Genomic DNA, 222,995 nt, shown 5'->3' with positions numbered 1-222,995 from the left:
GGGAGTTGCGCACCGCTACTTGGTGGTTTGCCACGGGGTTCATGATCTTGGCCGGGGCGATCATCCTGCGAGGTCTATATTGGGATGTGACCATGCCTCTCATGCGGCTGTGGTGGCCGCAGTTCGCTGACCAATGGTCAGATGCGACTAGGGGGCGGCTGATCAACCTCGTGTTCAGCGCAATGAAGATGGCGTCGTTCTACTGCGCCCTGAAATGCCGGCAGCTTCTGATCCCGGAGGAGGAGCAGCCCTATTGGCCGGTCTGGAAGGCCTGGCTGCATCCAACCAGCATCCGCCTGCTGCCGTGGAAGTGACATCATGCGCCACTGGATCGTCAGTAGCTGCCTGGGCTTCGTGCTGACCGGGCGGTTCAAGCCCGTCTGCGCGATCGTGTGGGACTTGCCAGACTGCCGACCTCGCACAGCGTACGCCCGGCGCATGAATGCCGTGTTCTACGAGGACCGACATTGCGGGCGGATAGCTGACACCTACGCCATCTGCTCCCTGCTGCGAGGGCCGATCCAATATGACCCGCCGCCCATCACTGGCAGGCGAGGGCCGGACCCAGGCTACTAACATGCGCGACATCCTGATCGAGGCCGCAGCGTTCGCGCTGACGGCGCTGATCGCCTTTGGCTTGGCCGTGGCTGAGCATCCATAAGGGAAACACCTCAATGCGTGAAACTCTACCGAAAGCCCTTGGGCTGATGTTCGGCCATGAAGGCGGCTATGTGAACGCCAAGACCGATCGAGGTGGGCCAACCAAGTATGGCATCACCCACAAGACATTGGCAGTCCATCGCGGCGTTAAGTCGGTGACGGCAGATCAGGTCAAGGCAATGACCTTGGCGGAGGCGGAGGCCATCTACCGCAAAAGCTACTGGGTCCAGAGTGGCGGCGATCTGCTGCCCGCAGGCCTAGACTATGCGGCCTTCGACTTCGGCGTCAATTCAGGGCCACCGCGCGCAGTTAAGACGCTCCAGAAGGTGCTAGGAGTGACGCAAGACGGCTGGATCGGCCTCGCCACACTCGCTGCCGTCGAGGCCTACCAAGGCGGCATCGCCAACCTGATCCGCGATTACTGCGATGGCCGAATGGCGTATCTGGAGTCGCTGACCAGCAAGAAGACCGGCTTTCCTGTCAACGGGCGCGGTTGGACGATCCGCGTCACCGGAAAAGATCCGAAAGGGGAATGGGCGGATCAGCCCGGCGTCGTGGGCCATGCGCTGGAACTGGCAACGAAAGCTGGTGCACCCACTGCTCCCGAACCAGCCCCTAACCCCCTGATCGAACTGCAAACCGTCCTCAAGCGCCTCGGCCTCTACACGGGCCGCGTGGACGGCATCGACGGACGGCTGACCCAAGCAGCACTGACCGCCTTTAACGCCATCAGCGCCGATGTGAGCGCCTGGCAGCAACAACTGGAGAACTGACATGCAGGACATCATCACTGCAATCATTGCTGAACAGCTTACCGAGATCATCATCACCCTGGCCTTGGCCGGCATCAGCGCAGCGGGCACGTTTGCGATGGTGCAGCTCACCCGCCTGCTGGGCGAGAAGCGGACCAAGATCCTGAGCGACAAGCTGGGGGATGCGATCGAGAGGGCCAAGGCTGACGCCGAAGCCAAGGGCCTGAACGGCGAACAGGCGAAGGCTTGGATCATGGGCTACGTCAAGCAGACGATGACTGGCACGATCCGCAAGCTGAAGGCGTCGGATGGCGATCTTGCCAAGCGCATCTCTGCGCAGTCGGCTCAGGTCTCTGCGTTGGAAAAGGGCATCGCCATCGGCAAGGCCCTGACGCAGGCGGTCCGGTGATCACCACCATCCTCAGCGTTGCCGCTCTGGTGACGCTGTTTCTGCTGATGGTGATGGCAGGGGGCGGGCGATAATCGTGCACCATCTGCAAGCGCTGGTTGCGATACCCGTTAACCTTATGTTATTCACCGCGCAACAAGGCAAGAAACAGAAAAGCCCATCCTGCCAGACGGGCTTCCTGTTTTACTCGGGGGACGTGCTGGCACCATATCACCCGGTATGTGTCATGCTAATGACATCGGCTGCCCCGCCGCTTCATCCTCTACTGATCGCCGCGCGTTCCTGATACCATGCAGAATGCTGGTGTGGTCCCGATCGAATACGCGGCCGATCCGAACGGAGGAGTAGCCTGCCTCGTAAGCCCGTAACCAGATCCTCTCGCGGACCCGACACAGCGCGGCCTTGCGGCTCTTGCCCATCACTTCGGCTACGGAGTGATTTGTCGCAGCACAGGCTTCGTGCGCCATGTCGCGGATGCTGACCCGGCTCATTGGAGCGGCGGGCGCTTCTCCAGGATCAGAGCGCCTTGCTGCAATGTCAGGGTCTCCTGCTTGTGCTGGTCCTGTATGGCAGGCCAAGTTGCCACCATTGCACGAAACGTCCCCGCCGCGACTGACCAGCGCTGCCCCCTCGGTGGCTCAGCCCAGATGATGTGAGGGGCAAGGTCGTCGGGGAACTCGGGGTCGTGGAAACGTGGCATGAGGTGGCTCCTTTCGATGCCACCAAGAACATAAGAGGAACATACTCGCAAGTCGATGAAAGCTATGTCTGAAGAGACCTCCTTCACCGTAGGCGGCTAGAGATGCGTGCATCGACGGACAAAAGCGCCACTTACTGAAAGAATAGCCAACACGCTATTTTCCAGTCGTGACGGAGTTGATAGGAGGAGGGACCATTCCAGCAGGAGCTATAAATGAAAACTTGCATTACCAGACTCGATTTTAAAGCTAAAGACGACGCAAGCGTTAAGTTCTTTTTTGAAAAAATCGGAGCAATTGGTTATGTAGCTAAATATGAAAGCCATTGGCTTGCAGTTATTCTTGATGACAAAAGAGTTATGGAGGAAATTGAAAATCAACCATTTATTATTGACGGCATCGCAAAGGAAAATTTGGCTCATGTAAAAAATGGACAATTCCAAGGGCTATACTTCCTTAGCCCAAAAGCTCATAGAATGAGTTCGGATTCAATTCATATCGACGGGGTCTCTCCCAACGGACTCGTTCGGGGGTGGGGTTGGCAATCAAACGGTAAGCCATGTGATGTTCGAATTTCAGTCGATGGGGGCCTAATCGGCACATTTCCTGTGAACCGGTTTCGTGTTGACCTGCTTAATGCAGGTATCGGTACTGGATGTCATGGATTCTCAAATCGCCTCCCTGATCGGATTCTTGATGGAAAATCACATCACTTGTTGATCGAGCTTATAGCTTCGGATGACGAAAACGTTAATGTATTAGCCAAGGCGGAAAAAACTACGAAATTCCCTTTCCACTTTAATTTAGAAAGACCATGGATCGGAAGTGGGCAGGAGCATTCGTATACATGGACAGCGTCGGACGAAGCTGAGTATCTAAACATTAGGGATAGCGTTTTAAACGGGGATTATCCTGCCGCCCTTGCTAGGGCAGCACATTTCATCGACCACAAACCTCGCGCAATATTTTTAGACTTTGGTGTTAAAGACCGTTGTCTTATTGAGGATGACCTATTTCAAACGTTTGGACATCGTTTGCGCAGACGTTGGGGAGAGCATTTTGGGCGAGAAAGCTGCCACCTCAAAGAACACTGCTGCAAAAACTTGGAGCTTCCTTACAATAGGATTTCTTCGCCAAGCAATACTAAATTTGATCAGATACACTCTGACAGTCCATGGACTTCTGGGGGACCTTTGTCGCGTTGCCCAATGCCTATCCGTCACTTCGCGTCAAAGAAACTCACAATGGATTTTGCAAGCGCAATGGGAGTTAAGGCCCCAAGAACATTGGGTATCATTAAAAGCATCGCTGATTTCGATAGGTTTGATTTCCCGTCGCGGTATGTCCTCAAGCCGGATTTTGCCTCCGGCGTGGAGCTATATCTAATGGCTGACGATATCAATCTATTTGACGGATTCTTATATTCGAGAGAAGCGATAAGAGATAAAGTGGGGAAATATATTTCCGAAGGATCGGGCCGAGAATTTATTGTAGAAGAGTTCGTTCAGCAGGAAGGCACAGAAACAAGTTCGCCAATAATCCCGCTAGATTACAAGTTCCACTGTTTTGGAGGAAAGGCTAGAATTATTCATGTTGATGACAAAAATGCGATTTCCCGGGATGTCTTACACCGGAGACAATCTTGGCTCGGGCGGGATTGGTCGCACACGCCTGTTCCCTTTAGAAAAACTGGAGAACATCCGAACGACCCTATCCGACGTCCTGAATGCTTCCCGAAGATGCTGAACCTCGCAGACGAACTAGCTGGTCGGCTGAAGGACTATGTCAGACTAGATTTTTACGCTTCTCCAGAAGGCCCTGTTTTGGGTGAGATCACGTCATACTCCCATTCAGGTCTTGGTTTTTCAGAGTATGGGGATAATATTATGGGCCAAGCATGGGAAATATTTTCTTCTGTTGAGTAGGACTAGCCTCATGATGGGTATTCAGCTTAGCGCTCGACTTTTTATCCCGATCATTGTGAGTTGCTGCGCTTTGGCCTGATGGTAGGACGTGGTCTGTATGAAGCAGCCACAAGCATCAGCGAATGAAGCGCAGCATAAGAGCCCTATGCCGGATTGGATGAATCGGTCAAAGAGACCTCGGTCGGCATCGTCGATGAGGATGGCCGGAGTTGTCAGGAGTTCAAGGTCACCAGCCACCCTGAGGCATATCTGCGGCGCATTGAGCAGCATGGGCGTCCGAATGGGGCGCCCTGCCAACGTTCGCTTGACAACCGCCCGGTGCCGCCTCCTCCCCAATTGAGTCGCGGACGGCGTGTCCCAGCCTTTGCTTCGACATAGTCCTCGGAACATTGACAGTAGGCCCATCCTATACACAGCGCAGCCTTTTCGCGGCCGAGGTCGCGGATACCTGCGAGGCAGCGTACGGTGATCCGACCATAGGCGTCCGTATCGATCGAGCCGCATTCCCAGGTTTGGCCTTCAATCATCTCGCCTAAGGCAGCCGTGGTCGCGCTTCCACGGTCCCAAGGGCGTCCGTCGCGCTGCCGAAAAGTCTGCCCCTCCTCAGGAGCATCAGTGCCATCCCATGCAGATGGAGAGCGGCCCCAGCACTGTGCTTCTGTTGCGGTGGGGCTGACGCCCTGCGCTGCATAAACAGCCGAACAGTCGCCGGCCGCAGGCTCCTCCAACTAATGCGGACTGCGCAAGAGGCGTCGGCATTGGCTAGGTCGCCTGGACCTCCGCACAAGGCGCGGAGAACCGGCTACCTTGTATCATCAAACTACCTTCGACATTCGACTTGGTGCTGCGATACTTGCGATTTCCGCAATTGCCGGAAGAGCAGCATGGTGAAGCTGAGAGGATCATTCCACCGGGCGAAGGTGGGGCTTCCTCGTTGTCGGAGCGCAGCGCTTATGGGTGGCGGGGCGGGTCAGTTCCAGACGCATCGCTTCAAGCTCTGCAATCTGACGTTCGATCCGCCACAATGTGTCTGCCTTTTCTTCGTCTGACAGGTCTATCCGCCCGATGTTCGCGCGGCAGAGCATCAGCGTGGTCCCGGCTGCGGACAGGTGGGTCTGCAGGGCTTCATAAGTGGTCACGCGGTAGGTCATGTTTGCCTCCTCACCTTGCATCTGCCTATGCTGGGAGGATTAAGAAAAGACTAACGGTGGCCTGCTGAGATGCAAAAAGCCCCGCCGGGGAAGACGGGGCGCACTCGTGACCACAGCCCTCGTCGTGGATGGGCAAGGGAAGGTTTAACGCACCGGGAATATTTGGCAAGTTCACATAGCAAAACCCCCGGCGTGTCGTGGCGCCGGGGGTCTCTGCATTCTGGGGTGAGTGACTAACTCAATGCAACTATAGGGTATGGTAATTCTGCGCATCGTGCAAATGAATTGTGCTTACATAACTTAAAAGTAAGTTATGAAAAGGCCCGCCTTGTTGGGGCGGGCTGATAACGGAAAGACCCTCACCGCCCCAGACAGCAAGGGTCTCCCATGAGGGGAGTGGTGTCGTCCTCACTCAGCGCCAACCTTGGGTATTGCCGATTGTTCCCGCAACGGGTGCCTGTCGGGCGTCTCCACCAGATGGCCTGATTAGCGGGACATTTTGGGGTAAGCTCGACAGAGCACGCTGGTGCGATGCTGTCTTCGGATGTGTCCGGCGTCTAGCATGGCCGGTTCGTCCCAAGGCCAGCAAAGAGAAATCATCCACCGAAAGACCCTCACACCCTACAGGTGCAAGGGCCTCCCATGAGGGGCGTGCGCTTGCCCCCATGACGAGACGCTAGACCGCATTAACTTTTGATACTAGCGGAAAGCAGATATGTGGCCCCGCCCGAGATGCGCACGCAGCGGGGCCGTCGCAGAAGCGACCATTATAAACTGCCACAGATGTGCAAGACATGTATAGTCAACAAAGAGTTAGAGCTCAGGGGCGAGTTGCATGGGGTGCAATTGGCCCCACCGATGGTTTCCGTGATCGGCAGGGCCCGCCGGTTCCAGTCCCGACAGATAAACGATTGCAGGGTGCCGGTGAGCCTGTCTAGTAAATGAAAAGCCCCGACACGTCACCGCGCCGGGGAGGAGAGTTGAACAATCTTACTTGGGGTAGACTGCGGGAAGATGCTACCCGACGCATATGGCCCGGACAACTAGGTAGGCTTAACTAAAGCCCGCGGAGTCGCGGGACAGGTGGCAGGATCGTGGTCGCGATTTCCATCTATTCCAGATCTGCGAGAGTGGCTGCGTGATCGGTCAATCCTGCTCCTCCACTCGCCGCGTCACCAAATGCGCCCACCGTTCCAGCAGCCGCGCGGCACCATAGTCGCCTTGCCGTTCTCGGCCATTCGCCGCCATCCGCAGGTGGTCCGGCAAGACCTCTTTGCGGATTGCGCCCGGCTTCATCATTTGGAGGGCAAGCAAGTCCTTCAGGGTGCGGATCGCCACTTGCCACTGATCTTGGGAGATGGGGCCTGCTGTATTCATGTTGTCAACTCACACGCTGCTTCTCGTAACACCTTCGCCACCACGGGATGAGCATGGTTTGCAGCCTGCAGGTACTCCCACGCAGTATCGCTCATGGCCTCGGCATCCACGTGGATCCGGAGGGGATGGTCGATCAGCATCTCCAGCAGAGCTTTACGGAGGGCGGCTTCAGCATCTGTCATGGCTGTTCGCGCCTCCCATCGACGAATCATACGCTGCTGCTTATAAGGCTCTGATGGATAATCACTTACGGTCAAGGCTTTACCGTGCCACTAACCTTCGACTTTCCGCCGCGGCTTATGCCAGCCCCCCAGGCCGCGCACTACCTCGGCATCAGCGTCGGCACGCTCCGCTCCCTACAGTTGCCCCGCAAAATCCTGGGGGCGAAACGGCTCTACGATCGCTACGACCTGGACAGGTTTGCCAACGAGCTTCCTACCGAGGGCGATACGACTGAGGCGGATGCTGTAGCTGAATGGGAGGCGGCATTTCAGTTGAGGGAGCCAGGGCCAAAGCCGTGGCCGAAAACGGACCTTAAGTGATCGAGGGGTAGGGCATGGATCAACGCCGGCCATACACACCGGGAACACTAGCCGAACGCTGGGGCTGCTCCGCAGAGACAATCCGCGCCATGATCCGCCGCGGCGAACTCCCAGCCTTCCGAGTTGGACGCATGATGCGCATTCCTGCTGAAGTCGTAGATGCGCATGAGGGAGGCACAGGCGCTTCACAGCTGTGACGCCTGGTCCGTCGTCAGCGGCCTCGGGGCTTGCCTTTTGTTCTTAACCACTCCGCCGTTTCCATCGCTCGGGCCAACTTAAGATCGGCAGATATGTTATCGGCATGACTGTTGCGCATTTCAGGAGGCACAACGGGCGGCACCCGAGCGCTTTCAATAACCTGCTCTAGGTCGGTCGTTTTAACATAGAACCGGTTGCCCATTTTGATTAGATGGCCACTTCGCCGTGCCGCTACTGTCAAGGCGCTGGGTGTAACTCCAAGCCTGTGGGCGGCTTTTTTGATGGTTAGAAGAAGCGTTGTATCATCAGATAAAGGAGCCATTGGAATGCCCAACAAGGGGAACAGGCGGGCTGCGCCGTCGCCTAGCCGACTGTAGCCTATCTCTGCCGTTTGTCCCGCTTCATATCGGCCAGATCTAACTCATCCAAAGCGAGAACGTCGCCCGTTACGAAATGAACCCTGATTTCGTCGCCGACGACTACTAAGCTGGCGACCTGAACGCCCTGCTGCTGCAGCGATGCCACCAGTCGGGCTGCGCGAAGTTCGATTGTCATTGCCACTAGCCGCTCTCCAGTATCTGAAGTGATCCCACCGGAAAGCATCAAGTCAAGCGGCTCCCTGAAGGGAACGCTTGATCTTAACCATCAATAGCGTGTAGCGTGGTCAGTGGGCGTGAGAACCCGGACCAGTGATAGGCAAGTCAGCGTTGGCGCGCTTCGACTTGTGACGTGGAGCAAAGCCTTGGCGGGCCGCGCTTCACAGGAAGAACGCCTTGGCGGGCGTCCCAACTCGGCCACCACTATGGCCGGGGTCAGACGTCATGTCCAGAGGGTAAAACCTTAAAAGCGTTTGGCTTGTCTCACTGGCAAGTTCTCACCCCCCGGCTGCCGTGTCCGACGCACGGCGAGGGCCGTGAGAAGCCCTTCACCAGTGAGAATTGATATGACTTATCAGAACATCAAGCAGCCTTGCGCAAGCGCCATGCTGTCCGTCCAGCGATGGAACGAACTGTCCGACTTTATTGATCTGGCAAAAGACTCGCTCGGCGACAGGCCTCAAGACTTCGACGGCCTTTTCTTTGCAAATTGCGAGGTCCAGCTGCAGGCCGCGATGGAGATTCTTGCCGCCCGCCGTCGCAATGACCGGCCATGGGGTGAGCCGGCCACCGATGAACGGCCGACTGTCCAGCGCATCCGGGAAGCCATGCGGATCATGCGCAACTTCGCCAATGTCATCGACAAGCAGGCACCGGAAGGAGGGCAGTTTGGCATCCCGTCCTTGGCGATCGACTGGGCTTGCGGCGAGTTGGCCGAGGCCCTGCGTTTGGAGGGTGCGGCATGAAACGGCGTCAGTTTCTTACCCACGCACCGCTGGCTATGGCCGTTGTAGCGGCCCCTGTTGCGGCAGCCGGGGCCACGGTGGACCTTCCCACGCAGACTGAGAACCCGACCCTGCTGGCGCTGGGTGCCGATCTGCCAAAGACTGAGCAGGCTTATCAAGATGCTCTGCGCGCATGGCAGGCCGCATGGGCAGAATGGGCGCCCCAGTGGCCGCTGGCCCCTGATGTCTGCTGCAACAAATATGGCGCAAGCGGCTACAACCGCGAACTGGAGCGCGACTTGACCGGCGCGGGACTGCGGCGAGAAGGCGAGACATGCACTTGGTATATCAAGTCTGCCGAGGAAATGGAGTGCGACATTGAACGAGCCCGCGAAGCCTTGGCAAAGGACGACAAGCGCAAAAGGTCTTGGGGCAAGTCGTTTCGACAGTATCGGTATCAAGAGATACAGGACGCAGAATTGGGGCTGGCATTGCTGCCCGGGTATCTTGCAGAGCGTGAGCGCGTCAGGACTGAAAGCAACTTTGATGCTATCCATGTGGCGCGCATCAAAACAAGGGAGGCTTTGTTTGCCTTTATCCGCAGAGTTCTGACTGAACCGTCACACACATCTGAGGGCTTGACGATCAAGGCGCAGGCATGTGCTGCCCTCAACCGTATGCATCGATATGACCAGTGTATGGCGGCGATGACCGACACCATCGAGAACAGCGACAGCATGGCCGGCCTATTGGGTCAGGCGATGCTTGAGAGCCTGAATGCCTGATCTCAGGCCCCCGGCTTCGGTCGGGGGCTCCAGTGTGGGCCATGACCACACCAGAAATCCACTAAACCTGTTGCAGATGATTCCCCGATGTTCCCCAGGCTTCCGACTTCAGGTGGGGGAAGGAACGGTGGAAGATGCTCGACGAAATAGCCAATATTAGCAATAAAAACAGATGCTTAATGGGGTGTGACTGGCGGAGCAGGTGGGATTCGAACCCACGGAACCATCACTGGCCCGGCGGTTTTCAAGACCGCTGCCTTCGACCACTCGGCCACTGCTCCGTCGGGACGGGTTAAACCCTGGCATGGCGAATGCCAAGGTCCATCGTTCAGACGACGACGCCCGCGCCTTCGGTCGCGGGGCCGGCCACGGCGCGGAAGGCGGCGAACAATTCGCGGCCCATGCCCTCGCTGCTGGGCGCGGGATCATGGGCCACTGCCGGGCGATCCTCAAAATCGGGGGCAAGGCAGTCGATCCGGCCGGTTCTGGCGTCCAGGCGGATCAGGTCGCCGTCGCGCAGCCGGGCAAGGGGGCCGCCAACGGAAGCCTCGGGCGAGACATGGATGGCTGCGGGCACCTTGCCCGAGGCGCCGGACATGCGGCCATCCGTCAGCAGGGCCACGCGCAGGCCACGGTCCTGCAGCACGGCCAGTACCGGCGTCAGCGAGTGCAGTTCCGGCATGCCGTTCGCGCGCGGGCCCTGGAAGCGGACGACGACCACGGTGTCCTCGGTGAACTCGCCCGCCTTGAAGGCGGCCTTCACCTGTTCCTGGTCGTCGAAGACGCGGGCCTTTGCTTCGATGACATGGCGTTCCTCGGCCACGGCGCTGATCTTGATGACGCCCCGGCCCAGGTTGCCGTTCAGTTGCTTCAGCCCCCCCGTCGCCGCGAAGGGATTGCTGGCGGGGCGCAAGATGCGGTCGTTAAGCGACTCGCGCACACCCTGGTCCCAGCGGATGCCGTCGCCGTCCAGCTTGGGTTCCGCCGTATAGCCGTCCAGGCCGGTGCCGTTGATGGTCTTGACGTCGGGATGCAGCAGACCCGCATCCAGCAGTTGCCCGATCATGTAGCCGATGCCGCCTGCCGCGTGGAAGTGGTTCACGTCTGCCAGTCCGTTGGGATACACCCGCGCCATCAGCGGCACGGATTCCGAGATGTCGTTGAAATCCTCGATGTCGATCTGGATGCCTGCGGCTTTGGCCATGGCGGGAATGTGCATGACAAGGTTCGTGGACCCGCCCGTGGCCATCAGGCCGACGATGCCGTTGACGAAGGCCTTTTCGTCCAGAACCTCGCCCGCCGGAAGGTAGTCGTTGCCCAGCCGGGTGATCGCTGCCGCGCGTTGGACGCCCGCCACCGTCAGCGCCTCGCGCAGGGGTGTGTTCGGGTTCACGAAGCTGGAACCGGGCAGGTGCAGGCCCATGAACTCCATCAGCATCTGGTTGCTGTTGGCGGTGCCGTAGAAGGTGCAGGTGCCGGGGGAGTGATAGGACGCCATCTCGGCCGCCATCAGCGCGTCACGCCCGACCTCGCCCGCCGCGAACTGTTGGCGTACGCGGGACTTTTCGTCGTTCGGCAGGCCCGAGGGCATGGGGCCCGCAGGCAGGAACACCGCCGGGATATGGCCGAAGGTCGCTGCCGCCATGACCAGGCCCGGCACGATCTTGTCGCAGACGCCCAGATAGATCGCCGAGTCGAAGCAGTCGTGGGACAGCGCCACGCCTGCGGCAAGCGCGATCACGTCGCGGGAAAACAGCGACAACTCCATCCCCGCGCGGCCCTGGGTCACGCCGTCGCACATCGCGGGCACGCCGCCCGCGACCTGCACCGTGGCGCCCGCGGCGTTGCCCGCGCGGCGGATGAGGTCTGGATAACGCTCATAGGGCTGATGGGCAGACAGCATGTCGTTATAGGCCGTGACGATCCCGATGTTCGGCTTGCGCGACAGCGCCAGGTCGTCCTTGTCGGGCATTGCAGCATAGGCATGGGCCTGGTTGCCACAGGACAGATGCGCGCGCCGGGGGCCTTCCTCGGCCGCGCGGGCGATCTTGGTCAGATAGGCGTCACGGCTGTGGCGGGACCGGGCGCGGATCCGGTCGGTGACGCGGTCGATGGTGGCGTGCATGGTCATGGCTGGCTCCTTCTTGACGGAAATATAGTCCGTTAGCGTTAACGGTTCAACATTCCTTGTCGCCTTGCGTCTTTCCACCGCCATGCCGCCGCGTGCGGCCTTGTGCAGGGCAGGGTGGCGTGCCAGATCCCTGCGCGAAAGGATCACCCCATGACCGACCTGCCTGTTCTGCGCCTGCGCCCGAAGTCCAAGCCCCAGGCGATCCGCCACGGCTTCCCTTGGGTCTTTGCCGACGAGGCCGTGCTGGATCGTCGCAGTCGCGCGATCCCGGCAGGGGGTTTTGCCGTGCTGGAGGATGCCGAGCGCAAGCCGCTTGGGCTGGTCACGGTGAACCCCAACTCGAAGATCGTCGGCCGGATGATGGATGCCGATCCGCAGGCGCTGATTGACGGGAACTGGCTGAAGACCCGGTTGGCGCGCGCGTTGCAGATGCGTGAGCGGCTTTACGACGCGCCCTTCTATCGCCTGGTCCACGCCGAATCGGACGGCCTGCCGGGCCTGGTGATCGACCGCTTCGGGGATGCTGCCGTGATCCAGCCGAATGCAGCCTGGGCTGACCGTATGGCCCCGCAGATCGCCGATGCCTTGGCCGAGGTTGCGGGTGTGACGACGGTGATCCTGAACGGGCAGGGTCGCGCGCGCGGCCTGGAAGGGCTTGAGGAACGGATGGAGGTTCTGCGCGGAGAGGCGCCGACAGAACCCGTGGCAGTGCCCATGAACGGCGCGACCTATCTGGCCGATCTGATGGGTGGGCAGAAGACAGGCCTGTTCTTTGATCAGCGCCCGAACCAAGCCTTTGCGCAGCGGCTGGCGAAGGACGCGTCCGTGCTGGACGTGTTCAGCCATGTCGGCGGCTTCGGCCTGGCCGCCCTGGCGGCCGGTGCGGTGCGGGCGACCTGCGTCGATGGCAGCGCGGCGGCGCTTGACCTGGCCAAGGGCGGCGCGGTGCGGATGGATGCATCAGGCCGGCTTGAGACGATCCAGTCCGATGCCTTCAAGGCGATGGAGAAGATGGCCGACGAGGGCCGCCGCTTCGACGTGGTGGTCTGCGACCCGCCCGCCTTCGCACCCGCAAAACCTGCGTTGGAGGCTGGTCTGCGCGCCTATGAACGCGTCGCCAAGCTGGCTGCGCCGCTGGTCGCGCCCGGCGGCTATCTGGTGCTGTGCAGTTGCTCGCACGCCGCCGACCTGACGGCCTTTCGCAATGTCAGCGCGCGCGGGATCGGGCGCGGCGGGCGCAGGGGCGTGCTGATCCACACCGGGCAGGCCGGTCCCGATCATCCGATGCTGCCGCAACTGGCCGAGACGGGCTATCTCAAGGCGCTGTTCTTCCGGCTGGACTGATGCGCGCGGTTCTTGACGCCAATGTCCTGTTCCCGACCATCCTGCGAGAGATCCTGACCGATCTTGCAGGGGCGGGCCTGTTCACGCCCCTGTGGTCGGCGCGGATCCTGGACGAATGGCGCCATGCAGCCGCCCGGCTGGGTTCCGACCAGGACGCCGTGGCGGGGGCCGAGATCGCCTTGCTGCGAACCCGCTTTCCCGCAGCCCAGGTTCCCGATGACGGGATACGCGCGATCGATCTGCACTTTCCGGACCCCGCCGACCGCCATGTTGTCGAAGCCGCCCTGGCTGGCAGCGCGTCGCTGGTGGTGACCGCGAACCTGCGTGACTTTCCGCAAGGCCTGATGGCGGGGCTGGGCCTGCGGGCGATCCATCCCGATGCCTTCCTGCTGGACCTGTTGGCCCAAGATCGCAGCGGCGTGACTGCGGCCGTGGTTGCCGCGCGTGACAAGGCTGCGGCGATGGGGGGTGACATGACGGTGCCGGTCATGCTGAAACGCAGTCGACTGCCACGGCTGGCCAAGACGCTGAAAGGTTGATCCGAGGTGCTGTTAACGCTAACGAAAGATATGGCGATCCCCAACCGCAAGGAGGACAGCATGGTTTCACGCGTCATTCCGGTCGATGATTTCGATCTGGTCATCTTTGGTGCCACCGGCGATCTGGCGCAGCGCAAGATCCTGCCCGGCCTGTACCGCCGTTTCGTGGCAGGGCAAATCCCCGCGACCTCGCGCATCATCGGCGCGGCCCGCACGGAACAGGATGACGCGGCCTTCCGGGCCGAAGCCGCAAAGGCCGTCCAGGAGTTCGGAGGCGTCGCGGCCGACGACCCGCATCTGAAGCAGTTCCTGGATCTGCTGGGCTATACGCCCATCGACGCCAAGGGCGACGGCGGCTGGGCCCATCTGAAGTCGCGGATGCGCCCCGGTGCAGTCCATGCCTTCTACTTCTCGGTCGCGCCCGCCTTGTTTGGCGATATCGCCAGCCGCCTTGCCAGCCACGGGATCGCTGATGAGAACAGCCGCATCGTGGTGGAAAAGCCTTTCGGCCGCGACCTGGAAACCGCGCGCGCCTTGAACGCGACGCTGGCGTGCCATTTCCGGGAAGAGCAGATCTACCGGATCGACCATTACCTGGGCAAGGAAACCGTCCAGAACCTGATGGCCGTCCGATTTGCCAATATCCTGTTCGAGCCGCTGTGGAATTCGCAATACGTCGATCACGTCCAGATCACGGTCGCGGAGACCGTGGGCGTGGCCGGGCGCGGCAGTTATTACGACAAGTCCGGCGCGATCCGGGACATGGTGCAGAACCACATGATGCAGCTTCTGTGCCTGATCGCGATGGAGCCGCCCTATCACTTCGACCCCAATGCCGTGCGCGATGAAAAGCTTAAGGTGATCCGCGCCCTGCAGCCCGTCGAACCGGGCGACATCGTGCGGGGGCAGTATCAGGCGGACGGCAAGTCGACCGGCTACATCGAAGATTCGGAAAACCCGGATTCGCGGACCGAAAGCTATGTCGCGATGAAGGTTTGCATCTCGAACTGGCGCTGGCAGGGCACGCCCTTCTATCTGCGCACCGGCAAGAAACTGCGGGCCCGGACAAGCGAGATCGCCATCGTCTTCCGTGAACCGCCCCACTCGATCTTCGACGACAGCGGCGCGCCCAAGGCGAACGAGCTTGTCATCCGCCTGCAACCGAACGAGGGTATGAACCTCAAGGTGATGATCAAGGAACCGGGGCCGGGAGGGATGCGGCTGGTGCAGGTGCCGCTGGACATGTCCTTCGCCGATGCGCTGGGCGCCGATGGCAGCGATATGCCCGACGCCTATGAACGGCTGATCATGGACGTGATCCGCGGCAACCAGACGCTGTTCATGCGGGGGGACGAGGTCGAGGCCGCCTGGGCATGGACCGATCCGATCATCGCCGCCTGGGAAGACAGCAAGCGGCGGCCCGAACCCTATGACGCGGGATCCTCGGGGCCCGAAGAAGCGTTGCGTCTGCTGCATCGCGACAACCGCCGATGGAGGGAAATCCGCGCATGACGATGGAACTCAAGGAATACCCCGACCGAGAGATGCTGGCCCTGTCGCTGGCCGACCAGATGGCATCGCAACTGGCGCAGCAGCTGCGGACGGGGGAGAAGGCCAGCCTCTGCGTGCCAGGCGGCACGTCACCGACGCTGGTGTTCGAGACGCTGAGCGGGGCGGATATCGACTGGGGGCGCGTGACGGTTTTTCCGGGCGACGAACGCTGGGTGGACGGGGAACACAAGCGGTCGAACGGCCGCCTTCTGCGCCGCCACCTGCTGCGCGACCGGGCAGCGGCCGCCCGGTATATCGACCTGTACACCGGGGATCCGACCCCGGACGAGGCCGCGCCTTCGCTGGCCGACGCGATCCGGCCGCACCTGCCGATTACCGTCGTCCTGCTGGGCATGGGCAACGACATGCACACGGCCAGCCTGTTTCCGGGCGCCGACCGCCTGGCCGAGGGGCTGGCGGCCGACGCGCCCCTTGTCCTGCCGATCCGGGCCGAAGGGGCCGAGGAACCGCGCATCACCTTGACCCGGCCTGCGCTTGCCGACGCGATGAACTTGCATGTCCTGATCATGGGCCCGGAAAAGCGCGAGGCGCTTGAACGGGCGCAGAAGCTGGACCCGATCGAGGCGCCGATCCGTGCCTTCCTGGATATCGCGACCGTTCACTGGGCCGAATAGGCGCCCGAAGGAGCCTTCAAAATGACCGACATCTGGACCCGCCTGAAATCTCATCGTCAGGCGCAAGGCGACAGCCGGATCTCTGACCTGTTCGACGCCGATCCAAACCGTGCCAGCACGTTCTGCACCACGGCTGACGGGATGGTCTTCGACTGGTCCAAGACCTTGATCGATGCAAGCGCGCGCGACCTGCTGATGGCCTTGGCCGAAGGTGCCGATGTGGCGGCCCGCCGCGAGGCGATGTTCACGGGCGAGAAGATCAACGAGACCGAACGCCGTGCCGTGTTGCACACCGCCCTGCGCAACCTGCGGGGCAGCGTGGTGGTGGACGGCCAGGAGGTGATGCCCGCCGTGCGCGAAACGCATGACCGCATGGCCGATTTCGCCCGCGACGTCCGGTCCGGCGCCTTCACGGGGCAGGGGGGAAAGATCACCGATGTGGTCAATATCGGCATCGGCGGGTCGGATCTTGGCCCCTACATGGCGGTTCTGGCGATGGCCCCCTATCATGACGGGCCGCGCTGCCATTTCGTCAGCAACGTGGACGGCGCCGACATCGCCGACACGCTGAAGGGACTGGATCCGGCCACCACCCTGGTCATCGTCGCGTCCAAGACCTTCACCACCATCGAGACGATGACCAATGCCCAGACCGCCCGCGACTGGATGGGCCGCATCGTGACCGACCCGGCCGCGCAGTTCGTGGCGCTGTCCTCGGCCACGGGCAAGACGGCCGAGTTCGGGATCGATCCGTCGCGCGTCTTCGGCTTCGAGGACTGGGTCGGCGGGCGCTATTCTGTCTGGGGGCCGATCGGGCTGTCGCTGATGCTGGCCATCGGCGACGAACGCTTTGACGAATTCCTGGCGGGCGGTGCGGCGATGGACGCCCATTTCCGCGCCGCGCCCTTGGCGGAAAACCTGCCGGTGCTGCTGGCACTGGTCGGCATCTGGCACCACCAGATCTGCGGCTATCCCACACGCGCCGTCTTGCCCTATGACAACCGCCTGCTGCGGCTGCCCGCTTATCTGCAGCAGCTTGAGATGGAGTCGAACGGCAAGCGCGTGGCGATGGACGGGACCGACCTGACGGTGGTGTCGGGCCCAGTCGTCTGGGGCGAACCCGGCACCAACGGCCAGCACGCCTTCTATCAGTTGATCCACCAGGGCACGACCCCTGTTCCCTGCGAATTCATCCTCGCCGCCAAGGGACACGAGCCCGACCTGGCGCATCACCACATCCTGCTGGCCGCCAACTGCCTGGCCCAGTCCGAGGCCCTGATGCGCGGCCGCACGCGGGAGGAAGCGCGCGCGCTGATGCAGGCCAAGGGGCTGGAAGGCGCGGAACTGGACCGTCAGGCGCGACACCGCGTGTTCCCCGGCAACCGGCCCTCGACCACGCTGCTGATCGAACAGCTGACGCCCTTCACCCTGGGCCAGATCGTCGCGCTTTACGAACACCGGGTCTTCGTCGAGGGCGTAATCCTGGGGATCAACAGCTTCGACCAATGGGGTGTGGAACTTGGCAAGGAACTGGCGCTGAAGGTCGAGCCGCTGCTGAAGGGCGAGGACGCGCCGGGGCATGATGCATCCACCGAGCATCTGGCGCAGGTCTTCCGGCGGATGCGCGGGTAGAAAAGGCCGGGGGCTTCGCGCCTCCGGACCCCCGCGGGATATTTCCCCACAGAAGATGTTACCAATGCGGCGGGCGCTGATCGGCCAAGGGGATGGTGCCTTCGGCATCGGCCTGCTGTTCGGCGGCGAAACGCATCAGCATTTCGACCCGGCGGGTCAGCAGCGCGATTTCGCCGTCCTGGCGGGCGATGACCTCGTGCAGGTCGTCGGTCACGCGTGTCAGGTGCGCCAGCGCTTCTTCAAGCTGGCGGATTCGCGTTTCGCTATCCTTGTCCATATCGGCCCCTTCGGTTAAGGCAGCCACGGATTTGGCCGGAAAGGCAGGACCATGGCGAAAGATCAGAAAAAACAACCCCGTCCCAAGGCGGAAACGCCCAAGGGCTTTCGCGACTATTTCGGCGCGGATGTGACGGAACGCAAGGCGATGCTGGACCGGATCGCCGAAATCTATCACCGCCATGGCTTCGATCCCCTGGAAACCAGCGCCGTCGAGACGGTCGAGGCCCTGGGCAAGTTCCTGCCCGACGTGGATCGCCCCAACGCCGGCGTCTTTGCCTGGCAAGAGGAAGCCGTGCCCGGCGGCGGGTCGGGCGACTGGCTGGCCTTGCGATACGACCTGACGGCGCCCCTGGCGCGGGTGGCGGCGCAGTTCCGCAACGACCTGCCGTCGCCCTATCGCCGCTATGCCATGGGTCCGGTCTGGCGGAACGAGAAGCCGGGGCCGGGGCGGTTCCGGCAGTTCTATCAATGCGACGCGGATACGGTGGGGTCGGCGTCAGTCGCGGCGGATGCCGAGATCTGCGCGATGCTAGCCGATGCCTTGGAGGCTGTAGGCATTGCACGGGGCGACTACATCGTCCGGATCAACAACCGCAAGGTGCTGAACGGCGTACTGGAGGCCGCTGAGGTCCGCGCCGAGCAGGCCGAGGATGTGCTGCGCCAGATCGACAAGTTCGACAAGGTTGGCCGCGACGGCGTGCTGGCGCTGCTGACCACGGGCCGCAAGGACGACAGCGGCGCCATGATCGAGGGGGTTGGGTTGAGCGAGGCGCAGGCCCAGCCAGTGCTGGCCTTCCTGACCTCGAAAGGCGCGGACAACGCGGCGACACTGGGGAATTTGCGCTTGGCGGTCGGCGCTTCGGCTGTCGGGGCAGAGGGCGTGGAGGAACTGGCCCAGATCGCCGACATGCTGGCCGCGATGGGCGTGGCCGAGGATCGGGCGGTCATCGATCCCTCGATCGTGCGGGGGCTTGGCTATTACACCGGTCCGGTCTTCGAGGCCGAATTGACCTTCGAGATCCTGGACGAGAAGGGCCGCAAGCGGCAGTTCGGTTCGGTCGCGGGCGGCGGGCGATATGACGGGTTGGTCGAACGCTTCACGGGCCAGAAGGTGCCCGCGACCGGGGTGTCCATTGGCGTGGACCGGCTGCTGGCCGCCTTGCGCGCCAAGGGGTTGGCGGGGGCCGAGGCGCAGGGGCCGGTGGTCGTCACGGTGATGGACCGCGACCGGATGGCAGACTACCAGGCCATGGCGTCCGAGTTGCGCGCGGCGGGCATCCGGGCCGAGGTTTATCTGGGCAACCCCAAGAACTTCGGCAACCAGTTGAAATATGCCGACAAGCGCGGCGCGCCGGTGGCGATCATCCAGGGCGCGGACGAAGCTGCGCGCGGTGTCGTGCAGGTCAAGGATCTGGTCCTGGGCGCAAAAATAGCAGGTATAGCGTCGCTGGAAGAGTGGAAGTCTAACCCCACACAAGTTGAGATTTCGCGTTCAGAATTGGTCCGGGGAGTGCTTCAAATCCTTCACAACATACAACACGTTTCCAAGCCAATGGCGAAGCTGTAGTATGACTATCCCCAAGCGCGACAAGCAGGCCATCGGCCAGCGCTTCCTGGCGGCCTTCCGCGAGGCCGGCGCCGCCGAGGTCGCGCCCGACATCCTGCTGCCCGCCGATACGCTGCTGGATCTGTATGGCGAGGATATCCGCGCGCGCGCCTATACCTCGACCGATCCCTTGCGGGGCGAGGTGATGCTGCGGCCCGACTTCACCGTGCCGGTGGTGCAGAGGCACATGGCGGGCGGGGCGGAACCCGCGCGATACTGCTATCTGGGCGAGGTCTTTCGCAAGCAGGATCCGGGCGAGGAGCGCCCTGCCAATCCGCGTGACAACGAATACCTGCAGGCGGGGTTCGAGCTGTTCGCTCATGACCGAGAGGCCGATGCCGAGGTCTTCGGGCTGTTCCACCGGCTGCTGGCCCCATATGGCCTGCAGGCTGTGACGGGCGACACGGGGCTGCTGATGGATGCGGTCCGGGCGCTGCCGCTGTCGGGCGCCCGCCGCGATGCCCTGCTGCATCACCTGTGGCGGCCCCGCCGCTTTGCGCGGCTGCTGGCGCGGTTCTCTCGGCCCGCCGAGGCGCGTGATCTTCCCTCGACAAGCGCGCCGTGGGCCGGGCTTCGGGGCGAGGATGAGATGCAGGCCCGGATCGACCGGCTGCTGGCAGACCGGCACGCGCAGCCGCTTGATCCAGCCTGGATCGCGCGGCTCGAGCGGCTGTTTGCGGTTCGTGCGCCGCTGCCAGGGGCCTTGGCAAAGCTGCGGGACCTGGTTGCGGAATGGACCGAGCTGGGGCCGGCGGTCCTGCGCATCGAGGAGCGGATGGCGATGCTGTTGGCCCAGGGCGTCGCCCCTGACGCGATCCTGTTCGACGCAAGCCATGGGCGCCAGACGATGGAATACTACGACGGCTTTACCTTCAGCTTCGTCGCACCTGATCGCCCGGCCTGGCCGCCTGTCGCCTCGGGCGGGCGCTATGACGCGCTGACGGCCGTCCTGGGGCGCGGCGGCCGTGCGATCCCCGCCGTGGGCGGCATCATCCGCCCCGGCCTTGTCGCCGAACTGGAGGCCGCGCGATGATACGGCTGGGGGTGCCGTCCAAGGGGCGGCTGATGGAGCAGACCTTCGACTGGTTTGCCTCACGCGGCGTGGCGCTGTCGCGCAGCGGCTCGGATCGCGAATATGCGGGCCGGGTCGAGGGTGCGGAGGGGGTGTCGCTGGTCCTGCTGTCGGCGGGCGAGATCCCGCGAGAGCTTGCCGCAGGACGGATCGAACTGGGCGTGACCGGCACCGACCTGGTGCGCGAGAAGCTGGCAGGATGGCGGTCGGATGTGGTCGAGGTCGCGCCCATGGGCTTCGGCCATGCCGACCTGATCCTGGCCGTGCCGGAATGTTGGCGCGATTGCGAGGACCTGGACGATTTTGCGTCTATCGCCCGTGATTTTCGCGCCGTCCATGGCTTCCGGCTGCGGATCGCCACCAAGTATCACCGCCTGGTGCGCGCCTGGCTGGCCCATCACGAGGTGGCGGATTACCAGTTGGTTGATTCGCAAGGTGCGACCGAGGGCACGGTCGCCAACCAGACCGCCGAAGCCGTGGCCGACATCACCTCGTCCGGAGAAACGCTGCGGGCCAACAACCTGAAGATCCTGGGAGAGGAGCCAATCCTGCGGTCGCAGGCCACGCTGTTCGCCAACCGCGCGGCGCTTGGTGATGTGCGGCCGTTTCTGGCGCAGCTTGGGGTGGAAGCGTAGCCGAGGGCTGTCTGCCCCCACGCGCTTCGCGCGTTCCCCCGAGGATATTTGGGCAACGAAGAAGCGTCAGAGGCCGACGAGCGCGCGGGCGAAATCATTGGCGTCGAAGGCATCCAGGTCGTCGATCTGTTCGCCTACGCCGATGGCGTGGATCGGCAGGCCGAAACGGTCGGCCAGGGCCACCAGCACCCCGCCGCGCGCGGTGCCGTCCAGCTTGGTCATCACCAGGCCCGAGACGTCGGCCAGTTGCCGGAAGGTTTCCACCTGGTTCAGCGCGTTCTGGCCCGTGGTCGCGTCCAGCACCAGCAGGGTGTTATGCGGGGCCGAGGGATCCTTCTTGCGGATCACGCGGACGATCTTGGCCAGTTCCTCCATCAGGTCCTGGCGGTTCTGCAACCGGCCGGCGGTGTCGATCATCAGAAGGTCCGCGCCTTCGGCTTCGGCGCGCGTCATGGCATCAAAAGCGAGGCTCGCGGGGTCGCTGCCCTGCGCGGCGACCATAACCGGCACGCCCGCGCGCTGGCCCCAGACCTGCAACTGTTCGACCGCCGCCGCGCGGAAGGTGTCGCCCGCCGCGATCATCACCGATTTGCCGGCCGCGCGGAACTGGCTGGCCAGCTTGCCGATGGTGGTGGTCTTGCCTGCGCCGTTGACGCCCACGATCAGCACGACCTGCGGCTTTTTCGGGTAAAGCGGCAGCGGGCGCGCGACCGGGGTCATGATGCGAGTGATTTCACCGGCCAGCAGCTCCTTGAGTTCGGTGGCCGACAGGCGGCGGCCCATGCGTCCTTCGGCAATGTTGGCCGTCACGCGCAGCGCCGTGTCCACCCCAAGATCGGCCTGGACCAGCATGTCCTCCAACTCCTCGAGCATCGCGTCGTCAAGGGCACGGCGCGGTTCCTCGGGGCGGGCGGGGGCAGTGCCGAACAGCCGCCCGACAATCCCCGCGGATGGGGTGGCAGGTGCTGCGGGCGAAACGGGGGCCGAAAGCGGGGTATCGGCCAGGGTCTCGGGCGAAGACGCGGGCGCATCGACGATGTCGTCCAGTCCTTCGCCGATCTTCGAGGAAGACCGGGTCAGCCGCTCGCGCAGTTTCGAGAAGAACGACATGCTTTGCACCTTTTCAGCCCAGCGGCGAACCTAATCCCTGCGGCCCGAAAGGAAAAGGGCAGCCGGGCCAGCCGTACCGGGCAAATCGCTGCTTTCCCCCGGACATGACCTGCGCTAGACCCTGCACCGGACATTTTTCGGGGAATGGAAGGACCGTTCATGGCCAATGTGGTGGTTGTCGGCGCGCAATGGGGCGACGAGGGCAAGGGCAAGATCGTCGACTGGCTTTCGGAACGGGCCGATGTGATCGCCCGCTTCCAGGGCGGCCACAATGCCGGGCACACGCTGGTCATCGGCGAGAAGGTCTTCAAGCTGTCGCTGCTGCCCTCGGGGATCGTGCGCGAGAACAAGCTGGCCGTGATCGGCAATGGCGTGGTGCTGGACCCTTGGGCGCTGTTTTCGGAAATCGACAAGCTGGCTGGGCAGGGCGTCGCGATTTCGACGGCAAACCTGATGATCGCGGAAAACACGCCGCTGATCCTGCCCTTGCACCAGGATCTGGACAAGCTGCGCGAGGAAGCGGCCGGCAAGGCCAAGATCGGCACCACCGGCCGCGGCATCGGACCGGCATACGAGGACAAGGTCGGCCGCCGCACCATCCGCGTGGCGGATCTGGGCGATGAGGAAACGTTGGATGCGCGGCTGGACCGCCTGCTGGCCCATCACGACGCCCTGCGCCAGGGTCTGGGCGCCGAACCGATCGACCGGGCGGAACTGAAGGCCAAGCTGATGGAGATCGCGCCGAAGCTGCTGCCCTATGCCCAGCCGGTCTGGAAGATCATGGCCGATGCCCGCAAGGCCGGAAAGCGCATCCTGTTCGAGGGCGCGCAGGGGTCGCTGCTGGACATCGACTTCGGCACCTATCCCTATGTCACCAGCTCAACCACCATGTCGGGGATGGCGGCTTCGGGGACCGGAATGGGTCCGTCGGCCATCGGCTTCGTGCTGGGGATCGTGAAGGCCTATACCACCCGCGTGGGCGAAGGTCCGTTCCCGACCGAGTTGCATGACGGCGACGGGCAGCGTCTTGGCGAACGCGGGCATGAATTCGGAACCGTCACGGGGCGCAAGCGGCGCTGCGGCTGGTTCGACGCCGTGCTGGTGCGCCAGACCTGCGCGATCAGCGGCGTGAACGGCATCGCGCTGACCAAGCTGGACGTGCTGGACGGGTTCGACACGCTGAAGATCTGCGTGGGGTATGAGATCGACGGCGTGAAATATGACTACCTGCCGACGGCGGCCGCATTGCAGGCCAAGGTGAAGCCGATCTATGAAGAAATGGAAGGCTGGCAGGAATCGACGCAAGGCGCGCGCAGCTGGGCCGATCTTCCGGCGGCGGCGATCAAGTATGTCCGCCGGGTCGAGGAGCTGATCCAGTGCCCGGTCGCGCTGCTCTCGACCAGTCCCGAGCGGGAGGATACGATCCTTGTGACGGATCCGTTCTCGGACTGAGGCGGGCGGGCAGGAAAGGGCACGCGATGAACCTGAAGACACGCAAACGCCTGTCGCTGCTGATCCTGGTCATCGGCCTGCCGCTTTACATCGTGGCGGCGGTCATCCTGGTGAACTGGATGGACGCCCGCCTGGGCCGCCAGCCGATCCTGGTCGAGGTCGCCGTGTACGTGGGGCTTGGCATTCTCTGGATCCTGCCCTTCAAGCGCGTCTTCTCTGGCGTCGGTCGCGGGGAATGATTCCGCCCCTGGTCATTTCAGACCGGGGGGTTACCGTGATCGGGGGCGGCACGGCTTCGGCCTATGACCTGCAGACTGCCCTGGCGGTGGCGCCGATGCTGGTGGCTGCGGATGGGGGCGCAGATCGGGCCCTGGCCTTGGGGCAGCCGCCGGATTGGGTCATTGGGGATCTGGACAGCATCACGCCCCAGGCGCAGAAGCTGATCCCCTCGGGGCGGATCCATCATGTGGCCGAACAGGACAGCACCGATTTCGCCAAGTGCCTGACACGCATTGCCGCGCCCTTCGTCATGGCGGTGGGCTTTGCCGGTCTGCGGCTGGATCACACCCTGTCGGCGCTGACCACCATGGCCAGCACACCCCGGCCCTTCGTGATCCTGCTGGCTTCCGACGACGTGGTCTTCGTGGCGCCGCCCCGGCTGACGCTGCCCTTGATGCCGGGAACGCGGGTGTCGCTGTATCCCATGGGACCGGCGCGCGGGATCAGCACAGGGCTAGAATGGCCGATCGAGGGGATCGAGTTCGCGCCGGGCGGGCGGGTCGGAACCTCGAACATGGCGAAGGGCGTCGTCACCTTGCGGATCGAAGGCAAGATGCTGCTGATGCTGCCGCGCAGCACGCTGGCATCCGTCATGACGGCTCTGCGCCTGCCGGCCTGAAGCCGATCAAAGCCCCGTGCGGCGGTTGCCGCCTTGGCCCGGATGGCTTATCTGCAAGATGCGAACCCGCGGAGGCCTTGCATGTCGCTGAACCCGATCCGTCCCTGGCGCAATATCGAGCGGCGGAAGTCCCGACAGATCATGGTCGGCAATGTGCCTGTGGGGGGCGATGCCCCGATCAGCGTGCAGACCATGACGAATACCAACGGACATGACGTGCGCGCGACCCTGGACCAGGTGATCCGCGCCGCCGATGCCGGTGCTGATATCGTCCGCATCAGCGCGCCCGACCAGGAGACGACCCGCGCGCTGCGCGAGATCTGCCGCGAAAGCCCGGTCCCCATCGTGGCCGACATCCATTTCCACTACAAGCGCGCGATCGAGGCCGCCGAGGCGGGCGCCGCCTGCCTGCGCATCAACCCAGGCAATATCGGCGACGAAAGCCGCGTGCGCGAGGTCATCAAGGCGGCCAAGGACCACGGCTGTTCCATCCGCATCGGCGTGAACGCCGGATCGCTGGAACGCCACCTGCTGGAGAAATATGGCGAGCCTTGCCCGGACGCGATGGTGGAATCGGGGCTGGATCATATCAAGATCCTGCAGGACAATGATTTCCACGAATTCAAGATCAGCGTGAAGGCCTCGGATGTGTTCCTGTCCGCCGCCGCCTATCAGCAACTGGCGGACGCGACGGATGCACCGATTCATCTGGGCATCACCGAGGCCGGGGGCTTTGTCGGCGGCACGGTGAAGTCGGCCATCGGGCTTGGCAACCTGCTGTGGATGGGCATCGGCGACACGATCCGCGTCAGCCTGTCCGCCGATCCGGTCGAGGAGGTGAAGGTCGGGTTCGAGATCCTTAAGTCGCTTGGCTTGCGGACGCGGGGGGTGCAGATCATTTCCTGCCCGTCCTGCGCGCGGCAGGGCTTTGACGTGATCCGCACCGTCGAGGCGCTTGAAAAGCGGCTGGAGCACATCAAGACCCCCATGTCGCTGTCGATCATCGGCTGCGTGGTCAACGGTCCGGGCGAGGCGCTGATGACCGATATCGGTTTTACCGGCGGCGGCGCGGGTAGCGGCATGGTCTATCTGGCAGGCCGCCAAAGCCACAAGATGACGAACGAGCAGATGATCGACCATATCGTGCAACTGGTCGAGGACCGTGCCGAGAAGATCGAAGCGGAAGCAGGCGCGCAGACGGCTGCCGAGTGATGGATGCCGCGGCGGCCGGGGGCGCTTCGCCCCCCGGACCCCCGAGGATATCTCGGCACAGAAGATGAAGCGCGTCAGCCGCCGGTATGGCTCATGTGGCGGGACATCTGGCCCGCGACGGTTTGGCGGGAATAGTCGAAGTCGTGGCCCTTGGGCTTGTGCGCAATGGCCGCGCGGATGGAGTCCTTGACCACCGCATCTTCAGGTGACGCTCTGAGCGGGGCGCGAAGGTCGGCGCGGTCTTCCTGGCCCAGGCACATGAACAACTCTCCGGTGCAGGTCAGGCGCACGCGGTTGCAGCTTTCGCAGAAATTGTGGGTCAGGGGGGTGATGAAGCCGATCTTCTGCCCGGTTTCCTGCAGCCGGACATAGCGGGCAGGGCCGCCGGTCCGTTCCGCCATGTCGATCAGCGTGAAGCGTTCGACTAGGCGTGCCCGCAGGTCCGACAGCGGCCAGTATTGATCCAGCCGGTCCTCGTTCCCCAGGTCGCCCATCGGCATGACCTCGATGAAGGTCAGGTCGTGGCCTTCGTCGCCGCACCAGCGAACGAGGTCGAAAAGCTCGGCGTCGTTCACGCCCTTCAGCGCGACGGCATTGATCTTGACGCTTAAACCCGCGGCCTTCGCGGCCTTGATGCCGTCCAGCACCTGCGCCAGACGGCCCCAGCGGGTGATCGCCGCGAACTTGTCCGGATCGAGCGTGTCGAGCGACACGTTGACCCGCCTGACCCCGCAGTCCACCAGCTCGCTGGCAAAGCGGCCAAGCTGGCTGCCATTGGTCGTCAGGGTCAGTTCGTCCAGGCCCTTGCCCAGATGGCGCGACATCGAGCGGAAAAAGCTCATGATGTTGCGACGGACCAGGGGTTCGCCCCCGGTGATGCGCAGCTTCTGGACGCCCAGGTCCACGAAGGCGCTGCACAGGCGGTCCAGTTCCTCAAGCGTCAGAAGATCGGCCTTGGGAAGGAACTGCATGTGTTCCGCCATGCAGTAGACGCAGCGGAAATCGCAGCGATCCGTGACCGATACCCGAAGATAGGTGATCGGCCGGGCGAAGGGGTCGATAAGGGGGGCCGCTTGCTGCATGGCCCCAATCTAGGCGCGCGGGCTTCCGCAGGCAAGGCGCCATGGTCTGGTGCGGCCGCGCAGGGCAGGCTAGGCTGACCCGGAAACGGGACAGAAGGGACGACCCATGCGTATCACCACCGCCATTCCGACGCTGATCCTGACCGGGGGACTGCTGGCGGGTTGCACCCCGGGCGCGATGATAGCCAGCCGCCCCGCCGAGGCTCCGGCTACCCAGATGACGGCCGAGCAGGTCGCAGCCGCCACTGCGGTGACCCGGGCCCCTGCGCCGCGGCCGGCAGCACGCGCGACTGCTGCGCAGCTTGACACGACCACGCCCGAACAGCGCGCGGCAGCCGCAAGACCCGCCGAAGCTGCCGAAACCCGGCTGGGCACCACCATCGCGTCGCTGGGCAATCCGTCCGAGGGCGGTTTCTGGATCAAGACGCCTCTGGTCAAGGAACGCGGGCTGGGCCGGATCGTCGATCCCAGCACCGGCAAGTCGGCCAAGGTGGACCTGATCCCGCTGGACGGGCCAGAAAGCGGCGGGTCGCAGGTATCGCTGCCCGCGCTGCAACTGCTGGGCGTTTCGTTGACCGACCTACCCTCGATCGAGGTTTATCGGTCCTGAACCAGCCTCAGCGCTTCCTTGCGCGCGAAAGGCTTCATCAGCGCCCCGTGATCGGCCAGAAAGGCCTGCACGCGGGGCGCATCGCGTTTCGACAGGTCGCGCAACCACCAGGCAATGGCCTTCTGGATGAACCAGTCGCGGTCATTGGCAAGCTGCGCGGCCCAGCCGAGGACGCGTTCGCGGGCGGCCAGATCAGCAGGCTTGGGGTTGTTCATCTTGGCCCAGGGCAGGGTGCCCACCAGGGCGGCGCGGCGGGTCCACTTGTTGGGGTGGGCCAGCCAGGCCTCCACCTCGTCCAGCCTTGCAGGATCGGCCACAAGCCGTTTCTGTCCGGCGATCATGGCGCTGTCGGCGATGGCCCAGCCGTCGAATTCGGGCACCCAGCCCGCGATCAGCGACCAGACGGCCTTGTCGGGGCGGATGCGCGCCTGCGTCAACAGCTTGGCAGCAGCCACGCGGGCTTCATGGATGTCGCTGTCCCACAAGCCCCGCGCCAGCGCCACGCGGTCATCGACATCCCGCGACGCCCGCCATTCGGCGACCAGATCGTCCAGTTGCGGGTTCGCCACCCCAAGGTAGACCCTGGGCGCCTTGTGATAGGTCAGCATCTGTTCGGCCTTTTCGGGATCGGCCAGGGCTTTCAGCGCATCCAGTTCGGTCATGGGAACCTCCGTTCCCGCGCTTCTAGAAAGCCGGGTGGCCGGGTGCAAGAACGGGCTGGCCGGACAAGGGTGGTGGCGCTAAAAGAACCGCGCAATCAACAGGTGTGCCCATGTCCCATTCGTCCGAACCCCGCCCGATGACCGCCCGCCGCAGCGGACCGCTGCGCGGCACGGCCCAGGTGCCGGGCGACAAGTCGATCAGCCACCGGGCGCTGATCCTGGGTGCGCTGTCGGTGGGCGAGACGCGGATCACAGGCTTGCTGGAAGGGCAGGACGTTCTGGACACCGCCAAGGCGATGGCTGCCTTCGGCGCGCAGGTCGAACGGCTGGGCGAGGGCGAGTGGTGCGTCCACGGCGTCGGCGTCGGAGGATTTTCCGAACCCGAGGGCGTGATCGACTGCGGCAATTCGGGCACCGGGGTGCGGCTGATCATGGGGGCCATGGCCACGACGCCGATCACCGCGACCTTCACCGGGGACGCCAGCCTGTCGCGCCGCCCGATGGCGCGGGTGACAGATCCGCTGGCCCTGTTCGGCGCGCAGATCACCGCGCGGGAAGGCGGGCGGCTGCCCATCACGATACAGGGCGCGGCCGATCCGCTGCCCCTGCGCTATCGCACGCCGGTGGCCAGTGCGCAGATCAAGTCGGCGATCCTGCTGGCGGGCCTCAATGTCCCGGGTGAGACGGTGGTGATCGAGGCCGAACCCACCCGGGATCATTCCGAACGGATGCTGGCGGGCTTTGGCGCGGATATCCGCACCGAAACCACGGCCGAAGGCCATGTGATCACGCTGCAAGGACGCCCCGAACTGCGGGCACAGCCCGTCGCCGTCCCGCGTGATCCGTCAAGCGCGGCCTTTCCCGTCGCCGCGGCCTTGGTGGTTCCCGGTTCCGAAATCCGCGTTCCCGGCGTCAGCCGCAACCCGACGCGCGACGGCCTTTATGTCACGCTGCTGGAAATGGGCGCGGACATCACCTTCGAGAACCCGCGCGAGGAAGGTGGCGAGCCCGTGGCCGACCTGGTGGTCCGCCACGGCCCACTGAAGGGCGTCACGGTTCCCGCCGAACGCGCAGCCAGCATGATCGACGAGTTTCCGATCCTGTCAGTGATCGCAGCCTTTGCCGAAGGCGCAACGGTGATGAACGGCGTGGCCGAGCTGCGGGTGAAGGAAAGCGACCGGATCGACGCGATGGCGCGGGGTCTGGAAGCCAATGGCGTGCGGGTCGAGGAAACGCATGACAGCATGACCGTTTACGGCATGGCGTCGGTGCCCGGCGGCGGCACGGCCGTCACCCACCTGGACCACCGCATTGCCATGTCCTTCATGGTGCTGGGCCTTGCGGCCGACGCGCCGGTTTCGGTGGACGACGGATCGCCCATCGCGACCTCGTTCCCGTCCTTCGTGCCCTTGATGCAGGGGCTTGGCGCAGACCTGGGCTAGACCCCGCGTTCGTCGAACTTGGCCTCGATGTTGTTGCCGTCGGGGTCGAGCAGAAACGCCGCGAAATAACCAGGGTGATAATCGCGCAGGCCGGGCGCGCCGTTGTCGGTGCCCCCTGCCTGCAGCCCGGCCTTGTGGAAAGCATGGACCTCTGCACGAGACCGGGCACGGAATGCAAGGTGGATCCGGCTTGGCGGGGCATCAACATCGGCCTGGTCCAGGTAGAACCCGTCCAGTTCAAGCCAGTCCCGGCCGCTGTCGGCCTGATCGCTTCGGCCAAGGGCATCGAACAGCGCCAGGTAGAATGTCCTGGCCTTGTCGAAATGCGCCACCCTCAGATGAACATGATCAATGAATTGGGTCGCTTTTTCGGTCATGGGCGCCTCCGCGACTGAAACGCGAAGGCGCCCCGTTGGTTCAGGGAACTTTTGTTAGCTCGCGTGCTGCGGATATCCCACCGCCCGCAGCGCGGTCGCGATCTCGTCAAGGATTGCCGGATCGTCGATGGTGGCCGGCGTCTTGAAGGATTGACCGTCGGCGATCTTGACCATCGTGGCGCGCAGGATCTTGCCCGAGCGGGTCTTGGGCAGGCGGTCCACGACGCAGGCGGTCTTGAAGGCCGCGACGGGGCCGATCTGGTCGCGGACCATGCCCACGACTTCCTTCACGACCTGCTGGTTGGGCGTGTTCGTGCCCTTCTTGAGGCACAGGAACCCCAGCGGCATCTGCCCCTTCAGGCTGTCCGCCACGCCGATGACCGCACATTCCGCGACCGCCGGATGGGCGGAAAGAACCTCCTCCATTGCGCCGGTGGACAGGCGGTGGCCCGCGACGTTGATGACATCATCCGTGCGGGCCATGATGTAGAGGTAGCCGTCCTCGTCGATATAGCCCGCATCGCCGGTCTCATAGTAGCCCGGGAAGTGCGACAGGTATGACTTGCGGAACCGGTCCTCGGCGTTCCACAGGGTCGGCAGGGTTCCGGGGGGCAGGGGCAGCTTGATGGCGACCGCGCCCAGGGTGCCGGCGGGAAGCGGGTGCCCTGCCTCGTCCAGGACCTGCACGTCATAGCCCGGCAGCGTGACGGACGGGCTGCCGCGCTTTACCGGCAGAAGCTCGATCCCCACGGGGTTCGCGACGATGGGCCAGCCTGTTTCCGTCTGCCACCAGTGGTCGATGACGGGAACACCCAGCTTTTCCTCGGCCCATTGGATCGTGTCCGGGTCGGCGCGTTCGCCCGCCAGGTACAGGGTCTTGAAGTGGCGCAGGTTGTAATCCTCGATCAGCTTTCCTTCCGGATCCTCGCGGCGGATGGCGCGGATCGCGGTTGGCGCGCTGAACACGCTTTTGACCCGATGGTTCTGGATCACGCGCCAATAGGCGGCGGCGTCGGGGGTGCCCACGGGCTTGCCCTCGAACACGATGGTGGTGGCGCCAACGGCCAGCGGGCCATAGCAGATATAGCTGTGGCCCACGACCCAACCGACGTCCGATGCCGCCCAGAAGACGTCGCCCGCGTCGATGCCATAGACGTTCTTCATCGACCAGGCGAGCGCGACCATGTGCCCGCCGGTATGACGCACCACGCCCTTGGGTTGTCCCGTCGTGCCCGAGGTGTAGAGGACATAGGCCGGATGATTGCCCTCGACCGGAACGCATTCCGCAGGTTCGACGCCGAACTGGAAGCTGTGCCAGGCCACGTCGCGGCCTTCGATCAGATGCGCGACCTCTTGTTCACGCTGGAAGATCACGCAGAAGGCTGGCTTGTGGGTCGCTTCCTCGATCGCGCGATCCAGCAGCGGCTTGTAGGGAACGATGCGGCCCGGTTCCAGCCCGCATGAGGCGGCGATGATGGCCTTGGGCGTGGCGTCGTTGATGCGGACTGCCAGTTCATGCGCCGCAAAACCGCCAAAGACGACGGAATGGATCGCGCCAAGGCGGGCGCAGGCCAGCATCGCCTCGAGTGCCTCGGGGACCATCGGCATGTAGATGATGACCCGGTCGCCCTTTTCGATCCCCTTCGAGCGAAGCGCCCCCGCAAGGCTGGCGACCCGGTCGCGCAACTCGGCGTATGTGATGCCCCGGCAGGACCGGGTGATGGGGCTGTCGTGGATGATGGCAAGCTGGTCGCCGCGCCCCGCCTCGACATGGCGGTCCACGGCATTCCAGCAGGCGTTCAGCATCCCGTCGGCATACCATTCCCCGGCCGGACCCTGGTCGAAGAAGGCCCGGCTGGGCGGGCGCTCCCAGTCGATCTTGCGGGCTGCCTCCATCCAGAAGCCTTCGGGATCGGCCTGCCATCCGGCATAGGTGTCGCGATACGACATGGTTGTGTCTCCTCACTCCTGCCGCTGTGTTACGCAGCGACAGGGCTTCCGCGCAACAATGTTAGCGGAGAAGGTGAGGGTGAGGACGACGTTTTTAGCAAATGCACTGCAGGACCATTTGCAAAGTCATGGGCGCTGCAAAACGACCCATGCCGGCCCGACTTCTTTGCAAATGCAGCGCTGCATCTGCAGCATGCCGGGCGAAGCGGATCCGAATCGCCCGGCCTGGCCCTTCAACTGTAATGGGCGACCGGGGTGCCGGCCAGCACGCTCATGTTCAGCAGGCCGCGCGTCGTGATCGAAGGTGTGACGATATGGGCGCGGTTGCCCATGCCCATCAGGATCGGCCCGACCTCAAGCCCGTTGGCGCGCATCTTCAGCGCGTTCCTGACGCCCGAGGCAGCGTCGGTGCCCGCAAAGACCAGCACGTTCGCCACCCCTTCCAGACGGGAACCGGGGAAGATGCGTTCCCGCAGGGCAGGGTTCAGCGCCGAGTCGACGTGCATTTCGCCGTCATACATGAAGTCCGGCTTGCGGGCGTCCAGCAGGGCCATGGCCTCGCGCATCTTGCGGCCGGTATAGGTGTCGAGGTTGCCGAACTGCGAATGGCAGCACAGCGCGATCTTGGGTGTCAGGCCGAAGCGGCGGACATGGCGCGCCGCGCCCATGACCGTCTCCATGACCTGATGGGGCGTCGGGTCGTCGTGGCACTGGGTGTCGGCGATGAACAGCGGCCCGTCTTCCAGGATGATCATCGACAGCGCGCCGACCGGGGCCAACCCGTCGCGCGCCAGGATCTCGCGGATATAGCGCAGGTGCCAGGAATACTGGCCGAAGGTGCCGCAGATCAGGCTGTCGGCCTCGCCCCGATGGACCATGACGGCGGCGATGGCGGTGGTGTTGGTGCGCATGATCGCCCGCGCGATGTCGGGGCTGACGCCACGCCGCGCCATCAGCTGGTGATAGGTTTCCCAGTAATCGCGGTAACGGGGATCGTTCTCGGGGTTCACGATCTCGAAGTCACGCTCGGGGCGGATCGGCAGGCCCGCGCGTTCGGCGCGCATGGCGATGACCTCGGGGCGGCCGATCAGGATCGGCACGTCGGTGGTTTCCTCCAGCATGGCATTGGCGGCACGCAGGACGCGTTCCTCCTCGCCCTCGGCGAAGGCGATGCGGCGGGTGGCGGTGGCGGCGGCCTCGAAGACCGGGCGCATGATCAGGGCGGACCGGAAGACCGAACTGTCCAGCTTGCGCTTGTAGGCTTCCAGGTCGGCGATGGGACGGGTGGCGACGCCGGTTTCCATCGCGGCCCGGGCCACGGCGGAACTGACCACGCCAACAAGGCGCGGGTCGAAGGGCTTGGGGATCAGGTATTCGGCCCCAAAGGTCAGCGTCTCGCCGCGATAGGCGGCAGCGGCCTCGGCCGCCGTGGTCGCACGGGCAAGTGCGGCGATGCCCTCGATGCAGGCAAGCTCCATCTCGGCGTTGATCGTGGTCGCGCCCACGTCAAGCGCGCCCCGGAAGATGAAGGGGAAGCACAGGACGTTGTTCACCTGGTTCGGGAAGTCGCTGCGGCCCGTGGCGATGATCGCGTCGGGTGCAACGGCACGGGCGTCGTCGGGCAGGATTTCGGGCGTCGGGTTGGCCAGGGCGAAGATGATCGGGCGGCGGGCCATCCGGGCCACCATGTCGGGCTTCAGCACGCCGGGACCGGAAAGGCCCAGGAACAGGTCCGCGCCGTCGATCACTTCGACCAGCGTCCGCGCCTCGGTTTCCTGGGCAAAGGCCGCTTTCTGGACGGTCATGTCCTCGACCCGGCCCCTGTAGACAAGGCCATGGATGTCGCAAAGCCAGATGTTTTCGCGCTTCACCCCCAGCTTCAGCAGCATGTTGAGGCAGGCAATCCCCGCCGCCCCGCCGCCGGTCGAGACGACCTTGATATCCTCGAACCGCTTGCCCGCGACATGCAGCGCGTTGGTCGCCGCCGCGCCGACGACGATCGCGGTGCCGTGCTGGTCGTCGTGGAAGACGGGGATGTTCATGCGTTCACGGCACAGCTTCTCGACGATGAAGCAGTCGGGCGCCTTGATGTCCTCAAGGTTGATCGCGCCGAAGGTGGGTTCCAGCGCGCAGACGATGTCGGCCAGCTTCTCGGGGTCGGATTCGTTCACCTCGATGTCGAAGCAGTCGATGTTGGCGAACTTCTTGAACAGGACAGCCTTGCCCTCCATCACGGGCTTCGAGGCCGCAGCGCCGATATTTCCCAGGCCCAGGACCGCCGTGCCGTTCGACACCACCGCCACTAGGTTCCCGCGTGATGTGTAGCGGCTGGCATTGGCGGCATCGGCCTGGATCTCCAGGCAGGCTTCGGCCACGCCGGGGGAATAGGCGCGGCTCAGGTCGCGTCCGTTGGCCAGCGGCTTGGTGGCCCGGATCTCCAGCTTACCCGGACGCGGGAATTCGTGATAATCCAAAGCCTCTTGCCGGGCATTGTCCTGTCTGCGTTCTTCCATCTCGGCCCCCTCGGTCTGCAAGTTAGTTCAGCGTTAAACCATTTCTTCGGCAGGGAACAGGAGCCTTCGGCTTGCGTTAGCGGCAACCCTGCGCGAAACTGCCGCCAGAAGATAAAGGAGCCGCCGATGTCGCTGCTGGATGCCGCCCGCGAGGTGCGCGAGATGGCCTATGTCCCCTATTCCAAGTTCAAGGTCGGCGCGGCGATCCGTGGCGCGTCGGGCACCGTCTATCGCGGCTGCAACGTGGAAAACGTGGCCTATCCCGAAGGCACCTGCGCCGAGGCCGGGGCCATTGCGGCAATGGTCGCCGGGGGCGAGACCGAGTTGGTCGAGGTCGCGGTGATCGCCGACAGTCCGTCGCCCGTGCCCCCTTGCGGCGGCTGCCGCCAGAAGCTGGCGGAGTTCGGGCGGCATGACACGCCGGTGCTTCTGGCGACCACCGAAGGCGCGACGCTGGCGACGACCGTTGGCGAATTGCTGCCGGGGCGTTTCGACGCCGGCCACATGGCCAAGGCTGAATGACCGATCCTCGGCCCGTCATTGCGGCGATCCGGGACGGTCGCGGACTGGATGGTCCGGGGGCTGCGCTGATCGCGCAGGGCCTGGCCGATGGGTCAGTCAGCGACGCCCAGGCGGGCGCCTTCGCGATGGCCGTCCTGACCCGGGGCATCGGCGTGCCGGGCCGCGTGGCGCTGACGCGCGCAATGCGCGATTCGGGTCATGTCCTGTACTGGGATCTGCCGGGGCCAGTGGTGGACAAGCATTCGACGGGCGGCATCGGCGACACGGTCAGCCTTGTGCTTGCGCCTTTGCTGGCGGCACGGGGCATGTTCGTGCCGATGATTTCAGGGCGTGGCTTGGGCCATACCGGCGGCACGCTGGACAAGCTCGAGGCGATCCCGGGATACCGCTGCGACCAGCCCGAGGATGACTTCCGCCGCATCGTTCGCACCACGGGCTGCGCCATCGTCGCGGCCAGCGGCGATTTCGCCCCCGCCGACCGGAGGCTTTACGCGATCCGCGACGAATCGGCGACGGTGGAGTCCATCGACCTGATCACCGCCTCGATCCTGTCCAAGAAGCTGGCGGCGGGGCTGCAGGCGCTTGTGCTGGACGTGAAGGCGGGCTCGGGCGCCTTTTTGCGCAAGGCTGAATCGTCGCATCGGCTTGCCCAGGCATTGGTGGAAACCGCCAATGGCGCGGGCTGCCCCACCGCCGCACTTATTACCGACATGGACCAACCCCTGGCCCGCAGCGCCGGGAACGGGCTGGAGGTGGCCGAGGCGATCTGCGTCCTGCGCGGAGAGGCCGGGGCGCTACGCGACCTGACGCTGGCCCTTGCATCCGAAGTGCTTGCCCTGGTCGGGCAGGGCGACGAAGGGCTTGCGGGCCTGCTGGATTCCGGGGCCGCGGCCGAGGCGTTCGGCCGCATGGTCGCGGCCCAGGGCGGGCCATCGGACCTGGTGGACCGTCCCGACGCGCATCTGGCGGCGGCCCCCGTCACCCGCCCGGTTCCCGCGTCCGAAGGGCGGGTTGCGCAGATCGACGTGACCGCGCTTGGCCATGCCGTCGTCGCCCTTGGCGGTGGCCGTGTCCGCGCGGGCGAGGCGATCGACCCTCGCGTCGGCCTGTCGATGCTGGCGAAGCTTGGCGAACAGGTCGGCCCCGGCCGCCCCCTGGCCCTGGTCCATGCCGCCGACGACACCGCGGCCGAGGTCGCGGTTGCCGCCGTTGCCGCCGCTTACAGCCTGGGCGAGGGCGCAGATCCCGGCCCGCTTGTTCGCGACAGGATCGCGCCGTGACGGAACGGCGGGCTTTCCTGGTGGTGATGGACAGCGTGGGCATAGGCGGCGCGCCCGATGCCGATCGCTTCTTCAACGGCGCGCGCCCCGACACCGGCGCAAATACCGTGGGTCACATCGCGCAAGCGCGGCCCTTGAACATGCCGAACCTCGCCCGGCTGGGTCTTGGGGCTGCCGTCAGGCTGGCCTCGGGCCAGGATGCGCCGGGGCTTATGGTCCCTTCCCAAGGCCTCTGGGGCGCCGCGACCGAGATTTCCAAGGGCAAGGACACTCCCTCGGGTCATTGGGAGATCGCGGGCGTGCCTGTCCCATGGGACTGGCACTATTTCCCGAACAGGACGCCTGCCTTCCCGCCCGAGGTAACGGCGCGCATCTGCGATTTGGGGGGCACCACGGGGATCCTGGCCGACTGCCATGCATCGGGCACCCAGGTGATCGAGGATTTCGGGGCCGAGCATATCCGGACGGGCTGGCCCATCTGCTATACGTCGGTGGACAGCGTGCTTCAGATCGCCGCGCATGAAGACCATTTCGGACTGGACCGGCTGATCGCCCTGTGCCAGTCCCTCGCGCCCATGCTGCACGCGATGCGCGTGGGGCGCGTGATCGCGCGGCCCTTTCTAGGTGAGACACCTGGCGCGTTCCGGCGCACTGGAAACCGCCGCGATTTTGCCATCGCACCGCCCGGACGGACCATCCTGGACATCGCGCAAGGGGCGGGACGCGTGACCCATGCCATCGGCAAGATCGGCGACATCTTCAGCCATCGCGGCATCAGCCACCTGCACAAGGGCAAGTCCGATGCCAATCTTGCCGATCATCTGATCCGGCTTGGCAAGGAAGCCGAACCCGGCAGCCTGACCTTCGCCAACTTCGTCGAGTTCGACACCAATTTCGGCCACCGGCGCGACATTCCCGGTTATGCCGCGCAGCTTGAATGGTTCGACGGCATCGCCGGCCGCTTCATGGCCAGCCTGCGCCCCGGCGATCTGGCGATCTTCACCGCCGATCACGGCAATGACCCGTCCTGGCACGGCACCGACCACACCCGAGAGCGTGTCGCCGTTCTGGGTCATGGCCTGGGCGCAAAGGACGTGGGACTGGTCGGTTTCAGCGACATCGGCGCCTCGGTCCTGGAGCATCTGGGCCTGCCGCCGCCCGATCATGGAAGGTCGTTCCTGTGAAGAAGATCGAACTGCACCTGCATCTGGAAGGCGCCGCCCCGCCTGCCTTCATCAGGGGCCTGGCGGCCGAAAAGCACGCCGACCTGTCCGGCGTCTTCGACGAGCGCGGAAACTATGCCTATGACGGATTCGAGGGGTTCCTGCGCTGCTACGAAGCCGCCACCAGCGTGCTGCGGACGCCGCGCGACTTTGCCCGCCTGCTGGCCGAAGTGCTGGAGCATTCGGCCGAGCAAGGCGTGATCTATACCGAACTCTTCGTCTCGCCCGAATTCTGCGGCGGGGCCGATCTGTCCGCATGGCGCGATTACCTTGCCGCCATGGTCGAGGTCGCGGACACGGCCAGCGCCCAGGGCATCGACAGCCGCGCCATCCTGACCGCCATCCGCCATTTCGGCCCCGATCGGGCCCGCAGGACGGCCGTCTGCGCCGCCGAAACCGCGGGCGGTTGGGTAACCGGCTTTGGCATGGGCGGGGCCGAATCCGTCGGCCGCGCAACCGATTACGCCTGGTCCTTCGACTGCGCGCGAGAGGCGGGGTTGGGCCTGACCTGCCATGCGGGCGAATGGCGCGGCCCGGAGAGCATCCGCGATGCCCTCTCGCTTGGCTGCACCCGGATCGGCCACGGCGTCCGCGCGACCGAGGATCCGGGGCTTGTCCGCGAACTGGCTGACAAGGCGGTGACCCTGGAAGTCTGCCCGGGATCGAATGTCGCGCTTGGGGTTTATCCCGACTGGCGGTCCCATCCCGTCGCGCGGCTTGCCGATGCGGGGGTCCGGGTCACCGTATCGACCGATGATCCGCCGTTCTTCCACACGACGATGCGTCACGAATACGACCGGCTTGCCGACACCTTCGCTTGGGGCGATACGGAGTTCATGCAAATCAATCGCTGGGCAGCCGAGGCCGTGTTCTGCGACCCTGCCACCCGCGACCGGCTTTTGAAGGAGTTTCCGTGAACCAGCACCTGACCGTCATCGACCACCCGCTTGTGCAGCACAAGCTGACGATCATGCGCAAGAAGGACGTGTCCACCGCAGGCTTCCGCCGCCTGCTGCGCGAGATCAGCCTGCTTCTGGCCTATGAAGTCACGCGAGAGCTTGAACTGACCTCGACCCGGATCGAGACGCCGATCTGCGAAATGGATGCCCCCACTCTGGAAGGGAAGAAGTTGGCGCTGATCTCGATCCTGCGCGCGGGCAACGGCTTGCTGGACGGCATCCTCGAGATGATCCCTTCGGCCCGGGTGGGCTTTGTTGGCATGTATCGCGACCCCGAAACGCTGATGCCGGTCGAATATTACTGCAAGGTTCCCAAGGAACTGGATGCGCGTCTGACGATCGTCGTCGATCCGATGCTGGCCACGGGCAATTCATCCGTGGCGGCCATCGACATGCTGAAGGCGCGGGGCGCGACGAACCTGCGCTTCCTGTGTCTTCTGGCCGCGCCCGAGGGGGTCGAGCGGATGCGCCAGGCCCATCCCGACGTGCCGATCTATACCGCATCGCTGGACGAAAGGCTGGACGATCACGGCTATATCGTGCCGGGCCTGGGGGATGCGGGCGACCGGATGTTCGGCACGAAATAGGCGGCGTTAACCCCAGGTTCATGCGATGCCCGTAATGCTGGGCCCACGAAACAGAATCGCGGGTGGCGGATGTGGGTCCTGGGTTTGCTGGTGATGGTGCTCTTGCTGCCGGGGCAGGTTCGGGCCGCGCCCGAGCCGCCCCCGCCCGGGGATTTCCCGGGCGCGCAGTATATCGACCGGACCGGCTGCGTCTTCGTCCGAGAGGCTGAGGCCTGGGTGCCGCGCCTGGACAAGGCAGGCACGCCGATCTGCGGTTTCCCCCCCAGCAAGGGCGCCGAAACGGGCGCAGACGTAGCCGCGATCCCCTCGCCCGAGGAGGCCTTGGCAGATATGCTGGCCGAAGGCCTGCGGGCCGGCGACCTTGCTTCCGGCCAGCCTGCGGTGCCCCTGCCGGATGTGCCGCCTGACCCGGAACAAGCGGTGCTTGACGCGCAGGTGCAGGACCAGCTTGCGGTCGAAAGGCGAATGCGCAGCATGTTGGCCGGTCCGGCACCCAAGGGTTTGTGCGAAAGCCTCGGCTATCGGCCTGCCGATGGACCTGTCTCGGTTATCGGTGGCGATGTCACGCAGGGGCTGTGTCCCGGCATGACCGCGCCCGAACTGAAGCCGGTGACCGTTGCCGTGACGAAACCACAGTCTGCGTCCGAGACGCCATTGCCCGAACCCGTCGCCACGGCCCGCACACCGGTTGATCCATCGCCCGTCCACAAGACGGGAAAGGCCGTCAAAGGAAAGGGAGTGACGCGCAGGCCAGCCGCCCCCCAAGTTGCCCCCCCTTCCTCGGCCGAAGTGATTCCTGCCAATGCGCGCTATGTGGAGATAGGGACGTTCACCGATCAGGCCGACGCGCAGGCCGCCCTGCGAACCCTGTCGCAACAGGGCTTTCGCACGGCGCAGCGCGATCAGAAGGTGGGGGACAAGGCCGGCAAGGCGATTCTCGCGGGGCCATTCGCGGATCGGCAGGCACTGGTCAGGGCGCTGAACCGGTTGCGCGCAAACGGCTTTCCCCGCTCAGTCGCGCGATAAGCCCTGGACATGCAAAGGGGGCGCGAACGCCCCCGGGAAATCCTGCTGGTCTAGCCTTGGTTCAGGCGGCGCGGCGGGTTTCGATCACGCGGGGCGCTTCCTCGCGCGTGAAATAGCCGAACATCTGGTCCAGCACGGCATCTGCCTGCGCCGCAAGCTTGCGGGCGGTGATGCTGAGGGGTTGAGCGGTGTTGTCTGCCATTGTCCTGTCTTTCGGGTCGGAGTGTCCCCTCCCGATCCGTCAGATAGGTATGGCGGCGCGAACTGTCCAGCGGCGCAATGCCGCACCGCAGCGATGCAGGGCTGCCATGCAGCCGCTGCATCAGCCGATCCGGACCATCCGGTGCTTCTTTTTGCCCACCGACACCTTCAGCCCCCCGCCGATCAGCGCCGCATCCACTGCAAGCTGCGGATCGGACACCGGATCGTTGTTCAACCGCAAGCCGCCCTCGGCGATCAGTCGCTTGGCTTCCTTCCCCGAGGCTGTGATTCCCGTCTGCACCAGAAGTTGCGCAACCGTCATGCCCCCTGCCAAGGCGTCCGCACCGATCGACGCAACCTCCAGGTCGCCGCCTGCGCCGCCCTGCTCGAAAACCTCGCGGGCGGTGGCCTCGGCGCTTGCGGCGGCGTCCGGGCCGTGCAGCAGGGACGTCACCTCATTGGCCAGCAGAACCTTGGCCTCGTTGATCTCGGACCCCTGCAGCGCGCCCAGGCGGTTGCATTCCTCGACCGGCAGTTCGGTATACAGCTTCAGGAAGCGGCCCACATCGGCATCGGTCGTATTCCGCCAGAACTGCCAGAACTCATATGGCGACAGCATCGCCCCGTTCAGCCAGACCGCGCCGCCTGCCGACTTGCCCATCTTGCGCCCGTCGCTGGTCGTCAGCAGCGGCGAAGTCAGGCCCCAGATCACCGCATCGTCCACCCTGCGCGTCAGGTCGATGCCGTTGACGATGTTGCCCCACTGGTCCGACCCGCCCATCTGAAGCTGGCAGCCATAGCGGCGGTGCAGTTCCAGGAAGTCATAGGCCTGCAGGATCATGTAGTTGAACTCTAGGAAGGACAGCGACTGTTCGCGATCCAGCCGGGACTTCACCGATTCAAAGGACAGCATCCTGTTGACGCTGAAATGCCGCCCTATGTCGCGCAGGAACTCCAGGTAGTTCAGCCCGTCCAGCCATTCGCCGTTGTTCAACATCAGCGCAGCGCCGTCGCCATAGGACAGATAGCGCGCGAAGACCTGCTGCATTCCGTCGATGTTCGACTGGATCGCAGCTTCGTCCAGCAGCGGGCGTTCCTCGGACCGGAAGGAGGGGTCGCCCACCTTGGTCGTGCCGCCGCCCATCAGCGTGATCGGACGGTTGCCGGTCTTCTGGAACCACCGCAGCATCATGATGTTCAGCAGGTGCCCTACATGCAGCGACGCCGCCGTCGCGTCATAGCCGATATAGGCCGTGACCGAGCCTTCCAGCAGCGCCTGGTCCAGTGCCGCATAATCCGTGCAGTCGGCCACATAGCCGCGTTCGAACATGACGCGCAGGAAATCGGACTTGGGGCTGTAGGTCATCGGCTTTTTCCTTCTGATCGCCGGGGATATACCGGCTGGGACAGGGAAGGAAAAGCGCGATGATCCGGGTTCTGGGAATGATGTCGGGCACCTCAATGGACGGGGTGGACGCGGCGATGATCGAGACGGACGGCGTGCGGATCGCCGGCTTCGGCCGCAGCGCCTTTTGCGCCTATTCCGACAACGAATCGGCGGTGCTGCACGCTGCGCTTGGCCGCTGGCCCGGTGAACCAGGGGTCGAGGACGCAGCCACGATATCTGTCCAAAGCCATGCCGCAATGGCCTCGGGTTTCCCCGAAGCGCAGTTGATCGGCTATCACGGCCAGACGCTGGCCCATGATCCGCAGGGCAGGGGCACCCACCAGGCGGGCGACGGCGCCTGGCTTGCCCGGCAGGCGGATCGCCCGGTGGTCTGGGACTTTCGCAGCGAGGATGTGCGTTGCGGGGGCGAGGGCGCGCCTTTGGCACCCTTCTTCCACTGGGCCTGTGCGCATTGGGCCGTGGGGCAGGGGTTGCTGCCCGCGCAGCCGGTCGCCTTCCTGAACCTGGGCGGGGTCGGCAACATCACCTGGGTCGATCCGCAAGCCCCCGCGCCGGAAACGCCGGGTGCCTGCCTTGCCTTCGACACCGGCCCGGCAAACGCGCCCTTGAACGACCTGATGCGCCGCAGGCTGCGCCAAAGCCATGACCGGGACGGCAGGCTGGCCGCATCAGGGACGGCGGACATGGACATCGTCGCCCGGTTCCTGCGCCACCCGTTCTTCGACCGCCAACCGCCGAAGTCGCTGGACCGCGACCAGTTCGCAGACCTGGGCCCCGCAGTCGATCCCCTGCCCGATGCCGATGCAGCGGCGACCCTGGTGGCGGCATTGGCAGGATCGGTCGCCGCGGGCTTTCGCTGGCTGCCGCAGATCCCCGCAACGGTGCTGGTCTGCGGCGGCGGGCGGCGCAACCCTGCGATCATGGCGCGGCTGGCCTGGGATTTGCCCTGCGACGTGCAGCCGGTTGAAGCCGCGGGTCTGGACGGCGACATGCTGGAAGCGCAGGCCTTCGGCTGGCTGGCCGCCCGCGTCATGCGCGGCCTGCCGACCTCGGGGCCCTCCACCACCGCCGTTCCGGATCCTTGCTGCGGGGGGCGGATCAGTTATCCGCGGAGGCGGCGCGAATTATTTCCGACGCGCCCTTGACGGGGGCGATCGGTCTGCGTAAACCGCCCCTCACCCCGGCGGGCGATCTGGTCGGGGTGGTGAGTGTGCGGTTGTAGCTCAGTTGGTTAGAGTACCGGCCTGTCACGCCGGGGGTCGCGGGTTCGAGCCCCGTCAACCGCGCCACACACACCATCGCCATGAAATGCGCGGTTGTAGCTCAGTTGGTTAGAGTACCGGCCTGTCACGCCGGGGGTCGCGGGTTCGAGCCCCGTCAACCGCGCCATTTCATTGCCTTTTGGGTCTAACGCCCTCTCCCGATCTTCGCTAAGACAAGGCCGCTGCAACATCGGGCAGGGGATAGGGCATGACTGATTCAACCGCGCTGATCGAAACCTTGGGCAATGCCGCGCGCAGCGCCGCGATCGAACTTGCGCAGGCAAGCCCTGAAGCCAAGCGCACCGCCCTGATCGCCGCAGCCGATGCCTTGGCGGCCAGCCACGAGGCGGTGCTGGCGGCGAATGCCAGGGACATGCAATTCGGACGCGACAAGGGCTTGGCCGATTCGATGCTGGATCGCCTGCGCCTGGACGAAAGCCGCCTTAAGGGGATCGAGGACGGGCTTCGCGCAGTGGCCCAGCAGCCCGACCCGGTGGGAGAGGTGGTGGCCGAATGGGACCGTCCCAGCGGGCTGCACATCCAGCGGGTCCGCACCCCCATCGGTGTGATCGGGGTCATATATGAAAGCCGTCCCAACGTCACCGCCGACGCGGGCGCCCTTGCGCTGAAGTCGGGAAATGCCGTCATCCTGCGGGGCGGTTCCGAAAGCCTGCATTCCAGCCAGGCGATCCATGCCTGCATGGTCGAAGGTCTGCGCCAGGCGGACCTGCCCGAGGCTGCCATCCAGCTTGTCCCCACCCGCGACCGCGCCGCCGTCAGCGCCATGCTGCAGGCCCAGGGCCTTATCGACGTGATCATCCCGCGGGGCGGCAAGGGACTGGTGGGCCTTGTCCAGCAGCAGGCGCGCGTTCCCGTCTTCGCGCATCTGGAAGGCATCTGCCACATCTATGTCGATGCAAAGGCCGATCCCGAAAAGGCCCGGCGCGTGGTCCTGAATGCCAAGACGCGGCGCACCGGCATCTGCGGCGCCGCAGAATGCCTGCTGATCGACCGCAGCTATTTCGACGCCCACGGCCCGGATCTGGTGCAGGCGCTTCTGGCCGCCGGGGTCGAGGTCCGGGCCGAGGGCGATCTGGCCCGCATCCCCGGCACCGTCGCCGCGCAGCCCGATGATTTCGGGCAAGAGTTCCTGGACATGATCATGGCCGCGAAGCTGGTCGATGGCGTCGACGGGGCCATTGCCCATATCCGCCGCTATGGCAGCCAGCACACCGAATCGATCCTGACCGAGGACGAGGCCACCGCGCGGCGCTTCTTCGCCGGCCTGGACAGCGCGATCCTGATGCACAATGCCTCGACCCAATTCGCCGACGGCGGCGAGTTCGGCATGGGCGCCGAGATCGGCATCGCCACCGGCAAGATGCACGCGCGCGGCCCGGTGGGGGCCGAGCAACTGACCAGCTTCAAATATCTGGTGAAGGGCGACGGGACGGTCCGCGCCTGATCCGGCCAAGAAAGGGGCTGGATCAGAAGGCGATCCTGGCGCCTTTCTCGTCCAGATCCCACTCGGCCCTGCGGCCGGCAGCGGCAAGTGCCTGGGCAAGCAGGGCGAAGTGAACCTCGGACGGTGCTGGGCTGCGCGGATCGGCGCCGCCCAACCAAGCCCACAGGGACGGATCCTGCTTGACCCGCTCGGCCTCGCCGCTCAGCCGCCAGGCGCTGCCAGCATGGGTGATCGTGACCCTGCCGCCCCAGGGCAGGGCGCTTTCCATGCACATCATCGCCAGCATGATCATGCGCAGCTCGATCCTGGCAAAGTCGCCTTCGGCCTCCAGCGTCACGCGCAGGCGGCCCTGGCCTGAAAATCCGTCCAGCAGTTGCGCAAGTCCCGCGCGCGACATGCGCTGATCGCCCTGCGCCTGCCCGAAGGCCACACGGAACAGCTGGATCCGCGCCCGCGCCGATGCCACGGATTCGGCGATCAGCTTCAACTCGGGGCTGGCCCCGATGCCGGGAAAGTCGTTCGACATCTCCAGCAGCTCGACCCCGTTCCCGATCGCGCCCAGGGGCGAGACGAGGTCATGGCACAGCCGCGAACCCAGCAGTTGCGCCAGATCGGGCTGCGCGATGCGCGTTGTATCCTGGATCATGCGGCATTACCTTTCACAAAGTCACAAGGGGGCTGCCCGTGAACGAGATCCTTGAACCCGGCATGATCGTCCGCCACCCCGGCGCGCCAGAATGGGGCGAGGGGCAGGTGCAATCCCGCATCGGCGACCGCATCACGGTCAATTTCGCCGAGGCGGGAAAGCAGGTCATCGACGGCAGGCGGGTGTCGCTGGATATCGTCTGGTCACATGGCAGCTAGGGCGTCATGCGGAAACGATTGCAACCATTGATTGTTTTCCGCAAGCAGTCTTTGACGGACGGCTCGTCGCGACGGTTCCGCTGCTGCATTGTTGCAATGCACGGCCGCCGCCCCTAGAGAGGGTCCGATGCCGATGTCAGCCGCAGCCGCCCGCCCGACCTCTGAACCGTCCTTCTTCGATATCCGCCTTGCGGTGTCGGAACAGGACCTTCTGGCCGCGCAGCGCCTGCGCTATCGCGTTTTCATCGAGGAACTGGGCGGCGATGGCGCGATGGTCGATCACGATCTTCGGCTGGAACGCGACGAGTTCGATCCGGTCGTCGATCACCTGTGCCTCATCGACAACCGCCGTTCCGCCGAGGATCTGGACCATGTGGTGGGCGTCTATCGGCTGCTGCGCGGCGACCAGGCTGAACGGTTCGGCCGGTTCTACTGCGACGCTGAATATGACCTGACGCCGCTGCGCGACAGTGGGCGGCCGGTGCTGGAACTGGGCCGGTCTTGTGTCGATCCGGCCTGCCGTGGCGGGGCAGGCGTGTTCCTGATGTGGAACGCCCTTGCGGATTACGTGCTGGATCACGGTATCCAGATCCTGTTCGGCGTCGCCAGTTTCCACGGCACCGACCCGGCGATGCTGGCGCCCTCGCTCAGTTGGCTGCACCATCACCACCTCGCCCCCGCAGACCTGCGCCCCCGCGCCCGGCCGCAGGGGTTCCACCGCATGGACCTGATCCCCGCCGACCGTCTTGACCGGCGAGAGGCGCTGATCGGGATGCCCGCGCTTATCAAGGCCTATCTCCGCCTTGGCGGCATGGTGGGCGAGGGGGCGTTCATCGACCGCGCCTTCAACACGACCGACGTCTTCCTGCTGATGGACACGAAGGCCATGTCCGACAAGCACCGCCAGTTCTACGAAAGCCGCTGGCAGCCTCAATGAACGCCCCGTCACCCGAACCTGCCCAGCCCCAGCCTGCCGGGACCGTGCCTGCATGGCACGACGATGTTCCGCCGCCGATGTCGCGTCCCGAAGGGCTGCGAGACTGGCTGCGCGTGCTGCGGCGCGGTTCCGGGGCCATCCTCGTTCTGCTGCTGGGCGTGCTGCTGATCCTGCCGTTGCGAGGGATCGAGCGGCTGTTCCACGGTCAGCGCCGTCCCTGGACGGGGCCGCATGTGCAATGGGTCTGCCGCATGGTCCTGGCCTGCATGGGCATCCGCTGGCGGCGCGTCGGGCGCCCGATGCGCGGCCCCGGTGCTGTGGTCGCGAACCATTCAAGCTGGCTGGACATCCTGGTCCTGAACGCCGCGATGCCGGTCTTCTTCGTCAGCAAGGCCGAGGTCGCGGGCTGGCCCGGAATCAACATCCTGACGCGCGTCACCAACACCCATTTCGTGATCCGCGACCCCCGGCTTGCCCAGGCCCAGGCACAGGAATTCGCCGCACGCGTCCGCGCTGGCCACCGGCTGCTGTTCTTCCCCGAGGGCACCTCGACCGACGGGCTGCGGATGCTGCCCTTCAAGCCCACGCTGTTCCAGGGCTTTCTGGACCCCGCGCTGCCGGAAGGGCTGGCCATCCAGCCGGTCAGCGCCGTCTATCGCGCCCCGCAGGGGGCCGATCCCCGCTTCTACGGCTGGTGGGGCGACATGGATCTGGGCCCGCATCTGCTGGCGGTCTTGGCCATGCGCCGGCAGGGATGCGTGACGGTGGTGATGCATGACCCGATCCCGGTCGTGGGGCAAAGCCGAAAGACGCTTTCCACCGCCGCCGAGGATGCGGTGCGCCAGGGGCTTCGGATCTGATCGCTTGATCGGCTGTGGCGAAAGCCCATATCTTGTGGATAACTTCTCCGCCGCCCCAAGGAAGCCGCCATGACCCGCTTTGCCGCGCCCATTGCCGAACAGATCTGGGACATGAAGTACCGCCTGAAAGACACCGAGGGCCATGCCCTCGACGCGACGGTCGAAGATAGCTGGCGCCGCGTTGCACGCGATCTGGCCCAGGTCGAGGCAAGCCCGGCCGAATGGGAAGACCGCTTTTATGCCGCATTGCAGGACTTCAAGTTCCTGCCCGCGGGCCGAATCCTTGCGGGCGCAGGGACGGGCCGGTCGGTTACCCTGTTCAACTGCTTCGTCATGGGCACCATCCAGGACAGCATGGGCGGCATCTTCGACGCTTTGAAAGAAGCGGCGCTGACAATGCAGCAGGGCGGCGGCATCGGCTATGACTTCAGCACCCTGCGCCCCAAGGGGGCCGAGGTGAAGGGCGTGGGCGCCGACGCCTCGGGGCCGCTGTCCTTCATGGATGTATGGGATTCGATGTGCCGCACGATCATGTCGGCTGGTTCGCGCCGCGGCGCGATGATGGCCACCATGCGCTGCGACCACCCCGATATCGAGGATTTCATCGCGGCCAAGCAGGACCGCGCGCGGCTGCGGATGTTCAACCTGTCGGTTCTGGTGACGGATCCCTTGATGGACGCGGTCAAGGCCGATGGGGCATGGGATCTGGTCTTTGGCGGCAAGGTCTACCGCACTGTTCAGGCGCGCGACCTGTGGAACCGGATCATGCGCGCAACCTATGATTACGCTGAACCCGGCGTGATCTTCATCGACCGCATCAACCAGCAGAACAACCTGCACTACGCGGAAACGATCAGCGCCACCAATCCCTGCGGCGAACAGCCCCTGCCGCCCTATGGGGCCTGCCTGCTGGGATCGGTCAACCTGGCTCGGCTGGTATCCGACCCGTTCACCCCCAAGGCCCGTCTGGACATGGCGGCGCTTGACGACCTGGTTCGCGTGGCCGTGCGGATGATGGACAATGTTGTCGATGCCTCGCGCTTTCCGCTGCCCCAGCAGGCGGCCGAGGCGCAGGCCAAGCGCCGCATCGGCCTTGGCGTGACGGGCCTTGCCGACGCGCTGCTGATGCTGGGGCTGCGTTACGGCGCGGCGGACGCAGTAGACCAGACCCGCGCATGGATGCGCGCCATCGCGCGGTCCGCCTATCTGGCAAGCGCCGATCTGGCGCGAGAGAAGGGTTTCTTTCCGCTGTTCGACCGCGACGCCTTCCTGGCATCCGGCTTCATGCGACGGATGGACGCCGACGTGCGCGAGGCCGTCGCGCGGCACGGCATCCGCAACGCCTTGCTGACCTCGATCGCACCGACCGGGACGATCAGCCTTTATGCGGGCAATGTCAGCTCGGGCATCGAGCCGGTCTTCGCCTATGCTTATACCCGCAAGGTCCTGCAAAAGGACGGCAGCCGGACCGAGGAGGAGGTCGTCGATTACGCCGTCCAGATGTGGCGCGACATGCATGGCGAGGCAGACCTGCCGGATCATTTCGTGAATGCCCAGACGCTTGCGCCGCAGGATCACGTGGCCATGCAGGCGGCGGCGCAGGAATGGGTGGACAGCTCGATCTCGAAGACGATCAACTGCCCTGCCGACATCTCGTTCGCGGACTTCAAGGATGTCTACCTGTCAGCCTGGGATCTGGGCTGCAAGGGCTGCACGACCTATCGCCCCAACGACGTCACCGGCAGCGTCCTGTCGGTCAGCGAAACGGCCGAGGCCGCGCCGCACGCCGACAATGGTGCCGACGTCGTCTATCTGACCGAACCGCTGGACCGGCCGGCGTCGCTTGAGGGTGCGACCTACAAGCTGAAATGGCCGGCCAGCGAACACGCGATCTACATCACCATCAACGACATCATCCAGTCGGGCCATCGCCGCCCGTTCGAGATCTTCATCAACTCGAAGAACATGGAGCATTTCGCCTGGACCGTCGCCCTGACGCGGATGATCAGCGCCGTCTTCCGGCGCGGCGGCGACGTCAGCTTTGTGGTCGAGGAGTTGAAGGCCGTCTTCGATCCGCGCGGCGGGGCCTGGATGAACGGGCGCTACGTCCCCTCGATCCTGGCCGCGATCGGCGGCGTGATCGAGCGGCACATGATCGACATCGGCTTCCTGGCAGGCGAGGGGATGGGCTTGAAGTCGGATCCGCAGGTCGAGGCCGTGGCCGTGGGCGAACGGCCGCTGGGACCGGCCTGCCCGAACTGCGGCCAATACGGGATGCGCATGAACGAAGGCTGCATGACCTGCCCGAATTGCGGCCATTCGAAATGCGGCTAGGCTGTCAAAGCCCGGTCGCAGCCAGCGTCGCCGCAATCACCGGGGCCAACCGCGCGGCCCATTCCGCCTGACCCGACTGGTCCGCGATCAGGTCGTTGCGCACCTCGATCAGCACGTTCGGCCGGCCCTGCCTCAGCGCGTGGCGGTCGATCGAATCCCCCTCCAGGTGGCCGTCATAGGGCTGATTTTCGCCGGTGATCCATCCTGCCTGCCGGCAGGCCTGGACCAGCGGCGGACCCAGCCGGATGTCTTGCCAGGAATAAAGGATGCCCACCTGCCACGGCCGCATCGGGCGCCCGCGCAACTGCGGGGTGAAGCTGTGGACGGCGCAGATGCACCGTGCCGGGTGCCCGTCGGCCAGCCGCCCCAGGGCCGCGTGATAGGGGCGGTGCAGCCGTTCCAGCCGCCGCTGGCGTTCGGCCGCGTCGGCGTTCTTGTTGGCGGGTATGACCGTGCCGTCGTAAAGGCGCATCAGCAGCGTCGGGTCGTCCTCGCCCCGGTTGGGGTCGATCACCAGGCGCGAGAAGTCGGAGAAGATCGCAGAGGCATCCATCAGCGCAGCCAGGCGCGATGCCAAGCCGGCAGCGCCCACGTCATAGGCGATGTGGCGGGCCATATCCTCGGGCGCGATGCCCAGGCTGCCGCCGCCGATCCAGTCGGGGACGCGGTTCGTCGCATGGTCGCAGGTGATCAGCCAGCGGGAGGGGCGATCCTCGCCCTCGGTCCAGAAGGCGCGTTCAGTCATCGGTCGGTGATCCTTCATGTCCGGCGATGTCTATGCGAAGGTGTCTGCGGACGCCAGTTGCAGCGACAGGCGATCTGGACCATAGTTAGCGCAAACAGAAGAAGGGCGCAGGAATGAGACGACATCGCAACGTCAAGATCGTGGCAACCCTGGGACCGGCTTCCAGCACCAAGGACATGATCCGTGCGCTGTTCGAGACCGGCGCAGACGTCTTCCGCCTGAACATGAGCCATGGCAGCCACGCCGACCACCGCGACCGCTATGACGCGATCCGCGAGGTCGAGGCCGAGACCGGCCGCCCCATTGCCATTCTGGCCGACCTCCAGGGACCGAAGCTGCGCGTGGGTCAGTTCGCCTCGGGCGCCTGCGATCTGGAGGAAGGGAACCGCTTCCGCTTCGACCTGGACCCGGCGCCGGGCGATTCCCATCGCGTCCAGTTGCCCCACCGGGAAATCTTTGCGGCCCTTGTTCCAGGCAGCAATCTTCTGGTCAACGACGGCAAGATCCGCCTGCGCGTGGATGACTGCGGCCCCGACTTCGCCGATTGCACCGTCACTGTCGGCGGCACGATCAGCGACCGCAAGGGCGTGAATGTCCCTGACGTGGTGCTGCCCCTTGCCGCGTTGTCCGACAAGGACCGTGCGGATCTGGAGTTTGCATGCCAGTTGGGCGTGGACTGGCTGGCCCTGTCCTTCGTCCAGCGCGCGGCCGATGTCGAGGAAGCCCGCTCCCTTGCCAGGAACCGCGCCGCGATCCTGTCGAAGATCGAGAAACCGGCGGCCGTCGATGCCTTTGACGAGATCCTTGCCGTGTCCGACGGGATCATGGTTGCCCGCGGCGACCTGGGGGTTGAACTGCCCATCCATTCGGTCCCGCCCATCCAGAAACGGCTGGTGCGCAAGTGCCGGTCGGCGGCCAAGCCGGTCATCGTTGCGACCCAGATGCTGGAATCGATGATCGAAAGCCCCATGCCTACGCGGGCCGAGGTCAGCGACGTTGCCAATGCCATCTACGAAGGCGCGGATGCCGTGATGCTTTCGGCCGAAAGCGCCGCCGGTTCCTATCCGATCGAGGCCGTCCGCACGATGGACAACGTCGCCCGCTCGGTCGAGGCGGATGGCAACTATCGCGCCATCATCGAGGCGTCGCGCCAGAACAAGCTGCACACCGTGGCAGATGCCATCGTGACCGCGGCGCGTGAGATCGCCGAAACGACCGACATCGCCGCGATCTGCGCCTTCAGCCAGTCGGGCAAGACGGCCAGCCTGGTGGCCCGCGAACGGCCGCGCGTGCCGATCATCGCGCTGACCCATGTCGAATCGGTGCTGCGCCGCATGTGCCTGACCTGGGGCACCCATTGCGTGATCACGCCGCAGCTCGGCCGTTTCAAGGAAGCCGTGGTGAACGCGACAAGGGCCGCCCGCGAGTTCCACTTCGCCGACGAGAAGCGCCAGGTGGTCGTGATCGCCGGCGTGCCCTTCAACGTGCCGGGCAGCACCAACATCGTCCGCATCGCGCCCTGCGACGAACGCTTGATCTTCGCGTCCGATCCAGAATAAGCCCGGGGTCGAACGATTTCATCACGGGGACATCCATGTCCGATTACCTGCTGCTGGGCGGCATTGCGCTGTGCCTTCTGTCCATCGTCGTCGCGGTGGTGCAGCTTCTGCAGACCCGCCCGCCGCGGGCCGCTGCGATCATGCTGATCCTGGGCATCGCGGCAATCTTCGCCGCGGCCTACCTGTCGCCCCAGCCGTTCAGCCTGGAACAGATCCCGCAGGCCTGGGCGCGCCTGACGGGCGGGGCGACCACGACGCCGTAACGGCTTGCCAAATTCACCGTGCGCGCTTATACGGCGCGCTTCCTGCCCGTGCGGCCGGCCACATGGCATTGCCGAGCCGCACGTTCACTCTGATCCAAGGAGACGAAAATGCCGAAGATGAAGACCAAGTCGGCCGCCAAGAAGCGGTTCTCGTTCACGGCTTCGGGCAAGGTGAAATCCGCCCAGGCCGGCAAGCGCCACGGCATGATCAAGCGGACGATCAAGTTCATCCGCGACGCGCGCGGCACCACCGTCCTGTCGGACGCTGATGCCAAGATCGTCAAGAAATACATGCCCTATAACCGCTGATCGCGAGGACTGAACAATGGCACGAGTTAAATCCGGCAAGGTCACCCACGCCCGCCACAAGAAGGTCCTGGACGCGGCCAAAGGTTATTACGGCGCCCGTTCGCGGAACTTCCGCACCGCCACCCAGGCTGTGGACAAGGCGAACCAGTACGCCACCCGCGACCGCAAGAACCGCAAGCGCAACTTCCGCGCGCTGTGGATCCAGCGGATCAACGCGGCCGTCCGCCTGGTGGACGCCGAAATGACCTATTCGCGTTTCATCAACCTGCTGGCGAAAGCCGGGATCGAGGTTGACCGCAAGGTTCTGGCCGACCTGGCCGTGAACGAACCCGATGCGTTCGGCGCGATCGTGGAAAAAGCGAAAGCCGCTGCCTGATTCAATTGGGCAAGCCGGTATCTGGGCCAGTGCGTCGATGACGTGCTGGCCTTTTTCGTTCGCGGCGTTGTGCTGGGGGTTGCGGCTTCCTATCCTTTCGGGATGACCATCCATCAAGCGCCGCACCATCCTGCCCGCGAACCCGTAAAAGTGGCGCTTGCCCGGCAGCCGCTGGGCATCGTCGGCACCGCCCTGACCGCGCGGCGCAACCTGCTGGAACTGATCCCGCAGATCGCCACCCGGCAGCCGATCGTTTCGGGCAAGACGGGCGTGCGCTTTCACATGGTCATGGACCCGCCGACGCTGCGCCACATCCTCAAGGACAGGGTCGAGGATTATCCGAAGTCCAACGTCACCAAGCTGATCTTAGAACCTGCCATAGGCGACAGCCTGTTCGTGGCAGAGGGGGCGCAGTGGCGATGGCAGCGCCGGGCCGTGGCACCCGCCTTTGCCCTGCGCCATGTCGAGGGGCTGGGCCCGGTCATGACCGCCGCGGCCGAGGCCTCGTCCCGCCGTCTTGCAGCGGCGCGCGGCCCGGTGGACCTGTTCAGTGAAACGGTGGCCGCGACCTTCGAGGTGATCTCGGACGTGACCTTGTCGGGCGACCGGGCCTTTGACCGGGACGCCGTGCATCATGCCATCGACGGCTATATCGCGCAGACGGCCAAGGTGTCGCTGCTGGACGTGATGGGACTGCCGGGCTGGATACCCCGCCCGGGCCGCATGTTCTCTCGCCCCGGCTTGAACCGGATGAAGGAGATCGCCGACCGGGCCATCGACGCGCGCGCGGCAGCGCCTCGGACCAACGGGGCGCCAGACCTTCTGGATCTGCTGCTGGACGCCAGCGATCCCGAAACGGGCCGCGCCATGACCCGGGACGAATCGCGCGACAACCTGCTGACCTTCATCGTCGCGGGACACGAGACGACGGCCCTGACCCTGGCCTGGGCGCTGTATCTCTGCGCCTTCGATCCGGGCATCCAGGACCGCGCCGCGACCGAGGCGCAGGCGACCTTGGGCGACCGGGCCGCGACGGCGGCCGACCTGCCGCGCCTGCCGTTGATCCAGCGGATCGTGTCCGAGGCGCTGCGGCTTTACCCGCCGGCCGCCTTTCTGTCCCGCACCGCGCAGGTTGCCGACCGCCTGTGTGGCCGAGAGGTTCTGCCCGGCGATACGGTGATGCTGCCGATCTATGCGCTGCACCGCCACCATCTGCTGTGGGACCGCCCCGATGCCTTCGACCCGGACCGCTTCCTGATCACCCCTGACCGCTATGCCTATCTCCCCTTCGGCGCCGGGCCGCGCATCTGCATCGGCGCCAGCTTCGCGCTGCACGAGGCGGTGATCATCCTTGCCACGCTTCTGGCGCGCTTCCGGTTCGACCCGATACAAGGCCGCAATCCGCAGCCGCGGATGATCCTGACCCTGCGCCCGCACGGAGGCGTCTGGCTGAAGGTCAGGCCGCGCTGAACCCCGTTTCGGCCTGCGTGCAACAGTTCGGCCATGAAACCGTTAAGGCCTGAGGCGGGCGGTTCACGCGCGTGTTACACTCGCGTGAATTGAAGAACCAGGAGCGCGGCATGAACACCATCATCGACTTCCTTAACAATATTTTCTGGGGCTATGTCCTGATCTACGGGCTGATCGCGGTCGGCATCTATTTCACCGTGTCGCTGGGGTTCATTCAGTTCCGCCACTTCCCCGAGATGTTTCGCTGCGTTGCCGGATCGTGCTCGGGCGACCGCGACGGCATCTCGCCCTTCCAGGCGCTGACCGTATCGCTGGCCAGCCGGGTCGGCACGGGCAACATCGCTGGCGTGGCGGTGGCCCTGACGCTGGGCGGGCCGGGTGCGATCTTCTGGATGTGGGTGGTGGCGACGGTCGGAATGGCTACGGCCTATGCGGAATCGACGCTGGCGCAGCTTTACAAGGTCCATGGACCCGACGGCATGTATCGCGGCGGCCCGGCCTTCTACATCGCGAACGGGTTGCGCCAGCCTTGGCTTGCGGCGGTCTTCGCCATCGCGCTGATCCTGGCCTTCGGGATGATCTTCAACGCCGTGCAGGCCAATTCCATTGCCGAGGCCGTCGAAGGCGCCTTCGGGATCGAAAAATGGATCGTCGGTATTGGCGTTGCCGCGCTGACGGCAGTCATCATCTTCGGCGGCATTCCCCAGATCGCCCGGTTTGCGGAATTCGTCGTGCCCTTCATGGCGGGGGCCTATCTGCTGGCCGCGATCATCGTCATCGTCATGAACATCTCCGAAGTGCCGGGCGTCCTGGGCATGATCGTCGCAAATGCCTTCGGCCTGCAGGAAGCCGCCTGGGGCGTGACCGGCGGCGTCATGGCAGCGGCGCTGAACGGCATCAAGCGGGGACTGTTCTCGAATGAGGCCGGCATGGGCTCGGCCCCCAATATCGCGGCGGTCGCGGTGCCTGACCCGCACCATCCGTCCAGCCAGGGCTTCGTGCAGGCCTTGGGGGTCTTCATCGACACCATCCTGGTCTGCACCGCGACCGCGATCATGATCCTGCTGTCCGGGGCGATCCCCTCGGCCGAACTGACCGGCACCGCGCTGACCCAAAGCGCCCTGACAGAACATTTCGGGTCATTCGGCGGCATCTTCGTGGCGATCGCGATCTTTTTCTTCGCCTTCACCTCGATCATCGGCAACTACAGCTATGCCGAGAACTCGGTCGTCTATCTGGGCGGGGGCAAGGCCGGCATCATCATCCTGCGCTGCGTTGCGCTTGCAATGGTGGTCTGGGGGTCGATCCAGGCCGTGACCACGGTCTTCAATTTCGCGGATGCCAGCATGGGCCTGATGGCCACCATCAACCTGATCGCCATCGTCCTGCTGTCCCGCACGGTCATCCGCGTGACGCGCGACTACGTTGCGCAGCGAAAGGCGGGCCACCAGCCGACTTTCCACATCGGCGACCATCCCGACCTGGACCTTGGCGTGAACCGCGAAATCTGGAAATAGCTCAACCGCCTTGGCCGCCGGCGGCGCGGCCAAGGCTTTTCCACCGTCGTCACAAATGCTAACGCAAGTCCCGACAAGGACGAGGCATGACGATGGATGATCTGAACCCCCTCCGCCAGCAATGGCTTGACCGCATCAACGGCGCCACCGATCCTTCGGAGATCGAGGAGGTGCGGCTGGCCGCCTTGGGCAAGAAGGGCGAGATCAGCTTGAAGATGCGCGAACTGGGCCGGATGTCGCCCGAGGAACGCCAGACCATCGGCCGCGCCCTGAACGAATTGCGCGACGAACTGGACGCCGCCCTGCGTGCCCGCAAGCTGTCGCTTGAGGACGCGGCGCTGGAGGCGCGGCTGGCGGGCGAGTGGCTGGACGTGACGTTGCCCGGTCGCCCTCGGCCGCAGGGGACCATCCACCCGATCAGCCAGGTGACCGAGGAAGTGACCGCGATCTTCGCCGACATGGGCTTCGCGGTCGCCGAAGGCCCGCAGGTCGAATCCGACTGGTACAATTTCGACGCGCTGAACATCGCGCCCGAACATCCCGCGCGCCAGGAACATGACACCTTCTTCATGCACCGCGCGCCGGGCGACAATCGCCCGCCGCATGTGCTGCGCACCCATACAAGCCCCGTCCAGATCCGCGCGATGCAGCAGCACGGCGCCCCCGTCCGCGTGATCGCGCCGGGCCGCGTCTACCGCATGGACATGGACCAGACCCACACGCCGATGTTCCACCAGATCGAGGGTGTTGCGATCGACCGCGACATCAGCATGGCCCAGTTGAAATGGACGCTCGAGGAATTCTGCCGCGCCTTTTTCGAGGTTGATCAGGTCGAACTCCGCTTCCGCGCCAGCCATTTCCCCTTCACCGAACCCTCGGCTGAGGTCGATATCCGCTGTTCCTGGGAAGGCGGCCAGTTGAAGATCGGCGAGGGCAATTCCTGGCTCGAGATTCTTGGCTCGGGCATGATGCATCCCAATGTCCTGCGCGCCGGCGGCATCGACCCCGACCAGTGGCAGGGCTTCGCCTTCGGCATGGGCATCGACCGGATTGCCATGCTGAAATATGGCATCCCCGACCTGCGCGCCTTCTTCGAAAGCGACCTGCGGTGGCTGCGGCATTACGGGTTCGCGGCAGGGGATGTGCCGAGTGTGGCAGGTGGGCTAAGCCGATAACGGTCAGCCCAACCTGCAGGTCAATGATTCAAAGCAACGCCTTGATGAACTGCCTCCACCGTAAGGCGTTGCCGCATCTGGTCCTTTTCGTCCCGGATCAAGCCGGGGATCAGGAAGATGTCAACAAGCGTCCAGATGCCCACGGCAAAGAGGAGAATAAAGCCCACAGCCAGAATAGCTGTCACAATTCCAACAAATGTCAGGATGAGCATGGTGATCGCCGTCCCGGTCTTGCCGAGATAAAAGCGATGCGCGCCAAACATGCCCAGGAAGATGAGCAGGAGATAAGCAGCGACCGGCGATTTCGCGTCATTCTGGATGCGCTGTTCGATCAGTATCTGCTGTTGGGTTTCGAGAGTGATATCTTTTCCTACGAGACGATGCCCCTTGCTTGCAGGAAAAAATTGATGTTCGGTTAAGACCGGCGAAAGACATGTCGCGTGGACGCTGGCCGGTGTAATTGTGACCTCACGAAGTGCATGAGGTCACGCAGCCTACCGCCCCAACCGCACGACATTGCTCGTGCTCGTGATCTCCACTGCCACCATCCGCGACAGTTGCACCGATGACAGCGCCATCGCCGCAGTGATGTCGTCCACGCCGGGGCGGGCGGGCAGGGCGGCGGCGCTGCCGGGCGCAGGCGGGACGCCCACCAGCCGCAGCCGCAGCACGCCATCGGCGTCGGGAGAGATGCGGTCGCCCGGCATCGGACGCGCGGTGACAAGCGCCACCGAGGAATAGCCGCGGACGGGCGCAAAGCCGTTCACGACCAGCAGGCGGCCTTCGTTCAGCGGCTCCCACCGGGCGGCGGTGATCTGGGGGATGTCGGGACGGTTGTCCGACACCTCGGCATAGCCGCCCTCGGGTTCCAAGGTCCGGGCCGGCGCCTCGCCCCAGGGCAGGGGGTTCCAGCTGCTGTCGCCAAGCCGTCCGCAGCCGGTCACGGCCAATGCGGCGATCAGCAGGGGCGCGGTCAGTTTGCTCATGTCACCATCCCTCGGGTGTTTTCGGTTTGTTAGGCGAAATCCGGTGCGGGATAAAGGCACTTTGACCTTGCAGGCCCGGCGCGGTAACCATGGGACAAAAGGACCACGCCATGGCAACCCAAGCCTTCGAAGACATTGCCGAGACCTTCGACTTCCTCGACGACTGGGAGGAACGTTATCGCCACGTGATCGAACTGGGTCGGGCCATGCCGCCAATGGACCCGGCGCTGCAGGTGCCCGCAACCAAGGTCGAGGGTTGCGCCAGCCAGGTCTGGATCATGCCCCGGATCGAGAATGGCCTTTTTGATTTCCAAGGCGAAAGCGACGCGATGATCGTGCGCGGGCTGATCGCTGTGCTGCACGCGCTTTATTCCGGCGTTCCGGTGGGGCAGGTTGGCCAGATCGACGCGCAGGCCGAACTGGCACGGCTGGGACTGGACGAGCATCTGTCGTCGCAGCGGTCGAACGGACTGCGCGCGATGATCCAGCGAATCAGGCAGCTTTCCGCCGACGCAGCGTGATCCAGCCGCCGCCCAGCACACGAGTGCTGTCGGGTTCGTAGAAGACGCAGGCCTGGCCCGGGCTGACGCCTTCCTCGGCATCCAGCAACTCGACCTCGGCCCGGGTGGCGCCGATGGGGCGCAGGATCGCGGGCCGCGGGGGGCGGGTCGACCGGATGCGGACCATCACCGGGATCTCGCCCGCGAACGGCTGGTCGCCCAGCCAGTTGACCTCGTTGACGGGCACGACCGTTGTCGCAAGCGCCGATTTCGGGCCCACCACCACACGCCGGGCATCGGGATCCAGCCGCACGACGTAAAGCGGATCGCCCAGGCCCCCGATCCCCAGCCCGCGCCGCTGGCCGATCGTATAGTGGATCACGCCGCGATGCTGGCCCAGGACGTTGCCGTCGGTGTCCACGATGTCGCCGGGCTCGGCTGCATTGGGGCGCAGCTTCTCGATCACGGCGGCGTAGTTCCCGTTCGGCACGAAGCAGATGTCCTGGCTGTCGGGCTTGTCCGCGACGGCCAGCCCGTATTCTGCCGCCAAGGCGCGGGTTTCCGCCTTGCTTTCCAGGTGGCCCAAGGGAAAACGCAGGAAATCAAGCTGTTCCTGGGTCGTCGAGAACAGGAAATAGCTTTGATCGCGGTTCGCGTCCGCGGCCATGTGAAGCTCGGCCCGCGCCACGCCGTCCTTGCGCTGGATGTAGTGCCCGGTCGCCATGCAGTCGGCATCCAGGTCGCGCGCAGTTTCCAGCAGGTCGCGGAACTTGACGCGCTCATTGCAGCGGATGCAGGGCACCGGCGTCGCGCCCGCCAGATAGGCATCGGCGAATTCGTCGATCACCGATTCGCGGAACTTGTTTTCGTAATCCAGAACATAGTGCGGAAAGCCCATGCGTTCAGCCACGCGTCGCGCGTCATGGATGTCCTGGCCCGCGCAGCAGGCGCCTTTCTTGGCCAGCGCTGCCCCGTGATCGTAAAGCTGCAAGGTGACCCCAATGACGTCGTAGCCCTCGGATTTCAGCTTTGCGGCCACGACCGAACTGTCCACGCCGCCCGACATCGCCACCACCACCCGCGTCTCGGCGGGTGGCTTGGCAAAGCCCAGGCTGTTCAACGAAGGCGCGCGCGCGGGCGCGCGGTGGTGCAGGGTCATGGCAGATCCAAGGATAAAGATTACGTCGAAATATAGGCAAATGCTGTCTATTCTCAAGCGCCCAAGCACGCAAAAACCTGTCATCCTCAATCAGGCCTTAGGGGATTTGGGGGAATGTCGGTCACAGGCGACATAGGACAGATGGGAATGTTCTTGAAGAAAACCGATGCCCCCCGAACCGTGATCCTGCCCGACGGCAGGGTCCTAAGCCTGGCCGATTTGCCGCCGGAAGACACGCGGTGGGTGGCAAGCCGCAAGGAAACCGTGGTCAACGCCGTCCTTTACGGCCTCATCAAGAAGGACGAGGCCCTGCGCCGCTATGGCCTGTCCGAGGAAGAGCTGGACAGTTGGGCAAGGGCGATGAAGGCGCATGGGGCCGTTGCCTTGAAGGTCACGTCGATCCAGCGATTTAGGCAACCATAGATTGCGCGAATGCGGAAGACGCATCATGGTAACAACATATTAACCTTATCGGTCGATGGTTCATTAGCGTAAACACGAATCGGGGCATATGTTCATGAGAATTCTGTTGGTTGAGGATGATCCCAGCACGGCTCGGGCCATCGAACTGATGCTGACGGCGGCCAGCTACAACGTCTTCCGCACGGACATGGGAGAGGAGGGAATCGACCTTGCCAAGCTGTACGACTATGACCTGATCCTGCTGGACCTCGACCTGCCGGACATGCACGGGATGGAGGTTCTGCGCCATCTTCGGCTGGCACGGGTGGACACGCCCATCCTGATCCTGACGGGTTCCGACGATACCGAAAGCAAGCTGCGCGGCTTCGGCTTCGGTGCCGACGACTACATGACCAAGCCCTTCAACCGCGAGGAATTGCAGGCCCGGATCCAGGCCATCATCCGCCGTTCCAAGGGTCATAGCCAGGCCATCATCAAGACGGGCGAGATCGTGGTGAACCTCGATGCCCGGTCCGTCCAGGTCAAGGGCAAGGCCGTGAACCTCACGGGCAAGGAATACCAGATCCTGGAACTGCTCAGCCTTCGCAAGGGGACGACGCTGACCAAGGAAATGTTCCTGAACCATCTCTACGGCGGGATGGACGAACCCGAACTGAAGATCATCGACGTCTTCATCTGCAAGTTGCGCAAGAAACTGTCCGAGGCGATCGGCGGCGACAGCCATATCGAGACGGTCTGGGGCCGGGGCTATGTTCTGCGTGAGCCCGCCCCGAACGCCGAACGTCTGGCCATCGGCGCCTGACAGGCGGGGCGCCGCATCATCGTTGCGGCAGCCCCTGTAAACTGCCCCGCCCGACGTCGTATAGAACGGACAGACGAAAGGCGGAGGCAGCGATGGCGGATACCGATCGGGGTGAGGGCGGGGCAGGCTGGAGTGATCCCGCCCTTCTGGACGAAAAGCGCGCCGGCGATGAAATCGCCGATCTGGCGGCGCGCGTCGCCCAGGCTAACGAGGATTACCATACCAGGGACGCTCCGGTCCTGTCGGACGCCGAATATGATGCGCTGAAGCAACGTCTGCTGGCCCTTGAGCAAGCTTTTCCGCAGCTGGCCCGACCCGACAGCCCGACGCAGGCGGTCGGCGGGGCGGTGGCGGAAGGCTTTGGAAAGGTCACACATGCCCAGCGGATGATGTCGCTGGAAAACGGCTTCAGCGCCGAAGATGTCGCGGATTTCGTGGCCCGCGTCCGAAGCTTCCTGGGACTGCGGGGCGACGACCTGTCCTTCACGGCCGAACCCAAGATTGACGGCCTTTCCCTGTCCCTGCGCTATGAGGACGGGCTTCTGGTGCAGGCGGCAACGCGTGGCGATGGCACCGTTGGAGAAAACGTCACCGCCAATGCCCTTACCATCGCCGACATTCCCCACAAGCTTCCGGACGGCGCCCCCCGGATCCTGGAGGTTCGGGGCGAGGTCTACATGAGCCATGCCGACTTCGAGCGCCTGAATGCGGCCGAGGGCGGGCGGGTCTTCGCCAACCCGCGCAATGCCGCCGCCGGATCGCTGCGCCAGATCGACCCCGCCGTGACCGCCTCGCGCCCGCTGCGGTTCTTCGCCTATGGCTGGGGGGAATTGAGCGAGCCTTTGGCCGACACGCAAATGGGGGCCGTCGAACGGCTGGCGGCCCTCGGCTTCCAGACCAATCCGCTGACGCGGCTTTGCCGGGATGCGGACCAGATGCTGGCGGTCTGGGCCGAGATCGAGCAGCAGCGCGCCACACTGGGCTATGACATCGACGGGGTCGTCTACAAGGTCAACGACCTGTCATATCAGACGCGGCTTGGATTTCGCTCGACCACGCCCCGCTGGGCGCTGGCGCACAAGTTCCCGGCTGAAACGGCTTGGACCCGCCTTGACCGGATCGAGATCCAGGTGGGCCGCACCGGCGCGCTGTCGCCGGTCGCGCGGCTGGAACCCGTCACGGTCGGCGGCGTGGTGGTGTCGAACGCCACCCTGCACAACGAGGATTACATCGCCGGCCGCGACAGCAGCGGCACCCCCATTCGCGAGGGTCGCGACATCCGCGAAGGCGACTGGGTCATGGTTTATCGCGCCGGCGACGTGATCCCCAAGATCGCCGACGTGGACCTGTCCCGCAGGCCTGCGGGCAGCCACCCCTACCGCTTTCCCGAAACCTGCCCCCAATGCGGATCGGACGCGATTCGCGAGCCGGGCGATTCGGTGCGCCGCTGCACCGGCGGCTTGGTCTGCCCCGCGCAAGCTATCGAGAAGTTGAAGCATTTCGTCAGCCGCGCCGCCTTCGACATCGACGGCCTGGGTGCCAAGCAGATCGAGATGTTCTTCGCGGATCCAGCCCTGCCGATCCGCGAACCCGCCGACATCTTCACCCTGGCAGACCGCGACGCCCGCAGCATCGCGCGGCTGAAGAACCGCGAAGGATTCGGCGCCCGCTCGGTCGAAAAGCTGTTCGCCGCCATCGAGGACAAGCGCCGCATCCCGCTGGAGCGGCTGATCTTCGCCCTTGGCATCCGCCATGTGGGCGAGGTCGCGGCAGGCATCCTTGCCCGCCATTTCGGTACCTGGGACGCGCTGATTGCGGCCGTGGACGCCGCAGCAAAGGAACCTGCCTTCGCCGTCCCCGATGACAAGGCCCGCCGCCAGGTCATGGCCGGCAGCCCGCACTGGTCCGAGTTGACGACCATCAACGGCATCGGCGCGGTCCTGGTCCAGTCGCTGGTGACCACCCTGACCCAAGAGGCCGAGCGGGCCAGCATCGACCGCCTGACCGCGCAGATCGAGGTCATCCCGGCAAAGGCTCGCCAGGTGCAGCAGACCCAGGTGTCCGGCAAGACCCTGGTCTTTACCGGCACCCTTGAACGCATGACCCGGGCCGAGGCCAAGGCCCGAGCCGAGGCGATGGGCGCCAAGGTCGCAGGCTCGGTCAGCGCCAAGACCGACCTGCTGATCGCCGGGCCGGGGGCGGGGTCCAAGGCCAGCAAGGCCGCCGAACTGGGCGTCAAGGTCATCGACGAGGACGAATGGCTGCGCATCGCGGGCGGGTCATGACCCAGCCCAAGGGCCGTCCCCCGGCGCTGTTCCCGCTGTTCGCGGCCATCGACACCCTGCCTGGCATTGGCCCAAAGGGGCGCGACGCCCTGGCACAGATGGGGATCGAGCGGCCGCGCGACCTGATCCTGACCCTGCCCAGCAGCGGCATCATCCGCCGCCGGATCGCCCGGATCGGCGATGCCCGCCCGCCCGAGATCGTCACGGTGGCCGTGACGGTCGGCCGCCACCATCCGCCCGGGTCGAAGGGCCGCCCCTGGCGCGTCCATTGCAGCGACGGCGTTGGCGACCTGACGCTGACCTTCTTCCATCCCCGCAAGGAATGGATCGAGGGCCAGCTTCCCACAGGTGCCCGCCGCATCGTCAGCGGCAAGATCGAGTTGTTCGACGGCATGGCGCAGATGGTCCATCCCGATCATATCCAGCGCGAGGAAGACCCGCCCCTGGCCGAGTTCGAGGCGGTCTATCCCCTCGCGGCCGGCCTGACCCGGAAGACGATGGTGAAGGCAGCCGAGGCTGCGCTGACACGCCTGCCGCCGGTGCAGGAATGGATCGACCCGCAGCTTGTCGCGCAGCGCGGCTGGCCCGACTTCGCGACGGCGCTGCGGCAGGCCCATGACCCGCAGTCCTTGCGCGATCTGTCGCCGGATGCGCCCGCCCGGGCGCGACTGGCCTATGACGAGTTTCTGGCCCACCAGATGACCCTGGCCCTGGTCCGTCGCGAAAGGCGGCGACTGAAGGGGCGGCCCAGCCCCGGGGATGGTCGGCTGCGCCGCGCGGTCCTGGGTCATCTGCCCTGGCCGCCCACCGGCGCGCAGACCCGCGCGGTCAGCGAAATTGCCGCCGACATGGCCAGCGACCGGCGCATGAACCGGCTGTTGCAGGGGGATGTGGGGTCCGGCAAGACCCTGGTCGCCATGCTGTCCGCCTTGGTGGCGGTCGAGGCGGGCGGGCAGGCGGTGCTGATGGCGCCGACCGAGATCCTGGCCCGACAGCACGCCCGCGCCCTGGAACCGCTGGCCCGTGCGGCAGGCGTTCGGCTGGCCGCCCTGACCGGCCGCGACAAGGGCGACTTGCGCACGCAACTGCTGGAGGATCTGGCCCAGGGTCGCATCGACATCCTTGTCGGCACCCATGCCGTCTTCCAGCGGGGGGTCGATTTCCACGACCTGCGCCTGGCGATCATCGACGAACAGCACCGCTTCGGCGTGGCCCAGCGGCTGGAGCTTTCGGCCAAGGGACAGGTGCCGCCCGACATGCTGATCATGACCGCGACGCCCATCCCGCGATCGCTGGCGCTGACGCAATATGGCGACTTGGACATCTCGATCCTGGACGAAAAGCCGCCGGGGCGGCAGCCGATCACTACCGTGATGATCAGCGATCAGCGCCTGGACGAGGTCACGGCGCGGCTGCGCCGGGTGCTGGACCAGGGGGCAAGGGCCTATTGGGTCTGCCCGCTTGTCGAGGAAAGCGAGGTCACGGACCTGACTGCGGCCGAGGCGCGATTTCAGTCGCTGCGCGCCCTGTTCGGGGAAACGGTGCGGCTGGTCCACGGCCAGATGCCTGCCGATCAGCGCGACGCGGCCATGGCGGATTTCGCAAGCGGCCGCGCACAGCTTCTGGTCGCCACGACCGTGATCGAGGTCGGGGTGGATGTCCCGCAAGCGACGATCATGGTGATCGAGCACGCGGAAAGCTTTGGCTTGGCGCAGTTGCACCAGCTTCGTGGCCGCGTAGGGCGGGGGTCGGGCGCCTCGACCTGCCTGCTGATGTATCACCCGCCCCTGAACGAGACCGGCGCGCGGCGCCTGACGACGCTGCGCGACACCGAAGACGGCTTCCGCATCGCCGAGGTGGATCTGGAGATGCGAGGCGCGGGCGACGTAATCGGGACGGCGCAGTCCGGCCTGCCGCGGTTCCGCATCGCCGATCTGGAACATCAGGCGGGGTTGATGGCGGTCGCCCGGCAGGATGCCCGCAACCTGCTGGAGCAGGATCCGGGGCTTGGAAGCCCGCGGGGGCAGGCAGTCCGGATGCTGATGTGGCTGATGAGCCAGGATGAGGCGATCCGCCTGATTGCAGTCGGCTAGAAGTTCTTAAAATGTTCTTTACGAATCGGAGCAAAAGTGAGAACAAATGGGCAACAGAGAGGAGTTGCCCATGTCCCGCGAATTCTTGTCCGATCTTCTGGGTGTCACTGCCCTGACCGTCACCACGATCATCACACTTTGGCTGCCTGCCATCCTGCAGGCCTGAACTCTGCCCCGCGTTGCCGTGACGGCGCCCCGCCTGTGCGACCGTCGATCCCCAGCACGCGCACCTGGCCGGCCCCCTTAAGGGCCGGTCTTTTTATGTCTGGCTGGCGGCGTCCATAGCCTGAAGCGTCGCATCCCAAGCCAGCAGGATCGATGCGTGCCGGTTGGGATAGTCCCGCGCAGGCAGCAGCGCCTCGAGATCGGCGAAGGGTTCTGCCGGGGGCGTTCCGCCATCCGTCAGCATCGCGTTCAAGGCGTCGCGTGCTTGCGCGATCTCGGTCCGGCTGCGGCCGATCACGGCCTGGCCCAGGACCGAGGCTGAGGCCTGGCCCAGGGCGCAGGCGCGAACCTCTTGCCGGAAATCCGCGATCCTGTCGCCATCCATGGCGACATAGGCGGTGACCGAGGATCCGCATTGCGGCGACCGGCGCATGGCCTTGCCGTCGAAATCCGGCAGCACGCCCAGATGCGGAATGGCCGTTGTCAGCGCCAGGATCCTGCGGGAATAAAGCTGCATCAGGTCGCTGTCGGCCATCGGTCTTTCCCCTGCGCTGCGCTTTGCCCTAGATAGGGACGCGACCCGCGAAAGGAAACCCGATGTTCGATCCTGCCAGCCTGAAATTCGACGCCAACGGCCTGATCCCGGCCATCGCACAGGACGCTGACAACGGTGAAATCCTGATGATGGCCTGGATGAACGCCGACAGCGTGGCACGCACGCTGCAAACCGGGCACGTCACCTATTGGTCCCGGTCACGGCAGTCGTTCTGGGCCAAGGGCGAAAGCTCGGGCCATGTGCAGGAGTTGGTCGAGCTGCGGATCGACTGCGACCGGGACTGCCTGCTGCTTCTAGTGCGCCAGACTGGCCCTGCCTGCCATACCAATCGGCGAAGCTGCTTCTATACCGCCGTCCGCGACGGGGCCGAGGTCGAGATCATGGCGCCGATGGCCGAATAGGGGGCGCTGCCCCGTCGCCTTTCCGGCGACCCCTCCGGGATATTCGACACAGAAGATGGGCTAGAGGCCGATCATGCGGCGAATATCCTGCGGCGTAGCGCCGTCCTGCCGGTAATGGCGAAGGGCGCGGGCGTCGTCGCGCTTGGCCAGGCGCTTGCCCGCGTCGTCGCGGATCAGGCGGTGGTGATGATAGGCGGGTGTCGGAAGGCGCAAAAGCTTCTGGAGCAGGACATGGATGAAGGTCGAATCGAACAGGTCCTTTCCGCGCGTGACCAGGGTGATCCCCTGCGCGGCGTCATCCACAACGACTGCCAGGTGATAGGACGTCCCCATGCCCCGGCGCGACAGGATCACGTCGCCGATGCCGTCGAGGAACTGGTCCTTTGTCAGGACATGGTCCTGGTCCGGCATGATCGACTCGTCGCGAAAGCCGATCCGGTCGATACCCAGGGCGTCGAAGGCGCGGGCGACATCCAGGCGGATCACATCGCCCGGTCCGGCGTCGGACAGGCCGCGGGCGCGGCAGGTGCCGGGATAGACGAGGCCGTCCGGCCCTGCCGGCAAGGCGCCTTCCTGCGGGGCCGAAAGAACCGCGCGGATATCGCCCCTGCGGCATTGGCACGGATAGGCCAGTGGGGCAAGCCGGGCTAGCGCGTCGCGATAAGCCTGCATCCGATCCGTCTGGCGCATGACCGGCTGTTGCCAGGAAAGCCCCAGCCAGGCCAGGTCCTCATGGATCGCGGCCTCGTATTCGGGACGACAGCGGTCGCGGTCAATGTCCTCGATCCGCAGCAGGAACCATCCGGGATCGGCCAATCGCTCCGCCACAAGCGCCGCATAGGCGTGGCCCAGATGCAGCAGCCCGGTCGGAGAGGGGGCGAAGCGGGTTACTGCGCCGCCAGCCATGCGCGGAAATCATCCTTGGCCCGTTGGGTATAGGCGGGATAGCGGTCCTTGCGGCCCTTGCGGCCGCTGCGCATCTCGTCCAGCGGGGGGAACAGGCCGAAGTTCACGTTCATCGGCTGGAAGGTCTTGGCCTCGGCCCCGCCGGTGATGTGGTTGACCAAGGCACCCATCGCCGTCGTGGGCGCAGGCGGCGGCAGGTCGTGCCCCAGTGCCTGCGCGGCCGCCATCCGGCCCGCCAGCAAGCCCATCGCCGCGCTTTCGACATAGCCCTCGACGCCCGTCACCTGGCCCGCGAAGCGCAGGTTCGGACGCTGACGCAGGCGCATCCGGTCGTCCAGCAGCGTGGGCGAGTTCAGGAAGGAATTGCGGTGGATGCCCCCCAGCCGGGCGAAGCTGGCGTTTTCCAGCCCCGGGATCATGCGAAACACCTGGGTCTGGGCGCCGTACTTCATCTTGGTCTGGAAGCCGACGATATTGTAGAGCGTTCCCAATGCATTGTCCCGCCGAAGCTGAACCACCGCATAGGCTTTTTCATCGGGCTTGTGCGCGTTCGTCAGTCCCACCGGCTTCATCGGGCCGTGGCGCAGGGTCTCGCGGCCGCGTTCGGCCATGACCTCGATCGGCAGGCAGCCGTCGAAATAGCCAGCCGTTTCGCCCTCGTGGAACTCGGTCTTCTCGGCTGCCAGAAGGGCGTCGATGAAGGCCTCATACTGGTCGCGGGTCATCGGGCAGTTGATATAGGCCTTTTGCTCGGCCTCGGTCTCGCCCTTGTCATAGCGGCTTTGTTCCCAAGCCACCGTCATGTCGATCGTGTCGGCATGGACGATGGGGGCGATGGCGTCGAAGAAGGCCAGTGCGTCGGTGCCCGTCACCGACCGGATCGCCTGCGCAAGGCTGTCCGAGGTCAGCGGGCCGGTAGCGACGATCCAGTTGCCGTCGCCGGGCAATTCGGTGATTTCGCCCGGGACGATCCGGATCAGCGGCTCGGCCCGTAGGGCTTGGGTGACTGCGGCGGAAAAGGCCTCGCGGTCGACGGCAAGGGCGCCGCCCGCAGGCAGCTTGTGGCGATCGGCCATGGTCATGATCAGCCCGCCCGCCGCGCGCATTTCCCAATGCAACTGGCCTACGGCGTTCATCACGTCGTCGTCCGACCGGAAGCTGTTCGAGCAGACCATTTCCGCGCAGTCGCCGGTCTTGTGGGCAAAGGTGCCCTTGGCCGGGCGCATTTCATGCAGGATCACGGGCACGCCCGCACGGGCCGCCTGCCATGCAGCCTCGGAGCCGGCAAGTCCTGCGCCGATGATATGGATGGGTTCCATGTGACCTCCTGCTGGCGGGGTAGCAAAGCGCCCCGAAAATGAAAAGGGCGGCGCCTGTGGCACCGCCCCAAATCGCGCAAGGCCGGAAGGATCACTCCTCGGCTGCGGCTTCCTCGGTTTCGTCGTCGCCACCCGACCGCAGCGCAGACGGCGCGGCGATGTTGGCGATCACGAAGTTGCGGTCGATCGTCGGCTTGACGCCTTCCGGCAGCTTCACGTCGTTGATGTGGATGGTGTCGCCGACGTTCAGGCCTTCCAGATCGACGGTGATGTGATCGGGGATGTCACCCGCGGTCACGACCAGCTCGACCTCGGGGCGCACCGTCACCAGCGTGCCGCCGCGCTTCAGGCCGGGGCACTTGTCGTGGTTGATGAAGTCCACGTGGATGAACAGGTTCACCTTCGAGGTGCGGCGCAGGCGCATGAAGTCGATGTGGATCGGCAGATCCTTCACCACGTCCTTCTGGACGCCGCGGCAGATGACGCGGACGTCGTCCTGGCCTTCAACCTTCAGGTTGAACAGCGTGGACATGAAGCGGCCGGCGCGCAGTTGCGTCAGCAGCTTGTTGAAGTCGAACTGCACGTTGACCGGGTCTTTGTGGTCGCCATAAACGACTCCGGGCACCTTACCGTCGCGGCGAGCTTGGCGGGCGGCCCCCTTGCCTGACCCCGCGCGCGGCTCGGCCACCAGATCAGGGATCTCTTTGGCCATGATATATGTTCCTATCAGTTGTGGATGCCGCCATCCTCCAAGGGTGCATGGCGACAGGTCGCGGCCTATACGGCAATGGGGGCGATTTGTGAAGCCCTCATCGGCGCGGCGACCTCGTATTCATCCAGGAAGCCACGGGGGATCATCACGTTCTGCGGCCCCAGGTGCTTGACGTCGCGTTCGCCGCACAGGGCCATGCTGATGTCCAGTTCCTTGCGGATGATCTCCAAGGCCTTGGTCACGCCCGCCTCGCCCATGGCGCCCAGGCCGTGCAGCCATGCCCGCCCGATCCAGGTGGAATGGGCGCCAAGCGCAAGCGCCTTGAGAACGTCCTGGCCGGACCGGATGCCGCTGTCCATGTGGATTTCCACCCGGTCGCCCACGGCCTTCACGATATGCGGCAGCATCCGGATCGAGGACAGCGCCCCGTCAAGCTGCCTTCCCCCGTGGTTGCTGACGACGATCGCATCCGCCCCGAAGTCGGCGGCGATGCGCGCATCGTCGGGGTCAAGCACGCCCTTCAGGATCAGCTTTCCGCCCCACATGTCGCGGATCCGGGCGATCTTGTCCCAGTCCAATCGTTCGTCGAACTGGTCGGCGGTCCAGCTCATCAGGCTGGAGGGGTCTGCGACCCCCTTGGCATGGCCCACGATGTTGCCGAAGAAGCGGCGCTTCGTCTGTAGCATTCCCAAACCCCACCGCCAGCGGGTCGCCAGATCCAGCAGCGTGGGCAGGGTCAGCTTGGGGGGTGCGGACAACCCGTTCTTCAAATCCTTGTGCCGCTGGCCCAGGATCTGAAGGTCCAGCGTCAGGACCAGGGCGCTGCAGTTCACCTTCTTCGCGCGCTCGATGATGGCGGCCAGGAAGTCCTGGTCCTTCATCACGTAAAGCTGGAACATGAAGGGCTTGGTCGTGTGTTCCGCGACATCCTCCAGTGAACAGATGGACATGGTGGACAGGCAGAACGGCACCCCGAACCGTTCCGCCGCCCGTGCAGCGTGAATTTCGCCGTCCGCGTGCTGCATCCCGGTCAGGCCGACCGGCGCAAGGGCAACCGGCATCGTGGCGGGCAGGCCCACGATGTCAGATGCGGTGCTGCGGTTGGACATGTCCACGGCCACCTTCTGCCGCAGCTTCAGCCGGGCGAAGTCCGTCGTGTTCTCGCGGAAGGTCTGTTCCGTATAGCTGCCGGATTCGGCGTAATCATAGAACATCCGGGGCGTACGGGCGCGGTGCATCCGCTTCAGGTCTTCGATCGAGGTGACGACGGGCATGGCCTTCTCCGCAGTTTGGTAAAATTTCTTTACCAGAAGCGGTGGCGTCGGGCAATCATCCTTGCGGGCGCATCCGCGCCAGCGTTCCCGGTTCGATGACCGGGCCGCGCAGCGCCTCGGCGCGCTGGCGCAAGGCATCGGCACGGGCCTGCGCTTCGGCATCGACGTCCGCAGGGGAAAGGGCCGCGTCAGGCGCGTGGTCGGGCAGGGTGGGTTCGGCCAGGATCTGGTCGGTGGGCAGCAGGCGGGGATAGTCCTCTGCCTCGCCGGTGCAGCCAGCCAGCAGGGCCGCCAGGGGGATGATCAGCATCTGTCTCATGCGGTCATGCTTACGGCGGGCAGGGGTTCCCGGCAACGGACTTTCCCGGCCCGCCGCCACGCGCTAGAAGACCGCATGGCCCGCACCCAAGGTTCCCGCGCCGATGTCACCGGCCCCCTGATCCGCACCCATGCCCGCCGCCTGTTCGCGCGGCAGGGCTATGCTGCCGTGTCGATGCGCCAGATCGCATCGGCTGTGGGGGTGCAGGCCGGGGCGCTTTATGCTTACACGCCCGACAAGCAGGCGCTGCTGTTCGACCTGCTGGAAAGCCACATGCAGGAATTGCTGGGCGCCTGGACCGACGTGCCCGGCGATCCGCTGGCGCGGCTGGAACATTTCGTTCGCTTCCACATCGACACCAGTCTGGATCACGCCGACACGGTCTTCCTGTCCTACATGGAACTGCGCAACCTCACGCCCAAAAACTATGCCCGCATCGCGGCCCTTCGGGGCGAATACGAGGCCGCGCTTGAAGCGATCCTGCGCGACGGGATGGCGGCGGGGCTGATGCGGATCGACGACGCGCGGCTGGCGACAATGGCGCTGATCGCGATGCTGACGGGCGTGACCAACTGGTATCGCGAAGGCGGGCGGCTGGACCGGCGGCGGATCGGCGACATCTACTGGGGTCTTGCGCGCGGCGCGGTGGGCGCGGATTGACCGCCGCGTCTCTGTTGTCCAAATACCCCCTTCCTTGACGCCGCCGGCAGCGCGATAATCCCCCCATGAGTCTTCCCCCCGGCTTCCTTGACGAAATTCGCAACCGCGTCCCCATCAGCCGCGTGATCGGCAAGAAGGTCGTGTGGGATCTGCGCAAGTCGAACCAGGCGCGCGGCGACTGGTGGGCGCCATGCCCGTTTCACCAGGAAAAATCTGCCAGTTTTCATTGCGATGATCAGAAGGGCTATTACTACTGCTTCGGCTGCCACGCGAAAGGGGACGCCATCAAGTTCCTGCGCGAGGCCGACGGGATGGAGTTCATCGAGGCCGTGAAGCTGCTGGCGGCCGAAGCCGGGCTTCAGATGCCCGAGGCCGATTCCCGGGCACGCGAAAAGACCGACCGCCGCACCCGCCTGTTCGAGGTGACCGAGGCCGCAAGCCGCTGGTTCCGCCTGCAATTGCAGACCGGCGCCGCCGCCGAGGCGCGTGATTACCTTGTTCGGCGCGGCCTGGATCAGGCGGCGCTCGACCGGTTCGAGATCGGCTTTGCGCCCGACAGTCGGACGGCCCTGACGCAGGCCCTCCGCGACAAGGGCTTCGACGAATCGCTGGCTGTCGAATCGGGCATGTCGGCCAAGCCCGACGGGGGCGGGGCGGCCTATGACCGCTTCCGGGGGCGGATCATGTTTCCGATCCGCGACGGGCAGGGCCGCTGCATCGGCTTTGGCGGACGCGCGATGGATCCGAATGCGCGGGCCAAATACCTCAACAGCCCGGAAACGCCGCTGTTCGACAAGGGCCGCAGCCTTTACAACCTTGGACCGGCGCGGGCGGCGGTCGGCAAACGGCAGCGCCTGGTCGTGGCCGAGGGCTACATGGACGTGATCGCCCTGTCCCGGGCGGGCTTCGAAGGCGCCGTCGCCCCCCTTGGCACTGCCATTACCGAAGAACAGTTGCGCCTGATGTGGCGCGTGTCCTCGGAACCGGTGATCGCTCTTGACGGCGATGCGGCGGGGCAGCGCGCGGCGCAGCGGCTGATCGACCTGGCGCTGCCGATGACGGGTCCGGGGCAGGCGTTGCGCTTCGTGATCCTGCCGGCGGGGCAGGATCCTGACGACCTGATCAAGTCCGCCGGGCCGGGGGCGATGGCTGCCCTGCTGGACGGCGCAAGGCCGCTGGTCGATCTTCTCTGGGCGCGGGAAACCGAAGGGCAGATCTTCGACAGTCCCGAACGCAAGGCCGCGCTCGACAAGCGGCTGCAGGACGCGATCGGCAAGATCCCCGATGAAGTGACCCGCAACCATTACGCCGAGGAACTGCGCCGCAAGCGGTGGGAGTTGTTCGGCGGCGGCGCCCGCCGGGGCGGCGAGCGGAGCTTCAAGGGCCGGGGCGGCCAGGGCAGGCCCGCGCGGCCGGCCTTGCCTATTCCGGCGACGGCAACCGATCCTCAGGCTGCAGCAGCCTTGCTGGAGGGCGCAAGCCTGCTGATCTGCGCCCTGCGCCCCGAACTGATCGGCCCGATCGAGACGCGGCTTGAACACTTGACACCGCATGACCCGGACCGGGCGGCGCTGCTTTTCGATCTGATGGGCCAGACCCAAAGCGAAGCCGGGCGTCGCGGGCTTGAAACGCTGCGGCGGGACGCCCATCTGGGCCTGACTCCTGCGGTGATCGACGCCCAGGATACCGAGACCGTCGCCGCCATCCTGGCCAATCTTCTGGACCGGCTGGAGGCGCAGCGCGCCATCGGCGCAGAACTTGCCCGCGCCGAGGCCGAGATCCAGGGCGAGGCCGACGAAGGACTGACCTGGCGGATGCAGCAGATTGCCCGCGCCCGCCACCGGGCCGAACGGCCGGAACTGGAGGGCGGCCTGGACCTGAACGAGGACCGGGACGCCCTGTCGGCCCAGTTGTCCCAGTTCGTCGATGGCCAGATCTGGCGCAAGCCGCCGCGTCGCTGACCACCTCGGGGTGATTCGCGTCGCTATCCGAATCAGTTGTCGCGCGTGCCCTTTGATTCGGGGGTGCGCCGCGCTAAATGTAGACCACACTGTCAGTGATTCGCCTTGCCCGCGAATCATCGCCTGAAGAAGGGAGCCCTTGATGGCCGCCAAGGACGACGATCACGACAAGACGGACAAGGACGACAACGCCCATTCGCTGGACATGAGCCAGGCTGCGGTCAAGCGCATGATCGCGGATGCCCGTGAACGGGGCTACATCACCTATGATCAACTGAATGCCGTCCTGCCGCCCGAGCAGGTCAGCAGCGAACAGATCGAGGACGTGATGTCGATGCTGTCCGAAATGGGCATCAACGTGATCGAGGACGAGGACGGAGCCGAGGAACCGGAAGGCGGCGCGGTCGCCGTGGTCGGGTCGTCTTCGCGCGAAGTCGCGGTCGCCAGCTCGGACACCGAGAAATTGGACCGCACCGACGACCCCGTCCGCATGTATCTGCGAGAGATGGGCAGCGTCGAGTTGCTGTCGCGCGAGGGCGAGATCGCCATCGCCAAGCGGATCGAGGCCGGCCGGAACACCATGATCGCGGGCCTTTGCGAAAGCCCGCTGACCTTCAAGGCCATCACCATGTGGCGCGAGGAGCTTCTGGACGAAGAAATCCTGCTGCGCGACGTGATCGACCTGGAAACCACCTTCGGCCAGAGCCTGGAGGATGAAGAGGGTGACGAGGAAGACCTGACCGAGGACAGCGCCCCCACCGAATCTTCTCAGAAGCGCGAGGAATTGGACGCCGATGGCAATCCCATGCGCGGCGAGGAGGACGAGGACGAGGACGAGGGCGCCAACCTGTCGCTGGCCGCGATGGAAGCCAGCCTCAAGCCCAAGGTGCTGGAAACCTTGGAACTGATCGCGCGGGACTACGAATCCCTTGCGGCGATGCAGGACCAGCGGATGTCGGCCACCCTGAACGAGGACAACAGCTTCTCGGCCACGGCGGAAAGCGACTACCAGGTGCTGCGGTCGCGCATCGTCGGGCTGGTGAACGAGCTGCACCTGAACAGCAGCCGGATCGAGGCCCTTGTCGACCAGCTTTACGGCATCAACCGCCGGATCGTCACCATTGACAGCGGCATGGTCAAGCTGGCCGATGCGGCGCGGATCAACCGCCGCGAATTCATCGACGCCTATCGCGGAACCGAACTGGATCCGGCCTGGGTGGACCGCATGTCCCAGCAAGCCGGGCGCGGCTGGCAGGCGCTGTTCGAACGGTCGCGCGACAAGGTCGAGGAATTGCGCAACGAGATGGCGCAGGTCGGCCAATATGTCGGCGTCGATATCGAGGAATTCCGCCGCATCGTGTCCCAGGTGCAGCGGGGCGAAAAGGAAGCACGCCAAGCCAAAAAGGAAATGGTCGAGGCCAACCTGCGGCTGGTCATCAGCATCGCCAAGAAATACACGAACCGCGGCTTGCAGTTCCTGGACCTGATCCAGGAAGGCAACATCGGCCTGATGAAGGCCGTCGACAAGTTCGAATACCGCCGCGGTTACAAGTTCTCGACCTATGCGACCTGGTGGATCCGGCAGGCCATCACCCGGTCCATCGCGGACCAGGCACGGACGATCCGCATCCCGGTCCACATGATCGAGACGATCAACAAGCTCGTCCGGACGGGCCGCCAGATGCTGCACGAGATCGGTCGGGAACCCACGCCCGAGGAACTGGCCGAAAAGCTGCAGATGCCGCTGGAGAAGGTCCGCAAGGTGATGAAGATCGCCAAGGAACCGATCTCCCTCGAAACCCCCATCGGGGACGAGGAGGACAGCCAGCTTGGCGATTTCATCGAGGACAAGAACGCCGTCCTGCCGCTGGACAGCGCGATCCAGGAAAACCTCAAGGAAACCACAACGCGGGTTCTGGCGTCGCTGACCCCGCGCGAGGAACGGGTCTTGCGGATGCGTTTCGGCATCGGCATGAACACCGACCACACGCTGGAGGAAGTTGGCCAGCAGTTCAGTGTCACCCGCGAACGGATCCGCCAGATCGAGGCCAAGGCGCTGCGCAAGCTGAAGCACCCCTCGCGGTCGCGCAAGCTGCGGTCCTTCCTGGACCAGTGACACAAATCCCACGGCCCTACCTTGTCAGGCGGGGCCGTGGGGTCGATCCTTGCATTTCTGGCACAAAGCACGAACACTTCCTGTGATTGTCCCCGGAGTGCCAATGCCAAGCCTGCTTGAAGACCCCGCTGTGCTTCGCATCCTCCTGTTGGCCCTTGTCGGGCTGCTGGCGATGATGTGGCTGGGGGGGCGCCGGGCGCGTCTTCTGGCCGAGGCCCGCGCAGCCGATCTGGACACCCAACTTCGCCACTTGGCCGAGGAAACGCGCGCCACCGCCCTGCGCATGGGCCAGCAACAGGCGCGGTCCGAGGTCCAGGCCGACCGCCTGTCCGAACTGACCGAGGAACGGGACGGACTGGCCGATGCGCTGCATCAGGCGCGCCAGCTTCTGGCTGCCGCCCGCACCGAACTGGCCGAAACGCGCCTGCGCGCCGAAAAGGACGCCGAGGCCGCCGCGCGGGAAATCCGCACGCTGCGTGAATTGCGCCAGGAAATGACCGCACAGTTCAAGCTTCTGGCAACGGAAACCCTGCGCGCCCAGCAGGGCGACATGCAGCGGGCACAGGGCGAACAGCTTTCGGCGCTGCTCAACCCGTTCCGCGAACAGGTGCACCGCTTCCAGACTGAATTGCAGGCCCGGAACAAGGTCTTGGACGAAGAAGGTGCCAGACTGCGTGAACAGATCTCCTTTCTGAACCAGCGGTCCGAGGACATCTCGCGCGAGGCCGTCAACCTGACCCGCGCGCTGAAGGGCGACAAGCAGCGCCAGGGCGCATGGGGCGAGATGGTGCTGGAACGGCTGCTGGAGGATTCGGGCCTGATTGCCGGCACCCATTATGACACCCAGTCAAGCTGGACGGACGAGGACGGCAAGCGGTGGCGGCCGGACGTGGTGGTCAGGATGCCGCGCGCCAAGGTCATGGTGATCGACAGCAAGGTGTCGCTTGTCGACTACGAAACCTCGGTGAACGCCGAAGATCCGGCCGAGGCGCAGGCCGCGCTGCGCCGCCATGTTTCTGCGATCCGCACCCATGTCGTCACCTTGGGCGATAAGGGCTATCACCGGATGGACGACAATTCGGTCGATTACGTGCTGATGTTCATCCCGATCGAGGGCGCGTTCTCCGAGGCGCTGCGGGCCGATCCGACGCTGGCAAGCTTTGCCATGGAACGCCGCGTCGGCCTGACCACCCCCACCACGCTGATGCTGACCCTTCGCACGATCGAGCATATCTGGGCCGTCGAACGGCGCGAGGCCAATGCGACGGAAATCGCCCGCCGCGCCGGCCAGCTTTACGACAAGGTCGCGGGCTTCGTCGAATCCCTGGAGGCGGTGGGCCGCGCGCTTGACCAGGCGGGGCGGGCGCATGGGCAGGCGATGGACCGACTGACACGAGGATCCGGCAACGTGATCCGCCAGGTCGAGATGCTGCGCGAGCTGGGCGCGCGAACGCAGAAGAGGATCGGCACCGACCATGACGGCGACGGGCTGATGCTGGACCCGCCGGAGGCTGCCGAATGAACCACCTGATCACGCTGAACACCCGCGGGCCGGCCTGCCACGACTTCACTGTGCAGGTCCGGTCTTGGCTTGCAGACATTGACGCCCGCGACGGGTTACTGACGCTGATGGTGCGCCATACCTCCTGTTCCCTGCTGATCCAGGAAAATGCCGATCCCGATGTTCAGGCGGACCTGCTGGGCTGGCTGAACCGGATCGCGCCACCTGCTGACCATTCCTCGATGTCCTGGCTGCGGCACACGGCCGAGGGACCGGACGACATGCCCGCGCATCTCAAGGCTTCGGTCCTGCCGGTCAGCCTGCAGATTCCGGTGGCAGGCGGGCGGATGATGCTTGGCACCTGGCAAGGCATCTACCTGGTCGAACATCGACGCGCGCCCCATCGGCGCGAGGTCGCGGCGATCTTCCAGCCGTCCTGACGGCGCGGCATTCGGGTCACATCACGCGCGAAGAACATCTTGTGGCTTGTGGATTAAGCTACCCAATCCCTGCGGGGGTCCTATACTGGTGGCGATTTCAGCGGCCGAGGGGACAACTGGATGCGCTGCCCGTTTTGCGGAAACGTGGATACTCAGGTCAAGGATTCCCGTCCCGCCGAGGACAACGTCGCCATTCGCCGCCGCCGCTTCTGTCCCGCCTGCGGGGGCCGCTTCACCACCTACGAACGCGTGCAGCTGCGCGATCTGGTCGTAGTCAAGTCCAGCGGCCGGCGCGAGGATTTCGACCGCGACAAGCTGGCCCGGTCCATCCGCATCGCCATGCAGAAGCGCCCGGTCGAACCAGAGCGGATCGAGCAGATGATCAGCGGCATCGTCCGCCGCCTGGAAAGCACGGGCGAAACCGACATCCCCTCGAAGATGATCGGCGAGATCGTGATGGAGGCGCTGTCGCGCATAGACAACGTCGCCTATGTCCGCTTCGCCAGCGTCTACAAGAACTTCCAGGACGCGGACGATTTCGACAAGTTCGTGTCCGAGTTGCGCCCCGGCAACGACTGACCGTGGCCGATCCCCATGACCTGCGCCACATGGCCCATGCCCTGCGGCTTGCGCGGCGGGGGCTTGGCACTGTCTGGCCCAATCCCGCCGTCGGCTGCGTGATCGTCCAGACGGGCCGCATCGTCGGGCGCGGCTGGACCCAGCCCGGCGGCCGTCCCCATGCGGAACGGATTGCCTTGGATCAGGCCGGCCCGCTGGCCCGTGGCGCGACGGCCTATGTCACGCTGGAACCCTGCGCTCATCACGGCCGCACGCCCCCCTGCGCCGAGGGGCTGGTCCAGGCAGGCATCGCGCGCGTCGTATCGGCCATGACCGACCCGGACCCGCGCGTGGCCGGGCGCGGCCACGGCATCCTGCGCGCCGCCGGCATCGCTGTGACCGAGGACCTCCGGCAGGCCGAGGCGCGGGAATTGCAGGCAGGCTTCCTGTCCCGCGTCCTGACCGGACGACCCTTCGTCACGCTGAAGCTGGCCACCAGCTTTGACGGACGCATCGCCACCGCCGGGGGTGAAAGTCAGTGGATCACGGGCCCGCAGGCGCGGCTGCACGTCCACGCGATGCGGATGATCCATGATGCGGTAATGGTAGGCGGCGGAACGGCCCGCGCCGACCGGCCGTCGCTGAACGTGCGGGGGCTGACGACGACGCGCCAGCCGCTGAGGGTCGTGCTGTCCTCGCAGCCTTTGCCGGACATGCCCGCCGAAGGCCCGGCTCATGGCCCGCTGATGCGGCTGGACGGTCCCCCGGAGGTTGCGCTGCAAGCCCTTGCGGCGCAGGGCGTCACACGGGTTTTCTGCGAAGGCGGCGGGATGCTGGCGGCGTCGCTGCTGCGGGCGGGGCTTGTGGATCAGGTGATGGGCTACACCGCCGGCGTTGTCCTGGGCGGCGATGGCCGCGCGGCGGCAGGATCGCTGCGATTGGAACGGCTGGCCGATGCGCCCCGCTTCCGCCTTGTCGAGACCCGCCGGCTGGGCGGTGACCTGTTCCACCGCTGGCTGCGGGCTTGAATGTCGCGCCGCGGGCGCTGAACATCCCCCGGTCAGATAACCGGAGAGATGCATGAAAATCCGCGCCGCTGTCTTGAAGGCTTCGCCCGCCCAGGCACCCTTCGCCGAAAGCCGCCCCTTAGTGATCGAGGAACTGGATCTGGATCCCCCCGGCCCCGAGGAGGTGCTTGTCAGGATCGGCGCGGCGGGCTTGTGCCATTCTGACCTGTCCGTCATCAACGGCAACCGCCCGCGCCCGGTGCCAATGGTGCTGGGACATGAAGCCGCCGGGACCGTGGTGCAGGTCGGCAGCGCGATCCGCGACCTTGCGCCGGGCGACCGCGTGGTGATGACCTTCCAACCGACCTGCGGCGCCTGCCTGCCCTGCGCCGAGGGGCGGCCTGCCCTGTGCATCCCGGGGGCCGAGGCGAACGGCCGGGGCGTGCTGATGTCGGGCGACATGCGGCTGCACGATGGGGGCACGGATGTGCATCACCATTGCGGCGTGTCGGCCTATGCCGATCATGCCGTGGTATCGCGCCATTCGGTCGTCCGAGTGGATGCGGAAGACATTCCCTTCGCGGAACTCGCGCTGTTCGGCTGCGCGGTCCAGACGGGGGTGGGTGCGGTGCTGAACACATGTCGCGTGCAGCCGGGTCAAAGTGTGGCGATCGTCGGGCTGGGCGGCGTCGGGCTGGCCGCCCTGCTGGGGGCGGTGGCAGCAGGCGCGACCGAGATCGTGGCGGTGGACTTGTCCGACGACAAGCTGGCGCTTGCACAGGAGCTTGGGGCAACGCGCATCTATAACGCGGCTAAGGACGGGCTGTCGGATCGCATCCGCGCCGATACCGGCGGCGGGGTCGATCACGCCGTGGAACTCGCCGGGGCCGCGCCTGCCTTCGAACTGGCCTATCGCATCACCCGGCGCGGCGGCCAGACGGTGACTGCGGGACTTCCTGCGCCAACGGCCGAGTTCCGGCTTCCGGCGGTGAATGTCGTGGCTGACGAGCGGACCGTGAAGGGCAGCTACATGGGATCCTGCGTCCCGCAGCGCGACATCCCGCGCTTCATTCGCATGTATCGCGCCGGGCAACTGCCGGTGGACCGTCTGCTGACCCGGACGCTGCGGCTGGACGAGATCAACGAGGGCTTCGACCTGCTGGACCGGGGCGAGGCGATCCGGCAGGTCGTGGTCTTCGACTGACCTTCAACGGGCTGGCTCCAGCCGCGTCACGCCGGTCGCGGCGGCCCGCGCCAGGACGGGGTCCAGCGACATTCCGATGTATTCGCCGCGCCGCCACAGCCCGGCCAGGTCGTCGTAATGGCGCGACAGCGGATGCCCCGACTGCCCGGTCGAGACGATGAAGACCGAACTGTCGGGATCGGCCAGGTCATAGACGCCGCGATAGCCGGGGCCGGAACCAGCCTCGAACCGTTCGGTCCCGGTGCCCAGCATCCCGGTATGGGATACGGTGAAGCCTCCGCCCGAGATCGACTGCGACAGGTTCACGATCCAGCCGAGCGCCGGGATCTGGCCCAGCCCGGGATGAACATGGCGCGCCTGATGCGCATCGCCCCACCGCCAGCTTGTCACGTCCGGCCCGAACCGCTGGGTCAGGTCTAGGATCGCGCGGTCAAGCGCCTGGCGGGCGATGGTGGTGCAGTCCTCGGCCGGGGCGCTTTGGACGATGTCGCACCAGACACCCGCGCCGTTCCGGTTGCGATAAACGGAATCGATGAATCCGGGGTGCAGGTTGCGGATGTCGTCCGCGACTGGCCCCAACTCGTCCCGGATCAGGCGATCCTGCAGGGCCGACATCCAGGCGGCATAGATCAGCGGCTCGGGCAGATGCTCGCTCATGGCGCCGTCCCATTCGGCCAGCAGGTTCAGCGCATCCTGCCGCTGGCGTTCGGGCGTGCCGGGGGCTGCGGGTTCGCCCGTGAACCACAGATCCGCGCCCACCAGCGGCAGCAGCGACCGCGCGGCAGGGCTGACGATATCCAGTTGGGCGGCGATGAAGCTGTCGCGCGAATGAACCTCTCGGTCCTTCAGCAGGTGGGACAGCCGGGCGCGGCGCAGGGCCAGGGGCCCGCGTTCCTCGGTCGCGAAGGCCAGGTCGCCCTCGGTCGGCCCGTCCCGGGTGACGGGCATCAGGCCGGACCAATCGCCTTCGGCCAGCCAGCCGGGAACGGGCATCGCACCGCCTGTCGGATGGGCCGGCGACCGCTGCGGCATTGCCCCGACCGTCACCTGCCGGATGCCGTCGGCATCGGCCAGGGCCACCGTCATGGCCGGCGCCACGACACGGCCCAAGGCGGTCGCGGCGCTGTTGGCGTCGGTGGCGCGCATCAGGCCGATCAGCGCCGACATGGTGGTGTCGGTCGCGGACAGCCCCGACCACCGCAGCGCAGGCACATGACCCATCGGCGTCACATCGGCCAGGCCCGGATCCAGCAGCGGCACCAGCGGTCCGTTGCGGCTTGACCGCAGCGTGATCGAGCGCGCGGGTTCGCCCAGCACCCGGATCACTTCGCGCCGCGTCGTGAACTCGGTCCAGCCGCCCGCGCCGCGATAGCGTTCGGGCTGGCCGGGCTGGATTTCCTCGATCGCGATGTCGGCGTCGTCCACGGCGGCGGGGGCGATACCCCAGGCCAGTTGCGGATTGCGCCCCGAGAAGACCACCGGCAGGCCGGGGATCGTGGCGCCGATCACCCCGCCCGGCGTCAGTTGCAGCCGCGCGAGGTAGTAAAGCGACGGCGCGATCAACGGGCTTTGCGGATCATTGGCCAGGATGGCGCCGCCTGCCGCCGTCCGGGGCGCGGCGGCGGCAAAGACATTCGCGCCCAGACCCTGGTTCGGTTTCAGGAAGCCTGCTGCGTCGCGGGCCAAGGGATCGGCCAGCCGCGATTCGGGCGGCGCAAGGCGCGCGCCGGGGAAAAGGCTGGCATAGGGGGGCAGGATCGGCGGCGCCTGGCCTTCGCCCAGCAGCAGTTCTGGTCCCCGCTCGGGCCAGGTCAGCGACAGGCGGGCGCGCAGCACTTCCTCGGCCGCGGAATTGCTGGTTGCGGCCGCCAGCAGCTTCAGGATCGCCAGCGAATCGGCAGGCTGCCAGTAGGCGATGTCCTGCGGCAGGACAAAGAACTCTGGCGCGCCGCGTCCAAGGGCACCGTCGTTCACATGGCCGATCCACTGGTTCACCCCCTCGGCATAGGCGCGCAGCGCGGCTTGGGTGGCCTGATCCTGGGAGTCGAACGAGGCGGCGGCGTTGCGGTACAGCTCCAGCCGCCGGGCAAGGTCGTCCGCGGGCAGGGCGCCGGGGCCATAAACCTCGGCCAGGCGGCCCTGCGCAGCCCGGCGCAGCAGGGTCATCTGGAACAGCCGGTCCTGGGCATGGGCCAGGCCAAGGGCGAAGAACACGTCCTCGTCCGTCTGGCCGAAGATATGGGGCACGTTCTCGGTCGAGCGCACGATCTCGACCGGGGCAGAGATGCCCTGCACCTGCAGCGTCGCATCGTAGTCGGGCAGCGAGCGGATGGCGAAATACCAGGCCAGAACGGCGGCGATCACCAGCAGCACGATCAGGCCGATCGTCAGCCGTAAAAGCCAGCGGAAAAGGGTCAGCATGTCGGAGGATGATCCTTGGGCCTGGTCGGCTGCCTGTCTTTCGGGGGATGCCGATGCGCTTGACCACGGCGCAGCGGGATGCTGGTGTACTGCATAATTCAGGCAGGGCGTCAGTTCAACTTGCGCGACGGATCGGGGGACGAATGACAAAGCTGGCTTTTCTGGGACTGGGCGTGATGGGCGGACCGATGGCGGGTCACCTGAAGGCCGCGGGTTATGATATCGCGGTGTTCAACCGCACCCTTGCCAAGGCCGAGGCCTGGGCGGACCGGCACGGCGGCACCTGTGCCCAGACCCCGCGCGAGGCGGCCGAGGGTGCGGATTTTGTCCTGGCTTGCGTCGGCAATGACGACGACCTGCGCCAGGTTTGCCTGGGGCCGGATGGCGCCTTCGCGGGAATGAGGCCGGGTGCCATCTTCGTCGACCACACGACCGTGTCGGCTGCCGTGACACGGGAACTGGCGCAGGCCGCGCAACAGCTGGGGCTGGGCTATGTCGATGCGCCCGTGTCGGGCGGGCAGGCGGGGGCCGAAAACGGGCAGCTTTCGGTGATGTGCGGGGGATCCGCGTCCGATTACGACGCTGCCGCCCCCGTCATCGCAACCTATGCCCGGATCTGCCGCCGGATGGGCGAGGTCGGCGCGGGCCAGATCACCAAGATGTGCAACCAGATCGCCATCGCGGGCCTGGTCCAGGCGCTTTCCGAATCGCTGGCCTTCGCCAAGAAGTCGGGCCTGGAGGTCGAGAAGGTGGTCGAGGTCATCAGCCAGGGCGCCGCCGGAAGCTGGCAGATGGCCAACCGCCACAAGACGATGGACCAGGGCCAGTTCGAACATGGCTTTGCCGTGGACTGGATGCGAAAGGATCTGGCGATCTGCCTTGCCGCCGCGGACGAGGTAGGGGCTTCGCTGCCGGTCACGGCCTTGGTGGACCAGTTCTACAAGGACGTGCAGCGCATGGGCGGGGGGCGGTGGGACACGTCCTCGCTGATCGCCCGGCTCGGCTAGCGGCGCTTCTCCTCGAACCGATCCAGGGCCTTTTCGACGCGGCGGAGGGCCTTGCGGATATGGTCGGCAAAGCTGCCGGGCCGGACCGGCAGGGTCGCCGAATGGGCAGCGCAGACCGTTTTCGCCTCGGCCCAGTCCCCCGCGATGCGCAGCGCCCAGTCCCGAAAATCCCGCGCGGCACCGGGCCTGTCTTGCAAGGCCTGGCCCAGGGTCGGGTGGAACGTGACCTGGGGCATCCCCGTCAGGCGGCGCAGAAGGCCAGGCAGGGGCAGGACGTTCAGCGTGTCGTCGACGTGCAGGCTGCCGCTGGCGGGGTGGTAGGCCAGCAGGGATCCGGCATGGACCCGTTCATTCTGGCAGATATAGTCGATCCCGTCGGGAAGCGAGAAGCGAAGATCGGGAAACTGTCCTGCGACCTCGGGTGCTTCGACGGGCTGGGGCCGCCAGGGCAGGTCGGGCCATTTCCGGTGATGGCGTTGCGACCCGAACAACCGGGCCTGCGGGAACATGCGGTGCATCGGCCCGCAATGCAGCGTGTGGAACGGATGCAGGTTCAGGATCGCGCGGACGGCGCGACCCTGGTCGGTGATCGCCATGACCTGCGCTGCCGTATCGTCGTCCAGGCTGTAGCTGTCCAGAAAGGCGAAGCCGCCCGAGGACAGACGCACCAGCGAACAATGTGTCCCGACGTTCAGCACACCGCCGATCCGCAGGTTGCCGCGGATGTTCCAGAAGCCGTTGCCCAGGTCCAGGAAGCGTTCGCTCATGTCATGCCCCCGGCGGGTTGCCGCTGTCGCGGGTCGGGGATGGATCCAGGCCAGCGGCCTTGCAGATCGCGCGCAGGGCCGGCTTCATTCCTTCCTCGAGCGTGGGGTGATAGAAGGGGATGTCCAGAAGGTCGCGCGCGGTGCCGCCGTTCATGATCGTTGCCACAAGCAGATGCGCCAGATGTTCGGCGCCCGGAACGGCCAGATCCGCCCCGACCAGCCGGCCCTGCGCATCGGCGCCGATGCGCATCAGCCCGCCCGGCTTTCCTTCGACCTTGGCCCGGCCTTGATCGCCGTAATCCGCAAAACCGGCAATCTCGTCCTTGTCCGGCGCAATGCCGATCGCGGCCAGCGGCGGGTCGGTGAAGGTGATCGTGAACAGGGGCGGGCGTTCCGCCGGGGCGATATCGGGAAAGCGAGCGGCGTTCCGTCCGGCGATGGCCCCTTCCAGCGAAGCCTCGTGCAGAACCGGCGCGTCGGCATCCGCATCGCCGGCGATGAAGATCGGCTTGCCGCCGCATTGCATGGTGTTGCGATCGAAGCGTGGCACGCCCTTGTCGTCAAGCTCAAGTCCTGCCGCCTCAAGGGCCAATCCGTCAAGCGCAGGCGCCCGGCCCGTGGCCACCAGAACATGATCGAAATCCTCGGCACCGCCGTCCCATTCGAGGCGGATCCCCCGATCCCCCTTCGACGGTGTCGGCGCACCGCCCAGGTGCAGGGCCACGTCGCGGGCGTAAAGGTCGCGGAAGGCCGAATGCACCTTGTCGCAGCGGATCTTGGCCAGCCGGTCGCCTTCGTCGAACAGGGCGACGCGGACCCCCAGCCTGGCAAATGCCTGGGCCAGTTCCGCGCCCAGCGGACCTGCCCCGACCACCGCCATGCTTTGCGGCAGATCCTCAAGCTCGAAGACGGTCTCGTTGGTCAGCACGCGCGGGCCTAGGTCGCGATAGGGCTCGGGAATTACGGGCCGCGCCCCGGTCGCAATGACCACCGCCCTTGCCGCGACGGTCCGGCCATCTGCCAGCCTCAGCCGATCGGGCGCGATAAACTGCGCGCGGCTGTCGATGCAGATCCCGTCGGGCATGTCGGCAAGGCTGGCCTTTGTCGCCCCCACGAAGCGGTCGCGTTCGGCCCGCAAGCGCTGCATCACCCTGCGGCCAACGACGCGGGCGGCGGGGATGTCGATGCCCATCATCCGGGCCCTGTCCAGATCCGCATGGGCGCGCGCCGCGGCAATCAGCAGCTTTGACGGCATGCATCCCGTGTTGGCGCACAATGTCCCGGCAAAGCCGTCGTCGATCAGCAGGGTTGTGGCGCCTGCCCCCCGTGCGGCGCGTTCGGCCGCTAGGCCTGCGGTTCCCGCGCCTATGATGGCCACGTCGCAGGACAGGTCGGGCGCGGTGGTGTTCATTCCATTCTCCTGCTGTTTCGGCAACAGAACAACAGCCCGCCCCAGCGGTTCCGTCTGGTTCAGGCGGGGGACAGCATGGTCCTGATCCCCCTTTGCAGGGCTTGGGCCGGGTCTGCCTGCGCCACTGCGACCCCTTGGGCCGCAAGCGCGCGCAGATAACGGTCGGCAAGCCAGCCACCCGCTATCACCACCACGTTCTGACCCAGCCACCAGGGTCGCGCGGCTGCAAGTTCGGCCCCGATCAACAGGCCCGCAAGGCGGTCCGCCGCCTGTGGCCCGTCCAGCCGGCCAAGCCCCAGTCCCGCGCGGACCGAGGACAGTTCAGCCGCAAGCGCCGCCGGGCGCGACATGGCCTGTGACACGGCGTCGTCGAAACCGGCGGTTACGGCTGCTTCAGGATCGTGGGAAAGCGTCGACAGTATCTCTGCCGTCAGGAAGCTTCGGAAGCTGACGATTTCCTGAGCGCTGACCTGCGCCCAGGCAGTCTGCCGCCCCGGCAGGCACAGGATGCCGTCGAAATCGGGATCTTCGGCCAGATGGCCCGCGACCAGGAGGACTTGCGCCTGGATCAGGTCGACGGGCCGGTCCTGCATCAGGCCCGGCACTGGGTGCAGGCTGATCCGGGGATCAAGGCGCAGGGCGGTGGCGGGCCTGGGGATGGGGCAGGGCACGGCGATGGGTGCCATGCCCGGCCAGCCTGTCGCCACCACCGTCACGGCCTGTCCAAGCGACAGACGAGGCAGCAGAAGCGTGCAAAGCGCCCCGGCAGGATCATCGCCACAGGGGACGGCAAGCACCTCGTCCCCAAGGCGCAGCCGCAATTCGCCGCCTGCCAGTTCCGCCGCTGCCCAGTCCTGTTGCATGAATGCCTCTCTCTGCTGTGGCCAAAATGGTCGGCCGCTGCGCCCCTGTCCAGAGACGACGCTTGAAGCGGGGGCGGCTTGGGCGTAACGACCGCTTATGCGGATACTCTTTCTTGGCGATGTGATGGGGCGGGCCGGGCGGCGCGCGATTGTCGAGCGGCTGGCACCCTTGCGGGCGCGGCTGAAGGCCGACCTTGTCGTGGTGAACGCGGAAAACGCCAGCGGCGGCCGCGGCTGCACGGCGGGCCATGCGCAGTTGCTGCTGGAATCCGGCGCAGACTGCCTGACGCTGGGCGATCATGCGTTCGACCAGAAGGACATGATGGCCTTCATCGACCGCGAACCCCGGATCGTCCGCCCGCTGAACTTCGCGAAAGAGGCACCTGGCAGGGGCAGCACCATCGTCAGCGACGCACGGGGCCGCAAGCTGCTGGTCACGCAGGCCTTGGGGCAGGTCTTCATGTCGCGTCCCTATGACGACCCGTTCTCGGCCCTGGATGCCGTTCTTCGCGCCCATCCGCCGGGGGGAATGATCCAGGCCTGCCTTGTCGATATCCACGCCGAGGCCACCAGCGAGAAGATGGCGACCGGTCATTTCTGCGACGGGCGGGCCAGTGCGGTTGTAGGCACCCATACCCATGTGCCGACGTCGGATGCGCAGATCCTGTCGCGCGGCACCGCCTATCAGTCGGATGCGGGGATGTGCGGCGACTACGACAGCGTGATCGGCATGGACAAGGCCGAACCCCTGCGCCGCTTCATCACCGGCATGGGCCGCGACCGCTTCACCCCGGCCGAGGGCGAGGCCACGCTGTCGGGCACCCTTGTCGTCACCGACGACCGCACCGGTCTTGCCACGGCGGTCGAGCCGGTGCGCGACGGCGGCAGGCTGTCGCAGACCCATCCGGCATAGCATATTTCCGCTTTTGCTTGCGGCAGGGGGGAAAACAATTCTATCACCCCCCGACGACCGCCGCTGACCGGCGCCCACGCACAGGGGCTTCATGCTTGGATTTGAACTGACCGGGACCAATGCGTCGATCGCAATGCTGGTCATCGTCACGATCACCTTCATCCAGTTCATCCGCGAAAAGCAGCCGCCCGAGGTCGTTGCCATCGGTTCCGCCGCGACCATGCTGGTTCTTGGACTGCTGCCGGTTGATGACGCGGCGGGCGTGCTGTCGAACTCGGCCCCCTGGACCATCGCCTTCATGTTCTTGATCATGGGCGGGCTTCTGCGGACGGGCGCCCTGGACATGATGTCGCGGATCGTGACCTCGCGCGCGTCCAGCAATCCCGCCATGACGGTTTGCGCGCTGTTCGGCTTCGTGATCGTCGCATCGGCGGTGATGAACAACACGCCGGTCGTGGCCGTGATGATCCCCATCTGCATCCAACTGGCCAGCCGGATGAAGATAGCGCCGTCCAAGCTGTTGATGCCGCTGAGTTACTTCACCCTCATGGGCGGGATGATCACGCTGATCGGAACCTCGACCAACCTGCTGGTCGATGGGGTGGCGCGCGAACAGGGCATGGCCCCCTTCACGATCTTCGAGATCGCCCCGGTGGGCATCGCGATCACCCTGGCGGGGATCGCCTATTTTGCCTTGCTGGGCAAGAAACTGCTGCCGGACCGGACATCGCTGGCCGGTTTCCTGGGCACGCGGCGCGAGATGAAGTACTTCACCGAACTGGCCGTTCCCCAAGATTCCAGCCTGGTCGGCCAGCGGGCCGTCGACGTGGCCTTGTTCAAGCGCGAAGGCGTGCGCCTGATCGACGTCTTGCGGGGCGATGCGTCGCTGCGCCGCGCCCTGGCCGAGGTGGTGCTGGAGCCCGGCGACCGCGTGGTGCTGCGGTCCGAGATGGTCAACCTGCTGGAACTGCTGGGCAACAAGAACCTGCAGGTCGTGGACAAGCTGAGTTCCGTCGCCACGGACACGGTCGAGGTGCTGATCTCGCCGGGCGCGCTGCTGATCGGGCGTCGACTGGGGGACATGCGCCTGCGGCGTCGCTATGGCATCTATGTCCTGGCCGCGCACAGGCGCGACCAGAACCTAGGACGGCAACTGGACGACCTTGTGGTGCGCGTGGGCGACACGCTGCTGGTCGAGGGCGCGCCCGAGGATATCGCGCGACTGGCCGCGGATATGGGGCTTGTCGATGTCTCGCGCCCTTCTGTCAGGGCCTATCGCCGGGAAAAGGCGCCCATCGCGATCCTGTGCCTGCTGTCCGTGGTGACGCTTGCGGCCTTGGACGTGGCGCCCATCATGGTGCTGTCCTTCCTGGCCTCGGCCGTGATCCTGCTGACCCGCTGCATCGACGCCGAGGAAGCCTTTTCCTTTGTCGACGCGCGGCTGATGGCGATGATCTTCGCCATGCTGGCCGTGGGCGAGGCCTTGGAGCATACCGGGTCTGTCGGCCTGATCGTCGATTTCGTCACCCCCTGGCTGCGCGACATGCCGCCCTTCGCAACCTTGATCGCGATCTATTTCCTTGGCCTCGTGATGACGGAACTGCTGTCCAACAATGCGGTGGCGGTGCTGCTGACGCCCATTGCGATCGCGCTGGCGCAGTCCCTGGACCATGACCCGCGCGCCTATGTGGTGGCTGTGATGTTCTCGGCCACGGTCGCCTTTGCAACGCCCATCGGCTATCAGACGCACATGATGGTTTACGGTCCGGGCGGCTATCGCTTCAGCGATTTCGTCCGGGTGGGGGTGCCGCTGGACATCATCTGCGGCGTGGTGGCCTGTCTGGTGATCCCGCTGTTCTGGCCGCTTTAATGTCCGGTTAACCCGGCCTGTCCCCGATGCAACGCTGCCATGCGGCATTGGCGGTTGAGAAGCGGGGGCAGGGCGGCGATATGATTGGGCAGGGAGGAAACATTTTGTGTTGCACGAAAGGGTTTCCACATGGCCAACACGACCATCGACGCACCGCGCGGTCTTTCCTGGGGATCTCTGGCGGCTCCGTTTCTCGCCATCGGGCGGTTCCTGGTGCTGATCGCCGAAGCCTCGCCCAAGGTGCGCCAGCTCGAGCGGCTGAACACGCAAAGCGATGCGCAACTGGCGGCCCGCGGCCTGACCCGCGATGGTGAAGTCCGCCGCATCCTGGGCATCTCGGCCGCAGTCTGAACCACGCCGATTGATCTTCATGGCAGCGCCCGCCCCGCAAGGGTCCGGGCGCTTGTGCTTTTGGCGCGGCGTGTCTTGCGAGAGGCGGGCGGGCTGGACTAAAAGCGGCGCAGACCTGAAATGTCAGAAAATGCGAAGGACCACCGACCATGGCAGGCCATTCCAAATGGGCCAATATCCAGCATCGCAAGGGGCGGCAGGACAAGATCCGGGCGAAGCTGTTTTCCAAGATGTCAAAGGAAATCACCGTCGCCGCCAAGATGGGCGATCCTGATCCCGACAAGAACCCGCGCCTGCGCCTGGCGGTCAAGGAAGCCAAGTCGAACTCGGTCCCCAAGGACGTGATCGACCGCGCGATCAAGAAGTCACAGGGCGGCGATGCCGAGAACTACGAGGAAATCCGGTACGAGGGCTACGGCCCGAACGGGATCGCCCTTGTGGTCGAGGCAATGACCGACAACCGCAACCGCACCGCATCGAACGTGCGCAGCTATTTCACAAAGGCAGGCGGCGATCTGGGCCAAAGCGGGTCGGTCAGCTTCATGTTCGACCGCGTGGGCGAGATCATGTATCCGCTGTCGGCGGGCGACGCCGATACGGTCATGCTGGCCGCGATCGAGGCGGGTGCGGATGACGTGGAAACCGACGAGGAAGGCCACTGGATCTATTGCGCCGATACCGCGTTGAACGAGGTTTCGACCGCGCTTGAAGCCTCGTTGGGTGAATCCGAAACCGCGAAGCTGATCTGGAAGCCGCAATCCCCGACCGAGATCAGCGACGTGGAAACCGCGCAGAAGCTGATGAAGCTGATCGACACGCTTGAGGATGACGACGACGTGCAGAACGTCACCGGCAATTTCGACCTGACCGAGGCGGTTGCCGCGCAACTGTAAGGGGCTTTCCGGTGCGGTGGCGGGGGCCAGCCCCCGCGCCCCCAGGATATTTCTCCAAGATGAAGGCGGGTCAGGGCAGCAGTGCGGCGCGCGCAGCTTTCCTGATGGCATTGGTCAAGGGTGCCAGCATTGCGCCGGTCATGCGGCTGAACTGCCAGAAAAGCGGCACGTCCAGCGGCAGATCGGGCGCAAGGTCCACAAGCCGCCCCTCCGCCAGGTCGCGGCGGACCAGCAATTCCGGATTCATGCCCCAGCCCAGACCCAACCGTGCGGCGTCGGCAAAAGCCTGCGAGACGGGGATGCGGTGCATCGGCAGCGTCGGGCGTTGCCCGGTCAGTTCCTGCGCCCAACGGTTCTGCAGCGCGTCCTTGCTGTTGAAGGAAAGGGACGGGGCCTTGGCGAGACCTTCCGGGGTGACGCCGTGGCCGAAGTGCTGCGAAACGAAATCGGGACTGGCCGTCGCGCGATAGCGCATCGCCCCCAGTCGCAGGCTGTCGCAACCGGGGACGGGTCGGTCGTCGCTGGTGATCGCCGCCACGACGATTCCGCCGCGGAGCCAGCCAAGCGCATGGTCCTGGTCGTCGATGATCAGGTCCACCAGCCCGGGCGCGGCGGCCAGGGCGGGCATGACCCAGGTCGCGAGGCTGTCCGCATTCACCGCCAGGCGCAGCACCGGCCTTTCCGCGGGCGCCTCGGCCAAGCCGCTTTCCAGCAGCAGCACCTGGTCGAGATGGGCGGCAAGCCGAAGCCCCTCGGGCGTGGACCTTAGCGGAGGGCCGCGGTCGATCAGGACACGCCCGAGACGATCCTCCAGCACGCGGATGCGCTGCGATATGGCGGACGGCGTTACGCCAAGAGCAGCGGCAGCGGCGTCGAAAGAGCCCCGGCGGATAACCTCGGCCAGGGCGGCAAGGGCAGGATAGTCCAGCATTAGCGACGCTTCATCAGGATAAGGCAAATTCACTTTAGCTGTTGCGTCCGTCATGCGACAGGGCAGGCCGGAGGTGCCGCCATGATGTCCTATGTCGCCGGTCTGGGAACCGGACTTTCGCTGATCGTCGCCATCGGCGCGCAGAACGCCTTTGTCCTGAAGCAGGGACTGATGCGGCACCATGTCTTCTGGGTCTGCCTGTTCTGCGCCCTGTCGGATGCGGCACTGATCCTGCTGGGGGTCACAGGCATGTCACGGGTCCTTTCGGCAGCCCCCGTGCTGGCCGAGGCGATGCGGTGGGCAGGGGCGGCCTTCCTGATCTGGTATGGCGCGCGGTCGTTCCGTGCGGCCTGGCAGGGGGGCGAGGCTCTGCGGCCCGAAGGGAACCGCGCCACCCTGGGCCGGACATTGGCGGTGATCTCGGCGCTGACCTGGCTGAACCCCCATGTCTGGCTGGATACGGTCGTTCTGCTAGGCACGGTATCAGCGCAATGGCCCGATCCCGGGGCCTTCGGCCTTGGCGCCATGACGGGGTCGTTCCTGTTCTTCTTCACGCTGGGCTATGGCGCGCGGCTACTGGCGCCGGTCTTCGCCCGGCCCCGCGCATGGCAGATCCTAGAACTGGGCATCGGTGTCCTGATGTGGTCAATCGCCCTGGCGCTGATCCTGAATTGACCTTGCGCCGTCCCGGCAAAGCGGTCCAACTGCACGTCATGCAAATGGATACGCAAACGCGCCGCGATCTTGCGGGAATCGGATGGATGCTTGTGACGGGCTTCTGCTTTGTCGCCGTGAACGGCATCGTGCGCGGGCTGGAGGGCGCGGTGCCCGCCCCGCAGGCCGCCTTTATCCGCTTTCTGTTCGGGCTGGTCTTCCTGGCGCCGCTGCTGGTCCCGGCGCTGCGGACAGGCTTTTCACCCCATGTCTGGCGGCTGCTGACGCTGCGGGGCGCGCTGCATGTCGTGGCAGTGATCGCCTGGTTCTATGCCATGTCCCGCATCACTGTGGCCGAGGTGACGGCCATCGGCTTTCTCAATCCCATCGTCGTCACGATCGGCGCGGCGCTGTTCATGGGCGAACGGTTGGCCGCACGGCGGATCGCGGCCGTGGGCGTGGCCGTCGTGGGCGCGCTGATCGTGCTGCGGCCGGGGCTGCGTGAACTGGATCCGGGGCACCTTTCGCAGGTGCTGGCCTCGCTGGCCTTCGGCGGGTCTTATCTGGTTGCCAAGCGGATCACCCAGCATGTCGCGCCCGCAGTCGTGGTCGCGATGATGTCGCTGACCGTCTCGATCGGGCTTGCCCCCATCGCTTGGGCGGTCTGGGTGCCGCCGACCTGGGGTCAGGTCGCATGGCTGGGTCTGGTGGCGGCCTTCGGGACGGCTGGCCATTATGCCATGACCCGCGCCTTCGCGGTGGCACCCATGACGGTGACGCAGCCGGTCACCTTCCTGCAACTGATCTGGGCCAGCCTTGTCGGCGTTTTCATCTTCCACGAACCGCTGGACGGCTGGGTGATCCTGGGCGGCGGGCTGATGATCGGGGCGATCTGCTATATCACCTGGCGCGAGGCGCAACTGCGGGCACGGGCCAGAACCACAGTGGCAGCGACGGCTGCCGAATAGACATGAAAAACCCCGCCGCGCATGACGCGGCGGGGTCATCCGGTTCAGATGCTCACATTCCGGAATACAGGGGGAAGCGCGCGCAAAGCTGGGCAACCTCGGCCTTGACCTTCGCCTCGACCTCGGTGTTGCCTTCCTCGCCATTTGCGGCAAGGCCGTCCACGACCTCGACGATCCAGCGGGCAATCTGGCGGAACTCTTCCTCGCCAAAACCGCGGGTGGTGCCGGCGGGCGCGCCCAAGCGGATGCCCGAAGTGACGAAGGGCTTTTCCGGGTCGAAGGGCACGCCGTTCTTGTTGCAGGTGATATGGGCGCGGCCCAGGGCAGCCTCGGTCGCCTTGCCGGTCACGCCTTTCGGGCGCAGGTCCGCCAGGCAGAGGTGATTGTCGGTCCCCCCAGACACGATGTCGATGCCGCCCTTCATCAGCTCGTCCGCCATGGCCTGCGCGTTCGCGACGACCTGTGCGGCATAAGCCTTGAAGGACGGTTGCAGCGCCTCGCCGAAGGCCACGGCCTTGGCGGCGATCACATGCATCAGCGGGCCGCCCTGCAGGCCGGGGAAGACCGCGCTGTTGATCTTTTTCGCGATGTCGGCATCGTTGGTCAGCACCATGCCGCCGCGCGGGCCGCGCAGCGACTTGTGCGTCGTCGTGGTCACGACATGCGCGTGCGGGACGGGCGAGGGGTGGACGCCCCCGGCGACCAGGCCCGCGATATGGGCCATGTCCACCATCAGCCAGGCGCCGACCTCGTCCGCGATCTTGCGGAAGGCAGCCCAGTCCCAGACGCGGCTGTATGCCGTGCCGCCCGCGACGATCAGCTTGGGCTTGTTTTCCAGGGCCTTCTGGCGGATTTCTTCCATGTCCAGAAGCTGGTCCTGCTGGCGCACGCCATAGCTGACGACGTTGAACCACTTGCCCGACATGTTCACCGGGCTGCCATGGGTCAGGTGGCCGCCCGAATTCAGGTCCAGGCCCATGAAGGTGTCCCCAGGCTGCAGCAGCGCCAGGAACACGGCCTGGTTCATCTGGCTGCCGCTGTTGGGCTGGACGTTGGCGAAGTCGCAGCCGAACAGCTTCTTCGCCCGCTCGATCGCCAGTGTTTCGACGACGTCGACATACTGGCAGCCGCCGTAATAGCGCTTGCCGGGATAGCCCTCGGCGTACTTGTTCGTCAGGACCGAGCCCTGCGCTTCCAGCACCGCCTTCGACACGATGTTCTCGGACGCGATCAGCTCGATCTCGTCCCGCTGGCGGCCGAGTTCCTGGGTGATGGCCTTGGCGATGTCGGGATCGCTGTTGGCCAGCGTTTCAGTGAAGAATCCGGTTTCGCGGGTCGGGGCGTTCATGGTCTCGCGTCCTTTCGACAGGCCAAGGGGCGGTTTTTCCGCGCCCTCTTATCCCATGGGTGACGGTGCGGAAAGTCACAAATGCGACGAAGGACATGACAGGGGCGACGGGGCTTGCAATGGCTCATGCCCCGTCCGATGCTTCCCGGCAAAGGGACAGGGACATCATGGCGCCGAAGATCCACTTCACGGCCAGCGAGGCCGAGATCGCGCAACAGGCGCTGCCGGTTCTTTCGGCGCGATACGGGGCGGTGGATCTGGACCGCGCGGATGTGGTCGTGGCGCTTGGCGGGGACGGCTTCATGCTTCAGACCCTGCACGCGCTGACGGACCGCGACCTGCCGGTCTATGGCATGAACCGGGGCACGGTCGGCTTCCTGATGAACGGCTTTGCCGAGGACGGGCTGGTCGAACGGTTGGCCGCAGCCGAGGAAACCGTCATCAATCCCTTGCGGATGCGGGCTTTCCGCGCTGATGGATCCGTCCATGAAATGCTGGCCATCAACGAGGTCAGCATGTTGCGCGAGGGTCCGCAGGCCGCAAAGCTGCGCATCCACGTGGATGGGCGGATGCGGATGGAGGAACTGGTCTGCGACGGGGCGCTGATTGCCACGCCCGCAGGCTCGACGGCGTATAACTATTCCGCGCATGGTCCTATTCTTCCTATCAATTCCGAGGTTCTGGCCCTGACGGCCATTGCCCCCTTCCGTCCTCGTCGTTGGCGCGGCGCGCTTCTGCCCAAGGGCGCCGAGGTCGAGGTCGAGGTGCTGACCCCCGATCGCCGACCGGTCATGGCGGACGCGGATTCGCGGTCGGTCCGCCATGTGGTGCGGGTCCACATCCGCAGCGCCGGAGACGTGCGCCACCGATTGCTGTTCGACAACGGCCACGGTTTGGATGAACGCCTGCTGAGAGAGCAATTCGTCTGAAACTGGTGGAAGCCCGGGTGGATATCTGGTTGAAGACGCCAAGCTGAACGGGACGCCTGCCATGACCCTGCATATCGACCTGCACGCCATCGTCGCCAACTGGAAGGCGCTTGCCGCCAAGGCCCCTGGCGCCCGCGCTGCAGCCGTGGTCAAGGCCGACGCCTATGGCCTGGGGGCGGCCCGCGTCGCGACCGCGCTTTACGAAGCCGGCACCCGCGACTTTTTCGTGGCCTTGGCCGGCGAAGGCCGTGCCCTGCGCCCGCATCTGCCGACCGATGCCCGCATCAACGTCCTGTCGGGGCATATGGAAGGCGCGGACCTGACGGGCCTCGTCCCGGTCTTGAACAGCCTCGAGCAGTTCTTCCGCGACCGGACGATGCGGCCGGGCAAGCCCTTCGCGATCCAACTTGATACGGGCATGAACCGCCTGGGGCTGGAACCCGCCGACTGGGCTGCGATCAAGGCCGAGGCTCTGGCCGCCAAGCCCGACTTCATCATGTCGCACCTGGCTTGCGCGGACGAACCCGATCATCCTGCCAATGCCGCACAGCTGACCGTTTTTCGCCAGATGACGGATGGCTGCGACGTGCCGCGGTCCCTGTCCGCGACCGGGGGGATCCTGCTGGGGCCGGATTACCACTTCGACATGGTGCGCCCGGGCATCGGTCTTTACGGCGCGCTGCCCTTTGCCGATGCGCAGCCGGTGGTGCGCCTGTCGCTGCCGGTGATCCAGACGCGCAGCGTCCAGCCGGGCGAGTTCGTCGGCTACAGCGCGACCTGGACCGCCGACGCGCCCCGCCGCATCGCCACGGTCGCGGCGGGCTATGCCGATGGCATTCTGCGCGCGATCTCCTCGAAGGGCGCAAGCCTTTATGCCGGCGACGCGCCTTGCCCCATCGTTGGCCGCGTGTCGATGGACCTGATCACGGCTGATGTCACTGATCTTGCGCAGGTGCCCTTGACGCTTGACCTGATATGTCCGGCGCAATCGTTTGATAGGCTTGCGGAATATGCCGGGACCATCGGGTATGAGATCCTGACCTCGCTTGGTCATCGCTACAACCGGGCCTATCGGTGAACCCAGTCCGCCTGATCGGTCGCGCCACGCTGTCCATGACGCGCGGCATCGGCGCCGTTGCGCTGTTCACGCTGCGCGGGCTGTTCCGGCTGCGGCCCTTCCACATGCGCGGGTTTGCGGCGCAATTGGTGCAGATCGGCTGGCTGTCCCTGCCGGTTGTGGGGCTGACGGCGCTGTTCACCGGCGCGGCGCTTGCCCTGCAGATCCATTCAGGCGGCGCACGCTTCCAGGCCAGCGATGTCGTTCCCGCCATCGTTGCCATTGGCATGGTCCGGGAACTTGGGCCGGTTCTTGGCGGGCTGATGGTCGCGGCCCGCGTCGCCAGCAGCATCGCGGCGGAAATCGGCACGATGAAGGTGACGGAACAGATCGACGCGCTTGTGACCCTGTCGACCGATCCGATGCAATGGCTGGTGACCCCCCGCCTGTGGGCCGCGATGCTGACTGTTCCCGCACTTGTCGCGGTCGGGGACATCATCGGCATCATGGGCGGCTGGCTGGTCGGCACCCAGTCGCTTGGCTTCAACTCGGCCGCTTATCTGTCCAACAGCGCGGCTTATCTGGAACGATGGGACGTGGTGTCCGGACTGCTGAAGGGCGCCGTCTTCGGTCTGATCGTCGCAGTGTCCGGCTGCTGGTTCGGCATCCATTCCGGTCGCGGCGCGGCGGGCGTGGGACGAGCCACGAAATCCGCCGTCGTTGCCGCGGCCGTGGGCATCCTGGCGGCCAATTTCATCCTGACGGGGCTGTTCTTCGAATGATCCAGGTCACCGGATTGCGCAAATCCTTCGGCGGTAAACCGGTCCTGGCCGGCGTGGACCTGACGGTGGGGCAGGGCGAAAGCCTGTGCGTGATCGGCCAGTCCGGCACCGGCAAGTCGGTGCTGCTCAAGTGCATCCTGGGCCTGGCCGTGCCTGACGTGGGGCAGATCCTCTGGCAGGGTCGCCCGCTGGACCGTGCCGCGCGCCCGGACTTCCTGGCCCGCTTCGGGATGCTGTTCCAGGGTGCGGCGCTGTTCGACAGCCTGACCGTCTGGCAGAACGTGGCCTTCCGCCTGCGCCAGCGGATGCCCGACCGCAAGGCCCGTGCCATCGCCGTGGAAAAGCTGGCGCGGGTCGGTCTGGGGCCGGAAACGGCGGACCTGATGCCCGCGGAGCTTTCGGGCGGAATGGCCAAGCGGGCGGGGCTGGCCCGTGCCATCGCGGACGATCCCTCGGTGATCTTCTTCGACGAACCGACAACCGGACTGGACCCGATCCGGGCGCGCAGGATCAACGACCTGATCCGGGGTATAGTGACCGAGACAGGGGCGACAGCGATCACGATTACTCATGACATGGACTCGGTCCGGGCCATCGGCGACCGGGTGGCGTTGCTGCAGGACGGACGGATCGCCTGGGACGGGGCAGTTGCCGCGATGGATTCCGCACCCCCACTGGCCGAGTTCCTGGGCCGGACCTGTGACATTAATGCCACATGAATCTGCAACATGACCTTGTGCGAATCCCTTCGGATCGCCACCATGAATAGCACGACCTGAGCAGGAGAGAGATTTGGGCCTTACGCCTACGCCCCCCGTCGCGACACCTTCGAACGAAACCCTGCTGGAACTTCCCGACAACCGGCTGCTGATCGACCTGTGCGGCGCGAACGACCGCCACCTTGCCCGCATCGAGGAGGCGCTTGGCGTCCACATCCTGCGCCGGGGCAACCAGCTGGCAGTCGTCGGCACGCCCGAGGCCCAGGCCGAGGCCGCGCTGCTGCTGCGCGGGCTCTATGCGCGGCTGGAACAGGGCCGCCCCGTTTCGCTTGCCGAAATCGAGGCTGCGTTGCGCATGGGTGTCGAAGGCTCGGTCCCTGCGACCCCCGCCGAACAGCTCGAGATGTTCGCGGCCGGCGATTACGAATTGCGCACCCGCAAGAAATCCATCGAGCCGCGCACGGATGCGCAAAAGGCCTATGTCCGGTCGCTGTTCCAGAACGAACTGGCCTTCGGCATCGGCCCGGCGGGCACCGGCAAGACCTATCTGGCGGTCGCGGTCGGCGTCACGATGCTGATCGGCGGGCATGTCGACAAGATCATCCTGTCCCGCCCGGCCGTCGAGGCGGGCGAACGGCTGGGCTTTCTGCCCGGTGACATGAAGGAGAAGGTCGATCCCTACATGCAGCCGCTTTACGACGCGCTGAACGACTTTCTTCCCGCCAAGCAGATGCAGAAGCTGATGGAGGAAAAGCGGATCGAGATCGCGCCCCTGGCCTTCATGCGCGGGCGCACGCTGGCCAATGCCTTTGTCGTTCTGGACGAGGCGCAGAACGCCACCACCATGCAGATGAAGATGTTCCTGACCCGCCTGGGCGAGGGGTCGCGCATGGTCGTGACCGGCGACCGCACCCAGATCGACCTGCCGCGCGGGATACAGTCTGGCCTTGTCGATGCCGAACGCATCCTGGACGGGGTCAAGGGGATCAGCTTCAGCTATTTCACCGCCAAGGATGTCGTGCGCCACCCGCTTGTCGCCCGCATCATCGAGGCGTATGACACCGAGGATGCCGCCGCCCTGGCGCGTGGCGAATCAGAGGGACCGCGCGGACAATACGCACCCCGCCGGGCAATGCGAGGCGATGCCTGACGACATATCCACCGATTGCGTCATTGAGGATGACCGATGGGAAACACTGGGGCTTGAGGCCCTGGCGGAACGCGCCGTCGCGGCCGCGCTGACCTGGCACGGCATCGGCGGCGAAGTTGTCGTGATGGGCTGCGACGACGGTCGCATTGCAAGCCTGAATGCGGATTTCCGCGGCAAGCCCCGCGCGACCAACGTACTGTCCTGGCCCTCGGTCGAGCATCTTCCCCATGAACCCGGAGCCACGCCCGACCTGCCGGACGAGGAGGAACTGGGCGACATCGCCATCGCCTATGACACCTGCCTGGCCGAGGCCGCGGCGCAGGGCAAGCCGGTGGCGGACCACGTGACCCACCTGCTGGTCCACGCGACGCTGCATCTTCTGGGCTATGACCACATGAACGACGCAGATGCGGAAACAATGGAAGCCGCCGAGCGTTCGATCCTGGCGCGGCTGAATATTCCCGACCCTTATCAAGAGAAGGTCTGATGAACTCCGAGTCTCGATTACCCGCCCCGCCCCTTGGTGCCGACGCGGCCAGTGCCGCCGACGGTGTCGGAGGGGAGGGACGGGATCTTCCCGCCGCGCGGGGTTTCCTGGGGCGCTTCTTCGACGCCCTGACGGGCGGGGACGATGATGCGGACGCAGACGACCGCGCCCCGGCGCAGGTCGCGCCCGGCATGGTGAACTTGCGGCGGATGCGGGTCGAGGACGTTGCCGTCCCCAAGGCCGAGATGGTGGCTGCCCCCGAGACGAGCAGCCTGGACGACCTGGTCGGCCTGTTCCGCGAACACGGCTTTTCGCGCCTGCCGATTTATGGCGAGACGATGGACAGCCCCTTGGGCATGATCCACCTCAAGGACCTGGCGTTGAAGCACGGCTTCGGGCAGGGCGGCGATTTCCAACTGCGCCCGATGCTGCGCCCGCTGCTTTACGTCCCGCCGTCAATGTCCATCGGCGTGCTGCTGCAGCAGATGCAGCAGAAGCGCATCCACATGGCCTTGGTCATCGACGAATATGGCGGGGTGGATGGCCTGGTCACCATCGAAGACCTGATCGAGCAGGTCATCGGAGAGATCGAGGACGAGCATGACGAGGCCGAGGGCAGCCTCTGGCTGCTGGAAAAGCCAGGCCAGTGGCTGATCCAGGCCCGCGCGCCTTTGTCAGATGTGGAGGCCGAGACCGGCCTGGCCCTTGCCATCCCCGAAGATGACGAGGATGTGGACACCCTTGGCGGGCTGGTCTTCGTGTTGGCGGGCCACCTGCCCGCGCAGGGAGAGATCATCCCCCATGGCTCGGGCGCCGAGTTCGAGGTGGTGGACGCCGATCAGCGGCGGATCAAGAAACTGCGTTTGCGGCTGCCTGCTGCGGCCTCGGCCGACAAGGTCACGCCGATCCACATCCCGCAGGACGCCGTCGACGAAGGCTAGGCCTGTTCGCCGAACAGTTCCAGGACCGCCGACAGGAAGGCGGTCCGGCGTTCGGGACTGCACATCATCACCTCGTGTCGCGCGCCAGCCATCTCGACCAGGGTGCCGCGCGGCCAGTGGGACATGCGGTCACGGATGGCCGCAGGAGAGACGATCCGTTCTTCAGTCCCCAGGCTGACAAGGGCGGGCAGGTCGGGAGAGGGGATCCTGGACAGGCGCAGGCATTCGTTCAGCGCCTTGCCCACCCAGTCGAAGCTGGCCCCGCCCAGCGTCATGTCGGGCCAGGCCGCAGCCTCGCGCACCATCTGGCACCATTCAGCCGCATCTTCCGTCAGAAGATTGGCGCTGAAGGATTCATCCAGCACATAGGTTCCAAGCGCGCCGCTGCCGGGGGCCAACTGTCCGCCACGGCCCAGCCGGCCGGCAAGATAGGCCATTCCAACCGCAATGCCGTGCGGCATCTGCCGCAGGTTGATCCCCCACATGGGTGCAGAAAAGGCGGCCGAGGCGACCGGCAGGCCTTCCAGCAGCGCCGCCAGCCCGATGCAGCCGCCCATCGAATGGGCCAGCAGGTGCCAGGGTCGCGGCAGGTTCCGGTCTGTAGCGGCTTCGGCCATCTGTGCCACGTCGCGCTGATAATCGGAAAATTGCGCCACATGGCCCAACCGGGCATTCTGCTGCAAACGTGCCGACAATCCCTGTCCGCGCCAGTCGATCGCGATCACATCATAGCCCGACTGGGTCAGCGCAACGGCAATGCGCGCATATTTCTCGATATATTCGGTGCGGCCGGGAAACAGCAGGATGCTGCCCCGGCTGGCGGTCGCGGCAGGCCAATGGGCCAGCCGCAAGCTTATGCCGTCGTCAGCCTGCGCCCAAAAGGCCTCTGCGGGGCGAAGGGGGTCGCCCGGCAACTGCCTGAAGGGGGCCTGCCGCGTGGCCACGACTGGATCAGGACAGGGCCTGGCCCAGTTGCATCGCAACGCCCATCGAGCCGTCGATCTTCAGCTTGCCGGTCATGAAGGCGGTGGCAGGGTTCACGCTGCCGTTCATGATGCCCTCAAAGGTGTCGCGGCTGGCGAACAGGGTCACCTCGGCCTCTTCGTCGCCTGCGCGGACGCCATTTTCGTCGATCATGATCGCACCCTCATCCTCGATCACGAATTTCGCGGTCGAGCCGAAGCTGCCGATCTTCTCGTTCAGTTTCTCGACGGCGGCGTTCACAACTTTGCTCATTTTCAGCTCTTTCGTTTCAGGTGGGCTGGCGCCCGGGGTGCGGGCTGGTTAACATCCTTCATATGCGCCCCGTCCGCCACATTTTCCATAATGTCGTCGCGGCAATCTGCCACCGAATAATTACGCTTTTCCTTATCCCTGCCGCCTTTCTGGCAGCAGGGGCGGCCATGGGGCAGGAACGGCCCGACATGGACGAGTTGTTCCGCCGCCTTGCCGATCCGGCGGGCGAGGGCTGGCGCATCGCCGAATCGGATATCCTGCGCGAGTGGTCGAAATCGGGATCGGCCGCGATGGACCTGCTGTTGCAACGAGGAGAGCGTGCGCTGGACGAAGGCGATCCGCAGGCGGCAGTGGGCCATCTGACCGCGTTGACGGACCATGCGCCTGACTTCGCCAACGGCTTCTATACCCGCGCCGCAGCCTATGCGGCCCTTGGCCAGTTCGGGCCAGCCTTGCAGGATCTTGCGCGGACGCTGCAACTGGAACCCCGCCATTTCCAGGCCATGACCCAACTGGCCATGATGCTGGAGGAAACGGGCGATACTGACCGCGCGCTTGGGGCCTATCGCCGAAGCCTGACCATCCATCCCCACCAGCAAGAGGCGATTGATGGCGCGGCGCGTCTGGAACGCCAGCAGGACGGCACCGATATCTAGCCCATGACAATTGATGAACGCGGCCGCGTGACGGCCATCCTTGGCCCGACCAACACCGGGAAAACGCATTACGCGATCGAGCGGATGCTGGCGCACCGCACCGGCGTCATCGGCCTGCCGCTGCGCCTGCTTGCACGAGAGGTCTATGACCGGATCGTCAAGGCGCGGGGGCCTTCGGTCGTGGCCCTTGTGACCGGGGAAGAGCGGATCGTCCCCGAACGGGTGCAATACTGGGTCGCCACGACCGAGGCGATGCCCGACATTGCCGCCGATTTCGTGGCCATCGACGAGATCCAGCTTTGCGCCGATCCCGAACGCGGCCATGTCTTCACCGACCGCCTGCTGAAGATGCGGGGCCTGCACGAGACGCTGTTCCTGGGCAGCGACACGATGCGCCCCGCCATTGCCTCCCTGATTCCGGGCGTCCAGTTCCAGCGGCGCGACCGGCTGTCGCAACTGTCCTGGTCAGGGTCCAAGAAGCTGTCGCGGATGCCCGCGCGGTCGGCCATCGTCGGGTTTTCCGTCGATGACGTCTATGCCATGGCCGAACTGATCCGGCGGCAGAAGGGCGGCTGCGCGGTGGTGATGGGCGCGCTGTCGCCCCGCACCCGAAACGCCCAGGTGGCGATGTATCAGGCCGGAGAGGTGGATTACCTCGTTGCCACCGATGCGATCGGCATGGGCCTGAACCTCGACATCCGGCATGTGGCATTCAGCGCCACGCACAAGTTCGACGGCCGCCGCGTCCGCCCGCTGTTCCCGCACGAGATGGGCCAGATCGCGGGCCGGGCAGGGCGGCACACCGAATCCGGCACCTTCGGCGTGACCGGAGAAGCCGGTATTCTGGACGAAGGCCTGATCGACGCGATCGAGAACCACCGCTTTGCCCCTATCCAGCGGCTGACCTGGCGCAACACCGATCTGCAGTTCGGCACGATGGACAGGCTGGTCGAAAGCCTGGAAGCGCCGTCCGGCCATGCCCTGCTGGGCAAGGGGCGGGATGCGGATGACGTGCAGGCATTGAAGACCCTGCGCGAGATCCCCGAAATCCGCGACCGCGTCCAGGGCGGGCAGGATGTGCGGCTTTTGTGGGACGTGTGTCGCGTTCCCGACTTCCGCGGCATCTCGCCTGCCGAACATACCAGCTTGCTGGCGCGAATCTTCGGATTCCTGCAGGATGGCGCGATCCCGTCGGACTGGCTGGGGAATGCGATCAAGCGGATCGACCGGACGCATGGCGACATAGATGCCATTTCAAAACGGCTGGCTTATATCCGCACCTGGACCTATGTGGCGCAGAGATCTGGCTGGGTTCAGGACGAAAGCCATTGGCGCGGCGAGACGCGCGCGGTAGAAGACCGCTTGTCAGACGCGCTGCACGCGGCGCTGACCCAACGATTTGTGGACCGGCGCACCTCGGTGCTGCTGCGCCGGCTCAAGCAGAAGGAGAGCCTTGTGGCCGAAGTGAACGATAAGGGCGAAGTGACGGTCGAGGGCGAATTCGCCGGCCGTCTGGAAGGTTTCCGCTTCCGCCCCGACCAGACCGGATCGGCCGACGAGGCACGGATGCTGAACCGCGCCAGCTACGAGGCGCTGCGCCCCGAGTTCCACCTGCGGGCGGACCGGTTCTATAACGCGCCCGATACCGAACTGGACTATACCGAACAGGGTGGCCTGATGTGGGGCAGCTCTGCCGTCGGCAAGCTGGTGCGCGGGTCTGATGCGCTGCATCCGGGCGTCGAGGTCTTTGTGGACGAGGAAGCCGGCCCCGAGATAGCCGAGAAGGTGAAGCGCCGGCTGCAGCATTTCATCGACCGCAAGGTCGCGGCGCTGTTCGAACCCCTGCTGACCCTGCAGAAGGACGAAGCCCTGACTGGCCTTGCCCGCGGCTTCGCCTTCCGGCTGGTCGAATCGCTGGGCATCCTGCCGCGGGATGGCGTGGCGCACGAGGTCAAGGAACTGGACCAGGACGCGCGCGGCGCGTTGCGCAAGCATGGTGTCCGCTTCGGTCAGTTCACGATCTTCATGCCTGCGCTTCTGAAGCCCGCGCCGACCCGGCTGCGGCTGGTCCTGTGGTCCCTGGCCGAGGGTCTGGACACCTTTCCCGAAAGCCCGCCCCCCGGCCTGGTCACGATCCCGCATATTGCTGACGTGCCGGAACAGCATTACACGCTGTCGGGCTATCGTCCCGCCGGTGAACGCGCCATCCGCATCGACATGCTGGAACGGCTGGCCGACCTGCTGCGCACGCAGGACACGCGCGGCGGCTTCGAGGCCAATCCCGACATGCTGTCGATCACGGGCATGACGCTGGAACAGTTCTCTCGCCTCATGGACGGCCTGGGCTATGCGGCCGAACGTGGCGAGCGTGCCAAGGTCAAGGCGGCCGAGCCTGTGGCCGCAGCGCCCGTCACCGAGGCGGATGCGACCTCGGACGCCCCTATGACCGAGGAGGAAAGCGTCCTTGCGGCCGAGACTCGCGCCCGCTGGGAGGCCGAGCAGGCCGAGAAGCGCCGCGCCGAGGCCCAGGCCGCAGGCGAACCCGTCGAGGAAGCCGCGCCCGAGATGGAGGTCTTCTACACCTTCCGCTGGGCGCCCAAGCCTCGGCAGAACCGCCGCCCGCAGGGCGAAGGGCAGGGCAGGCGCGGCGGTCCGCGCCGCGACAACGCATCCGATGCCCCGCGCGAGCCGCGCGCTGACCGGCCCGAACGCGCCGAACGTCAGGACCGCCCCGAGGGCGGCCGCCCGAACCGGGAACGCCGCGAGGATCGCGGTCACGGCGAAGGTGGCAAGCCTCGTGGCAAGGACGGCTTCAAGAAGGGCGGCAAGCCGCAGCACAACAAGCCAGCTACCTTCTCCTCGCGTCCCGAGAAGAAGGCAGATCCGGACAGCCCCTTCGCGATCCTGGCGGCGCTCAAGGACAAGAAGTGACGGAAGACGCCGGCGCGCTGCGCCTGGACAAGTGGCTTTTCTTCGCGCGGGTCTTCAAGTCCCGCGCGATTGCCGTCGAACGGATCGAGGCCGGCGGGGTCCGGGTGAACGACCAGTCCTGCAAGAAGCCCGGCAAGCTGGTCCGGCCGGGTGACCGGGTCACCGTCTCGGCCCATGGGCAGATCCGCGCACTTGAGGTGACGGCCTTGGGTCAGCGGCGCGGCCCCGCGACCGAAGCGCAGGGCCTTTACCACGACCTTGACGCAGAGGGTGGCGGAACCGGGGTCTAGCCGGGGGCCCGCTTGGCGGGACAGGGTTTGCGCCCAAGGCCCCGACCCGAAACGGCGGTCTTTTCAGGCGGCACGGCCTTGAATGATCGGCGACCGGGGCGTAACTAGCGCCTGTCGAGAATGGAGCCTGCAATGACCTATGTCGTGACCGACAATTGCATCATGTGCAAATACACCGATTGCGTCGAGGTCTGTCCCGTGGATTGCTTTTACGAGGGCGAGAACACGCTGGTGATCCATCCCGACGAATGCATCGACTGCGGCGTCTGCGAACCCGAATGCCCTGCCGACGCGATCCGTCCTGATACCGAGCCCGCGATGGAGGAATGGGTCGAGTTCAATCGCAAATATTCCGAGATCTGGCCGGTCATCACCCAGAAGAAAGAGCCGCTGCCGACCGCCGCCGAGATGGACGGGGTGCCGGGCAAGCTGGACAAGTATTTCTCGGAAGCGCCGGGCGAGGGCGACTGATTGTCGCGATTCGCGGCCGCCGCACTCGTTGTGGCGGCTTGATGCGGCGTAACTGCTTGAAACGCAGATCATAGCACCCTTGCCACAGGTGCGACGAAAGTTCCCGACAGGATGCTTTTTTTAGCGTCTCATTTGTGTTATGTTCAGCAAACATTCGCATCTGATGGGAGTCAGAGGCCAGAAGATGCGTCACCCAGAATCTGCCGAACCTTGCCTTCTGCCAGGCCAGGACAAAACACATGAGTGATGACAGGCCGGAGGCGGCATTCGCTGCTTTCGGTTCTTTGTGTCCTTCTAAAGGCACTACCTAGAGGAAGCCAGATGTCCAAGACCAAGAAAAACGAATTCCGTCCTGACGATTTTGTTGTCTATCCGGCCCACGGCGTCGGCCGCATCGTGTCGATCGACGAGCAAGAGGTTGCTGGCCTGCGGCTGGAAATGTTCGTGATTTCCTTCGAGAAGGACAAGATGACCCTGCGGGTGCCGACGGCCCGTGCCTCGGAAATCGGGATGCGCAGCCTGTCCACGCCCGACCTGATCGACCGTGCCCTGGAGACGCTGAAGGGTAAGGCCCGCGTCAAGCGCGCGATGTGGTCGCGCCGCGCCCAGGAATATGACCAGAAGATCAACTCGGGCGACCTGATGTCCATCGCCGAGGTCGTGCGCGACCTGCACCGCAACGACGATCAGCGCGAACAGTCCTATTCGGAACGCCAGCTTTACGAAGCCGCCCTTGACCGGCTGACCCGCGAAGTCGCGGCCGTCAACGGCCTGGACGAAGGCGCTGCCCAGAAGCGGGTCGAGGAAGTGCTGCTTTCGCGCGCGGCGTGATTGCAGTCACGGCGCATCAGGGGCGGCCGTCAAGGCCGCCCTTTTTCATGCGGTTGCCGGGTCGCGCGATCACAGGTAATCATGGTCCATCGTCAAGAGGCCACCGTGACCCGCACCCCGTCCTTTGCCTTGGAATCCCCGCTGGCCGATGATCTGGCCCTGCTGTTTCAGCGGCACACGGCGGACATGCAGGCGGACACTCCGCCCGAATCCATCCACATGATGCCGCGCGAGGACCTTGTTTCGCCCGACATCGACTTTTTCGTGCTGCGCCAGGACGGCGCGGCCGTCGGAATGGCCGCGCTGAAGCGCCTTGATCCGACGCATGGAGAACTCAAGGCCATGCATGTCCTGGCCGAGGCGCGGGGCAGCGGCCTGTCGCGCCTGATGCTTGACCGACTGATTGACCACGCGCGGCGGGTGGGCCTGTCGCGCCTGTCGCTGGAAACCGGCGCCCAGCCCAGCTTTGCGGCAGCCCGCGCGCTTTATTCCCGCGGCGGCTTTGCCGAATGCCCGCCCTTCGGCAGCTATCGGCTGGATCCCAACAGCGTCTTCATGACCCGCACGCTGTGACTTGCGCATCACCGCGCGATCCCGCAAAAGATCGCCCTGACGGTCCCGTAGCTCAACTGGATAGAGCAGCCGACTTCTAATCGGCAGGTTGAGGGTTCGATTCCTTCCGGGATCGCCAGTTTCCTGTGGTGGCAAGCCGATCAAGGCATCCGCTAGGCAGGCCGCACCAGATCCGCCATCCTTGCCCGCAGGCTGTCGGTCAGAAAACCGATCACGGCACGTTCCCGGCGCATCGCCCGCACGTCGCGGTGGCAGGTAAGCCAATAGCTGCGGGTCAGCGTTACTTCCTGAGGAAGGATGATCCGCAATTCCGGATACTTGATCGCGATGTAATGCGGCAGGACCGCAATCCCCAGGTTATTGCGAACTGCCGCTAATTGATTGAAGACGCTTGAGCTTTTGATCGAGGCGCGGATGCGCGGCAGCACCTCGCCCAGATAGTCCAGGCCCGGTGCGAAGATCATCTCCTCGATATAGCCGATGATGCGGTGCTGGCGCAGGTCCTCGCGCTGCGCGACGGGCGGGTTCATCGCCAGATAGGCGTCGGTCGCGTAAAGGTGCAGGGTATAGTTTGCCAGCCGTTCGGACCGATAGGGCCCGCTGGAAATCGGGTCCAGCGTCACCGTCATGTCGGCCTCGCGCCGCGAAAGCGAGAGGATCTGCGGCATGGTGATCAGTTCCAGCGAGATATGCGGAAACCGGCCGATGAAGTCCGGCCACAAATGGGTGGAAAACAGGCTGGCAAAGCCCTCGGGCACCGCCAGCCGCAGCGGCCCCGCCTGGCGCGACGCGGCGCCCTGTTCCACGGGAATGTCGTCCGCCGCCTCCTCCATCCGTTCGGCCGTCTCGATCAGGCGGCGTCCGGCCGGTGTCGGCTCGTAGCCGCGGGGGTTGCGTTCGAACAGCCGCGTGTTCAGCGCCTTTTCCAGCCTGTCGATCCGGCGGGATACGGTGACATGGGATGTGCCCAGCACCCGCGCGGCCCGGGATAGTTGCCCTTCGCGCGAGACGGCGAGGAAGAACTGAAGATCGTCCCAACTGAGCGGCATTGTTCGTTTCTGTGCAGAACCTGAACGAAATTAGACTGCACTGAACGCTTGTGTCAAAGTGACTTTGAGGTCATCCTTTCGTCCAACGTCGGCTTGAGGAGAGGCCGCCGTCATTATGGACAGGACATCATCCCGGCCTGCGGCATCTGCACGCAGCGCCGAAGGGTATGCCCAAGGGAGGTTGAATGCGTAAACTGTTGTTGTCGGCCGCGTCCGTTGGCCTGATGGCTGCCCCTGCCGTGGCCGAGATTTCTGACGGCATCGTCAAGATCGGCATCCTGAACGACCAGTCGGGCGTTTATTCGGATTTCGGCGGCAAGAATTCCTATGAAGCCGCCTTGATGGCGGTCGAGGATTTCGGCGGGACCGTTCTGGATGCGCCGATCGAGGTCGTGACCGCCGACCACCAGAACAAGCCCGACATCGCGTCGAACATCGCCCGCCAGTGGTATGACACCGAACAGGTGGACAGCATCATGGAACTGACCACGTCCTCGGTGGCGTTGGCCGTTCAGGCGCTGTCGAACGAGAAGAAAAAGGTGACCATGACCACGGGCGCGGCGACGACGGAACTGACCGGCGCGCAATGCTCGCCCTATGGCTTCCACTGGGCCTATGACACCCACGCCCTGGCCGTAGGCACCGGCGGCGCCCTGGTGCGTGAAGGTGGCGACAGCTGGTTTTTCCTGACCGCCGATTATGCCTTCGGCTATTCGCTGGAGGAACAGACCGGCAGCTTCGTCTCGGAAAACGGCGGAACGATCGCCGGGTCGGTGCGCCATCCGCTGGCGACGACGGATTTCTCGTCCTTCCTGCTGCAGGCGCAGGCCTCGGGTGCGAAGGTGGTCGGGCTGGCCAATGCCGGGGCCGACACGCAGAACGCCATCAAGCAGGCCGCCGAATTCGGGATCACCCAAGGCGGGCAGAAGCTGGCTGCGCTGCTGTTCACGCTGGCCGATGTCCATGGTCTGGGGGCCGAGGCCGCGCAGGGCCTGAACCTGACCGAAAGCTTCTACTGGAAGCGCGATGCCCAGTCCGAGGAATTCGGCCGCCGCTTCTTCGAGCGCACCGGGTCGATGCCGAACATGATCCATGCGGGCACCTATTCCACGGTCATGTCCTATCTGAAGGCCATCGAGGCTGCCGGGACGGACGAAACCGAGGCCGTCGCCGCCAAGCTGCATGAACTGCCGGTCAACGACGTCTTCGCCCAGGACGGCAAGGTCGGTGCCAATGGCCGCCTGATCAAGGACGTCTACCTGATGGAGGTGAAGGCCCCCGCCGACATCACCGAGGAATGGGACTATTACAACGTCCTGGCCACCATTCCGGGCGACGAGGCCTATCTTGATCCGGCCGAAAGCGGCTGCCCGCTTGTCACCCAGTAAGGCACGACGATGAATGTTGCGCCTGCCATGACGCAAACCGAACCGCGGGTGGTGCTTTCCGCCCGCGGTCTCGGCAAGGATTTCGCCGGCTTCACCGCCGTCAACAATGTCGACCTGGACGTTGAACATGCGCGCATCCACGCGCTGATCGGTCCCAACGGCGCGGGCAAGACCACGGTCTTCAACCTGCTGACCAAGTTCCTGCAACCCACGCGCGGCAAGATCACGCTGCTGGGCCAGGACATCACCCAGACCAAGCCCGACAAGGTGGCGCGGATGGGGTTGGTGCGGTCCTTCCAGATCTCGGCCGTTTTCCCGCATCTGACGGTTCGCGAGAACGTCAAGGTCGCGCTTCAGCGCCCGGCCGGGCTGGCTGTCCAGTTCTGGAAGCCGCTGTCCTCGCTGGACCGGCTGAACGCCCGGGCGGATCAACTGATCGACCACCTGGGCCTGACGCCCTATCGCGACCACCGTGCCGCCGACCTGTCCTATGGCCGCAAGCGCGTGCTGGAGATCGCCACCACCCTGGCACTGGAGCCAGAGGTGCTGCTGCTGGACGAACCAATGGCCGGCATGGGTCAGGAAGATGTCCGCATGGTGGCCGAGATCATCCGCGACGTAGCGCAGTCCCGTGCCGTGCTGATGGTCGAGCATAACCTGAACGTGGTCGCCGATATCTGCCACCACGTCACGGTGCTGCAACGAGGCGAGATCATTGCGACGGGCGACTATGCCACCGTCTCGGCCGATCCGCGCGTCCGCACCGCCTATATGGGAACCGAATAATGGCGGCTGCGCTTCTGGAAACTGCCGGGCTTCAGGCCTGGTATGGCGAAAGCCATGTGCTGCACGGCGTGGACCTGCACGTCAACGAAGGCGAGATGATCTGCATCCTGGGCCGCAACGGCATGGGAAAGACCACGACCCTGCGCACGATCATGGGCATCCTGCGCAAGCGCACGGGCCGCATCACCTTCGCGGGCCAGGACATGATGTCCGTGCCGCTGCACAAGACCGCCCGCGCCGGCCTGGGCTTCGTCCCCGAGGAACGCGGCATCTTCGCGACCCTGTCGGTCGAGGAAAACCTGATGCTGCCGCCCAAGGTCGCCGATGGCGGCATGTCGGTGGCCGAGATCTATGACTTGTTCCCCAACCTGCAGGAACGCCGCAACAGCCCCGGCACCAAGCTGTCGGGCGGCGAACAGCAGATGCTGGCCATGGCGCGCATCCTGCGGACGGGGGCGCGGTGCCTGTTGCTGGACGAGCCGACCGAGGGGCTGGCCCCGGTCATCATCAATGCCATCGGCGATGTCCTGCGCCAATTGAAACAGCGCGGCATGACCGTGGTGCTGGTGGAACAGAACTTCCGCTTCGCCGCCAAGGTCGCGGACCGCTTCTACCTGATGGACCATGGCACGATGACCGCCGAGTTTCCGGTATCGGACCTGCCGAACCAGATGGACCTGCTGCATCGGGAACTGGGGGTGTGACATGACCATGATCTTCGGAATTCCCGTTGCCGCCCTGATGGGCCAGCTTCTGGTCGGGCTGATCAACGGATCATTCTATGCGCTGCTGTCGCTGGGCCTGGCCGTCATCTTCGGCCTGCTGCGCGTGATCAACTTCGCGCATGGCGCGCAATACATGCTGGGTGCCTTCACGGCGCTGCTGCTGCTGACGGTGGGCGGCGTCAACTATTGGCTGGCGCTGATCGCGGCGCCGCTGATCGTGGGCCTGTTCGGCGCGATCATCGAACGCACCATGCTGTCGCGGCTGTATCAGCTGGACCACCTTTACGGTCTCTTGTTCACCTTTGGCCTGGCCCTGGCGATCGAGGGGACGTTCCGGTATTTCTACGGCGCGTCGGGAATGCCCTATGCGGCACCGGCGGCGCTGACCGGGGCCGTGAACCTGGGCTTCATGTTCCTGCCGATCTATCGTGGCTGGGTCGTGATCGCCTCGCTAATCGCCTGCCTTGCCGTCTGGTTCATGATCGAGAAGACGAAGCTGGGCGCCTATCTGCGGGCGGCCACGGAAAACCCGACCCTCGTGCAAAGCTTCGGCGTGAACGTGCCCTTGCTGCTGACGCTGACCTATGCGCTTGGCGCGGGGCTTGCGGCGTTCGCGGGCGTGCTGGCTGCGCCGGTCTATCAGGTCAGCCCGCTGATGGGGTCGAACCTGATCATCATCGTCTTTGCGGTTGTGGTGGTTGGCGGCATGGGGTCCATCCTCGGGGCGATCATCACCGGCTATATGCTGGGCGTTGTCGAGGGATTGACGAAGGTCTTCTACCCCGAAGCGTCCAACATCGTGATCTTCGTCATCATGGCGATCGTCTTGATCCTGCGGCCCGCGGGCCTTTTCGGAAAGGATGCCTGACATGTCCGGCAAGTCCGAACCCATCGCCTCTGAACATATCGCCATCCATCCGAAAGCGGGCGCCATCCAGCTTGCGCTGCTGGCGGTCATCCTGGCCGGGCTGCTGCTGGCGCCGCAGTTCCTGTATCCGATCTTCCTGATGAAGCTGCTGGCCTTCGGGCTGTTCGCCGCGGCCTTCAACCTGCTGCTGGGATATACGGGCCTTCTGTCCTTCGGCCATGCCACCTTCTTCGGCGGCGCGGCCTATTTCACCGCCCATGCGGTGAAGGTCTGGGGCTGGCCGCCCGAGGCCGGGATCCTTCTGGGCGTCCTGGGCGCCGCCGCCCTGGGCCTGGTCATGGGCGCCATCGCCATCCGCCGCCAGGGCATCTACTTCGCGATGATCACCCTGGCCCTGTCGCAGATGTTCTTCTTCTTCTGCCTGCAGGCGGGCTTCACCCATGGCGAGGACGGGATCCAGTCCGTGCCGCGCGGCACCCTGTTCGGCATCTTCAACTTGTCGGACACGATGACGATGTATTACTTCGTGCTGGCCGTGTTCATACTGGGCCTGCTGATCATCTGGCGCTTCGTGAACTCGCCCTTCGGGATGATCCTCAAGTCGATCCGCGAAAACGAACAGCGCGCGGTCTCGCTGGGCTATTCGGTCAGCCGCTACAAGCTGGGGGCCTTCGTCATGTCGGCCGCGCTTGCCGGTCTGGCGGGGGGCGTCAAGGCGCTGATCTTCCAGTTCGCCACGCTGACGGACGTGGCCTGGCAGATGTCGGGCGAGGTGATCCTGATGACGCTTCTGGGCGGCATCGGCACCCTGGCCGGACCTGTGGTGGGCGCTGGACTGGTGGTGACGCTGCAGAACTACCTCGCCACCTCGGACTTTCCGGTGACGATCATCACGGGCGTCGTCTTCATGGTCTGCGTGCTGGTCTTCCGGCGCGGCCTGATCGGAGAGTTCTTCGCCTCGAAACTGGGCCGCAGGCTGGGCTTCCGGTCCGAAAGCTGATCCCCGACGGCCCCCATGCGGGGCCGTCCTTCGGAGATTGCCATGGAAAGCTACGACTATATCGTCATCGGCGCGGGCAGCGCCGGATGCGTGCTTGCCAACCGCCTGTCCGCCGATCCCAAGGCCCGTGTCCTGCTGCTGGAGGCGGGGGGCCGCGACAATTACCACTGGATCCACATTCCGGTCGGCTATCTCTACTGCATCGGCAATCCGCGCACCGATTGGGGCTTCAAGACCCAGGCCGAGGAGGGGCTGAACGGGCGGTCGCTGCTGTATCCGCGCGGGCGCGTGCTGGGGGGATGTTCGTCGATCAACGGCATGATCTACATGCGCGGGCAGGCGGCCGATTACGACCACTGGCGCCAGCTTGGCTGCACCGGCTGGGGCTGGGATGACATCCTGCCGCTGTTTAAGGCGCAAGAGGATTTCTATCGCGGCGCCGACGACGCCCATGGCGCAGGCGGCGAATTGCGGGTGGAAACCGCGCGCGTCCGCTGGGCCGTTCTGGATGCCTTCATGGAGGCTGCGGAACAGGCGGGCATCCCGCGCACGACCGACTTCAACCGGGGCGACAACGAGGGCAGCGGCTATTTCGACGTGACCCAACGCGCCGGCTGGCGGTGGAGCGCGGCCAAGGCCTTCCTGCGCCCCGTCCTCAAGCGCCCCAACCTGCGCGTTCTGACCGGCGCAGAGGTCGAGCGCCTGGTCATCGAGGGGGGCGAGGTGCAGGGCGTCGCCTTCCATCACCAGGGCCGCCGCCAGCAGGTCCGCGCCGCGCGCGAGACGGTCCTGTCCGCAGGGGCCATCGGATCGGTCCAGATCCTTGAAAACTCGGGGATCGGACAGGGAGAGGTTCTTCAGGCCGCAGGCATCGCTCCGCAGGTCGAGGTGCCTTCCCTGGGCGAGAACCTTCAGGACCACCTGCAACTGCGGCTGGTCTACAAGGTGCGGGGCGTGCCGACGCTGAACGAGAAGGCATCGCGCCTGATGGGCAGGGCGTCGATCGGGCTTGAATACCTGCTGAAGCGGTCGGGACCCATGTCTATGGCGCCCAGCCAGCTTGGCATCTTCGCGAAATCCGGTCCCGACAAGGCGACGGCGGATCTGGAATTTCACGTCCAGCCGGTCAGCCTGGACAAGTTCGGCGATCCGGTCCACCCGTTCCCCGCCATGACCGCCAGCGTCTGCAACCTGCGCCCGGAAAGCCGAGGTTCCGTCCATGTGACCGGCCCCGATTTTCGTGCCCATCCCGCCATCAGGCCGAATTACCTTTCGACCGCTGGCGACCGGGACGTGGCGGTGCGGGCCATCCGCCTGACCCGCAAGATCGCCGCGCAACCGGCCTTCACCCGCTATGACCCCAGCGAACATGTCCCCGGCATCGCCTTCCAGACCGACGACGACCTGGTCAAGGCGGCAGGCGCGGTGGGCACCACGATCTTCCACCCGGTCGGCACCTGCCGGATGGGCACGGATGACGGCGCCGTCGTGGACACCCGGCTGCGGATGCGGGCGGTGGGGCGGCTGCGGATCGCCGATGCCTCGATCATGCCGACGATCACCAGCGGCAACACGAACGCCCCGGTGATGATGATCGCCGAGAAGGCCGCGCGGATGATGCTGGAGGATGCGCGGGCTTGATCCCGCCATCCGCAGCGGCCAAGCTGGCCGTGAACAGCGGAACCCCGGCATGACCCTTTCCTTCACCTGCGAGAAAAGCCCCGCCTCTGGTTCGCGGGGGGTGGTTGTCGCGAATGCGCCGCTTGGCGCGACGGCCGGGTCCGAGATGCTGGCCATAGGCGGCAACGCCGTGGACGCCGCCGTGGCCGCGCTGCTGACGCTGACGGTTGTGGAACCCATGATGGTCGGCATTGCGGGCGGCGGCATCGCGCATCTGCGGCTTGCGGACGGGCGCCATGTGGTGATCGACGCGCTGTCGGCGGCCGGGCAGGGCGCGCGGCCCGACATGTTCACCCCGGTGTCCGAGCTGCCCGACGCCTATATGGAGACCGAGGGGCGGCGGAACCGTGTCGGACCCTCGGCGGTGGCGGTACCCGGCAACCTTTGCGGCTGGTTCCTGATGCAGCGGCGATACGGGCGGCTGCCCTGGGCCGATGTCGTCGAGCCCGCAATCCGCGCCGCCGCCCGTGGCTTCGCCGTCAGCCCTTATCTGCATGGCGCGATCCTGGAACACCGCGACGACCTGGCGGCGGATCCCGAGATGGCGCGCGTCTTCCTGCCCGGCGGAACACCGCTGCAACCCGGCGCACTGCTGTCGATGGGCGATTATGCCGAAAGCCTGCGCCTGATCCAGTCCCAGGGCGACGCTGCCCTGCATGGCGGCGATCTGGGCCGCGCCTTGGCGGACAGGCTGGCGGCAGGCGGCGGCCATGTCACGCTGGACGACCTGACGGCGGCCCGCGCCGTTCAGCGGCAGGCAATCTTCGGGACCTATCGCGGCCACACCATCGCGGGACCGCCGCCGCCCGCGTCGTCGGGCGTTCACGTCGTCCAGATGCTGAACATGCTGGAACCCCACGACCTGCGCGGCATGGGCTTCGGCAATCCCGACACGATGGATTTGATGACCCGGGCCGTTGCCCTGGCCTTCGAGGATCGGCGTCAGGCCTCGGGCGATCCGGACTTCGTGGATGTGCCGGTGGACCGCTTCACGTCCAAGGACTACGCCCGGCAGCGGATGCCCTATGAAAGCCGCGACACCACCCATGTCACCGTGGCCGACGCGGATGGCAACATCGTCAGCGCGACCCATACGATCAACGGGCTGTGGGGCGCCTGCTTCATGGTCCCGGAGACGGGGATCATCCCGAACAACTACATGCTGAACTACGACCCGCGGCCCGGGCTGGCCCTGTCGGTCGCGCCGGGCAAGCGGGTGCCGACCTCGATGGCGCCGATGATCGTCCTGCAGGACGGCCAGCCGGCCTTTGCGCTTGGCCTGCCGGGCGGGGTGCGGATCTTCCCCTCGGCCATGCAGGCGATCGTGAACCTGATCGACCATGGAATGACCCTGCAACAGGCGGTCGAGGCACCGCGACTTTGGACCGAGGGGCATCATCTGGAACTGGAACCGGCCTATGCCGCACAGGCCGGCACGATGCGTGCGCGCGGGCACGACGTGCGGCTGGTCAAGACCATCGGCGGCGGCATGAACGCCATCGCCTTCGCGCCCGACGGCGCCATGACGGGCGCAGCCTGCTGGCGCGCCGACGGCACCGTCATCGCCCAGGGCGGCGGACTGGCACGTCCCGGTATCCGTTTCGTGATCTGAGGATTCCATGACCAAGGTTGTTCTTCTTGACCCCGCCGCCCCCGAACGGCTGGACCGCATCCGTCCGCATTTGCCCCAGGGCTGGACGTTGGTCGCGGCGGCTTCGCGGGATCCGGCGGACCAGATCGCCGCGCTGCGCGGCGTCGATTTCGCGATCACCGGGGACGCGCCGGTCACGGCGCCGATGATGGCGGTGCCGGGGCTGCGGGCGGTCCACAAATGGGGCGTGGGCTATGACGGGATCGACCTGGATGCGGCGCGGCTGCACGGGGTGCGCGTCTTTCGCACCACGGGCATCAATGCGGTGGCAGTGGCGGAAACGACGCTGGGCCTGATCCTGGCCGTCAACCGGAACATCGTGCGCGGCCATGTCGGGATCCGCGACGGCGGCTGGCCCAAGGGACAGGTCAGCGCCAGTTGCACGACCCTGTCGGGCAAGACGGTGGGCATCGTCGGCATGGGGCATATCGGGCAGGCGCTTGCCCGGCTGCTGGCAGGGTTCGGCTGCCGGATCCTTTATGCCAAGCGCACCCCGCTGTCAGCGGCCGAGGAAGCCGAACTGCACGCGTCCCACGCCCCGCTGGAGGAGCTGCTAGCCTCGGCCGATGTCGTCACGCTGAACTGCGATCTGAACGACAGCACCCGCAACCTGATCAACCGCGACCGGCTGGCGCTGATGAAGCCCGGCGCGATCCTGATCAACGCGGCCCGGGGTGGCGTCTTGGTCGAACCTGACCTAGCCCAGGCCTTGGGCGCAGGCAGGCTGCGCGGCGCAGGCATCGACGTTTTCTCGGTCGAGCCGATCCAGCCCGACAACCCGCTGCTGGCGCTGGATAACGTCGTCCTGACCCCGCATATCAGCGGCCTGGATGCGGAAGGCTTTGCCCCCTCGATCCGTCGCATGGCGGCAAACCTGCAAGCGGTCCTGGACGAAGGCGAGCCGAACCCGACCGACATCTTGGTCTGACGACATGGAAAAAGGGCACCGCATCGCTGCGGTGCCCTTGATCTTGATGTGTCGGCTGGATCAGTCCGCGTTGCGTTCGCCCAGCTGCAGGCCCGCGGGGGCCAGGGTCAGGCCTGCGACCGGGACGTCCAGACCCTCTGGCTCTCGTCCGCCAAGGACGGCGTCGAAGGTCTCGCGGTCAAGGGCGCCGTGCCACCGGCTGACGACCACGGTTGCGACCGCATTGCCGATGAAGTTGGTGATCGACCGGCATTCCGACATGAAGCGGTCGACGCCCAGGATCAGCGCCATGCCTGCGACCGGAACGGTCGGTACGACGGACAGGGTGGCGGCCAGGGTGATGAAGCCCGCACCGGTGACGCCCGCAGCACCCTTGGACGACAGCATCGCGACCAGCAGCAGCAGCACCTGCTGTTGCAGCGACAGGTCGGTGTTGGTGGCTTGGGCGATGAACAGCGCGGCCAGCGTCATGTATATGTTGGTGCCGTCAAGGTTGAAGCTGTAGCCGGTCGGAACCACCAGGCCCACCACCGGACGGGCGCAGCCCGCCTTCTCCATCTTCTCCATCAGCGAAGGCAGCGCGCTTTCCGACGACGAGGTGCCCAGAACCAGCAGGATTTCCGCCTTCAGATACGAGATCAGCTTGAAGATCGAGAAGCCGTTGGCCATGCACACCGCACCCAGGATCACGATCACGAACATGGCCGAGGTCAGGTAGAACGTCCCCACCAGCATTGCCAGGTTCGCGATGGAGGCGATGCCGTATTTGCCGATGGTAAAGGCGAAGGCACCAAAGGCACCGATGGGGGCAGCCTTCATCAGGATGTCCACGACGCGGAAGATCGCGTAGCTGGCCGATTCCAGGACGTTCAGGATGGGCTTGCCCTTTTCGCCGACCATGATCAGGCCGATGCCGAACAGGATCGCCACGAACAGGACCTGCAGGATGTTGCCTTCCACGAAGGCCGACACCAGCGTGGTGGGGATGATATCCATCACGAAGCCGGTCAGCGACGTTTCATGGGCTTTCTCGGCATAGCCGCTGACGGTCGATGCATCCAGGCTGGCGGGATCGATGTTCATGCCCGCGCCGGGCTGGATGACGTTCGCGACGATCAGGCCCACGATCAGCGCCAGGGTCGAGAAGGTCAGGAAATAGGCGAAGGCCTTGCCCACCACGGAACCGACGCCCCGCAGCGATCCCATGCCGGCCAGGCCGGTCACGATCGTCAGGAAGATCACCGGCGCGATGATCATCTTGACCAGCTTGATGAAGCCGTCGCCCAGCGGCTTCAGCGCCTCGCCTGCCTGGGGATAGAAATGGCCCAGCAGGGCGCCCGCCGCGATGGCGATGATCACCTGGAAATACAGGTGGCGATAGAACGGGCGCTTCTCAGGGGCGACGGGATGGGCGGATGTGTCCAGCTGCACGGAAGGTCTCCTCCAACCTTGTGGTGTATGTCACTGCGATGACGGTCATCCTACGCCCACGGCAGCGCAGCCCGAAAAACTTGCAGCATGGCTGCAATGCGCTGAAATCATGGCTGTTTTCGCCCGCAGAGCTTGTAAATGTGTGTGGTTTTCCGCACAGACCAAAGCTGCTAGTGTGAAAGTCGAAACACTTGGCGAGAATGTGTCGCGTGCAGCAGATCAACGACATCGCGCCACCAGCCCGCGATTCGCAGGCGGTGCCGCGCGTGGCGGGCTGGCTTCTGGCAGTCGCGGCCCTGGCCCTGCTGGTCGTGGTTCCCCTGGCCACCTATTGGGGGGTCCGCGCCGGTGCTCTTGAAGGGCTGCGAAACGAAGGGCTGGCCGCTGCGCAGTCGCGGGCGCTGACGCTGGAAAGCATGCTGGACCGGCAGCGCGCGGTGGTTGCGATCCTGGCCGATGACGACCGCGTCAAGGTCGCTCTGCGTGCCGGAACCCAGCAGTCGCGGGACGAGGTTTCGGCCAAGCTGGAACGGCTGCGGTCCGAGACGCAAAGCGCGGTCATCTACCTGATGCGCGGGGACGGCTACACCATCGCGGCATCCAACTGGGACCAGCCCGACAGCTTCGTCGGGCACGACTACAGCTTCCGCGAATATTTCCGCGGCGCGCTTGTCCAGCCCACCGCGATGGAATTCGCCTTGGGCACGGTCAGCGGCAAGCCGGGGCTTTATCTGTCCCATGACGTGCGGGACGGCGATGACCTGCTGGGCGTGGTGGTCGTCAAGGTCGAGTTCGAGGCGCTTGAGGCCGCCTGGTCGCGAAGCCCCCACGCCACGCATGTGACCGAGGCTGACGGCCGCGTCATCATCACGACCCAGGGGCAGAACCGCTTCAAGCCTCGGCCCCCGGTTGCCGAGGGAAGCCTGCCCATTGTCCTGCCGGTGCGCGGCACGTCCTGGCATGTCACGATGCAGGTGCCCATGCGCGACGCAAGCCAGACGGCGGCCTATGCCGCGGGCGCGGCGGGCCTGGCGATGGCCCTGCTCATCGCCCTGGCGGAACAGGCCCGCAGGTCGCGCGGCCGGGCCGTCCGCAAGGCCGCCGCCGATCGCGCCTATCGTGCCGAACTGGAACAAGCCGTAGCCGAACGCACCCGCGACCTGTCCGAGGAGATCCGCGAACGCCAGGCGGCCCAATTGCGGCTTTCGCAGATGCAGGCCGATCTGGTGCAGGCCAACAAGCTGGCGACGATGGGCCAGATCACCGCCGGCGTCGCACACGAGATCAACCAGCCCCTGGCCACGATCCGCCTGCTGGCCGAAAACGGGCAGGCGATGGATCCCGGCGGTCCGGCGGGGGACAACCTGGCCCGGATCACCCGGATGACCGACCGGATCGGCCAGATCACCGACCAGTTGCGCGGCTTTGCCCGCAAGGCCACGGGACAGGTCGGGGCGGTCGCCCTGCGCGATGTGATCGAGACATCGCTGATGCTGACGGCCAGCCGCCGCAAGGCCAGCGACATTCCTGTGCGCCTGCCCGATATCCCCCCGGGGCTGGCCGTGGTAGGCGAACAGGTCCGGGTCGAGCAGATCCTGGTGAACCTGCTGACCAATGCCTTTGAAGCGCAGGAAGACGTGGCGGATCCCTGGATCCGCATCGGCCTTGAACACCGAGGGGACCGGGTGGTGCTGACCGTCACCGACAACGGCCCGGGCCTTCAGCCGGGCCAGATGGCGCAGTTGTTCGCGCCCTTCGCGACGGGCAAGGCGCAGGGCCTGGGATTGGGGCTTGTGATCTCTCGCGATATCGCCCGCGATTTCGGAGGAGAGCTTTCGGCGGACGATCCCGTCTCGGGCCAGGGTGCGACCTTCCGCCTGACGCTGAGGAAGGCCGCATGACCCGGCTGGTTCGCCTTGTCGACGATGACGACGACCTGCGCGCAGCACAGGTGCAGACCTTGCAGTTGGCGGGCTGGCAGGTCGAGGACTATGCCCAGGCGGCACTGGCGCTGAGGGGTATTAAGCGAGACTATCCAGGCGTGGTGCTGTCCGACGTCCGGATGCCGGGGATGGACGGCTTCCAGTTCTTCGAGCATTTGCACAAGATTGACCCCGATCTGCCGGTCATCCTTCTGACCGGCCATGGCGACGTGCGGATGGCGGTTGCCGCGCTGAAGGCGGGGGCCTATGATTTCCTGACAAAGCCAGTGGGCCGCGATGTGCTGCTGGCCGCGTTGAACCGCGCCTCTTCGGCCCGCCAGCTGGTCCTGGAGAACCGCGACCTGCGGCAGGCCCGCCATGACGCGGCCGATGATTTTCCCGAACTGGCAGGCGGCAGCGAGGTGATGATCCATCTGCGGGCGGCCCTGGACAGGGTGGCCGAAGCTGGGGGCAGCGCGCTGCTGACCGGGCCGGACGGGGCGGGCAAGCTGGTCGTGGCGCGCGCGATCCACCGCCGCGGCCCGCGCCGTGCCCGCAGCTTCGTGCATCTGGCCTGCGACGCAATGGATGACGCGCGGTTCGAGGCGGACCTTCTGGGCGGCGAAACACCCGGCCCGCGCGGCACCCGCCAGACCGGCCAGTTGGAACGGGCGCAGCGGGGCGTGCTGTTTCTTGACCGCGTGGACGCGCTGTCGCCGGGGATGCAGGCGCGGTTGGCGGCGATTCTGGAAGCGGGCGAGTTCTGGCCCGCGGGCGCCGCGGCGCCACGCGCGATGGACGTGCAGTTGCTGGCCTCGACGGCTACGGATCCGCTGCGGCTGGCGGGGGATGGGCAATTCGACGCCCGGCTGTTCTATCGCCTGTCCGGCACGATCCTGGCCGTCCCCTCGCTGGCGGAACGGCGCGAGGATATTCCTGCGCTTTACCGGCATTTCCTGTTGGCGGCCTGCGCCCGGCTGGATCGGCCCGCGCCGCCGATGACGGGGGCGGTCAGGGCGCGGCTGGCGGGGCATGGCTGGCCCGGAAACCTGCCGGAACTGCGCGGCCTGGCCGAAAGCCAGGCGGTGGGTGTCACGCCATTCGACGCCACCGGAACCGCGGATCGGCCCGGCCTCTCCGATCTGGTCGCCACCTATGAAGCCGAACTGATCCGCGACGCCTTGCGGATCGAGGGGGGCAATGCCACCGCCGCGATGGGCCGCCTGCAACTGCCGCGCAAGACCTTCTATGACAAGCTTGCACGGCATGGCATCAGGCCCACCGACTTTCGCCGCTGATCAGCGCGTCCGCCCCTCGATCACCGTTTTCACGACCAGCACCATCAGCGCGATCAGCGTCAGGGTCGTCGCGGCGGCAAAGGCGCCGACGGTATTGAGGTCGTTGAACAGAAGCTCGATCTGCAGGGGCAGGGTGTTGGTCTGCCCCCGGATCGCGCCCGACACCACCGAGACCGCGCCGAATTCGCCCACCGCGCGCGCCGTCGCCAGCACCGCGCCGTATAGCAGGGCCCAGCGGATGTTGGGCAGCGTCACCAGCCGGAAGATCTGCCAGCCCGAGGCGCCAAGCGTCAACGCAGCCTGTTCCTGTTCCGACCCCTGCGCCTGCATCAGGGGCAGGACTTCGCGCGCGACAAAGGGGCTTGTCACGAACAGCGTCACCATCACGATGCCCGGCAGCGCGAACAGGATCTTGATGTCGCCGGCTGCCAGCACCGGCCCCAGCAGCCCCTGGCGCCCGTAGAGCAGCAGGTAGCAGACGCCCGCGATGATCGGAGAGATCGAGAAGGGCAATTCGATGATCGTCAGCAGCAGCTTGCGGCCGGGAAAGGTAAAGCGGGCAATCAGCCAGGCGGCGGCGATGCCGATAGCCAGGTTGACCGGCAGCGTGATGACGGCCACGACCGAGGTCAGCCAGATCGCGTGCAGCGTGTCGGGGGCCAGGATGTTCTGGGCGAAGACGCCAAGCCCCTCGGACAGGGCGCGCCAGAAGATATAGATCAGCGGCACCACGACGATGAACATGGTCAGTGCGACGGCCAGCCCCACCAGCAGCCACTGGGCGCGGCGGTCGGGACGGGGCGCAAGCGCTGCGGGGGCGGTCGCGGGCGTCATGCGGGAACCCTCCGCCGGGTCAGGCGCGATTGCAGCCAGTTGGACAGGACCAGCAGCACCAGGGCTATGGCCACCAGCGTCAGGGCAATCGCGGCGGCACCGTTGTAGTCGTATTCCTCAAGCCGGATCACGGCCAGAAGCGAGGCGATCTCGGTCTTCATGGGCAGGTTGCCGGCGATGAAGATCACTGCGCCGAACTCGCCCAGGGACCGGGCAAAGCCGATGGTCGTGCCGATCAGGAAGGCGGGCAGGATCGCCGGAACGATTACCTTGGCAAAGATCTGGAAGGGCGAGGCGCCCAGCGTCCTTGCGGCTTCCTCCAGGCCAGGATCCAGATCCTCGAGGATCGGCTGCACGGTGCGGACGACAAAGGGGATCGAGGTGAAGGACATGGCGATCGCCACCCCCCAGATCGTGTAGACGACCGAGACACCGGCAGGGGCCAGCAATTGCCCGTACCAGCCGTTCTGGGAAAACAGGGCGGTCAACGCAAGCCCCGCGACGGCGGTCGGCAGGGCAAAGGGAATGTCCATCATCGCGTCCAGCAGCCTGCGGCCGGGAAAGCGGTAACGAACCAGTACCCACGCCATCAACAAGCCGTAGAGGGCATTGAACGCGGTTGCCAGGGCGGCGGCGGTGACGGTCAGCCGCAGCGCGGCAAGGGTGCGGGGGGCGATCACGATGTCCCAGAACCGAACGGGGCCGATCTCGGCCCCCTTCAGGAACAGGGCGATGACGGGCAGCAGGACGATGATGCCGACATAGGTCAGCGTCACGCCCATGGTCAGGCCAAAGCCGGGCAGGACCCGCCTTTGCCGCCCGGCGGGTGCGTCGATGACCGCCGCAACGCTCATTGGTTCACGAACACGGAATCGAGAATCCCGCCTTCCGCGAAATGTTCTTCCTGCACCTTGTCCCAGCCTCCGAAGACATCCTCGACCGTGACCAGCTTCACTTCGGGGAAGTTCGCGGCATATTCGGCGCTGATCGCCTCGTCATGCACGCGGTTGAAATTCTGGGCCAGGATGCGCTGCGCGTCAGGCGAATAAAGGAAGTCCAGATAAGCCTTCGAAACTTCGGCGCTGCCCTTGTCCTCGGCATTCTCGGTCACGACGGCGATCGGGAACTCGGCCAGCAGCGACAGCGAGGGCGTGACGCGTTCCAGCTTGGCATCCGCATATTGCTGGGCGATGCCGCCGGTTTCCGCCTCGAAGGTGATCAGCACGTCACCCAGGCCGCGTTCGGCGAATGTCGCGGTGGCCGCGCGCCCGCCCTGGTCGAAGACCGGGACATTGGCGAAGATCTTCTTCACGAACTCCTGCGCGGCAGCCTGGTCGCCGTTGTTCTTGTCAAGCGCATAGGCATAGGCCGCCAGATAGGTATATCGCGCGTTGCCGCTGGTCTTGGGGTTCGGGAAGATAACCTGCACGCCCTCCTGCGCCAGGTCGTCCCAGTCGTCGATCCCCTTGGGGTTGCCTTCGCGCACCAGGAAGGCGGGCAGCGAGTAATAGGGCGAGGCCTGGTTCGGAAAGGCGTCGCGCCAGTTTTCATCCACCAGCCCGCCTTCGGCCAGCACGTCGATGTCGGTGACCTGGTTGAAGGTGACCACATCGGCGGGCAGCCCTTCCAGAATGGCGCGGGCCTGCTTGGACGATCCGCCATGCGACTGGTCGATGCTGACGGTGCGGCCGGTCTGTTCCTGCCATTTCTGGGCAAAGACGGGGTTCAGTTCGGCGAAAAGCTCACGTGCGATGTCATAGGACACGTTCAGGATCGCATCCTGCGCGGCTGCGGGCGATGCGAGGCCCAGCACAAGGGCAAGGGCGGTGGTCAGGCGGGTCTTCACGGGCGGGCCTCCTTGAGGGTCATCGGGGTCTGGATCGGGACGGCGGCGGTTTGCGGGCCGCCGGGGAAAATCTGTCCCGCGGCAGGGCGCAGGGCGACGGGCTGGCCTTTCCGCAAATCGCGGCCCTCGCGGCGCGGCACTTCGGCCTCGATCCGGCAGCCGGCATCGTCCTGCGCCACGACACGCAGCAGCGCCCCGGTCGAGGCGATCTCGGTCACGCGGAAGGGTGCTTGCGGATCGGGCACCGGCAGGATGTCGGCGGGGCGCAGGAAAAGCGTGGCCGGTCCATCGGCCATGGCGCGGCGGGGCAGGGCGGATAAGTCTATGCCCGCCGCCTGCGCGCGACCCGCCCGCATCGTCACCGGAACCTCGACCGTCAGGCCCAGGAAGCGGGCGACGAAGGACGTGGCGGGATGGTCATAGATCTCGTCGGGGTGGCCGGTCTGTTCGATCACGCCGCCGTTCATCACCACCACGCGGTCGGCCAGTTCGAAGGCCTCTTCCTGGTCATGTGTGACGAAGATCGAGGTCGTGCCGGCGCTGTCGTGGACGCCGCGCAGCCAGCGGCGCAGGTCGCGGCGGACTTGGGCGTCAAGCGCCCCGAAAGGCTCGTCCAGCAGCAGGACGCGCGGGTTGATCGCCATCGCGCGGCCCAGGGCAACCCGCTGGCGCTGCCCGCCCGACAATTCGGCGGGGTAACGGTCGGCAAGGCCTTCGATCTGCAGGAAGGACAGCAGCCCGTCCACGGTCGACGCGATCTGCGCCTTGGCGGGGCGGTCGCTGCGCGGCAGGACGGACAGGCCGAAGGCGATGTTGTCGCGGACGGTCATGTGCGGGAACAGGGCATAATGCTGGAACACGAAGCCGATGCGGCGTTCGGCCGCCGATTTCGCCAGCCAGTCGGCGCCGTCGAAGGACAGCCCGCCGGCATCCGGCCAGTCCAGGCCCGCGATGATACGCAGAAGGGTTGTCTTGCCCGAGCCCGACGGCCCCAGCAGCGCGATCAGTTCGCCCTGATCGACCGTCAGGTCGATGCCGCGAAGGACCTGGGTCGCGCCGAAGCGTCGGGCAAGATGCGAGATGACAAGCGACATAGGCAGCCTTCCTGTTTGCCGCAAACAGTTAGCAACGCCCTGTGCCCTTGCCAAGGAAGCCCCGCCCGCAGGCCGCGTCCCTGCCGCAGGAGATTGTTCCACCAACGTCCGCAAAGGCAGCACCCGTGGTCTCGGCCCTGCTGCAAATGCCCCACGTCCTTTGCCAGCTCCGCCGACAGGCGCGATTTTTTCCTTTTTCCCCGTCGGTTCCGGCGATAGCGTGCGTCCAGACCGAAGTCGGGTATGTCGTGATCCGCCAGAACCTTGCCATCCTGTCCGGCCGCGCCATCGCGGTGTTCGCCCGGCTTGTCACGGCGGTGCAGGCCGTCTGGCGCGGCGCCGATCCGGGGGACATGCGCCAGCGCATCTATTTTGCCAATCACGCCAGCCACGGAGACTTCATCCTTGTCTGGACCGTGCTGGCCGATCCGCTGCGGCGTCGGACCCGCCCCGTGGCAGGCGCTGACTACTGGGGTTCGGGCTTGCGCCGCTTCATCGGGCGCGATGTCTTCAATGCCGTGCTGATCGACCGGACGCGGACGGACGCGGCCAGCGACCCCGTAGGCCAGATGGCGCAGGCGCTGCGGCAGGGTTCCTCGCTGATCCTGTTCCCGGAAGGAACCCGCAACCTGACCGACGCGGACCTGCTGCCCTTCCGCAGCGGGCTTTACCATCTGGCCCGCGCCTGTCCCAAGGTGGACCTGGTGCCGGTCTGGATCGACAACCTGAACCGCGTGCTGCCCAAGGGCGCCTTCATCCCCGTGCCGCTGATGTGCAAGGTGAACTTCGGCGCCCCGATGCGGCTTGATCCGGCCGAGGGCAAGGACGCCTTCCTGACCCGTGCCCGCGACGCGCTGCTGGCGCTGCGTCCCAACCGCGAGGCTGCCGCATGAGCGTGCAATCCGATCTTCTGGTGGTGCTGGCCGGCGTCGGCGGCGTGCTGGTCGTCGCCTCGGCCATCGGCTGGGTGCTGGGCCGCAAGCTGTCGCCGGATGGCCGGAACGAGGCGATCGAGAACCTGAACGACCGGATCCGCGTCTGGTGGGTGATGGTGTTGGCGCTTGGCCTGGCCTTCCTGGGCGGCAAGACCGGCGTTCTGCTGCTGTTTGCCATCTGCTCGTTTGCCGCGCTGCGCGAATTCATGACGCTGACGAACGCCACCCGGGCGGATCACTGGACGCTTGTAGGGGCGTTCTTCGTCGTGCTGCCTGTCCAGTATGCGCTGATCTGGCACCAGCAATACGGCATCTTCGCGGTCTTCATCCCGGTCTATGTCTTCCTGCTGCTGCCCATCGTCTCGGCCCTGCGGGGCGAGGTGCGCAACTTCCTGGTCCGCATCGCCGAGATGCAATGGGCGCTGATGATCTGCGTCTATTGTGCGTCCCACGTGCCCGCGCTGCTGAACCTGCGCATTCCGGGATACGAGGGGCGCAACGTCCTGCTGATCGCGTTCCTGGTCATCGTGGTGCAGATCAGCGACGTGCTGCAATATGTCTGGGGCAAGCTGATCGGCCGGCACAAGATTGCCCCTGTGCTGTCGCCGTCGAAGACGGTCGAAGGGTTTGTCGGCGGGGCGCTGTCGGCCACGCTGATTGCGGCGGGGCTGTGGTGGATGACCCCCTTCTCGCCCGGGCACGCGGCCCTGATGGGGGCGATCATCACGGTCATGGGCTTTCTGGGCGGGCTGGTGATGTCCGCGATCAAGCGCGACCGGGGCGTCAAGGACTGGGGCCACGCCATCGCGGGGCATGGCGGCTTCATCGACCGGCTGGATTCGGTCGTCTTCTCGGCGCCGATCTTCTTTCACCTCACGCGCTATTTCTGGGCCACGGGATGATCGACACGTCGAAACGCAGGCCGCTTGCCAGCAGGCAGACCCGATGGGCCAATCGCGCCGCGCGTCTGCTGGCCGATGCGGGGGTGACGCCCAACCAGATCTCGGCCGCGGGAATGGTCGCGGCGATGGTTGCGGGGATGTGCTTCGTTTTGGTCCCGCAAGCAGGTCCGTTGGGCAGGGCGGCCTTGCTGCTGTTGGCCGCGCTGTTCTGCCAGTTGCGGCTGGTCTGCAACCTGTTGGACGGCATGGTCGCGGTCGAGGGCGGCAAGGGCGCGCCCGACGGTCCTTTCTGGAACGAGTTTCCGGACCGGGTGTCGGACATCCTGATCCTGGCCGGTGCCGGAATCGCAGCAGGGCTTCCTGCGCTTGGCTGGGCCGCGGCGGCCTTGGCGGTGCTGACGGCCTATGTGCGCGAACTGGGCGTGACCTGCGGCGCGCCGGCCGATTTCAGCGGACCGATGGCCAAGCAGCACCGGATGGCGGTCATCACCGGCGCGGCTGTCCTGTCGACGGCGGAACCGCTGTGGGACGGTGGGGGCGGGGTGCTGCGGCTGGCGCTGTGGACCGTGGCGGTGTTGGCGGGGCTGACGGCGGTGCGGCGGTCGGCCCGGCTGATCGGTTTTCTGAAACGGCGCTAGGTGTCAGCGCCGCCAGAGCCAGCTTTGGCCGGCAAGGCTGCCCTGGACCTTTGCCAACAGGCGCAGCGCCGGCGGGCGGGGACTAATCCCGTCCCGCAGCCTGTCCACCGCAACTTCGGCCGGGCAGGGAAGGCGGCTGACCGGGTCGCGATAGCGCGGATAGGCGATCAGGCAGGCGTGGACCAGGGCCGCCAGTTCGGGCCGCGCGGTGCGGCGGGCAGGTATCGGCCCCAGGTCGCGGGTCAGGCCCCAGCCGGCATAGAAGGGCGCCCCCAGCGTGGTTACGGGGACGCCGCGCAACATCGCCTCGAACCCCAGGGTCGAGGTGATCGTCCAGACCTCGTCGACATGGCCAAGCAGGGTTGCCGGGTCGGTGGCGGTCACCACCTCATCCGCGAACCTGCCCGCGCAGATTGCGCCGGGGCGCAGGCCAGCCTCGACATCGGGATGGGGCTTGAAGATCACGTGGGCGTCCGGATTTTCCGCCCGGACCCGCCGCAGCAGATCCAGGTTCGTCCTTTCCCGCCCCGCGCCCAGCCTGATCGAGGCGTCATCCTCGACCTGCCCCGGCACGAGGATCCGCCTGCGGCCTGTCGGGGTCGGGCGGTAGCTGCCGGCGGCAAGGTTGTATTTGGACAAACCGGCGGACCGGATCGCTGCCATCAGCCTTTCGGCGCGGTCCACGCCTCCGGGCGGCGGGCCTTCGGCAATCAGCCGTTCAAGCCGGCTTTCGTGCAAGGGGTCGTAGTAGATGCCCAGGTCGTCTGCCACCAGGGAAAGGGGCGGCGTCAGAGCGGCACCCAAACCCCGCGACCGCAAGAATCCGTCCTCGACCCGCGCCGCACCTGGAACCTCGTCCGCCTTGCCGGCCCAGGCCAGCGTCACGGTGGTTGCAGGCTTGTCTGTGAAGCGCACTCCGGCGCCGTCGCCGAAGGCCCACGCGATGGCAGGCCGCTTCCACAGCCGCATCCCATAGGCCAGATGGCCGTCGCGGTCCTGGCGGAAGGCCTTCACCTCTGCCTCCAACTGGTTCAGGGCGCCGTCGAAATCCGTTAGCCGGTCGCGGCAGGGATCGTACCAGACAGTCGCCAGAAGATGGCTGGCGGCAAACAGCGCCTCGATCGGGGCGGGGCCGCGGCGGCCGTTGGGCAGGGGCATCTCGTCATCCGACAGGCCCCAGCCGGCATAGAAGGGCTGGCCGAACAGCCGGGGGCGGTGGCCCGCCAGCATCGCCTCGTATCCCAGCTGTGAACTGACGGCATAGACGGCATGGGCGTTGTCCAGCAGTCGCCAGGGCGAAATTTCGGCGTCGCAAATGACATCGCCGGGCCGCAGGTCCTCTGCGTTCAGATGGCCCGGACGCAGGCCCAAACTGGTTTCCGGGTGGCTGCGCAGCAGGATCGGTCGGCCCGGATGTTCACGGCGCGCGGCATCGAGCATGGTCAGGAACCGCTTGCGTCCGGCCCCCATCAGCGACGCGTCGCCCCTCGTCTGGTCGACCAACAGCACATAGCCCGCATCGGGCGTGGGCAGGTCGGGGCGGTGGGCGTTGTATTTCGACAGGTCGGCGGCGCGAAGGCGGGCGATGCCCTGGCGTGCCTGGCCGTCCTTTCCGGCGGTCGCGCCGCTTGTGACAAGGCTTTCGATCAGCGACGGGTGGGCCGGATCGAAATGCAGCCCCAGCGGATCGATCAGAAGCCCGACGGGGCCACGTCGGGCGACACGACCCTTGGCCCGGCCGGGAAGAACCGAGCGAAGGAAGGCATCCTCGACCGTGACCAGGCCCGCGCCGCGCCGCGCCGCCACGGAACGGCCGCGCCAGGCGGTCGGGCTGCCGCCCCAGACAGCAACCTGGTCGCCCGGACCGGGAAGCCCCAGCCGCAAATCCCATCCCGCCAGTTCCAGGATCCGCCGCAGGCGCGGATTGCGCCAGAAGCCCGCGTTGAACGCGAAAAGCCGCCGGGTTTGCGCCCCGGCGGCCTTCAGGTCGTCCCCCATCAGCCGGTCACTGCGACAGGTTCTGGAGCGAGTTCGCAGAGTTGATCGGCCCGATCAGCGCGGCCAGCCGCTTCTGCCACTGAACATAGGGCGCCTCGGTCACATAGACTGTATCCTCGTCCCGGATCAGGAAGTCGCGGGCCAGGAACAGCCCGTTGGGCCGGGTCAGATCCAGAACATAGGCGATGCGCTGCGATCCCTGGACCGTCTTGCCCAGCACGCGCGAGGCGACCTGTTCGGGTTCGTCGCGCAGGATGAACACGCCCGTCGGATCGGCCAAGTTCGAATTGAGACCGCCGACCATCGCCACGGCCTCGACTGCGTTGATCATCTCGTTACCCAGGGGCACGCGGGTCTGTCCGCCAAGGGCGCCAAGGGCGGTGAAGCTGCGCTGATCCTCCTCGACCAGGATCACGTCGCCGGGGCGCAGGGCGATGTCGTTGCTGGCGTTTGAATAAAGATCGGTCAGCCAGACCTTGCCATTGCTGTTGCCGCGCTTGACCGTGACCACGGCAATCTCGGGCTCGATCGAGACGCCGCCCGCGCGGGCCAGCATCGCCCCCAGCGTCCGGGTCGGGCGTTCGATCGGATAGACGCCCTGCGCCGTGACCTTGCCCATGACCGACACCGTGGCCCCGTCGCCCGCGACGCGGGCCACCGTGACCTGCGGATCCGGTGTCTGGGTCGCCAGGCGTTCCGTGATGATCTGGCGCAGCTGGTCAGGGGTATTGCCCGCGGCCTGGACCCGGCCCGCGTAGGGCACGAAGATATAGCCGCCGCTGTCCACCTGGATTTCCTGAAGCGCGGTCGAGCTGGCCCCCAGCGAAGACAGCAGGCCGTCATCGACGTTTTCCCAGATCGACAGGCCCAGCACGTCGCCTGCGCGGATCTCGTCAGCGCCGACCTGGCCTGCCCGCAGGAAGCTGTTCGAGAAGCCATAGGACGGCGTGAAGTTCGTCTCGCGCGCGACGTGGTCGTTCACATAGATCACATGGGTGTTGCCGCCCTTTTCGACGGCGCCCGAATAGATCTCGTTCTTGCTGGGGCCGGATCGCGGCAGGCTGCAGGCCGCCAGCAGCGTCATCGCGGCAATCAGGGTCAGGCGCATCGCCAGGGCCGCCACCGGACGGGTGGGGGAAAGCTTCACTGTCACCTCTCGAAACTCCTGTTCCTTGGCCCGGACTTGCCGTCCGGTTGTGCGCGCAATCTAGACCGAGGCGCTGCGGGATGCCACACCTTCCTGACCGTCAGTCCAGAACTTCGCCGATCTGCTGGCGACGCTGGAAGCGTCCACCCGCAAGCGCCTGATAGGGATCCTCGGGCGCCAGGATCAGGTCGGCCACCACGCGCAGCGCATGGGCCCGCGATCGCCGGGAATAGAACCCGCCGGGAACCTGGCTTGTCTGAAGCAGGTAGTCGCGAAAGACGCGATAGGACGCGGCGTCGGGCAGGCAGGGGTTGGCCATGAAATCAGCCAGCGTCTGGTCCGACACCAGCCCCGGCTTGCAATAAACGGCACGGCCCAGGGCCTTGACCGGCAGCCCGCGCCACAGCGCCTGTTGTCCAGCGGTCGAGTTCACGGTGACGACCGCCCGGGCATGGGCCAGCATCTCGGCCAGCTTGCCGCCGCGGAAGTAATGCACCCGGTCCGTCACGCCGTGCCGGGTTGCGGCTTCGCGGATGCAGCGGCGGTTCCTTGCACGCCCATCCTCCAGCGGATGCGCCTTGAAGACGAGGTGGTGATGCTGCGGCGCCGAACGGGCAAAGGCCTCGACGACCTGATCGACAAACTCGCGGTTCGACCGGAACGGCGAATGCCCCAGCATGTTCGAATCGTGTTCCAGTTGCATGGGCACAAGCACGTAGGGATCGCCGGACAACCGGAAATGGCGCCACTGGACAAGGCGGGTGGCTGAATGAATTGGCATCAGCAGCAGCCGGCGCAGGTTCAGGCGGAATTCGTCAAAGATAGGCAGGGCGCGGTGGCTGGCAAACTGGCGATAGCGGCGGTTCGCGACGAGCACCAGGAAATGATAGAAGGCCCCATAGGCCTTGTGCTGGCGCATGTCGCCCCAATGGGCTGGGGGGCGGCGGACCTCGACCAGGGTCTGGTGCAGTGTCGCCTGCATTTCGGCAAGGGAAATGTCCAGAAGGACGGAATGCCCGTTCGATCCGCCACGTTCGTAGCTGATCCAGTAGGGGCGCAGGTAGCCTTCCTCGAAGACGTGCAGCCGCAGGCCGTGGTCCTGCGAAGCCTGGCGCGCAGCCGCATGGATCGGGCGGACGTCGCCGTAAAGGACGATGTCGGTCACCTGTCTGTCGGCGACGATCCGGGCGAGGTGGGCGGGCCACTCGGCGCTGCTGCCGGTATGGCGCAGCAGGTGCGCCGGATCCGACCAGAAGAACTCGTCCCCCGCGTTGAACGCGCATCGCCAGACTTCCGCACCGGCCCGCCGCAGCAGCTTGCCCAGCCGGTCGAAGAATGGTCCATGCGGCCCCTGCAACAGCAGAAAGACCCGCTTGTCCGGACCAGGCATGTCTGCCAGCGTGGAAGTCTTCCGATCCTGTAGCACCATACCATCCTGCTAACGGCGGGGCGTTTTCCTTTGGGTACTTGCTACAAGAGGGGAACAGACGGCATGACACCGTGCGATGCTTGCGCTGCACCACGCTATCGCCTAGGTCTGGGCCGAAGAAAAGGGGTTTTTGCGTGTTCACAGGCATCATCACCGATATCGGCACCGTCGCAGCGGTCGAGATGCGCGGCGACATGCGCGCCCGGATCGCCTGCGGCTATGACATGGCAACCGTGGACATGGGCGCGTCGATCGCCTGCGACGGCGTCTGCCTGACCGTGGTGGACAAGGCGCCGGGCTGGTTTGCCGTCGATATCTCGGCCGAGACACTGTCAAAGACCAATATCGGCACGGGCGGCTGGCAGGTCGGCCGCAGGCTGAACCTGGAACGGGCCTTGCGCGTGGGGGACGAACTGGGCGGCCATATCGTCAGCGGCCATGTCGATGGCGTGGCCCAGGTGGTCGAGATGCATGACGAAGGCGACAGCCTGCGCCTGACATTCGAGGCCCCGCCGGCGCTTGCGCGCTTCATCGCCCCCAAGGGATCTGTCGCGCTGAACGGCACCTCGCTGACGGTGAACGAGGTGGCGGGCAACCGCTTTGGCGTCAACCTGATCCCGCACACGCGTCATGTCACCACTTGGGGGACCGTCGCCCAGGGCGATCCCGTCAATCTGGAAGTCGATACGATGGCCCGCTATGTCGCGCGCCTGGCCGAGGCGATGGGCGCGCCCATGACTGCCGGGGCTTGACGCGGGCCGGCTTTCGCGACATTGCAGCCGGTCTCTTTGCAAGGGCTGATCCATGAACCCCAACGACGACAAGCCGAACGACAAGCGCGCCGATCGCCGCGCGCTCAGCAGCGGGGCGCGCCTTTATGCGGTTCAGGCCCTGTATCAGATGGAGGCCGCGGGCCAGTCGGCCGAGCGGGTCACGCGCGAGTTCGAGCTGTTTCGCCTGGGTGCCGATGACGAGGACGGCCAGTCGCTTCCTGCGGACGAGACGCTGTTCAACCGCGTCGTTGACGGGGCGGTGACCTGGCAGTCGCGGATCGACCAGGCCACGGATCGCGGATTGGTCGCGAAATGGCCCATCGACAGGATCGACCCGGTGCTGCGGGCGCTGTTCCGCGCCGCTGGCGCCGAACTGGTGACCCCGCAAACGCCGCCGAAGGTCGTCATCACCGAATATGTCCGCTTGGCTGAGGCCTTCTTCCCCGATGGGCGCGAACCGAAATTCGTGAACGCCGTCCTCGATCATGTGGCGCGGGAGCTTCGTCCCGAGGCGTTCTGACGGCACGGGACCCGGCGGTAGACATGGGATCGCGGCGCTGTTGCGCCTTCTACTGCCGCAAGGCGATCAATTCGTGGCGGCGGCATCATGTTGGTGTCGCGAGCTTGGCGTGTTTCCTGGTCAGCGCCACCGCATCTGTTGGCCTTTCCGACAGATGTCTTGCACCTGCAACCAGTCTATGATCGCCGTGACGACTGCATAGGAACGCGAAGAAACGCGAGGTTCCGACGCGTCCGCTGAAGTCCGAACGCGCCACCATGGCACATCGCCCAAGACCACAAATGCTGACGCAGGCTAAGATTGCTTTGGCAAGCGTGTCGAATGTGCAACATCTTCGGCTTGAAAGGCACAGCGCTGACCTGCCTATCAGTTGGGCAATCACGGACATGTTTCAGGGCTCGGATTACTGTCCAGGGCAGAAAGATTAACATTTTTTAACGAATAGCATAATTACGCCAATCGCTTCCCTCCGGGCGAATTTGGTTCCACAGGAACAGATCAAGACCCTATTTCAGCAGGTTTTCGCTCAATGCGCCCTGTTCATTGTTGGCTCACATTTTCGCGCATTCCTCACGTTTTTCGCGGCCCTATGAACCCGGGCGATGCGGGATTACTTCATCTTTCGCAGAGATGCTCTGGCGTCCTTTCAAGCGTCCAGAACAACGAAACTCAGCTCGTGAGGATGAGATGAAGAAAATTACGCTGCTGACCGGCTCCGCTGCTCTGATGGCCGCCCTTTCGGCACCGGCATTCGCCCAGACCGAGATCGCCGCTGGCGCCGATGCTACCGGGATTTCGGGCATCAACGACCGGATCATCGATGTCGAGGACGCTGTCCAGGACGACTTCGATCGTGACAACGACGCCGCGCGCTTTGGCAACCCGGACCGCCGCGAAGGCCTGTTCGGTTCGGTTGCGCTGACCTATGCCGGCAGCACCGGCAATGAGGAAAGCCAGGACTTCTCGCTGGCGGGCCGCGTGTCCAACAACGCAGGTCCCTGGCAGCAGTCGGTCGGGATGCTGATCGAATTCGGCGAAGACCAGCAGGGCAACAAGGACAAGGAAGAAGTGTCGACCATCTATGATGGCGCCTACTACTTCAACGACCGCTTCTACGCCTTCGTTCTGGGTCGCTTCAGCATCGACGGACTTGCCAACGGCGATCCGGACTATGATGGCCAGCCCGACAGCGAGATTGCCGAAAAGCTGGGCGACTTCGCCCGTGACGGCTTCATCGGCGTGGGCCCGGGCTACCGCGTTATCAACACCGAGCAGACCGCGTGGCGCGTCCAGGCCGGTATCGGTTACCGCTACACCCAGACCGGCGCCCAGAAGTCGGGCTTTGACCTGGTGGATCCGGATGGCGACGGCGTCTTCGTTCGCGAAGAAGTCACGGACTCCTCGGACAGCGGCGTCGGCTACATCGTGTCGTCGCGCCTGTACCACCGCTTCAACGACATGGTGTTCATCACCAACGACACCGACTACCTGTCGTCGGAAGACTCGGACGACGTGATCACCAACCAGTTTGGCGTGAACTTCCAGATGTCGGACCAACTGGCGACCCGCGTCAGCTACACCACCGAATACCAGGAAAACCGTCCGATCCGCACGGACAACACCCTGGGCGTGTCGGTCGTCTACGGCTTCTAAGTCAAGCGACAGATCACCGAACGAAGGGCGGCCCGCAAGGCCGCCCTTATCGCATGGAAAAACCGCCGCTGCGGTGCAGGGCGGTTGAAGGTGGCGGGAACCGCAGCAACCGCGGCAGCACGAGATTTCCCGAAAGCCTGGATTACCAGGTGGGCGCCGGGTAACGAGACCAGGGTCACGCCAGAGCCAGCCCCCTCGGAAAGATTATAGGCCAGTGGAAAAATGGCCGCTCGCGAGAAGAGCAGAAACCCGCCACAGCGCAAGATAGGGGCGGGGCAGGGGCAGTTCAAGCAGGTTGCGGGATGTTGCCTCTTCGTTCTATAAGCGCACCATGACACGACTGGAACCGTCCCTTCCCGCCATGCCGGGCCAGCGCCTTGCCCGCGGCGTCGGGCGACTGTTGCGCAGCATGGACCATGCCGTCCTGACCGAGTTCACGCCCCACCGGGGCCTGCGTGTCGATGTGATCAGCCTGGGTCCGAAGGGCGAGTTCTGGATCGTCGAATGCAAAAGCTGCCGCGCCGATTTCATGCAGGACCGGAAGTGGCAGGGCTATGTCGAATGGTGCGACCGTTACTTCTGGGCAGTCGACTGCGACTTCCCATCCGAGCTTCTGCCCGCCGATACCGGCCTGATCTGCGCCGATGCCTATGGCGGCGAGATCCAGCGGATGGCGCCGGAATCCCGGCTGGCGGGCGCCCGGCGCAGCAAGGTCATGCGCGATTTTGCCCGTGCCTCGGCCCTGCGGCTGCAGGGCTTGACCGATCCTGACGCCTTCAGCGCCGCGGCTTTTTAGGCTTGCCGCCGCCGGTGCCCATCTGACGGGCGGCTTCGACCGCGGCCATCAGTTCCTCGGCAATCTCGGTCGCTTCCTCGGGATCGAAGTCCAGGGGAAGGTCGATCCCCTCGGCCTCGACATAGATCCGGACCATGCCGCGGTCGGTCGGACCGATCTGCAGGTTGGCCGCAATGTCGCTTTGGCTGTTGATGCTCATGCCCGTGATCCTTCTGTGACAGGTTTTCTGTATCTTGCATGGAAATTACCGGCAAGACGGGCTTGCAACCGAAAGGAACCGGCGTTAGAGAACGCATCCGTGCCGCCTTAGCTCAGTTGGTTAGAGCGCTAGATTGTGGATCTAGAGGTCCCCCGTTCAAGCCGGGGAGGCGGTACCATCCTCCTAAGCCACTCTTGTCACATTATTCTTTCGCTTTGCGGAACCAGCCCGTTTGCGCCGGGGTTTAGGCCGTGAAGGTGACAATCACACCGGAGGACATAAAGATGGCTGAACAGAATCCGACCCTGAACGACATGAAGAAAGACGCGACGGCTGCTGGCCAGCAGGCCAAGAACGACCTGCGCGACGGTGCCAAGAAGACCGGCGACGATCTGCGCGACGCGGCTGGCAAGGCGTCCCAGAACACCGGCGGGGATAACCTCAAGGATCGTGGCGCGGACATGGCGCAGAATGCGCGCGACAATGCCCAGGAATATGTCGAGCGTGCGCGCGAGGTTGGTGGCGAATATGCCGGCCGCGCCAAAGCCGAGGCCGAGCGCCTGTATCAGACCGGCCAGCAGAAGGCCACCGAAGTGGCCCATTATGCCGAAGAACGCTATGACGAAGTCTCGCAGATGGTGCGCCGCAACCCCGCCCAGGCCCTGGGTATTGCTGCTGGCATCGGCTTCCTTGTCGGCCTGATCCTGGCCCGTCGCTGAGGACGCTTCCCATGTTCGACTATGCGCAGCGTCTTCAACTGGCTCTCAAGGACACGGCGCGTAGGTCGGCCATGAAGGCGGTTGCCGGGCTTGTCCTGGCCGTCGCCGCTGGCTTTCTGATCGCGGCCCTGTGGTCGTTCCTGGCTCATAACCTTGACTGGGGTCCTGCCTTGGCCTCGCTCGCAATTGCGATCCTGTTCGTGGTGGTCGCGCTGATCCTTTTGGGGATGTCCAAGCGTACCCAGCACGAGATGCCGACCACGACGGACCTGAAGAACGAGGTCGAGGCGAGGGTGACCCTTGCAGCGGATGCCGCATTCGAGAAGGCCCGGGCCGAAGCCGAACGCGTCATGGACATGGCGGGCAACAAGGTTTCGTCGTTGATGGACGAGGCCAGCCACCGCGCCACCAAGCTTGCCGACGATACCGAACGCCGCGTATTCGGTGTAGCACGCAATGCCGCGCAGGCGGTGGGCTTCAGTTCGTCGAACATGGAGGCTGTGCGCTCAAGGGTCGAAGATGCGACCGACACGTTGTCGCGCGCTAACAGCAGCAATGCTGCAAGCATGGCCAAGTTGTTGGGCGCTTTTGCGATCGGGGTGACATTGGCGGCAAAGCTGCGAGAACAGCAGGACGATGACGACGACTACGATTATCGCGATGATATCCTGTAAAAGAAGCGGGCCGCAGATGCGGCCCGTTTCTTGTCCAGCAAGACTGTTAGATCAGGCGTTCGCTTCGCGGATCTTGTCGGCAGCCTCTTTGTCGTAAGCGACCCCTTTCTGGTCGAACAACTGGTCAAGCTCGCCCGACAACGTCATCTCGGTCACGATATCGCAGCCGCCAACAAACTCGCCCTTCACGTAGAGCTGCGGAATGGTCGGCCAGTCCGAAAAATCCTTGATGCCCTGGCGGATGTCATCGTCACTAAGGACGTTCACGTCGCGATAATCGACGCCCATATAGTTCAGCACGCCGGCGACCCGGCTGGAAAATCCACATTGCGGCATTTCCTTGGTGCCTTTCATGAACAGGACCACGGGGGCGGCGGCCACGATTTCCTGGATCTTGTCAGTAACTTCGGTCATGTCTTTCATCCTGTGTCTGATGGTCTGGCCAAGGGGCAGGGGCCTCAGTCAGGCGCTTTCGTGGTCAATGCCAAGGCGTGAAGCGCACCCGACTTGCCGGCCATCTTGTCCTGAAGGGCGGCATAGACGGCACGCTGCTGCTGGACACGGTTCTGGCCCCGGAAACTCTCGTCGATCACTTCGGCCGCATAGTGGTTTCCGTCGCCCGCAAGATCGGTGATCGTGATCCGGGCATAGGGAAATGCCACACGGATAAGGGCTTCAATCTCATGGGCTTCCATGGCCATGGGGCTGTCCTTCTGCCTTTGCCTCTCAGATGTAGGGGAAGCAGGAAGGGCCCGCAAGGCCAACAAGAAACGGCCGCGTGTTCCGCGGCCGTTCACAGTGACTTGAAGCTCATTTCAGTTTGCAGTGGCAGCGCCGACTGTTCCGCCCACAATGGCGCCTGCAGGACCCGCAACAACCGCGCCGCCCAGTCCGCCCGTTGCTGCACGTTCCGTCGCATTGTCGCCGCAAGCTGCCAAGGCAATAAGAAGGCCACCGCAGAAAGTTGCTGTGATCGCTCGCATATGATTGTCCTTTCTGGTTCCCGTTTACGTTACTGATTGGACAAGCAATTGCAGGCCCAAAAGTTCCGTGGAGGTGGGGAAGCAGAGACGCGTCTTATAGTGATAATCTGTATTATGGAACGATAGCAGGTTTGACTGTTCCTCGGGTTGTCATTCCACCTCTGCTTTCACAACATCGCGCCACCATCAGGAGGCTGCAATGCCAGTCTCACCACCTGTGTGCGATGTTGGTGCGTCGCAGGATGATTTTGCGCTGCCGGGTGCCGAAGGCTGCAACTGTCGTCTGGCAGATGTTACTGCGCATTGGCGTCATGGCTTTACCTTTCCTTGTCTTTATGACGAGCCTCAGGCCGATGCGCTGGCACACGGACAGCAGGCCCAGCCGAGACACGGCGCGAATTGCTGCAGATCGCCAGCACTGGACATGGCGCCAAAAACCGGCTTCATCAACGGGTTGTTCATTGAAATGGAAAGCGGGATGAATGTCTGCATGGCGCCCTGGCCGGTTGTCTTTGACCTCGACGGCACCCTGATCGACAGCGCGCCAGACATCCATGCTTGCGTGAATAGCGTTCTGACGCAGCATGACTCGCCTCTGCTGACCCTGGATCAAGTCAGAAGCTTCATTGGCGGTGGCGTTGATGTCTTGTGGCAAAAGATCATGGCGGCACAGCAATTGCCCCAGGATTGCAAGGCCGACTATGTCGCGGCATTCATGATCTGCTATCAGGACGCGACGCAACTGACGCGCCTGTTCCCGAATGTGGTCGATGCACTTGGGGTCCTGGCGGATCGCGGGCATCCGCTGGGGATCTGCACGAACAAGCCCTTGGCCGTGACGCAGGCAATCCTTGCCCATCTGGACATTGCGCATCTCTTTGGCTGCGTGATCGGCGGGGATTCGGTGGCCCAACGCAAGCCGCATCCGGCGCCGCTGCAGGCCACCCTGGCCGGCCTCGGGGCAGATCCTGCGGACCCCCGGGCGATCTATGTTGGCGACAGCGAATTTGATGCCGCCTGTGCTTCGGCCGTCCCCGTGCCGTTCCTGATCTATTCGCGCGGCTATCGCCAGACCCCGATCGAGCAGCTGCCTCACCTCGCCCAGTTCGACGACTTCGCTTGCCTCCCTGGCCTGGTCGAGAGGCACGCCACCGCCTGACACTGTTGCAGGCCCCTGCCCCTCTGCTTGACATTTCAGGCGCGGATGCGCCAATCCATGTCAGTATCATTGAAAGGCCTCCAATGGATCTGCGTCAGCTTACCCCGAACCTCGCGGTTTCGCCGCAGATTGAACTGTCGGACGTGGCCTTGCTTGCCCGGTCGGGCTTCAAGACCCTGGTCAACAACCGCCCGGACGAGGAAGACGGGGCCATCGATCACGAGGTGATGGCCAAGGCCGCCGCCGATGCGGGGATGGAGTATCATTATCTGCCATTCCGACCCGGCCAGATCACGCCGGACCTGATCCAGGGGTTTTCGGCCGCGCTCGAGGGGCCAAGGCCCGCGATCGCCTTCTGCCGGTCTGGCAACCGCTCGACCGTTCTCTGGGCGCTTGGGCAGGCAGGCAAGATGTCCGAGGCCGAGGTGCTGAACACCGCGGCCGAGGCTGGCTATGACCTTTCCGGCGTCGTTCCCCTGATGCGTTCGCTGGCAGGCGCCAGCCGCTAGGGCCTAGGCGGGGACGCCCAAGGCGCGCTTGACGTTGGCGGTCCATCCCAACAGGCGCAGATCGTCTGCCATGATGGCTGGGCGCTTCATCACACTGGGCTTTGCGCCCATCATCGCTGCCGGATCGGCCGCGCGCTCGTCCTCGGACATGCCGCGCCAAGTCAGGCTGGCCCGGTTGACGATCTTGTCGCCGAACTCGCGCACGATCTGTGCGCGTTCCTCATCCGACAGCGGTTGCTGCTGAACATCGCGAAAATCGACGGACCAGCCATGCTGTTCAAGATCGGCCTGCGCCTTCTGGCAGGTCGAGCAATGGGCCAGGCCGTAAAGGGTCAGCTTCTTCATGAAACGCTCCGATCAGACAAAGGGGACCAGCGGGACTCCGCATGCGGACAGGACCAGAAGGGCGGCAAGGGCAATGAATGGCTTCACGATAGGCTCCGGCAGGACGGGTTCGGCATGGTTATTCCCCTGCCGCAGGCGGGCGGCAAGTTAGAAATCGCCCCCCGGGCCATGCTTGTGCAGACTGCGGCGGACCTGCCGCATGGCCCACCAGACGACCAGCACGGCGACCGGCGTCACGCCCGCGATCAGATAGGCCTTGTCGATCTTCAGCGCCGAAGCCAGCGGGTAAAGCGCATAGGACAACAGCCCGACGGCGTAATAGCTGATCGCCACCACAGACAGCCCCTCGACCGTGTGCTGCAGGCGCAGTTGCAGGTCGGCGCGGCGGTCCATCCGTTCCAGCAAAGCCTGGTTCTGCGCGGACCGTTCGACATCCACGCGCGTCCGCAGCAGGTCAGCGGCGCGGCGGGTCCGTTCGACCATGGTGCGCAGCCTTTCCTCGGCCGAGGCGACGGTCCGCATCGCCGGACGATATCGGCGGCGCATGAACTCGTTCAGCATCTGCCGGCCCATGAAGCGGCTTTCGCGCAATGCGGAAACCCGGTCCATCACGATCGCCTCATAGGCCTTGGTGGCGCCGAAGCGGAAGAAATGCTGAACCGCCTGCGCTTCCAGTTCTGCCGATACCTCGAGCAGTTCGTGCAGCACGACTTCGGCAGGCCGGGCATTGTCATGCATCCCCTCGACGATGGCCGACAACCGCGGCTCCAGTTCGTTCAGGCGGCGCGACAGGCTGCGCGACCGGCCCAGGCCCAGCATCGACATCGCGCGATAGGTTTCCAGTTCCACCAGCCGGTGGACGATGCGGCCGATCCGCCCTTCCCCCACGTCGGGACCGACAAACACCGCAAAGCGCATCCAGCCGTCAGGGTCGATGCGGAAATCCCCTGCGATCATTGCGGCTTCCTCCAGCACCCAGACGGCGGTCAGACTGTCGCGCGCGAACCAGGTGCTGATACGGTCAAGCGCCTCGGCGGGATCGTCGGGCAGCCGGTCGATCTGGACCATCACGGCCGCCACCCGCCGCCCGGGTGCCTGGGCCTGCCAGTCGGTCGGGAAGATCGCAGCGGCGCTTGGATCGAAAGGCCGGATCGGCAAGCCCGGCGTCGTCGCCATGTAGGTCACGAACTCGGTGTGGCTTTCCCACTTGAGGTCGTGGCGCCCCAGCTTGCCCTGGTAATGGCTGTCCTCGGGATCGGGCCGTGGCCCGCCGTGGCGCGAGGTCAGCGCGGCCAGATGGTCGAAATCCTTGCGCCGGTCGCGATTGGCCGCGTCGCGAGGTTCCTTGAAGGCCACGAAGGTGCATGTCGCAGGCGCGGACAGGCGGGGCGAGGGCCGGGCATGCAGTTCGTTGACAAGATCGTACCGCAGCGCATGTTCGATGTCCGGCCCCACGCCTTTTCCCTTCAATTCCTGCGCATGAACAGGATGTAAAACACCCCGCCCAGCACTGCCCCGATCAGCCAGCCGAAGCCCGCAAGGGCCTGCAGCGCCGGCAGCCATACCGTCCCGACCGAGAAGACGGCCGCGATTCCCACTGCCATGATCGCGCGCTGGTTCCAACCGCCCTGATAGTAGTAGCGTCCCGTGGGTTGGGCAGTGAACATTTGGTCGATATCCAACTGCCGCTTCTTGATGACGTAATAGTCGGCGATCAGAATCCCGTAGAGCGGCGCAAGGATCGCCCCAAGCGTATCGACAAAGCCCGCGATCCCGATGGCCGAGATCACCGATACCCACAAGGCGCCGATGATGAAGGCCAGGGCAGCCGTGATCAGTCCCCCGGTCCGCGCGCTGATGGTTGAAGGTGACAGGTTCGCGATGTCATAGGCGGCGGGCACGAAGTTCGCGACGAGGTTGATCCCGACCGTGGCCGCAAAGAAGGTGACGGCCGCGATCAGCGTCAGCGCCAGGCTGTCCACGCGCTCGACAATGGCGGTGGGGTCGGTCAGTCGTTCGCCGAATAGCACCACCGCGCCTGCAGTGATGAACAGCGCGATGAACGAAAAGAAGGCCATCGACACCGGCAGGCCCCAGAAGTTGCCGGTCCGCATCTGCCCCTCGGTCTTCACGAAGCGCGAGAAGTCGCCGAAGTTGATCACCACGGCCGCGAAATAGGCGACCATCGTGCCGACGACCGCGATGAAGCCGGATACCGTGCCGTATTCGCTGTCGCCGCCCTGGAAGATGACCCCGATCTCGGACCAGATGCCGTTGCCCGCCTGATACCAGATCATCAGCGCCAGCACGATCATCACCACATAGACGAACGGCCCTGCCCAGTTGAGGAACTTGCCGACCCATTCCATGCCCATCAGGAACAGTCCGATCTGGAAGCCCGCCACGATGATATAGGCGATCCAGTCCACGCCGTTCAGGCCCAGGAAGCCGCCGCCCGTGTCCTCGATCCCGAACAGGGCGTGGATCGCAAGCGCGACGGCGGTCGAGGCGAAGTAGGTCTGGACGCCATACCAGAAGATCGCGACCACGCCCCGGATCAGTGCCGGAAACCGCGCGCCCTTCACCCCCATCGAGGATCGCGCCATCACCGCATAGGGAATGCCATAGCGGACCGATGGGCGACCCGACAGGTTCACCAACCACATCACGATCAGGCCGGACACGACGATCGCCGTGAAGGTCAGCCAGCCGTTGAGGCCGTAGGACAGGAACAGCGAGGCAGCCAGCGTATAGCCGAACAGGCTCTGGATGTCGTTGTTCCAGACGTTGAAGATCTCGAAGGCGCCCCAGTGGCGGCGCTCATGCGGGACCGGGGCGAGGTCCTCGTTGTACAACGATGGATCGCCGCCTGCGATGTGGATATAGTCCGGGTGGTTCATGATGCTGTCCCTGCGATTATGGTTGTTTCTGAACAGCATCACATCCGAAAGTTCACGCTGCGCCAAGCACGACGAGTCAAAGGCAAGCCTTGGAGGCGTGAATTCAATGTTGCGGGAAAATGCATTTACAGATTGCCCGGTTCATGGGCGATCCACGGACGAATCAGAAAGGGGGAACAGCGACCTGTTCCCCCTTGCCTTTCACTCGATCATCGGCAGCAGCTTGTTCAGGCTGTCCTTGGCGTCGCCATAGAACATCCGGGTGTTTTCCTTGAAGAACAGCGGATTTTCGATACCGGAATAGCCGGTGCCCTGCCCCCGCTTGCTCACGAACACCTGCTTGGCCTTCCAGACCTCCAGCACCGGCATCCCGGCGATGGGGCTGTTGGGGTCGTCCTGCGCCGCGGGGTTCACGATGTCGTTCGAGCCGATGACGATCACCACGTCGGTCGAGGGGAAGTCCTCGTTGATCTCGTCCATCTCCAGCACGATGTCATAGGGCACCTTGGCTTCGGCCAGCAGGACGTTCATGTGGCCGGGCAGACGGCCCGCGACGGGGTGGATGGCGAAGCGCACCGTCTTGCCCGCCGCCCGCAGCTTGCGGGTCAGTTCGCTGACGGCGGCCTGGGCCTGCGCAACGGCCATGCCGTAGCCCGGCACGATGATGACGCTGTCGGCGTCGTTCAGCGCAGCGGCCACGCCTTCCGCGTCGATGGCGATCTGCTCGCCCTCGATCTCGGCCGCAGGGCCGGCCTCGCCGCCAAAGCCGCCCAGGATCACGCTGACGAAGTTGCGGTTCATGGCCTTGCACATGATGTAGGACAGGATCGCGCCGCTTGAGCCTACAAGCGCGCCCACCACGATCAGCAGGTCGTTGCCCAGCGTAAAGCCGATGGCGGCGGCGGCCCAGCCCGAATAGCTGTTCAGCATCGACACCACGACGGGCATGTCGGCCCCGCCGATGCCCATGATCAGGTGGTAGCCGATGAAGAACGCCAAAAGCGTGATCAGGATCAGCCAGAAGATCGCAGGCCCGACGCCCGTGAAATAGAGGATGCCCAGCAGCACCGACAGCGCAAGCGCGCCGGCATTCAGCATGTGTCCGCCCGGCAGCTTTTTCGGCTTGCCGTCCACGCGCCCCGCCAGCTTGCCAAAGGCCACAACCGACCCGGTGAAGGTGACGGCGCCGATGAAGATGCCCAGGAACACCTCGATCTTCAGCATGGCGATCTCGGCCGGGGTCTTGTCGGCCAGGACGGCCGCGAAACCCTGGAAGACATGAACCCCGCCCTCGGCCTTGGCGCGCAGCACGCGGGCCAGCTCGATCTGGGCGTTGAAGCCGACAAAGACCGCTGCAAGGCCCACCAGCGAATGCATGGCGGCGACAAGCTGGGGCATCTCGGTCATCTGGACGCGCTTGGCCACGACCCAGCCGACGGCGCCGCCGATCGCGATCATCACCAGCGACAACAGCCAGTTCCCCGCGCCCGGCCCGAACAGCGTCGCCAGCACGGCCAAGGCCATGCCTGCGATGCCGTACCAGATCGCGCGCTTGGCGCTTTCCTGTCCCGACAAGCCGCCCAAGGACAGGATGAACAGGACAGCGGCAATCACATAGGCCGCAGTGGTAAATCCGTATTCCATTCCCGCGATCCCTTACGACTTCTGGAACATGGCGAGCATCCGCCGGGTGACCATGAAGCCACCGAAAATGTTGACCCCCGCCATCAGCACCGCCAGGGCACCCAGCAGGACGACCCACCAGGACCCGGACCCGATCTGCATCAGCGCGCCCAGGATGATGATGGAACTGATCGCGTTGGTGATCGCCATCAACGGCGTGTGCAGCGAATGCGCGACGTTCCAGATCACGCGGAAGCCGATAAAGCAGGCCAGCACGAAGACGATGAAATGCTGCATGAAGCTGAAGGGCGCGAACAGCCCGATCAACAGAAGGACCGCTGCCCCGACGACCAGCAGCGTCACCTGCGACCGGGTCTCGGCCTTGAAGGCCGCGACTTCGGCGGCGCGACGTTCATCGACCGTCAGCTCGCGCTTTTTTTCCTTGGGCTTCTGTGCGGCGATGGCCGCGATCTTCGGCGGCGGCGGCGGCCATGTGATGTCGTGATCGCGCGTCACCGTGGCCCCGCGGATCACGTCATCCTCCATGTTGTGGAAGACGACGCCGTCCTTCTTGGGTGTCAGGTCGGCCACGAAGTGACGGACGTTGTTGCCGTAAAGCTCGGACGCCTGCGCGCCCATGCGAGACGGAAAGTCGGTATAGCCGATGATCGTCACGCCGTTTTCTGTCACATGGCGTTCGTCGGGGATGGTCAGCTCGCAGTTGCCGCCGCGTTCGGCCGCAAGGTCCACGATCACGCTGCCGGGCTTCATCGCCTCAACCATGTCGCGGGTCCACAGTTTCGGCGCATCGCGGCCGGGGATCAGCGCGGTGGTGATGACCACGTCCATCTGCGGCGCAAGTTCTCGGAACTTGGCAAGCTGCTTTTCGCGGAATTCGGGCGATGAGGGCGCGGCATAGCCGCCGGTTGCGGCGCCGTCCTGCGCTTCCTCGAAATCGAGGTAGACGAACTCGGCGCCCATCGACTCGATCTGCTCGGCGACCTCGGGGCGAACGTCGAAAGCACAGACCTGCGCGCCCAAGCTGACGGCCGTGCCGATGGATGCCAGGCCCGCGACCCCTGCCCCGACGACCAATACCTTGGCCGGCGGCACCTTGCCGGCCGCAGTCACCTGGCCGGTGAAGAAGCGGCCGAAGTTGTTTGCAGCCTCGATCACCGCGCGATAGCCCGCGATATTGGCCATGGACGACAGCGCGTCCATCTTCTGCGCCCGGCTGATCCGCGGCACCATGTCCATTGCGATGGCGGTGATGCCCTGTTCCTTGGCCAGGGCCAGCATCTCGGCGTTCTGGGACGGATAGAAGAACGAGATCAGCGTCTGGCCTTCCCGCATCTGACCGATCTCGCCCTCGGACGGCTGGCGCACCTTTGCCACGACATCGACCGACGCGATCAGGTCGGCGGCCGTCGGGACCACGGTGATTCCGACCGCGCGATAGCTGTCATCCGAGAACCCGGCCCGCGCCCCTGCGCCGCTTTCGACGAAGACCTGGTGCCCCAGCTTCATGAGATGCCCGGCAGAAGAGGGCGTGATCGCGACGCGCGCCTCTCCCTCGAAACTTTCCTTCAACGCGCCAATCTTCATGGCTGTGTTGTCCCCCGTTCGCTCGGTTCCCGTTTGGCTGACAGATAGCATCGCGAAAGAAAGTTTCACAAGTGCGTGTGTAGCCTTTGCAGGACGAAGGTCGAAGGAAGGCTTGCGCGACAAAAGAAAACGCCCGGGATCGATCGACCCCGGGCGGCATCTGGTGCTGGAAAGCGGCGATCAGTTCGCCGGAGCCGTCGTCGCAGGCGGAGTGGTCGTCGTAGCCGGCGCCGGGGTCGTGGTCGCGGGCGCAGGGGTCTCGTCAACGGTCACCGCGTCATCCACGGCCGCGCCGGCATCGCTGGCCGCATCAGCCGCGGTTTCCGCAGCGGCGTCGGCCGCGTCGGCGGCTGCACCGGCAGCGTTCTCCAGGGCAGTCCCGGTGGCCTCGGCAGCGTTGTCGGCAGCCGAAGCTGCACTTTCGGCAGCATTCTCGGCGGCGGCAGCGGCATCCTCGGCTGCATCTTCGGTTCCGGCAGCGGCGCTTTCAGCGGCCGTTTCCGCTTCATCCGCTGCGGCCTCGGCATCGGCCGCCGCGCTGCTGGCGGCATCGCCGGCCTCGGGCGCTTCGGTCGTGGTGGTCACGGTGGTGGTATCGCCTTCGGTGACAACCGTGTCATCGCCGGTAAAGCGCTGAAGCACGAAATATGCCAGGGCCAGGGCCAGAAGAACGCCGATGATCAGCGGCAGGGGCGACGAGCGACGCTCGACCGGTTCGACATAGGTCTCGTTCCGGATGGTCGGGTCGGCGGGACGGGCGGGATCAATAGGCCGGGTGCGGTTGGGGTCGTTCGGATCATGGGTCATTTCTGGCCTCCAGAGTTCTGTGTTGATACGCCGGTCTCAGCGTCGCCCCCGATCTGTTCCGCCCCCCGGCGCCTGTCAATTCGACCGGGCCGGGCATGGGCGAGATCAGCCGACTTGCGACCCGGCTTTCATGCGACTAACACATTGGCCGTGAACAGGTTCCGCGAGCCGGAGCAGCTTTCTTCATGCCGAGGATGCGATGACCAACACTCACGGGCAGAATGTGCATAAACTTGCCGATTACCGTCCCTATCCCTTTGTCCTGTCGGCGACGCGGATGCGGTTCCGGCTTTCGCCCGGAAACACGCGGGTCCACGCAGAACTGTCCCTGGCGCCACGCGATGCGCAACAGGCGGCCGACCTTGTCCTGGACGGCGGCAAGGCTGTCAGGCTGCTGGCCCTGACCATCGACGGCCAGCCCCTGGACCCCGCCCATGTGACGCGGCAGGAGGAGACGCTGACGATCGCCGCAGACGCCCTGCCCCGCCACCCCTTCCTGCTGGAAACCGAGGTCGAGATCGACCCTTCGGCCAACACCGCCTGCGAGGGTCTGTATATCTCGAACGGGATGTTCTGCACCCAGTGCGAGGCCGAGGGCTTTCGCCATATCACCTTCTATCCTGACCGGCCCGACGTGATGGCGACCTTCTACGTCACCATCGACAGCGACCTGCCGGTGCTGCTGTCGAACGGCAATCCCGTCGGCCAGTCGCAGGGCCGGGCCGAATGGCACGATCCCTGGCCGAAGCCGTCCTACCTGTTCGCGCTTGTCGCGGGCGATCTGGTGGCCGTCAGCGACAGCTTCACCACACGGTCGGGCCGCAAGGTTGCGCTGAACGTGTGGGTTCGGCCGGGCGATCAGGACCGCGCGGGCTTTGCGATGGAATCCCTTATCAAGTCGATGAAATGGGACGAGGATGTCTATGGCCGCGAATACGACCTGGACGTCTTCAACATCGTGGCGGTCGACGACTTCAACATGGGGGCCATGGAAAACAAGGGGTTGAACATCTTCAACTCGAAACTGGTGCTGGCCAGCCCGGAAACCGCGACGGACGGCGATTACGAACGGATCGAGGCCGTGATCGCCCATGAATACTTCCACAACTGGACCGGCAACCGGATCACCTGCCGCGACTGGTTCCAGCTTTGCCTCAAGGAAGGGTTGACGGTCTTCCGCGACCAGCAGTTCACGTCCGACATGCGGTCGGCGGCGGTCAAGCGGATCGAGGATGTGCAGGCGCTGCGCGCCCGCCAGTTCCGCGAGGATCAGGGACCGCTTGCCCATCCCCCGCGCCCGGACCGCTATGAAGAGATCAACAACTTCTACACAGCGACCGTCTATGAAAAGGGCGCCGAGGTGATCGGGATGCTGAAAAGGCTGGTCGGGGACGACGGTTATCGCCGGGCGCTGGACCTGTATTTCGACCGTCACGACGGCGACGCCGCCACCATCGAGGATTGGCTGAAGGTCTTCGAAGATGCGACCGGCCGCGACCTGGCGCAGTTCAAGCGGTGGTATACGGACGCAGGTACCCCGCGCCTGACCATGATCGAGGATTGGCAGGATGGCACCCTTGCGCTGACCTTCACGCAAGAAACGCCTCCCACGCCGGGGCAGGCCCAGAAACTGCCACGCGTGATCCCCGTTGCCGTGGGCCTGATCGGCCCGAACGGCGACGAGGTGACGCCGACCCAGGTGCTGGAGGTGACGGAGGCCAGCCAGACCTTCACCTTTGCAGGTCTCGGCGCGCGTCCAGTGGTGTCTGCGCTGCGCGGCTTCTCGGCCCCGGTGATGCTGTCGCGCGACCTGGACGATGCCACGCGCGCCTTCCTGCTTGCCCACGACACCGACCCCTTCGCCCGATGGGAGGCAGGCCGGGAATTGGCCCTGTCCGCGCTGATCGCGGCCTCGCAGGGCAAGACCGTCACCGGCGACTATGTCGATGCAATCGGTCGCCTGATCGCCGACGATGCCGCCGATCCCGCCTTCCGCGCACTCTGCCTCAACCTGCCCGGAGAGGAGGAGATCGCCACCCGCCTGTCCAGTGAGGGCCTGACGCCCGATCCCGATGCCATCCACGCCGCGCGGGAGTTGCTGGCCCGCCAGATCGCCGAAACGCATCTGGATCTGCTGTCGCAGCTTTACGAGGATATGACGGTCGAGGGCCCTTATATCCCCGACGCGGCGGGGACCGCCGGGCGGTCCCTTCGCAACGCCGTTCTCGCGCTGCTGACCCGCATCGACGGCGGCGAGCGGGCCGAGATCCTGTTCGGCATCGCCAGCAACATGACCGAACGCATGGCCGCCCTGACCTCCCTGCTGCGGCGCGGACGCGGGCAGGCGGAACTGGCGGCGCTGCAGGATCAGTTCGCCGGCAACCGGCTGGTGATGGACAAGTGGTTCGCCGTCCAACCCATGGCGGCCCCGCCCCTGCAGGCGGCCGCCGTCGCGCGCGACCTGTCGCAGCGCAAGGACTTCGACTGGAAGAACCCCAACCGCTTCCGCGCCCTGCTGGGCGGGCTTGCGGCGAACCATGCGGGTTTCCATGCCGCGGACGGGTCGGGCTACGACTTCACGGCCGATTGGCTTTTGCGCATGGACGTGCTGAACCCGCAGATGGCAGCGCGCCTGTCCACGGCCTTCGAGACCTGGACCCGCTATGACCCCGGCCGCCGCGCCAAGGCCTTGGCGGCATTGGAACGAATCGCCGCGTCCGAGGGTTTGAGCAAGAATACCCGCGAGATGGTGTCGCGGATGATCGCCGCAGGTCGATGATCGCGGTTGCGGGCGCCCCGGCAGCGGGGCAGAAAGGCCGGGATGACTGACCGTTCCGCCGATCCCAGGGCCGAGATGCAGGCCCGACTGGACCCGCTGATTGCAGAACGGGCGCCCTGGCTTTATTCGGGCAAGGCGCATCATCGCGTCGCGAGATGGGCGATGATGGGCCTGCTGCGCTATCCGACGACCATCCGCCTGGGATCCGAGTTCCGCGACCTGCCCACGGCCGAGATCATGCGGCGCATGACCGACCTGATCGTCCGCGATGTCCGGGTCGAGGGGATGGAGCATATTCCCGCCACTGGCCCCGCGCTGATTGTCGCGAACCATCCGACCGGCATCGCCGACGGCATCGTGGTCCATGCTCTGGTCTCGCATCTGCGCGACGACCTGTTCATCTATGCCAACCATGACATGATCCGCGTCTTGCCGCAGGTGGCCGACCTGATCGCGGGCGTGGAATGGCGCATCGAGAAACGCAGCCACGCCAAGACCAAGGCCACGATGGATTACACGCGCGAGGCTTTGTCGGCGGGCCGGATCGGGCTGATCTTTCCTTCGGGCCGGCTGGCGAAACGCCAAGGGCTGACGCTGCACGAACGTCCCTGGATGGCAAGCGCGGCGATGATCGCGCGCAAGTTCGGCGTGCCGATCATCCCCTTGAATATCCGGGCGCGCAATTCGGCGTTGTTTTACCTGCTGGACGCGATCCACCCGACGCTGCGCGACGTGACCTTGTTCAACGAGGTGCTGAACAAGCGCAGCCAGCCCTATCGCGTGACCGTAGGGGCGCCCATCGATCCCGCGACCCTGCCCAAGGGCGAGGATGCGATCAACGTCCTGCGCGACGCGGTGCTGGCCTTGCCCGCGCCCGGCCCCGACGCCGCGCGCCTGATGCAGGACCGGGGCGGGGCAAGGCTGGTGCGCGCGTCTGAAGGCCTGGCATGACGCGGCCCGCTCACCCGCTTCATCTTCTGTAAGGAAATAACTACGGGGGACCGGGGGCAGTCAGCGCCCGGCCTTCGCCTGTCCGCAAGGACAGGCAATCCAGTTCAGACCGCTGCCTTGCGGCTTTCCTCCAGATAAATCTCGCGCAGGCGGGTCGCGACGGGGCCCACCTGCCCCGTGCCCACGGCCGCGCCGTCGATTTCCACCACCGGCATCACGAAGGCGCTGGCCGAGGTGATGAAGGCCTCATCCGCCGATTGGGCTTCGGCGATGGTGAAGCTGCGCTCCTCGACCTGCATCTGCGCTTCGGCGGCAAAGCGAAGAACGGCGGCGCGGGTGATGCCGTGCAGGATGTCGTTCGACAGTGCGCGGGTCACGATGGTTCCGTTCTTGACGATATAGGCGTTGTTGCTGGTGCCCTCGGTCACCATGCCGTCCTCGACCATCCAGGCGTCGTCCACGCCGCGGGCCTTGGCCTCCATCTTGGCCATCGACGGGAAAAGCAACTGCACTGTCTTGATGTCGCGGCGGGCCCAACGCGCATCCTCGATGCTGATGACCTTCCAGCCGGTTTTCGCTGCGGGTGCATCCGCTAGGCCAGGCTTTGACTGCGTGAACATCACGACCGTGGGCCGCGTGCCCGCCGGGGGATAGGCAAAATCGCGATCGCCCGGATTGCCCCGCGTGACCTGCAGATAGACCAGTCCGTCTGTGATGTCGTTCTTGTCAACTAGGGCGCGAAAAGCCGACAGGTATTCGTCATCCGATAGCGGGTTGTCCATCACAAGTTCGCCCAACGACCGCTTCAGACGGACCAGATGGCCTTCGAAATCAAGCAGCTTGCCGTCGAGGACGCTGACGACCTCGTAGACGCCGTCGGCCATCAGGAAGCCCCGGTCGAAGATCGAAATCGTCGCCTGATCCTCGGGCAGGTAATCGCCGTTTACAAAGACCGTGCGCGTCATGATGTCCCCCTTGTCCGCATTTGTCGGCGTGGTCCTGCGCCCAAAGCGCCGCGTCGTCAAGACAAACCAAGGTCCGGGCTTGATGCTGCGGGTGCGAAACAATATTGCTCTATGGGACGCAAATCTTTACGGACCTAACCCATGAGCTTCCGCACCCAGCCCCTGCCCCCCGCCCGCCTGAACCGCTGCCAGCTTTTTGGCCCGGGTTCCCGCGAAAGCCTGTTCGAGAAGATGGCAAAGTCCGCCGCCGATGTGATCAACCTGGATCTGGAGGATTCGGTCGCCCCCGCCGACAAGGACCGGGCACGGGCCAACATCATCCAGGCCATCGGCGACATCGACTGGGGCGACAAGACGCTTTCTGTCAGGATCAACGGCCTGGACACGCCCTTCTGGTATCGCGACGTGGTGGACCTGCTGGAACAGGCGGGGGACAGGCTGGACCAGATCATGATCCCCAAGGCCGGGAACGCCAGCGACATCTATGCCGTGGACGCCTTGGTGACGGCCGTTGAGCGCGCCAAGGGCCGCAGCAAGCGCATCAATTTCGAGGTCATCATCGAAAGCGCGGCAGGCATCTGCCATGTCGAGGAGATCGCGGCCTCATCTCCCCGGATGCAGGCCATCAGTCTGGGCGCTGCGGATTTTGCGGCCTCGATGGGCATGGCCACGACCGGCATCGGCGGGACGCAGGAGAATTACTACATGATCCGCGAGGGACAGAAATATTGGCCCGATCCCTGGCACTGGGCGCAGACCGCCATCGTTGCGGCCTGCCGCGCCCACGGGCTGCTGCCTGTGGACGGACCCTTCGGCGATTTCAGCGACCAGGACGGCTTTGTCGCGCAGGCGCGGCGGTCGGCGACGCTGGGCATGGTCGGCAAATGGGCGATCCACCCCAGCCAGATAGCCCTGGCGAACGAGGTATTCTCTCCCAGCGAAGCGGCCGTCGCCGAGGCGCGCGAGATCCTCGCCGCGATGGAAAAGGCCAAGGCCGAGGGCGCGGGCGCGACCGTCTACAAGGGCCGGCTGGTCGACATCGCCTCGATCAAGCAGGCCGAGGTGATCGTGCGCCAGGCCGAACTGATCGCTGGCTGAAACCCGAGGGGGTGGCCGACAGCCGCCCCTATCCACCCGCCTGCAAAGTCTTGACCGCCTCCAGGGGCCACAGCAGCATCAGCACGTTCAGGGCCAGGCCGTCGCGGATCAGCCAGATGGTCAGCGCCTCGAAGCCCAGGACGATCGCGACCGACAGCCAGACCGGCAGCCAGCGGGCCAGGTAAAAGCCGGCGATCATCGCCCCGATGTCGGCGACAGAATTGACAACGCTGTCGCCATAGTAGTCCAGCGAGATGGTCACGCTGCGATAGCGTTCGATGATGGCGTCAGAGTTCTCGACAAGCTCCCACGCCGCTTCGGCCAGGGTGGCGATCAGCAGGCGCCAGGCAAAGGGCAGCCTGCGCGCCACCAGCCAAAGCAGACCATAGGACAAGATCCCGTGCAGCAGATGCGAGGGGGTATACCAGTCCATCAGGTGCTGCGAGTTCTCGGAACTGTTCGTCTGGCCGTGCCACAGCTTCACGTAGCCGCATTCGCAGATGGGCACGCGGCCCGCCCACAGAAGGATGGCCGCCGCCACCAGCACCACGCCGATGACGCCCCAATACGGGGTCCGGTTGCTGCGGGTCATCAGAGGGGATCCTTCGCTAGGGCCGTCGCAGTTTCTGGAACGCGGCAGAAGCGCCCCAGCCCGCCGCGACAGCGACAAGCAGCGACATCAGGCCGTACAGAAACGGCTGGTCGAAGGCCAGGCGGTAAAGCCAGCGTTCCAACCCCACCTTGCGGACATTGATCGGGGCGACGAAGACGTCGATCACCTGCCCGTCGCGCAACAGGAAGATCCGCGTCTTGTAGGCGCCCTCGACCAGGTTAGCGGGCAGGCTGACATCTGCGCGGAACAGGGTCTGGTCGATCAGCGACACGCTGCCCTCGTCCAGGCGATACAGCCCCTCGTCCTCGCGGATGCGGATCAGGGCCTCGGTGAACGGAACGGCGCTTTCCACGGCGACCTGACCCGCAAAGGCCCGCATCGCCAGGGGAAGCGAAATCCGGTAGCGGTTGTCCCATTCGGGCAGCAGGATGTCGTCCAGATCGGCCGTCGTTGCCACGGCATAGAAGCCGGGGGCCGCGCCGATCCTGACCGATTGGGCATTGACCCAGATCCCCGCCTTGCGTTCCTTGCGCCAAACGGTGACGCCGCTGGACGGGGCCTCGACGGTCACGATCACCTGCAGGGGCGGGCCTTCGGGAATGGGGCTTTCGCGCTTGATCGCGCCATAGATCAGGATGTCCGACCCGTCGAAGCTGGCCGTGATCGCCACGCTGTCGCTAGACAGGCCCGCGACCACGGATTCCGCGGGCGGCTGAAACTCGTCAGGTGGCGCGGCCTCGATCGGCAAGGCATCGGCATTGCCCGGCGGGACGGTGGATTGCGCGCTTGCCGTGCAGGACAGCGCCAGCAGCATCAAGGCGGCCGCCAGTTTCCGCATCAGCCGATCCCCGGCTGGATGGCATAGAAGTCGTCGGGCGTCAGGAACAGGTCAAGCGCGAGCTTGCCGCAAACCGCCAGCACCAGCAGCGCCAGCAGGATGCGCAACTGTTCGGCCCGCAGTTTTGCGCCCAGAGTGGTGCCGATCTGGGCGCCGACCACGCCCCCCATGATCAGCAGCACCGCCAGCATGATGTCCACGGTATTGTAGCTGACGGCGTGCATCAGCGTGGTGAAGGCCGTGACAAAGGTGATCTGGAACAGCGAGGTTCCGACGACCACCCTTGTCGGCATCCCCAGCAGATAGATCATCGCGGGCACCATGATGAAGCCGCCGCCCACCCCCATGATCGCCGCCAGCACACCCACCGCGACGCCCACCAGCAGCGGGGGAATGACGCTGATGTAAAGCCCGGATGCGCGAAACTTGACCTTTCCCGGCCAGCGATGGACCCAGTTGTGCTGGTGCAGCCGCTTGCGGTTCCCCGGCTTCCTTGACCGACGCAGGGCACGGATGCTTTCCTGCAGCATCATCATGCCGATCAGGCCAAGAAAGACGACATAGCAAAGCTGCACGACCAGATCGACCTGGCCCAGTTCCTGCAGCAGCGTGAAGACCCAGACACCCATCCAGGATCCCACAAGGCCCCCCGCCAACAGGACGCCCCCCATCCTGAAATCCACGCTCTTGCGCTTGACATGGGCCAGGACGCCCGACACGGACGAGGCGACGACCTGATTGGCGCCGGTGGCCACGGCGATGGCGGGGGGAATGCCGATGAAGAACAGCAGAGGGGTGATCAGGAAGCCCCCTCCCACGCCGAAAAGCCCGCTCATCACGCCGACAAGGCCGCCAAGCCCGATCAGCGTGAAGGCATTGACGGATACTTCTGCGATGGGAAGATAGATCTGCATGGTCCGCGCGCCGCTTGCGTCAGGGGCAAGGATGCAACGGCCCGGCAGGCAGGTCAAACCGCTTTCCTTGGCCCGGCCGCCCTCGGGATGCTGGCGCTTGAAGCGGGACCATCGCCCGGCTAAGCAGGAACGAAGACGTGAACAGGCGCTGTCTCAGGCGCCGCAGGACGGTGCGGGCCCAAGCAATGCGAATACTGATCACCAACGACGACGGCATCAACGCACCGGGACTTGAAGTCCTGGCCGAGATCGCGGCGACGCTGGCAGGTCCGTCGGGTCAGGTCTGGACCGTCGCCCCAGCCTTCGAGCAGTCGGGCGTGGCCCATTGCATCAGCTATTCGCATCCGACGATGGTCGCGCGTCTGGACGAACGCCGCTACGCGACCGAGGGAAGTCCGGCGGACTGCGTCCTGGCCGCCATTTGCGACATCATGGCCGACGCGCCGCCCGACCTGGTGCTGTCGGGGGTCAACCGGGGCAACAACTCGGGTGAAAACGCCATGTATTCGGGCACCATCGGCGGCGCGATGGAGGCCGCCCTGCAGGGCCTGCCCGCCATCGCGCTGTCGCAGTATCTGGGACCGAAGACGGCGGGCCTCGCCGATCCCTTCGAAGGCGCCCGACAGCACGGCGCGGCCGTGATCCGGCGGCTGCTGGATCATGGCGACTGGACCTCGGACGCGGATTTCCGGCTGTTCTACAACATCAACTTTCCGCCCGTCCCCGCAGCCGCGGTCCGCGGCACCCGTATGGTCCCGCAGGGGCGCCGGCAGGGCACGAACTTCAGCGTCGTTCCCTATACCGCGCCGAACGGGCGCCGCTTTATGTGGGCGGCGGGCGGCGCGCAGAACGCCCCTGCCCGACCCGGCACGGATGTCGCGGTGAACATGGACGGCTTCATCTCGGTCACGCCGATGCGGGCGGACCTGACCTGCCACGCCTCGCTGCAGGACATGGCGGGGCTTTTCGACGATGACACCCCCAAGGCGGAGATTTCATGACCGTCGATCACCACGACGACGAGGAAGACCCGGCCGAGCGCAAGATGCGCTTTCTTTTCCAGCTGCGCTCGCGCGGCGTGACCGATCCCCGCGTGCTGGCCGTGATGGAGCGGATCGACCGCGGCCTGTTCGTGCGGGGCCAGTTCGCGGACCGTGCATACGAGGATACGCCCCTGCCCATCCCCTGCGGCCAGACGATCAGCCAGCCCTCGGTCGTAGGGCTGATGACCCAGTCGCTTAACCCCGGCCCGCGTGACACCGTGCTGGAGATCGGCACCGGCTCGGGCTATCAGGCGGCAATCCTGTCGGGGCTGTGCCGCCGGGTCTATACGGTCGACCGGCACCGCCGCCTGGTGCAGGAAGCCGAGGCGATCTTCCGCCAGCTTGGCCTGCACAACATCACGGCGCAGGTAGCCGACGGATCGCGCGGTCTGCCCGACCAGGCACCCTTTGATCGCATCCTTGTCACCGCCGCGGCCGAGGATCCGCCGGGGTCACTGTTGGCACAGTTGAAGATCGGCGGTATCATGGTGGTGCCGGTGGGACAGTCCGATGCAGTCCAGACCCTGATCCGCGTGACCCGGACCGACGCCGGCTATGATTATGACGAATTGCGACAGGTGCGATTTGTGCCGCTGGTCGAAGGGTTGGGACCGACATGACCCGGATCTGCGGCAAGGCAGGTTAAGGACGACGGGAATGAGCAGGACAACGAAACGGCTTGCCAGCATGGGGGCCGCAGCCCTTCTTCTGGCGTCTTGCGGGGCGACGGGATTTGATCCGGACCTGCGGGGCTGGATGCCGGGGGCACTGAGCACGGCCGATGCGGCAGCCCGCGCCGCGCCGCGGCCGCAGCCCGACAGCCGGGGCGTCATCACCTTTCCGAACTATCAGGTCGCGGTGGCCCGCAGTGGCGACACGGTGGGCAGCGTCGCGGCCCGGCTGGGCATCGACGCGGCGCGGCTGGCCCAGCACAACGCCCTGCCGGCCAATGCCCCGCTGGCCGCAGGCCAGACGCTGGTCCTGTCGCAACGTGTCGCTGTTGGCACCGGCCTGCCCGGCTCCGCCACTTCCCCCGGTGCCGTGGTCGATCCCTTCGCGGGACAGGCCGGTCGCCCGGCGGCCCCGGCCCCTGCCCCCGCCGCGCCACAGGCCTCCGCCCCGGCGGCAAGTCCAGCCAACCCGGCGCAGCATGTCGTGGCCTCGGGAGAGACGGCCTGGTCGATTGCCCGCAAATATGACGTCACTGTTCAGGACCTGGCCGCCTGGAACGGCTTGCCCCAGTCCATGACGCTGCGGGTCGGCCAGCGGCTGATCGTGCCGGTCAAGGGCCAGAAGGCCCCCAGTGCCGTAGCCGTGACCACCGCACCGGGCACCGGCAGCCCGACACCACGCCCGCCATCAGCCGCCCAGCCCCTGCCGGCCGAGGATACGGCCCCCGCAGCAGAACCGGGCCCCGCAGCGCCGGCCACGGATCTGGGTGCGACGCGGACCGCGGCCTCGGCTGGGGGGCGGTTCCAGATGCCCGTGTCGGGGTCGATCATCCGCGTCTATGAAAAGGGCAAGAACGACGGCATCGACATCTCGGCCACGGCGGGAACGGCGGTCAAGGCTGCGGGCAGCGGCACGGTCGCGGCCGTCACCCAGGACACCGCCGGCACGCCCATCGTGGTGGTGCGCCATGACGGAAACCTGATGACGGTCTATACCGGGCTGGACGGCCTGGACGTGGCCAAGGGCGACCGGGTGTCGGGCGGCCAGTCCATCGGCACAGCCGGCCGCGGCGGCTTTGTCCATTTCGAGGTGCGCCAGGGCTTCGACAGCGTCGATCCGGAAAAATACATCAACTGACCCTGCGGAACGCGGCGCGATCCGGCACGTTGGTTTGCGATAGCAAGGCTAACGGAGGATAAGGCATGGATCATTCCGAACATCCCCGGCTTCTGCCGGACGAACTGACCGACGCGGTGTTGACGGGCGCGACCATCTATGGCCCGGGCGACGAAACCGTGGGAACCGTATCCCATGTCCATGGATCGGGAAGCAGCGCGCAGGTGGTGATCGATGTGGGCGGGTTTCTGGGCATCGGGTCCAAGCCGGTTCTGGTGCCTGCCTCGGACCTCGACCTGATGCGCGACGGCGACGGGGTCGTTCACGGCGTATCCCGTTGGTCGAAAGAGGACCTGAAGGCCCTGCCCGAACATCACGACTGACAGCAGAAGGCGGCGGCCGGTCCGCCGCCTTTCCTACACGGTGTCGAGGTAAAGCTCGACCGTTTCCTCGTCCGACAGTTCCGCCATGTAGTGCAGTTCCTGCCGCTTGGTCATCACGAAGTTCTCGATCAGGTGGCCGGGGAATATCCGGCGCATCTCGGGGCATTGGTGGAAGGCTTCGATGGCCTCGCCCCAGGTGCCGGGCAGTTGCGCCAGCTTCTGGTCATAGGCATTGCCGCGGAAGGGTTCGGGCGCTTCCAGCTTTTCCAGCAGGCCGTTCAGCGCCGCCCCCAGGATCGCCGCCACCGTCAGGTATGGGTTCACGTCGCCGCCGGCGACCCGATGCTCGATCCGCCGGGCCTTCGGGCCTGACGACGGGATGCGGATCGCGGCAGTCCGGTTCTCGTAGGCCCAGCCGATGCCGGTGGGCGCATGGGCGTTCGGGACAAGGCGGTCATAGCTGTTCTCGTGCGGGGCGAACAACAGCGTGGAGCCCGGCATGGCGCGCAGGCAGCCTGCGACCGCGTGGCGCAGTTCCGCTGTCCCTTCGTCCCCACCATTGTCGAAGATGTTGCGCCCTTCCTTGTCGAGGATCGAGAAATGCATGTGCATCCCGTTCCCCGAGAATGTCTCGTAAGGCTTGGCCATGAAGCTGCCCGCAAAGCCGTACTGGCGGGCAATCCCCTTGACCAGCATCTTGAACAGCCAGGTGTCGTCCGCCGCCTTCATCGGGTCGGGCTGGTGCATCAAGTTGATCTCGAACTGCCCCGGCCCTGCCTCCGAAATGGCCGTGTCGGCCGGAATATCCATCGCCTCGCAGGCGTCATACAGCGTGGTGAAGAACTGGTCGAAGGCATCAAGGGCGCGCAGGCTCAAGACCTCGCCGCCCGTCCGGCGCTTGCCTGACCGGGGGCTGGGCGGAACGCGCAACTGGCGGCCGGAATCGTCGATCAGGAAGAACTCCAGTTCCGTCGCGACGACCGGCGTCAGGCCGGCCTGACTGTAGCGTTCGACCACGACGGCAAGCGCCTGCCGGGGATCCCCTTCATAGGGTCGTCCGTCCAGGTGAAACATCCACAGCGGCAGCAGCGCGGTCGGTGCGTCCAGCCAGGGCATCGGCAGGAAGCCGCGCTCGGTGGGCAGCAGCAGCCCGTCGGGATCGCCGATCTCGAAGACCAGGGGGCTGTCCTCGACATCCTCGCCCCAGATGTCCAGGTTCAGGACGGAAAAGGGAAACTTGGTTCCTTCCTCCAGCAGCTTGCCCGCATAGCGGGCAGGGACGCGCTTGCCGCGGGCAACCCCGTTCAGGTCCGATGCGGCCACGCGGATGGTCTTGACCTCGGGATGTTCTTTCAGCCAGTCCATGACTCACCGGATCACTTGCGGACGATACTTGAGGCGCCGGGCCGCACCGGGCAGGTGACGGTTCAGGCGCCGGTTCACGATGCCGAACAAGCCGATCAGCGCAAGGGTCGCCAGCACGAAGTAACCCGCCACGATCGGATAGGCGACAAAGGGGTTGAAGGTCTGGCCCGCGAAATAGCTGGCGTAATACAGGCTGTCGCCGCGCTGCTGGAAGGCCGGGAAGCCCGAGAAGAAGACCAGCGTGGTCGCGTGGAAAAGGAAGATCGCCTCGTTCGTGTAGGACGGCCAGGCCAGGCGCAGCATGGTGGGCCAAAGGACGCGGCGGAACTTGGTCCAGCCGGTCATGCCATAGGCTTCGGCGGCCTCGATGTCGCCCTTGGGCACCGACATCAGCGCGCCGTGGAAGATCTGCGCGGAATAGGCGGCGGTGTTCAGCGTCAGCACGATCAGCGCGCCGGCCCAAGCCTTGGTCAGCCAGCTTGTCGCAACGGTGAAGCCGAAAACCTCGATCCCTGCGCGGGGCAGCATTACCAGGGCCTCGTAGGCCAGGAAGAACTGGATGAACAAGGGGCTGCCGCGGAACAGGAAGATGAAGCCCTCGGCCGGCTTGCGCAGCCAGGGGTTCGTGCTGGCCTTGGCAAGGGCAAGCCCGGTCGCCAGGAAGAAGCCGAACAGCAGCGCGAAAAAGGCAAAATACAGGTTCCAGATCAGGCCCGATCCGATCAGCGTGACCTGCTGGCACAGCGTGAAGTCGCTTCGCGGCAGCAGCCGTTCGCCGAAGCCAAGCGACCGCAGGCCATAGTCCATGATCGTCTGTGCGCAAGTCATAGCGCACCTGCCTTGCGCTGCGCCTCGCCTGCCATCGTTGCCTGGCCTGCGGACAGGCGGCGGATCACCCGGTCAAGCACGCGTTCGGAAACCCAGGTCATCAGCAGATAGAAAACCAGCACCGCAAGGAAATAATACAGCCGCCAATCGGGATGCGGATAGGCAAAGGACGACGTCTTGGCCCCGCCCAGTTCGCGCGCCCAGTAGACGATGTCCTCGATCCCCAGCAGGAACAGCAGCGGCGTCGCCTTGATGAGGATCATCCACAGGTTCGACAGGCCGGGCAGCGCATAGGTCCACATCTGCGGCACCAGGATCCGTCGGGAGACTTGGCGAGGGGTCATGCCATAGGCCTCGGCCGTTTCCAGTTGCGCGCGGGGCACGGCCTGCATCGCGCCATACAGCACATTGGCCGCGAAGGCGCCGAAGACGACCGAGAAGGCGATGACGGCCAGCGTCATGGCATAGATGTCATGGACCCATTCGGGGCTGGTGGACAGCGGAAGCTTGGCCGCCGCGCAGACGACGAAGTCGTTGCCCTGCCGGACCGGGGCGTCGCTGTCGCACAGCGCCTGATGCCGCAGCCATTCCAGACCCTGGTCCAGCGCGATCGGCACGAACAGGAAGAACACGATGTCGGGCACGCCCCGCACCATCGAGGTATAGACCTTGCCGAACCACCGCAGCGGCGCGATCCGCGACCGCGAGGCCATCGCGCCGCCATAGCCGAACAGCAGAGCAATGGGCGCGGTGATCGCCAGCAACAGCAGGACCACCCCGAAGCTGGCATAGAACAGCATATGCGTGCCCGTGGTCAGATAGCACGACAGCCAGGCAAGCCCGTCCAGCACCGAAGGGTCGCTGCAAAAGGAAAACATCATCCGTCCCGGTAAGGGCCGCGGGTCGCCCCGCAGCCCGTCAGATCATTCGTAGGTCTGCGCGTCGTCGCCGAAGTGCTTCTTGATCAGCGCGTTCAGGCTGCCGTCTTCCTTCATGGCGGTGATGGCCGTGTCCAGCTTTTCCCGCAGTTCGGTGTCCGACTGGCGCACACCGACGCCGATGCCTTCGTCCAGGTTCACCTGTTCGCCCACGAAGACCAGATCGTTGCTTTCCTCGACGAAGGGGCGCATCACCTCGTGGTCGCCAAAGCCTGCGTCAGCCTCTCCGTTGCGGACGGCGGCAAAGACCTGGTCGATGTTCGGAAACTCCAGCATCGTCGCGCCGGTTTCCGCGATGTGCGAGGCCTGCACCGTGCCGGTCTGCACGGCGATCACACCGCCTTCCAGATCGACGCCGTCCTGCAACGCGACATAGGACGAAGGCGCGGGCGGCAGGTAATCCTGCGTGAAACCGATGACGGCCTTGCGTTCCTCGTTGATGCTCATGGCGGCCATGATGGTGTCATAGTTCGACGACACCAGGTTCGGGATGATCGAATCCCAGTCGTTCTTGACCCAGGTGCATTCCAGTTCCGCGCGCCGGCACAGTTCGTCGCCCAGTTCCCGCTCGAAGCCCGCGACCTCGCCCGCCTCGTTGATGAAGTTGTAGGGGGGGTATGCGCCCTCGGTCCCCATGCGGATGGCCTGGGCGGTGCCCATTCCAGCGGTCAGGGCCAATGCGGTCGCGGCAAGCAGCAGTTTCTTCATTCTTACGTCTCCTGTTGGTCGTCTTTGTCAGTGCGCCATCGAGGCACTGAGGAACTGGCGCAGCCGGTCTGTCGTCGGCGCGCCGAAAAGCTGGTCGGGAGGGCCTTCCTCGGCGATCAGGCCCTGGTGCAGGAACACGACATGGTCGCTGACATCGGCGGCCAGCCGCATGTCATGGGTCACGATGATCATGGTGCGGTGTTCGGCCGCCAGATCCTTGATGACCCGCACGACCTCTTGCTGCAGTTCGGGGTCAAGCGCGCTTGTCGGTTCGTCGAACAGCAGCGCCTTGGGCTGCATGCACAGGGCGCGGGCGATGGCGGCGCGCTGTTGCTGGCCCCCGGAAAGCTGCGCGGGCCAGGCGTCGGCCTTGTCGCCGATGCCAACCTTGTCCAGTAGCATCCGGGCACGGGCCTCGACCGTGGCGCGATCCTCGCGCAGGACGGTAACGGGGGCCTCCATGACGTTCTGCAGGATGGTCATGTGGGACCACAGGTTGAACTGCTGGAAGACCATCGACAGGTTGGTGCGGAACCGCATCACCTGGGCCCGATCGGCAGGCACGCGGGCCATGCCCTGCCCCTTCCAGCGGACGGGTTCGCCTTCGAAGCTGATCTCGCCGGCCTGGCTGTTTTCCAGCAGGTTGCAGCAGCGCAGCAGCGTGGACTTGCCGGATCCCGAGGATCCGATCAGGCTGACGACATGGCCGCGCGGGGCCGCCAGGGACACGCCCTTCAACACCTCGATCTGGCCATAGGCCTTGTGCAGCCCCTCGATCCGGATGACAGGGGCCGTGTCGGGTGCGGCAGCGTTCTGTGCGGCTTTATTGTTCATCATCGGCGCATTGGGCGATAATCCCGGCGCTTTTGCAACGGGGTCTGCGGGGCAACCTGACGATAAACGCAGGTTGCCGCTGCGTCAGACGATCTCGACCGAGTATTTCTCGATCACGGTATTGGCCAGCAGCCCCTCGCACATCCGCGCGACCTCGACCTTGGCGGTTTCGGGATCGGTGGACTCGAGGTCCAGTTCGATCAGCTTGCCCTGGCGCACGCCCGCGACGCCCTGATGGCCCAGCCCGCCAAGCGCGTGGCGGATCGCCTCGCCCTGCGGGTCGAGAACGCCGTCCTTCAACATGATCGTCACACGGGCTTTCATCGGGCAGTCCTTCTCAGTTGATCGCGGTCGGTTTCAGGCTGGTCGTGTTCGCGGGCATCAGGCCCAGGCGGCGCGCAACCTCGGTATAGGCGTCGGTCAGGTTGCCCAGGTCGCGGCGGAACACGTCCTTGTCCAGCTTCTGGCCGGTCTTCATGTCCCACAACCGGCAGCTGTCGGGGCTGATCTCGTCCGCGACGATCAGGCGCATGAAGTCGTTGTCCCAGACGCGGCCGATCTCGATCTTGAAGTCGATCAGCTTGATGCCGACGCCGTAGAACACGCCCGACAGGAAGTCGTTCACGCGCAGCGCCAGCGACACGATGTCGTCCAGGTCCTGCTGGGTCGCCCAGCCAAAGGCGATGATGTACTCCTCGGACACCATCGGATCGCCCAGTTCGTCGTTCTTGAAGCTGTATTCGACGATCGGGCGCGGCAGCAGCGTCCCTTCCTCAAGCCCAAGTCGCTTGGAGATCGAGCCTGCGGCGAAATTGCGCACGATCACTTCCAGGGGCACGATCTCGACCTGGCGGATCAGCTGTTCGCGCATGTTGATGCGGCGGATGAAATGGTTGGGGACGCCGATATTCGTCAGGCCGTTCATGAAGAACTCGGACAGGCGGTTGTTCAGGACGCCCTTGCCTTCGATGACGGCCTTCTTCTGCGCGTTGAAGGCGGTCGCGTCGTCCTTGAAATACTGGACCAGCGTGCCGGGTTCGGTGCCTTCGTACAGGATCTTCGCCTTGCCTTCGTAGACTTTCTTCCGGCGCGGTGCCATGACGGGCGTCCTTTCGCATGTCCCTTATCCCATGCGCCTTACCCCACAAGCGGCCCCGGGGGCAATACGAGAGGCTTGCAAGCGGCCGTGCGCGGACTAACATCGGTCCCAAGACAACACGGAGGCCATGATGACCACCTTCGACGAGCGCGAGCGCGGTTACGAGAACAAGTTTGCCCATGACGCCAACCTGCGCTTCAAGGCCGATGCGCGGCGCAACCGCCTTCTGGGCGAATGGGCCGCGGGGCTTCTGGGCAAGACCGGCGACGATGCGCGTGCCTATGCGCTGACCGTTGTCACCTCGGACTTCGAGGAGCCGGGCGATGATGACGTCTTCCGCAAGCTGGCGGCCGACCTGGAAGGCAAGGCGGGCGAATCGGAAATCCGCACCAAGATGGCAGAGTTGAACGAAGTCGCACGAAAGCAGATCGTTGACGAAGGCCAGTGACCGGACGCTGATCGCAGCAGAAAGGGGGCCGGGCGGTCCCCTTTTTCATGCCGGCATGGCGGCGGTTTCGGCGCGCGGATAGCGAAGGGCCATGGTGATGCCGCGCGACAGGTTCAGAGCCATCAGGGCCGCCCACAGGCCGTGGTTTCCCCAGATCGGCGGCAGCAGCAGGACGGCCGCCAGGAAGACCAGCGTGGACCAGATCATGGCCACCCGCATGTCGCGGGTCAGCGTCGCGCCGATGAAGATGCCGTCAAGCATCCAGGCCGCGACCCCGATCAGCGGTGCAAGGCCCACCCAGACCAGATAAACCCGCGCCTCGGCCCGCACGGCGGGCGAGGTGGTCAGCAGGTCGATGATCGCCCCTCCTCCCAGCCAGAAGACGACCGCCAGCGTCACCGCCCCGCCGATTCCCCAGGCCGAAGTCAGGCGCGACGCGCGGCGCACCCCGTCGGGGCGCCGGGCGCCCACGGCCTGCCCGACCAGGCTTTCGGCGGCAAAGGCGAAGCCGTCCAAGGCATAGGCGATGATCGACAGGAACTGCAGCAGCACCTGGTTCGCGGCCAGGGTCACGTCGCCCTGGCCCGCCCCCAGGAAGACAAAGCTGGTAAAGCTGGCCTGCAGCAGGACCGACCGGATCATGATGTCGCTGTTGACCCGCGCCAGGCGGATCAGCCGGTCGCGCCCGAACAGGCCGGCCGCCCGCAGCCCCTGCCCGACGGCCCGCCGCGCCATCCACAGTCCGATCCCCAGCCCGCACCATTCGGACAGAAGCGTCGCCCAGGCCACGCCGGGCACGCCCAGGTCCAGCCCAAGGACGAACCATACCGACAGTATCACGTTCATCCCGTTCTGGACCAGTTGCAGCAGCAGGACGGCCCTTGCCCGCTCGACCGCGATCAGCCAGCCGGTGATCGCGTAAAGCGCGATGGTGGCCGGCGCCCCCCAGATGCGGATGCCCAGATACTCGCGCGCCAACCCTTCGACGGCGGCCGAGGTTGGCGCGATCCGGAAGGCCGCGCCGAAGACCAGGCCTTGCAGCAGGATGAAGACCACCCCCGCCACAGCGGCAATCGCCAGCCCGCGCAGCAGGTGGGCGCCCGTTTCGGCCGCATCCCCTGCCCCATGACTTTGGGCGACCAGACCCGAGGTTCCCATGCGCAGGAACCCGAAGATCCAGTAGATCGAGGTCAGGATCACGGCGCCGATGGCCACAGCGCCGATGGGCTCGGGCCGGCCAAGCTGTCCCACGACGCCGGTGTCGACCAGCCCCAGCAATGGCACGGTCGCGTTCGACAGGACGATCGGAAGCGCGATCGCCAGCACCCGCCGGTGGGTCAGCGCCGCCGTCTGGACATCCGCCATCTCAGCCCTGTGGCATCAGGAAATGGCCCGTCGCCTGCGCCAGAAGGCGGGCGCGGTTGTCCTGCCAGGCCTCGACTTGGACGCTGGCATAGCGACGGCCGGACCGCACGACCCTGGCGCGGGCATAGGCATCGCGCGGCAGGCCGCTGCGCAGGTAGTCGACGGTGAAGTCGATGGTCTTGGGCAGGCGCGGCAGGCTGTCCGTGACGGCTGCATCCGGCACGATGCGACCGGATTCCAGATCCTCCCACATGGCGGTCCAGGCCAGTTCGATGATTGCCGCGGTCTCCAGGAAGGCCGCCGTGACGCCCCCGTGGATGGCGGGCAGCAGCGGGTTGCCGATCAGCTTCTCGTCATAGGGCAGGATCGCGGTCAGTTCGTCCCCGCGCCGGTCGAAGCGGATGCCCATCCAGGTCAGGTAGGGCACGCCCGACACAAGGGCCGACAGCGCCGAATCGCGGCGGCTCTTGATCTGGTCCAGCGGCTCTCGGCGGTCCATCATGGCGATCACCTTTCCACCGTAAAGGCGCCGGTCGCGGCGGCGACGGGATTTTCCTCGTCCTCGTCCAGGGCAACGGCGCGGACAAAGGCGACAGTGCGGGTGATGTGATAGCAATGGGCCTTGGCGGTGATCCGCTGCCCCTTGTTGGCCGACCGCATGTAGTCAATGCGCAGGTCAATCGTGGCGGTGGAACCCGGCCCCGACGGATGGGCCATGACCGCAGCCCCGCAGCAGGTGTCCATCAGGGCCGAGACGACACCGCCGTGCACGACCCCGCTGCGCGGATCGCCGACCAGATGTTCAGCCCAGGGCATGCTGATGGTCGCCGCACCCTCGCCCAGGTCGTCCACCCGCATCCCGAGGGCGCGGGCATGGGGGATCGCCTCGATGAACTGCTGTGCGATCCGGGTCTGGTCGGTCTGGCTCATGTCGGACATCCTGTTCGCCCCGTTTCTGTCGGGACACGCTATCCGCGACCCGGCAGCCCACTCAACCCCCATCCCTTGCGCAAGGATGCGCCGAACGGCTAGCCTTGCGTCAAGATGAGGACGGAGGGGCAGATGCCGAGCGAGCAGACGATCAGCTTCAAGGAGATGTGCGCGCGCTTCGACGTCACGCCCCGGACGCTGCGCTATTACGAATACATCGAGCTTCTTGATCCCCGGAAGGAAGGCCGCGCGCGCTTCTATGGACCCCGAGAGATTGCCCGCATGACGCTGATCCTGCGCGGCCGCCGCTTCGGCTTCAGCCTCGAGGAGATTCGCCAGTGGCTCCTGATCTACGAACAGAAAGGGTCGCGCGAACAGTATCAGGTCTGGCTGGATCTGGCCGATCGGCAGCTGAAGGTTCTGGACGGGCAGATCGCCGATCTTCAGGCCGCGCGCGACGACCTGAAGGCCCTGCGCGAAACGGCGGCGCAGGAATTGAGCAACATGGGTTGACCCTGCGTCACGGTTGCCCTTGACTTCGCCTGTGACGCGGCGTCCTGCTTACGTTCGCGTCAACTTGCCCCTATAGTGTGGTCAAGGACGGCAGACGGTGAATGAGGAGGAACCGCGATCCATGTCCGACGAGCTGATGACGATTCGCCATATGTGCGATGCGTTCGGCGTAACCCCCCGCACGCTGCGCTTCTACGAGGCGCGCGAGCTGATCTTCCCGGAACGCCGCGGGCAGCACCGCCTGTATGACCGCCGGGACAGGGCACGCCTGACGCTGATCCTGCGCGGCAAGCGGTTCGGCTTCAGCCTCGAGGAGATCCGCCAGTTGCTCGAGCTTTACGAGCCGGGCGGCACCAACAAGGCGCAGATCGCCGCGACCATCTCAGTCGGGCGCCAACGCCTTGGCGACATGGAACGACAGTACGCTGAATTGAGCGAGGCGATCGCCGAGCTCAAGTCCCAGCTTTCCGATGCAGAGATCCGACTTGCCGCCGCGTCCAACGACACGAGCACAGGGTAAAGCCATGACGATCTATCTTCCGCCTGTCCGCGACATGCAGTTTGCGCTGCATGACGTGCTGAAGCTGTCGCAATCGGGCCTGCCGGGCCACGAGGATCTGGATCCCGATTTCACGGAAGCCATTCTTGACGCTGCCGGCAAGCTGGCGGCCGAGGTTCTGGCCCCGCTGAACGCGGTGGGCGACAAGCAGGGCTGCCGGCTGGAAAATGGCGTGGTCCGCACCCCTGACGGCTTCGACAAGGCCTTCCAGGCGATGAAGGACGGCGGCTGGACCGCGCTTGACTGTGATCCCGAATATGGCGGCCAGGGGATGCCCTATGTGATGGGCGTGGCAACGGGCGAGATGTTCGTGTCGGCCAACATGGCCTTCAACATGTACCAGGGCCTGACCCACGGCGCCTATTCCGCGATCCACGCCCACGGCACGGATGAACAGAAGCAGACCTACCTGCCGAAGATGGTCAGCTGCGACTGGACCGGCACCATGAACCTGACCGAGCCGCATTGCGGGACCGACCTGGGGATGCTGCGGACCAAGGCCGAACCGCGGGACGACGGCAGCTATCTGATCACGGGGCAGAAGATCTTCATCTCGGCTGGCGATCATGACCTGGCGGAAAATGTGATCCACCTGGTGCTGGCCAAGGCCCCCGGCGGGGGCGAGGGTACGAAGGGCATCAGCCTGTTCATCGTGCCGAAGTTCCTGGTCAATGCCGACGGCTCGCTGGGCGAACGCAACGGCGTGTCGGTTGGGGCCCTGGAAGAAAAGATGGGGATCCACGGCAACTCGACCTGCGTCATGAACTATGACGGCGCCAGGGGCTGGCTGCTGGGCGATCTGCACAAGGGGATGCGGGCCATGTTCACGATGATGAACGAAGCCCGCTTAGGCGTCGGCCTGCAAGGCTACGCCTGCGCAGTGCCCGCCTATCAGAACGCCGTCGCCTATGCGACGGACCGCCTGCAGGGCCGCGCCGTGACCGGGGCTGCCAATCCCCAGGGCCCGGCCGATCCCCTGATCGTCCATCCCGACATCCGCCGCAGCCTGATGGACCAGAAGTCCTTCCTGGAGGGCGCACGGATGCTGGCGCTCTGGGGGGCGCATCTGATCGACAAGGGCCACAATGGCGACGCCGATGCCGAAGGCCTCGTGTCCCTGCTGACCCCGGTGATCAAGGGCTTCCTGACCGACAAGGGCTTCGAGACAGCCGTACTGGCCCAGCAGGTCTATGGCGGCCACGGCTATATTGAGGAATGGGGCATGTCGCAGTTCGTCCGCGACGCTCGCATCACCATGATCTATGAAGGCGCCAATGGCGTTCAGGCCCTGGATCTGGTGGGTCGCAAGCTTGCCCAGGATGGCGGCAAGCATGTGATGGCCTTCTTCGAGATCGTGAAGTCCTTCTGCAAGCAGCATGGCGAAAGCCCGCTGGCAGCCGATTTCGTCGCGCCGCTGAAGGCGGCCTCGAAGGATCTGCAGACGGCGGCGATGTTCTTCATGGAACGCGGCATGAAGAACCCGAACGACGCGCTGTCGGGCAGCTATGACTTCATGCACCTGTTCGGACATGTCGCGCTCGGCTCCATGTGGGCGCAGATGGCCGTGGCGGCGCAAGAAGCGCTTGATGCGGGCAAGGGTGACGCGGCGTTCCTGAAGACCAAGCTTGCGACCGGGCGTTACTACATGAAGCGGCAACTGCCGATGACCGCCACGCATCTGGCGCGCATCCAGTCCGGCGCCGCGCCGGTGATGGAGCTTGAGGCAGAGGCATTCTGAAGCGGGGTGTGAGAAGGCAGGGTCGAAGTGGGTATTTGCACAACGAAGAAGCGGATGCGTCCCGGCCCCTCCTTCCTTCCGGTCGGCGCGGCATATCTCAGCCAAGAACCGGGACGACTTCTCCGTTGACGGTCATCGGCTCCCCAGCCTGTACCGTGGGGCCATGATAGGCGCCTATAGATTGAAGAAGGGTTAATCCGCGCCTTCTTCGTTGCAGAAATACCCCGCGGGGGTCCGGGGGCGCGGAGCCCCCGGCGGTGGAGGAACAGGATGACTGCGCAACTCTGGTGCTTTGGCGAATCCGGCAACGCCTACAAGGCGGCCCTGACCATGGGACTGGCGGGCTATGACTGGACGCCCGTTTACGTGGACTTCTTCAACGGAGAGGCGCGCAGCCCCGCCTTTCGGGCCATCAACCCCATGGGCGAGGTTCCGGTCTTTCGCGAAGGCGACCTGACCCTGTCGCAGTCGGCGGTCATCCAGCTTCACGTCGCGGAACGGACCGAACAGTTCCTGGGATCGGACCGCAACGAGACCCTCCGCTGGCTGATGTTCGACAACCACAAGCTGTCAGGCCAGGCCGGTCCCGCACGGTTCCTGTTGAATTTCCTGCCTGCGGACAAACGCCCTGAAGGCGCCGTGGAATACCTGCAAGGCCGCCTGAAAGCCGCCTACAAGGTTCTGGACGACCACGTGTCCACCCGCGACTGGGTCGCCGACAGCGCCCCCACCATCGCCGACTTTGCCTGCTGCGGATACCTTTACTACCCCGAACCCTTCGGCTTCGACCGCAAGGACTGGCCCAATATCGACCGCTGGCTGGACGCAATCGCTGCCCTGCCCGGCTGGAAACACCCCTATGACCTGATGCCCGGCAATCCATCCGACCGGGCACTGAAGGAGGATTCATGACCGACGCCTTTATCTATGACGCCGCCCGCACGCCGCGGGGCAAGGGTCGCCCCGATGGCAGCCTGCATGAAGTCACCTCGCTCGCGCTGTCTGCCCGACTGCTGAATGCCGTCAAGGACCGCAACGGCCTGGAAGGCAATGCGGTCGAGGACGTGATCTGGGGCAACGTCACCCAGGTCAAGGAACAGGGCGGCTGCCTGGCGCGGTCGGCGGTGCTGGCCTCGGATCTGGACGAACGCATTCCCGGCCTGTCGATCAACCGCTTCTGCGCCAGCGGCATGGAGGCCGTGAACCTGGCCGCGAACCAGGTCAAGGCGGGCGCGGGCAGCGGCTATATCGCCGGCGGCGTCGAGATGATGAGCCGCGTTCCGATGGGCAGCGACGGGGCGGCCATCGCCGTCGATCCGTCGCTGGCGATGAAGACCTATTTTGTGCCGCAAGGCATCAGCGCCGACATCATCGCCACCGAATACGGCTTTACCCGTGAAGACGCCGACAAGCTGGCCCTTGAAAGCCAGCAGCGCGCCGCCCGCGCGTGGCAGGAAGGGCGCTTCTCGCGGTCGATCGTGCCGGTCAAGGACCAGAACGGGCTGACCATCCTGGACCGCGACGAATACATGCGCCCCGGCACCACGATGGAGGATCTGGCCAAGCTGAAGCCCGCCTTCAAGGACATGGGCGAGACGATGCCCGGCTTCGACAAGGTCGCGATGCTGAAATACCCGCATCTGGACCGGATCGAGCATATCCATCATGCGGGCAACAGCAGCGGCATCGTCGACGGCGCCGCCGCCGTGCTGATCGGAAACGAAGAGTTCGGCAAGGCCCACGGCCTGAAGCCCCGCGCCCGGATCCGCGCGACCGCCAAGATCGGCACCGATCCCACCATCATGCTGACCGGCCCCGTCCCGGTGACCGAGAAGATCCTGGCAGACAGCGGCATGTCCATCAACGACATCGACCTGTTCGAGGTGAACGAGGCCTTTGCCGCCGTCGTCCTGCGCTTCATGCAGGCCTTCCAGGTCGATCCCGGCAAGGTCAACGTGAACGGCGGGGCGATGGCGCTTGGCCACCCGCTGGGCGCGACCGGCGCGATCATCATCGGCACGCTGCTGGACGAACTGGAACGGCAGGACAAGACCTTGGGCCTCGCCACCCTGTGCATCGCGTCCGGCATGGGCGCGGCCACCATCATCGAGCGCGTCTGATGATCATCCGCAAGGACAGCGTGCCTGTGACCGAAGGCGTCTCGGGCTATCCCGAGCCGTTCAACCTGGGTAGCGGCTTCCTGTCCTATCGGCACCTGACCGAGGCAGGCGGGCTGACCCAGTTTGGGATCGCGCTCGAGACCCTGCATCCAGGAAGGCAGTCCAGCCAACCGCACTGGGAGGAGCATGAGGACGAGTTCCTCTACATGCTGGATGGCGCGTTGACGGTCGTCGAGGATGGGGTCGAAACGATCATCCATCCCGGCGACGCCTGCTGCTGGAAGGCGGGCAGGCCCGTTGCCCATACCCTGAAGAACCATACGGGACAGCCCGCCGTCTATTTGATCGCGGGCAGCCGCAACCCCGACAACATCTGCCATTATCCGGGCATCGACCTGTTGTCGACGCCCCGGGGGTACACGCATCTTGACGGCACCCCCTACCCGACCGAGGGAGAGAACGAATGACCGATTTCACAATGCAGAAGGACGCCGATGGCGTCGCCGTCATCACCTGGGACGTCCCGGGCAAGTCCATGAACGTCCTGTCGCTTGAAGGTGCAGCGCAGCTGGACGCCCTGATCGACGACGCGCTGTCCGACGAGGCCGTCAAGGGCATCGTCATCACCAGCGGCAAGAAGGACTTCGCCGCCGGGATGGACCTGAACGTCATCGCGCAGATGAAGCAGGGGGGCGCCCAGCAGGTCTTCGACGGGATCATGACCCTGCACCACGCCCTTCGCAAGATCGAGCGCGCGGGCATGGATCCCAAGACCCTCAAGGGCGGCAAGCCCGTCGCGGCGGCCCTGCCCGGCACCGCGCTTGGCATCGGGCTGGAACTGCCGCTGGCGACGCACCGCATCTTCGCGGCGGACAATCCCAAGGCCAAGATCGGCCTGCCCGAGATCATGGTCGGCATCTTCCCCGGCGGCGGCGGCACGATCCGCTTGTCGCGCAAGCTGGGTGCCATGGCCGCAGCACCCTTCCTGCTGGAAGGCAAGCTGTCGGACCCGAAGAAAGCCAAGGCGGCGGGCCTTGTGGACGAGGTGGTGGCCGATCCCGTCGCCGCTGCGCGCGAATGGGTGCTGAACGCCCAGGATGCGGATCTGGTCAAGCCCTGGGACCAGAAGGGCTACAAGATGCCGGGCGGAGAGCCCTATCACCCGGCGGGGTTCATGACCTTCGTCGGCGCGTCTGCAATGGTCAACGGCAAGACGATGGGCGTCTATCCGGCCGCCAAGGCGCTGCTGTCCGCCGTTTATGAAGGGGCCCAGGTGCCTTTCGACACCGCCCTGAAGATCGAGGCGCGGTGGTTCACCAACGTGCTGATGAACCCGTCCTCGACCGCGATGATCCGCAGCCTGTTCATCAACAAGGAAGCCCTGGAAAAGGGCGCCAACCGCCCCGAGGCGCCGGACCAGTCGGTCAGGAAAGTCGGCATCCTGGGCGCCGGGATGATGGGCGCGGGCATCGCCTATGTCAGCGCCATGGCGGGCATCCAGGTCGTGCTGATCGACGCCAAGCAGGAAGCTGCCGACAAGGGCAAGGCCTATTCCGAAGGCCTGCTGGACAAGGCGATCAGCCGCAAGAAGTCGACCGAGGACAAGAAGGCCGAGGTTCTGGGCCGCATCACCGCGACGATCGATTATGCCGCGCTTGATGGTTGCGACCTGGTGGTCGAGGCCGTGTTCGAGGACCCGTCCGTCAAGGCCGAGGTCACGAAGAAGGCCGAGGCCGCGATCCCGGCGGACGCGATCTTCGCCACCAATACCTCGACCCTGCCGATCGGCGACCTGGCGAAAGCCAGCAGCCGCCCGGACCAGTTCATCGGCATCCACTTCTTCAGCCCCGTGGACAAGATGATGCTGGTCGAGATCATCAAGGGCCAGCAGACCGGCGCCCGCGCGGTGGCAAAGGCGCTGGATTTCGTGCGCCAGATCCGCAAGACGCCGATTGTGGTGAACGATGCGCGGTTCTTCTATGCCAACCGCTGCATCATCCCCTATATCAACGAAGGCATCCGCCTTGTGGCCGAGGGGGTGAACCCTGTCCTGGTCGAAAACGCGGCCAAGATGATGGGGATGCCGCTGGGGCCGCTGCAACTGGTGGACGAAACCAGCATCGACCTGGGCGTGAAGATCGCCAAGGCCACCCGCGCGGCCATGGGCGACGCCTATCCCGACGGCAACGTGGACGAGGTGCTGTTCTGGATGGCCGACCAGGGCCGCCTGGGCCGCAAGTCGAACGCGGGCTTCTATGCCTATGCCGAGGATGGCAAGCGGCAGGGTCTCTGGGACGGGCTGGCCGCGCGCTATCCCCATGCGGACGACCAGCCGGACGTGACGACGGTGCAGCACCGCCTGATGTTCGCGCAGACGCTGGAGGCTGTGCGCGCCTTCGAACAAGGCGTGCTGGAGGATATCCGCGAAGGCGACGTAGGCGCGATCCTGGGCTGGGGCTTTGCGCCATGGTCGGGCGGTCCCTTCGCCTGGCTGGACATGCTGGGCGCCGCGCGGGCCGTGCAGATCTGCGAACGCCTGACGGCCGAGCATGGCGACCGCTTCGCCGCGCCGCAGATGCTGCGTGACATGGCCGAAAGCGGCCAGACCTTCTACGACCGCTTCGGCAGCGGCAAGAAGGCCGCCTGACACGACCGAAACGCCCCGGCCCTGACGGCCGGGGCGTGCCTGATCCTGCCCCTACGTTGTTATTGTTGGTCTTGTTCCAGATCAGTCGTCGTCCCACCGGTCGTCATCATCGTAATCGTCATCGTCGTCGTCCCAGCGATCATCATCGTCATCATCGTCATCGTGACGGATGCGATAGCTGTATTCCCAGCGGCGGTGGTCATCGTCACGATCCCAGAAGGGTCCGTGGTAGTGCGGGGCAATGAAGCCGCGCAGGACGCGGCTGACGCCGTCGTCGTCGTCATCTGCCAGGGCCGCGCCCGGCAGGGCGAGGCTGGCTGTGGCCGCAAGGGCAAGCAGGAAACCGTGTCGTGTCATGGCTGCGTTCCTTCATCTGTCGCAGGCCAACCTGCCTGCGGGATGATGACGGATCAGCCTGGCGATTATTCCCGGCGCTTCGAGAAAAGTTTGCGAGCCCTACAAGGCCATGTCGTCGCGATGAACCAAGGCCGCGCGGCCGGTATAGCCCAGGATCGCCTCGATCCGGTCGGAACGGTGTCCGGCGATGCGCCGCGCCTCGTCTGCGGTATAGCGGGTCAGTCCGTTCGCCAGCGTCTCGCCCGAGGGGCCGGTGATCGCAACCGGATCGCCCCGACCGAAATCGCCCACGATGGTCCGCACGCCCGCAGGCAGCAGCGACTTGCCCCGGCGCAGAGCCTGAACCGCGCCTTCGTCCACGACAAGCGCGCCCTTGGGCTTCATCGCGGCGATCCAGCGCTTGCGGGCAAGCTGGGGATCGCTTTCGGGCAGGAACCAGCTGCACCGCGCGCCATCCGCCACGGCCGACAAGGGCCGCATCACGGACCCTTCCGCAATCGCCATGGCGCAGCCTCCGGCAATCGCGGTGCGGGCGGCCATCAGCTTGGTCTTCATGCCGCCCTTTGACAGGCCCGACACAGGATCGCCGCCCATGGCCTCGATCTCGGGCGTCAGGGCCTCGATCACCGGCAGGTGGCGGGCGGTGGGGTCGGTCTTGGGATTGGCGGTGTAGAGTCCGTCCACGTCGGACAGCAGCAGCAACTGGTCCGCGCCGCAGGTCACGGCGATCTGGGCGGCAAGACGGTCGTTGTCGCCAAAGCGGATTTCGTCCGTCGCCACCGTGTCGTTTTCGTTCACGATGGGCACGACGCCCAGGCCCAGCAGCGTCTGCATGGTCGCCCGGCTGTTCAGATAGCGGCGGCGGTCCGTGCTGTCCTCCAGCGTCAGCAGCACCTGCGCGGTGGTCACGCCATGGGGGGCAAGCGCCTCCTCATAGGCGCGGGCCAGACGGATCTGGCCCACGGCGGCGGCGGCCTGCGCCTGTTCCAGCGGCAGCGCGCCTGCTGGCAGGCCCAGCGTCCGCCGCCCAAGCGCAATCGACCCCGAGGATACCAGAACCACATCGCAGCCCCGCTGCCGCCATTGGGCCACATCGTCGCACAAGCCGCGCAGCCAATCGCCGCGCAGCCCGCGTTCGTCCACCAGCAGGGCCGAGCCGATCTTGACGACCAGCCGGCGCGCGCCGGTCAGCGACGGGCCTAGGGCTGCCATGGCGCCTCGGGCTCGTCCTTGGCCTTGTGGCGCGTCGGCTCGATCTGCGTCCACAGCGCGCGCAGAACCTCGGTGACGCCCAGCTTTGCCACCCCCGACATCAGCAGCACCGGCCCGCCGATCTCGGCCTCCAGCGCGGCCCGACGTTCGGCGATGGTGTCGTCGTCCAGGGCGTCGATCTTGTTCAGCGCCGTCACGCGTGGCTTGTCCATCAGCACCGGGGAATACGCCTCAAGCTCGGTCAGGATGGTGCGGGCGTCGGTCGCCACATCTTCCGAGGTTCCGTCCACCAGATGCAGCAGCACGTTGCTGCGTTCGACATGGCCCAGGAACTGGTCGCCCAGGCCCCTGCCCTCGCTGGCGCCTTCGATCAGGCCGGGAATGTCGGCCATGACGAATTCGTAGCCGTCGATGCCCACGACGCCCAGGTTCGGATGCAGCGTGGTGAAGGGATAATCCGCGATCTTGGGGCGGGCATTCGACACCGCCGCCAGGAAGGTGGACTTGCCCGCGTTCGGCAGCCCCACCAGACCGGCATCCGCGATCAGCTTCAGCCGCAGCCAGATGGTGCGTTCGATGCCCGCCTGCCCCGGATTGGCATTGCGCGGACTGCGGTTGGTCGAGGTCTTGAAGTGCAGGTTCCCCCAGCCCCCATTGCCGCCCTTTGCCAGCAGCACGCGCTGGCCGGGTTCGGTCAGGTCGGCGATGACGGTTTCCTCGTCCTCCTCCAGGATCTCGGTCCCCACCGGCACCTTGAGGGTGATGTCGTCGCCCGACTTGCCGGTCATCTGGCTGCCCATGCCGTGCTGGCCGGACTTGGCGAAGAAATGCTGCTGATAGCGGAAATCGATCAGGGTGTTCAGCCCCTCGACCGCCTCGGCCCAGACATCGCCGCCATTGCCGCCGTCGCCACCGTCGGGACCGCCATATTCGATGAACTTCTCGCGCCGGAAGGACACGCAGCCCGCACCGCCCCCGCCCGAGCGGATGTAGACTTTGGCGAGGTCAAGAAATTTCATGGGGCAGGCTCCTGTTCAAGGGGATGCGATACGCCCACTGGGCCCATCGTTCAAGAGGCGCAAGATTCTTGCCAGAAGGCCGGACGCTCCGCAAACTGAACCAATCGGTTCAGAAAGACCCGATTCTGTGTGGAGCGTGATCATGTCCAGCAAGGCCCTGGCCGAGTTCATCGGCACCTTCATCCTTGTGTTCTTCGGCGTCGGTTCGGCGGTCCTGATGGGGGCCGAGATCGGCTTTCACGGCATCGCCATGGCCTTCGGCCTCTCCATCGTCGCGGCGGCCTATGGCCTTGGCGCCATATCGGGCGCGCAGCTTAACCCGGCGGTGTCGCTGGGCTTCCTGGCGTCGGGACGGATGGGCGCGGGCGATTTCGTCACCTATTGCATCGCGCAGATCCTGGGGGCGGTGGCGGCTGCGGCGGTCGTCTATCTGATCGCCTCGGGCAAGGCCGACTATTCCATCGCCCAGAACGGCCTGGGGCAGAACGGCTGGGGCGAGGGATACAACGGCGGCTACACCCTGATGTCAGCCCTGCTGTTCGAATTCGTGGCGACCTTCCTGTTCGTCACCGTGATCCTCGGCGCGACCCAGACAGACGCGCCCGCGGGCTTTGCGGGGCTGGCCATCGGACTGACGCTGGCGGGTATCCATCTGGTCGGGATCGACGTGACGGGCGTGTCGGTAAACCCCGCGCGGTCCATCGGCCCTGCGATCTTTGCGGGCGGTCAGGCGCTGTCGCAACTGTGGCTGTTCATCCTGGCGCCCCTGGCGGGCGGTGCCCTGGCAGGGGCGCTGCACGGCGCGGGGATCACCCGCTCGCCCCACGTCAAGCCGCGCGGCTGAGGCACCGCCCCTTTTTCCGCGGGCTTCCTGACCCTAGATGAAAGGGACAGGAGGCCCCGATGATCCATTTCGACAACAGCTATGCCCGAATGCCGCAGGGCTTCTTTGCCCGCGTGTCGCCCACGCCCGTGGCGGAACCCGGCCTCATGGCCCTGAACGAAGGGCTGGCACGGCGGCTGGGGCTTGATGCGGCATGGCTGGCAAGCCCCGAGGGCGTGGCGATGCTGGCCGGCAACGCCGTGCCGGCGGGGGCCGAGCCGATCGCGCAGGCCTATGCGGGTCATCAGTTCGGCGGCTTCGTGCCCCAGTTGGGCGACGGCCGCGCGGTGCTGCTGGGCGAGGTCGTGGCCCCCGACGGCGTGCGCTTCGACATCCAGCTGAAGGGCAGCGGGCCGACGCCCTTTTCCCGGCGCGGCGATGGACGGGCCTGGGTCGGCCCGGTCCTGCGCGAATACATCGTCAGCGAATTCATGCACGCGATGGGCGTTCCCACCACCCGCGCCCTTGCAGCCGTCGCGACCGGAGAGACGGTGTGGCGCGAACAGGGCCTGCCCGGTGCGGTCCTGACACGGGTGGCTTCCAGCCATATCCGCGTCGGCACCTTTGAATATTTCGCCGTCCGGGGTCAGGAAGACGCCCTGGCCGCCCTGACGGATCATGTCGTGGCGCGTCATTATCCGGCCGCGAACGGGCCGCTGTCGCTGCTGGACCACGTGATCGCCCGGCAGGCCGAGACGATCGCCCATTGGATGGCGCTTGGGTTCATCCACGGGGTGATGAACACCGACAACATGTCGGTGTCGGGCGAAACCATCGACTATGGTCCCTGCGCCTTCATGGACGTGTATCACCCGGACACCGTCTTTTCCTCGATCGACCGGGGCGGGCGCTATGCCTGGTCGCAGCAGCCGCAGATCGCGGTCTGGAACCTTGCCCAGTTTGCGACCTGCCTTGTGCCCCTGATGGGCGAGCGCGAGGCGGCGATCGAGGCCGCGACGAAGTCGGTCCATTCCTTTGCGCCCCTGTATCAGGCGGCGTGGACGCGGCGCTTTGGCGAAAAGCTGGGCTTGACGGAAGCCTCGGACGCGCAGCCCCTGGCCGAACGCCTGCTGACGCTGATGGCACAGCAGCGGGCGGATTTCACGCGCGTCTTCGCGGGCCTGGCCGACGGCAGCGCGCGCGACGAGTTTCTGGACCGCGACGCCTTCGACGCCTGGCACGCCGACTGGCAGGCCCGGAACCCGGACGCGGACCTGATGCGCCACGCGAACCCCCTGCGCATCCCGCGCAACCACCGGGTCGAGGAAGCCATCGCCGCCGCCGTGGCGGGCGACATGGCGCCCTTCCGGACGCTGTTCGACGCCGTGACGCATCCACGCGAGGCCCGGCCGGAATGGGTCCGCCTGGCGGACGCGCCGCTGGACGAACAGGTCGTGCGCCAGACCTTCTGCGGCACCTGATCAAAACGCAGGCACCGCCGGGCCTTGCGCAGATGGTCCCTTGCGGCCTGAAGGGCGCCGGCTATCCTGCGCCGTGAACTCAAGGGCGATATGTCATTGCTGAGACTGGCAAGTTACAACCTGCACAAGTGCCGTGGGCTGACCGGCCCGCACGCTCCGGAACGCAACCTTGCCGTCATCGCCGCGCTGAAGCCCGACATCATCGCCTTGCAAGAGGTCGATTTCCGCCACGGCGCCCGCCCCGAGGCCCTGCCCCGCCGCCTCATCCGCGATGCCACCGGCCTGGTTCCGGCCAACATGACCACGACGGGTGAAAATTCGCTCGGCTGGCACGGCCAGACGATCCTGATGCGCCCCGAACTGGCCGAACAGGCGGTCCTGCGCCGCCTGCCCCTGCCGGGGATCGAGCCGCGCGGCGCGGTGGTGCTGCGCCTGCCCCGGCTGACCGTGATCGGCGTACATCTGGGCCTTGCCCGGTCGTCGCGACGGGCGCAACTGGCGCGGATCACGGCGCAGGCGGCGCGGATCGCGGATGACAACATCGTCCTGATGGGCGACTTCAACGAATGGCACGACAGCCGCGGCCTGGAATCATTGGCGGGGTTTCGCATCGTGGCGCCGGGGCCGTCCTATCCCGCGCCCCTGCCCCAGTTCCGGCTGGACCGCATCGCCATGTCGCACCACCTGACGCTGCTGCGGCACGGGGTCTTTACCGGTGCGCAGGCCCGCGACGCCTCGGACCACCTTCCCATCTGGGCCGAGATCGAGCAGCCCTGAAATTGCCGCTTTCGGCCTGCCCCTGCGGCAGCTATGAAGGCGCCGACATCAGGCAACGGAGGGGCACCCATGACCGCCATCATCGACATCTACGCGCGAGAGATCCTGGACAGCCGCGGCAACCCGACCGTCGAGGTCGACGTGACGCTGGAAGACGGCACGATGGGCCGGGCGGCGGTGCCCTCGGGCGCATCCACCGGCGCGCATGAGGCGGTCGAGAAGCGCGATGGCGACAAGGCGCGCTACATGGGCAAGGGCGTGCTGGAGGCCGTGGCCTCCGTCAACGGCGAGATCGCCGAGAACCTGATCGGCGAGGACGCGACCGAACAGCGCGCCATCGACGCGATGATGTGCGAACTGGACGGCACGCCCAACAAGGGCCGCCTCGGCGCGAATGCGATCCTGGGCGTGTCGCTGGCGGTGGCCAAGGCCGCGGCGGATGCGACGAACCAGCCGCTGTATCGCTATGTGGGCGGCACCGCCGCGCGGATCCTTCCGGTGCCGATGATGAACATCATCAATGGCGGCGAACATGCCGACAACCCCATCGACATCCAGGAATTCATGATCATGCCGGTCAGCGCGGAAAACATCCGCGACGCCGTGCGCATGGGGTCCGAGGTGTTCCACACGCTGAAGAAGGAACTGTCGACGGCGGGCCTGTCGACCGGGATCGGCGACGAGGGCGGCTTTGCGCCGAACCTGTCCTCGGCCCGCGACGCCCTGGACTTCATCCTGCGCGCTGTCGAGAAAGCCGGCTACAAGCCCGGCGACGACATCATGCTGGCGCTGGACTGCGCCTCGACCGAATACTTCAAGAACGGCAGGTACGAGATGAAGGGCGAGGGCAAGTCGCTGACCTCGGCCGAGAATGTTGACTACCTGGCCGCGCTCTGCGCCGATTATCCGATCCTGTCGATCGAGGACGGCTGCGCCGAAGACGATTGGGATGGCTGGAAGCTGCTGACCGACCGGCTGGGTGGTTCCGTGCAACTGGTCGGCGACGACCTGTTCGTGACCAACCCCACCCGCCTGGCCGAGGGGATCGAGCGCGGCTGCGGCAATTCTCTGCTGGTCAAGGTGAACCAGATCGGCACGCTGTCGGAAACGCTGGACGCCGTGCGCCTGGCCGACCGCAACGGCTATACCAGCGTGATGTCCCACCGGTCGGGCGAGACCGAGGACGCGACCATTGCCGATCTGGCGGTCGCTACCAACTGCGGCCAGATCAAGACCGGCAGCCTTGCCCGGTCCGACCGGCTGGCAAAATACAACCAGCTGATCCGCATCGAGGAGATGCTGGGCGCCACCGCCGAATACGCAGGCCGCAGCATCCTGCGCTGATCCCTGCCGCCAACCGTGCCAAGGCCGCCCCGCGTCACGCAGGGCGGCCTTATTTTTTGCCTGTCAGGGTCGCAGACTACTCGACAGACGGCAGACAAGCACTAAACTGCACCCCATTCGGGCCGGGAACCCGTGGGAGGCCATCCCGACAGCCCTATCGGAGGAGAGTTCATGAAAGATTCCAAGACGCTGCACCGCAGGTCGTTCCTGACAACGGCTTCGGTCGGCGGTGTCGCCGCCGCAGCCGGCGCCACGCTGGCAGCGCCCGCCATCGCCCAGGAAGCACCCACCATCAACTGGCGCGTGGCGTCGTCCTTCCCGAAATCGCTGGACACCATCTATGGCGGCGGGGAAGAGATCTCGGTCCGCCTGAAGGAAGCGACCGACGGCAAGTTCAACCTGCAGGTCTTCGCAGCGGGCGAGATCGTGCCGGGGCTGGACGCCATCAACGCTGCCGGCGACGGCACCGTGGAATGCGCCCATTCGGTGGGCTACTACAACTGGGGCAAGGATCCGGCCTTTGCCTGCGGCGCCGACCTGCCCTTCACCTTCAGCGCACGCGCCAAGGCTGCCTATAACTACCACGGCGGCGGCATCGACCAGTACAACCAGTTCCTGGAAACGGTCGGCCTTGTGGCCTTCCCCGCGGGCAATACCGGCGTCCAGATGGGCGGCTGGTATCGCAAGGAGGTGAACACGATCGCCGACATGCAGGGCCTGAAGATGCGCATCTCGGGCCTGGCCGGGCGCGTGGTCGAGAAGCTGGGCGTCGTCCCGCAGCAGATCGCGGGCGGCGACATCTATCCGTCGCTCGAAAAGGGCACCATCGACGCGGCCGAATGGGTCGGCCCCTATGACGACAACAAGCTGGGCTTCCAGAAGGTCGCGCCCTACTACTATTACCCGGGCTTCTGGGAAGGCGGGCCGACGGTCAGCTTCTTCATCAACAAGGGCAAGTACGACGAGCTGCCCGAGCATTACAAGGCGCTGCTGCGGACCTGCTGCCAGGCCTCCGACCAGAACATGCTGGCCAAGTACGACTATCGCAACCCGACCGCGTTGAAGGAACTGGCCGCGTCGGGCGCGCAACTGCGGTCCTTCAGCGAAGAGATCATGAACGCCGCCTTCACCGCCGCGAACGAGGTCTATGCCGAACTGTCCGCCCAGAACGAGCACTTCAAGCGGCAGTACGAGGCGCAGCTGCAATTCCGCGACGACTGGTACCTGTACAACCAGACCGCGGAATACACCTTCGACACCTTCATGATGATCCAGCAGCGCAACGGCAAGCTGGCCCCCACCCAGGGCTGAGATCGTTCCGACAAAACAGAACCGCCGCGGTATATCCGCGGCGTTTTTCTTGGGCGCTTCCCGAAGAACGTGACGGAATGAAAAAGGCCGGGTCAAACCCGGCCTTTCGTCGTCAGTTGCTGCCGCCAAGACCCGGCGGCGGGCCGCCCAGGCCCAGCCCACCCTGTGCGGGTGCAGGCTGAGCCGGGGCCGCGCCCTCGGCAGGGGCTGCAGGGGCAGGCGCGGGTGCCGGTGCCGGTGCGCCAAGGCCCGGAGGAGGCGCGCCGAGACCCGGGGGCGTGCCGCCCAGGCCACCCGACGGGGCCGTCGTGCCGCCGTCGACCGGGGCTTGCTGGCCGAAGGGCGCGCCCAAGCCACCCAGCGACCCGAAGCCGCCGCCGGTGCCGCCGCCCATCCCGCCCGCCGGGATTTCCAGCCGGACGTTCGAGGTATCCACCGGCGCGCCCTTGTAATGCATGACCATTCCCGGGAAGGCGATCACCACGCCGATCATCACCAACTGGATGCAGACAAAGGGCACCGCACCCCAGTAGATCTGGCCGGTCCTGACCGGCGCCATGCGCTTCTTCGTGACCTTGTCGATGTATTCGCCCTTGGGCGCCACCGACCGCAGGTAGAACAGCGCAAAGCCGAAGGGCGGGTGCATGAAGGCAGTCTGCATGTTCACGCCCAGGATCACGCCGAACCAGATCAGGTCGATGCCCAATGCCTCGGCCGCGGGGGCCAGAAGGGGCACGATGATGAAGGCCAGTTCGAAGAAGTCCAGGAAGAAGGCCAGCAGGAACACCATGATCGACACGACGATCAGGAAGCCGTATTCGCCCCCCGGCAACGAGGTCAGCAGGTGTTCGACCCACAGATGCCCGTTCACGCCATAGAAGGTCAGCGAGAAGACCCGCGCCCCGATCAGGATGAACATCACGAAGGCCGACAGCCGCGTCGTGGCGTAAAGCGCCTGGCGGATCACGTCCATCGACAGACGCTTCTTGATGCCCGCCATGAACAGCGCGCCGACCGCACCCATCGCGCCGCCCTCGGTCGGGGTGGCGATGCCCAGGAAGATCGTGCCCAGCACCAGGAAGATCAGCGCCAGGGGCGGGATCAGCACGATGATGACCTGCTGGGCCAGCCGCGACATCATGTTGATGCCCGTGGCCTTGTCGATCAGCGCCACGACATAGATCACCGACACCGCGATCACGAGGCCCCAGATCGGCGCGTCGGCCGCGTGGTCAGGCCCCAGCCAGCGGGTCGTCAGCCAGAAGATGACGGCCGCCCCCGCAAGGGCCACGACCAGCGACGTGACGCCCGAACCCAGGGTCCGCGCCTCTTTCGGCAGGGCCGGCAGGTATTGCGGGCGGATCATCGACACCACGAAGATGTAGAGCATGTAGAAGCCCGTCAGCACCAGGCCGGGGATCATCGCGCCCTTGTACATGTCGCCCACTGACCGGCCCAACTGGTCGGCCAGCACGATCAGCACCAGCGACGGCGGAATGATCTGCGCCAGCGTCCCCGAGGCCGCGATCACGCCCGATGCGACGCGCCGGTCATAGCCATAGCGCAGCATGATCGGCAGCGAGATCAGGCCCATAGCGATCACGGAAGCCGCGACCACGCCGGTGGTCGCCGCCAGAAGCGCGCCCACGATGATGACCGCATAGGCAAGGCCGCCCCGGATCGGGCCGAACAACTGGCCGATCGTGTCCAGCAGATCCTCGGCCATGCCGGATTTTTCCAGCACGATCCCCATGAAGGTGAAGAAGGGGATGGCCAGCAACGTCTCGTTGGCGACGACCCCCCCGAAGAAGCGGTCGGGCAGCGCGCCCAGAAGCGGCCAGGAAAGGTTGATCGACCCGCCCGACAGCGGCGCGAGTTCGACCCCGATGATGAAGAACAAAAGCCCGTTCGCGGCCAGGGCGAAGGCGACGGGATAGCCGATCAGCAGAAAGACGATCAGCGAAACGAACATGATCGGCGCCATGTTCTGCGCGATGAGTTCCATCATTTGCGGGCATCCTCGCGCGTCTTGTCGACGGGAATGTCGGTCAGCGGGTGGTCGGGATCGGCAAAGCCCGCCTGTTTCAGCAGATCCTCGTCCAGATCCAGGGGCGCATGATGACCCGACGGTGCGTTGTAGTCAGGAATCAGCCCACGCATCACCGCGATCTTCTTGATGATCTCGGAAATGCCCTGCAGCAGCAGCAGCAGGAAGCCCGTGAACAGCAGCGCCTTGGCCGGCCACAGCATCAGGCCGCCCGCGTTCATCGACATCTCTCCGGTGCGATAGGACCGGGCCAGCCAGGGCCAGGTCAGCCACAGCGTCAGCAGGACCATCGGCATCAGGAAGAAGATGTGGCCCAGAAGCTCGATCCAGTGCTGGACCCGGCGCGACAGGGCGCCGAACAGGATGTCGATCCGGATATGTTCGTTTTCCAGCAGCGTATAGGCCGCGGCCAGCAGAAAGGCCGCGCCGTAAAGATACCACTGCAGTTCAAGCCATGCGTTCGAGGACATGCTGAACGCCTTGCGGATCACTGCGTTGATCGCGCTGACGAAGATCGCCAGCAGGATCAGCCAGGACACGTTCCTGCCGATCACGGTGTTGACGCGGTCGATGCCGCGCGAAAGGGCCAAAAGGCCGTTCATGAAGAAAACTCCCCCAAGGGTCGGCCTTTTTGGCCTTTTGACCGTTTGTTCGTTCCTGTGGCGGTATGCGCGATGCGGAAAAACCGGTCAAGAATTTCGGCGGCCGACGTGACATATCTGCACAAGTCGTCTTGCCGTGCGGGCTGCTTCCATGCGTCAGGCCACGCTTTGGGTGCTTCATATTCCACTTGCGATTGATTGTGACGCCACGTCGCGATCATCAGCGGCGGCAAATCAAAGGTCAGGATTTATGACCGTTTTTCAGGCGGAAACATCTTGCCGCCTTCCCTTCGGCCGCTGTTCCCTTCACGCAGATGCAACCATTCCGGGCGTCATCCGGCTTTACCCGCGAAGAGGTTTGGATAGTCTGAATGCCTTGCGCGCAAGCCAAAGCCTTCATCGACAAGGGGAGACGCCGATGTCAAAGCTGTTCACGACCACCGCCCTTCTGGCCGCCCTGGCCCTGCCCGCCCAAGCCGTCCAGCCCGCCGAGGGCGAGACGCTGGCCGACAGCCAGACCTATACCTATTGGCTGCTGGATGCGATCAAGTCGCTGGATCCCGCGAAGAACACCGATGTCGAAGGTTCGGACGTGCTGCGCCAGTTGTTCGAAGGCCTGATGAACGAAGACGCGGCGGGCGCGATGATCCCGGGTGTTGCGGAAAGTCACCAGGAAAGCGAAGACGGGCTGACCCACACCTTCACGCTGCGCGACGCCAAGTGGTCGAACGGCGACCCGGTCACGGCGCAGGACTTTGTCTTTGCCTGGCAGCGCGTCGTGAACCCCGAGACGGCTTCGGAATATGCCTGGTTCCTGGAACTGATGAACATCCAGAACGCCACGCAGATCATCGCGGGCGAGATGGCGCCCGACCAGCTTGGCGTCCGTGCGGTGGACGACAAGACGCTGGAGGTCAAGCTGACCACCCGCACCCCCTATTTCCTGAAGACGCTTTCCCATGCCACCACCTTCCCGGTTCCGCAAAAAGTCGTCGAACAGCATGGCGACGCCTGGACGCAGCCCGGCAACCTGGTCGGCAACGGCGCCTTCATGCTGGAAAGCCACAACCTGGGCGTCGACATCACGATGGTGAAGAACCCGAACTATTGGGACGCCGAGAATGTGGTGATGGAAACCGTGCGCGGCGTCACCGTGAACGACAACAACATCGGCCTGACCCGTTACCTGGCGGGCGAACTGGACCGCGTGCAGATTCCGGCGGGCCAATATCCGCGCCTGTCGCAGGAATATCCGGACCAGGCGATCTCGATCCCGTATTCCTGTTCCTACGCCTATGTCTTCAACGTGTCCGACAAGGGCCCCGAGGCGCTGAAGGACGTGCGCGTGCGCCAGGCGCTGTCGCTGGGTCTGAACCGCGACATCATCGTGAACCAGGTGCTGCAGGGCGGCCAGAAGCCGGCCTATAGCTGGACCCACTGGGCCATCGAGGGCTTCCAGGCCCCTGATGCCGAGATCGCCACCATGACTCAGGAGGAACGGAACGAGAAGGCCCGCGCCCTGCTGACCGAGGCGGGCTATGGTCCCGACAATCCCCTGTCGCTTTCGCTGCAATACAACACCGACGAGAACCACAAGAAGCTGGCCATCGCGGCGCAGCAGTTCTGGAAGCCCTTGGGCGTGAACATCACGCTGAACAATGTCGAATGGAAGGTGCATACCGACCGGATGCAGAACCAGGACTTCGACATGGCCCGCTATGCCTGGTGCGCCGACTACAACGAGGCGACGACCTTCCTGGATTGGTTCCGCACCGACGGCTACAACTCGGGCAAGTGGTCGAATGCGGAATACGACAAGCTGATGGCGGAGTCGAAAACGGCCGAGGATACCGCGCCGCTCTACAAGCGGGCCGAGGAGATCCTGGCCGAGGAAGTGCCCGCGGCCTTCGTCTATCACTATTCCAAGGTCGACATGATCAACCCTGCGATCAAGGGCCTTCCGACCCAGAATGTGACGAACGCCTGGTATGCCAAGGACCTGTATCGGGTGGCCGAGTAAGGTCCGCCACCGATGTTCGCCTTCATCCTGCGACGGCTGGCAATAGCGGTTCCCACGCTGCTGCTGCTGATCGTGCTGTCCTTCGTGCTGATGCATCTGGCGCCCGGCGGGCCGTTCACCCAGGAACGTGCCCTGCCGCCGCAGGTGCTGGCGAACCTCAATGCGAAATACGGGCTGGACGACCCGCTGTGGCGCCAGATCTGGAACTATGTGTACGGCATCCTGGTCCATTTCGACTTCGGCCCCAGCTTCGTCTATCCCGACCGCACCGTGAACCAGCTGATCGCGGACGGTTTCCCGGTGACGCTGACCTATGGCACGCTGTCCTTCCTTGCGGCGGTCCTTGTCGGGGTCACGCTGGGCACGCTGGCCGCGATCCGGCAGAACGGGTGGCTGGACTATCTGGCGGTCGGCATCTCGATCGGCGCGCAGGTGCTGCCGAACTTCGTGATGGCACCGCTGCTGGTGCTGGCCCTGACCCTGTGGCTGGGCTGGCTGCCCGGCGGCGGGTGGAGCTTTTCGGATCCCTCGTTCTGGATCATGCCGGTGATTGCGCTGTCCACCAGCTACATGGCCTCCATCGCGCGGATCACCCGGTCCTCCATGCTCGAGGTGCTGGGGTCGAACCACATCCGCACGGCGCGCGCCAAGGGAATGCCCGAACGCCGCGTCATCCTGCGCCACGCGCTGCGCCCGGCGATGCTGCCGGTCGTCAGCTATCTCGGGCCGGTCTTCGTGTCGATGATCACCGGGTCGGTCGTGATCGACATCTATTTCTCAACCGGCGGGATCGGCAAGGCCTTCGTGGATTCGGCGCTGAACCGCGATTACGCGGTGATGATGGGCGTCACCATCCTGGTTGGCGCGCTGACCATCCTGTTCAACCTGGTCGTCGATATCCTTTACGCCTGGATCGACCCGAAGATCCGGTATTAACCCCATGGTGATCGAACACGACAAGATGCGCTCGCTTGCCGCGCGGATGGCCCAGCCCGAGGTCCGGGGACGGTCTCCCTGGGCCGACGCCCGCCGCCGCTTCCTGCGCAACAAGGCGGCGATGGCGGGCCTTGTGATCCTGCTGCTGGTCGCGCTGTTCGCGATCTTCGGGGGCCAGATCGCCATCTGGTCGAACGAGGAACTGGACTTCAGCGTCATGGGCCAGGTCGCGACCATGGGCCACCCATCGCTGGAAAACGGGCATTACTTCGGCACCGACGACCTGGGCCGCGACCTGTTCGCGCGCACCGTCCAGGGAACCCAGATCAGCCTGCTGGTCGGCATCGTGGGCGCGGGCATCGCGGTGATCGTCGGCACGCTTTACGGCGCGGTGGCGGGTTATGTCGGCGGGCGCACCGACCAGGTGATGATGCGGACGGTCGATATCCTGATGTCGATCCCCTACATGTTCGTGCTGATCCTGCTGTTGGTGATGTTCGGACGGTCGATGACCATGCTGTTTTTGGGCATCGGCCTGATTTCCTGGCTGGACATGGCGCGTATCGTGCGCGGCCAGACCTTGTCCTTGAAGAACCGCGAGTTCATCGAGGCCGCCCGCGCCACCGGCGTGTCCACCTGGCGCATCATCATCCGCCATATCGTGCCGAACCTGCTGGGCGTGGTTGCGGTCTATGCCACGCTGCTGGTGCCGCTGATGATCCTGACCGAAAGCTTCATCAGCTTCCTGGGCCTTGGCGTGCAGGAACCGCTGACCTCGTGGGGGGCGCTGATTTCCGAGGGCGCGGGCACCATGAGCTATGGGACGCTGTGGCAACTGGCCTTCCCGCTGTTCTTCTTCGTCATCACCCTGTTCGGCTTCTTCTTCGTGGGCGACGGGCTGCGCGACGCGCTTGACCCCAAGGAACGCTGACATGGCACTTCTGGACATCCGCGACCTGTCGGTCCGCTTCCACACCCATGACGCCGAGGTTCACGCCGTCAGCGATGTCAGCCTGACCGTCCAGCCGGGCGAGACGCTGGGCATCGTGGGCGAATCCGGGTCGGGCAAGTCGCAACTGGCCTTTGCGGTCATGGGCCTTCTGGCGCGCAACGGCCAGGCTTCGGGCAGCGTGCGGCTGGACGGGCAGGAAATCCTGAACGCCCCGCCCAAGGTCATCAACCGGGTCCGGGCCGAGAAGGTCGCGATGATCTTCCAGGATCCGATGACCTCGCTGAATCCCTACATGCGCGTCTCGGACCAGATGGCCGAGGTGCTGGTCCTGCACAAGGGCCTGTCCAAGCGCGCGGCCGTGGCCGAATCCGTGCGGATGCTGGAAGCGGTGCGCATCCCCGACGCCAAGGGCCGGGTTCGTCTTTATCCGCATGAGTTCAGCGGCGGGATGCGGCAGCGGGTGATGATCGCGATGGCGCTGCTGTGCCGGCCCAAGTTGCTGATCGCGGACGAACCCACGACCGCCCTGGACGTGACGGTGCAGGCGCAGATCATGACGCTGCTGTCGGACCTGCAACGCGACTTCGGCATGGCGATGATGCTGATCACCCACGACCTGGGGGTCGTCGCCGGATCCTGTTCGCGCGTGGCGGTGATGTATGGCGGGCGCATCCGAGAACTGGGGCCGGTGGGTCCGCTCTTCGCCGATCCCGCCCACCCCTATACCCAAGGATTGCTGTCGGCGATCCCGCGGATCGACACGGACGAGGGCGAACTGGCCGTCATTCCCGGCCAGCCGCCCGACATGTCCCGCCCGCCGCAGGGCTGCGCCTTCGGGCCGCGCTGCGCTTATCGCCGTGGCGACTGCGACCACCGCCCGCCGCTGGCCTCCTTCGCACCCGACCGCTGGCGGGCCTGCTTCGCCCCCTTGGCGGAACTGCGCGCCGGAACGGAGACACGCCCATGACGAAGCCCCTTCTCGACGTGCGCGATCTTCGCGTCAGCTTTTCCGTCCGGCAGGCTGGCGCGATGCCTTGGTCCCGCCCCCGCAACCTTCAGGCCGTCGGCGGCGTCAGCTTCACCCTGCGACCGGGCGAGACGCTGGGCGTGGTGGGTGAATCCGGCTGCGGCAAGTCCACGCTGGCCCGCGCGCTGATCGGCCTGGTCCCCGCAACGGGGCGCGCTGAATGGCAGGACGGCGCCGACCTGATCGGTCTGTCGGCGCGGCAGATGATGGCCTATCGCAGCCAGATCCAGATGATCTTCCAGGATCCGCTTGCCAGCCTGGATCCGCGTATGACCGTGGGCCAGATCATCGCCGAACCGCTGGTGACCCATCAGCCCGCTCTGCCCCGGTCCCAGGTTCGCGACCGCGTCAAGGCGATGATGGACCGGGTGGGCCTGCTGCCCAGCCAGATCAACCGCTATCCCCACGAATTCAGCGGCGGACAATGCCAACGGATCGGCATCGCCCGCGCGCTGATCGTGGAACCCCGGCTGATCATCTGCGACGAACCCGTCAGCGCGCTCGACGTGTCGATCCAGGCGCAGGTCATCAACCTGCTGATGCGGCTGCAGGCCGATTTGGGCCTGTCGCTGATCTTCATCGCCCATGACCTGTCGGTGGTGCGCCACATCAGCGACCGTGTGATGGTCCTCTACCTGGGCAAGGTGATGGAGATCGCGCCCGCGCGAGACCTTTATGCCGATCCGCAGCACCCCTATACGCAGGCGCTGCTGTCAGCCGTCCCGGTGCCGGATCCCGCGCATGATCCCGCCGCGACCGTGGTGCCGCTGAAAGGCGACCTGCCCTCGCCCATGAATCCACCCTCAGGCTGCGTCTTCCGCACCCGCTGCCCGCGTGCGGCACCCCGCTGCGCGGCCGAGGTGCCGGTCCTTGCCGGAGATCGCCACCAGACCGCCTGCCATTTCCCCGGCCCCTTCACGCCACAGGAAATCGCCCGCGCCCGCGCCACCGAAGCGGCCTGACCCGCCGCTTCTTTTTCATCCAAGTGTCCCCGCCGGAGGCATGGCGAGCTTGCCTGCCAAGTCAGCCGACGACGATGTGCCCCGGCCCCTCGCAGGCGCGACCGATCACGGCGGCCTCGGCAAAGCCGTGGTCGGCAAAGATCGCCAGGGCGGCCCCGGCCTCAGCCTCGGCGCAGGCCACCAGCAGGCCACCGCTGGTCTGCGGATCGGTCAGCAGGGCACGATGGGTATCGGCAAAGCCCTGGGGCAGCACGACATCCGCGCCATAGCTGGCCCAGTTCCGCCCCGAAGCGCCGGTGACGTAGCCGGCGACAGCCAGATCACCCACCCCCGGCAGCATCGGCACGGCTGCCCAGTCCAGCCGCAACGCGCAACCCGATCCCCGCGCCATCTCAAGCGCGTGGCCTGCCAAGCCAAAGCCCGTCACGTCGGTCATCGCATGGACTCCTGGCAGCCGCGCCAGTTCCGGGCCAGGGGTGTTCAGCTTCGTCGTGGCCCCGACCATCGCACGATATCCATCATCCGACAGCGCGCCCTTCTTCAGCGCCGCGGACATCACGCCGACGCCCAGCGGCTTGCCCAGGATCAGCACGTCGCCCGGCCGCGCGCCGCTGTTGCGCTTTACATGGGCCGGATCGACCAGCCCAAGCGCCACCAGGCCATAGATCGCCTCGACTGAATCGATGGTATGGCCGCCGCCGATGGGGATGCCCGCCTCGCGGCAGGCCATCGCGCCGCCTTCCAGGATGCGGGCGATGGTTTCCCCCGACAGGGTGTTGATCGGCATACCGACCAACGACAGCGCCATGATCGGCGTGCCGCCCATTGCATAAACGTCGCTTATCGCATTGGTCGCGGCGATGCGGCCGAAGTCCAACGGATCGTCGACGATGGGCATGAAGAAATCCGTCGTCGCCACAAGCGCCTGCCGCTCGTTCAGCTTATAGACCGCCGCGTCATCCGAAGTCTCGATCCCCACCAGCAGCGCCTCGGGCACCGGCAGCATCGCCGTGCCGCGCAGCAGCCCCGTCAGCACGCCGGGCGCGATCTTGCAGCCGCAGCCGCCCCCGTGGGACAGGGATGTCAGGCGGGGTTCAGTCTTTTGCTGGTCGTCCATCGGGGTCTCCTTCGGTTGGTGCCACGCTATCACCCCAAAATCGCATCTTCAACGAAGGACGGTTTGCGCTTAGGACGGTCGGCGCAAGGAGAAGCCCATGCTCAAGACCCGCATCATCCCCTGCCTGGACGTGGCCGACGGCCGCGTCGTGAAGGGCGTCAACTTCGTGGACCTGATCGACGCCGGCGACCCCGTCGAGGCCGCCCGCGCCTATGACGCCGCAGGCGCGGACGAGATCTGTTTCCTCGACATCCATGCCACGCATGAAAACCGGGGCACGATGTTCGACCTGGTGACGCGGACGGCGGAACAATGCTTCGTGCCCCTGACCGTGGGCGGCGGTGTCAGGACGCATGAGGATGTGCGTGCGCTGCTGCTTGCGGGGGCCGACAAGGTCAGCTTCAACTCGGCCGCCGTGGCCGATCCCGACGTGGTGGCCCATGCCGCCGACCGCTTCGGCAGCCAGTGCATCGTCGTGGCCATCGACGCCAAGACCGTCGCGGATGGCCGCTGGGAAATCTTCACCCATGGCGGGCGCAAGCCCACCGGCATCGACGCCGTCGCGTTCGCCCGCACGGTCGAGGCGAAGGGCGCCGGGGAAATCCTGCTGACCAGCATGGACCGCGACGGGACGCGCGCGGGCTTCAACATCCCCCTGACCCGCGCCATCGCGGATGCGGTGAACATCCCGGTCATCGCCTCGGGCGGGGTCGGCACGCTGGACCACCTTGTCGAGGGGGTGACCGAAGGCCATGCAAGCGCCGTCCTCGCTGCCTCGATCTTCCATTTCGGCACCTTCACCGTGGCCGAGGCCAAGGCCCACATGGCCGCCGCCGGCATCCCGATGAGGCTCGCATGAGCGCGCTTCACGACCTTGCCGCCACCATCGCCGCCCGCAAGGCTGCCGATCCCGACAGCAGTTGGACGGCGAAACTGCTGGCGAAGGGCCCCGAGAAATGCGCCGAGAAGTTCGGCGAGGAAGCGGTCGAGGCGATCATCGAGGCGGTCAAGGGCGACCGGGACCGCCTGACCAGCGAGGCGGCGGACGTGATCTTTCACCTTCTGGTGATGCTGGCTGCGCGGGACGTGACGCTGGCCGATGTCGAGACGGAACTGGAACGGCGGGCCGGGACCTCGGGACTGGTGGAAAAGGCGTCGCGTCCGTAATCGCTGGGCCTTGTGTCGCTTGCCCTTTTCCTTGGGGTGCCTTGGGGTCTATAAGCGGGCAAATTGTTGCGGCAGGCCCGCAACCGAATAAACATGGCAGAGGACCGCATGAGCAACGATTCCCAAAACGGCAAGCATCACGAAGGCGACGTGGCTTTCATCCAGTCGCTTGCGGAACTGTTGAATGCCAGCGACCTGTCGGAACTGTCGGTCAAGCGGGAATATGGCGAACATGACCGGCTGACGGTCAGCCTGTCCAAGCAGGGCAAGCAGATTGCCTATGCCGCAGCCCCCGTCGCCGCGGCCCCTGCACCCGCTGCCGCGCCCTCCGCACCGGCCGCGCAATTGCCCGCCGTCAGCGAAGATCCGGCCAGCCTGCCGGGCGTCGTTACCTCGCCCATGGTGGGCACCGCCTACCTGTCCGCCGAACCAGGAGCCACGCCTTTCGTCCAGATCGGGCAAGCCGTTGCCGAAGGCGACACGCTGCTGATCGTCGAGGCGATGAAGACCATGAACCACATCCCCTCGCCCCGCGCAGGAACCGTCAAGCGCATCCTGATCGACGACGGCACCCCGGTCGAATTCGGCGCCCCCCTGATGGTCGTCGAGTGAGGCGGGGATGTTTGACAAGATCCTGATCGCCAACCGGGGCGAAATTGCCCTGCGCGTGATTCGCGCCTGCCGCGAGATGGGCATCGCCTCGGTCGCGGTTCATTCCACGGCTGACGCCGATGCGATGCACGTCCGCATGGCCGACGAATCGGTCTGCATCGGCCCGGCGCCGTCATCGGCCAGCTACCTTTCCATGCCCGCCATCATTTCCGCCTGCGAGATCACGGGCGCGCAGGCGATCCATCCGGGCTATGGCTTCCTGTCCGAAAACGCGGCCTTCGTGCAGATGGTCGAAGACCACGGCATCACCTTCATCGGTCCCCGCGCGGAACATATCCGCATCATGGGCGACAAGATCACCGCCAAGGACACGATGAAGAACCTGGGCGTGCCCTGCGTTCCGGGCAGCGACGGTGGCGTCGATGACGTGGAGCAGGCCAAGCGCGTGGCGGCGCAAATCGGCTATCCAGTCATCATCAAGGCCACGGCGGGCGGCGGCGGACGCGGCATGAAGGTGGCCCAGGACGAAGCGGGCCTGGAGGTCGCGTTCCGCACCGCGCGGGCCGAGGCCAAGGCGGCCTTCGGTAATCCCGACGTCTATATCGAGAAATACCTCCAGAAGCCGCGCCACATCGAGATCCAGGTCTTCGGCGACGGCAAGGGCCGTGCTGTCCATCTGGGCGAACGCGACTGTTCCCTGCAACGTCGCCACCAGAAGGTGCTGGAGGAAGCCCCCGGCCCCGCCATCAGCGCCGAGGAACGCGCCCGCATCGGCAAGGTCTGCGCCGATGCCGTGGCCCGTATCGGCTATGCAGGCGCCGGCACGATCGAGTTCCTGTATGAGGACGGCGAGTTCTACTTCATCGAGATGAACACCCGCCTGCAGGTCGAACATCCCGTGACGGAGGCGATCTTCGGCGTGGATCTGGTCCGCCAGCAGATCCTGGTCGCCGCCGGTCAGGAGATGGAGTTCCGGCAAGAGGATCTCTCGATCCGCGGCCATTCGATCGAGGTCCGGATCAACGCCGAAAAGGTGCCGGGCTTCTCGCCCTGCCCCGGCCGGATCACCCAGTATCACGCGCCGGGCGGCTTGGGCGTTCGGATCGACAGTGCGCTTTACGACGGCTATTCCATTCCGCCCTATTACGACAGCCTGATCGGCAAGCTGATCGTGCATGGCCGCGACCGGTCCGAAGCCCTAGCGCGGCTTGAGCGTGCCTTAGGCGAATTGATTGTGGACGGGATCGATACCACGGTTCCGCTGTTCACGGCCCTGCTGCAGGAACCCGATATCCGGTCGGGCAATTATTCGATCCACTGGCTGGAACGCTGGCTGGATCAGAAATTCGGCTGAGGCCGGATCGTGCTGACGCCCGCGCAACTGCTGAAAGGCTATGCGCAGGGCGTCTTTCCCATGGCGGAAAGCGCCTACGACACGCGGCTGCACTGGTTCGATCCGCCGTTGCGGGGGATCCTGCCGGTTGGCGGGGTCCATGCCTCGCGGTCGCTATTGCGCGATCTGCGAAGGGGTGGATGGACGGCGCATCTGGACGGCGACTTCGAGGCCGTGGTGGCTGCCTGCGCGGACCGCGACACGACCTGGATCAATGAGCCGCTGGCCCGTCTTTATTCCCAGTTGCACCGGGCGGGCCGCGCCCATGCGCTTGAGATCCGCCATGATGGCAGGTTTGCGGGCGGCATATTCGGGGTGACGATCGGGGCGGCCTTCTTCGGGGAGTCCATGGCCTCGGCCCGGACGAACGGGTCCAAGATGGCGCTTCTGTGGATGTCCAGCCAACTTGCGCGCTGCGGCTTTACCCTGTTCGACACGCAGTTCCTGACGCCGCATCTGGAACGCATGGGTGGCCGGGAAATACCGCGCGCGCAATACCGCGCCCTGCTGGCCGATGCCCTGCCCCGGCAGGCCGACCTGCTGTCAGCCCCGTTGCCGGGTGGGGATCAGCTTTGGCAGGAAATCACCCAGACGTCATAGCGCCGGTCGTCAAGCGCCGACAGCGCGGGGGACGATGCGATCATCCAGCCGCTGAAAAGGGTCACGTTCTGCGCCGTATCCGTGATCGTCAGCTGGGCATAGGCGTCCGAACTGGGATCGCCGGCGGGATAGCGGCATTCGCCCAGACGGACCTGCAGCCTGCCATAGCTCACCGCCTGTCCCACCTCGACCGGAAGATCCGTGGTGCGGCCCGAAATCTTGTCCAATCCGCGCAGCAGGGCGCCGTTGGCTCGTGCAACCTCTTGCGCTGCGGCAGGCGCGGCCAAGGCCAGCATGACCAGCAGGGACCGGATCACGAGTTTTCCTCGTCCTGCGACTGGCTGTCCACGAACTTCATCATCAACTGCAGCAGGCTGACAGCACCCTGCACATCCTCGATCTCGTCGCCGGGGGAAAGATTGTCCGGGCTGCCGCCCGGCTGGATGAGGATATAGGCCCCGCCCAGCAGGCCATCCGACTGGATCAGGGCGGCACTGTCGGAAGGAAGCGCGATATTGGCAGGAAGCGTCAGCCGCGCATCGGCCATGTAGGTGTCGGGATTAAGCGCCACGTCCGAGACGCGGCCCACCGGAACCCCGGCCAGCCGGACCTCGGTCCCGACCGAAACCCCATCGACGTCGGGAAAGGATGCGCGGACCTCGTAGCCCGCTTCGCGCGAAAAGTCCGTGCCGAACCCCCAGGCCAGAAATCCCGCGGCAACGACCAGAACCGCGGTTCCGGCCAAAAGCTCTGCCCGGTGCTCTGCCCCTGCCGACATCTATTCGGGCTGCCAGGCGTCGTAATCACTGCGCGCCGGTTGTTCCGCACGGTAAAGCGACCCTTCCGGGTAATAGGCGCCCACAGTCCCGGTCGGGTTCTCTCGATGCGGCTTTTCCCAGGACTTGCGGGCCAGCGGGGCCTTGGTCGGCGGTTCGTCCCAGGTATGGTGCAGCCAGCCATGCCATTCCGGACTGACCCGGCTTGCCTGGGATTCGCCGCTAAAGATCACCCAGCGGCGCGATCCGTCCTTGTTCTGGTAGAAGACGTTGCCCTCGGCATCCTCGCCAACCTTTATCCCGTTCCGCCAGGTCCAGAACTGGGTGTTGACGGTCTGGCTGTTCCACCAGGTCAGGGCGCGGAGCAAGAAAGACATGGGGCTGGAACCTCTTATTCGTGGCTGCCGCAGATATGGCCCAAACTGCGTCCAAGATCCAGCCTGCCCGACTGGCAAGCCGCAGATAAACTTGCCCGCCGCGCTTGGTGGAGAGGTCAGGTAAACCCTTCAACCGCGGCACCAACCGGCAAGAAAGGCGCAGGGAACATGGGCAGACACCCCCTGCGCGCCCAGTTGTTTCAGCTTGCCGAGGCGGCTTCCTTCTTGGGGTCGGCGTGGATCAGCAAGGGCTTCGCGACGGCGTTGTCCACCGCTTCCTCGTTCACCACGACCTCTTCGACGCTGTCCATCCCCGGCAGTTCGAACATGGTATCGAGCAGGATGTCCTCCATGATCGACCGCAGACCCCGCGCGCCGGTCTTGCGCTTGATGGCGCGCTTGGCGATGGCCTGCAGGGCGTCATCGGTGAAGGTCAGCTGCACGCCTTCCAGATCGAACAGGCGCTGATACTGCTTGACTAAGGCGTTCTTGGGCTTGGTCAGGATGATGATCAGCGCTTCCTCGTCCAGGTCGGTCAGGGTCGCGATCACGGGCAGGCGGCCCACGAATTCCGGGATCAGGCCGAACTTCAGCAGATCCTCCGGCTCCAGTTCCTTGAACAGCTCGCCCACGCCGCGGTCGTCGTTTTCCTTGACGCTGGCGCCGAAGCCCATCGCGGTGCCCTTGTTGCGCTGCGCGATGATCCGGTCAAGGCCCGCAAAGGCGCCGCCGCAGATGAACAGGATGTTGGTCGTGTCCACCTGCAGGAATTCCTGCTGCGGATGCTTGCGGCCGCCCTGCGGGGGAACGCTTGCGACCGTGCCCTCCATGATCTTCAGAAGCGCCTGCTGCACCCCCTCGCCCGAGACGTCGCGCGTGATCGAGGGGTTGTCGGACTTGCGGGTGATCTTGTCGACCTCGTCGATATAGACGATGCCGCGCTGCGCACGCTCGACATTGTATTCCGATGCCTGGAGGAGCTTGAGAATGATGTTCTCGACATCCTCGCCCACATAGCCGGCCTCGGTCAGCGTGGTCGCGTCGGCCATGGTAAACGGAACGTCGAGGATTCTGGCCAGGGTCTGGGCCAGAAGCGTCTTTCCGCAGCCGGTCGGACCAATCAGCAGGATGTTCGACTTGGCAAGCTCGATCTCGCCCTTGCCGCCGTGGTTCAGCCGCTTGTAGTGGTTGTGGACGGCCACGGACAGCACGCGCTTGGCATGTTCCTGGCCGATCACGTAATCATCGAGAACCGCGCAGATCTCCTTGGGCGTCGGCACGCCGTCGCCCGACTTCAACCCCGAGGATTTCGTTTCCTCGCGGATGATGTCCATGCACAGTTCGACGCATTCATCGCAGATGAAGACCGTTGGTCCTGCGATCAGCTTGCGCACCTCATGCTGGCTCTTGCCGCAAAAGCTGCAATAGAGCGTGTTCTTGCTGTCACTGCCGGACTGGTTTGCCATCGTCCAAGATCCTTGATTGCCGCAGGTCTGCCAACCGCGGGCGGCCCGGCGCCGGGGGCCGCAACTGAATTGTCCAGCGGCGAAAGGATCGCCGCAGGCCTGTGTTCCTTATGTTAAGGATGACGCAGGCGCGTCACAATCCCCAACAAGTCTATTTCTTCTCGGGTTCCGCCTTGCCGCGCGGGGCAACCACTTCGTCGATCAGACCCCAGTCCCTTGCCTCTTCGGGCGACATGAAGCGGTCACGCTCCAACGCCTGCTCGACTTCCTCAAGGCTGCGGCCGGTATGGGCCACGTAAATCTCGTTCAGGCGGCGCTTCAGCTTCTCTGTCTCGCGTGCGTGGATCAGGATGTCAGTGGCCTGTCCCTGGAACCCGCCCGAGGGCTGGTGGACCATCACGCGACTGTTGGGCAGCGAATAGCGCAGCCCCGGTTCGCCCGCCGCCAGCAGCAGCGAGCCCATCGAGGCGGCCTGCCCGACCACCAGCGTCGAGACGCGCGGGCGGATGTATTGCATCGTGTCATAGATCGACAGGCCCGAGGTCACGACGCCGCCGGGGCTGTTGATGTACATGCTGATATCCTTGTTGGGATTTTCAGCTTCCAGAAACAGCAATTGCGCGCAGATCAGGGTGGACATGCCGTCATGCACGGGACCCGACACGAAGATGATCCGTTCCTTGAGCAGGCGCGAGAAGATGTCATAGGCCCGTTCCCCGCGAGAGGTCTGTTCGACCACCATGGGGACAAGGGTGTTCATGTAGAATTCTGCCGGATCGGTCATCGTCTGTCCTTGCCTTGTGTCCCTGTTCCCGCGATTCGCCAGGGCGCTGATCCCACCGATAGCCGCGAAAGGTTGACAGAGTCTTAGTAACGGGCAAGGTCCGCTGCAAGGCATGGAACGAAGTTCGGCCCGTCCCCGACGGCGCCGCCAGCAGGAGATGGACATGAAACTGATCGTGGGTCTGGGCAATCCCGGCGCGAAATATGCCGCAAACCGCCACAATATCGGCTTCATGGCCGTGGACCGGATCGCCCAGGATCATGGCTTTTCCCCATGGAAGGCGCGCTTCCAGGGTCTTGTATCTGAAGGCCGGCTGGGGGCCATGCGGGTCACCCTGCTGAAGCCGCAGGGCTTCATGAACCTGTCAGGGCAATCGGTTGGCGAAGCGATGCGATACCTAAAGCTGAACCCGGAAGACGTGATCGTCCTGCATGACGAACTGGATCTGGCGCCCGCCAAGTGCCGGGTCAAGCAGGGCGGCGGCCATGCGGGTCATAACGGGCTTCGGTCGATCCACCAGCATATCGGCCCCGATTATGGCCGCGTCCGGCTGGGGATCGGCCATCCGGGCCACAAGGACCGGGTCGCGGGATATGTCCTGTCGGACTTCGCAAAGGCCGACCAAGAATGGCTGGACGACCTGCTGCGCGGCATCTCGGACGGGGCCGAGGCTTTGGCCCAAGGCGACGGCGCGCGGTTCCAGAACCTTGTGGCGGCCCGAACCCAGCCCGCGCGAAACAGCGGGACGCGGCCCGCCCTGGCCACGCCCGCGCCCGTCAAGGACTCCCCCCCATCCCTCGCCCCGGCAGAGCCCGACAAGCCCGCGACCCTGACGGACAAGCTGCGGCAACTGACCGACCGCTTCCGCTGATCCGGGGTTGGCCTCGCCCGTCCCTGGCGCTAGCCTGACCCTTGGGAGGATCGGACATGGAACCGTCGCTGAACGTCCTTGGAACACGGCTCGAGCCTTGCTCGATGAAGCCGCTGACGGGGTTTTACCGCAACGGCTGCTGCGACACGGGACCAGAGGATGCCGGCAGCCACACCGTCTGCGTGGTGGTCGACGCCGAGTTCCTGGCGCTGTCGAAATATCTGGGCAACGACCTGAGCACGCCGCGTCCCGAATACCGTTTCGACGGGCTGAAGCCTGGCGACCGCTGGTGCCTCTGCGCGGCGCGTTTCCTCCAGGCCGCGCAAGAGTTCGGGGCGCCGAAGGTCGTGCTGGAATCGACCCATGCTCGGGCGCTTGACATCATCCCGATCGAGCTGCTGCGCGCCCATGCCGTCAATGCGCAAAGCTAAGCGTCTGGCACTTGCGCTGAGTGTGCTGCCCCTCCAAGTCCTGGCGCAGGATCTGCCCAGCGAAATGCCGATCAGGCCCGCGGACCGGGAACGGCTTGCCGGCTATCATGCCGCGGCCGGGGATGCGCTGCTTCAGGCCCTATCCGAGGGCGGAGGGGCGGATCTGGACATGATGATCGAGGCGTTGTCCGGGAAGGCCCTGCCGGCGGACCACGCTGTCCCGATCCTGGCCGGGGACTGGTCCTGTCGGATGATCAAGGTGGGCGGCCTTTTGCCAGTGACAGCCTATAGCCCATTCAACTGCAGGATGACGACCGATGGTGGCTTCGAAAAGCTGACTGGCTCGCAGCGGACCAAAGGGCAGATCTATCGTGATGGCGACCGGCTGGTCTATCTGGGAACGGGCTTCATCGCGGGCGATAGGCCGCCCGCCTACGCGGAACTGCCCGAACAAGCCGACATTCAGGCCGACCCGCAAAGACTGCCCGAAGTGGGTGTTGTGGAAATGGTCTCGCAGACCAAAGGGCGAATCCTGTTCCCCAGCCCGCAGCTGGAATCGCGCTTCAACATCCTGCTGCTGACGCGTTGAAACGCCGGGCCAAAAGGCCCGGTGTCCTGGTGTTACCCGTTGCTGCCGGACCCGCCCGAACCGCCATCGGACCCACCATCCGATCCGCCGTCCGATCCGCCGTCGGAACCGCTGGCACCGTCCGATCCTGCGCCACCGCCATCGGAACCACCGTCAGAGCCGCCTGCCCCAGCCTCGCCACCCGTGCCAGTTCCGGCGTCCGCACCCGTATCGCCGTCTTCCGCGCCGTCATCGGCATCGGTGGTGCCGCCGCTATTGTTGCCCCCAAGCACGTCCCGGGCCACGTCGCCTCCGCTGCTGGTGTCCGGGCCTGCGCGCATCTCGACGCCATCAACCGAGACAAGGCTGCCATTCGCGATGCTGTAGACCAGTTCGGTCGGCTGCCCGTTGCGCTGCGCGTTCACCGTCATCAGCGCGCCTTCGCGCAGGATGTGGATGTCGGTGAAGCCCTGGGACAGCAGCGTCTCGATCACGACCTGGTCGTTCTGGATCTGCTCGGGCAAGGGGAAGGCCGGGACGGCGACTGCGCCGACCGGGGGCTGCGGCTGCAATGCGGGATCGACGATGACGGCGGTATTGCCGCCGGGCGTCTCGACCACCGTCTGGGTCAGGGCCGGCGTGGCCAGAAAGCCCCCGGTCGCGCCGATCAGCGCGAGGGCCAGGGATGTCTTCTGCGATGTCTTGAGCATGGTGTCCTCCGTCATGCGGTCGGGCCTCAACCCGCGGCGCATCACAGAGGTTCCAGCGCCTTACGTCTTGATATCAAAGCCCAGATGCTTGGCGACGGTGAAGATGTCCTTGTCGCCGCGCCCGCACATGTTCATCACGATAAGATGGTCGCGCGGCAGGCCCGGCGCAATCTTGATGACATGGGCCAGGGCATGGCTGGGCTCCAGTGCCGGGATGATCCCTTCTTGGGCGCAGCACAACTGGAACGCGGCCAGGGCCTCGTCGTCTGTGATGCTGACATATTCGGCGCGGCCGGTATCGTTCAGCCAGGCATGTTCCGGGCCGATGCCCGGATAGTCCAGGCCCGCGCTGATCGAATGGCCTTCCAGGATCTGGCCGTCGTCGTCCTGCAGCAGATAGGTGCGGTTGCCGTGCAAGACGCCCGCGCGCCCGCCCGACAGGCTGGCGCAATGCTCCATCCGGTCGTCCACGCCCTTGCCGCCAGCCTCGACGCCAATGATGCGGACTTCCTTGTCGTCGAGGAAGGGGTAGAACAGGCCCATTGCATTCGACCCGCCGCCGATCGCGGCGATGATGGTGTCGGGCAGCCGGCCTTCGCGCGGCAGGATCTGCTCCTTGACCTCTTTCCCGATGATCGACTGGAAATCGCGGACCATCGCCGGATAGGGGTGCGGGCCGGCCACGGTGCCGATGCAATAGAAGGTGTCGCGCACATTCGTCACCCAATCCCGCAGCGCGTCGTTCATGGCGTCCTTCAGCGTGCCGCGACCGCTGGTGACGGGCACGACCTCGGCCCCCAGCAGACGCATCCGGAACACGTTCGGCGCCTGGCGTTCCACGTCGTGTGCGCCCATGTAGACCACGCATTTCAGGCCAAAGCGCGCGCAGACCGTCGCGGTCGCCACGCCGTGCTGGCCCGCGCCGGTTTCGGCGATGATCCGGGTCTTGCCCATGCGGCGCGCCAGCAGGATCTGGCCCAGCACGTTGTTGATCTTGTGCGCGCCGGTGTGATTCAGTTCATCCCGCTTCATGTAGATCTTGGCGCCGCCCAAGTATTCCGTCAGCCGTTCCGCGAAATACAAGGGCGAGGGCCGCCCGACATAGTGGGTCCAGAGGTCGTCCATCTGGGCCCAGAATTCAGGGTCCGTCTTGGCGCGTTCGTATTCGGCTTCCAGGTCCAGGATCAGCGGCATCAGGGTCTCGCTGACGAAGCGGCCCCCATAGATGCCGAACCGGCCCTGCTCATCGGGGCCGGTCTTGTAGCTGTTCACCAGATCATCGGCCATGGGATCGCCTTCACGGTTGGAATGGGTATTTGGGCAACGAAGAAGCCTCAGAGCGTCTTCTTATAGCCGATATGGCTGGGGGTGAAGCCCAGGCGGTCATAGAAGCGATGCGCGTCCATGCGGGTCCGGTTGGTGGTCAGCTGCATCTGCCCGCAGCCGGCGGCGCGGGCCCGCGCTTCGGCATCGGCCACCAGCAGCGCGCCGATCCCCCGGCCCCGCAGGTCAGAGGCGACGCGCACCCCCTCGATCTGCGCGCGAAGCGTTGCCTTGGCCGAGAGGCCGGGGATGAAGATCAACTGATAGCAGGCCACCAATCGGTCGCCGGACAGGCCGACGATCAGGTGGTTTTCGCCCTGGCGCTGCATTGCGTCAAAGGCGGAAAGATAGGGCGCGGGATCGGTCGTCTCGCGCGCCTGCCCCAGGATGTCGTCGGCCAGGAGAGCCACGACCGCCGGAACCTCGTCGCGCGCGGCAGGACGGAACAGGACGGTCATGACGCGGCTGCGATAAAGGCGCGGATCAGCCCCTCGTCCTTCAGGCCCGGCTCAGCCTCCACGCCCGAGGACACGTCCACGGCGGGCGCGCCGGTCAGGCGGATGGCCTCGGCCACGTTCTGTGCCGTCAGCCCGCCCGCCAGCATCCAGGGGCGCAGCCACTTGCGACCGACCAGCAGGCGCCAGTCAAAGGACAGGCCGTTACCACCCGGAAGGTCGGCGTCACGCGGCGGCTTGGCATCGACCAGCAGCATGTCCGCCACCAGCCCGTAATCCGTCAGCGCCGGCAGGTCCGAGGCGTCGGAAAGACCCACCGCCTTCATCACCGGCAGGCCGGTCAGCGCCTTGACCGCAGCCACCCGATCCGGGCTTTCGCTGCCGTGAAGCTGGATCACGTCAAGCGGCACACGGGCCACAACCTCGTCCAGCAGGGCATCGTCCGGATCGACGAACAGCCCGACACGCGCCACCCCGACCGGCACCAGGGGTGCCAGCATTACAGCCTCGTCAACCGAGACCGCGCGGGGCGAATTCGGAAAGAACACCAGGCCCACGTAGCGCGCCCCGGCCTCGGCAGCCGCAGAGATGTGCTCGGGCCGGCGCAGGCCGCAGATCTTGACCTGCGACATGGCTCAGGTCCGGGCGGGCAGCGTGGTGCCTGCCGCCGGCTCCGCCGAAGCCGCCGGCAGCGTCGGCTGCCGCCCGGCCCGTGGGCTGTCGAGGATCGCCAGAACCTCGTCCTTGGGGGCGGCGTGGCGGCTGCGCAGGTGGCCGACTTCGCTTTCCAGCTTGGCCGCGCGGCTTGCCTGTGCCTTGGCTTCGCGGCGGATCTGGGACTCGCGCAGCCATTCCCAGACCAGGCCGGCGATCATGCCGAGGGCGAAGGCCAGGAAGATCACAAGGAACAGGGGCAGATCGACGGCCCAGCGGCCGCCGAGGAACTGCCCGAAATTGGCCGGAAAGGCCGACAGGGTCACCGTCTCGCGATTGGCCAAGGCCACGGCAATCAGGATGACCGCCAGCAGGACCACGAAGATCAGTCGAAGAAAGCGCATGGAATGTCCTTGGTTGCGGCCGCCGGTCACGGCACGATGCTGTGCAACCTAATAAGCCCTTCAGGCGTCCCCGTTCAACCGATCACGCAACAGTTTGCCGGTCTTGAAGAAGGGAACGGACTTCTGGTCCACATCCACGGCCTCGCCCGTGCGGGGATTGCGGCCGGTGCGGGCGTCGCGCTTCTTGACCGAGAAGGCCCCGAAGCCGCGAAGTTCGACCCTGTCGCCGCGTGCCATGGCGTTGATGATTTCCTCAAACACGGTGTTCACGATCCGCTCGACATCGCGCCGGAACAGATGCGGGTTTTCGTCAGCGATAAGCTGGATCAATTCGGACCGGATCATCATCCCCCCAGGTGGCGTAACGGCTGCAAGATGTCGTCCGCAGGACTTGTGACAAGAGGCAACGCAGGAAAAGGTTCCCAGTTTCCATAGCGATGCCAGTTTTGCCTCGATCACGCAAGAGAGGTGGAGATTCCCTGCCCGTTCGCCAGGCAGCAAAAAGCCCGCCCCGCATCTGCGGAGCGGGCAATATCATGCCTGGGCCGCGATCAGTTGCCGCGGTTCAGGGCAGCGCCCAGGATGTCGCCCAGCGACGCGCCCGAATCCGAGCTGCCGTACTGGTCGATGGCTTCCTTTTCCTCGGCGATCTCGCGTGCCTTGATCGACAGGCCCAGACGACGGGTCTTGGTGTCGATGTTGGTGACGCGGGCATCGACCTTGTCGCCGACCTGGAAGCGTTCGGGACGCTGGTCCTGACGGTCGCGGGCCAGATCGCTGCGGCGGATGAACGACTTGACGCCGTTGTATTCCACCTCGACGCCACCATCCTCGATCGCGGTGACCTCGACGGTCACGACCGAGCCACGCTTCACGCCGTCAACGGCTTCGGCCATGTGCTCGTTTTCCAGCGACTTGATCGACAGGCTGATGCGTTCCTTCTCGACATCCACGTCCTGGACGACGGCTTTCACCACGTCGCCCTTGCGGAAGTCCTGGATCGCGTCTTCGCCGCGGGCATCCCACGAGATGTCCGACAGGTGGACCATGCCGTCGATATCGCCTTCCAAGCCCACGAACAAACCGAATTCGGTGATGTTCTTGACCTCGCCTTCGATCACGGTGCCGGTCGGATGCGTTTCGGCAAACACTTCCCACGGGTTGCGCTGCGTCTGCTTCAGGCCCAGCGACACGCGGCGCTTGGCTTCGTCGATCTCCAGCACCATCACTTCGACTTCCTGAGAGGTCGAGACGATCTTGCCCGGATGGACGTTCTTCTTGGTCCAGCTCATTTCCGAGACATGGACCAGACCCTCGACACCGGCTTCCAGTTCGACGAATGCGCCGTAGTCGGTGATGTTGGTCACGCGGCCCTGATGGACCGAGCCGATCGGGAACTTGTCGCCCACCGTATCCCACGGATCGGCCTGCAGCTGCTTCATGCCCAGGCTGATGCGGTGGCTGTCCTTGTTGATCTTGATGACCTGGACCTTCAGGGTCTCGCCGATCGACAGGATCTCGGACGGGTGGTTGACGCGGCGCCAGGCCATGTCGGTGACGTGCAGCAGGCCGTCAACACCGCCCAGGTCGACGAACGCACCGTATTCGGTGATGTTCTTGACGACGCCGTCCACGGTCTGGCCTTCGGTCAGGTTGGCGATCACCTCGGCGCGCTGTTCGGCGCGGCTTTCTTCCAGGATGGCGCGGCGCGACACGACGATGTTGCCACGGCGGCGGTCCATCTTGAGGATCTGGAACGGCTGCTTCAGACCCATCAGCGGGCCGGCGTCGCGCACGGGGCGCACATCGACCTGCGAACCGGGCAGGAAGGCGACAGCGCCGCCCAGGTCGACCGTGAAGCCGCCCTTGACGCGGCCGAAGATGGCGCCTTCGACGCGCTCTTCATCGGCATAGGCTTTTTCCAGACGGTCCCAGGCTTCCTCGCGGCGGGCTTTCTCGCGCGAGATGCTGGCTTCGCCGCGGGCGTTCTCGACGCGGTCCAGATAGACCTCGACCTCGTCGCCGACCTTGATGCTGGGCTCCTCGCCCGGATTTGCGAATTCCTTCAGATCGACGCGGCCTTCCATCTTGTAGCCGACGTCGATGATGGCCTGTCCCGCCTCGATGGCGATGACGCGGCCCTTGACGACCGAACCTTCGTCCGGGGTGTCAATGTCGAAGCTTTCGTTCAGGAGGGCTTCGAATTCCTCCATGGTCGCTTTAGCGCACATATATGATCGGTTTCCTTTACGACGATTTTACTGGCCATGCGGTTGGCTCCGCCGGTCTTTATGACGCCTTTCGGGAACGACAAAGGGTCGCGGCGTGACGCCCGACCCGTTCCGTTGCGGTCTGTTCTGACCATCTCTCCCTAAGACTGGCGTGCATATAAAGGTGTTTTGCCCATAACTCAATGCAAAAGTGCCGCGATAAAGGCCAGGCTGCGCGGCAGTCCTTCCGGCTTGCGCGGGTCACGCAGTGCTGAGAACGGTTTCCGTCGCCCCCGGAACGATCGGTTCCTCCGCCGGCTGATGCGCAACCCAGACACCGCTTTCGCGTGAGAAATACTCGTGCTGGGGTGGCCGGAAAGCCGCTTGGCCCATCGGCGCGATGTGCCGTTCGATCGACAAGAACGGGCCGTCGATCTGCAGGACCGCGAATTCGTTCTGCCTGTCGGACAGCCGCCCGCACAGTGCCGTCCCCGCCTGCACCTGCAAAAGGCCGGGATGCGCCGTCTGGTCCAGCATGGCCCCGGTTGCCCAGACATGCAGGTGCCCGGACAGGGCGATCTGCGCGCCTGCGCGGTCCAGCCGGGCCAATGCCTCGGGCGCGCGGCGCGACAGCTCCTTGTCGACCTGCGCCAGATGTTCAAGGGGATGGTGCACGGCCACGATGTTCATCGCCTCCGGGTCAAGGCTATGTTCCAACCGGGCGATCTCTCCGTCGCGGATGATGCCGCGCTGCACCGCCGAGGGATCGACGCTGTTCAGCCCCATGACGCGGACCCGGCCAATCTGGCGGCAGGGCGTCAGTTGAGGGCCAATGGCGCGGCGAAACCCCCGCCACGGCATCAGGAACCGGACCGGCAGGTTGTAAAGCGGCACGTCGTGGTTGCCGGGGATCACCATCACCGGCGCTTCGATCCGCGACAGGAACGCAGCCGCCTGGGAATACTGGGCGGGGCGGGCACGGTGCGTCACGTCGCCCGTCACCACGACAAGATCGGCCCGGGCGGCATTGACCCGGTCCAGCAGGGGCTCCACCAGTTCGGACCGGTGGAAGCCGAAATGCAGGTCGGACAGATGGGCGATCCGCGTCACGCCCCGGCGTCCTGCGTCTTGTTGCTGCCATCGGCGGGAACCAGAACCTTCAGCGCGCCATGCATCACCTGGACGTGGAAGGGGCTTTTCATCCGTGTCTTCTCGCCGTCATGGGCGATCAGCTGCTGGGCCTTGTCGGTCTCGATCTGCAGGCTTTCGGTGACGATCAGGTCGAAGTCGCTGTCCTTGGCACTGAAGCCAAGGGCCAGCCTGACGGCCGAACGCATCAGCGGCAGCGGCTTGCGCGCCTTGGCGATCAGCACCGCAAGGTTCCCGGCACGGATCGCATCGGCCCCATCCAATCCGAAGGAATCAAGCTGGTAGGCGCTGCGGGCCACGAAGACCAGGGCCGTGGTGTATCGCTGCTCCTCTCCCTCGACCGTGGCGGTCAGGCGCATGGGGTGGCGCAGCCGCCGAAGCGCGACCATCACCGACCAATAGGCCGCAAGCCGCGAACGGCCCCAGCGTTTGTAGATCCCCTCGCGCGTCTTGAGGATATGCGGATAGGCGCCAAGGCTGACGTTGTTCAGGAAGACAAGCCCGTCGATCTGGCCCACATCGACGGCGCGCGGCCGGGCGTCCAGCAGCGTTTCAAGGGCGTCCTCGATCGTCTCGCCCACGCCCAGGTCGCGCGCGAAATAGTTGAAGGTGCCGCCCGGAAGCACGCCCATCAGCGTGTCCGTTCCGGCAAGCGCGCCCGCAATGGCCGATTGCGTCCCGTCGCCGCCCGCGGCCACGACGACATCGAAACCGTCCCTGACCGCCTGCCGGGCAAGGTCCTGCAACTGATCGCCCCGGCTGGTTTCCCGCAGCGCAAATTCGGCCACCCGCCCTTGCAGCGCCTCTCGGATGGTCTTGGCCTGGGCTTCGGCATCCTGCTTGCCCGACCCGCGGTTGCGGATCACGCACAGCCTGCAGGCGGAAAGATCGACCTTGTCGGCGGTGTCACGCATCGGGGTCCCCATGTCGGTTGCCCTCATCAACACCCGGACCGCCGGGCAGTTTCACCGCATCCGCATCAAAGGCTGAGGGCTGCCTCTTGGACCGAGGGGCGCAGGCCCGCGCCGCCCGCGGCGATGTAGGATTTCAACTGCTCGCGCATGCGGGGTTCCCAGTAATCCTTCAGATGCGCCGCGATCTTGTCGGGCGCGTGGCCCGGCTGGGTGTCGAAGAACGTGGCGATCTGGTTGGCCATGGTGACCATCTTTTCAGGCGACATCGGAAACCTTTGCCCGCAGGCGTTCGGGGTGGCAGAACAGGTCGAAGCCTTCGCCACGCGCAAAGGCGGCAAGGGTCAGGCCCGCCCCTTCGGCCAGGCGCAGGGCGTGCAGCGTGGGGGCGGATACGGCGATCAGGACGGCGCAGCCCGCCATCACGCATTTCTGCACCATCTCGGTGGACACGCGGCTGGTCAGCACGATCGCACCCTGCGCCGGGGCGATCCCCTGCCGCGCCATCGCGCCGATCAGCTTGTCCAGCGCATTGTGGCGGCCGACATCCTCGCGCGCCAGGACGACCCCCTGCCCCGGCAGCAGGAAACCTGCCGCATGGACGGCGCGGGTCCGATCATGCAGCGGCTGCCAGCCGCGCAGGGAGTCGGTTGCGGCTGCAATCTCCTGAACCGACAGGGTCGGACCCATCCCGGAAAGGCTGGGCAGCGACCGGACCGCAGCCTCGATGCTGTCGATGCCGCAAAGTCCGCAACCCACGGGTCCGGCCAGCGACCGGCGGCGGGCGGCAAGGGCTGCGCCGCGATCCTCGGCCAGCCACATCTGCGCCTCGATCCCCTTTTCATGGGCGATCACATCGCAACTGGCGATCTGGGCGGTGCCGGTCACGATCCCTTCGGTGAGGGAAAAGCCCATCGCGAAATCTTCGACATCCGCAGGGGTTGCCATCATCACGGCATGGGTCGATCCGTCATAGACCATGGCGATGGCCGTTTCCTCGGGCAGCGCGCGGGTCACCGCGACGCTGCTGCCGGGGCGATGATGGGTCGCATCCGTGGCCCCGAAGGGCTGTGGCAGGTCCATGTCCTACTCCGCGGCGGTCAGGATCCGCCGCGACCGTTCGGCCTGTTCGTTATAGCTTTCCTGCCATTCGGAGGGACCGTTCGAGGGGCTGACCTGCACCGCCGTCACCTTGAATTCAGGGCAATTCGTCGCCCAGTCCGAGAAGTCGGTGGTGACCACGTTAGCCTGCGTCGTCGGGTGATGGAAGGTCGTATAAACCACGCCCGCCGCCACGCGGTCCGTCAGAACCGCCCGCAGCGTGGTTTCCCCCGCGCGGGACGCCAGCCGCACCCAATCGCCGTCCTTGATGCCGCGCTGTTCTGCGTCGTGGGGGTTGATCTCCAGCACATCCTCGGCGTGCCAGACGACGTTCTCGGTCCGGCGGGTCTGTGCGCCGACGTTGTACTGCGACAGGATCCGCCCTGTGGTCAGCAGCAGCGGGAAGCGCGGGCCGGTGCGTTCGTCGGTCGCGACGTATTCCGTGACCATGAAATGCCCCTTGCCGGACACGAACCCATCGACATGCATCAAGGGCGTGCCGTCCGGCACCTTCTCGTTGCAGGGCCACTGGACGGAACCCTTCTCCTCCAGCAGCTCATAGGTGACGCCGGCGAAGCTGGGTGTGGTAGCGGCGATCTCCTCCATGATCTGGCGGGGATGGGTGTAATGCCAGTTCGCGCCCATGGCATTGGCCAGAAGCTGGGTCACCTCCCAGTCCTCGTATCCGTTGCGGGGGGCCATCACCTTGCGGACGCGGTTGATGCGGCGTTCGGCATTGGTGAAGGTGCCGTCCTTTTCCAGGAAGGTCGAACCCGGCAGGAAGACATGGGCATAGTTCGCGGTCTCGTTCAGGAACAGGTCGTGGACGATCACGCATTCCATCGCGGCAAGGCCCGCCGCGACATGCTTGGTGTCGGGATCGGATTGCAGGATATCCTCGCCCTGGCAGTAAAGGCCCTTGAAGGTGCCTTCGACCGCCGCGTCCAGCATGTTCGGGATGCGCAGGCCGGGTTCGGGGTCGATCTCGCAGCCCCAAGCCTGTTCGAAAATCGCGCGGACATCGGGCAGCTTGACGTGGCGATAGCCGGGCAGTTCATGCGGAAAGCTGCCCATGTCGCAGGACCCCTGCACGTTGTTCTGGCCGCGCAGCGGGTTCACGCCGACGCCGGGACGGCCAATATTGCCGGTCAGCATGGCAAGGTTGGCGATCCCCATCACGGTGGTCGAGCCCTGCGAATGTTCCGTCACGCCCAGGCCGTAATAGATCGCGCCATTGCCGCCGGTCGCATACAGACGCGCCGCCGCGCGCAGATCGGCCGCGGGAACGCCCGTCAGCATCTCTACATTTTCGGGCGCGTGGCGCGGGTCGCTGACGAAATCGACATAGAACTGGAACTCGTCCCAGTCGCAGCGGGTGCGAATGAAATCCTGATCGAACAGCCCCTCGGTCACGATGACATGGGCCATGGCGGTGACGACGGCCACGTTGGTGCCGGGCTTCAAGGGCAGGTGGTAAGCCGCCTGGATATGGGGCGAGCGCACGATGTCGGTGCGGCGCGGATCGACCACGATCAGCTTGGCACCCTGGCGCAGGCGCTTCTTCAGGCGGCTGGCGAAGACCGGGTGCCCGTCGGTCGGGTTCGCGCCGATCACCATCACCACATCGGCCTGTTCGACACTGTCGAAATCCTGCGTCCCGGCGGATGTGCCATAGGTCTTGCCCAACCCGTAGCCGGTCGGCGAATGGCAGACGCGGGCGCAGGTGTCGGTGTTGTTGTTGCCGAAGACCGCGCGGGTCAGCTTCTGCACCAGATAGGTTTCCTCGTTGGTGCAGCGGCTGGAAGTGATGACACCGACCGACTTGCGGCCATACTTGTCCTGGATCCCCTTCATCTTCGAAGCGGCGAAGGCCATCGCCTCGGCCCATTCGACCTCCCGCCAGGGTTGGTCGATGGTCTCGCGGATCATGGGCTTCAGGATGCGGTCCTTGTGCTGGGCATAGCCATAGGCGAAGCGGCCCTTGACGCAGCTATGGCCCCGGTTCGCCTTGCCGTGCTTGTAGGGCACCATGCGCACAAGCTGGTCGCCGTTCAGTTCGGCCTTGAAGGAACAGCCCACGCCGCAATAGGCGCAGGTGGTGATGACGGACCGTTCGGGCGTGCCCAGTTCGATCACCGACTTTTCCTGCAGGGTCGCAGTCGGGCAGGCCTGCACGCAGGCGCCGCAGGACACGCAATCCGAAGTCAGGAAGTCGTCGCCAATCGCCCCCGCCTTGACGCGGCTGTCGAAGCCCCGGCCTTCGATGGTCAGCGCAAAGGTGCCCTGCACTTCCTCGCAGGCGCGGACGCAGCGGGAACAGACGATGCACTTGGCCGGTTCATAGGTGAAATACGGGTTGCTTTCGTCCTTGGGCGTATAATGCGCGTTTACCCCCACGCCGTCGCGGGGCGCGAAGTGGTTAAGCAGCGACCGTTCCTCGGGCGCCTTGTAGCGCACGTCGCGCAGGCCGACCGCACCGGCCATGTCCTGCAATTCGCAATCGCCATTGGCCGAACAAGTCAGGCAGTCCAGCGGGTGGTCGCTGATGTAAAGCTCCATCACGCCCTTGCGCATCCGGCGCAGCTTGTCGGACTGGGTGTGGACGACCATGCCTTCGGTGACAGGCGTCGTGCAGGACGCAGGCGTGCCCCGACGGCCCTCGATCTCGACCACGCACAGGCGGCAGGAACCGAAAGCCTCCATGTTGTCGCTGGCGCACAGCTTGGGAACCATGATGCCGGCCTCGGCTGCGGCGCGCATGACGGACGTGCCTCCCGGGACGGTGATCGCAAAGCCGTCCACGGTCAGCGTGACCGGGGCGCCCTGCTTGGCAGGCGTGCCCATGTCGCGGTCGTCGCCCGGCGGGTATTGTGGGATGATGAAGTCTCTCATTCGGCTGCCTCCTGCAAGGTGGCGAAATCGTCGGGGAAATGGGTCAGGGCGGACATGACCGGGAATGGCGTGAAGCCGCCAAGCGCGCAAAGCGATCCGTCCTTCATCGTCTCGCACAGGTCGGTCAGCAGCGGGATCGCGGCGGCGTCGCCCTGAGCGATGCGGTCGATGGTCTCGACCCCGCGCACCGCGCCGATCCGGCAGGGAGTGCATTTGCCGCAGGATTCGACGGCGCAGAACTCCATGGCAAAGCGGGCCATTCGCAGCATGTCGGCGCTGTCGTCGAAGACCACCAGGCCCGCATGGCCGATCAGGCCGCCCTGGCGGTCGAACTCCTCGTATCCCATCGGCGTGTCGAACTTGGACATCGGCATATAGGCGCCCAGGGGACCGCCGACCTGCACCGCCTTGACCGGCCGCCCGCTGGCCGTGCCGCCGCCGATGTCGTTCACGACCTCTCCCAAGGTCATGCCGAAGGCGGTTTCGAACAAGCCGCCGCGCTTGACGTTGCCCGCGATCTGCAGGGTCACGGTGCCGCGAGACCGGCCCAGGCCGAAATCGGCGTAGTGCTGCGCGCCCTTTTCGAAGATCACCGGAATCGTCGCCAGCGAGATCACGTTGTTCACGACCGTGGGCCGACCCAGGAAGCCCTGCAGCGCAGGCAGAGGCGGCTTGGCGCGCACGGTCCCGCGCTTGCCTTCCAGGCTGTTCAGCAGGCTGGTTTCCTCGCCGCAGACATAGGCGCCGGCGCCCGTGCGCACCTCCATGTCGAAGGCGCGGCCCGATCCCAGCACGTCGGGCCCAAGCAATCCCCGCTGCCGGGCGATCTTCACGGCCTGCGTCAGGATATGGATCGCATCGGGGTATTCCGATCGCAGATAGACATAGCCGCGCGTGGCGCCCACACCCAAGCCTGCGATCGCCATGCCCTCGATCAGCGAGAAAGGATCGCCCTCGATGATCATGCGGTCGGCGAAGGTGCCGCTGTCGCCTTCGTCGGCGTTGCAGACGATGTATTTCTGCGGGGCTTCCGCCTCGGCCACGGTCTTCCACTTGATGCCGGTGGGGAAGCCTGCGCCACCGCGACCGCGCAATCCGCTGTCGGTGACCTCCTGCACGATCTGCGAGCCGGTCATCCCGATGGCGCGGCGCAGGCCCACCAGGCCCCCATGGGTTTCGTAATCGTCCAGATCCAGCGGGTCGATCACGCCGCAGCGGGCAAAGGTCAGGCGGGTCTGGCGCGCGAACCAGTCGATATCCTCGACCCGGCCCAGGCTGTTCAGCTTGCCGTCCAACAGATCCCCCACCTGGTCCGGGTTCACGTTTCCGTAACCGATCCGGCCTTCGGGCGTCTCGACCTCGACCAGCGGCTCCAGCCAGACCATGCCGCGCGTGCCGTTGCGGACAAGCTGCACGTCCAGGCCACGCGCCTGCGCTTCACGCGCAACTGCCTCGGCCACCTCATCGGCGCCCAGGGCCTTGGCGGCGCTGTCCAGGGGAACAAAGATCTTCATGCGCCCACCTCGGCCAGGATGCGGTCCATGCGGGCATCATCGACGCGGCCCAGCACGCGACCATCCACCATCGCGGCAGGCGCGCAGGCGCAGAGGCCGAGGCAATAGACAGGCTCGACCGTCACGGCACCATTGGCGGTCGTGCCGTGCCAGCCTATCCCCAGCTTCTGCAAGGTCGATTCAGCCAAGGCATTGGCGCCCATCGACTGGCAGGCCTCGGCCCGGCAGATCTTCAGGACATGGCGCCCGGCGGGCTGACTGCGGAAATCATGATAGAAGCTGATGACGCCATGCACCTCGGCCCGCCCCAGGTTCAGGACATCCGCCAGCACCGGCACGGCGGCGTGCGGCACGAAGCCCCAGGTTTCCTGCAAGGCGTGCAGCATCGGCAGAAGTGGCCCTTCCAGCGAGGAAAGCGGCGCGACGACCTCGCGGATTTCCTCCTCGGACGGGGCTGGCGCATCAAGATGCATAGGCTGGCCTTTCAACTGTCTTGCTGAACCAGCAGACATCCCGGCCATACCAAAATCAATATCGTTGTTCCGTCAGGCGATAGACATTACCTATCGTTGGCCATGCGACGCGCCTCGGACAGCAGCGCCTCGAGCACGGGGGTATGAGGCTCGCGCCACGGGGCGACAAGGCCCACGGCATGGCTGGCCCCGTCCCCGTCCAGCGGGATCATCCGCAGCGGCTTGCCTTCGGTGAGGAAGCCGGCGATGTCCTCGGGCAGGATGGTGATCCAGCCGCCTTCCAGCACATGCGCGACCAGCACCACGGTGGAACTGGATTCGACGGGCGCCTGCGGGACGACGCCTGCCTCGATCAGGTTGCGGTTGATGATGCGGCGGTTCTGCATGTCGCTGGTCAGCAGGCACATCCGGTGCCCCGCCAGATCGCCCCAAGTCACCCGGTCGCGCCGCGCCAAGGGCGAGTCCAACCCGCAGACCAGCATATAGCGTTCGTCATAAAGGCGGACCGTGCTGACCCGGCCCAGCGGTTCGTTGTCCAAATACGAGATCCCCGCATCGACTTGCAGATCGTCGATCATCTGCAAGATCTCGACCGAGGTGCGCGACAGGATGGTCATGCCCACATTCGGATGGGCCGCGCCGAAACGCGCGCTGATCCGCGCTGCCCAGGTCAGCGCAGTGGGAATGACGGCGATGCGCAACTGGCCCGACAGGCCATGGCGGGTGGCCCGCATCTCCTCTCGCAACTGGCGGGTGTCGCCTACGATGCGGCGGGCCCATACAAGCGCCGACTGCCCCTCGGGCGTCAGGCCGCCATAGCGCGAGCCGCGAAAGATCAGCAGGACGCCAAGCTGTTCCTCAAGCTGCTTGATGCCCGCCGACAGGGTGGGCTGAGTGATCCCCAGGCTTTCGGCGGCGCGGCCGAAATGGCGTTCCTTGGCGACGGCCAGGAACATCTCCAGCTTGTCGATCATGCCGCCCCCCTTGCGGGATCACTGTGCAGGCGCGGCCTGCGCTTCGTCGAACTTGTCCTTGCGGCCCAGCAGACGACGCATCAGCACATAGAACAGCGGCGCGAACAGGATGCCCATAACGGTCGAGGCAATGGTCCCGCCGATCACCGTGGCCCCGATGGCGTTGCGGCCATTGGCCCCTGCGCCCGTGGACAGAAGCAAGGGCAACACGCCCAGCGTGAAGGCGATCGAGGTCATGATGATCGGGCGGAACCGCTGGCGCGCGGCCTCGACCACGGCCTTGAACAAGGGCACGCCGGCTTCGGACTGCTCGCGGGCGAACTCGACGATCAGGATCGCGTTCTTGCCGGTCAGGCCGATCACGGTCAGCAGGCCCACCTGGAAGAAGACGCCGTTGTCGAAGCCGCCAAGGTAGGCGCCGACAAGGGCGCCCAGCACGCCGATCGGCATGACCAGGATCACCGCCAGCGGGATCGACCAGCTTTCGTAAAGCGCGGCCAGGCACAGGAAGACCGCGGCCAGCGACAGCGCGTAAAGCAGGGTCGTCTGGTCGCCGGATTCCCGTTCCTCCAGCGACAGGCCGGTCCAGGCCACGGCAAATCCGGGCATCTGGGCCACAAGCCGCTCGACCTCGGCCATCGCGTCGCCTGAACTGACGCCAGGGGCCGGGCTGCCCTGGATCTGCATCGAGGGGATGCCGTTATATCGGTTCAGGCCCTGCGGCCCGAAGGTCCAGTCCCCGGTCGAGAAGTTCGAGAAGGGCACAAGCCCGCCCATCGCATTCCTGACCCGCCACTTGTCGAAATCGGCCGGGGTCGACCGCGATGTCGCCTCGCCCTGCACATAGACGCGCTTGATGCGGCCGCGATCCACGAAGTCGTTCACATAGCGGCCCGTCCAGGCGATCTGCAGCAGGTTCGCCACATCGGTCGCCGTCACGCCCATCGCGCCTGCCTTGCGCCAGTCGATGTCCAGCCGGAACTGCGCAGCATCCTCCAGCCCCGAAGGACGGGCCTGGGCGATCAAGGGGCTTTGCGCCGCCATCCCCAGGAACTGGTTCCGGGCCTCGAGCAGCTGCTCGTTCGACTGCCCGCCCCGCGCCTGCAGATAGAAGTCGAAGCCCGAAACGTTGCCGAGTTCGATCACCGAAGGCGGCACGATGGGGAAGACCATCGCGTCCTGGATCTGGCTTAGCGCGCCGAAGGCCCGGCCTGCGACGGCCTGCACCGATTGCGCGGGATCGGGCCGGTCCTTCCAGTCCTTCATCCGCACGAAGGCGATGCCGACGTTCTGGCCCTGCCCCGCGAAGCTAAAGCCCACCACGCCGAACATCGAATCGACGGAATCCTTTTCCTGGTTCAGGAAGTAGTCCTGCACCTGGTCGATGACTGCAGCCGTCCGTTCCGCCGTGGCACCGGTCGGACCTTGGATCAGGACGAACATGATCCCCTGGTCCTCGTCGGGCAGGAAGCCTTCGGGCGTGCGCAGGAACAGCAGCACCATCGCCGCGCCAATGGCCGAATAGACCAGCAGCACCCGCAGCGGGCGGCGCACGATCCAGCCCACCGCGCCGGTATAGCCGTTGGTGGTGCGGTCGAAGTTGCGGTTGAACCAGCCAAACAGGCCGCGCTTGGTGTGATGGTCCTTGGACCGCAGCAGCGTTGCGCAAAGGGCGGGCGTCAGCGTCAGCGCCACCAGCACCGACAGAGCCATGGCCGAGACGATGGTGATCGCGAATTGCTGATAGATCACCCCGGTCGAGCCGGGGAAGAAGGCCATCGGAACAAAGACCGCCGACAGCACCAGGGCAATGCCGACCAGTGCGCCGGTGATCTGACTCATCGACTTGCGGGTGGCCTCTCGCGGGGGAAGGCCTTCTTCCTCCATGATCCGCTCGACGTTTTCCACCACAACGATGGCGTCGTCCACCAGCAGGCCGATCGCCAGCACCATGGCAAGCATGGTCAGCGTGTTGATGGTGAAGCCGAAGGCCGCCATGATGCCGAAGGTGCCCAGCAGCACGATGGGCACGGCCAGCGTCGGGATCAGCGTCGCCCGCCAGTTCTGTAGGAAGACATACATGACGACGAAGACCAGCACGATCGCTTCGATCAGGGTCTTCACTACTTCCTCGATCGAGATCTCGACAAAGGGCGAGGTGTCGAAGGGGATCACGTAGTCCACGCCTTCGGGGAAGAACTCGGCGAATTCCTCCATGCGTTCCTTGACACGCTCGGCCGTGTCGAGCGCATTGGCGCCCGGCGCCAGGGACAGTGCCATGCCCGCCGCGGGGCGGCCGTTGAAGGTCGCCTCGGTCGCATAGCTTTCAGCCCCGATCTCGACCCGGGCGACGTCGCGCAGCAACACCAGGCCGCCATTCTCCTCGGCCCGCAGGACGATCTGGCGGAAATCCTCGGGCGTGGACAGCAGCGACTGCGCGGTCACCGTGGCGTTCAGTTGCTGCCCCTCGACGGTGGGCAGGTCGCCGAAGGCCCCGGCCGAGATCTGCGTGTTCTGCGCCGACACCGCCGCCACCACGTCCGAGGGCGCGATTTCATAGGCGGCCAGCTTGTCGGGATCCAGCCAGATGCGCATGGCATAGGGCGCGCCGAAGACCTGCACGCTGCCTACGCCCTCTACACGGGACAGGTCGTCCACCAGGTTCGAGAACATGTAGTCCGAAAGGTCGGTCTGGTCGTAGTTGTCGTCGCCGATCAGGCCGATCACCATCAGGAAGCCGGCGGTCGATTTCTCGACCACCACGCCCTGCCGCTGCACGGGTTCGGGCAGCAGCGGCGTGGCCTGGGACAGCTTGTTCTGAACCTGGACCTGGGCGATGTCGACGTCGGTCCCCGTCTCGAATGTCAGTGTGGTCGAGGACGATCCCGCCGAGGTCGAGCCGGACGAGATATAGCGCAAACCGTCAAGGCCGGTCATCTGCTGCTCGATCACCTGCGTCACGGTATTCGAAATGGTTTCGGCCGAGGCGCCGGGATAGGTCGCCCGGATCGTCACCGAGGGCGGCGCGATCTGCGGATACTGCGCCACCGGCAGGGTCAGGATCGACAGGATGCCGATGCCCATGATGATGATCGAGATCACCCAGGCGAATACCGGACGGTCGATGAAGAAACGGGCCATGATCTGTCGCGCCTTCGTGCTGGGGGCGTCAGTTGGTGGACGCGGCGTCGGCCGGCGGGGCGGCCTGGTCGGCCGAGGCGGTCGCGGCCGGTTCGCTGCCGCGTTCCTGCGGCGTCACGGGCGCACCGGGCGCCACGCGCTGCAGGCCGGACACGATCAGCCGGTCGCCGCTGGCAAGACCCTTTGTCACGACCCACTGGTTGCCCTGGTCCTGGGCGATTTCAAGCGCGCGTTCCTCGACGATGTTGTCGCTGTTGACGATCATCGCGATGGGACGGCCGCGGCGGTCGCGGCTTACGCCTTCCTGCGGGGCAAGGATTGCGTTCTTCAATTTTGCTTGCGGGATGTCGGCCTGCACGAACATGCCGGGCAGCAGCAGGTTGTCGGGGTTCGCGAACTCCATCCGCAGGGTGATCACGCCGGTCATCTCATCGACGTAGGGTTCGGCGGCGGTCATCGATCCGGTATGTTCATAGGTGCTGCCATCGGCCAGGCGCAGCGAGACGGTGCGGTCGGCCCCCGTGGGCAGCGCGGCTTCGGGGCCCATCCGCTGCCAGCGGACGATCTCGGCCGCGGATTGGGTCACGTCCACGCGCACCGGGTCGATGCGGCGGATGACGGCAAGGGGATTGGCCTGCCCCGCCGTCACAAGGGCGCCGGGGCTGGCCTGCGCCAGGCCGATCACCCCGTCGATGGGGGCGGTGATGGTGGTGCGGTCCAGGTCGATCTGGGTGGCCAGCAACTGAGCCTCGGCCGCCTTGACGGCCGCTTCGGCGGCGTCGCGGGCGGCGATGGCGCTGTCCTGGTTCTGTTCGCTGGCAACGCGACGGTCGCGCAGGGCAACCACGCGTTCCGCATCGCGCCGGGCCGCGTCGGCCTGAGCCTGGGCCTGCGCCAGGGACGCCACAGCCTGGGCTTGCGCGGCCTCATAGGTGCGGGGGTCGATCCGATACAAGGGATCGCCCTCGGCCACCACGCTGCCTTCCTCGAACAGGCGCTCGACGATCAGGCCGCCGACCTGGGGGCGCAGCTCGGCCTCGGCCGAGGCGACGACGCGGCCCGGCAAGGTCGCCGTCAGCGTCACGTCCTGCGCCTGGACCGTCACCACCGTAACCGCAGGGGGCGGCATGTCGCCGCCCGGCGCCTGCGCCATAACAGCAGCCGGACCCGTTGCCGCAACCATGCCGGCAAGAACAAAGAATCGTGTCAGCCTGGCCATGCTGTCCGTCCGTCTGAAGGTTTTCCGATGCCGGCGCCTGCCCCTTCGCGAAGGGCAGTTCGTCGCCGCCGCTCACGCTATCGTCAAGCGGTGCAAAGGACAACGGGTCTGATGCGATTTCGCGGCGCTGTTGCGGCGGCGCACTTGCCTGATGCACAGCCCGCAGGCAGTCTCATTCGCGCAGATGAACGGTGGAGGATCCGATGACTGCCTATCTGATTGCCGACGTGACGGTGACCGACGATTCCTGGGTGCCCGAATATGCGGCCCGCGTGCACGAAATCGCGGCACGCCATGGCGGGCGATACCTCTCGCGGTCGGGCAACATCGACACGCTGGAGGGCAAGCCGCTGGGCAGCACCCTTGTCGCGCTGATCGAGTTCCCGTCCAAGGACGCGGCCCGCGCCTTTGCCAGCGATCCTGAATACGTCCCCCTCGGGCAGGCACGCAAGGCCGGCAGCATCAGCAATTTCCACCTGATCGACGACACCGACTTGGCCGGAGGCATCCCCTATCTGCCGAAGGGGTGAACTGTCCGATTGCATGGCCTGCGCAAAAGCGGCAAGGAAACGGCATTGGGCCGGACCAGGCCCTTAGCAGGACAGGTCGCGATGCAATTTACCTATGGATCCTCGGTGGTCAGGATCAACATGCCCGATCACCCCAGTCTTCGGGCCGAACTGACCCGCCGCTTTCGCGCGGGCGAAGGCTTCGCCCTGGCGACGATCAACCTGGACCACCTGGTCAAGCTGCGGCAGGATCCCGGGTTTCGGGCCGCCTATGCCCAGCATGACCTGATCGTGGCCGACGGCAATCCGATCGTCTGGCTTTCCCGGCTGGCCGGGCATTCGGTTCAACTGGTCGCG

General features: G+C 65.4%; 225 protein-coding genes, 5 tRNA genes and 1 other RNA gene (2 of these 231 cut by a window edge). 136 read left to right on the top strand and 95 right to left on the bottom strand.

Annotation, left to right across the window (positions count from 1 at the left end):
* The 5 genes from IE224_RS01720 to IE224_RS01700 form a co-directional block, all read left to right on the top strand.
* Window positions 1-314, top strand: the 3' portion of a protein-coding gene (locus IE224_RS01720) for a hypothetical protein (protein WP_191307470.1). Its footprint begins 82 nt before the window's first position; only the last 314 of its 396 coding nucleotides appear in the window; its start codon lies off the left edge, out of view; the stop codon is at window positions 312-314.
* 212 nt (window positions 315-526) lie between these two features.
* A complete protein-coding gene (locus tag IE224_RS21255; protein WP_268246527.1) occupies window positions 527-661 on the top strand; it encodes a hypothetical protein in 135 nt (44 codons plus the stop codon).
* 13 nt (window positions 662-674) lie between these two features.
* Window positions 675-1,433: a glycosyl hydrolase 108 family protein gene (locus tag IE224_RS01715; protein WP_202380092.1), complete on the top strand. Its 759-nt coding sequence runs from the start codon at window positions 675-677 to the stop codon at window positions 1,431-1,433.
* Window position 1,434: 1 nt separating this feature from the next.
* Window positions 1,435-1,821, top strand: coding sequence for a hypothetical protein (locus IE224_RS01710; protein WP_191307468.1), 387 nt, complete (start codon window positions 1,435-1,437; stop codon window positions 1,819-1,821).
* Window positions 1,822-2,734: 913 nt separating this feature from the next.
* Window positions 2,735-4,444, top strand: a complete 1,710-nt coding sequence (locus tag IE224_RS01700; protein ID WP_191307465.1) for an ATP-grasp fold amidoligase family protein — start codon at window positions 2,735-2,737, stop codon at window positions 4,442-4,444.
* 902 nt (window positions 4,445-5,346) lie between these two features.
* Here the strand turns inward: IE224_RS01700 and IE224_RS01695 are convergent.
* The 3 genes from IE224_RS01695 to IE224_RS01685 all read right to left on the bottom strand — a co-directional run bounded on the left by IE224_RS01695 (window position 5,347) and on the right by IE224_RS01685 (window position 7,154).
* Window positions 5,347-5,595, bottom strand: a complete 249-nt coding sequence (locus tag IE224_RS01695; RefSeq protein ID WP_191307463.1) for a hypothetical protein — start codon at window positions 5,593-5,595, stop codon at window positions 5,347-5,349.
* A 1,146-nt stretch (window positions 5,596-6,741) separates the two neighbouring features.
* On the bottom strand, window positions 6,742-6,933 hold the full coding sequence (locus tag IE224_RS01690; protein ID WP_191307462.1) for a hypothetical protein: 192 nt from the start codon (window positions 6,931-6,933) through the stop codon (window positions 6,742-6,744).
* A 35-nt stretch (window positions 6,934-6,968) separates the two neighbouring features.
* A complete protein-coding gene (locus IE224_RS01685; protein ID WP_191307460.1) occupies window positions 6,969-7,154 on the bottom strand; it encodes a hypothetical protein in 186 nt (61 codons plus the stop codon).
* Between the two features lie 374 nt (window positions 7,155-7,528).
* On the opposite strand from IE224_RS01685, the gene IE224_RS21360 reads away from it, so the two are divergent.
* Window positions 7,529-7,711: an excisionase family DNA-binding protein gene (locus IE224_RS21360; protein ID WP_191307458.1), complete on the top strand. Its 183-nt coding sequence runs from the start codon at window positions 7,529-7,531 to the stop codon at window positions 7,709-7,711.
* A gap of 379 nt (window positions 7,712-8,090) precedes the next feature.
* Here the strand turns inward: IE224_RS21360 and IE224_RS01675 are convergent, their stop codons facing one another.
* Entirely contained in the window at window positions 8,091-8,267 is a 177-nt protein-coding gene (locus IE224_RS01675) for a hypothetical protein (protein ID WP_191307456.1), read from the bottom strand.
* 358 nt (window positions 8,268-8,625) lie between these two features.
* Between IE224_RS01675 and IE224_RS01670 the strand changes: the two genes are divergently transcribed.
* Together IE224_RS01670 and IE224_RS01665 are read left to right on the top strand one after the other, a co-directional pair.
* A complete protein-coding gene (locus IE224_RS01670) occupies window positions 8,626-9,054 on the top strand; it encodes a hypothetical protein (RefSeq protein ID WP_229849200.1) in 429 nt (142 codons plus the stop codon).
* The gene (locus IE224_RS01665; RefSeq protein ID WP_191307452.1) at window positions 9,051-9,818 is read left to right on the top strand and encodes a hypothetical protein; all 768 of its coding nucleotides are present in this window, start codon (window positions 9,051-9,053) and stop codon (window positions 9,816-9,818) included. The genes IE224_RS01670 and IE224_RS01665 overlap by 4 nt, the downstream gene beginning before the upstream one ends.
* A gap of 191 nt (window positions 9,819-10,009) precedes the next feature.
* Here IE224_RS01665 and IE224_RS01660 read toward each other — a convergent pair.
* Together IE224_RS01660 and edd are read right to left on the bottom strand one after the other, a co-directional pair.
* A tRNA-Ser gene (locus IE224_RS01660) sits at window positions 10,010-10,099 on the bottom strand.
* 47 nt (window positions 10,100-10,146) lie between these two features.
* Window positions 10,147-11,949: a phosphogluconate dehydratase gene (gene edd, locus IE224_RS01655; RefSeq protein WP_191307450.1), complete on the bottom strand. Its 1,803-nt coding sequence runs from the start codon at window positions 11,947-11,949 to the stop codon at window positions 10,147-10,149.
* A gap of 150 nt (window positions 11,950-12,099) precedes the next feature.
* Between edd and IE224_RS01650 the strand changes: the two genes are divergently transcribed.
* Genes IE224_RS01650 through pgi form a run of 5 tightly spaced genes read left to right on the top strand, consistent with a single transcriptional unit; the run spans window position 12,100 to window position 17,650 of the window.
* Window positions 12,100-13,293: an RSP_2647 family RNA methyltransferase gene (locus tag IE224_RS01650; protein ID WP_191307449.1), complete on the top strand. Its 1,194-nt coding sequence runs from the start codon at window positions 12,100-12,102 to the stop codon at window positions 13,291-13,293.
* Window positions 13,293-13,832 (top strand): RSP_2648 family PIN domain-containing protein, encoded by a 540-nt coding sequence (locus tag IE224_RS01645; protein ID WP_191307447.1) that lies wholly within the window; start codon window positions 13,293-13,295, stop codon window positions 13,830-13,832. Before IE224_RS01650 ends, IE224_RS01645 begins: the two co-directional genes overlap by 1 nt.
* 60 nt (window positions 13,833-13,892) lie before the next feature.
* Window positions 13,893-15,344 (top strand): glucose-6-phosphate dehydrogenase, encoded by a 1,452-nt coding sequence (zwf, locus tag IE224_RS01640; RefSeq protein WP_191307445.1) that lies wholly within the window; start codon window positions 13,893-13,895, stop codon window positions 15,342-15,344.
* Between the two features lie 2 nt (window positions 15,345-15,346).
* Window positions 15,347-16,018 (top strand): 6-phosphogluconolactonase, encoded by a 672-nt coding sequence (gene pgl, locus IE224_RS01635; RefSeq protein WP_191307684.1) that lies wholly within the window; start codon window positions 15,347-15,349, stop codon window positions 16,016-16,018.
* A gap of 21 nt (window positions 16,019-16,039) precedes the next feature.
* Window positions 16,040-17,650, top strand: coding sequence for a glucose-6-phosphate isomerase (gene pgi, locus IE224_RS01630; RefSeq protein WP_191307443.1), 1,611 nt, complete (start codon window positions 16,040-16,042; stop codon window positions 17,648-17,650).
* Window positions 17,651-17,708: 58 nt separating this feature from the next.
* On the opposite strand, the gene IE224_RS01625 is transcribed toward pgi, so the two are convergent.
* The gene (locus IE224_RS01625) at window positions 17,709-17,927 is read right to left on the bottom strand and encodes a SlyX family protein (protein ID WP_167622196.1); all 219 of its coding nucleotides are present in this window, start codon (window positions 17,925-17,927) and stop codon (window positions 17,709-17,711) included.
* A 51-nt stretch (window positions 17,928-17,978) separates the two neighbouring features.
* On the opposite strand from IE224_RS01625, the gene hisS reads away from it, so the two are divergent.
* The 3 genes from hisS to hisG are packed head-to-tail and all read left to right on the top strand — an operon-like array spanning window position 17,979 to window position 21,242.
* A complete protein-coding gene (hisS, locus tag IE224_RS01620) occupies window positions 17,979-19,496 on the top strand; it encodes a histidine--tRNA ligase (RefSeq protein ID WP_191307441.1) in 1,518 nt (505 codons plus the stop codon).
* A 1-nt stretch (window position 19,497) separates the two neighbouring features.
* Window positions 19,498-20,568, top strand: coding sequence for an ATP phosphoribosyltransferase regulatory subunit (locus IE224_RS01615; RefSeq protein WP_191307439.1), 1,071 nt, complete (start codon window positions 19,498-19,500; stop codon window positions 20,566-20,568).
* Window positions 20,565-21,242 carry an ATP phosphoribosyltransferase gene (gene hisG / locus IE224_RS01610; RefSeq protein ID WP_191307437.1) on the top strand — a complete coding sequence of 226 codons (678 nt, stop codon included), beginning with the start codon at window positions 20,565-20,567 and terminating at the stop codon, window positions 21,240-21,242. Before IE224_RS01615 ends, hisG begins: the two co-directional genes overlap by 4 nt.
* A 66-nt stretch (window positions 21,243-21,308) precedes the next feature.
* Here the strand turns inward: hisG and ftsY are convergent, their stop codons facing one another.
* A complete protein-coding gene (ftsY, locus tag IE224_RS01605; RefSeq protein WP_191307435.1) occupies window positions 21,309-22,352 on the bottom strand; it encodes a signal recognition particle-docking protein FtsY in 1,044 nt (347 codons plus the stop codon).
* A gap of 159 nt (window positions 22,353-22,511) precedes the next feature.
* On the opposite strand from ftsY, the gene IE224_RS01600 reads away from it, so the two are divergent.
* The 4 genes from IE224_RS01600 (at window position 22,512) to ispG (ending at window position 25,914) form a co-directional block, all read left to right on the top strand.
* Window positions 22,512-23,804 carry an adenylosuccinate synthase gene (locus tag IE224_RS01600; RefSeq protein ID WP_191307433.1) on the top strand — a complete coding sequence of 431 codons (1,293 nt, stop codon included), beginning with the start codon at window positions 22,512-22,514 and terminating at the stop codon, window positions 23,802-23,804.
* 26 nt (window positions 23,805-23,830) lie between these two features.
* Complete coding sequence (locus IE224_RS01595) at window positions 23,831-24,043, top strand: DUF2842 domain-containing protein (RefSeq protein ID WP_191307431.1); 213 nt, start codon at window positions 23,831-23,833, stop codon at window positions 24,041-24,043.
* Complete coding sequence (locus tag IE224_RS01590) at window positions 24,040-24,702, top strand: thiamine diphosphokinase (RefSeq protein WP_191307429.1); 663 nt, start codon at window positions 24,040-24,042, stop codon at window positions 24,700-24,702. Before IE224_RS01595 ends, IE224_RS01590 begins: the two co-directional genes overlap by 4 nt.
* 81 nt (window positions 24,703-24,783) lie before the next feature.
* Entirely contained in the window at window positions 24,784-25,914 is a 1,131-nt protein-coding gene (gene ispG, locus IE224_RS01585; RefSeq protein ID WP_167622188.1) for a flavodoxin-dependent (E)-4-hydroxy-3-methylbut-2-enyl-diphosphate synthase, read from the top strand.
* A 74-nt stretch (window positions 25,915-25,988) separates the two neighbouring features.
* On the opposite strand, the gene moaA is transcribed toward ispG, so the two are convergent.
* Window positions 25,989-26,996 carry a GTP 3',8-cyclase MoaA gene (gene moaA, locus IE224_RS01580; RefSeq protein ID WP_191307427.1) on the bottom strand — a complete coding sequence of 336 codons (1,008 nt, stop codon included), beginning with the start codon at window positions 26,994-26,996 and terminating at the stop codon, window positions 25,989-25,991.
* Window positions 26,997-27,102: 106 nt separating this feature from the next.
* Here moaA and IE224_RS01575 point away from each other — a divergent pair, with 106 nt between their 5' ends.
* Window positions 27,103-27,606 carry a hypothetical protein gene (locus IE224_RS01575; RefSeq protein ID WP_229849199.1) on the top strand — a complete coding sequence of 168 codons (504 nt, stop codon included), beginning with the start codon at window positions 27,103-27,105 and terminating at the stop codon, window positions 27,604-27,606.
* Here the strand turns inward: IE224_RS01575 and IE224_RS01570 are convergent.
* Complete coding sequence (locus IE224_RS01570; protein ID WP_191307425.1) at window positions 27,594-28,268, bottom strand: DNA alkylation repair protein; 675 nt, start codon at window positions 28,266-28,268, stop codon at window positions 27,594-27,596. The genes IE224_RS01575 and IE224_RS01570 overlap by 13 nt on opposite strands.
* Before the next feature lie 110 nt (window positions 28,269-28,378).
* Between IE224_RS01570 and aroA the strand changes: the two genes are divergently transcribed.
* Window positions 28,379-29,710: a 3-phosphoshikimate 1-carboxyvinyltransferase gene (gene aroA, locus IE224_RS01565; RefSeq protein ID WP_191307423.1), complete on the top strand. Its 1,332-nt coding sequence runs from the start codon at window positions 28,379-28,381 to the stop codon at window positions 29,708-29,710.
* On the opposite strand, the gene IE224_RS01560 is transcribed toward aroA, so the two are convergent.
* From IE224_RS01560 to IE224_RS01550, 3 genes are all read right to left on the bottom strand, one after another.
* Window positions 29,707-30,087, bottom strand: a complete 381-nt coding sequence (locus tag IE224_RS01560) for a VOC family protein (protein ID WP_191307421.1) — start codon at window positions 30,085-30,087, stop codon at window positions 29,707-29,709. The two genes, aroA and IE224_RS01560, sit on opposite strands and share 4 nt — an antisense overlap.
* A 54-nt stretch (window positions 30,088-30,141) precedes the next feature.
* The gene (locus IE224_RS01555; RefSeq protein WP_191307419.1) at window positions 30,142-32,037 is read right to left on the bottom strand and encodes a propionyl-CoA synthetase; all 1,896 of its coding nucleotides are present in this window, start codon (window positions 32,035-32,037) and stop codon (window positions 30,142-30,144) included.
* 233 nt (window positions 32,038-32,270) lie between these two features.
* Window positions 32,271-34,550 (bottom strand): NADP-dependent malic enzyme, encoded by a 2,280-nt coding sequence (locus IE224_RS01550; RefSeq protein ID WP_191307417.1) that lies wholly within the window; start codon window positions 34,548-34,550, stop codon window positions 32,271-32,273.
* A gap of 126 nt (window positions 34,551-34,676) precedes the next feature.
* Here IE224_RS01550 and IE224_RS01545 point away from each other — a divergent pair, with 126 nt between their 5' ends.
* The 6 genes from IE224_RS01545 to IE224_RS01520 all read left to right on the top strand — a co-directional run bounded on the left by IE224_RS01545 (window position 34,677) and on the right by IE224_RS01520 (window position 40,147).
* On the top strand, window positions 34,677-35,072 hold the full coding sequence (locus tag IE224_RS01545) for a cytidine deaminase (RefSeq protein ID WP_167622180.1): 396 nt from the start codon (window positions 34,677-34,679) through the stop codon (window positions 35,070-35,072).
* Complete coding sequence (locus tag IE224_RS01540; RefSeq protein WP_191307415.1) at window positions 35,069-36,352, top strand: thymidine phosphorylase; 1,284 nt, start codon at window positions 35,069-35,071, stop codon at window positions 36,350-36,352. Before IE224_RS01545 ends, IE224_RS01540 begins: the two co-directional genes overlap by 4 nt.
* Entirely contained in the window at window positions 36,349-37,536 is a 1,188-nt protein-coding gene (locus IE224_RS01535; RefSeq protein ID WP_191307414.1) for a phosphopentomutase, read from the top strand. The genes IE224_RS01540 and IE224_RS01535 overlap by 4 nt, the downstream gene beginning before the upstream one ends.
* Window positions 37,533-38,492, top strand: a complete 960-nt coding sequence (locus IE224_RS01530; RefSeq protein WP_191307412.1) for an adenosine deaminase — start codon at window positions 37,533-37,535, stop codon at window positions 38,490-38,492. Before IE224_RS01535 ends, IE224_RS01530 begins: the two co-directional genes overlap by 4 nt.
* Entirely contained in the window at window positions 38,489-39,121 is a 633-nt protein-coding gene (upp, locus tag IE224_RS01525) for a uracil phosphoribosyltransferase (RefSeq protein ID WP_167622176.1), read from the top strand. Before IE224_RS01530 ends, upp begins: the two co-directional genes overlap by 4 nt.
* 69 nt (window positions 39,122-39,190) lie before the next feature.
* Complete coding sequence (locus tag IE224_RS01520) at window positions 39,191-40,147, top strand: SPOR domain-containing protein (RefSeq protein WP_191307410.1); 957 nt, start codon at window positions 39,191-39,193, stop codon at window positions 40,145-40,147.
* A gap of 61 nt (window positions 40,148-40,208) precedes the next feature.
* On the opposite strand, the gene IE224_RS01515 is transcribed toward IE224_RS01520, so the two are convergent.
* Window positions 40,209-40,349, bottom strand: a complete 141-nt coding sequence (locus tag IE224_RS01515) for a hypothetical protein (protein WP_191307408.1) — start codon at window positions 40,347-40,349, stop codon at window positions 40,209-40,211.
* A gap of 120 nt (window positions 40,350-40,469) precedes the next feature.
* Window positions 40,470-41,714 carry a tyrosine--tRNA ligase gene (tyrS, locus tag IE224_RS01510; RefSeq protein ID WP_191307406.1) on the bottom strand — a complete coding sequence of 415 codons (1,245 nt, stop codon included), beginning with the start codon at window positions 41,712-41,714 and terminating at the stop codon, window positions 40,470-40,472.
* A 59-nt stretch (window positions 41,715-41,773) separates the two neighbouring features.
* Here tyrS and IE224_RS01505 point away from each other — a divergent pair, with 59 nt between their 5' ends.
* The 4 genes from IE224_RS01505 to IE224_RS01490 all read left to right on the top strand — a co-directional run bounded on the left by IE224_RS01505 (window position 41,774) and on the right by IE224_RS01490 (window position 44,483).
* Window positions 41,774-42,901 (top strand): anhydro-N-acetylmuramic acid kinase, encoded by a 1,128-nt coding sequence (locus IE224_RS01505; protein ID WP_191307404.1) that lies wholly within the window; start codon window positions 41,774-41,776, stop codon window positions 42,899-42,901.
* Between the two features lie 67 nt (window positions 42,902-42,968).
* Window positions 42,969-43,045 (top strand) — tRNA-Asp (locus IE224_RS01500).
* A gap of 23 nt (window positions 43,046-43,068) precedes the next feature.
* A tRNA-Asp gene (locus IE224_RS01495) sits at window positions 43,069-43,145 on the top strand.
* 81 nt (window positions 43,146-43,226) lie between these two features.
* The gene (locus IE224_RS01490; RefSeq protein WP_191307402.1) at window positions 43,227-44,483 is read left to right on the top strand and encodes a glutamate-5-semialdehyde dehydrogenase; all 1,257 of its coding nucleotides are present in this window, start codon (window positions 43,227-43,229) and stop codon (window positions 44,481-44,483) included.
* 22 nt (window positions 44,484-44,505) lie between these two features.
* Here the strand turns inward: IE224_RS01490 and IE224_RS01485 are convergent, their stop codons facing one another.
* On the bottom strand, window positions 44,506-45,129 hold the full coding sequence (locus IE224_RS01485) for a histidine phosphotransferase family protein (RefSeq protein ID WP_191307400.1): 624 nt from the start codon (window positions 45,127-45,129) through the stop codon (window positions 44,506-44,508).
* Between the two features lie 38 nt (window positions 45,130-45,167).
* Here IE224_RS01485 and IE224_RS01480 point away from each other — a divergent pair, with 38 nt between their 5' ends.
* From IE224_RS01480 to IE224_RS01465, 4 genes are all read left to right on the top strand, one after another.
* Window positions 45,168-45,347: a DUF3553 domain-containing protein gene (locus IE224_RS01480; RefSeq protein WP_167622169.1), complete on the top strand. Its 180-nt coding sequence runs from the start codon at window positions 45,168-45,170 to the stop codon at window positions 45,345-45,347.
* A gap of 127 nt (window positions 45,348-45,474) precedes the next feature.
* On the top strand, window positions 45,475-46,284 hold the full coding sequence (olsB, locus tag IE224_RS01475) for an L-ornithine N(alpha)-acyltransferase (protein WP_229849198.1): 810 nt from the start codon (window positions 45,475-45,477) through the stop codon (window positions 46,282-46,284).
* Window positions 46,281-47,144: a lyso-ornithine lipid O-acyltransferase gene (gene olsA, locus IE224_RS01470; protein ID WP_308434831.1), complete on the top strand. Its 864-nt coding sequence runs from the start codon at window positions 46,281-46,283 to the stop codon at window positions 47,142-47,144. The genes olsB and olsA overlap by 4 nt, the downstream gene beginning before the upstream one ends.
* Before the next feature lie 69 nt (window positions 47,145-47,213).
* Window positions 47,214-49,478, top strand: a complete 2,265-nt coding sequence (locus IE224_RS01465) for an adenosylcobalamin-dependent ribonucleoside-diphosphate reductase (protein ID WP_191307398.1) — start codon at window positions 47,214-47,216, stop codon at window positions 49,476-49,478.
* 4 nt (window positions 49,479-49,482) lie between these two features.
* Here IE224_RS01465 and IE224_RS01460 read toward each other — a convergent pair whose 3' ends face one another.
* Window positions 49,483-50,223 carry an N-formylglutamate amidohydrolase gene (locus IE224_RS01460; protein WP_191307396.1) on the bottom strand — a complete coding sequence of 247 codons (741 nt, stop codon included), beginning with the start codon at window positions 50,221-50,223 and terminating at the stop codon, window positions 49,483-49,485.
* Between the two features lie 113 nt (window positions 50,224-50,336).
* Here IE224_RS01460 and pyk point away from each other — a divergent pair, with 113 nt between their 5' ends.
* From pyk to pheS, 7 genes are all read left to right on the top strand, one after another.
* Window positions 50,337-51,782 (top strand): pyruvate kinase, encoded by a 1,446-nt coding sequence (pyk, locus tag IE224_RS01455; protein WP_191307394.1) that lies wholly within the window; start codon window positions 50,337-50,339, stop codon window positions 51,780-51,782.
* A gap of 35 nt (window positions 51,783-51,817) precedes the next feature.
* Window positions 51,818-52,045: a hypothetical protein gene (locus tag IE224_RS01450; RefSeq protein WP_167622148.1), complete on the top strand. Its 228-nt coding sequence runs from the start codon at window positions 51,818-51,820 to the stop codon at window positions 52,043-52,045.
* Window positions 52,046-52,153: 108 nt separating this feature from the next.
* Window positions 52,154-52,354 (top strand): 50S ribosomal protein L35, encoded by a 201-nt coding sequence (gene rpmI / locus IE224_RS01445; RefSeq protein ID WP_130989495.1) that lies wholly within the window; start codon window positions 52,154-52,156, stop codon window positions 52,352-52,354.
* Between the two features lie 16 nt (window positions 52,355-52,370).
* Complete coding sequence (rplT, locus tag IE224_RS01440) at window positions 52,371-52,730, top strand: 50S ribosomal protein L20 (RefSeq protein ID WP_167622147.1); 360 nt, start codon at window positions 52,371-52,373, stop codon at window positions 52,728-52,730.
* 102 nt (window positions 52,731-52,832) lie between these two features.
* Window positions 52,833-54,200 (top strand): cytochrome P450, encoded by a 1,368-nt coding sequence (locus tag IE224_RS01435; protein WP_191307392.1) that lies wholly within the window; start codon window positions 52,833-52,835, stop codon window positions 54,198-54,200.
* 110 nt (window positions 54,201-54,310) lie between these two features.
* A complete protein-coding gene (locus IE224_RS01430; RefSeq protein WP_191307390.1) occupies window positions 54,311-55,717 on the top strand; it encodes an alanine/glycine:cation symporter family protein in 1,407 nt (468 codons plus the stop codon).
* 92 nt (window positions 55,718-55,809) lie between these two features.
* The gene (pheS, locus tag IE224_RS01425) at window positions 55,810-56,892 is read left to right on the top strand and encodes a phenylalanine--tRNA ligase subunit alpha (protein ID WP_191307675.1); all 1,083 of its coding nucleotides are present in this window, start codon (window positions 55,810-55,812) and stop codon (window positions 56,890-56,892) included.
* A 20-nt stretch (window positions 56,893-56,912) separates the two neighbouring features.
* Here the strand turns inward: pheS and IE224_RS01420 are convergent, their stop codons facing one another.
* Window positions 56,913-57,155 carry a TM2 domain-containing protein gene (locus tag IE224_RS01420; protein WP_229849197.1) on the bottom strand — a complete coding sequence of 81 codons (243 nt, stop codon included), beginning with the start codon at window positions 57,153-57,155 and terminating at the stop codon, window positions 56,913-56,915.
* Here IE224_RS01420 and IE224_RS20925 point away from each other — a divergent pair.
* Window positions 57,141-57,311, top strand: a complete 171-nt coding sequence (locus IE224_RS20925) for a hypothetical protein (protein WP_229849196.1) — start codon at window positions 57,141-57,143, stop codon at window positions 57,309-57,311. The genes IE224_RS01420 and IE224_RS20925 overlap by 15 nt on opposite strands.
* Window positions 57,312-57,386: 75 nt before the next feature.
* Here IE224_RS20925 and IE224_RS01415 read toward each other — a convergent pair whose 3' ends face one another.
* Complete coding sequence (locus tag IE224_RS01415; protein ID WP_191307388.1) at window positions 57,387-57,878, bottom strand: hypothetical protein; 492 nt, start codon at window positions 57,876-57,878, stop codon at window positions 57,387-57,389.
* 110 nt (window positions 57,879-57,988) lie between these two features.
* Between IE224_RS01415 and IE224_RS01410 the strand changes: the two genes are divergently transcribed.
* Window positions 57,989-58,399, top strand: a complete 411-nt coding sequence (locus IE224_RS01410) for a SufE family protein (protein WP_167622142.1) — start codon at window positions 57,989-57,991, stop codon at window positions 58,397-58,399.
* Here IE224_RS01410 and mnmA read toward each other — a convergent pair.
* Entirely contained in the window at window positions 58,371-59,537 is a 1,167-nt protein-coding gene (gene mnmA, locus IE224_RS01405) for a tRNA 2-thiouridine(34) synthase MnmA (protein ID WP_191307387.1), read from the bottom strand. The genes IE224_RS01410 and mnmA overlap by 29 nt on opposite strands.
* A 147-nt stretch (window positions 59,538-59,684) precedes the next feature.
* Between mnmA and sciP the strand changes: the two genes are divergently transcribed.
* The 4 genes from sciP to recG all read left to right on the top strand — a co-directional run bounded on the left by sciP (window position 59,685) and on the right by recG (window position 65,140).
* Window positions 59,685-59,960, top strand: a complete 276-nt coding sequence (gene sciP / locus IE224_RS01400) for a CtrA inhibitor SciP (protein ID WP_167622140.1) — start codon at window positions 59,685-59,687, stop codon at window positions 59,958-59,960.
* Window positions 59,961-60,054: 94 nt separating this feature from the next.
* A complete protein-coding gene (gene ctrA, locus IE224_RS01395) occupies window positions 60,055-60,762 on the top strand; it encodes a response regulator transcription factor CtrA (protein WP_167622139.1) in 708 nt (235 codons plus the stop codon).
* Window positions 60,763-60,854: 92 nt separating this feature from the next.
* Window positions 60,855-63,047 (top strand): NAD-dependent DNA ligase LigA, encoded by a 2,193-nt coding sequence (gene ligA, locus IE224_RS01390; RefSeq protein ID WP_191307385.1) that lies wholly within the window; start codon window positions 60,855-60,857, stop codon window positions 63,045-63,047.
* Window positions 63,020-65,140, top strand: a complete 2,121-nt coding sequence (gene recG, locus IE224_RS01385; RefSeq protein ID WP_229849195.1) for an ATP-dependent DNA helicase RecG — start codon at window positions 63,020-63,022, stop codon at window positions 65,138-65,140. The genes ligA and recG overlap by 28 nt, the downstream gene beginning before the upstream one ends.
* Before the next feature lie 259 nt (window positions 65,141-65,399).
* Here recG and IE224_RS01380 read toward each other — a convergent pair whose 3' ends face one another.
* Window positions 65,400-65,840: an iron-sulfur cluster assembly scaffold protein gene (locus IE224_RS01380; protein ID WP_191307383.1), complete on the bottom strand. Its 441-nt coding sequence runs from the start codon at window positions 65,838-65,840 to the stop codon at window positions 65,400-65,402.
* A gap of 62 nt (window positions 65,841-65,902) precedes the next feature.
* Here IE224_RS01380 and hisI point away from each other — a divergent pair, with 62 nt between their 5' ends.
* Window positions 65,903-66,262, top strand: a complete 360-nt coding sequence (gene hisI, locus IE224_RS01375) for a phosphoribosyl-AMP cyclohydrolase (RefSeq protein WP_167622136.1) — start codon at window positions 65,903-65,905, stop codon at window positions 66,260-66,262.
* A 60-nt stretch (window positions 66,263-66,322) separates the two neighbouring features.
* Here hisI and gluQRS read toward each other — a convergent pair whose 3' ends face one another.
* The 5 genes from gluQRS to IE224_RS01350 all read right to left on the bottom strand — a co-directional run bounded on the left by gluQRS (window position 66,323) and on the right by IE224_RS01350 (window position 70,792).
* Entirely contained in the window at window positions 66,323-67,168 is an 846-nt protein-coding gene (gene gluQRS / locus IE224_RS01370; protein WP_191307381.1) for a tRNA glutamyl-Q(34) synthetase GluQRS, read from the bottom strand.
* Window positions 67,150-68,487 carry a methylenetetrahydrofolate--tRNA-(uracil(54)-C(5))-methyltransferase (FADH(2)-oxidizing) TrmFO gene (gene trmFO, locus IE224_RS01365; protein ID WP_167622134.1) on the bottom strand — a complete coding sequence of 446 codons (1,338 nt, stop codon included), beginning with the start codon at window positions 68,485-68,487 and terminating at the stop codon, window positions 67,150-67,152. The genes gluQRS and trmFO overlap by 19 nt, the downstream gene beginning before the upstream one ends.
* 91 nt (window positions 68,488-68,578) lie before the next feature.
* Window positions 68,579-69,199, bottom strand: coding sequence for a 50S ribosomal protein L25/general stress protein Ctc (locus tag IE224_RS01360; protein WP_167622133.1), 621 nt, complete (start codon window positions 69,197-69,199; stop codon window positions 68,579-68,581).
* A gap of 65 nt (window positions 69,200-69,264) precedes the next feature.
* Entirely contained in the window at window positions 69,265-70,473 is a 1,209-nt protein-coding gene (locus IE224_RS01355; protein ID WP_167622132.1) for an alpha-hydroxy acid oxidase, read from the bottom strand.
* A gap of 55 nt (window positions 70,474-70,528) precedes the next feature.
* Complete coding sequence (locus tag IE224_RS01350) at window positions 70,529-70,792, bottom strand: hypothetical protein (protein WP_191307379.1); 264 nt, start codon at window positions 70,790-70,792, stop codon at window positions 70,529-70,531.
* A 75-nt stretch (window positions 70,793-70,867) separates the two neighbouring features.
* Between IE224_RS01350 and IE224_RS01345 the strand changes: the two genes are divergently transcribed.
* From IE224_RS01345 to IE224_RS01310, 8 genes are all read left to right on the top strand, one after another.
* The gene (locus IE224_RS01345) at window positions 70,868-71,452 is read left to right on the top strand and encodes a TetR/AcrR family transcriptional regulator (protein WP_191307377.1); all 585 of its coding nucleotides are present in this window, start codon (window positions 70,868-70,870) and stop codon (window positions 71,450-71,452) included.
* 65 nt (window positions 71,453-71,517) lie between these two features.
* Window positions 71,518-73,413 (top strand): DNA primase, encoded by a 1,896-nt coding sequence (gene dnaG / locus IE224_RS01340; RefSeq protein WP_191307376.1) that lies wholly within the window; start codon window positions 71,518-71,520, stop codon window positions 73,411-73,413.
* Between the two features lie 142 nt (window positions 73,414-73,555).
* The gene (gene rpoD, locus IE224_RS01335; RefSeq protein WP_167622128.1) at window positions 73,556-75,529 is read left to right on the top strand and encodes an RNA polymerase sigma factor RpoD; all 1,974 of its coding nucleotides are present in this window, start codon (window positions 73,556-73,558) and stop codon (window positions 75,527-75,529) included.
* 130 nt (window positions 75,530-75,659) lie between these two features.
* A complete protein-coding gene (locus IE224_RS01330) occupies window positions 75,660-77,051 on the top strand; it encodes a DNA recombination protein RmuC (RefSeq protein WP_229849194.1) in 1,392 nt (463 codons plus the stop codon).
* Window positions 77,048-77,470, top strand: a complete 423-nt coding sequence (locus tag IE224_RS01325) for a secondary thiamine-phosphate synthase enzyme YjbQ (RefSeq protein ID WP_191307372.1) — start codon at window positions 77,048-77,050, stop codon at window positions 77,468-77,470. The genes IE224_RS01330 and IE224_RS01325 overlap by 4 nt, the downstream gene beginning before the upstream one ends.
* 120 nt (window positions 77,471-77,590) lie before the next feature.
* Complete coding sequence (gene nrdR / locus IE224_RS01320) at window positions 77,591-78,049, top strand: transcriptional regulator NrdR (protein ID WP_167622125.1); 459 nt, start codon at window positions 77,591-77,593, stop codon at window positions 78,047-78,049.
* Between the two features lie 29 nt (window positions 78,050-78,078).
* Entirely contained in the window at window positions 78,079-79,056 is a 978-nt protein-coding gene (ribD, locus tag IE224_RS01315) for a bifunctional diaminohydroxyphosphoribosylaminopyrimidine deaminase/5-amino-6-(5-phosphoribosylamino)uracil reductase RibD (RefSeq protein WP_191307668.1), read from the top strand.
* Between the two features lie 52 nt (window positions 79,057-79,108).
* Entirely contained in the window at window positions 79,109-80,239 is a 1,131-nt protein-coding gene (locus tag IE224_RS01310; RefSeq protein WP_191307370.1) for a zinc-dependent alcohol dehydrogenase family protein, read from the top strand.
* Window positions 80,240-80,242: 3 nt separating this feature from the next.
* Here IE224_RS01310 and IE224_RS01305 read toward each other — a convergent pair whose 3' ends face one another.
* Window positions 80,243-82,660 (bottom strand): penicillin acylase family protein, encoded by a 2,418-nt coding sequence (locus IE224_RS01305; protein WP_191307369.1) that lies wholly within the window; start codon window positions 82,658-82,660, stop codon window positions 80,243-80,245.
* A gap of 143 nt (window positions 82,661-82,803) precedes the next feature.
* On the opposite strand from IE224_RS01305, the gene IE224_RS01300 reads away from it, so the two are divergent.
* Window positions 82,804-83,667 (top strand): NAD(P)-dependent oxidoreductase, encoded by an 864-nt coding sequence (locus IE224_RS01300; protein ID WP_191307367.1) that lies wholly within the window; start codon window positions 82,804-82,806, stop codon window positions 83,665-83,667.
* Here the strand turns inward: IE224_RS01300 and IE224_RS01295 are convergent.
* The 3 genes from IE224_RS01295 to IE224_RS01285 are packed head-to-tail and all read right to left on the bottom strand — an operon-like array spanning window position 83,664 to window position 86,708.
* Complete coding sequence (locus tag IE224_RS01295; RefSeq protein ID WP_191307365.1) at window positions 83,664-84,434, bottom strand: hypothetical protein; 771 nt, start codon at window positions 84,432-84,434, stop codon at window positions 83,664-83,666. The genes IE224_RS01300 and IE224_RS01295 overlap by 4 nt on opposite strands.
* A 1-nt stretch (window position 84,435) precedes the next feature.
* On the bottom strand, window positions 84,436-85,845 hold the full coding sequence (locus IE224_RS01290; RefSeq protein ID WP_191307363.1) for a dihydrolipoyl dehydrogenase: 1,410 nt from the start codon (window positions 85,843-85,845) through the stop codon (window positions 84,436-84,438).
* A 59-nt stretch (window positions 85,846-85,904) separates the two neighbouring features.
* Complete coding sequence (locus IE224_RS01285) at window positions 85,905-86,708, bottom strand: 2-dehydro-3-deoxygalactonokinase (protein ID WP_191307361.1); 804 nt, start codon at window positions 86,706-86,708, stop codon at window positions 85,905-85,907.
* 97 nt (window positions 86,709-86,805) lie between these two features.
* Between IE224_RS01285 and IE224_RS01280 the strand changes: the two genes are divergently transcribed.
* From IE224_RS01280 to IE224_RS01265, 4 genes are all read left to right on the top strand, one after another.
* Window positions 86,806-87,621 carry a TIGR00282 family metallophosphoesterase gene (locus IE224_RS01280; protein ID WP_191307359.1) on the top strand — a complete coding sequence of 272 codons (816 nt, stop codon included), beginning with the start codon at window positions 86,806-86,808 and terminating at the stop codon, window positions 87,619-87,621.
* Between the two features lie 91 nt (window positions 87,622-87,712).
* Window positions 87,713-89,491, top strand: a complete 1,779-nt coding sequence (locus IE224_RS01275) for an SLC13 family permease (RefSeq protein WP_191307357.1) — start codon at window positions 87,713-87,715, stop codon at window positions 89,489-89,491.
* A gap of 129 nt (window positions 89,492-89,620) precedes the next feature.
* Window positions 89,621-89,842 carry a hypothetical protein gene (locus IE224_RS01270; RefSeq protein WP_191307355.1) on the top strand — a complete coding sequence of 74 codons (222 nt, stop codon included), beginning with the start codon at window positions 89,621-89,623 and terminating at the stop codon, window positions 89,840-89,842.
* Between the two features lie 149 nt (window positions 89,843-89,991).
* Window positions 89,992-90,735 carry a YebC/PmpR family DNA-binding transcriptional regulator gene (locus IE224_RS01265; protein ID WP_167622115.1) on the top strand — a complete coding sequence of 248 codons (744 nt, stop codon included), beginning with the start codon at window positions 89,992-89,994 and terminating at the stop codon, window positions 90,733-90,735.
* A gap of 70 nt (window positions 90,736-90,805) precedes the next feature.
* Here IE224_RS01265 and IE224_RS01260 read toward each other — a convergent pair whose 3' ends face one another.
* The gene (locus IE224_RS01260) at window positions 90,806-91,666 is read right to left on the bottom strand and encodes a LysR family transcriptional regulator ArgP (RefSeq protein WP_191307353.1); all 861 of its coding nucleotides are present in this window, start codon (window positions 91,664-91,666) and stop codon (window positions 90,806-90,808) included.
* Window positions 91,667-91,747: 81 nt separating this feature from the next.
* On the opposite strand from IE224_RS01260, the gene IE224_RS01255 reads away from it, so the two are divergent.
* Together IE224_RS01255 and IE224_RS01250 are read left to right on the top strand one after the other, a co-directional pair.
* Window positions 91,748-92,341, top strand: a complete 594-nt coding sequence (locus tag IE224_RS01255; protein WP_191307351.1) for a LysE/ArgO family amino acid transporter — start codon at window positions 91,748-91,750, stop codon at window positions 92,339-92,341.
* 38 nt (window positions 92,342-92,379) lie between these two features.
* A complete protein-coding gene (locus tag IE224_RS01250) occupies window positions 92,380-93,288 on the top strand; it encodes a DMT family transporter (protein ID WP_229849193.1) in 909 nt (302 codons plus the stop codon).
* 52 nt (window positions 93,289-93,340) lie between these two features.
* Here the strand turns inward: IE224_RS01250 and glyA are convergent, their stop codons facing one another.
* Entirely contained in the window at window positions 93,341-94,636 is a 1,296-nt protein-coding gene (gene glyA / locus IE224_RS01245) for a serine hydroxymethyltransferase (protein ID WP_191307348.1), read from the bottom strand.
* A gap of 167 nt (window positions 94,637-94,803) precedes the next feature.
* On the opposite strand from glyA, the gene IE224_RS01240 reads away from it, so the two are divergent.
* The 7 genes from IE224_RS01240 to IE224_RS01210 all read left to right on the top strand — a co-directional run bounded on the left by IE224_RS01240 (window position 94,804) and on the right by IE224_RS01210 (window position 100,701).
* Window positions 94,804-95,565 carry an NAD kinase gene (locus IE224_RS01240; protein ID WP_191307346.1) on the top strand — a complete coding sequence of 254 codons (762 nt, stop codon included), beginning with the start codon at window positions 94,804-94,806 and terminating at the stop codon, window positions 95,563-95,565.
* A 61-nt stretch (window positions 95,566-95,626) separates the two neighbouring features.
* Complete coding sequence (alr, locus tag IE224_RS01235) at window positions 95,627-96,643, top strand: alanine racemase (RefSeq protein ID WP_191307344.1); 1,017 nt, start codon at window positions 95,627-95,629, stop codon at window positions 96,641-96,643.
* A 35-nt stretch (window positions 96,644-96,678) separates the two neighbouring features.
* Window positions 96,679-97,404 (top strand): MlaE family ABC transporter permease, encoded by a 726-nt coding sequence (locus IE224_RS01230; RefSeq protein WP_191307666.1) that lies wholly within the window; start codon window positions 96,679-96,681, stop codon window positions 97,402-97,404.
* The gene (locus IE224_RS01225) at window positions 97,401-98,123 is read left to right on the top strand and encodes an ABC transporter ATP-binding protein (RefSeq protein WP_191307342.1); all 723 of its coding nucleotides are present in this window, start codon (window positions 97,401-97,403) and stop codon (window positions 98,121-98,123) included. The genes IE224_RS01230 and IE224_RS01225 overlap by 4 nt, the downstream gene beginning before the upstream one ends.
* Before the next feature lie 73 nt (window positions 98,124-98,196).
* Complete coding sequence (locus IE224_RS01220) at window positions 98,197-99,273, top strand: PhoH family protein (RefSeq protein ID WP_229849192.1); 1,077 nt, start codon at window positions 98,197-98,199, stop codon at window positions 99,271-99,273.
* On the top strand, window positions 99,266-99,760 hold the full coding sequence (gene ybeY / locus IE224_RS01215; protein ID WP_191307341.1) for an rRNA maturation RNase YbeY: 495 nt from the start codon (window positions 99,266-99,268) through the stop codon (window positions 99,758-99,760). The genes IE224_RS01220 and ybeY overlap by 8 nt, the downstream gene beginning before the upstream one ends.
* On the top strand, window positions 99,760-100,701 hold the full coding sequence (locus IE224_RS01210) for a hemolysin family protein (RefSeq protein ID WP_191307340.1): 942 nt from the start codon (window positions 99,760-99,762) through the stop codon (window positions 100,699-100,701). Before ybeY ends, IE224_RS01210 begins: the two co-directional genes overlap by 1 nt.
* Here the strand turns inward: IE224_RS01210 and IE224_RS01205 are convergent.
* Window positions 100,698-101,645 carry an alpha/beta fold hydrolase gene (locus tag IE224_RS01205; protein WP_191307338.1) on the bottom strand — a complete coding sequence of 316 codons (948 nt, stop codon included), beginning with the start codon at window positions 101,643-101,645 and terminating at the stop codon, window positions 100,698-100,700. The two genes, IE224_RS01210 and IE224_RS01205, sit on opposite strands and share 4 nt — an antisense overlap.
* Window positions 101,646-101,652: 7 nt before the next feature.
* Window positions 101,653-101,937, bottom strand: coding sequence for an SCP2 sterol-binding domain-containing protein (locus tag IE224_RS01200; protein WP_167622103.1), 285 nt, complete (start codon window positions 101,935-101,937; stop codon window positions 101,653-101,655).
* Between the two features lie 167 nt (window positions 101,938-102,104).
* Between IE224_RS01200 and IE224_RS01195 the strand changes: the two genes are divergently transcribed.
* The 7 genes from IE224_RS01195 to IE224_RS01165 all read left to right on the top strand — a co-directional run bounded on the left by IE224_RS01195 (window position 102,105) and on the right by IE224_RS01165 (window position 107,807).
* Window positions 102,105-102,593, top strand: coding sequence for a tetratricopeptide repeat protein (locus IE224_RS01195; protein WP_229849191.1), 489 nt, complete (start codon window positions 102,105-102,107; stop codon window positions 102,591-102,593).
* 3 nt (window positions 102,594-102,596) lie between these two features.
* Entirely contained in the window at window positions 102,597-105,524 is a 2,928-nt protein-coding gene (locus IE224_RS01190; protein WP_229849190.1) for a helicase-related protein, read from the top strand.
* Window positions 105,521-105,814, top strand: coding sequence for an RNA-binding S4 domain-containing protein (locus tag IE224_RS01185; protein WP_167622101.1), 294 nt, complete (start codon window positions 105,521-105,523; stop codon window positions 105,812-105,814). The genes IE224_RS01190 and IE224_RS01185 overlap by 4 nt, the downstream gene beginning before the upstream one ends.
* A 132-nt stretch (window positions 105,815-105,946) precedes the next feature.
* Window positions 105,947-106,285 (top strand): ferredoxin FdxA, encoded by a 339-nt coding sequence (gene fdxA, locus IE224_RS01180; protein WP_167622100.1) that lies wholly within the window; start codon window positions 105,947-105,949, stop codon window positions 106,283-106,285.
* Between the two features lie 321 nt (window positions 106,286-106,606).
* On the top strand, window positions 106,607-107,116 hold the full coding sequence (locus IE224_RS01175) for a CarD family transcriptional regulator (protein ID WP_167622099.1): 510 nt from the start codon (window positions 106,607-106,609) through the stop codon (window positions 107,114-107,116).
* An 81-nt stretch (window positions 107,117-107,197) separates the two neighbouring features.
* Window positions 107,198-107,689 (top strand): GNAT family N-acetyltransferase, encoded by a 492-nt coding sequence (locus IE224_RS01170; RefSeq protein ID WP_191307334.1) that lies wholly within the window; start codon window positions 107,198-107,200, stop codon window positions 107,687-107,689.
* 41 nt (window positions 107,690-107,730) lie between these two features.
* Window positions 107,731-107,807, top strand: a tRNA-Arg gene (locus tag IE224_RS01165).
* Between the two features lie 34 nt (window positions 107,808-107,841).
* Here IE224_RS01165 and IE224_RS01160 read toward each other — a convergent pair.
* Window positions 107,842-108,738: a LysR family transcriptional regulator gene (locus tag IE224_RS01160; RefSeq protein WP_191307332.1), complete on the bottom strand. Its 897-nt coding sequence runs from the start codon at window positions 108,736-108,738 to the stop codon at window positions 107,842-107,844.
* A gap of 185 nt (window positions 108,739-108,923) precedes the next feature.
* Here IE224_RS01160 and IE224_RS01155 point away from each other — a divergent pair, with 185 nt between their 5' ends.
* The 8 genes from IE224_RS01155 to IE224_RS01120 are packed head-to-tail and all read left to right on the top strand — an operon-like array spanning window position 108,924 to window position 117,764.
* Window positions 108,924-110,126 (top strand): ABC transporter substrate-binding protein, encoded by a 1,203-nt coding sequence (locus IE224_RS01155; RefSeq protein WP_167622045.1) that lies wholly within the window; start codon window positions 108,924-108,926, stop codon window positions 110,124-110,126.
* Between the two features lie 27 nt (window positions 110,127-110,153).
* Window positions 110,154-110,912 carry an ABC transporter ATP-binding protein gene (locus tag IE224_RS01150; protein ID WP_373305483.1) on the top strand — a complete coding sequence of 253 codons (759 nt, stop codon included), beginning with the start codon at window positions 110,154-110,156 and terminating at the stop codon, window positions 110,910-110,912.
* The gene (locus IE224_RS01145; protein WP_191307328.1) at window positions 110,912-111,616 is read left to right on the top strand and encodes an ABC transporter ATP-binding protein; all 705 of its coding nucleotides are present in this window, start codon (window positions 110,912-110,914) and stop codon (window positions 111,614-111,616) included. Before IE224_RS01150 ends, IE224_RS01145 begins: the two co-directional genes overlap by 1 nt.
* Window position 111,617: 1 nt before the next feature.
* Window positions 111,618-112,505 carry a branched-chain amino acid ABC transporter permease gene (locus IE224_RS01140; protein WP_167622043.1) on the top strand — a complete coding sequence of 296 codons (888 nt, stop codon included), beginning with the start codon at window positions 111,618-111,620 and terminating at the stop codon, window positions 112,503-112,505.
* 1 nt (window position 112,506) lies between these two features.
* Window positions 112,507-113,505: a branched-chain amino acid ABC transporter permease gene (locus tag IE224_RS01135; protein ID WP_191307326.1), complete on the top strand. Its 999-nt coding sequence runs from the start codon at window positions 112,507-112,509 to the stop codon at window positions 113,503-113,505.
* Window positions 113,506-113,547: 42 nt separating this feature from the next.
* Window positions 113,548-115,146, top strand: a complete 1,599-nt coding sequence (locus tag IE224_RS01130) for a GMC family oxidoreductase (RefSeq protein WP_191307324.1) — start codon at window positions 113,548-113,550, stop codon at window positions 115,144-115,146.
* A 49-nt stretch (window positions 115,147-115,195) separates the two neighbouring features.
* Window positions 115,196-116,797 carry a gamma-glutamyltransferase gene (gene ggt, locus IE224_RS01125; RefSeq protein WP_191307322.1) on the top strand — a complete coding sequence of 534 codons (1,602 nt, stop codon included), beginning with the start codon at window positions 115,196-115,198 and terminating at the stop codon, window positions 116,795-116,797.
* 7 nt (window positions 116,798-116,804) lie between these two features.
* Complete coding sequence (locus tag IE224_RS01120) at window positions 116,805-117,764, top strand: 2-hydroxyacid dehydrogenase (RefSeq protein ID WP_191307320.1); 960 nt, start codon at window positions 116,805-116,807, stop codon at window positions 117,762-117,764.
* A gap of 60 nt (window positions 117,765-117,824) precedes the next feature.
* Here IE224_RS01120 and IE224_RS01115 read toward each other — a convergent pair whose 3' ends face one another.
* Window positions 117,825-119,195, bottom strand: coding sequence for a dicarboxylate/amino acid:cation symporter (locus IE224_RS01115; protein ID WP_191307318.1), 1,371 nt, complete (start codon window positions 119,193-119,195; stop codon window positions 117,825-117,827).
* A gap of 209 nt (window positions 119,196-119,404) precedes the next feature.
* On the opposite strand from IE224_RS01115, the gene IE224_RS01110 reads away from it, so the two are divergent.
* Window positions 119,405-121,096, top strand: coding sequence for a sensor histidine kinase (locus IE224_RS01110; protein ID WP_229849189.1), 1,692 nt, complete (start codon window positions 119,405-119,407; stop codon window positions 121,094-121,096).
* On the top strand, window positions 121,093-122,415 hold the full coding sequence (locus IE224_RS01105) for a sigma-54-dependent transcriptional regulator (protein WP_191307316.1): 1,323 nt from the start codon (window positions 121,093-121,095) through the stop codon (window positions 122,413-122,415). The genes IE224_RS01110 and IE224_RS01105 overlap by 4 nt, the downstream gene beginning before the upstream one ends.
* On the opposite strand, the gene cysW is transcribed toward IE224_RS01105, so the two are convergent.
* From cysW to IE224_RS01085, 4 genes are read right to left on the bottom strand one after another with little or no spacing between them, the layout of a single operon-like run.
* Window positions 122,416-123,249 (bottom strand): sulfate ABC transporter permease subunit CysW, encoded by an 834-nt coding sequence (cysW, locus tag IE224_RS01100; RefSeq protein ID WP_191307314.1) that lies wholly within the window; start codon window positions 123,247-123,249, stop codon window positions 122,416-122,418.
* Window positions 123,246-124,103: a sulfate ABC transporter permease subunit CysT gene (cysT, locus tag IE224_RS01095; RefSeq protein WP_191307312.1), complete on the bottom strand. Its 858-nt coding sequence runs from the start codon at window positions 124,101-124,103 to the stop codon at window positions 123,246-123,248. The genes cysW and cysT overlap by 4 nt, the downstream gene beginning before the upstream one ends.
* Window positions 124,100-125,095 carry a sulfate ABC transporter substrate-binding protein gene (locus IE224_RS01090; RefSeq protein WP_191307310.1) on the bottom strand — a complete coding sequence of 332 codons (996 nt, stop codon included), beginning with the start codon at window positions 125,093-125,095 and terminating at the stop codon, window positions 124,100-124,102. Before IE224_RS01090 ends, cysT begins: the two co-directional genes overlap by 4 nt.
* On the bottom strand, window positions 125,092-126,189 hold the full coding sequence (locus IE224_RS01085; protein ID WP_191307308.1) for a sulfate/molybdate ABC transporter ATP-binding protein: 1,098 nt from the start codon (window positions 126,187-126,189) through the stop codon (window positions 125,092-125,094). The genes IE224_RS01090 and IE224_RS01085 overlap by 4 nt, the downstream gene beginning before the upstream one ends.
* Before the next feature lie 248 nt (window positions 126,190-126,437).
* On the opposite strand from IE224_RS01085, the gene IE224_RS01080 reads away from it, so the two are divergent.
* From IE224_RS01080 to IE224_RS01070, 3 genes are read left to right on the top strand one after another with little or no spacing between them, the layout of a single operon-like run.
* On the top strand, window positions 126,438-127,082 hold the full coding sequence (locus IE224_RS01080; protein ID WP_229849188.1) for a lysophospholipid acyltransferase family protein: 645 nt from the start codon (window positions 126,438-126,440) through the stop codon (window positions 127,080-127,082).
* A complete protein-coding gene (locus IE224_RS01075) occupies window positions 127,079-128,026 on the top strand; it encodes a phosphatidate cytidylyltransferase (RefSeq protein ID WP_191307306.1) in 948 nt (315 codons plus the stop codon). Before IE224_RS01080 ends, IE224_RS01075 begins: the two co-directional genes overlap by 4 nt.
* A complete protein-coding gene (locus IE224_RS01070) occupies window positions 128,023-128,664 on the top strand; it encodes a CDP-alcohol phosphatidyltransferase family protein (protein WP_191307304.1) in 642 nt (213 codons plus the stop codon). Before IE224_RS01075 ends, IE224_RS01070 begins: the two co-directional genes overlap by 4 nt.
* A gap of 3 nt (window positions 128,665-128,667) precedes the next feature.
* On the opposite strand, the gene IE224_RS01065 is transcribed toward IE224_RS01070, so the two are convergent.
* The 3 genes from IE224_RS01065 to IE224_RS01055 all read right to left on the bottom strand — a co-directional run bounded on the left by IE224_RS01065 (window position 128,668) and on the right by IE224_RS01055 (window position 133,199).
* Window positions 128,668-130,662: a capsule polysaccharide biogenesis protein gene (locus tag IE224_RS01065; protein WP_191307302.1), complete on the bottom strand. Its 1,995-nt coding sequence runs from the start codon at window positions 130,660-130,662 to the stop codon at window positions 128,668-128,670.
* Window positions 130,663-130,669: 7 nt separating this feature from the next.
* Window positions 130,670-131,770, bottom strand: a complete 1,101-nt coding sequence (locus IE224_RS01060; RefSeq protein ID WP_455430398.1) for a polysaccharide biosynthesis/export family protein — start codon at window positions 131,768-131,770, stop codon at window positions 130,670-130,672.
* Window positions 131,771-131,909: 139 nt separating this feature from the next.
* A complete protein-coding gene (locus IE224_RS01055; protein ID WP_191307300.1) occupies window positions 131,910-133,199 on the bottom strand; it encodes a capsule polysaccharide biogenesis protein in 1,290 nt (429 codons plus the stop codon).
* A 173-nt stretch (window positions 133,200-133,372) separates the two neighbouring features.
* Between IE224_RS01055 and IE224_RS01050 the strand changes: the two genes are divergently transcribed.
* The 3 genes from IE224_RS01050 to IE224_RS01040 all read left to right on the top strand — a co-directional run bounded on the left by IE224_RS01050 (window position 133,373) and on the right by IE224_RS01040 (window position 136,184).
* Entirely contained in the window at window positions 133,373-133,990 is a 618-nt protein-coding gene (locus tag IE224_RS01050) for a riboflavin synthase (RefSeq protein ID WP_191307299.1), read from the top strand.
* Between the two features lie 52 nt (window positions 133,991-134,042).
* Window positions 134,043-134,531 carry a transcription antitermination factor NusB gene (nusB, locus tag IE224_RS01045; protein ID WP_167622027.1) on the top strand — a complete coding sequence of 163 codons (489 nt, stop codon included), beginning with the start codon at window positions 134,043-134,045 and terminating at the stop codon, window positions 134,529-134,531.
* A 687-nt stretch (window positions 134,532-135,218) separates the two neighbouring features.
* Complete coding sequence (locus IE224_RS01040) at window positions 135,219-136,184, top strand: DUF481 domain-containing protein (protein WP_167622026.1); 966 nt, start codon at window positions 135,219-135,221, stop codon at window positions 136,182-136,184.
* Between the two features lie 93 nt (window positions 136,185-136,277).
* Here IE224_RS01040 and ssrS read toward each other — a convergent pair.
* Window positions 136,278-136,435: non-coding RNA, 6S RNA (gene ssrS, locus IE224_RS21505), on the bottom strand.
* Between the two features lie 80 nt (window positions 136,436-136,515).
* Here ssrS and IE224_RS01035 point away from each other — a divergent pair.
* A complete protein-coding gene (locus IE224_RS01035) occupies window positions 136,516-136,980 on the top strand; it encodes an MmcB family DNA repair protein (RefSeq protein WP_191307297.1) in 465 nt (154 codons plus the stop codon).
* Here the strand turns inward: IE224_RS01035 and IE224_RS01030 are convergent.
* Window positions 136,961-137,179, bottom strand: a complete 219-nt coding sequence (locus IE224_RS01030; protein WP_167622024.1) for a DUF6324 family protein — start codon at window positions 137,177-137,179, stop codon at window positions 136,961-136,963. The genes IE224_RS01035 and IE224_RS01030 overlap by 20 nt on opposite strands.
* A 101-nt stretch (window positions 137,180-137,280) precedes the next feature.
* On the opposite strand from IE224_RS01030, the gene IE224_RS01025 reads away from it, so the two are divergent.
* The 3 genes from IE224_RS01025 (at window position 137,281) to IE224_RS01015 (ending at window position 138,572) form a co-directional block, all read left to right on the top strand.
* Window positions 137,281-137,357, top strand: a tRNA-His gene (locus tag IE224_RS01025).
* A 106-nt stretch (window positions 137,358-137,463) separates the two neighbouring features.
* Window positions 137,464-137,898: an ElaB/YgaM/YqjD family protein gene (locus tag IE224_RS01020; RefSeq protein ID WP_191307295.1), complete on the top strand. Its 435-nt coding sequence runs from the start codon at window positions 137,464-137,466 to the stop codon at window positions 137,896-137,898.
* A gap of 11 nt (window positions 137,899-137,909) precedes the next feature.
* On the top strand, window positions 137,910-138,572 hold the full coding sequence (locus IE224_RS01015; RefSeq protein ID WP_191307293.1) for a phage holin family protein: 663 nt from the start codon (window positions 137,910-137,912) through the stop codon (window positions 138,570-138,572).
* A 51-nt stretch (window positions 138,573-138,623) separates the two neighbouring features.
* Here the strand turns inward: IE224_RS01015 and grxD are convergent, their stop codons facing one another.
* Both grxD and IE224_RS01005 read right to left on the bottom strand, forming a co-directional pair.
* Window positions 138,624-138,986, bottom strand: coding sequence for a Grx4 family monothiol glutaredoxin (gene grxD / locus IE224_RS01010; protein ID WP_167622021.1), 363 nt, complete (start codon window positions 138,984-138,986; stop codon window positions 138,624-138,626).
* A gap of 44 nt (window positions 138,987-139,030) precedes the next feature.
* The gene (locus tag IE224_RS01005; RefSeq protein WP_191307291.1) at window positions 139,031-139,273 is read right to left on the bottom strand and encodes a BolA/IbaG family iron-sulfur metabolism protein; all 243 of its coding nucleotides are present in this window, start codon (window positions 139,271-139,273) and stop codon (window positions 139,031-139,033) included.
* A gap of 481 nt (window positions 139,274-139,754) precedes the next feature.
* Here IE224_RS01005 and gph point away from each other — a divergent pair, with 481 nt between their 5' ends.
* On the top strand, window positions 139,755-140,714 hold the full coding sequence (gene gph / locus IE224_RS01000; RefSeq protein WP_229849187.1) for a phosphoglycolate phosphatase: 960 nt from the start codon (window positions 139,755-139,757) through the stop codon (window positions 140,712-140,714).
* 83 nt (window positions 140,715-140,797) lie between these two features.
* Window positions 140,798-141,223: a protein tyrosine phosphatase family protein gene (locus tag IE224_RS00995; protein ID WP_191307289.1), complete on the top strand. Its 426-nt coding sequence runs from the start codon at window positions 140,798-140,800 to the stop codon at window positions 141,221-141,223.
* Window positions 141,224-141,226: 3 nt separating this feature from the next.
* Here IE224_RS00995 and IE224_RS00990 read toward each other — a convergent pair whose 3' ends face one another.
* The 6 genes from IE224_RS00990 to IE224_RS00965 all read right to left on the bottom strand — a co-directional run bounded on the left by IE224_RS00990 (window position 141,227) and on the right by IE224_RS00965 (window position 148,503).
* Entirely contained in the window at window positions 141,227-141,568 is a 342-nt protein-coding gene (locus IE224_RS00990) for an arsenate reductase family protein (protein WP_191307287.1), read from the bottom strand.
* A gap of 147 nt (window positions 141,569-141,715) precedes the next feature.
* On the bottom strand, window positions 141,716-143,023 hold the full coding sequence (locus tag IE224_RS00985) for a DUF3422 family protein (protein ID WP_167622016.1): 1,308 nt from the start codon (window positions 143,021-143,023) through the stop codon (window positions 141,716-141,718).
* A gap of 11 nt (window positions 143,024-143,034) precedes the next feature.
* Window positions 143,035-144,468: an NCS1 family nucleobase:cation symporter-1 gene (locus IE224_RS00980; RefSeq protein WP_167622015.1), complete on the bottom strand. Its 1,434-nt coding sequence runs from the start codon at window positions 144,466-144,468 to the stop codon at window positions 143,035-143,037.
* Between the two features lie 201 nt (window positions 144,469-144,669).
* Window positions 144,670-146,112: an NAD(P)(+) transhydrogenase (Re/Si-specific) subunit beta gene (locus IE224_RS00975; RefSeq protein ID WP_167622014.1), complete on the bottom strand. Its 1,443-nt coding sequence runs from the start codon at window positions 146,110-146,112 to the stop codon at window positions 144,670-144,672.
* Between the two features lie 12 nt (window positions 146,113-146,124).
* Window positions 146,125-147,696 (bottom strand): Re/Si-specific NAD(P)(+) transhydrogenase subunit alpha, encoded by a 1,572-nt coding sequence (locus tag IE224_RS00970; protein ID WP_191307285.1) that lies wholly within the window; start codon window positions 147,694-147,696, stop codon window positions 146,125-146,127.
* 180 nt (window positions 147,697-147,876) lie between these two features.
* The gene (locus tag IE224_RS00965; RefSeq protein WP_167622012.1) at window positions 147,877-148,503 is read right to left on the bottom strand and encodes a hypothetical protein; all 627 of its coding nucleotides are present in this window, start codon (window positions 148,501-148,503) and stop codon (window positions 147,877-147,879) included.
* Window positions 148,504-148,702: 199 nt separating this feature from the next.
* Here IE224_RS00965 and pepN point away from each other — a divergent pair, with 199 nt between their 5' ends.
* Both pepN and IE224_RS00955 read left to right on the top strand, forming a co-directional pair.
* Window positions 148,703-151,282: an aminopeptidase N gene (gene pepN / locus IE224_RS00960; RefSeq protein ID WP_191307283.1), complete on the top strand. Its 2,580-nt coding sequence runs from the start codon at window positions 148,703-148,705 to the stop codon at window positions 151,280-151,282.
* Window positions 151,283-151,324: 42 nt separating this feature from the next.
* Entirely contained in the window at window positions 151,325-152,233 is a 909-nt protein-coding gene (locus IE224_RS00955; RefSeq protein WP_229849186.1) for a 1-acyl-sn-glycerol-3-phosphate acyltransferase, read from the top strand.
* A 104-nt stretch (window positions 152,234-152,337) separates the two neighbouring features.
* Here IE224_RS00955 and IE224_RS00950 read toward each other — a convergent pair whose 3' ends face one another.
* On the bottom strand, window positions 152,338-153,198 hold the full coding sequence (locus IE224_RS00950; protein WP_191307281.1) for a D-amino-acid transaminase: 861 nt from the start codon (window positions 153,196-153,198) through the stop codon (window positions 152,338-152,340).
* A gap of 141 nt (window positions 153,199-153,339) precedes the next feature.
* Between IE224_RS00950 and IE224_RS00945 the strand changes: the two genes are divergently transcribed.
* Complete coding sequence (locus IE224_RS00945; RefSeq protein ID WP_167622009.1) at window positions 153,340-154,296, top strand: L-malyl-CoA/beta-methylmalyl-CoA lyase; 957 nt, start codon at window positions 153,340-153,342, stop codon at window positions 154,294-154,296.
* Window positions 154,297-154,324: 28 nt separating this feature from the next.
* On the opposite strand, the gene IE224_RS00940 is transcribed toward IE224_RS00945, so the two are convergent.
* From IE224_RS00940 to IE224_RS00930, 3 genes are read right to left on the bottom strand one after another with little or no spacing between them, the layout of a single operon-like run.
* The gene (locus IE224_RS00940) at window positions 154,325-154,888 is read right to left on the bottom strand and encodes a DUF2585 domain-containing protein (RefSeq protein WP_191307280.1); all 564 of its coding nucleotides are present in this window, start codon (window positions 154,886-154,888) and stop codon (window positions 154,325-154,327) included.
* A gap of 16 nt (window positions 154,889-154,904) precedes the next feature.
* Complete coding sequence (locus tag IE224_RS00935; RefSeq protein ID WP_167622007.1) at window positions 154,905-155,747, bottom strand: TIGR02186 family protein; 843 nt, start codon at window positions 155,745-155,747, stop codon at window positions 154,905-154,907.
* The gene (locus IE224_RS00930; protein WP_191307278.1) at window positions 155,747-156,661 is read right to left on the bottom strand and encodes a sulfite exporter TauE/SafE family protein; all 915 of its coding nucleotides are present in this window, start codon (window positions 156,659-156,661) and stop codon (window positions 155,747-155,749) included. The genes IE224_RS00935 and IE224_RS00930 overlap by 1 nt, the downstream gene beginning before the upstream one ends.
* A gap of 185 nt (window positions 156,662-156,846) precedes the next feature.
* Here IE224_RS00930 and surE point away from each other — a divergent pair, with 185 nt between their 5' ends.
* From surE to IE224_RS00910, 4 genes are all read left to right on the top strand, one after another.
* A complete protein-coding gene (gene surE / locus IE224_RS00925; protein WP_191307276.1) occupies window positions 156,847-157,662 on the top strand; it encodes a 5'/3'-nucleotidase SurE in 816 nt (271 codons plus the stop codon).
* Complete coding sequence (locus IE224_RS00920; protein WP_167622004.1) at window positions 157,659-158,324, top strand: protein-L-isoaspartate(D-aspartate) O-methyltransferase; 666 nt, start codon at window positions 157,659-157,661, stop codon at window positions 158,322-158,324. Before surE ends, IE224_RS00920 begins: the two co-directional genes overlap by 4 nt.
* A 37-nt stretch (window positions 158,325-158,361) precedes the next feature.
* Window positions 158,362-159,513: a M23 family metallopeptidase gene (locus IE224_RS00915; RefSeq protein ID WP_191307274.1), complete on the top strand. Its 1,152-nt coding sequence runs from the start codon at window positions 158,362-158,364 to the stop codon at window positions 159,511-159,513.
* A gap of 65 nt (window positions 159,514-159,578) precedes the next feature.
* Window positions 159,579-159,875 (top strand): PRC-barrel domain-containing protein, encoded by a 297-nt coding sequence (locus IE224_RS00910; RefSeq protein ID WP_167622002.1) that lies wholly within the window; start codon window positions 159,579-159,581, stop codon window positions 159,873-159,875.
* A 33-nt stretch (window positions 159,876-159,908) separates the two neighbouring features.
* On the opposite strand, the gene IE224_RS00905 is transcribed toward IE224_RS00910, so the two are convergent.
* From IE224_RS00905 to purC, 7 genes are all read right to left on the bottom strand, one after another.
* Complete coding sequence (locus IE224_RS00905) at window positions 159,909-161,240, bottom strand: glutamine synthetase family protein (RefSeq protein WP_191307272.1); 1,332 nt, start codon at window positions 161,238-161,240, stop codon at window positions 159,909-159,911.
* Window positions 161,241-161,243: 3 nt separating this feature from the next.
* Entirely contained in the window at window positions 161,244-162,068 is an 825-nt protein-coding gene (locus IE224_RS00900; RefSeq protein WP_191307270.1) for an ABC transporter permease, read from the bottom strand.
* Window positions 162,065-162,946: an ABC transporter permease gene (locus IE224_RS00895; protein WP_191307649.1), complete on the bottom strand. Its 882-nt coding sequence runs from the start codon at window positions 162,944-162,946 to the stop codon at window positions 162,065-162,067. Before IE224_RS00895 ends, IE224_RS00900 begins: the two co-directional genes overlap by 4 nt.
* Before the next feature lie 45 nt (window positions 162,947-162,991).
* Window positions 162,992-163,714 carry a transporter substrate-binding domain-containing protein gene (locus IE224_RS00890; protein ID WP_167621959.1) on the bottom strand — a complete coding sequence of 241 codons (723 nt, stop codon included), beginning with the start codon at window positions 163,712-163,714 and terminating at the stop codon, window positions 162,992-162,994.
* A gap of 27 nt (window positions 163,715-163,741) precedes the next feature.
* Window positions 163,742-164,551 (bottom strand): ABC transporter ATP-binding protein, encoded by an 810-nt coding sequence (locus tag IE224_RS00885; protein ID WP_373305481.1) that lies wholly within the window; start codon window positions 164,549-164,551, stop codon window positions 163,742-163,744.
* An 81-nt stretch (window positions 164,552-164,632) separates the two neighbouring features.
* Window positions 164,633-164,872, bottom strand: a complete 240-nt coding sequence (gene purS / locus IE224_RS00880) for a phosphoribosylformylglycinamidine synthase subunit PurS (protein ID WP_191307268.1) — start codon at window positions 164,870-164,872, stop codon at window positions 164,633-164,635.
* 13 nt (window positions 164,873-164,885) lie between these two features.
* Window positions 164,886-165,647 (bottom strand): phosphoribosylaminoimidazolesuccinocarboxamide synthase, encoded by a 762-nt coding sequence (gene purC / locus IE224_RS00875; protein WP_126155922.1) that lies wholly within the window; start codon window positions 165,645-165,647, stop codon window positions 164,886-164,888.
* Window positions 165,648-165,774: 127 nt separating this feature from the next.
* Between purC and IE224_RS00870 the strand changes: the two genes are divergently transcribed.
* A complete protein-coding gene (locus IE224_RS00870) occupies window positions 165,775-166,095 on the top strand; it encodes a DUF1476 domain-containing protein (RefSeq protein WP_373305480.1) in 321 nt (106 codons plus the stop codon).
* A 45-nt stretch (window positions 166,096-166,140) separates the two neighbouring features.
* On the opposite strand, the gene IE224_RS00865 is transcribed toward IE224_RS00870, so the two are convergent.
* From IE224_RS00865 to IE224_RS00855, 3 genes are read right to left on the bottom strand one after another with little or no spacing between them, the layout of a single operon-like run.
* Window positions 166,141-167,460: an MATE family efflux transporter gene (locus tag IE224_RS00865; RefSeq protein WP_191307266.1), complete on the bottom strand. Its 1,320-nt coding sequence runs from the start codon at window positions 167,458-167,460 to the stop codon at window positions 166,141-166,143.
* Window position 167,461: 1 nt separating this feature from the next.
* The gene (locus tag IE224_RS00860; RefSeq protein ID WP_167621956.1) at window positions 167,462-167,962 is read right to left on the bottom strand and encodes a PaaI family thioesterase; all 501 of its coding nucleotides are present in this window, start codon (window positions 167,960-167,962) and stop codon (window positions 167,462-167,464) included.
* Window positions 167,963-167,967: 5 nt separating this feature from the next.
* Window positions 167,968-168,390 (bottom strand): PaaI family thioesterase, encoded by a 423-nt coding sequence (locus IE224_RS00855; RefSeq protein WP_229849185.1) that lies wholly within the window; start codon window positions 168,388-168,390, stop codon window positions 167,968-167,970.
* Window positions 168,391-168,522: 132 nt separating this feature from the next.
* Between IE224_RS00855 and IE224_RS00850 the strand changes: the two genes are divergently transcribed.
* The 7 genes from IE224_RS00850 (at window position 168,523) to IE224_RS00820 (ending at window position 175,967) form a co-directional block, all read left to right on the top strand.
* Window positions 168,523-168,903 carry a MerR family transcriptional regulator gene (locus IE224_RS00850; RefSeq protein WP_191307263.1) on the top strand — a complete coding sequence of 127 codons (381 nt, stop codon included), beginning with the start codon at window positions 168,523-168,525 and terminating at the stop codon, window positions 168,901-168,903.
* A gap of 121 nt (window positions 168,904-169,024) precedes the next feature.
* Window positions 169,025-169,423 carry a MerR family transcriptional regulator gene (locus IE224_RS00845; protein WP_167621953.1) on the top strand — a complete coding sequence of 133 codons (399 nt, stop codon included), beginning with the start codon at window positions 169,025-169,027 and terminating at the stop codon, window positions 169,421-169,423.
* Between the two features lie 4 nt (window positions 169,424-169,427).
* Window positions 169,428-171,200, top strand: a complete 1,773-nt coding sequence (locus IE224_RS00840; protein WP_191307261.1) for an acyl-CoA dehydrogenase C-terminal domain-containing protein — start codon at window positions 169,428-169,430, stop codon at window positions 171,198-171,200.
* Window positions 171,201-171,470: 270 nt separating this feature from the next.
* Window positions 171,471-172,112: a glutathione S-transferase family protein gene (locus tag IE224_RS00835; RefSeq protein ID WP_191307259.1), complete on the top strand. Its 642-nt coding sequence runs from the start codon at window positions 171,471-171,473 to the stop codon at window positions 172,110-172,112.
* Window positions 172,109-173,320, top strand: a complete 1,212-nt coding sequence (locus IE224_RS00830) for an acetyl-CoA C-acetyltransferase (protein WP_191307257.1) — start codon at window positions 172,109-172,111, stop codon at window positions 173,318-173,320. Before IE224_RS00835 ends, IE224_RS00830 begins: the two co-directional genes overlap by 4 nt.
* Complete coding sequence (locus tag IE224_RS00825; RefSeq protein ID WP_191307255.1) at window positions 173,320-173,787, top strand: cupin domain-containing protein; 468 nt, start codon at window positions 173,320-173,322, stop codon at window positions 173,785-173,787. Before IE224_RS00830 ends, IE224_RS00825 begins: the two co-directional genes overlap by 1 nt.
* Window positions 173,784-175,967 (top strand): 3-hydroxyacyl-CoA dehydrogenase NAD-binding domain-containing protein, encoded by a 2,184-nt coding sequence (locus IE224_RS00820; RefSeq protein WP_191307253.1) that lies wholly within the window; start codon window positions 173,784-173,786, stop codon window positions 175,965-175,967. The genes IE224_RS00825 and IE224_RS00820 overlap by 4 nt, the downstream gene beginning before the upstream one ends.
* 81 nt (window positions 175,968-176,048) lie before the next feature.
* Here the strand turns inward: IE224_RS00820 and IE224_RS00815 are convergent, their stop codons facing one another.
* The 3 genes from IE224_RS00815 to obgE all read right to left on the bottom strand — a co-directional run bounded on the left by IE224_RS00815 (window position 176,049) and on the right by obgE (window position 178,555).
* On the bottom strand, window positions 176,049-176,324 hold the full coding sequence (locus tag IE224_RS00815) for a hypothetical protein (RefSeq protein WP_191307251.1): 276 nt from the start codon (window positions 176,322-176,324) through the stop codon (window positions 176,049-176,051).
* Window positions 176,325-176,423: 99 nt separating this feature from the next.
* Entirely contained in the window at window positions 176,424-177,536 is a 1,113-nt protein-coding gene (proB, locus tag IE224_RS00810; RefSeq protein ID WP_191307249.1) for a glutamate 5-kinase, read from the bottom strand.
* Window positions 177,524-178,555 (bottom strand): GTPase ObgE, encoded by a 1,032-nt coding sequence (gene obgE / locus IE224_RS00805; protein WP_191307247.1) that lies wholly within the window; start codon window positions 178,553-178,555, stop codon window positions 177,524-177,526. Before obgE ends, proB begins: the two co-directional genes overlap by 13 nt.
* A 142-nt stretch (window positions 178,556-178,697) precedes the next feature.
* Here obgE and IE224_RS00800 point away from each other — a divergent pair, with 142 nt between their 5' ends.
* The 5 genes from IE224_RS00800 (at window position 178,698) to IE224_RS00780 (ending at window position 184,291) form a co-directional block, all read left to right on the top strand.
* On the top strand, window positions 178,698-179,399 hold the full coding sequence (locus tag IE224_RS00800) for an aquaporin (RefSeq protein ID WP_191307245.1): 702 nt from the start codon (window positions 178,698-178,700) through the stop codon (window positions 179,397-179,399).
* 59 nt (window positions 179,400-179,458) lie between these two features.
* Window positions 179,459-180,859, top strand: coding sequence for a protein adenylyltransferase SelO (locus IE224_RS00795; protein ID WP_191307243.1), 1,401 nt, complete (start codon window positions 179,459-179,461; stop codon window positions 180,857-180,859).
* 90 nt (window positions 180,860-180,949) lie between these two features.
* Window positions 180,950-181,636 (top strand): endonuclease/exonuclease/phosphatase family protein, encoded by a 687-nt coding sequence (locus tag IE224_RS00790; protein WP_191307241.1) that lies wholly within the window; start codon window positions 180,950-180,952, stop codon window positions 181,634-181,636.
* Window positions 181,637-181,705: 69 nt separating this feature from the next.
* Window positions 181,706-182,980 carry a phosphopyruvate hydratase gene (gene eno / locus IE224_RS00785; protein ID WP_191307239.1) on the top strand — a complete coding sequence of 425 codons (1,275 nt, stop codon included), beginning with the start codon at window positions 181,706-181,708 and terminating at the stop codon, window positions 182,978-182,980.
* Between the two features lie 189 nt (window positions 182,981-183,169).
* Window positions 183,170-184,291, top strand: coding sequence for a TRAP transporter substrate-binding protein (locus tag IE224_RS00780; RefSeq protein WP_167623411.1), 1,122 nt, complete (start codon window positions 183,170-183,172; stop codon window positions 184,289-184,291).
* A gap of 112 nt (window positions 184,292-184,403) precedes the next feature.
* Here IE224_RS00780 and IE224_RS00775 read toward each other — a convergent pair whose 3' ends face one another.
* On the bottom strand, window positions 184,404-186,299 hold the full coding sequence (locus IE224_RS00775) for a TRAP transporter large permease (protein ID WP_191307237.1): 1,896 nt from the start codon (window positions 186,297-186,299) through the stop codon (window positions 184,404-184,406).
* Window positions 186,296-186,940 carry a TRAP transporter small permease subunit gene (locus IE224_RS00770; RefSeq protein WP_191307235.1) on the bottom strand — a complete coding sequence of 215 codons (645 nt, stop codon included), beginning with the start codon at window positions 186,938-186,940 and terminating at the stop codon, window positions 186,296-186,298. Before IE224_RS00770 ends, IE224_RS00775 begins: the two co-directional genes overlap by 4 nt.
* A gap of 418 nt (window positions 186,941-187,358) precedes the next feature.
* Between IE224_RS00770 and IE224_RS00765 the strand changes: the two genes are divergently transcribed.
* From IE224_RS00765 to IE224_RS00745, 5 genes are read left to right on the top strand one after another with little or no spacing between them, the layout of a single operon-like run.
* Complete coding sequence (locus IE224_RS00765; protein ID WP_191307233.1) at window positions 187,359-188,960, top strand: peptide ABC transporter substrate-binding protein; 1,602 nt, start codon at window positions 187,359-187,361, stop codon at window positions 188,958-188,960.
* 12 nt (window positions 188,961-188,972) lie between these two features.
* The gene (gene oppB / locus IE224_RS00760) at window positions 188,973-189,896 is read left to right on the top strand and encodes an oligopeptide ABC transporter permease OppB (RefSeq protein WP_191307231.1); all 924 of its coding nucleotides are present in this window, start codon (window positions 188,973-188,975) and stop codon (window positions 189,894-189,896) included.
* A gap of 4 nt (window positions 189,897-189,900) precedes the next feature.
* The gene (locus tag IE224_RS00755; RefSeq protein WP_191307229.1) at window positions 189,901-190,827 is read left to right on the top strand and encodes an ABC transporter permease subunit; all 927 of its coding nucleotides are present in this window, start codon (window positions 189,901-189,903) and stop codon (window positions 190,825-190,827) included.
* A 1-nt stretch (window position 190,828) separates the two neighbouring features.
* Window positions 190,829-191,815, top strand: a complete 987-nt coding sequence (locus IE224_RS00750; RefSeq protein ID WP_191307227.1) for an oligopeptide/dipeptide ABC transporter ATP-binding protein — start codon at window positions 190,829-190,831, stop codon at window positions 191,813-191,815.
* The gene (locus IE224_RS00745; protein ID WP_191307225.1) at window positions 191,812-192,837 is read left to right on the top strand and encodes an oligopeptide/dipeptide ABC transporter ATP-binding protein; all 1,026 of its coding nucleotides are present in this window, start codon (window positions 191,812-191,814) and stop codon (window positions 192,835-192,837) included. The genes IE224_RS00750 and IE224_RS00745 overlap by 4 nt, the downstream gene beginning before the upstream one ends.
* 61 nt (window positions 192,838-192,898) lie before the next feature.
* On the opposite strand, the gene selD is transcribed toward IE224_RS00745, so the two are convergent.
* Complete coding sequence (selD, locus tag IE224_RS00740; protein WP_191307223.1) at window positions 192,899-193,954, bottom strand: selenide, water dikinase SelD; 1,056 nt, start codon at window positions 193,952-193,954, stop codon at window positions 192,899-192,901.
* 97 nt (window positions 193,955-194,051) lie between these two features.
* On the opposite strand from selD, the gene hisF reads away from it, so the two are divergent.
* The 5 genes from hisF to aat all read left to right on the top strand — a co-directional run bounded on the left by hisF (window position 194,052) and on the right by aat (window position 197,726).
* On the top strand, window positions 194,052-194,813 hold the full coding sequence (gene hisF / locus IE224_RS00735) for an imidazole glycerol phosphate synthase subunit HisF (RefSeq protein ID WP_167621934.1): 762 nt from the start codon (window positions 194,052-194,054) through the stop codon (window positions 194,811-194,813).
* Window positions 194,810-195,121, top strand: coding sequence for a phosphoribosyl-ATP diphosphatase (locus IE224_RS00730; RefSeq protein WP_167621933.1), 312 nt, complete (start codon window positions 194,810-194,812; stop codon window positions 195,119-195,121). Before hisF ends, IE224_RS00730 begins: the two co-directional genes overlap by 4 nt.
* A 108-nt stretch (window positions 195,122-195,229) precedes the next feature.
* Complete coding sequence (gene accB / locus IE224_RS00725) at window positions 195,230-195,733, top strand: acetyl-CoA carboxylase biotin carboxyl carrier protein (protein WP_191307221.1); 504 nt, start codon at window positions 195,230-195,232, stop codon at window positions 195,731-195,733.
* Between the two features lie 7 nt (window positions 195,734-195,740).
* Entirely contained in the window at window positions 195,741-197,087 is a 1,347-nt protein-coding gene (gene accC, locus IE224_RS00720) for an acetyl-CoA carboxylase biotin carboxylase subunit (protein ID WP_191307219.1), read from the top strand.
* A 9-nt stretch (window positions 197,088-197,096) separates the two neighbouring features.
* Window positions 197,097-197,726, top strand: a complete 630-nt coding sequence (aat, locus tag IE224_RS00715) for a leucyl/phenylalanyl-tRNA--protein transferase (RefSeq protein WP_229849184.1) — start codon at window positions 197,097-197,099, stop codon at window positions 197,724-197,726.
* Here aat and IE224_RS00710 read toward each other — a convergent pair.
* From IE224_RS00710 to IE224_RS00690, 5 genes are all read right to left on the bottom strand, one after another.
* Window positions 197,693-198,043: a DUF2155 domain-containing protein gene (locus tag IE224_RS00710; protein WP_308434827.1), complete on the bottom strand. Its 351-nt coding sequence runs from the start codon at window positions 198,041-198,043 to the stop codon at window positions 197,693-197,695. The two genes, aat and IE224_RS00710, sit on opposite strands and share 34 nt — an antisense overlap.
* On the bottom strand, window positions 198,040-198,504 hold the full coding sequence (mlaD, locus tag IE224_RS00705) for an outer membrane lipid asymmetry maintenance protein MlaD (protein ID WP_167621930.1): 465 nt from the start codon (window positions 198,502-198,504) through the stop codon (window positions 198,040-198,042). Before mlaD ends, IE224_RS00710 begins: the two co-directional genes overlap by 4 nt.
* Window positions 198,505-198,879, bottom strand: a complete 375-nt coding sequence (locus tag IE224_RS00700) for an NADH:ubiquinone oxidoreductase subunit NDUFA12 (protein WP_167621929.1) — start codon at window positions 198,877-198,879, stop codon at window positions 198,505-198,507.
* 200 nt (window positions 198,880-199,079) lie between these two features.
* A complete protein-coding gene (gene clpX, locus IE224_RS00695) occupies window positions 199,080-200,345 on the bottom strand; it encodes an ATP-dependent Clp protease ATP-binding subunit ClpX (RefSeq protein ID WP_167621928.1) in 1,266 nt (421 codons plus the stop codon).
* A 151-nt stretch (window positions 200,346-200,496) separates the two neighbouring features.
* On the bottom strand, window positions 200,497-201,129 hold the full coding sequence (locus IE224_RS00690; RefSeq protein WP_167621927.1) for an ATP-dependent Clp protease proteolytic subunit: 633 nt from the start codon (window positions 201,127-201,129) through the stop codon (window positions 200,497-200,499).
* 163 nt (window positions 201,130-201,292) lie between these two features.
* On the opposite strand from IE224_RS00690, the gene pth reads away from it, so the two are divergent.
* The 3 genes from pth to IE224_RS00675 are packed head-to-tail and all read left to right on the top strand — an operon-like array spanning window position 201,293 to window position 203,020.
* Complete coding sequence (gene pth, locus IE224_RS00685; protein ID WP_191307217.1) at window positions 201,293-202,000, top strand: aminoacyl-tRNA hydrolase; 708 nt, start codon at window positions 201,293-201,295, stop codon at window positions 201,998-202,000.
* A 56-nt stretch (window positions 202,001-202,056) separates the two neighbouring features.
* Window positions 202,057-202,431 (top strand): DUF2237 family protein, encoded by a 375-nt coding sequence (locus IE224_RS00680; protein ID WP_191307215.1) that lies wholly within the window; start codon window positions 202,057-202,059, stop codon window positions 202,429-202,431.
* Window positions 202,364-203,020, top strand: coding sequence for a DUF4893 domain-containing protein (locus IE224_RS00675; RefSeq protein WP_308434826.1), 657 nt, complete (start codon window positions 202,364-202,366; stop codon window positions 203,018-203,020). The genes IE224_RS00680 and IE224_RS00675 overlap by 68 nt, the downstream gene beginning before the upstream one ends.
* A 32-nt stretch (window positions 203,021-203,052) precedes the next feature.
* On the opposite strand, the gene IE224_RS00670 is transcribed toward IE224_RS00675, so the two are convergent.
* The 17 genes from IE224_RS00670 to IE224_RS00590 form a co-directional block, all read right to left on the bottom strand.
* Window positions 203,053-203,724: a hypothetical protein gene (locus IE224_RS00670; RefSeq protein ID WP_191307211.1), complete on the bottom strand. Its 672-nt coding sequence runs from the start codon at window positions 203,722-203,724 to the stop codon at window positions 203,053-203,055.
* A gap of 45 nt (window positions 203,725-203,769) precedes the next feature.
* A complete protein-coding gene (trpB, locus tag IE224_RS00665) occupies window positions 203,770-204,996 on the bottom strand; it encodes a tryptophan synthase subunit beta (RefSeq protein WP_191307210.1) in 1,227 nt (408 codons plus the stop codon).
* A gap of 47 nt (window positions 204,997-205,043) precedes the next feature.
* Window positions 205,044-205,490, bottom strand: a complete 447-nt coding sequence (locus IE224_RS00660; RefSeq protein ID WP_191307208.1) for a GNAT family N-acetyltransferase — start codon at window positions 205,488-205,490, stop codon at window positions 205,044-205,046.
* Window positions 205,487-206,119 (bottom strand): phosphoribosylanthranilate isomerase, encoded by a 633-nt coding sequence (locus tag IE224_RS00655; protein ID WP_191307206.1) that lies wholly within the window; start codon window positions 206,117-206,119, stop codon window positions 205,487-205,489. The genes IE224_RS00660 and IE224_RS00655 overlap by 4 nt, the downstream gene beginning before the upstream one ends.
* A 3-nt stretch (window positions 206,120-206,122) precedes the next feature.
* Window positions 206,123-206,545 (bottom strand): LapA family protein, encoded by a 423-nt coding sequence (locus tag IE224_RS00650; protein WP_191307204.1) that lies wholly within the window; start codon window positions 206,543-206,545, stop codon window positions 206,123-206,125.
* A gap of 60 nt (window positions 206,546-206,605) precedes the next feature.
* Window positions 206,606-206,890 (bottom strand): integration host factor subunit beta, encoded by a 285-nt coding sequence (gene ihfB / locus IE224_RS00645; RefSeq protein ID WP_167623407.1) that lies wholly within the window; start codon window positions 206,888-206,890, stop codon window positions 206,606-206,608.
* 206 nt (window positions 206,891-207,096) lie between these two features.
* On the bottom strand, window positions 207,097-208,776 hold the full coding sequence (gene rpsA / locus IE224_RS00640; RefSeq protein WP_167621919.1) for a 30S ribosomal protein S1: 1,680 nt from the start codon (window positions 208,774-208,776) through the stop codon (window positions 207,097-207,099).
* Window positions 208,777-209,016: 240 nt separating this feature from the next.
* Window positions 209,017-209,865, bottom strand: a complete 849-nt coding sequence (locus IE224_RS00635; RefSeq protein ID WP_191307202.1) for a metallophosphoesterase family protein — start codon at window positions 209,863-209,865, stop codon at window positions 209,017-209,019.
* Window positions 209,862-210,818, bottom strand: a complete 957-nt coding sequence (locus IE224_RS00630; protein ID WP_229849183.1) for a diacylglycerol/lipid kinase family protein — start codon at window positions 210,816-210,818, stop codon at window positions 209,862-209,864. The genes IE224_RS00635 and IE224_RS00630 overlap by 4 nt, the downstream gene beginning before the upstream one ends.
* Window positions 210,819-210,883: 65 nt before the next feature.
* Window positions 210,884-211,084: a formate dehydrogenase subunit delta gene (locus IE224_RS00625; RefSeq protein ID WP_191307200.1), complete on the bottom strand. Its 201-nt coding sequence runs from the start codon at window positions 211,082-211,084 to the stop codon at window positions 210,884-210,886.
* Window positions 211,074-211,898 (bottom strand): formate dehydrogenase accessory sulfurtransferase FdhD, encoded by an 825-nt coding sequence (fdhD, locus tag IE224_RS00620; RefSeq protein ID WP_191307198.1) that lies wholly within the window; start codon window positions 211,896-211,898, stop codon window positions 211,074-211,076. Before fdhD ends, IE224_RS00625 begins: the two co-directional genes overlap by 11 nt.
* A gap of 3 nt (window positions 211,899-211,901) precedes the next feature.
* A complete protein-coding gene (fdhF, locus tag IE224_RS00615; RefSeq protein WP_191307196.1) occupies window positions 211,902-214,808 on the bottom strand; it encodes a formate dehydrogenase subunit alpha in 2,907 nt (968 codons plus the stop codon).
* Window positions 214,805-216,322, bottom strand: coding sequence for a formate dehydrogenase beta subunit (locus tag IE224_RS00610; protein ID WP_191307194.1), 1,518 nt, complete (start codon window positions 216,320-216,322; stop codon window positions 214,805-214,807). Before IE224_RS00610 ends, fdhF begins: the two co-directional genes overlap by 4 nt.
* Window positions 216,319-216,795, bottom strand: a complete 477-nt coding sequence (locus IE224_RS00605; RefSeq protein WP_191307192.1) for a formate dehydrogenase subunit gamma — start codon at window positions 216,793-216,795, stop codon at window positions 216,319-216,321. The genes IE224_RS00610 and IE224_RS00605 overlap by 4 nt, the downstream gene beginning before the upstream one ends.
* Window positions 216,796-216,881: 86 nt before the next feature.
* Window positions 216,882-217,769, bottom strand: a complete 888-nt coding sequence (locus tag IE224_RS00600; protein ID WP_191307190.1) for a LysR family transcriptional regulator — start codon at window positions 217,767-217,769, stop codon at window positions 216,882-216,884.
* An 18-nt stretch (window positions 217,770-217,787) separates the two neighbouring features.
* Window positions 217,788-220,910, bottom strand: a complete 3,123-nt coding sequence (locus tag IE224_RS00595; protein ID WP_191307188.1) for an efflux RND transporter permease subunit — start codon at window positions 220,908-220,910, stop codon at window positions 217,788-217,790.
* 28 nt (window positions 220,911-220,938) lie between these two features.
* Window positions 220,939-222,129 (bottom strand): efflux RND transporter periplasmic adaptor subunit, encoded by a 1,191-nt coding sequence (locus tag IE224_RS00590; RefSeq protein ID WP_191307186.1) that lies wholly within the window; start codon window positions 222,127-222,129, stop codon window positions 220,939-220,941.
* A gap of 203 nt (window positions 222,130-222,332) precedes the next feature.
* On the opposite strand from IE224_RS00590, the gene IE224_RS00585 reads away from it, so the two are divergent.
* Window positions 222,333-222,659 (top strand): DUF1330 domain-containing protein, encoded by a 327-nt coding sequence (locus tag IE224_RS00585; protein WP_167621908.1) that lies wholly within the window; start codon window positions 222,333-222,335, stop codon window positions 222,657-222,659.
* A gap of 81 nt (window positions 222,660-222,740) precedes the next feature.
* A protein-coding gene (locus tag IE224_RS00580; protein ID WP_191307183.1) for a WecB/TagA/CpsF family glycosyltransferase crosses the window boundary here: on the top strand, window positions 222,741-222,995 show its beginning. Its footprint extends 495 nt past the window's final position; the window shows 255 of its 750 coding nt (coding positions 1-255); it begins with the start codon at window positions 222,741-222,743; its stop codon lies off the right edge, out of view.

The organism is Paracoccus aerius (assembly GCF_014656455.1).
In the GTDB taxonomy this organism is placed as follows: Bacteria; Pseudomonadota; Alphaproteobacteria; order Rhodobacterales; family Rhodobacteraceae; genus Paracoccus; species Paracoccus aerius.
This window is presented reverse-complemented; position numbering and strand designations above follow the sequence as displayed.

Bases quoted from the DNA above. Each gene is read 5' to 3' on its own strand.
- IE224_RS21255 (WP_268246527.1), top strand. From the start codon at position 527: ATGACCCGCCGCCCATCACTGGCAGGCGAGGGCCGGACCCAGGCTACT.
- IE224_RS01715 (WP_202380092.1), top strand. From the start codon at position 675: ATGCGTGAAACTCTACCGAAAGCCCTTGGGCTGATGTTCGGCCATGAA.
- IE224_RS01710 (WP_191307468.1), top strand. From the start codon at position 1,435: ATGCAGGACATCATCACTGCAATCATTGCTGAACAGCTTACCGAGATC.
- IE224_RS01700 (WP_191307465.1), top strand. From the start codon at position 2,735: ATGAAAACTTGCATTACCAGACTCGATTTTAAAGCTAAAGACGACGCA.
- IE224_RS01695 (WP_191307463.1), bottom strand. From the start codon at position 5,595: ATGACCTACCGCGTGACCACTTATGAAGCCCTGCAGACCCACCTGTCC.
- IE224_RS01685 (WP_191307460.1), bottom strand. From the start codon at position 7,154: ATGACAGATGCTGAAGCCGCCCTCCGTAAAGCTCTGCTGGAGATGCTG.
- IE224_RS21360 (WP_191307458.1), top strand. From the start codon at position 7,529: ATGGATCAACGCCGGCCATACACACCGGGAACACTAGCCGAACGCTGG.
- IE224_RS01675 (WP_191307456.1), bottom strand. From the start codon at position 8,267: ATGACAATCGAACTTCGCGCAGCCCGACTGGTGGCATCGCTGCAGCAG.
- IE224_RS01665 (WP_191307452.1), top strand. From the start codon at position 9,051: ATGAAACGGCGTCAGTTTCTTACCCACGCACCGCTGGCTATGGCCGTT.
- edd (WP_191307450.1), bottom strand. From the start codon at position 11,949: ATGACCATGCACGCCACCATCGACCGCGTCACCGACCGGATCCGCGCC.
- IE224_RS01650 (WP_191307449.1), top strand. From the start codon at position 12,100: ATGACCGACCTGCCTGTTCTGCGCCTGCGCCCGAAGTCCAAGCCCCAG.
- IE224_RS01645 (WP_191307447.1), top strand. From the start codon at position 13,293: ATGCGCGCGGTTCTTGACGCCAATGTCCTGTTCCCGACCATCCTGCGA.
- zwf (WP_191307445.1), top strand. From the start codon at position 13,893: ATGGTTTCACGCGTCATTCCGGTCGATGATTTCGATCTGGTCATCTTT.
- pgl (WP_191307684.1), top strand. From the start codon at position 15,347: ATGGAACTCAAGGAATACCCCGACCGAGAGATGCTGGCCCTGTCGCTG.
- pgi (WP_191307443.1), top strand. From the start codon at position 16,040: ATGACCGACATCTGGACCCGCCTGAAATCTCATCGTCAGGCGCAAGGC.
- IE224_RS01625 (WP_167622196.1), bottom strand. From the start codon at position 17,927: ATGGACAAGGATAGCGAAACGCGAATCCGCCAGCTTGAAGAAGCGCTG.
- hisS (WP_191307441.1), top strand. From the start codon at position 17,979: ATGGCGAAAGATCAGAAAAAACAACCCCGTCCCAAGGCGGAAACGCCC.
- IE224_RS01615 (WP_191307439.1), top strand. From the start codon at position 19,498: ATGACTATCCCCAAGCGCGACAAGCAGGCCATCGGCCAGCGCTTCCTG.
- hisG (WP_191307437.1), top strand. From the start codon at position 20,565: ATGATACGGCTGGGGGTGCCGTCCAAGGGGCGGCTGATGGAGCAGACC.
- ftsY (WP_191307435.1), bottom strand. From the start codon at position 22,352: ATGTCGTTCTTCTCGAAACTGCGCGAGCGGCTGACCCGGTCTTCCTCG.
- IE224_RS01600 (WP_191307433.1), top strand. From the start codon at position 22,512: ATGGCCAATGTGGTGGTTGTCGGCGCGCAATGGGGCGACGAGGGCAAG.
- IE224_RS01595 (WP_191307431.1), top strand. From the start codon at position 23,831: ATGAACCTGAAGACACGCAAACGCCTGTCGCTGCTGATCCTGGTCATC.
- IE224_RS01590 (WP_191307429.1), top strand. From the start codon at position 24,040: ATGATTCCGCCCCTGGTCATTTCAGACCGGGGGGTTACCGTGATCGGG.
- ispG (WP_167622188.1), top strand. From the start codon at position 24,784: ATGTCGCTGAACCCGATCCGTCCCTGGCGCAATATCGAGCGGCGGAAG.
- moaA (WP_191307427.1), bottom strand. From the start codon at position 26,996: ATGCAGCAAGCGGCCCCCCTTATCGACCCCTTCGCCCGGCCGATCACC.
- IE224_RS01575 (WP_229849199.1), top strand. From the start codon at position 27,103: ATGCGTATCACCACCGCCATTCCGACGCTGATCCTGACCGGGGGACTG.
- IE224_RS01570 (WP_191307425.1), bottom strand. From the start codon at position 28,268: ATGACCGAACTGGATGCGCTGAAAGCCCTGGCCGATCCCGAAAAGGCC.
- aroA (WP_191307423.1), top strand. From the start codon at position 28,379: ATGTCCCATTCGTCCGAACCCCGCCCGATGACCGCCCGCCGCAGCGGA.
- IE224_RS01560 (WP_191307421.1), bottom strand. From the start codon at position 30,087: ATGACCGAAAAAGCGACCCAATTCATTGATCATGTTCATCTGAGGGTG.
- IE224_RS01555 (WP_191307419.1), bottom strand. From the start codon at position 32,037: ATGTCGTATCGCGACACCTATGCCGGATGGCAGGCCGATCCCGAAGGC.
- IE224_RS01550 (WP_191307417.1), bottom strand. From the start codon at position 34,550: ATGGAAGAACGCAGACAGGACAATGCCCGGCAAGAGGCTTTGGATTAT.
- IE224_RS01545 (WP_167622180.1), top strand. From the start codon at position 34,677: ATGTCGCTGCTGGATGCCGCCCGCGAGGTGCGCGAGATGGCCTATGTC.
- IE224_RS01540 (WP_191307415.1), top strand. From the start codon at position 35,069: ATGACCGATCCTCGGCCCGTCATTGCGGCGATCCGGGACGGTCGCGGA.
- IE224_RS01520 (WP_191307410.1), top strand. From the start codon at position 39,191: ATGTGGGTCCTGGGTTTGCTGGTGATGGTGCTCTTGCTGCCGGGGCAG.
- IE224_RS01515 (WP_191307408.1), bottom strand. From the start codon at position 40,349: ATGGCAGACAACACCGCTCAACCCCTCAGCATCACCGCCCGCAAGCTT.
- tyrS (WP_191307406.1), bottom strand. From the start codon at position 41,714: ATGACCTACAGCCCCAAGTCCGATTTCCTGCGCGTCATGTTCGAACGC.
- IE224_RS01505 (WP_191307404.1), top strand. From the start codon at position 41,774: ATGATCCGGGTTCTGGGAATGATGTCGGGCACCTCAATGGACGGGGTG.
- IE224_RS01490 (WP_191307402.1), top strand. From the start codon at position 43,227: ATGACTGATTCAACCGCGCTGATCGAAACCTTGGGCAATGCCGCGCGC.
- IE224_RS01485 (WP_191307400.1), bottom strand. From the start codon at position 45,129: ATGATCCAGGATACAACGCGCATCGCGCAGCCCGATCTGGCGCAACTG.
- olsB (WP_229849198.1), top strand. From the start codon at position 45,475: ATGCCGATGTCAGCCGCAGCCGCCCGCCCGACCTCTGAACCGTCCTTC.
- olsA (WP_308434831.1), top strand. From the start codon at position 46,281: ATGAACGCCCCGTCACCCGAACCTGCCCAGCCCCAGCCTGCCGGGACC.
- IE224_RS01465 (WP_191307398.1), top strand. From the start codon at position 47,214: ATGACCCGCTTTGCCGCGCCCATTGCCGAACAGATCTGGGACATGAAG.
- IE224_RS01460 (WP_191307396.1), bottom strand. From the start codon at position 50,223: ATGACTGAACGCGCCTTCTGGACCGAGGGCGAGGATCGCCCCTCCCGC.
- pyk (WP_191307394.1), top strand. From the start codon at position 50,337: ATGAGACGACATCGCAACGTCAAGATCGTGGCAACCCTGGGACCGGCT.
- IE224_RS01450 (WP_167622148.1), top strand. From the start codon at position 51,818: ATGTCCGATTACCTGCTGCTGGGCGGCATTGCGCTGTGCCTTCTGTCC.
- rpmI (WP_130989495.1), top strand. From the start codon at position 52,154: ATGCCGAAGATGAAGACCAAGTCGGCCGCCAAGAAGCGGTTCTCGTTC.
- rplT (WP_167622147.1), top strand. From the start codon at position 52,371: ATGGCACGAGTTAAATCCGGCAAGGTCACCCACGCCCGCCACAAGAAG.
- IE224_RS01435 (WP_191307392.1), top strand. From the start codon at position 52,833: ATGACCATCCATCAAGCGCCGCACCATCCTGCCCGCGAACCCGTAAAA.
- IE224_RS01430 (WP_191307390.1), top strand. From the start codon at position 54,311: ATGAACACCATCATCGACTTCCTTAACAATATTTTCTGGGGCTATGTC.
- pheS (WP_191307675.1), top strand. From the start codon at position 55,810: ATGGATGATCTGAACCCCCTCCGCCAGCAATGGCTTGACCGCATCAAC.
- IE224_RS20925 (WP_229849196.1), top strand. From the start codon at position 57,141: ATGCGCGCCAAACATGCCCAGGAAGATGAGCAGGAGATAAGCAGCGAC.
- IE224_RS01420 (WP_229849197.1), bottom strand. From the start codon at position 57,155: ATGTTTGGCGCGCATCGCTTTTATCTCGGCAAGACCGGGACGGCGATC.
- IE224_RS01415 (WP_191307388.1), bottom strand. From the start codon at position 57,878: ATGAGCAAACTGACCGCGCCCCTGCTGATCGCCGCATTGGCCGTGACC.
- IE224_RS01410 (WP_167622142.1), top strand. From the start codon at position 57,989: ATGGCAACCCAAGCCTTCGAAGACATTGCCGAGACCTTCGACTTCCTC.
- mnmA (WP_191307387.1), bottom strand. From the start codon at position 59,537: ATGACCCTGCACCACCGCGCGCCCGCGCGCGCGCCTTCGTTGAACAGC.
- sciP (WP_167622140.1), top strand. From the start codon at position 59,685: ATGTTCTTGAAGAAAACCGATGCCCCCCGAACCGTGATCCTGCCCGAC.
- ctrA (WP_167622139.1), top strand. From the start codon at position 60,055: ATGAGAATTCTGTTGGTTGAGGATGATCCCAGCACGGCTCGGGCCATC.
- ligA (WP_191307385.1), top strand. From the start codon at position 60,855: ATGGCGGATACCGATCGGGGTGAGGGCGGGGCAGGCTGGAGTGATCCC.
- recG (WP_229849195.1), top strand. From the start codon at position 63,020: ATGGCTGCGCATCGCGGGCGGGTCATGACCCAGCCCAAGGGCCGTCCC.
- IE224_RS01380 (WP_191307383.1), bottom strand. From the start codon at position 65,840: ATGGCCGACAGCGACCTGATGCAGCTTTATTCCCGCAGGATCCTGGCG.
- hisI (WP_167622136.1), top strand. From the start codon at position 65,903: ATGTTCGATCCTGCCAGCCTGAAATTCGACGCCAACGGCCTGATCCCG.
- gluQRS (WP_191307381.1), bottom strand. From the start codon at position 67,168: ATGGCTGGCGGCGCAGTAACCCGCTTCGCCCCCTCTCCGACCGGGCTG.
- trmFO (WP_167622134.1), bottom strand. From the start codon at position 68,487: ATGGAACCCATCCATATCATCGGCGCAGGACTTGCCGGCTCCGAGGCT.
- IE224_RS01360 (WP_167622133.1), bottom strand. From the start codon at position 69,199: ATGGCCAAAGAGATCCCTGATCTGGTGGCCGAGCCGCGCGCGGGGTCA.
- IE224_RS01355 (WP_167622132.1), bottom strand. From the start codon at position 70,473: ATGCCCGTCGTCACCTCGATCGAAGACCTGAAGCGGATGCACCGCGCC.
- IE224_RS01350 (WP_191307379.1), bottom strand. From the start codon at position 70,792: ATGAGACAGATGCTGATCATCCCCCTGGCGGCCCTGCTGGCTGGCTGC.
- IE224_RS01345 (WP_191307377.1), top strand. From the start codon at position 70,868: ATGGCCCGCACCCAAGGTTCCCGCGCCGATGTCACCGGCCCCCTGATC.
- dnaG (WP_191307376.1), top strand. From the start codon at position 71,518: ATGAGTCTTCCCCCCGGCTTCCTTGACGAAATTCGCAACCGCGTCCCC.
- rpoD (WP_167622128.1), top strand. From the start codon at position 73,556: ATGGCCGCCAAGGACGACGATCACGACAAGACGGACAAGGACGACAAC.
- IE224_RS01325 (WP_191307372.1), top strand. From the start codon at position 77,048: ATGAACCACCTGATCACGCTGAACACCCGCGGGCCGGCCTGCCACGAC.
- nrdR (WP_167622125.1), top strand. From the start codon at position 77,591: ATGCGCTGCCCGTTTTGCGGAAACGTGGATACTCAGGTCAAGGATTCC.
- ribD (WP_191307668.1), top strand. From the start codon at position 78,079: ATGGCCCATGCCCTGCGGCTTGCGCGGCGGGGGCTTGGCACTGTCTGG.
- IE224_RS01310 (WP_191307370.1), top strand. From the start codon at position 79,109: ATGAAAATCCGCGCCGCTGTCTTGAAGGCTTCGCCCGCCCAGGCACCC.
- IE224_RS01305 (WP_191307369.1), bottom strand. From the start codon at position 82,660: ATGCTGACCCTTTTCCGCTGGCTTTTACGGCTGACGATCGGCCTGATC.
- IE224_RS01300 (WP_191307367.1), top strand. From the start codon at position 82,804: ATGACAAAGCTGGCTTTTCTGGGACTGGGCGTGATGGGCGGACCGATG.
- IE224_RS01295 (WP_191307365.1), bottom strand. From the start codon at position 84,434: ATGAGCGAACGCTTCCTGGACCTGGGCAACGGCTTCTGGAACATCCGC.
- IE224_RS01290 (WP_191307363.1), bottom strand. From the start codon at position 85,845: ATGAACACCACCGCGCCCGACCTGTCCTGCGACGTGGCCATCATAGGC.
- IE224_RS01285 (WP_191307361.1), bottom strand. From the start codon at position 86,708: ATGCAACAGGACTGGGCAGCGGCGGAACTGGCAGGCGGCGAATTGCGG.
- IE224_RS01280 (WP_191307359.1), top strand. From the start codon at position 86,806: ATGCGGATACTCTTTCTTGGCGATGTGATGGGGCGGGCCGGGCGGCGC.
- IE224_RS01275 (WP_191307357.1), top strand. From the start codon at position 87,713: ATGCTTGGATTTGAACTGACCGGGACCAATGCGTCGATCGCAATGCTG.
- IE224_RS01270 (WP_191307355.1), top strand. From the start codon at position 89,621: ATGGCCAACACGACCATCGACGCACCGCGCGGTCTTTCCTGGGGATCT.
- IE224_RS01265 (WP_167622115.1), top strand. From the start codon at position 89,992: ATGGCAGGCCATTCCAAATGGGCCAATATCCAGCATCGCAAGGGGCGG.
- IE224_RS01260 (WP_191307353.1), bottom strand. From the start codon at position 91,666: ATGCTGGACTATCCTGCCCTTGCCGCCCTGGCCGAGGTTATCCGCCGG.
- IE224_RS01255 (WP_191307351.1), top strand. From the start codon at position 91,748: ATGATGTCCTATGTCGCCGGTCTGGGAACCGGACTTTCGCTGATCGTC.
- IE224_RS01250 (WP_229849193.1), top strand. From the start codon at position 92,380: ATGCAAATGGATACGCAAACGCGCCGCGATCTTGCGGGAATCGGATGG.
- glyA (WP_191307348.1), bottom strand. From the start codon at position 94,636: ATGAACGCCCCGACCCGCGAAACCGGATTCTTCACTGAAACGCTGGCC.
- IE224_RS01240 (WP_191307346.1), top strand. From the start codon at position 94,804: ATGGCGCCGAAGATCCACTTCACGGCCAGCGAGGCCGAGATCGCGCAA.
- alr (WP_191307344.1), top strand. From the start codon at position 95,627: ATGACCCTGCATATCGACCTGCACGCCATCGTCGCCAACTGGAAGGCG.
- IE224_RS01230 (WP_191307666.1), top strand. From the start codon at position 96,679: ATGACGCGCGGCATCGGCGCCGTTGCGCTGTTCACGCTGCGCGGGCTG.
- IE224_RS01225 (WP_191307342.1), top strand. From the start codon at position 97,401: ATGATCCAGGTCACCGGATTGCGCAAATCCTTCGGCGGTAAACCGGTC.
- ybeY (WP_191307341.1), top strand. From the start codon at position 99,266: ATGCCTGACGACATATCCACCGATTGCGTCATTGAGGATGACCGATGG.
- IE224_RS01210 (WP_191307340.1), top strand. From the start codon at position 99,760: ATGAACTCCGAGTCTCGATTACCCGCCCCGCCCCTTGGTGCCGACGCG.
- IE224_RS01200 (WP_167622103.1), bottom strand. From the start codon at position 101,937: ATGAGCAAAGTTGTGAACGCCGCCGTCGAGAAACTGAACGAGAAGATC.
- IE224_RS01195 (WP_229849191.1), top strand. From the start codon at position 102,105: ATGGGGCAGGAACGGCCCGACATGGACGAGTTGTTCCGCCGCCTTGCC.
- IE224_RS01190 (WP_229849190.1), top strand. From the start codon at position 102,597: ATGACAATTGATGAACGCGGCCGCGTGACGGCCATCCTTGGCCCGACC.
- fdxA (WP_167622100.1), top strand. From the start codon at position 105,947: ATGACCTATGTCGTGACCGACAATTGCATCATGTGCAAATACACCGAT.
- IE224_RS01175 (WP_167622099.1), top strand. From the start codon at position 106,607: ATGTCCAAGACCAAGAAAAACGAATTCCGTCCTGACGATTTTGTTGTC.
- IE224_RS01170 (WP_191307334.1), top strand. From the start codon at position 107,198: ATGGTCCATCGTCAAGAGGCCACCGTGACCCGCACCCCGTCCTTTGCC.
- IE224_RS01160 (WP_191307332.1), bottom strand. From the start codon at position 108,738: ATGCCGCTCAGTTGGGACGATCTTCAGTTCTTCCTCGCCGTCTCGCGC.
- IE224_RS01155 (WP_167622045.1), top strand. From the start codon at position 108,924: ATGCGTAAACTGTTGTTGTCGGCCGCGTCCGTTGGCCTGATGGCTGCC.
- IE224_RS01150 (WP_373305483.1), top strand. From the start codon at position 110,154: ATGACGCAAACCGAACCGCGGGTGGTGCTTTCCGCCCGCGGTCTCGGC.
- IE224_RS01145 (WP_191307328.1), top strand. From the start codon at position 110,912: ATGGCGGCTGCGCTTCTGGAAACTGCCGGGCTTCAGGCCTGGTATGGC.
- IE224_RS01140 (WP_167622043.1), top strand. From the start codon at position 111,618: ATGACCATGATCTTCGGAATTCCCGTTGCCGCCCTGATGGGCCAGCTT.
- IE224_RS01135 (WP_191307326.1), top strand. From the start codon at position 112,507: ATGTCCGGCAAGTCCGAACCCATCGCCTCTGAACATATCGCCATCCAT.
- IE224_RS01130 (WP_191307324.1), top strand. From the start codon at position 113,548: ATGGAAAGCTACGACTATATCGTCATCGGCGCGGGCAGCGCCGGATGC.
- ggt (WP_191307322.1), top strand. From the start codon at position 115,196: ATGACCCTTTCCTTCACCTGCGAGAAAAGCCCCGCCTCTGGTTCGCGG.
- IE224_RS01120 (WP_191307320.1), top strand. From the start codon at position 116,805: ATGACCAAGGTTGTTCTTCTTGACCCCGCCGCCCCCGAACGGCTGGAC.
- IE224_RS01105 (WP_191307316.1), top strand. From the start codon at position 121,093: ATGACCCGGCTGGTTCGCCTTGTCGACGATGACGACGACCTGCGCGCA.
- cysW (WP_191307314.1), bottom strand. From the start codon at position 123,249: ATGACGCCCGCGACCGCCCCCGCAGCGCTTGCGCCCCGTCCCGACCGC.
- cysT (WP_191307312.1), bottom strand. From the start codon at position 124,103: ATGAGCGTTGCGGCGGTCATCGACGCACCCGCCGGGCGGCAAAGGCGG.
- IE224_RS01085 (WP_191307308.1), bottom strand. From the start codon at position 126,189: ATGTCGCTTGTCATCTCGCATCTTGCCCGACGCTTCGGCGCGACCCAG.
- IE224_RS01075 (WP_191307306.1), top strand. From the start codon at position 127,079: ATGAGCGTGCAATCCGATCTTCTGGTGGTGCTGGCCGGCGTCGGCGGC.
- IE224_RS01070 (WP_191307304.1), top strand. From the start codon at position 128,023: ATGATCGACACGTCGAAACGCAGGCCGCTTGCCAGCAGGCAGACCCGA.
- IE224_RS01065 (WP_191307302.1), bottom strand. From the start codon at position 130,662: ATGGGGGACGACCTGAAGGCCGCCGGGGCGCAAACCCGGCGGCTTTTC.
- IE224_RS01060 (WP_455430398.1), bottom strand. From the start codon at position 131,770: ATGCGCCTGACCCTGATTGCCGCGATGACGCTGCTGGCGGCCTGCAGC.
- IE224_RS01055 (WP_191307300.1), bottom strand. From the start codon at position 133,199: ATGCCTGGTCCGGACAAGCGGGTCTTTCTGCTGTTGCAGGGGCCGCAT.
- nusB (WP_167622027.1), top strand. From the start codon at position 134,043: ATGAACCCCAACGACGACAAGCCGAACGACAAGCGCGCCGATCGCCGC.
- IE224_RS01040 (WP_167622026.1), top strand. From the start codon at position 135,219: ATGAAGAAAATTACGCTGCTGACCGGCTCCGCTGCTCTGATGGCCGCC.
- IE224_RS01035 (WP_191307297.1), top strand. From the start codon at position 136,516: ATGACACGACTGGAACCGTCCCTTCCCGCCATGCCGGGCCAGCGCCTT.
- IE224_RS01030 (WP_167622024.1), bottom strand. From the start codon at position 137,179: ATGAGCATCAACAGCCAAAGCGACATTGCGGCCAACCTGCAGATCGGT.
- IE224_RS01020 (WP_191307295.1), top strand. From the start codon at position 137,464: ATGGCTGAACAGAATCCGACCCTGAACGACATGAAGAAAGACGCGACG.
- IE224_RS01015 (WP_191307293.1), top strand. From the start codon at position 137,910: ATGTTCGACTATGCGCAGCGTCTTCAACTGGCTCTCAAGGACACGGCG.
- grxD (WP_167622021.1), bottom strand. From the start codon at position 138,986: ATGACCGAAGTTACTGACAAGATCCAGGAAATCGTGGCCGCCGCCCCC.
- IE224_RS01005 (WP_191307291.1), bottom strand. From the start codon at position 139,273: ATGGCCATGGAAGCCCATGAGATTGAAGCCCTTATCCGTGTGGCATTT.
- gph (WP_229849187.1), top strand. From the start codon at position 139,755: ATGCCAGTCTCACCACCTGTGTGCGATGTTGGTGCGTCGCAGGATGAT.
- IE224_RS00995 (WP_191307289.1), top strand. From the start codon at position 140,798: ATGGATCTGCGTCAGCTTACCCCGAACCTCGCGGTTTCGCCGCAGATT.
- IE224_RS00990 (WP_191307287.1), bottom strand. From the start codon at position 141,568: ATGAAGAAGCTGACCCTTTACGGCCTGGCCCATTGCTCGACCTGCCAG.
- IE224_RS00980 (WP_167622015.1), bottom strand. From the start codon at position 144,468: ATGAACCACCCGGACTATATCCACATCGCAGGCGGCGATCCATCGTTG.
- IE224_RS00975 (WP_167622014.1), bottom strand. From the start codon at position 146,112: ATGGAATACGGATTTACCACTGCGGCCTATGTGATTGCCGCTGTCCTG.
- IE224_RS00970 (WP_191307285.1), bottom strand. From the start codon at position 147,696: ATGAAGATTGGCGCGTTGAAGGAAAGTTTCGAGGGAGAGGCGCGCGTC.
- IE224_RS00965 (WP_167622012.1), bottom strand. From the start codon at position 148,503: ATGACCCATGATCCGAACGACCCCAACCGCACCCGGCCTATTGATCCC.
- pepN (WP_191307283.1), top strand. From the start codon at position 148,703: ATGACCAACACTCACGGGCAGAATGTGCATAAACTTGCCGATTACCGT.
- IE224_RS00955 (WP_229849186.1), top strand. From the start codon at position 151,325: ATGACTGACCGTTCCGCCGATCCCAGGGCCGAGATGCAGGCCCGACTG.
- IE224_RS00950 (WP_191307281.1), bottom strand. From the start codon at position 153,198: ATGACGCGCACGGTCTTTGTAAACGGCGATTACCTGCCCGAGGATCAG.
- IE224_RS00945 (WP_167622009.1), top strand. From the start codon at position 153,340: ATGAGCTTCCGCACCCAGCCCCTGCCCCCCGCCCGCCTGAACCGCTGC.
- IE224_RS00940 (WP_191307280.1), bottom strand. From the start codon at position 154,888: ATGACCCGCAGCAACCGGACCCCGTATTGGGGCGTCATCGGCGTGGTG.
- IE224_RS00935 (WP_167622007.1), bottom strand. From the start codon at position 155,747: ATGCGGAAACTGGCGGCCGCCTTGATGCTGCTGGCGCTGTCCTGCACG.
- IE224_RS00930 (WP_191307278.1), bottom strand. From the start codon at position 156,661: ATGCAGATCTATCTTCCCATCGCAGAAGTATCCGTCAATGCCTTCACG.
- surE (WP_191307276.1), top strand. From the start codon at position 156,847: ATGCGAATACTGATCACCAACGACGACGGCATCAACGCACCGGGACTT.
- IE224_RS00920 (WP_167622004.1), top strand. From the start codon at position 157,659: ATGACCGTCGATCACCACGACGACGAGGAAGACCCGGCCGAGCGCAAG.
- IE224_RS00915 (WP_191307274.1), top strand. From the start codon at position 158,362: ATGAGCAGGACAACGAAACGGCTTGCCAGCATGGGGGCCGCAGCCCTT.
- IE224_RS00910 (WP_167622002.1), top strand. From the start codon at position 159,579: ATGGATCATTCCGAACATCCCCGGCTTCTGCCGGACGAACTGACCGAC.
- IE224_RS00905 (WP_191307272.1), bottom strand. From the start codon at position 161,240: ATGGACTGGCTGAAAGAACATCCCGAGGTCAAGACCATCCGCGTGGCC.
- IE224_RS00900 (WP_191307270.1), bottom strand. From the start codon at position 162,068: ATGACTTGCGCACAGACGATCATGGACTATGGCCTGCGGTCGCTTGGC.
- IE224_RS00895 (WP_191307649.1), bottom strand. From the start codon at position 162,946: ATGTTTTCCTTTTGCAGCGACCCTTCGGTGCTGGACGGGCTTGCCTGG.
- IE224_RS00890 (WP_167621959.1), bottom strand. From the start codon at position 163,714: ATGAAGAAACTGCTGCTTGCCGCGACCGCATTGGCCCTGACCGCTGGA.
- IE224_RS00885 (WP_373305481.1), bottom strand. From the start codon at position 164,551: ATGATGAACAATAAAGCCGCACAGAACGCTGCCGCACCCGACACGGCC.
- purS (WP_191307268.1), bottom strand. From the start codon at position 164,872: ATGAAAGCCCGTGTGACGATCATGTTGAAGGACGGCGTTCTCGACCCG.
- purC (WP_126155922.1), bottom strand. From the start codon at position 165,647: ATGGCACCGCGCCGGAAGAAAGTCTACGAAGGCAAGGCGAAGATCCTG.
- IE224_RS00870 (WP_373305480.1), top strand. From the start codon at position 165,775: ATGATGACCACCTTCGACGAGCGCGAGCGCGGTTACGAGAACAAGTTT.
- IE224_RS00865 (WP_191307266.1), bottom strand. From the start codon at position 167,460: ATGGCGGATGTCCAGACGGCGGCGCTGACCCACCGGCGGGTGCTGGCG.
- IE224_RS00860 (WP_167621956.1), bottom strand. From the start codon at position 167,962: ATGATGGACCGCCGAGAGCCGCTGGACCAGATCAAGAGCCGCCGCGAT.
- IE224_RS00855 (WP_229849185.1), bottom strand. From the start codon at position 168,390: ATGAGCCAGACCGACCAGACCCGGATCGCACAGCAGTTCATCGAGGCG.
- IE224_RS00850 (WP_191307263.1), top strand. From the start codon at position 168,523: ATGCCGAGCGAGCAGACGATCAGCTTCAAGGAGATGTGCGCGCGCTTC.
- IE224_RS00845 (WP_167621953.1), top strand. From the start codon at position 169,025: ATGTCCGACGAGCTGATGACGATTCGCCATATGTGCGATGCGTTCGGC.
- IE224_RS00840 (WP_191307261.1), top strand. From the start codon at position 169,428: ATGACGATCTATCTTCCGCCTGTCCGCGACATGCAGTTTGCGCTGCAT.
- IE224_RS00835 (WP_191307259.1), top strand. From the start codon at position 171,471: ATGACTGCGCAACTCTGGTGCTTTGGCGAATCCGGCAACGCCTACAAG.
- IE224_RS00830 (WP_191307257.1), top strand. From the start codon at position 172,109: ATGACCGACGCCTTTATCTATGACGCCGCCCGCACGCCGCGGGGCAAG.
- IE224_RS00825 (WP_191307255.1), top strand. From the start codon at position 173,320: ATGATCATCCGCAAGGACAGCGTGCCTGTGACCGAAGGCGTCTCGGGC.
- IE224_RS00820 (WP_191307253.1), top strand. From the start codon at position 173,784: ATGACCGATTTCACAATGCAGAAGGACGCCGATGGCGTCGCCGTCATC.
- IE224_RS00815 (WP_191307251.1), bottom strand. From the start codon at position 176,324: ATGACACGACACGGTTTCCTGCTTGCCCTTGCGGCCACAGCCAGCCTC.
- proB (WP_191307249.1), bottom strand. From the start codon at position 177,536: ATGGCAGCCCTAGGCCCGTCGCTGACCGGCGCGCGCCGGCTGGTCGTC.
- obgE (WP_191307247.1), bottom strand. From the start codon at position 178,555: ATGAAATTTCTTGACCTCGCCAAAGTCTACATCCGCTCGGGCGGGGGC.
- IE224_RS00800 (WP_191307245.1), top strand. From the start codon at position 178,698: ATGTCCAGCAAGGCCCTGGCCGAGTTCATCGGCACCTTCATCCTTGTG.
- IE224_RS00795 (WP_191307243.1), top strand. From the start codon at position 179,459: ATGATCCATTTCGACAACAGCTATGCCCGAATGCCGCAGGGCTTCTTT.
- IE224_RS00790 (WP_191307241.1), top strand. From the start codon at position 180,950: ATGTCATTGCTGAGACTGGCAAGTTACAACCTGCACAAGTGCCGTGGG.
- eno (WP_191307239.1), top strand. From the start codon at position 181,706: ATGACCGCCATCATCGACATCTACGCGCGAGAGATCCTGGACAGCCGC.
- IE224_RS00775 (WP_191307237.1), bottom strand. From the start codon at position 186,299: ATGATGGAACTCATCGCGCAGAACATGGCGCCGATCATGTTCGTTTCG.
- IE224_RS00770 (WP_191307235.1), bottom strand. From the start codon at position 186,940: ATGAACGGCCTTTTGGCCCTTTCGCGCGGCATCGACCGCGTCAACACC.
- IE224_RS00765 (WP_191307233.1), top strand. From the start codon at position 187,359: ATGTCAAAGCTGTTCACGACCACCGCCCTTCTGGCCGCCCTGGCCCTG.
- oppB (WP_191307231.1), top strand. From the start codon at position 188,973: ATGTTCGCCTTCATCCTGCGACGGCTGGCAATAGCGGTTCCCACGCTG.
- IE224_RS00755 (WP_191307229.1), top strand. From the start codon at position 189,901: ATGGTGATCGAACACGACAAGATGCGCTCGCTTGCCGCGCGGATGGCC.
- IE224_RS00750 (WP_191307227.1), top strand. From the start codon at position 190,829: ATGGCACTTCTGGACATCCGCGACCTGTCGGTCCGCTTCCACACCCAT.
- IE224_RS00745 (WP_191307225.1), top strand. From the start codon at position 191,812: ATGACGAAGCCCCTTCTCGACGTGCGCGATCTTCGCGTCAGCTTTTCC.
- selD (WP_191307223.1), bottom strand. From the start codon at position 193,954: ATGGACGACCAGCAAAAGACTGAACCCCGCCTGACATCCCTGTCCCAC.
- hisF (WP_167621934.1), top strand. From the start codon at position 194,052: ATGCTCAAGACCCGCATCATCCCCTGCCTGGACGTGGCCGACGGCCGC.
- IE224_RS00730 (WP_167621933.1), top strand. From the start codon at position 194,810: ATGAGCGCGCTTCACGACCTTGCCGCCACCATCGCCGCCCGCAAGGCT.
- accB (WP_191307221.1), top strand. From the start codon at position 195,230: ATGAGCAACGATTCCCAAAACGGCAAGCATCACGAAGGCGACGTGGCT.
- accC (WP_191307219.1), top strand. From the start codon at position 195,741: ATGTTTGACAAGATCCTGATCGCCAACCGGGGCGAAATTGCCCTGCGC.
- mlaD (WP_167621930.1), bottom strand. From the start codon at position 198,504: ATGTCGGCAGGGGCAGAGCACCGGGCAGAGCTTTTGGCCGGAACCGCG.
- IE224_RS00700 (WP_167621929.1), bottom strand. From the start codon at position 198,879: ATGTCTTTCTTGCTCCGCGCCCTGACCTGGTGGAACAGCCAGACCGTC.
- clpX (WP_167621928.1), bottom strand. From the start codon at position 200,345: ATGGCAAACCAGTCCGGCAGTGACAGCAAGAACACGCTCTATTGCAGC.
- IE224_RS00690 (WP_167621927.1), bottom strand. From the start codon at position 201,129: ATGACCGATCCGGCAGAATTCTACATGAACACCCTTGTCCCCATGGTG.
- pth (WP_191307217.1), top strand. From the start codon at position 201,293: ATGAAACTGATCGTGGGTCTGGGCAATCCCGGCGCGAAATATGCCGCA.
- IE224_RS00680 (WP_191307215.1), top strand. From the start codon at position 202,057: ATGGAACCGTCGCTGAACGTCCTTGGAACACGGCTCGAGCCTTGCTCG.
- IE224_RS00675 (WP_308434826.1), top strand. From the start codon at position 202,364: ATGCTCGGGCGCTTGACATCATCCCGATCGAGCTGCTGCGCGCCCATG.
- IE224_RS00670 (WP_191307211.1), bottom strand. From the start codon at position 203,724: ATGACGGAGGACACCATGCTCAAGACATCGCAGAAGACATCCCTGGCC.
- trpB (WP_191307210.1), bottom strand. From the start codon at position 204,996: ATGGCCGATGATCTGGTGAACAGCTACAAGACCGGCCCCGATGAGCAG.
- IE224_RS00660 (WP_191307208.1), bottom strand. From the start codon at position 205,490: ATGACCGTCCTGTTCCGTCCTGCCGCGCGCGACGAGGTTCCGGCGGTC.
- IE224_RS00655 (WP_191307206.1), bottom strand. From the start codon at position 206,119: ATGTCGCAGGTCAAGATCTGCGGCCTGCGCCGGCCCGAGCACATCTCT.
- IE224_RS00650 (WP_191307204.1), bottom strand. From the start codon at position 206,545: ATGCGCTTTCTTCGACTGATCTTCGTGGTCCTGCTGGCGGTCATCCTG.
- ihfB (WP_167623407.1), bottom strand. From the start codon at position 206,890: ATGATCCGGTCCGAATTGATCCAGCTTATCGCTGACGAAAACCCGCAT.
- rpsA (WP_167621919.1), bottom strand. From the start codon at position 208,776: ATGTGCGCTAAAGCGACCATGGAGGAATTCGAAGCCCTCCTGAACGAA.
- IE224_RS00630 (WP_229849183.1), bottom strand. From the start codon at position 210,818: ATGCGTGACACCGCCGACAAGGTCGATCTTTCCGCCTGCAGGCTGTGC.
- IE224_RS00625 (WP_191307200.1), bottom strand. From the start codon at position 211,084: ATGTCGCCTGAAAAGATGGTCACCATGGCCAACCAGATCGCCACGTTC.
- fdhD (WP_191307198.1), bottom strand. From the start codon at position 211,898: ATGGACCTGCCACAGCCCTTCGGGGCCACGGATGCGACCCATCATCGC.
- fdhF (WP_191307196.1), bottom strand. From the start codon at position 214,808: ATGAGAGACTTCATCATCCCACAATACCCGCCGGGCGACGACCGCGAC.
- IE224_RS00610 (WP_191307194.1), bottom strand. From the start codon at position 216,322: ATGAAGATCTTTGTTCCCCTGGACAGCGCCGCCAAGGCCCTGGGCGCC.
- IE224_RS00605 (WP_191307192.1), bottom strand. From the start codon at position 216,795: ATGCATCTTGATGCGCCAGCCCCGTCCGAGGAGGAAATCCGCGAGGTC.
- IE224_RS00600 (WP_191307190.1), bottom strand. From the start codon at position 217,769: ATGATCGACAAGCTGGAGATGTTCCTGGCCGTCGCCAAGGAACGCCAT.
- IE224_RS00595 (WP_191307188.1), bottom strand. From the start codon at position 220,910: ATGGCCCGTTTCTTCATCGACCGTCCGGTATTCGCCTGGGTGATCTCG.
- IE224_RS00590 (WP_191307186.1), bottom strand. From the start codon at position 222,129: ATGGCCAGGCTGACACGATTCTTTGTTCTTGCCGGCATGGTTGCGGCA.
- IE224_RS00585 (WP_167621908.1), top strand. From the start codon at position 222,333: ATGACTGCCTATCTGATTGCCGACGTGACGGTGACCGACGATTCCTGG.